We start from the raw sequence: 229,302 nt of genomic DNA, 5'->3' as shown, positions 1-229,302 counted from the left end.
AGACACGGAACGACGGTCGTGACCCCGACGGCTGCCACCGGGCAGTGACGGTGGCGTGGATCTGGAGGGGGACTCGAGCGGGCGGTCACCACGAGGACCTCGAGACTCGAGGTTCGTATCGAGGCTCGATACGGGACGAACGTTGAAGACGATCTGAGCGGATCTAGTCGACATCGAGTACGGTATGAGTATGTCTCTCTTCGCCGCCCTGTCGCTCCTCTCGTCGACCGCGCCGGTTCCGTCGTTCGCACTGCTCTTCGACGCGTTTCCGTGGTGGATCGCCGCACCGCTGTTACAACTCGGATTGCTCGTTGCGGGGATGGCTCTCGACGAGACGTACGTCAACAGAACCACGGTACTGGCCGGGGCGTTCGCGCTCGCCGTTCACGCGATGGTCGCCGGCGGAACGGGCTTCATGGTAGGAATCTACCTCGACGTCGGTCTCGTGATCGGCGCGTACGGACTCTACGCCTACGTCGTCGACGCCTACGTCGATAACTGGTTCCGAGTGGTGGCGTACTTCGTCTACTCGCCGCTGGCGGTCTTCCTCGTGATCCTCCTCCCGGACATCGCCATGCCCGTCGCGCTCGTAGTCGCCGGATACGCCAACCTGCAGTTGATGGCGTACTTCGCGCCGAACGAACCCTACTACTTCGGGCCGGAGACGCCCGAGGCGTTCGAGGCGGCCGTTGCAGCGGCCGGGACGGAAGCGACCGACGGTCCCGAGACGGATGGGTCACAGCCGACGGAGGCAGCCGCGAGTGCGCCGGAGCAGACGGCGTACGCGAACGATGCCGACGCGGCGGCACCGAGCGGGACGCACCCCGCCGCCGAACCGGTCGGTGGCGGCGACTCGAGCGAACGGGGTATCCTCCCCGAGTTCATGCGGCGACTCTGACCCGAGTCGGCCGAGCGGTCAGGGAGTCTCGAGACGATGCTGGCGACGTGTGCCCGGACGACGGACCGTCGATGTGGGTCTCGTGAGACAGCGCCGAGAGGCGTCGTGGACATCCAATGCAGATTATCAACGGGTTTATTATTTATCCAGCCGAAATCGACTGTATGGCAGACGAAGCCGAACTCAGAGCGCAGTTCACCGAGGCGTTCGAAGGCGCCGACTACCCCATCTCGAGTCCGATGGATCTCGTGCCAGCGCTGCCCAACGGGCCGGGAACGAGGTTCGAATCGGAGGAGTTCGAGATGACGGCGATGGAGTTGAACACCAAACTCTCCGGTGACTTCCCCTACGAGAACGTCGACGAGTTCGTCGACGACGTCATCGAGGCACTCGAGGAGAAAGGCCACCTCTGACGGCGTGCTCGTGTGGGTGGCCAGGACGCTCTCCTCGAACCGGGGAGTCCGGACGCCCAGGCGGTCGAACATGTGTAGACAGTGCAAACGGTGTAAAAGCAGCGACGAACCGCCAATATACCGAAATGTTTTGGCAATAGTATTGTACAGGTCGGTGTGAAAGTAGCAGTCGCTGGTGGTTCGAGGAGTTTCCTCGAGCGTGTTCGTAGCTCCGTGGCGAGGGGGTGGTAGGTGGTGTCTCGAATGGAGACCCCTCGCTTTCAGAGCCTGCCTCCAACGACGAAGGCAGGTCCGGCTAGGGACTACAGGATGATAATCTTATTCGATAGCATAATATACGGGCAGTCTCAGCCGCCGTCACGTCGATCGTGACGCGGTGGAAAGACGAACCCGCTGCAGTCGATGGATCTTCACCGGAAACGTGGTGTGTCGGGGCGTGGAAGAGCGGATCGGACGGTTCGACGAGGGAGCGGGAGTGCCCCCGCAACGCGGTCGGTGCGTCCCATCGGACGCGCTCTCCGGTGTGTAAGAGGCTGGTACGGAAACCGACCCACTTAGAATCCGAAGACGGGGACGAATCGGAAGGTGAGATAGGCACCGATCGTCGCGAGAACGGGAACGAAGTTCTGGATGGCGATCACGCGTGCGGTCGTCGACGGGTCGAACAGGTCGGACGAACGGGGGATGTCACTCGTCCGTTCTTCACCGATGGCAGGCGCGGGTTCTCCCTCCTGCTCGGCGGTCAGCGCACCCACGGAGACGCTCGTCTTCTTCTCACCGCGGACGGCGTCGGAGACCGTGGCGGTCCGGGTCGCACGACCCCAGCCGAGACCGACGATGCTCATCGTCGCCACGATCACGAGCTGGACCGGAATGCCGATCGCCGAGAGGAGGGTGACGATCGTCGCCGAGACGGTCATCACGACGACCGCCGCGGTCAGCGGGAGGTTGGTGATGTCGTTGCCCATCGTCTCGAGCGTTCGCCGGGCGATGGTGAACGCCCCGATGGTGACGGCGAGACCGGCGATGATGACGCCCCACTGCATCTCACCGATCGTCACGACGAGCGTCGCGACCGAGAGTTCGCGTTCGAAGTCGAGCGCCCCGCTACCGACCAGCGGGGCGACGGCGTTGGCGACGTTCGACGCACCCGAACTGAACGCCATGTAACAGCCGATGGCGACGACGATCAGCGACCCCGTGATCTCGCGGCGGTCGGTCCCCTCTGCAGCGCGAACCCGGGGAATCGCGGACGTGCGGTCGACGACCCAGAGGTGGGTCTCGCGTCGGGAGATAGCGACCCACTCGTTGATCGTCGGGTAGAAGTACCGGCCGATGACGCCGCTGACCCAGAAGGCGACGACGGGGGCGACGATCCACCAGATGACGATCCGGCCCATCGTCGCCCAGTCGAGCGTCCCCGTCGCGATGCCGAGACCAGCGATCGATCCCACCGCGGTCATCGACGTCGAGGCGGGGACGCCGAAGAGGTTCCCCGCGAACAGTGCGAGACCGATGAAAAACAGCACCGCGATGCCGGTCTCGAGGGTGAGAATCGTCTCCGGCACGAGGTCGTTTCCGAGGGTGTCGACGACGGCGGGTCCGACGATCCACCCGCCGAGAAAGAAGAATACGGACATCAACGCCGCCGCCCCCAGTTTCGAGAGGACGTGAGCACCGACCGCCGGGCCGAACGAGACACCGGTCGTCGCCCCACCGATGTTGTACCCTACGAAGGCGGCAACCAGGATACCGAGGACCAGTAAAATTTCGAGCACTACCGGAACAACGAAGGTGCGAGATTTAAACGATACGTCTTTCTGCGGAAGATACGACGAGCGAGACCCCCTGACGCGGCTTCAGACGTGCACCATGTGCGGAGGCGTACTCGTCGCAGGTCCGACTCGAGTCGAGACGTCTCCACCGACGCGACAGCGCCGCTGGCGTGACGAATCGGAATCGGAGAGAGTCACATATACCGTGAACATGTGAACGTCGGGAGATTCCCCGACTGGCTCTCGAGTTCCTCGCGTGAAACGGCGAGCGTTCGTTGGGGCGGTCGGGTCGCTCGCCTCGCTCGGCGTCATCGGCTACACGACGCGGCCACCGGTCGGTTCGATCGACGTCCGCGTCTGGTTCTCGGAAGCCGCGTCGGCGTACGACCGACTCGAGGCGAGAATCCGCGAGTACCTCGGGTTCGCACTCGAGTTCGGACACTGGCGAGCGAGGATCACCTTCGGCGGGTCGGTCCCCGTCTCGACCGAAGACGGTGCTCGAGTGACGATCCACGGCGAGTGGCCCGCGATGGTCGGTGCGGGTGCGCTGGGACGGGGACCGGTCGATCCCGTCGCGGACGTGAACCTGCTGGTCACCGACGGGCAGATGCGAACCGCGCCGACGGGGTACGGACTCCCCCACGTCGCGTCGGTCGGCGGGGCGCGGTTCGTCGACCGACTCGAGCCGCTCGTCGGAGATCCTGGCATCGTCGAGAACCGCACACCGGCACGCGTCGTACAGATTCTCATCCACGAAGTCGGGCACGCACTCGGTCTCGACCACGAGCACGGGGTGGCGTTCCGGAAGGGGTCCGCCGTCGTGGCGACGCCGATGCTCAGCGCTTACGCCTGGGACCCGTCGTACGATCTCGATCGCTCCGCGTGCGGAACGGCCTATCCCGACACCGACGGTCTCGAGCGGAAGCTCACGTTCTCGTACTCCGCGTGTGCACAGCGCCAGCTCGAGAGGTACCAGGGAGGGGTTACGAGGTGGAGGAGTAACTCGAGAGTAGGTGTGGAGGAGTAACTCGAGAGGAGTGGATAGGCGACCGACTCGACGACAGGTACGTATATAGTATATCTGTCCGAACAACGGTCGGATGTGTACGTGTGATCCATCACTGACGGAAGCGAGTACCACCTCGAAGACGCGAGCGAACGCTCGATACCCAGCAGAGGGACAGCGATGAGTCTGGCGAACGTGAGAAGGGAGTTCACACGTGAGCGCTTGAAAATCGGGCTGTTCGGACTCTTCGGGGTCGCGTTTCTCGCTTTGGCCCTTCCCGCATTTGCCGAGCCGATGACGTTCTGGACGGGCATCTTCCTCGGCGAGTACTACTACGCCAGCCACGAACTCCACCACTTCGTCCTCGGAAGCTTCCTGGGGCTGCTCGTCCTCGGCGTCGTCGTGCAGGCAGTCCGACCCAGCGAGCGCGTTGGCGCACTCCACAGCGCGATCATCATGTGGGTCGCGTTCGTAACCGTCTTCACGCTCGCCGGGACGTTCTCGCCGGTGTTCGTCCTCCTGCTCGGTCTGCTGGTTGGGATGGCCATCGTCCACCCGGCAGCCAGCGACCAGCTTCCCTCCCTCGAGAGCGTCGACAAGCGCCTCGCCGTCGTGGCAGGGGTGACGGCGGTCGGCGCGATCACGTTCGCTGGCGTGGAACTCAACGCACAGTTGACGCTCAACGACGGCCACGTTCAGTTCGACCACTACCTGTTCATGGCAGCGATGGGGCTGAGCGTCGCTGGTCTCGCACTGTACGGGAGCGCTCGCGGAATCGGGTGGCGCTACCCGGTGTACGCGGCGGCGTCCTTACTGATCGTCTTCGGTCTCGCCTCGATCGCCTACCCCGGCGGCGAACAGGGCTCGAGTCTCGGCGTCGCCGGAGGGGCACTCGTCGCCCTCTGGGCGCTCTCGTTCGTCGCGCTCGCAGAAGGAGGCGAGACGCTCCTCGAGCGAGTGCGCACCAGGGGGTAGTCGACACTCGAGGAGGAGACTGGGGGACGACCGGAGGTCTCTGGCGGAACGACGGTGAGCAGTATCACCAGTGGACACAGCGGCGAGCAGCGCCACGGCTCTCGGGTATGTGAGAGAGTGGTGATACGAACGCCGTGTTCGTAAGCGGCCCTACCAGTAGCGATAGTGACGGTCTGAAGCCCGTCGTCCCGTGGACGACCGTCGGTGGGACGACGCCGTAGCTCTCGTGTCCCCCTCCCTACCCCGCCACTGTTCGAGTGGGAGTGTGGGAAGTCGACAACCGGGCCGACACGCCGCGCAGACGCATCGGATCGGGCGCGAGCGGTGGGTGACGATTACTCGTCGTCGTCGTCTTCGGGCTGTTCTTCACCGCGGACGAAACTCGCCTGTGCTTCGGGCGACTGGCCGAGCGCGCTGGCGTTCGGCCCTTCGATGAGCGCCTCGAAGTCGTCGACTTCGTCGTACTGATCCTGGTAGATCATCGCGGCTTTGCCGAGGGACGTGATCTCGTACAGGCCCGACCGCTCGGCGGGACCGATCTTGTCGACCAGACCGTAGTCCTCGAGCACCGGCAGGCGGGTGTTGATGTTCTTTCGGCTCTTGCCCGTGTGGGCGGCGAGGTTCGTTGCGACGTTTCGACCCGTGTCCTCGAGCGCTTCGAGGATGAGGAAGTCAGTTGGTTGTCTGAGTTTCACTGCTTTTCACACTCGTACTATACCTATATTTCCGATGGTAACTAATACTTTCGGCTCTGAAGCGGTAATTCGTCACTCGCATGTCGATCGGAAATTTTAAGTGGTGATAGTGCGACGATCCATCTGGGTGTAGACGAGAGCGCTACGAGAGATACCGTTTCCAACGCACTACACACATCCCCCATCAAAGTCGTTGCCAGGCGACGTCTCACATTCCCCCCGCTCCGTCTCACCCTTCATCCCCCTACACCGTTCTTTCGGTGGTCTCGTCGGGGGACTCGAGCGCGTAGACTCACTCGAGTCCCGCCGGTGAGGCAATGGCCACCGTGTCGACCGATTCGTCAGTAGCCGCGGTACTGCGAGCGCGAGCGATCCACGACAGCAGCGACGAGACCTCCGACGGTGAGGTGACTCGACACGAGGCGACCGAGGGCCGATCGGTGCCGACGTGAACACCGATTCCGTCTGGTTCGACGGTCCGGAAGGCGGATTCGTCCGTTACGTCGTCGCCGACGTAGAGGACGAACGGGTCACCTGGACTGCTCTCCTCGAGCAACGCGACCGCATCGCCTTTTCCCCAGGGGACAGCCGGTGAAATCTCGAGAACGCGCTTTCCGCGGGACGTCTCGAGTGCGTCACCGCCGATGCGCTCGACCAGTTCGTGTACGATGCGGTGGACGCGGGTTCGCGTCCGGGTGCGCTGTGAACGGACGTGCACCGTCCCCGTCAGTTGCTTGTTCTCGACGCGACACTGCGGGAAGCGCTCGAGGGCGTCCTCGAGCGCCTCACAAGTCTCTTCGACGGTGCTCGCACGCTTTTTCGCGATCGGATGAACCGAGTGCGACCCCTCACGGTACAGTTCGAGACCGTGGTTACCGGCACAGGTGACCGGGACCGGGACGCGCGAACGGACGTCAGAGAGCGCACGGCCGGAAACGACCGCGGTCGTGACCGCCGGTGTCGAAGCGAGCGCCTCGAGTGCGCGGCGGTTCGACTGCGTGATACGGGCACGGTCGGGGTCGTCGACGATCGGTGCGAGGGTTCCGTCGAAGTCGAGACAGACGAGTGTCTCACTCGCCTGGTCGATCGTCTCTCGAAGGCTGGGCAGCGGCCTCTCGAACGAGTGCGTCGGTTCCAGTAGTGACATGGCGGTGATCAGCAGGAAGGAGAGTTGCTCGAGTCTGCGTCTGTGGCCGGCTCGTTGGCGTCGTCGCTCAGATGGTTTCGGCCGTCGGTCACGGCGGTCTCCGAGTCGGGGTGTTCGTGGTCGTGGAGGCGGGAGATCACTTCGAACTGGCGGGTCATCCACCACTCGAGGTCGCGCGCGAACGTGTGTTCGCGCAGGCGAGTCATACGGCGGTGTCGCTCGAGGGGTGACGCCGAGAGTGCCTCGTCTATCGCGTCGGCGAGCGCATCGACGTTGGTCGGATCGACCGTGTACGCCGCATCGTCGAACGACGAGGCAACGCCTGCCCGGTCGCTCAAGACGAGCGTTCCCTCACCGTCGACGCTCGAGGCGACGTACTCCTGGGCGACGAGGTTCATCCCGTCGAGGAGCGAACTCACGACCAGCAGGTCTGCGTAGCGATAGAGCGCACAGAGATCCTCACGCGAGATGACGTCCTCGGTGTAGACGATGGGCTGCCAGGTTTCGGTTCCGAACCGGTCGTTGATGCGGCCGACCGCTTCGCGGACGCGCTCACCGTGAACCGCGTACGCCGGGATGTCCGTTCGACTGGGCGTCGCCTTCTGAACGAACGTGAACGCCTCGCGTCTGGATGGGTACCGTTCGAACAACCGCTCGATGGCGTCGAGACGCGCAGGGATACCTTTGGAGTAGTCGAGACGGTCGACGCCGAGACCGACGGTGACGTCGTCTGGAATCCCGTAGCGCGAGCGGATCGATTCCCAGCGCGAGCCGTCGAGCGCCCTGCTCTGGCGGTCGTACGTCTCTGCGTCGACACCCATCGGGGTCGCGCCGACCCGTGTCTCGGTGCCGTCGTAGCGAACCGTCCCGGAAGCGTACTCGACCGACGCGTCGGGAAGGTGCGAGTCGACGGTGGCCAGAAATGCGTCGCAGTACTCCTCGATGTGGAACCCGAGGAAGTCGTTGCCGAGCAGTCCCTCGAGCAGGGTCGTCTCGAGTGGACTCGATCCGAAGACGGACGGACGCGGCCAGGGGATGTGCCAGAACTGTGCGATCGTCACCGACTCGGGGACGGACTCGCGGATCAGCCGGGGTGCGAGACCGAGGTGGTAGTCCTGGAGCCAGACTACCGCGTCCTCGCTCGCGTGGTCGACGACCGCGTCGGCGAACTCCCGGTTGACCCGGCGATACCAGGTCCAGTCGTCGGGACGGTGGTCGACGTACTCGAGCAGTTCGTGACACGTTGGCCAGAGGACGCGGTTGCTGTAGCCGTAGTAGTAGCCGTCGACGGCCGCGTCTGAGAGCCAGACCCGGCGCAAGGTGTACGATTCGTCTCCGGGCGGGACGCGCACGCACCCGTCCTCGTCGGCGACGGCGCGGTCAGCCTCGCCGTCGCCCCAGGCGATCCAGGTGCCACCGGAACGAGAGAGTACGGGGTCGAGACCCGCCGTGAGACCACCAGTCGGACACTCGACCGTGATTTCAGACCGGGCTGGCTGTGTATCGCGGTTGCGGCCGACGTCGACGAATCCACCGTCGGTGGCGGTGCCATCTGAATCAGAGACCGCTTCGTCTGATGGACGACGGCCGGCAGGCGGTGCGGAGACGTACTCGTGTCGGTACGGTTGTCGGTTGGACGCGACGATGAGCTCCCCGGGAACTGAGAGCTCCGTCCTCGATGTACGTCCGCGTAAGTCAGTCGTCGGCGACGCTCGCTCCTCGTTGGGACGCATTCGTACCATCCCGACACCGTCCCGACGGGTTGGTTACCGGCCTGCATCCGCATGGCACTCTTATACCATCCACTATCAGGGGTCGCTCAGACGGACGACAGTACGCTCCGGCTACAGCGCGAGTACAGTGACCGACGAGGGACGGAGACGGGCGGCCAGTCGCCTCGAGCAGGCCACCTCGAGACCCGTGGGAGGATCGAGCATCGACTGGACGGCCCCCGACGGCGACAGCCGGTCGACGGTGAGCGGTAGTCCTTTCCTATTTCCCGTCGATGAGCGCGCTATGAGTGCGCCTTTCGCCGACCGAGTCCGCGCGTGTAAACGGCACCTCGAGCGACGCGACGCCGACGCAGTCGTCCTGTTTCCGAGCCCTAACACGACGTATCTGACGGGGTTCGACGAGACGCCCTCCGAGCGAGTGCTGTTCGGGCTGGTTTCGCGCACAGCTGACCCCACCATCGTTGCGCCGGAGTTGTACGCCGGAGCGCTCGAGGAGTCCTGGGTCGACGACGTACGGCTCTGGGGAGACGCGACAGATCCGTGGGAGCTCGTCGATACGGCACTCACCGACCACGGGGTGAGACGACAGGAGCCACCGGCGGAGCGCTCACGGCCAGCGCCGGGAGGCGAAGCGGGCGACCGAGCACGCCGACGCGAGGCGACGCTCCTCGTCGACGACACCATGTGGGCTGCGTTCACCGAACCGCTCCGTGCGCTCCGTCCGAATGCGACGGTCGAACTCGCGAGCAGCGTCGTCGGAGCGCTCAGAGCCAGAAAAGACGCCTCCGAGTGCGAGGCGCTGCGCCGAGCGGGAGCGATCGCAGACCGGATCGCCGTCGAGGTCCGCGAGCGCGGATCGACGGTCGTCGGGACGAGCGAACGAGACCTGGCTCGAGAGATCGACCGACTCCTCGAGGAGGCGGGAGGAACGGCACCGGCGTTCGAAACGATCGTCGCGAGCGGCCCAAACGGTGCCCGTCCACACCACCGGCCGGGAGACCGGCGGATCGAAGCGGGAGAGCCAGTCGTCCTCGACTTCGGTGCGTTCGTCCCGGCGACGTACGACGTCGGCGTCGGATACTACCCAGGAGACCAGACCCGAACGATCGTGTTCGACGGTGAGCCATCGGCGAAGGCCAGACGGGTTCACGAGGTGGTACGCCGGGCGCAGCAGGCTGCCGTGGACATCGTCGAGCCGGGCGTCACAGCGGGCGAGGTCGACCACGCCGCCCGGACGGTGATCGACGAGGCGGGCTACGGCGATGCGTTCGTCCACCGGACCGGCCACGGCGTCGGACTCGAAGTGCACGAACCGCCCTACATCGTCGCCGGAAACGACCGTGAACTCGAGGCGGGGATGGTCTTCAGCGTCGAACCGGGAATCTACCTCGAGGGCGAGTTCGGCGTCCGGCTCGAGGACCTCGTACTCGTCACTGACGATGGATGTGAGCGAATAAACGAGTCACCACGTGGGTTGCTGGCCAACGGGTCGTGACATCGGGTGGTGACCACCAGTTCGCGACATCGACAGTTCTGAGCACTCACGACGGATTCGAAGAGAGAGGTTCCTCCCACCCCCACACCGGGTTTCCGGTGAATTTCTGGAAGTGGAAATAAATACGCAAACGGTCGAGGTGGAGTGTGAAAAGCCGAGAGGGGGGGTGTGAGAACAGAGGACACGGCGATTGGACGTGAAGGAGCGTCGACGGTCGGAGGAGACAGCTGTGTGGCCGCGAGAGAACTACGCGGCGAGTTTCGGTTCCGTACGAGTTACGGTTCGACTGTCTCGACGAGCACTTTGCGGACGACGTCGGGGTCCTCGAGTAACTGGTGTTCGGTGTAGCTACCTTCGGCGCTGCCGCCGCTCTGGCGCGACTGTTCGATGATGTCGAGGAAGGCATGTTCTTTGAGGAGGTCGCGAACGCGCCGGAGGGAGAGCGTGTCAGACCCCTCCTGACGACAGATCTCCTCGTAGACGTCGTAGATCTTCGTCGTTCGAAAGCCGTCCTCGTCGGCCGTGTTGAGCGAGAGGACCGCGAGCGCCTGGAGGACGTACCGGGAGTGAGGTGTCGAGCCGCGGATGAGTTCACGAAACCGGTCGGTTTCGGCGCGTTCGCGCGCCTGGACGACGAACTCCTCGCGAACGGTCTGGCTGCCGGTCGACTGGGCGATCTCGCCAGCGTAACGGAGAATGTCGATCGCCTTCCGAGCGTCCCCGTGCTCTCGAGCGGCGAGGGCGGCCGCGCGTGGAATCACGGAGGGCATGAGGACGGAATCTTTGAAGGCGTCGCTACGGGCGTCCATGATGTCACGAAGCTGGTTCGCATCGTACGGCGGAAAGACGAACTCGCGTTCACAGAGGCTCGATTTGACCCGCTCGTCCATCCGGTCTTTGTACTTGATCTTGTTGCTGATCCCAATGACGCCGATCTTACACTGTGTGAGCTTTCCCGCTTCACCCGCGCGCGAGAGTTGCATCAGGATGTCGTCGTCGTCGAGTTTGTCGACCTCGTCGAGGATGATCAAGACGACGTCGTACAGCGAGTCGAGCACCTTCCAGAGTCGTTTGTAGTACGTCGACGTACTGAGACCCTTATCAGGGATTTTGATGTTCGTCCGCTCGGGATCGTTCAGCGAGTCCGCAATCGTCTGCACCGCCTGGGTTTCAGTGTTGTCCTGTGCACAATCGACGTAGGCGAACTCCGCCGTGACGCCTTCCTCTTTTGCGACGCGGACGAGTCGCGCCGAGATGTGTTTCGCACAGAGGGACTTACCCGTGCCCGTCTTCCCGTAGATCAGCAGGTTACTCGGACTCTGCCCGAAGATCGCCGGGTTGACTGCGTTCGCGAGATTCGAAATCTCGTCGTCACGGCCGACGATCCGGCCTTCCTCGGGCAAGTGGTTGATCTCGAGGAGTTCTTTGTTCTCGAAGATTGGGTCCTCTCGAGTGAAGAGGTCGTCCCCGGTGCTCGGCATACGGTATAGACACCACGTTTCCGGTGAATAGGTCTTACTGTTTCGGAGGGGAGTTCGTGTCAAAAAATATAGCTAGCACACACACACGAGGTTTCCGGTGAAATGGGGTGAGGGGGTGGGTGGGGTGCAGTTGAAACGGGGGTTTTCGTTCACCGGAAACGTGGTGTGGGTGAGTGTAGCACCGGCCGATACGGTCCAGACACGGACGTGAGGCTCCGATATACAGGGGATGAGTGTGAGAAGTCAGGAAAAAGATGGATCAGAACGGAAAGGAGGGGAGAGGGGGGGGGACAAGAGCGGGAGGGAGCAGAAGGGAGAGGGGGACAAGAGCGGGAGGGAGCAGAAGGGAGAGGGGGACAAGAGCGGGAGGGAGCAGAAGGGAGAGGGGGACAAGAGCGGGGAGGAGCGGGGAGGAGCGGGGAGGAGTAGGAACAAGAGGAAAAGAGTGGGATGGAGTGGAACAAGAGCTGAAAAAGTGAGGGATCAAAGAGAAGACTAGGATACTCGAGGACAGCGACTTCACTCGAGATCGATAGTTTCCGATGAAAACGTCGGTAGCCGACGTAGACGTCTTTCTCTGTATGCCGACCGTATCAATGGACTATTCGCAGTTAGACTATTTATATTTTACGAAAACCCTGACTCTAACTCCCATCTCCCCATCACTTTATCGCGTCAAGACCGTCATTTTATTGCCAGGAGATCAGCAAAATCCGTCGCAGTCCACTCCACTCTCGTGCCATTTCACCGGAAACACGGTGTGTGTCTCAGCTTCCCTCCCTCTGTATGATGCGGTTCACCGCATCCGCGACGGATACTCGACTCTGAACGACCGATCTGAGACGTTATCGCTCGCCGGCAGCCGGCTTTTCGCCAGAAAGATAGCCACTCTTTCACCGGAAACACGGTGTCCTTCTCACTTTCAGTATGATTTTCTGGAGCTCTGTGATGATTCTCTGGAGTTCTCTGATCAGTGATTGTCCCCTCCAACCTGTGACCTCTTTCCCATTTCACCGGAAATCTGGTGTGTGTGTCTTCGCCCGTCTCTCCGCACTCTCTTTCACTGGAAACCCGGTGTCCCCGGACCGGTGGGTCCGGTTACCTCCTCACGTCACCTGTTTCCCAGACTCTACTACCATCACTCTCGACCCTCCCGTTCACACACCGATTTCGATCTCGTCGAACTCGAAAAACGCTGTTTCGTACCCGTCGTGCCGAGCGATTTGGGGCGGTGCCTCTATCGAGATCGTCAGCCGGTCTCCGGACTCGAGCCGTTCGAGCGTGACTCCGTAGTGGTGTCCAAATTCGTGGTCGAGCGTCTCGACCGCCGTCGTTTCTGTACCATCTCCACCACGTTCGAGTCTCACAGTCAGGGACGTCAACGGGAGGATGACGTCGTTGTACGGCGTTCGTGTGAACACTGCGAGATACGTCTCGTCACCGCTCGAGACGAACCGCTCGAGATCCGTCTCGAGCACGGTAACGTACGCGTCAGCGCTACGGGCCGAGCCGAGTATCGTTCCCTGGAGATCGTCGACCGCCGCCCCTCGAGAGGCTGGTGGGTGTCCGAGTGAACCTCCTCGATGGCTTCCCTGGCCCTGATGGTCCCCCTGGTCATTGTGCCCATCGTGGCTGCCGTGGTCACTGTGACCGTGGTCGTAGCCATCGTCACCGTTGTCGTGGCCATCGTGACTGTCGTGACTGTCGTGACCGTCGTGGCTGCCGTGATGATCACCGTGGTCCATCAGTTCTAGCGCATCACGCGTTCCTCGTCGGTCGTGGTCGATCAGTTCGAACTCGAGTTCGTGAATGTCTGACCGCTGGTATTCGAAGTCGATCTCGAGCGTGCTCGCGCTCTCGAACCGTCCCTCGAGTTCGCCGGTCGGGCGTGCATCGAGTGGTCCAACACGAATCCGTGCGGTGTACGCTCCTTCGCCGGGGAGCGAGACGTTTTCCCCGTAGTGAAATCCCATTCGCTGTGAGAGCATCGCCCAGAGCGTCGCCGAGGTCACCAGCTCCCCGTCTCGCAGTAGTTCGAGGCTCATGTCCACCGGAAGGACGGTGTCCGTCACCGGGTCCCAGACGGTACACATCAGGTGGAGTGTATCTTCTGGCTCGACGACGACACGGTTCGTTTCGGTTCCAGCGACGGTCCAGAACCGGTGGGGAAACGTATAGGAGAGCGAGACGGCGTACTCGCCGTCGGTGGCAGTACCGTACGTACCCATCTCCTCAGTCGACGCGGGAAGGTAGACTGCACTCGGTCGGTCCTCGACCAGCGGCGGGTCCCTCCAGGCAGACTCCTCCTCGAACCCAAGGCGCTCGAGACAGCCTGTGAGCGAAACTCCTCCCACGATGCAGGTTCCGCTGAGGAATCGTCGACGGTTCATTGGATGGGGCTAGGGAGGTGGACGAAAAACCACTTCCGGTTACACCGTCCTTCCGGTGAAATACGACGATAGAAGGTCTCTCCCGCCCACAAACGTGTTCCCCACACCAACTTTCCGGTGAAAATCTACCAACGGCCACACGCTCGTCACCGGCTAGTCCCCACGATCGGCCGCACATCCGTACTGGATAGTCCCCACGATCGGTGCGGTCACTTCCAACTCTCTCACTGCCAAGCGATTCACACCGAGTTTCCGGTGAAAATCGCTCGAGTGAACCGACACCATCGGTACCGACGCCTTCGCTCTGGTTCGACACACCGGTGATCTCAACCGCTTCGTATCAGCGGTTAACTGCGTATTACTACCGGTAGTAACATACTTCTGAGTGATACGGTGACGGTGTTTATACACCGGTACCCGGAACCTCTCGGACAACCGTGTCTACTCACCGTCCCGATAGCCACTTCACAGTGAGTAGCATCCACTGCTCTCTCACAGCGACCGTGTCGATTGCGCTGTCTCTCGTCAGCCTGTTGGCATCGTCACCGCGGTGGATCGATGAGTGACGGATCCGCGCTCGCTACCGACACGCGGACTCGAGTGCTCGTCGTCGGTGACTCTGCCAGGCTGGCCGAGACGACGTCGGCGATCACGTCCGCCGTCGTCACGCCGGGCGCGGTCGCTGCCGTCTTGGCGACCGACGCGCTCGAGTCACTTCGTCACTCGAGTGCCGACTGTATCGTCTGTGACGTCCGTCCACAGACGGGACCGATCCGCGTGCTGGACGCGATCAGGGAGGTCGACGGCCACGTGCCGATCGTTGCACTGGTCGACCGGGCGGACGTCGAGACAGCGCTCTCGAGCGGTGCTTCGGACGTGTTCTTCGCGGACGATCCGCCGGCGCTCGCGTGTGCTCGGGTCGCGAACGCACTCGAGCGTGCCCACTCCCGTCACACGCCTGCAGAGCCGTTCTACCGGACGGTGCTCGAACACGCCGGTTCACTCGTCTTCGTGTTCGACGCGGACGGTGGATTTCGGTACGTGAGCCCGGCCATCGAGTCGATCACCGGCCACACACCCGACGAGGTCGAACGGGTGGGGCCATCTCGACTCGTCCACCCGGCGGACACAGCAGCCCTGTTCGAAACTATCGGCGACCTCCGAGACGCTTCGCTCGGCGAGACGCGCTGGGTGACGTGTCGCATCGCTCGGACGGACGGTACCTGGCAGACGGCCGTGATACGGATGGCCAATCGGCTCACAGACCCGGCTGTCACAGGGATCGTCGCCACCGTGTTCGGTCTCTCACCGCGGGACTCTGCTGGAGGCGGGCGCTCACTCGAGCGGACTGTCTACCCGTTTTCACCGTCCGAGTCCGCCGGCCTGGCGTCGACGCTCCGGAGTCGAGACCGGACGCTCTCACAGGTCCAGTCGGCGCTCGATGCTCGTTCGAACCTGAGTGCTATCGCACAGCGTGTCGTGTGTGAGGCACTCGAGGCTGACACGCGGTCGGCGCTCGAGCAGCGGGTGTGTGCAGCGCTGCTCGATCTCGAGTGGGTCGACTTCGTCTGGATCGGTCGGGAGTACGAACGTCGAATCGTTCCGCACGCGTGCGCGCCCGAAGAAAAAACTAATAACAATCATTCAACCAACCACCACCATTCGGGTCCCACCCACGCCGATTCGATCGGACGGTCGATCGATTCGAACGGCAGTCCACACGACAGCGGTCCTCGCTCGTATCTCGACCGTGTCGACCTCACGGTCGGCGACGGTGGTGTCCCTCCCGATACGGACGACCGCAGTGCCCCTCCCGATACGGACGACCACAGTGCCCCTCCCGATACGGACGACCGCGGTGAACTCGCCAGCCACGACGACCGCGGAGAACCAGCTTGTCGTGCAGTCGCCACCGACGAGGTAACCGTCGTCGACAGAATCGCCCTCGAGACCGGCCAGCCGTGGGCTACATCGGCACTGGATGCCGGCTTTCACTCGGCGCTGTCGGTCCCGCTATCGAACCGGACCTCACGTCACGGTGTGCTGTCCGTGTACGCCACTCAGCCGGCAGCGTTCGATACGTTCGCTCGTTCGACGTTCTCACACGTCGGTACCGTACTCGCGTTCGCCATCGACGCGCTGGAGACGAAACGGGCGCTCCTGACGACCGACGTCGTCAACCTCGAGTTCGAGCTTCGCGGCGGTGAGGACCTCCTCTCGAGGCTCGCCCGCGGTCTCGACTGTCGCGTCTCGCTCGAGTCGTACGTTCCCCGCACGGACGGCTACCTGGCGTTGTTCGTACGTACGTCGAACGGTTCCGAAGAGACCGTCCTCGAGTACGCACGCCGGCTCGACGGCGTCTCATCGGTTCGGCCGGTCGCCGAGCGGGACGACGGTTCGCTGTTCGAACTCGTCGCTACCTCGTCGCTCGTTTCGCTGCTGGCCGATGCTCAGGCCGTCTTGCGGTCGGCGACTGCGGATGGATCGCGTACGCGCGTTCTCGTCGACCTCCCGCAGGGGAGTGACGTGCGCTTACTCGTCGACACGCTCGAGGCGTCGTTCGACGAGGTATCGCTCCTGGCCCGTCGTGAGGGGGACCGGACCAGGGTCTCACACCGTGACTTCCGTTCGGCGCTCGCCGAGCGTCTCACCGAGAAACAACGGCTCGTCCTCGAGACGGCGTACGTCAACGGCTACTTCGAGTGGCCAAGAGAGCGGACGGGCGAGGAGATCGCTGACTCGCTCGGCATCGCTCAACCGACGTTCAACCGCCACTTCCGGACCGCAGAGCGGAAGCTGTTCACACTGCTCTTCGAGGAGTAACTGGCCGGTTCGTGTGCCGTAGCGTCTCGTGGCTGGCCGGTGCGTCTCGTGGCGTACTGGAGCGTAGTCGTCTCGACCTCGAGCCCGGGAGTAGTAGTCACCTCCGGTCGGACCGGGGACACTCCTCCGGTCGGACCGGGGACACTCCACTCGGACCTGGTACACGTTCCTGTAGTCGAATCCAGAACGACTCGTCACGTGTTGTGTCAATATATCTATCAAGTTAACCAAAAAATTTATAATTAACTTGCAGAATACTCTGTGACATGGACGAAACGAACAGCCTGCTCGAGGAGCTCGGTCGGAGCGCAGAGGAGATCGAAGCGGCGGCGGAGAACCCTGCGGTCCAGTACCAACTGAAGGTATTGCAGGCGACGAAGGAGGCTCGCGAAGCGGGCATCCCGTACGTCGCACTCGAGTACCAGCTGATGGAGATTCTTCACGGACTCTACGGACTCGCCATCGAAGCCGGTGAACTCGGTGAGGACGACCTGCTCGGAGAGCTCGACGAGCAGACGCTCCACTTACTCGACGTCATCGGCTCGTCACGGCGCGGTCTCCACCAGGGGCTGGACGAGGAGACGGTTCGCGAGAACCTCGAGACCGCACTCGAGTCGTTCGACGACGACGAGGTCCTCGAACCGTTCTACTGACCGGCGCACCACTCGCTAGCTAAATTGATACGATATTCCTGCTGTCCGTGCTACTGACGAGTCCCTACCGCTCGCGTCCGCGTCTCGTGCCGTCCGTGCCCCCGAGACTGCCATCACTACGTGCCACTCCGGTCTCGAGACTGCCATCACTACGTGCCACTCCGGTCTCGAGATCACTCTGACGAACTCCGTCCCTCAGGTGGCAGCGACCACCTGTTCGACGCCGTTTCCGGCCGGGAAACACATCGTTTCTCTCCACTCTCGATGCCGATTTCCCTCCACACCGGTAGTCGGTTCGCCACCTCGCTCGAGAGGGGAGGTGAATACGTATAGCGTTAGTCGCTACCGGGTGTACGATCGTAGCGTACACGATCATACCTCCGGCGGAGAAACGAGCGATTAATGCAGTCGCGTGAGATAATCGATCATTATTCGACGGAGTGGCCAGTGGCGGTGATGACAACGTGAGTACCGAACTGGCTGGGTCGGACACCACACACGTCCCGTCTCGAGCGGACGGCGGGATCGTTGCCGAAGTCCTCCTCGACCACCCGGACCTCTACCTCGGACGAACGCTCCGTACCGCACCGGAGGTGACGGTCGAACCGGAGTATCGAACCACGCTCGAGTCGGGACGTCCACTCCTCTTCTGTAGCGTCTACGGGGACACCTTCGACGCGTTCGAACGCGCGCTCACGACGGACCCGACGGTCACCAGCCCCGTCCTGGTCGACCGTTATCCGAACCGTCGCGTCTATCAGGTCGAACTCTCCGACCGGGCGCTCACGTTCACCGAGCGTGTCGCCGAAGTCGGTGGCCGCGTCCTCACCGTCTCGAGTAGTTCCGACGGATGGACCGTCGGCCTTCGGTTTCCCGACCGCGATGCACTCGTCGCGTTCAATACCTTCTGTCGACAGCACGAGATCACGTTCCGGGTCAATCACCTGCGGACGGCAGACGGCGTCGACGACGGTCTGGTCGGGCTCACAGACAAACAACAGGAGTTGCTGACGGTCGCCTTCGAGGAGGGCTACTTCGACGTCCCTCGCGGCATCTCACAGCACGAACTGGCCACGCGTCTCGGTGTCTCGAAGTCCGCCGTCTCACAGCGTTTGCGCCGCGCCATCGCGGAACTCTGTGAGACGTCTCTCGCCTAGAGGGTCACTCGAGTGAAGGTCTCGGCGGGCTGTCTCCTCGGCTCGAGGCGACGAGCCAGCCTCTGCCGTTCTCGAGCGGCCTGCGTTCTCACCGAGAGTCCGTTTCCGGTGCCGTTCCACGTCGCCTCACCGAGGGTCCGTTTCCGGTGTCACTCGCGCCATCTCTGTCGGCCGGTTCCACCGGAACTCCGGTGTGTTCTTCCGTCGGTGTAAGACCTCCGTTCCCGTGGTTCGGTGGGCGTACCGTCGGCTAGGGAGTGCATTTATTCGAATGTATCCCGTTGTTGTCTTCGAATGGTCACTCTTGGTCGCTCTGCCGGCTGCGTAGTGGACATCCGTCACGCTTCTCTCGAGCGTTCGGCGTTCGCTCTCCGTCTCCACTGTCGTTTTCGACGGGTAGGGAGGCTGTCGTAGCCACATACTACGGGGTCTGTTAGTCCGTCTATAGTAATGGGCCGAGCGCGTCTGGATGAATTCATGTCCGTGTTCCGATCACCGTCATCGGCAGTGACAGTCTGGACGGGCGCATCGACCCCGCACGAGCGCTGTCACGGAGCGCTATCCTTCTCTTACCGACGTCCTCGAGCGGTGAATCCACTCGAGAGGATGGGGTGTGATCGAACGACGCGGCGCTGTCAACGCTTCCAGGTGAGTTCCTGATGTGTGGAATAATCGGCCGCGTGGGGTCCGACGATGCGATCGATACCCTGCTCACGGGACTCGAGAACCTCGAGTACCGAGGCTACGACTCCGCCGGTGTCGCCGTTCAGAACGGCTCGGGAATCAAGGTACAGAAACGCTCCGGGAAGGTCTCGGAGTTGAAAGAGACGATCGACTCGCGTTTGGCCGACGGGCAGGTCGGTATCGGACACACGCGCTGGAGTACGCACGGGCCGCCAACCGACGAGAACGCCCATCCGCACACCGATTCGACGACGGACGTCGCCGTCGTCCACAACGGTATCATCGAGAACTACGCGGAGTTGCGCTCCTGTCTCACCGCGCGCGGCCACGAGTTCACGAGCGACACCGACACCGAGGTGATCCCACACCTCATCCAGCACTATCTCGACAGCGGCTGGGACAACGAGACGGCCTTCAGGATGGCCATTTCTGAACTCGAGGGCAGTTACGCCGTCGCCGCGATGCTCTCGGGAGAGCACGTTCTCTACGCGGCGCGAAAGGGGTCGCCGCTCGTCGTCGGCGTCGACGAGGGGACCGACGGCTACTTCATCGCCAGCGACGTCCCCGCGTTCCTCGAGTTCACCGACACCGTCACCTACCTCGAAGACGGCGACGTGGTCGTGGTCAGACCGAACGGCGTCGAGATCACCGATCTCGAAGGCCGGGACGTCTCTCGCGACCTCGAGACGGTCGACTGGGACCCCGAGCAGGCTGGCAAGGGATCGTTCGACCACTACATGCTCAAGGAGATTTTCGAACAGCCGACGTCGCTCACCCAGACCATCGAGGGGCGAATCGGCCGGTCGGCGAGCGAGATCACACTCGAAGACTTCCCTCCGGGGTCGTTCACGGACGTCGACCGCGTCCTGTTCGTCGCCTGTGGGACTTCGTACCACGCGGGTGTCTACGGCGCGCTCGCGTTGAACCAGGCGGGCGTGCACGCACAGGCGTTGCTGGCGAACGAGTACAGCGTCGCTGCGCCGCCGGTCGACGGTCGGACGCTCGTCGTGGCGGTCACCCAGAGCGGTGAGACGGCGGACACCCTCGGCGCGCTGCGTCGGGCGAACGAAGCGGGGGCGCGGACGGTCACGGTGACGAACGTCGTCGGCTCGACGGCCGTCCGTGAAGCCGACGAGTCACTACTCATCCGTGCGGGTCCCGAGATCGGTGTCGCCGCGACCAAGACCTTCTCGTCGCAGGCGGTCGTCCTCACGTTGCTGGGACAGCGGATCGCAGCGGACGTCACCGGTGACCCGAGCGCGGATCTCGACTCGTTCCTGCCGTCGCTCTCGAACCTGCCCGACCACGTCGAGTACGTCCTCGAGGAGAGCGATGCGGAGCGTATCGCTCGCCGGTACCGCGAGAGTCCGTCGTACTTCTTCATCGGACGCGGTCTCGGCTACCCGGTCGCGCTCGAGGGTGCGTTGAAGTTCAAGGAGATCACCTACGAACACGCGGAAGGGTTCGCCTCCGGTGAGCTGAAACACGGCCCGCTCGCGCTCGTCACACCCGAGACGCCGGTCTTCGCGGTGTTCACCGGCGAGGAAGACGAACAGACGCTGAAGAACGCAGCCGAGGCGGGCACCCGCGGCGCACCGATCGTCGCCGTCTGTCCGGACGGGCACCCGGCGCTCGAGACCGCCGACGCCCACCTCGAGATCCCCGACCTCGATCCGACGCTGGCGGGTCTCGTCGCGAACGTCCAGCTCCAGCTGGTGTCGTACTACGCTGCCGACGCGCTCGGCCGTCCGATCGACAAGCCGCGAAATCTGGCGAAGAGCGTCACGGTCGAGTAGTGCGGCCTAACACTGGCCGTCTCGAGCGCTGCCGCGTACCAGTGTTGCCACGGGTTCGAGGCTGCTGTGACACCACTGTTGTCACTGGTTCGAGCGCTATCGTGACTCTTGCCAGCATTACCACCGTTTCGGACGCTGTCGTCCCCTCTGTCAGCCACCAGGCCGTCTCCTTCACCGCTCCCGTGACAGTCGCCGTGTGTGTTCAACGGCTCCTATCCCGCGTTATCAACCCGCTTTCCAGCGATCGTCTCAGTGGACGATCACCTGGATTTATGTAGTGCGTCGTGACACGGAGGATATGGGATCGGGGGTTCCACTCAGTATTCAGGTCGTCAAGCGAGTTGCAGAACACGAGGGTGTCGATCCGACGGCGCTCACGCCACCGCTACACGCCGCCATCGACACCGACGCGCTCGACATGCTCTTTCGTCGAGAGCACGTCTCGAGTGAGAGTGAGACGACGGTCGAGTTCACCTACAGAGACCACCTCGTTCGGGTCACTGGTGACGGAGCGATCAGCGTCGACGGCTCGAGCGGCGTCGGGACGACCGCGACACGGGTCGGCGATTCACTCGACAACTGAGGCTGAGCGTCGACGCTGACGCCGCCAACAGTGCCCACGGCTAGTCAGCCGAGCAGTCGTGGCCGGTCAGTCGACCGATCTCTATCAGTCAGTCGAGCGGTCGCGGTCGACGGTTTCGCCGGGGTACGTCTTCGTTTCCGTCCCCAGCGTGACGCCCGGTGTGAGACTCGAGTTGATCCCGGTTTTGGCGCCGTCGCCGACGACGACGCCAAACTTTCGTCGTCCGGTCGACACGCGCTCGCCTTTCACCGTCAACTTCACGGGTTCGCCGTCGTGACGGAGGTTGGCGACTGTCGTTCCCGCACCGAAGTTGACGTGCCGACCGAGGACGCTATCGCCGACGTACGAGAGGTGACCGACGCTCGCCCCGGCCGAGAGGACGCTGTTTTTCACTTCGACGGCGTGGCCGACCTTCGCGCCTTCGCCGACGAGCGTCGCCCCCCGAACGTAGGCGTTCGGCCCGACCGTCGCACCCGAACGCACTAACACCGGTCCCTCGAGTACGACACCCGCTTTCACCGTCGCGCCCGCTTCGACGACCACGGCTCCCTCCAGGTGGGCGTCTTCGCTCACGTCGCCGTCGACGCGTCGCTCGAGTTCGGCGAGTTTCCACTCGTTGGCCTCGAGCAGTTCCCAGGGTCTGCCGACGTCCATCCAGCGGTTCATACTGACCGGCGTGACGGCGTAGGCGTCGATCACGCGCGCGAGGACGTCGGTAATCTCGTGTTCGCCACGCTCGCTCTCGGGGACCTCGAGCCACTCCCGTGCGGCTTCGGGAAAGGCGTAGGCCCCGCCGTTTGCGAGGGTACTCTGTGGGTTCGTCGGCTTCTCGACGATTTCGGTGACGGTGCCGTCTTCGGTGCTGAGAACGCCGTAGTTGCGCGGATCGTCGACCTCGAAGGCGCAGACGGCGGGACACTCCGCGAACAGCCGTGAGATCGCACTCGAATCGTAGAGGTTGTCCCCGTTCAGGACGGCGAACGGCCCGTCGATGTGCTCACGTGCCGCTTCGACCGCGTGTGCCGTACCGGCTTGTTCGTGTTGGACCTCGTACTCGACCGGCACGCCGCGATAGCGCTCTCCGAAGTACTCGCGGACGGTCTCTGCTTCGTACCCGACCACGAGTACGAGTTTCTCGGTTCCGGCGTCCACCGCTGCGTCGACGGTGTGACAGAGCAGCGGTCGGTCTGCCACTGGTAGCATCGGTTTCGGGAGCGTATCGGCGAGCGGTCGCATTCGAGTCCCTTGCCCCGCTGCGAGAATCACGGCGATCATCGATACCCGTACGGTGTCCGATGGGACGCATAATTATACGTCTATTACCACGCCGTCTGCCGGGCCGTCGAAGGTGTCTGAGCGGTCGCCTGCACCCACCGATTCGGCCCCCGCCGCGAATGCACACCGTTCGTTCCCTCCTGGACGCCCTCTCAGTGGGTGTCCAGCCCGCCGATCGACTCACTCGAGGGACCTTCGGCGTGACGTTCGTTTCGTCCGCCCCCCCGTCGGATCTCCGAACTCTCTCAGGAGCGTGAAATCCACCGTGGAAACACAATATTACTCTCCATAAATCTGGTATTGTTCGGGTTGTAGGCCGTGACTGTGCGATATTCGAGAGTATCACGTTCGGCTGGGCTATCGGATTTTCGCTCGAGGTAACGGTCGCTCTGACGGTGTTATGCGACGTATAGTAAATACCCTCGTGTCTCTATTCGTTGGTGATGTCGACGGAACCATCCGATACGAAGTGGACGCCGATGACTACCTCGCGACAGACGACGTCGCCTCGGTGTGTAACCTGTGGAAACCAAGTGACTCGACAGTTCGCACGCGTGTTCGGCGACAACCGGGACGTCGTTCACGCCTGTCCCGACTGTTCGACGTATCGGGAGATGAAGACGTCCGATTACATTCCAAAAGAAGTTCGGTGAGCACGAGACGCGAGTGCGGTCTCGAACTGACGTCGGGGGTTCCGGGGCGGTCCGAACCGGTCGGGTCTGCAGCTACACAGTCTGTCTACTTCTCAGCGGCCACATCCCGAGCGTAGCGTGTTTCAGTCGCTCACGGCGTCGTCGACGATCGCCGTCGCCTCGGCAGTGAGTTCTTCCGCTCTACTGGTCGCTCGTGCCTCTGCGCTGACACGAACGACCGGTTCCGTGCCGCTCGCTCGCAGGAGGAACCACCCGTCTCCGGTGTCGACGCGAACCCCGTCGAGCGTGTCGACGCGTTCGTACTCGGCGAGCACCTGGGCTTCGATCCGCTCGACGACGGTCTCGGGGTCGTCGACGCGAACCGACCGCCGTCGGATCGGGTACGTCTCGACTCCCGCTGCCTGTGTCGAGAGCGGCCCGTGTGTTTCGATCGACTCGATGAGTTTGCAGGCGGCGAGCGGGCCGTCCGGACAGAGTGTCTCGTCCGGCCAGATCCAGGCACCGCTCGGTTCCCCGCCGAAGACGACGTCTGGCTCGGTCGCTCGCTCGGCCACGTAGACGTCACCTACCTTCGTCCGCGTGAGCGACGCACCGATCGCCGTCAATGCGTCTTCGACGGCCAGGCTGGTGTCGACCGGTGCGGCCACCCGTTCGCCCTCGAGTGCCGATCCGCGAGCGAACAGCGCGAGCAACACGTCTTTCGGGACGAACGACCCGGTCTCGTCGACGGCGACCATCCGGTCTGCATCGCCGTCGTGGGCGATGCCGACGACGGCGTTCGTTCGTTCGACGACGGCCATGAGCGCACCGAGCGTCTCTTCGTTCGGCTCACTCGGCCGTCCCGGAAAGCTCCCGTCAGGCTGGCCGTTCAGCGTCAGGACGTCACACCCGAGCGAGGAGAGGACGCTCGCCGTGATCGCCCCGGTCCCGTTTCCGACGTCGACCACGACGCTCGGCTCGGTCTCGAGCGACACCGAGCGGCGGAGCGCCTCGAGATGGCGGTCGGCAGCGTGTTCGTCGCGCTCGAGCGAGCCGAGGTCGTTCCAGGTGCGGAGGTCGTAGTCGTCGGCGTCGATGCGCGCTTCGATCGCCCGGCGTTCGTCCAGCCCGAACGCTTTCCCGGAGGGGAGCCAGAGCTTGATGCCGTTGTCGGCTGCGGGATTGTGTGAGGCGGTGATCACCACGCCGGCGTCGGCCTCGAGCGGAGCGACGTTCCGTGCGAGCGTCGGCGTCGAGACGACGCCCACGTCGACTACGTCCGCTCCACACTCTCTGAGCCCAGCGGTGAGTGCGTCGCGAAGGATTCGGCCGCTCTCTCTGACGTCACGGCCGACGACGACCCGTTCGTACCCGCTCGAGGCCAGTGCTCGTCCGACGGCGAGTGCGAGTGCTCCCGTCACCTCCTCGCCGATGGTTCCGCGTATGCCGCTCGTCCCGAACATGCCTCCCGCTGCACCGACGGTCCCTTTTATTATGATCACGTTACGATCGGCGCCCCGCCGGTCCGTACCCACTTCCGGATCGCCGCCATCCACTACCCCGAACCGTGAGCAGAATTACAAATCTTTCGGAAATTACCTAAACAAATTGGTTTAGTGTGATCCTATATTTCTAAACGATCGCTAGTGTACTTATATACGGAGGTTGTAGCCGTCTGAGAGGAGATTCGAGTGCACGATCTAACAGGTTTCCAGCGCGATTTAATGTTCGTCATTGCAGGAATGGACTCGCCGAACGGCCAGGAGATCAAACAGGAGCTCGAGACGTCACAGAGCCGTGAGATCCTCCATGGGCGGCTGTACGCGAACCTCGATACGCTCGTCGACGAGGGACTCGTCTCGAAGGGCGAACTCGACGGGCGGACCAACCGCTACAGCATCACCGAGCGGGGCAAGGAAGCGATCGCTGCCCGGTACGACTGGCAGAGCGAGTACGTCTCGCCCGACGTCCCGCTCGCGAAACTGTAGTCCGGATCCGACCAACGCCCCACATCACATGAGTGCAACCGACACCAACACCGACCTGAATCCAGACGTATCCGATCTGTCCCCGAGCGCCAAGCTGGTCTACAAAGTCCTCGAGTACGAGGGCAACCTCACTCAGGAGGAGATTGCCTCCGAGTCACGGCTGTGCCCACGTACCGTCCGCTACGCTCTCGGAAAGCTCGAAGACCAGGGCCTGGTTACGAGCCGCGTCCACCTCCGGGACGCTCGCCAGTCCGTCTACAAGTTAGTTAGCTGACTACAACGTTCGCTTCCGAGTCACCGTCGGCTCGAGCGACCCGATCACACGTGTTTTTGATAGCGATCGATCAGCAGGTCGAGTCCGAACGTTCCGTCCGTGATCGTGTAGTTCGTCTCGAGTCTCGGGTTGAACTTCGCCTTGTACCGGTTGATGCTCGGGACGCCCGCTCCGACGAGGTCGTAGCGCTCGAGACCGTCTCTGAGACCGTCTCGCATGACGTGCCAGTCGAGAACGTCGTTGATCGAGAGGTCGATGTTCGCGTCCGGTTTGACCCCACCCTGCCAGCGGTAGCGCGTCGTGTCCGATTCGGCGACCAGAATACCGCCGACGAACTCGCCGTCGATCCGGCAGGTGTACGGACGAATCGCGCCCGCCGGCACGGCGTCGTAGATGGCCCGGGCGTACGTCGGCGTGAGCTGAAACGGTCGGCCCTGGCTCTCGTAGCGCGCCGCTACCTGTTCGACGATCGCCTCGACGTCGTCGCCGTCTCCTTCGACGATCTCGTAGCGTTGCTCGTCGGCGTTCCGGACGTTGCTCCGTGCGTCGCTACTGAACCGATCCAGGAGTTCGTCTTCCTCACGCTCGAGGTCGACGACGTATGTGTACCCCGGTGTCGCTTCGAAGTCGTTCCAGACGAATGGACGGACGTCCTCGAACTCGCCGGTGACGTACTTCTGGTAGTGTGGCGAGAGTTCCGCCTCGATCCACTCGAGACTGCCCTCGATGAAGCGGTTGGTTCGCCGGTCGACCTTCCGCTGTTTGAGTCCGCCGACCGTCACCAGCGCCGGACCGAGGTAACACGACCACGAGTACGGCGCGGGTGAGAACGCGCCCGTGATCGGTCCCTTCCGGTACTCGAAGACCGGAAACAGCCCGACCGGCTCCTGTCCCTTGAACCCGACGAGGAGGTGGACAGTCGTCCCGGTCTCTCTCGCCTGTACCGCGAGCGCTTCGGCGCGGTAGAACGGGTTCGTCGCGCTCGCTCGTTCGACGTATCGGTTCCACTCGGCCGCGTCGTCGCGAACGTCCAGTGTCGTGACGTCGATGCTCATGCTTAGAGGTAACCGAGATCCGAGAGCCGGTCTTCGACGCTCGCGTCGTCGGTCGCAACGGGAGCGACACCCTCGTAGGCCGGATACGACTGCTCGCTCGTCGCGTCCGTAACCGGGAGGACAGCACCATCCATCTCGGCGTCGATCGGGACGTCGAACAGCGCACAGACCGTCGGCGCGACGTCGAAGATGGTCGCACCCGAAAGCGACGCGTCCCCGTCGATGTCCGCACCCGTCGCTGCGATCACGCCCGTTCGCTCGTGGTTCCAGGGCTCGACCGGTTCACCGAAAACCGCTCCCAGGAGGTCCTGTGAGAGCGCGTTGTCGAACCCCGCCGGAACCGTCAGGATGTCTGGCCCTCGCTCGAGGTACGGCCCATCGAAGTAGGTCTCGCGGGGTTCGACCGCCTCGAACACCGGCTCCCCGTCGGGTGTCTGCACCTCGCGCAGCGCCGCGATCAGGTCGTCTCGAACCGCCTCGTACTCGTCGGCTGGCACCGTCCCGTTCGGCTCCCGGCCCTCGAGGTTGATCCGGACGCCGAGTTCGCTCTTCGAGCGGACGTAGGCCCTCGACTCCGGAAACGCCACCTGCTCGCTGGCCGCCCGGATCAGATCGCTCGGGACTCGCTCTCCGATCGGCTCTTTCAACCCAACGTGGTCCAGCGTGTCCGCCACCCGCTGGGTGGTGATTCCCACTTTCGCCGCAACCTCCATCGCCCGCTCGAGCGCGCTCTGGGTGTGCTCACTCGCCTCTTCGCCCTCGAGTAAGTCGTTCTGCCACGCCCGCGACCAGGTCGGCATTCCCTCGCCGCCGCTCTGGACGCGCACGTCTCCTCGCTCTTTGAGGAACTCGTTCGCGCGGAACTCGACGCCTTCGACCCGTCCGATTCCGTGGTCGCTCACGACGAGGACGTTTCGCGGCTCGAAGCGTTCGAGCGTCCGCTCGAGTTGCTGATCGACCGCCCGGTACACCGCGCGGATCGCCCTGGCGTCTCCGGGCCGTTCGTGAAAGACCGAGTCGGTCTGCTGGAACTGGACGAACCCGAACGCCGGTTCGAAGCGCTCGAGGAGGTATCGGAACGCCGCTCCACGGTACTCGATGGTCCGCTCGTAGCCAGCGATCGACTCGTCGGGATCGGGACCGCTCTGCGGATAGACCTGGTAGCCGCCGCAGGCGTCTTCGATCTCGTCGAGGATTCCGTCGGGGTGACAGGACGGGTTCTCGGGGGCCGTCATCCCCGGAATCAGCGCCCCGTCGAACGGCCGCGCCGGGTGGGTGACCGGTACGTTGACGACCACGCTCGAGTGGCCGTGCTCGCTCAACAGTTCCCAGATCGGACGCGCTTCGACGTGGGTCGCGTTCACCACGTCCCAGTCGTAGCCCTCGAAGGTGAGAAAGTCGAACACGCCGTGTTTTCCGGGATTCTTCCCCGTGTAGATCGACGGCCACGCGCTCGCCGTCCAGGGTGGGATCTGTGACTCGAGCGGCCCGCTCGCACCGCTTCTGACGAGCGACTCGAGGGTCGGTATCTCACCGCGTTCGAACAGGGGCTCGAGGACTGGCAAACACGCTGCATCGAGTCCGACGACGAGGAGGTGCGGGGAAGACGCGCCGCCTGTGCGCTTCATGGTGTGTCTCTGTCGCGAGATGGGCTTTGTTATGCGAGGGCTGGGTCTCCTGTAAGCGCCGACTTCACCGCTCGAAGCTCCGCTTTCGACGGCGCGAGTCCTGCGCTAAGCTCCCCCTTCTCGCGTGTGTACCCAGTACGCGCCCCAACACTAAGCCCTCGTACGTCACACCCTCTCCCATGCTCGAATCGCCGTCGACCACCCCTCGTTCACGACCGGACCGATGATCAGTGGTTCACCCTCGCTGTTTACCTGGTCGCTCTCCGAGCCACGCCCCGTCGGTCTCACCTCGTTCCTCCGCCAGCGGGCCGATGCCCTCTGGTTCTACGGCTCCAGCAAGGCCGCGCTCCGCGACGTCCTGCCCGCACTCGCCGCGCCCGGTGAGACCATCCTCGTTCCGTCGTACCTTCCCGACGCCGTCGTCGAACCGGTCGAGGAACTGGGTCTCGAGACGCGCTACTACGCGATCGAACCCGACCTCTCGCCGGACCTCGCCGACCTCGAGCGCCGGCTCGACGACCGAACCGCCGCCGTGGTCTCGGTGAACTACTTCGGCTTCCCGCAGCCAGGTCTCGAGGCGACACTCGACCTCGCCGAGGAGTACGACTGTTACCACGTCGACGACAACGCCCACGGTGCGTTGAGCGTCGACGACGGTACCCTCCTCGGTACGCGCGGACACGTCGGCGTCGCGAGCCTCTGGAAACTCCTCCCGATTCCGAACGGGGCGGTGCTCTACGTCTCCGACGAGGCGGTCCGCCGGCGCTTCACACCCTCGCCGCTGGCGACCCCTCGAGCGGGCTTCGACACCGAGGACTACCGCTTCGTGATGAAGTCACTCGCCGTCGACGTTCTCAGTACACACACCGCGGTCAAACAGTCCATCGGTGCGCTCGTCTCCCGTCGCGGAGGTGGTGTCGCAGACCCGAGAACCCGCTACGAGGCGTCGAAGGAACCCCTGTCGAAACTCTCCGAGCGAATTCTCGAGGACGCCGACCCGGCCGTCATCCGCAGCGCACGCCGGGAGAACTACCGCGCCTGGCGTCGCGCACTCCGTGACCGCTCGGACGTCGACCTCCTCTTTCCCGACCTCGCCGACGGCATCTGCCCGCAGGTCTGTCCCGTCCGCGCGACTCGACCCGCCCGCTTCCGCCGGGAACTCGAGCGCTGTGACGTCGGCGGCGTCCACACCTGGCCGCGACTCGCCCCCGCCGTGCTCACCGACTCGACGTACGAAACGGCGCGCACGCTCTCCGAGTCAGTCCTCACGTTGCCAGTTCACCAGCACATCGACGCCGCACAGATCGACGCAGTTGGCCGGTGTCTGCGTTAGCGGTCTCCTCTCCTCTCCTCTCCTCTCCTCTCCGTCACTTCGTCGCCGAACCCACTCCACCGACGCCCGGCGCACTCGAGAGCACCGCGATGATGTCGTCGTGGACCGCGTACGCGCCGCCGTCGGTGCGGTGGAGTACCGTCTCCGTCCGCAGCTCGGAGACGAGACTCTGGACGGCCACCGTCGAGCGCTCGAGACGGTCGGCGAGCGCCTCCGTTCGGAGCGGTCCCTCCCTGAGCAAGATGGCGACCGCTCGGCGCGCGGTCTCCTCACGGCACCGGGAGTTGTCACACGCGCGCTCGAGGCGGTCGTGGACGGCCGGCATGGTGAGCAACTCGTCGAGTTCGTCGGCGTCGCTCGCGACGAGCAGGTCGGTCGCGACCTCGCGCGCGTCGTCGTCCTCCCAGTCGACCGGTGTGTAGCCGTAGAGCCGTTCGTCCTCGCCGACCAGAATCGGCGTCTCCCCGTCGTCTTCGTCGGCCGCCGCTGGTTCGTCGTCTCCCTCGTCCGCTTCCATCTCGACCGAGCGCTCGAGGCGGTGCTCGAGTCCGTGAACCCGTCGACGAAGCGTCTCGTTTTCGTCCTCGAGTTCCTCGATTCGCCGGTCTTTCTCCGTGAGTCGTACCTGGAGATCGGTGCGTTTCGATTCGATCTCGACCAGTTCCTCGTGCAGCCGTCGGAGTTCGTCGCTCGAGGCTGGTAGCTCCGCCTGTACCGTCTCCGGGCGACTCAGCGCATCGGCCATCTGGCGGGCGGCCTCCGAGACGTCGCGCGCGGAGGCGAGTTCGCCCTCGAGCGATTCGATTCGCTCCTCGCGCTGTTCGACGCGTCGCTCGAGTTTCTCGATGCGGTCTTCCTCGCGCTGTTTCCGCTCGGTGATGTGCTGGAGGTCGCCGACCAGCGCCTCGGAGACCGATTTCAGCTCCGGCCGTTCGAAGTCGTCGAGTCCCGGCGTGGCACCGGCGTCGAAGGTTCGCTTTCGCCTGAACTGGATCTTTCTGACGCCGACGTCCGTCCAGTCGGTCTGGATGAACGCCTGGCCGTCGCCGAGTTCGGAGACGAGTTCGGCGTACTCGGTGTCGATGATCCGCCCGACGACGTTCGTATCGTTCTCCCAGGTGAGGCGGTGCCAGACGAGCCAGTTCGCCTGTGTGATGAAGTCCTTCTTCACGTCGGCGGGGCGCTGGCTGATGCCGAGGATACCGAGACCGTGTTTCCGCCCGCGTTTGCCGATCTTGATCAACATCTTGCCGGTCTCGCCGACGCCACCGCCCTCGGGGATGTACTCGTGGACCTCCTCGACGACGAGCAAGAACGGCTTCTTGAGTTTCTTCTCCTTGACGAACAGCTGTCGGGCGGTCTCGCGTAAGAGTTCGTCTGCGACCTCCTCGTCCAGATAGCCGGAGACGTCGAGGATGACGGGGACGTTCTCCTCGAGTGCGAGCGAGGCCATCTGCTCTGCGTGCTCGGGACCGATCTGGATGTCACACTCTTCGTCCGCGCCCGCGTGGAGCATCTCGTACTCCTCTTTCAGCCCGTAGTACTCTCCGTCGGTGTCGACGACGAGCAGCGGATAGCCCGCCTCGAGGAGTTCTTCGGCGATCACCGAAGCGGTGTTCGACTTCCCGCTGCCGGACTTCCCAGTGACGAAGCCACGTCCGGTCAGCAACTGGACGACCGGCAGCGTCACGTCGATGCCGTGGGAAGTCTCGCCGACGACGATTTCACGGTGTTCACTCACGTGCGTCTCACCTCGGCTGCTCGAGAGGTAACCATTACATTACACTACTAGTCCCACCCCTTCAATATTCGTGACAGCAAACGGCTACGAACCGCCGTTCTCTGGGACGGGTGTCTCGAGCGGATGTGGTAGCTGGCCCGCACGTGCATTGCACCTGGACCGCGTGTACATTCCACCACGTGCAGACGGTATACACTGTGTACACTGTGCACACTGTCTCAACCGCCTAAACTGTCGAAACGCCATTGCCGAACCGCCGCTTCGTTCTCCACACACGGACCAACCGTGCACACGTCCCACGCGGTCCACACTTTGTACACTTCGCGCACTTCTTGTAAATCGCACACATCCTACACGGTGTACACTCTGCTCACTGCGTGCACTTCCCGAACACCCTCAATCCCACACACTGTCTGGACGGTTCTCCCCGCTCTGGCTGTGTACACTTCCCACACAGTGTAAACCGTCTACACTGTGGGGGGGGGGGGGTGCTCGAGCTGTGTGCGCTACTACCGAATGTGGCTGTTCTCGCTCGAGCACTGCTCGACGTTGCTGTCCACACGGCGCGCGAAGCTCACACAGTTCACACCGTCCCAACCGTCCACACTGTCTCAACGGTCCGCCCTGTCTACACTCCTTGTGCCGTCTGCACCGCTCGCACCGCCTCAGATGCGCTGACCGTCTGGACGCCCTCCACATTCTCTCACCTCGCATCTCTCACCGCCTACACAGTCTACACCGTTCACACAGTCCAGACCCTCTCAACCGCCCGCACTGTGTTGGACGTCTGAACAGTTCCGCCACTGTTAAGTCGTGTGCGTGAATGAGTTCGCCTGGAATTCGCCGTCGAATCCACTCGAGCACACAAAACCGTCCACACTGTGTACAATGTCTCGTAGATACCGTCGACCCTGGTGCCAGCTGGTTGCCGACTCCGCTACTGCACTGTTCACACTGTGTGCGCTGTGTACACTGTGTACGCTGTCTGGACTGTACACCGCTCGTACGCGGTCCGCACGTCGCGCACGGCGCATACCGTCGATGCGTGCTTCCCTTCTCACGCTGTTCGAACAGCCACCACGGCGCGCACTTCTCAGACCGTATGAACGCCTTGCACATTCCCCACGGTGTACACCTCGTCGACCGTTCGCGCTGCCTGCACAGTTCTCACCGTTTTTCCTCTCCACCTCTGACAGCCAGGTGGCCCGTGAACCTACCAGTGGGCGGCCTGCACAGTCCCGACGTTCACCACCGTCCACACTTTTCACACTGTCTGAACAGTGTAGACGTTCCACACCGTGTGTGACGGGATCGTCCACTCGAGTCGACCCGCGGCGAACGACCGCTCACAACCCATGACAACAGCACGTGCCGTCAGCGTTGCCTTACAGAAAGGCGGCGTTGGCAAGACGACCCTCGCGATCAACCTCGCCGAACGCCTCGCCAACCGCGGCCACGACGTCTTGCTCGTCGACCTGGACCAGCAGGGGAACGCGACCGAAGGCGTCGGTCTCGCCGACGCCTACCGGAGTGATACGCACCTCGGTCACATTCTGGACGACAACAGTGATGTGACGGCGGGAGACGTAATCCGGTCGGCCGACTCCTTCGACGTCCTCCCGGCCAACCAGGACTTAGATAGCGTCGAGAACAGTATTCGGAGCGCCACCTTCGGTGAGCTCTGGATCCGAAACGAGATCGTCGACCCGCTGCTCGAGGACGCCTACGACTTCGTCGTCGTCGACTCGCCGCCGAACCTCGGGCCGCTCGCCGACGCCTCGCTCATTTCGACCCAGCACGTCATCGTGCCGTTGCGGATGAGCGAGCCGAGCGTCAGCGGCTTCGAGCGGATGTACACCCAGCAGATCCTGCCGATCCGCAAGGAGATCGACCTCGAGATTCTCGCCATCGTCCCCAACTCGCTGGCTGGTGACAACGAGGAGAAGCGGATCATCGGCGACCTCGAAACGTCCGAGTTCGGCCAGTTTCTCCCGTCGTTCGCCCGCTCTGCGCACTTCGACGACCCCGACTCGCCGGGACCGGGTCTGCGCGAGCGCATCGCCTTCCGCCGTGCCTGGCGCGAGGGTGTCCCGCTCGCGGTCCACGACCCCGAGAGCGACATGCTCGAGCGACTCGACGAACTCGCAGCCATCGTCGAACGAGGAGGTGTCGACGATGCCCGATGACAACCGGTTTGCGGGCCTGAGCGAGGCCGTCGACGACGAACCAGCGGACGAAGAGCCAGCGTCGGCAGCCGTCGAGTACGACGAGACGGACGCACCCGAGTCTTCGACCGAAGCTGATACTGACGGTGCGAGTTCGGAACCGGAGACCGAACCCGAACCGTCTGACCCCTCGGCGTTCGCTTTCGACGAGACGACGAAGAAGACGGTCTACGTCCGCCAGGAGACCCTCGACGCACTCGAGGACGCGCGCGTGCTCGTCGACGCACAGCTGCGGACCAACCACGACGTGCGAGACCTCACTGGTCGGGAGTTCTACGACGCTGTATTCCGGCTGGCCGCCGCGGATACCGACGGACTCGTCGAGGAGATCCGAACCGAGCGCGACGACTGATCCGTGGGAGACGATCCACTCCTCGCCGGAATCTGTGGTATGCTATCGCACACCTGAGAAACGGTTATGTAAGTGCGACCAGATGTTCTGCGTACTGCGATCACCGCCGCGTGATCTGCGTTCACCGATGACCACGACGATTCCCACCACGGCGCTCGCACTCGCGAAGAGCGCCGTGGCGGTACCCGGGTTCGGAGGCTGGTATCCGAACGCCTGGGCACTCCGCGGCGTGGTCCTCTCGTCTCCGGTGTCGATTTCACTCGGCATCCACTCCGTCCGCGCCGCATAGGGCCGCTCTCTGGGCCGGACGGACCGTACTTCTCCCGAGGAGACGCCGACGTCCAGTGACCGGTCTCGAGTGTGGACTATCCCCGTGGTGAGCCGGTCACCACCCGCGGGACGCCGGTCGACGTTCCAGTCGCACCCGCACCTCGAGTTCGACTCTCGACGGGGACCTGATGGCACGACAGACACAGACTCGAGCCGTCGTTGCAACGCTCTCCGTACGCGTCCCGCTGGGCGCGTCGGGAACCCTCACAGACGGCGTCACGGCCGTCGTCGACCGAGTACCGGCCGTCGACGCGGTCGCCGACCCACAGGTCCAGGGCCTGAAGCCCGGTCTCAACGACACTGTCGTCGAGGCTCGCCTGGCGGTCACCATCCGGACGCCGGTCGGTGACCGCGGCGAAGACGTCGCCCTCGCCAGACGGGTGCTCGAGGACGGTGTCGGCATCCTCTCGGTCGACTCGCTCGAGCGGGTGGCCGAGGAGGCCGATGGCCCGGTTCACGCCCAGACGGTCGGTGTCGGGTAGTCGCGGCCGTGTGACGCCGCCTGTGGCCCTCGCTGGCGTCAGCGGTCGACGGTTCGCTCGGTTACGGTGATCCCCTGCCGCCCGAGGTGCTGGAGCTGTCGCCGGGCGAACTCCTCTTCGCGGGTGCCACGCGTCGCGAGGACGTAGACGAGTGCCCCGCCCGTCGGCCGCATCGTGCGCCCCGCCCGCTGGGTTCCCTGGCGTCGCGAGCCGCCGAGTCCCGAGGCGACGATCGCGACCTCTGCCGTCGGGAGGTCCAGCCCTTCGTCACCGATCCGCGAGATGACGAGCACGTCACGCTCGTCACGGCGGAACTCCTCGAGCAGCGCCTGTCTGCGGTGGTGTGGCGTCTCCCCGCTGAGAAACGGCACGTCGAGGGCGTCGGCGATCTCCTGGCCCTGCTCGAGGTACTCGACGAAGACCAGCGCCTTCGCCGTCGGGTGCGAGGCGAGCAGGTAGCGGATCTCCTCGAGCTTTCGGCGGTTGCTCGCGGCGACCTGATAGCGTTCTCTGCCCTCGGTGGCGGCGTACTCGTCCGCCGCCTCGTCGTCCCAGGGGACGTACCGGATCTCGAGTTCCGGTTCGGCGACGAACCCCGCCTCGAACAGCGCCGCCCAGTCGGTGCCGATCGGCGGCCCGACGAGCGTGAAGATCTCTTCCTGGCGGTCGTCTTCCCTGATGGCGCTGGCGGTCAGCCCCAGGCGGTGGCGCGACTGTAAGTGGGTGCTGCGCCGGTAGACGTCGCTCGGGACGTGGTGGACCTCGTCGAAGATCACGAGTCCCCACTCGCGGTCGTCGAACAGCGACCGGTGGCGGTCCATTCCGGCGATCTGGTAGGTCGCGACGGTCACCGGCCGGACCTGCTTGACGCCGCCGTGGTACTGGCCGACCTGTGCCGGCTCGAGGCTGGTGTGCTCGAGCAGCGCCTCCTGCCACTGGCGGGCGAGGTCACGGCTCGGGACGAGGATCAGCGTCTCGCCGCCGACCGCTTCGATCGCCGCCATCGCGGCGACCGTCTTCCCGCTGCCGGGTGGGCCGACGAAGACGCCCTGGCCGGTCGCTTCGAACCGCTCGACCCACGTCCGCTGGTACTCGCGTAAGTTCACCTCGAGTTCGACTGCGAGTTCGTCACCACCCTCGAGGTCACGCTCGTCGCGGACGGGGTAGCCCGCCTCGTAGAGGAGCCGTTTGATCGCCGCCTCCGCACCCTCTCTGACCCAGTCTTCGGTCTCGGAGATCGGTGCGTGGACGTGCTCCTCGTCGAGTTTCTGGCGGGCGACGTTCCCCATCACCTCCGGCGTCCGTCCCTCGAGCACGGTGTACTCGTCGGGGTGGGTGTAGAGACGGAACTGCTGGGCGCGGTCCCACTGGCTCTCGATCCACGCCTCGAGCGCCGCAGAGCGCTCGCCGAGCGCCTGGCGTACCGTCCGCTCGAGTCCTTCGAACGTCGAGTGGGGCGCTTGCCAGACGTCCTCGGGTCTGACGACGTAGCGGTAGCCCCCGTCGCCGGTGGCGTCGGCCTGGTGGGCGAACTGGGTGAGCTGTGCCCGCGTAAACTGGCTCGGCTGGTCGACGACGATCTCTCTGCGTTTGGGGAAGACGACCACGCGCTCGCGCTCGGTGAGGTCCTCGAGTTCGCTCGGGAACCAGACGACCGGGTCGGCCGACACCGACAGGCGCTCGAGCGCACCCGTCTCGGCGAGGCGCTCGAGGTGGCCGGTCGCCGTTTCCTGGCTACACTCGAGGACACGGGCGACCGTCGCCGCGGTGAGGACGGGCCGCCCCTCCTGCTGACAGCAGTCGTGAAACGTTGCGAGAGAGAACGTCTCCCCGCCGTTGCTCCCGGCTTCGCCCTCCACGTCGCTCGAGTCGGCCGCGCCGTCAGCGCTCCCGGATCCGTCTGAACGGTCTCCACCGTCTACACTTTCCACACTGTCTGAACCGTCCGAACGGTCTGCACCTTCCGAACTGTCTCCGCTGTGCTCACCGCTCGTGCCGTCTTCGCCTTCCTCCTCGACGGTCGCTGCGTCGTCCGTCTGTGGCGTCTCCTCACCCGCCTGTGTGGGGACGTCGCGTTCCTCGGTCACTGTCTCTCGAGTATCGCGTCAGGCGTATACCAATTTCGCTCCCACGGCTCCCGGTGGGGCGTTCCAGACCGGGATATTTGGTCGCCGCGAACCGTACTACCGGCTATGTCCTCGAGACCTGCCCGTACGCCGTGGCTCTCCGACCGAACCGGTCTCCTCGTGGTGACGCTGCTGGCGGTGGTGCTCGCTGCGCTGGTCGTCCTCCCGTACCTCCAGTACGTCCTCTTCGCCGTCGTCCTCGCGTACGTCTTCGCTCCCGCCCAGCGCCGCCTCGAGCGCTACGTCGGCTCGACGGCCGCCGCGCTGGCGCTCATCGCGGTGGCGATACTCACCGTCATCCTGCCGATTCTGTACGTCCTGGCGGTGGCCATCGAGGAGGCACTCGAGATCCTGGCCGCAGTCCAGGAGGGGACGCTCGACGCGGAGACGCTCGAGGCTCGTCTCCAAGCGGTCGGCTACACCGGCGACCTCGGCCAGCTGTACGCGACCTACCAGGAGCCGATCGCGACGGGGGTCCAGGGTCTCGCGACGGCGACGCTCGGGGTCGTCGGCGGGTTACCGAACCTCCTCATCGGACTCACCGTGACGGTGTTCGTGCTCTTCTCGCTGTTGCGCGACGGCGAACGGTTCGTCGCGTGGCTGCGAGCGGTGACGCCGCTGCGCGCGGACGTCGAGCGCGAGCTGTTCACCGAACTCGACCGGCTCATGTGGGCCTCGGTGGTCGGCAACGTCCTCGTCGCCGCGATTCAGGCCGTCTTACTCGGTATCGGTCTCGCCGTCGCTGGCGTCCCGGCCGTCGTCTTTCTCACCGTCGCGACGTTCGTCTTCGCACTCTTGCCGCTGATCGGCGCGTTCGCGGTCTGGTTCCCGGTCGCGCTCTATCTCGTCGCGCTCGGCCGTCCCGTGACCGCCGCCGCCCTCGTCGCCTACGGTCTCCTCGTCAGTGCCTCGGACAACTACCTCAGACCCGCCCTGATCGGTCACCGGAGCGAGTTCAACGCCGCCATCGTCGTCGTCGGCATCTTCGGCGGTCTCGTCGTCTTCGGTGCCGTCGGGCTGTTCATCGGTCCGGTCGTCCTCGGCGGCGCGAAGATCGCCGTCGATCTGTTCGCTCGAGAGCGCGCCCGCTCGTCGGCTCCGTAACGAACCGCACCTTCTCGAGTCCTGCCGGCACTCCCAATCCGTACACGGTATGTCGCGATATGTTCGTGGCTGCCCGAGGTGATTCCCTTCGTTGGGAAGACGGGCCCAGCGACCGCTCACCCAGTGCTTTGGCTCCGTCGAGTACCGGTTATAACGAGAAATAGTATCACTGTACCACCATACATGTATACTTTTCAAATGGGTCCTGAAGCGTGCCGTACTGTGGCTGAGGACACGGTGTATCCGGTCTCGAACCCACTCGAGAAGTCGAAACGCCCGATACGACTACCGCCTGTGGTGAAAACGACCTCACGATCGGTTGAACCGTTCGAATACGCCCTCGAACCTCGATCCACTCTGGTCGCGGCAGAACTACCGCCTCAATACTACTTCGGAGAATGTCCATGATCGAGGCCATGAATGCACTCTCGCACTCGCCCGTCCAGGCATTTCCTCGAGCAGTACTGTTATACCAACGCCGTGTTTCTGTGTACACGATGGGAGACACACGACTGGTGCTCGCGCTCTGTGGGAGCTTACGCGACGCGAGTACCACCAGACTCGCCCTCGAGCACGCCCTCGACGCGGCGGACGAGGCGGGTGCAGCGACCGAACTGATCGACCTCCGGGAGTGGGATTTGCCGTTGTTCGACCCCGACGACCGCGACCGCGGCGACGCCGCGAGGCTCAAAGCGCGCGTCGCCGAGGCCGATGCGGTGCTCTTTGGTACGCCGGTGTATCACGGCATGATCTCGTCGGCGCTGAAGAACGCCTTCGACTACCTCGGCAAAGACGAGTTCGAGGGGACGACCGTCGGCCTGCTGGCGACGGCGGGCGGTGGCTCGTACGCCGCGACGCTCGAGCACCTGCGGACGGGCGTCCGGACGGTCCACGGCTGGACGCTCCCCCACGAAGTCGGCATTCGACGGGCCTCCGCGGCGTTCGACGAGGAGGGGGCGTTCGTCGACCCCGACATCGACGCCCGGGTTCGCAAACTCGGCCGGATGGCGGCGACCTACTCGTTCGTCGAATCCGACCGCCTCACACCGGTCTCCTCGAGCGAGTAACGACCCTCGGCCGACATCTCTCGTTGCTCGTCTGAAGTCTTATGTGTGCGCTGGCCGTACCACCACCGATGTCAGTCACCTACGAGAGCCTGACGCTCGAGCGTCTGGGCCACGCCAGCGTCCGTATCACCACCGACGACGGACTCGTCGTCTACGTCGACCCGTGGAGCGGCGCGCTCGACTCCGCACCCCGGGACGGCGACGTCGTCTTCGTCACCCACGACGACGCCGACCACTACGATCCCGAAGCGATCGAGGCGGTCGCCGCACCCGATGCCACCGTTGCGGCCTACCGCGCTATCGACACCAGCGCACTCGAGTTCGCCGTCGTCGGTCTCGAACTCGAGGGTGAGACGGCCGTCGAGGGGATCGGTGTCCGAACCGTTCCGGGCTACAACGACCCCGAGGGCCCACACGTCGACGACGAAGGTGCGCCGTTTCACGCCGATGGCGAGGTGATCGGTCTCGTCCTCACCCTCGACGGCGTGACGGTCTGCTATCCGTCGGACACAGATGTCCTTCCACACCACGAGTCGCTCGAGGTGGACGTGCTGTTGCCACCGATCGGCGGCCACTACACGATGGACCGCCACGAGGCGGCCGCGTTCGCCCGTCGCGTCGATCCCGACCTGGTGTTGCCGGTCCACTACGACACCTTCGACGCCATCGAGACCGACGTCGACGCGTTTCTCGAGGAACTCGCTGCCGACGGAATCGACGCCCGGGCGTTCTGATCGGGCAGCGCCCGTCACGTGGTCACTGCTCACGGTGCAGTCGGCGGCCGAACCTGCGTTCAGCCGTGAAAGCAGTCGACGTACTCGATGACGGTCCGCGAGAACTCTTCGGGGTGCTCTAAGAAGATCATGTGTCCACAGTGGTTGATGATCTTCATCCGGACCGCCGGGTTGTGCTGGGCGATCGTATCGAACGTCGCCAGTGCCATCACCGGTGGGACGGTCGGATCGTTTCGCCCGAATACGTAGAGCACCGGCATGGTGAGTTCGCCCGCCTTGATCCGCTGGTGGGTCTCGTTCATGTGCTCGTCGAGCGTCTCCTGCCAGCGCTCGAGCCGTCCCTCCTCGTACATCAGCGTCGTCGTCTCGAGACCCTTCTCCGTACGCTCCATCGAGGCGTCGATGCCGACGCGCTCGTCGGTGATGTACGAACGCTGGTGGGAGTACTGGCGGTAGAAGTACTCCATGTACGCGGGGTCGGTCTTCTCGAGACCGTGAGCGTCCATCTCGAAGATGATGTCGCGGCGGTGGGCGCCGTCACCCGCTGGTGGACCGAGCGTGGCGCTGTTGCAGATGATCAGGGTATCGAAGCGCTCGGGCTCTTCGACGGCGATCCGCGTTGCGAGACCGCCGCCGCGCGACCAGCCCGCGAGGTGACACGACTCGAGTCCCATCGCGTCGAGAAATCCGAGCGCGTGGTCGACGTCCGTCTGGTAGACGAACGCCTCCGGGTCGGCCGGGTTCTCCGTCATGCCACAGCCGACGCGGTCGAACGCGAGCACGCGGAACCGTTCGCGCAGGAACTCGAAGGTCTTCGACCAGGTGTTCGCACTACTCGAGCCACTCCAGTTGTTGCCGTGGATCAGCACGAGCGGGTCACCGTCACCGACGTCGTAGTAGCGCGTTCGGATGCCGTCGACGTCGACGTACGACGGTTCGTAGCCGTCGATTCCAGCGTCGTCGTCGATGTCTTCGTACGTCTCGTCTTGTTCACTCATAGGTAGTCGTGGAGTCTTCGCTACGCAGGCGTCTCCGCTCGCGTGACTGGCGTCTCCGGGCCACGACTCGAGTCTCGAGCGGTGGCCTATAACCGTTCCGTATGCACCACTCCTATCTGTTAATACATCGCTCGTCCGCTGTGAGCCGCCACCATCGCTCGCTCACTGGTCCGGTCGTTCTCACCGTCTCACTCCTCCTCGAGTCCCCGTCTCCGAAGCGCGTGCGAATTGTCACCACGTATTTCCTCCTGCGCTTCTGGCGTATGTTCGAAAATTCCCCCGATACGGTGACGAACCCGTTTCCGGAACGGTTCGCCGCTTCCACGGTAGGACGCCTGTACGTATGAAAATCGAGCGATTCAGCGACGAGTGTGTGGGTGGGTGACACCATACATTGCCGCTATCGGCCGTCGATAGATTACAGGCCTACGATTGTAATACGTGTATTCGCTCTTCGGTGGCATACAATGTTCCTATTATATAGAATGTGTGCCAGGAACGGTACTATCTGTTCGCCGCCGCGGCGGAGCGCGTGCGCTCGGCTGTCGCTCTCGTAGCCGTGACCGAGACCCGCTCCGAAGCGGTGGCCGTCCCGTAACGAAGGGTCGACACTCACCGTTGTACGCTGTGGCAAGAGAAGGGGACAGACGACCGGCCGTGCCCACGGCGAACCGGGAACGAACGTCGGCGTTCCGGTCTGTCGTCCGCCCGTCTGTCGTTGTGCTCGCTCAGTCTTCGAGCGTCGGTGCCATCGACTCGAGCGTCTCGAGGACCTCGGCGAGCGGCGTGACGTCGGCGTACTTCATGTCCATGTCGAACAGCGACATCTCGTGGGAGCTGATCGAGCGGTCGGCGACGCACTCGATGGGGGCGACGATGGTAAAGTTACTCGACTTGCCGTCGACCACCGTCGCCCTGACACAGCCGCTGGTGGTCATTCCGGTGACGATGACGGTGTCGACGCCGTAGTAGTGGAGCACGTTCGAGAGGTGCGTGTCGAAGAACGAACTCGGCGCTGGCTTCTGGATGACGACCTCGTCGTCGGCCGGCGCGATTGGCTCTGCGATGGCGTTCCCCTCGGCGGAGTAGATTCGTCGGCGCTCTTCGACCATCTCGGGGTCGCTCGAGGACCCCAGTCGATACTCGTCCGGCAGGACGCCGTCGTCGATGGGCGTGGTGTAGAAGACCGGTATTCCCACCTCGCGCGCCGTCGTCAACAGCGTCTCGTTCGCGTCGACCGCCGCCTGGCCGGTGTCTGTGCGTCCGGTGATGTACTCTTCGTCGACGAACGCTTCGGTCATGTCCACGATCAACAGGGCGGGATTCTCGCCCCAGCCGCGTGTCTTGTCCGTCCCGCTCTTCGCGAAGTACTCGAGGTCGGTATCACTGACGTAGTCGGGTACGTAGTGACCCTCCCGTATGGTTTCACCCATGGAAGGACCATCGCTCTCGGTCGGATAAGGGTTCTGTACATACCGTATGGGGGTAGCAGGGTGACCTAATACTGTTCGGTGGGTTCACGGCTTTTCGCCCGTGTTCGCCACCATCGAGCGTCCCGGTGTCACCACCGTCCCGACGAGCACATCTCGTTTCCGTACACCCACGTACGTGATCACACACGGTGAGACGATATCTACAGGGTGAATGTCCAGTAGTGGCCTAAACCTGATTTAGGAACTAGTAGTGTACATCATGCAAGGGCATCGAACATACGGAATTGATAAGTATGAGGGGGCGTTTCCACAATTCGAAGTATGAAGGCAACGCATACCGTCAGTGAGGCATCCGGACGACGACAATTCATGCGGTACGTCGGAGGCGGTGCCGTCGCGGGGACGGTGCTTCTGGCGGGCTGTGCCGGCAGTGAAGATGGGGGAGACGATACGGGTGGCAGTTCCGACACCGGGTCAACCGGTGGGTCTGGTGGCTCGTCGTCGCTCTCGGAGATCGAGATCATCCTCAGTTCGACGGGGGCGGACACCGTCGACCCACACCAGTCGGCGGGGATCCCAGCCTCGTCAGTGACGACCAACAGCTACGAGGGGCTGCTCACGCGCGATCCGACCGGTGAGGTCGTACCGGCGCTCGCGACCGACTGGTACCGCGTCGAACCCGGCCAGTACCGGTTCGAACTCAGGGAGGGGGTCCAGTGGCACGAGGGTGGCGAACTCACGGCCGAGGACGTCCAGTACAGCATCCGACGGATCATCGACGACGACGTGGACATCACGTCCGACAGACAGGGCCACGTCATCGGCATCGAAGACGTCGAAATCGTCGACGACTACACCGTCGACCTCGTCTCCGATGGGCTGAACACCGCTATCGTCACCTCTGCCGCGTCGTACCTCGGCATCATGGTCCTCAACAAGGAGTGGGTCGAGTCGAACGACCTCGAGACGGTCAGCACCGAGATGAACGGCACCGGGCCCTACCGCCTGGTCGAATTCGTCGAGGAGGAGTACGCGGTGTTCGAGCCGTTCGAGGAGTACTGGGGTGAGCCACCTGCGTTCGAGCAGGTCACCTACACCGGCATCACCGAGAGTTCGACCAGGGTCAACCAGTTGCTCGCGGGCGAGGTGCAGTTGATCGAGACGCTCCCGCCAGCCGACGTGAGTCGCGTCGCGGACCACGCCGACCTCTCCGTCACCTCCCGGCCGAGTTCGCGCGTGATCCACGGCGTCATGGACGTGACCGTCGAACCCTGGGACAGCAAGGAGTTCCGTCAGGCGATGAACTACGCGGTCAACAACGAGGAGTACATCGAGAACGTCATGCAGGGCTTCGGGACCGTCTCCTCACAGCCGGCGCTCCCGGAGATGTTCGGCTACAACCCGGACCTCGATCCCTACCCGTACGACCCCGAGCGCGCGGCGGACCTCGTCGACGAGAGCGGCCACGCGGGTGTCGAGATCGAACTCAGCTTCGGCGTCGGGCGAATGCTGCTCGACACCGAGTTCGTGACCGCCGTCGCGGGCTACATCGACGACCTCCCGAACGTCACCTGTACGGTGAACGAACTCGACCTCTCGACGTTCGGGACGCTCTGGAGTACGAACCACGACCCGGACCAGATGGACTTCTTCGCCGTCGGCTACGGCCACCCCTCCTACGACGCCTCCCAGACGTTCCAGGCGATCGTCCTCTCCGAACGCGTCGGCCGGTTCGGCAAGGTCGAGAGCGACGCCAGAGACGACATTCAGAATCTCGTCGACCAGGCGGCCCGCACCGAAGACCGCGACGACCGCGAGGCGCTCTTACAGGACGCCGCCGTGATCGCGCAGGAGGAGGCCGTCTGGCTGTTCCTCCACCAGCAAGAGAGCGTCTACGGGATCGACGACGCCTTCGACTGGACGCCGCGCAACGACGAACTGATGACGACGGCCGGGTCCCGTCCGGCCGAGTAGACGTACGACAACATCCACAACCAATTCGCCACACAATATGAAAGACGAACTCGTATTTTTAGGCAGACGGCTGGCTCAGGGCGTCGTCGTCGTCTGGGGCGTCGTCACCACGGTGTTCCTGTTTCGCGTGATCTCACCGACGAACCCCGCACAGCTGATGGCACCCGACGACGCGACCCCGGAACTCATCCAGCAGATCGAACAGGACCTCGGTCTCACCGAACCGGTGTTGAACCAGTACGTCTACTACCTGAGCGGCGTCCTCCAGGGAGACCTCGGCTTTTCCTACATGACGAACACGCCGGTGTTGCGCCGAATCATGTTCGCCCTGCCCGGCACGCTCGAGCTCGCCGCCGCTGCACTGGTCTTCGCCGTTCTCGCCTCGATTCCACTCGGCATCCTCAGTGCGATGTACCGCGGCTCGCGGATCGACTCGACGTCGAACCTCGTCTCGCTGGGCGGCGTCAGCACGCCGAACTTCTGGCTCGCCATCATGATGGTGTTGCTCGTCTCCGTCCAGCTCGGCGTCCTCCCGACCAGTGGACGACCGATCGGACTGGTCGACGCGCTCACACTGCTGGTCTTCCAGGCCGACCCGAACGGACTCACCTCGTGGGTCGCACACATGATCCTTCCGACCATCGCGCTCGGTACGTACTTCATGGCGTTGCTGTTCCGGCTGACGCGAAACGGCGTCCTCGAGGAACTCGGCAAGGAGTACGTCCTCGCTGCACGCGGGAAGGGGCTTCCCGAGTCGTTGCTCATGTACCGGTACGTACTTCGGAACAGCCTCACGCCGGTCGTGACGGTGACCGGCTTACAGCTCGGTGGATTGATCGGCGGCTCCGTCGTCGTCGAGTCGGTGTTCGCCTGGCCCGGTCTCGGCACGCTGTTCATCAGGTCGCTCAACGTCTCCGACTGGCCGATGATGCAGGGCATCCTGATCCTCGTCGGTGCCGGCTACGTCCTGACCAACATCACCGTCGACTTCGTCAACGCGAAACTGAACCCACAGGTCGAACTCGCATGATATCTGATAGAACTCGGACGTCCCTCGAGCGAGAGATCAGGTCGAACACGGTCGCGACGATCGGTGTCGCGTTACTCCTGAGTATGTTGCTCATGGCCGTCTTCGCCCCGGTGCTCGCTCCCCACGACCCGACCGACCAGGATAGCTCTCGAAACCACCAGCCACCGCTCTTTTTCGGCGGTGAGGAGTCGGAGACGACCCGGATGATCGACGGCGAGATTCGGACGGTCACCGAATCGAACGCCGGCACGCTCGCCCACCCGCTCGGCACCGACAGCAACGGGCGTGACGTCCTCTCGCGCACCATCTACGGGGCACGCACCTCGATCATCGTCGCGTTCAGCGCGATGGCCGTCTCCCTCGTCGTTGGAACGACCGTCGGCATGGTCTCCGGCTACTACGCCGGACGAACCGACTCCGTGCTGATGCGCTTCGTCGACATCGTCCTCGCGTTCCCCGCCCTCTTGATAACCCTCGCGATGATCGGCATCCTCGGGAACATCACCGTCACCGTCCCCGACCCGCTGGTCGCCAGTGGCCTGGTCTCCGACCGGCCGACACACGCCGTCATCCCGGTTACGATCACCCTCGCCATCTCGAGTGTCGTCTGGGTGTGGATCGCCCGCGTCGCCCGTGGTGAGGCCATCGCTGCCAAGAACGAAGAGTACGTGATGGCGGCGCGAACGATGGGGATGAGCAATCTGGGTATCATCAGGAAACACGTCCTCCCGAACTCGATCACGCCGATTCTGGTGCTGGCGACGATCCAGGTGGCCTCGATCATCATCATCGAGAGTTCGCTCTCGTTTCTCGGCTTCTCCGGGACGACCCTCTCCTGGGGCTACGACATCGCCGCGGGCAGGGACTACCTCGCCACCTCCTGGTGGCTGTCGACGGTCCCTGGCCTGTTCATCGTCGTCACCGTCGTCGGCATCAACCTCCTCGGTGACCTCCTCAGGGACGCCCTCGACCCGGGTATCCAGCGGGGTGGGCTATGACTGAGAGCATCATCTCTGTCCGTGACCTCACGACCCGGTTTTTCACCGACGCCGGACAGGTCAACGCCGTCTCCGGAGTCAGCTTCGACCTCTACGGGGGCGAGGTCCTCGCGGTCGTCGGTGAGAGCGGCAGCGGCAAGAGCGTCACCGGCCGCTCCCTGATGGACCTGATCGAACCACCGGGTGCGATCGTCGACGGCGAACTGTGGTTCCACTCGCCGGAACTCGCCGCCGACCTCACCGACCACCCGGACGCCGTCGACGGCGACTTCGTCGACGTCCGCGCCGTCTCACCAGCGGTTCGCCGGTCGCTCTGTGGCACCGAGTTCGGCATGATCTTCCAGGACCCGGGTGCCGCGTTCAACCCCTCGCTGACCGTCGGCGAACAGATCGCCGAGGCGGTCGAGTGTAACGCACGCCTCGCCCGCGGTGAAACCTACGGTCTCTCGAACTTGCTCCGTGACGTCCTCTCACCCGCCTCCTCGTTCGTCTCCCCCGAGAGCTTCGAGCGAGCGGTCGACTTACTCGAGCGCGTCGACATTCCCGACCCGGCCGCCCGCGCCGACGAGTATCCACACCAGTTCAGCGGCGGGATGCTCCAGCGGGCGATGATCGCCCAGGCGCTCGCCGCCGATCCCACGGTCCTGATCGCCGACGAACCGACGACCGGACTCGACGTGACGATCCAGGCCGGCATCATCGAACTGCTGGACGAACTCCGGATCGACACCGGAGCCAGCATCCTCCTCATCACCCACAACCTCGGCGTCGTCGCCGACATTGCCGACCGGACGGCCGTCATGTACGCCGGCGAGTTCGTCGAAGTCGGCCCGACCGACCGCGTCTTCGACCACCCGGCCAACCCCTACACCGAGGGGCTGCTCGGCTCACTGCCGACCTTCGACGACCCGAACGCGCCGATCACACCCATCCCCGGCAACGTTCCGAACCTGCTCGCCCACGAGATGCCGCCCGGCTGTTCGTTCGCCCCGCGCTGTCCGGCGGCGACCGACGAGTGTACGGCAACCGACCCCGAACTCGAGCCGGTCGCGACCGACTCGAGCCACCGGGTCGCCTGTATCCACGCTGACATCGCCGCAGATGCCGGCTCCTCGTCGCTCGCGGACTCGACCCTCCGCCCGATCGACACGCCGGCTCCCGAACGAGGTGACGTCGCCTATGAGTAACGAACCCGCACCGGTACCCCAGGACAGTCCCGGACGCACCGCTCCCGACCGTGGCCCTTCCGCCCCCCTCCTCCGGGTCGACGGCTTGCAGAAACACTACGTCGACGACCAGGGGCTGGCCGACTGGCTGCTCTCGAACGACCCCGGCAGGGTGCGCGCGGTCGACGACGTCTCGTTCGACCTCTACCGCGGGGAGACCCTCGGGATCGTCGGCGAATCCGGCTGTGGGAAGTCGACGCTCGCGCGGACGATCCTCGGGCTTCACGAACCCACCGCGGGCCGCGTCGAGTTCACCGGCACGGACGTTCACGAGCAGGTCGCCACCGACCGCAAGCGCTTCGCGAGGCGTGCCCAGATCGTCTTCCAGGACCCGTCGTCCTGTCTCGATCCGCGGATGACCCTCCGCGAAATCGTCCGCGAACCGCTCGACATCCACCAGGTCGGTGCGAAATCCCACCGGAACGAGACCGTCGCCGACCTCGTCGAGCGCGTCGGTCTCTCCACCGACCACCTCGAGCGCTACGCGAGCGAGTTCTCCGGCGGCCAACGCCAGCGCATCGGTATCGCCCGTGCGCTCGCGCTCGATCCGGAACTGATCGTCCTCGACGAGCCGACGAGCGCGCTCGACGTCAGCGTCCAGGCGCAGATTCTCACCCTCCTCGCCGACTTGCAGGCCGAGTTCGACCTCACCTACCTGTTCATCTCACACGACCTCTCGGTCGTCCGCTACCTGTGTGACCGGGTCGTCGTCATGTACCTCGGCCGGGTCGCCGAACTCGGTCCGGTAGACCGGGTCTTCGAGGATCCGTCCCACCCCTACACCCGGATTCTCCTCGAGAGCACCCCCGGCCGGGGCGCTCGAGCGGGTGACCGGAAGGCAGCGACCACCGACATCCCCTCGCCGCGAAACCCACCCAGCGGCTGTCGGTTCCACACCCGGTGTCCGGTGGTGGTCCCGCCAGAGACCTACGGAGCGGCGTTCGAACGGGACGCCTGGCCGGGCATCCTCGAGTACAGCCGCCAGGTGCGCGCCGGCCGCTTCGACGCGGACGCCCTCGCGACACTCGCCGACCGACACGGAGTCGACCCCGAGGACGAGGTGGCGCTCGAGCGAGCGATCAGAGACCGGTGTTCGATACCGCAGCCGCTCACGGACGAGATCGCAGAGGACCTCCTCGGGGCGAGTCTCGCTGCGCTGGTGTCGGGAGACACCGAGACGGCGCTCGCTATGCTGGAGGCGGACTTCGCCTCGCCGTGTGCAGCGACTGCGCCGCCGTTCGTCGAGGTTGGCTCCGAGCACCGGGCGGCCTGCCTTCGGGCCTGTGAACAGGACGGCGAGCGATGAGTCGCGGGGAACTCACCCGTGCGCTCGGCGACCGCCGGCGAACGTTCGCGGAGTGGAAGCGCTTCGTCCGACTCGGCTGGCCCATCTCGGTGCAGTCGTTCGTCCGGACGGGGATGCGTACGACCGACGTCCTCGTCGCCGGTCTGTTCGGCCCGGCTGCCATCGCCGCGCTCGGTCTCTCGAACCTCTACACGCGACTGGCGCTGTTCACCGGCATCGGTATCGGGACCGGCTCACTCGCACTCACCAGCCAGGACACCGGCAGCGGCGCGGACGCGAACCGTGACCAGGCGGTGACACAGGCGCTCCTCCTCGGCTTCCTGATCGGTATCCCGTTCGCCCTCTTTGCGTTCCTCTTTAGCGAACAGGCACTCGCTCTCTTCGCCCCGCCAGCGGAAGTCATCGAGACCGGCGCGCCGTACCTGCTGCTCGTCCTCGGCACGGCCCCCTTCCGCCACATCGTCCTCATCGGTGAGAAGTCGATGCAGGGGACGGGTGATACGATGACCCCGATGTACATCCGCGGGGGCGCGAACGTCGTCAACATCATCGGGACGGTCACCCTCGGTCTCGGACTCGGTCCCGCTCCGCAACTCGAGGTCGTCGGCATCGGTCTCGCGACGGCTGGCTCGAACGTTCTCGCCGCCGTCGCGGTCATCCTCGTCTTCACCACCGGCTGGTCCGACGTGAACCTCGTCAGACCGACCGACCTCACCATCGCGAAACAGATCGTCGCCATCTCGATTCCGCGCACCGTCGAAGGCTTCTCGACGACGGCAGCGAGCTTTCCACTCGAGGCGATCCTGGTCGCCTTCAGCGTCGAGGTGTACGCCGCCTACACGGTCGGCCAGACCGTCCGCTCGCAGCTGACTGGCCCATTCGCACGGAGCTACGGCGTGCTGGGTAGTATCCTCACCGGTCAGGCGATCGGTGAGAAGCGCATCCGGGACGCCCACTTCAGCACGGCCGCGCTGACGCTGTTCTGCTGTCTCACCATCGGCATCCTCTCGCTCACGATGCTCGTCGGCAACGAGTTCTTCGCGAGCATCTTCTCCGACGACGCGACGACGGCCGAGGCGGCACGGACGTTCATCGTCGTCTTCGCGATCGCCGCCCCGCTCGAGGCGCTGTTCCGCTCGTACTCCGGCATCCTCCAGGGGGCCGGTGAGACGACCAAGCCGTTCATCGCGGAGATCACCGGCGTCTTCGGACTGCTCCTCGGGATCACCTACGTCGGCGGCATCGTCCTCGGCGGGGGCGTCGTCTTCGTCTACCTCGCGATCGTCGCCTACAACGTCTGGCGGTTCGGTCTCATCTACTTCTGGTACAACCAGGAGTTCTGGATCGAGAACGCCCTCCACCACCTCGAGGTCCGCGGCAGCCTCGAATCGGACTAGACTCGCCCCGAGGGCGACCTCTCCTCTCCTCTCCTNCCTCTCCTCTCCTCTCCTCTCCTCTCCTCTCCTCTCCTCTCCTCTCCTCTCCTCTCCTCTCCTCTCCTCTCCTCTCCTCTCCTCTCCTCTCCTCTCCTCTCCTCTCCGTCACTGAACGGTGGTCTCCACTCAACACCTCGAGTCGACACTGCTCTCCGCGCCACCGACGGGCGTCACGCCCGCCCGTCTCCAGGGGTCGCTGTCGCTGGCTCCTCAGTCCGCGTCGAAAAAAGCCGATCGCATGAATCGCTGGGGCTGGGTGTCGTCGGCCGTACGCCTCTCAGTCGTCGGCGACCACCGGCGTCTCGGCGTACTCGCCGAGTTTCTCGATGACGTCTGCGACGGGCGTCACGTCCGCGTACTTCATGCTCATGTCGAACAGCGAGAGTTCGTGGGAGATGATCGACCGGTCCCCGACGCACTCCGGCGGGACGATGACGCGGAAGTTACTCGAGTGGCCGTCGACGACGGTGCCTCTGACACAGCCGCTGGTGGTCATCCCGGTGACGATCAGCGTGTCGATGCCGTAGTAGTGGAGTAGGTTCGCGTAGTGGGTGTCGAAGAACGAACTCGCCCGTGGCTTCGGGACGACGACCTCGTCCGCCTCCGGCTCGAGTTCCGGTGCGATCACGTCGAGTTTCTCGCGCCACTCGACGCGCTCGGGGTCGGGGTCGTCGCTCGCCCCGCTCGAGGTCTTCGTCGTCCCCTGGTAGTCGTCGGGATACGTGCCGGGTGCGCTCGGTGTCACGTAGAACACCGGGACGTCCGCCGCGCGTGCCGCCTCGAGCAACTCGGCGTTCGCCGCGACGCACGGCTCGCCCACGTCCGCGCGCTCCTCGGTGAACGCGAGCGTCATGTCGACGACGAGCACGGCGGGCGTGTCCCCCCAGCCGATCTTTCGGGACGTCCCGTCCGTCGTGAAGTACTCGAGGTCCGAGTCCGGGACGGCGTCTGGTACGTAATTCTCCGCTCTCAGGTCTGCTAGGGTCTGACCCATACTCGAGCGACCCACTCCTGGTGTAAAAACCTCCTGCTTAGTCGGATCCCTGTTCCTCACATACCTAGTATTGGTCCCTACTTTCGAACGGTCGATGGCTTTCTGTCCGTATCGATTGCCTGTATCACAGTCTGACCGCCTCCGAGGGCCGGACGGCGGTGTCCACCCGCACCCGAGAACCCGAAGGCCGCTCTCGCGTGCGTCCGTTCACTCGGTTCACTCGTCTCCTGCCCGCTCTCCGGGCGCCCTCGCATAGAATGGACGCCTGTCCGTCCCTGGGGTTTATGCAGCCGATTCGTACACTTCCGTGCGAAATTCGGTGGATTAGATGCCACTTCGATGGCCGCTTTCTCAACGTTCAAACGGTCGGTGTGCGAAGGCTCTCCAATGGGTTCGCTCGAGGAGCGTCTCCGTCACTCGCGCGTCTTCGCCGTCTGGGTTCGGGTCTTCGACCTCTCCTGGCCGATGATGGCCGAGCAGGTGCTCCGGACGCTGATGCGGACGACGGACATCGTCGTCGCCGGCTTCTTCTCGCCCGCCGCAGTCGCCGCCGTCGGACTGGCGGACATCTACGGCCGACTGCCGCTGTGGCTCGGTATGGGCGTCGGCGACGGCGCGATCGCGCTCTCGAGTCAGGACACCGGCAGCGGTCAGACGGCTACCCGTGACGAGGCGGTCACCCAGGCGCTCCTGCTCGGACTCCTCGCGGCCGTCCCGTTCGTCGTCTTCGGTCTCGTCGGTAGCTACTGGGCGCTCGCGGTGCTCGGAGCCGACAGCGAAATCGTGCGTCTCGGTGGCCTGTACCTCACGATCATCATGATTTCTGCACCGGCGTTTCACGTGACGATGATCGCCGCGCGAGCGATTCAGGGCACTGGCGATACGCGCACGCCGATGTACGTCAACGCGGGCGCGAACGGGCTGAACATCGTTCTCACCGTCTGTCTCGCCTTCGGTCTCGGCCCGTTTCCCGCGCTCTCGGTCGTCGGCATCGCTATCGCCACCGCTCTCGGCGACGTCCTCGCCGCGGGCGCGTTTCTCGTGGTCCTGTTCGGCCCACGAAGCGACATCTCGCTGGTGCGTCCGCACAACACCGTCGTCACCCGCCAGTTGATCGTCATCGGTGCGCCACGCGTCCTCGAGGGGATCACCGAACTGGTCGCCGAGTTTCCGTTCAACGCGATCTTGCTCGCCTTCGGCACGGAAGTCAACGCCGCCTACCACATCGGACGACGGGTCTACCAGCAGATTTCCGCTCCGCTCGCCAGGGGCTACGGCGTCGCCGCGAACATCATCTGCGGCCAGTCACTCGGCAGGCGCGAGCCAGAGACGGCCTACTTCGACGGTCTCGCCGCGGCCGCGCTCGCCGTCGTGACCCTCGGTGGCATCGGTGTCATCCTCTTTTTCGCCGCCGAGTGGCTCGCGCTCGCCTTCACACGCGACCCCGAGACGCTCGAGTACGCCGTCGCGTTCGCTCGAGCCTACGCCGTCTCGACCGTCTTCATCGCCTGTTACGTCGTGCTCGCTGGCTCGTTGCGCGGCGGCAGCGAGAGCCGCCCGCCGTTCGTCGCGAAGGTGACGGGAATGGTCGTCTTCTTGCTGGGTATCACCTACGTCTTCGGCGTCCGACTCGAGTACGGTGTCGTCGCCGCCTACGTCGCCATCGTCGCCGACTTCGCCTGGCGGGCGGCGCTGATCGGTGCCATCTACGTCCGCCGCAACTGGCTCGAGCGCGGCGCGTCGATGATGCGCGCCCGTGCGGGCGCTCCCGCCGAAGACTGACCCGACGGCTCGTCAGCTCGCCACTCACTCACAGCGACGTCTCCCGACGCTCGAGCGGTTCCCGCTCACACCACATACGCCGATCACTCATCGTACTGATTGGTATCTCCGAAAATTTATTATTTCCTTCTATCTGTTCCCGAAGCACATTTTTAGACAGTTGGTACAGTACTGGTTCTGTAGCCGTTTGGGGACACACAGGTGTTCTCAGACAGGTGTGTGGGTGGTGCCGGTCTATGCTGTCTGACACTTCACAATCCGCCTTCTAGCTCCTTCCTACTGGGCCTGTGGCTGGTTTGGTGTGCGTGTCCATCCCAGACATTATTGAAACAAAAATACCATCCGATAAAGGGGGATACGATAGAACAGTCAGATACCATATGTACTATCGATCCGTGTTCGATCCGTGTTCGATCCGTGGCCGTCTCTACAGCGCCCCGCTCGCTCGAGGCTCACGGCTCGTCTTCGGTGCGGGCCCCAGCACCTGTCACGGAAGGCGTTATGCGTCTGCTCGTGGTCGACTCCCCGACCCATGTCCACCATCGAGAGCACGAACCCGGCGACCGGCGAGACGAACGACACCTACGACGCACACTCGAGCGACGACTGGGACGACCGACTCGAGCGCGCGCTCGAGACCTATCCGGCGTGGTCTTCGCGTGAGATTCGCGAGCGCCAGCAGGTGCTCGCAGACGCCGCCTCGCGCCTGCGTTCGGATCAGGAAGTGTACGCCGACTTGATCACTCGCGAGATGGGAAAACCGATCGCACAGAGTCGCGCGGAGGTCGAGAAGTGCGCCTGGGTGTGTGACCACTACGCCGAGCACGCTGCGGCCTACCTCCAGGACGAGGTGATCGGTACCGAACCCGGCGTCGAGGCGTTCGTCTCCTACGAACCCGTCGGGCCGATACTCGCCGTCATGCCCTGGAACTTTCCGTTCTGGCAGGTGTTTCGATTCGCCGCACCGACGCTTGCGCTCGGCAACGTCGGCCTATTGAAACACGCCTCGAACGTCCCCGGCTGTGCGCTCGCCATCGAAGACCTCTTCCGCGAGGTCGGCGCCCCAGAGGGGGTGTTCTCGACGCTGCTGGTGTCCTCGAGCGACATTTCAGACATCATCGCGGACGACCGGCTGCGTGGGGTGACGCTCACTGGCAGCGACGGCGCTGGCCGGGCCGTCGGCGAGCAGGCAGGGAGCGAACTCAAGCCGGCGGTGCTCGAACTCGGCGGGAGCGACCCGTTCGTCGTGCTCGAAGACGCCGACCTCGAGCGGACGGTCGAGCGCGCCGTCGACGCGCGGCTGATCAACTCCGGGCAGTCCTGTATCGCGGCGAAGCGCTTTATCGTCTGTGAGGACGTTCGTGACGAGTTCGTCGACCGGTTCGTCGAGGAGATGACCTCACGGACGGTCGGCGACCCGAGCGAGGAGGGGACGGAGATCGGTCCGCAGGCGCGGGCGGACTTACTCGAGGAACTCCACGAACAGGTCGAGGAGACGGTCGAGGCGGGGGCGACCCTCGAGTGTGGGGGCGAGCCACTCGAGCGGGAGGGGGCGTTCTACCCGCCGACGGTGTTGACGGACGTGCCCCACGACGCGCCCGCTGCGGTCGACGAGGTGTTCGGTCCCGCCGCAGCGGTGTTCACGGTCGGGGACGAGGACGAGGCGGTCGCGCTCGCGAACGACGTCCGCTTCGGCCTGGGGGCGAGCGTCTGGACGGCCGATTCGGACCGGGGCTGCCGGGTGGCGCGGCGACTCGAGGCGGGGTGTGCGTTCGTCAACGAACTCGTGAAATCTGATCCGCGCGTGCCTTTCGGCGGCGTGAAAGATTCGGGCTACGGCCGCGAACTCGGTCGGCCGGGGATCCGGGCGTTCGCCAACGAGAAGACGATCTGGGTCGACCGAACGGAGTCGGGTACGTCGGGTGAGAGTCCGGCCGAGTGACGGGACTGGCCGCGTCGCTGGTACTCGAGCGCGTTCACAGACTCGGGAGAAGTGATATACGGCCCGGTGGTGTACACCCTCGTATGTACCGGGCGATCCTTCCGGAAGGCCAGATCGTGTGTGAGCGCTACGATCACGGAGAGAAGGGTGTCGAACTCTACGACGAGGGAGATCACTTCATCGCGTTCGTTCCGTACAGCAACCTCCACGCGTTGCTCGACGAGGACGTTTACGCCGGAGACGAACGGTCGATCATGTAGCCGGCGTCTGATCGATCGCGTCCAACTGTTCTCGGTACCGGTTTCTGACCGTGACGACCGTCGTCTGTGCGGTGTCGGCGACCGCCCGCTGAGGAACGGTCTCGTCACACAGCAAGCCAGCGGCGTAGATCGCCGCGGCGGCGTAGCCAGTCGGTGACTTCCCGGAGTGGAGTCCGAGTTCGGTCGTCTCGTCGATGATCTCGACGGCTTTCGACTCGACCGTCTTGCTGACGTCGAGTTCCGAACAGAAGCGCGGGACGAACTGTCGGGGGTTCGTCGGCTCTAAGTTGATGTCGAGTTCGTCGGCGATGTAGCGGTAGGTTCGGCCGATCTCGCGCTGGTCGACCCGGGAGACGCCGGTGACCTCCTCGAGGCTGCGCGGGATTCCCTCCTTACGGCAGGCCGTGTAGAGGGCGCTCGTGGCGACCCCTTCGATCGACCGGCCGCGGATGAGGTCCCGGTCGAGCGCCTGGCGGTAGATGACGCTCGCGGTTTCTTTCACCGGTTGTGGCACCCCGAGTGCGCTGACCATCCGATCGATCTCGGAGAGGGCGTACTTCAGGTTGCGTTCGCCGGCGTTTTTCGTTCGGATGCGTTCCTGCCAGACCCGTAGCCGGTGGAGCTGGCCGTGTTTGTCGGCGGACATCGAGTGGCCGTTGGCGTCACGGTTTCGCCAGTCGATCGTGGTCGTGAGTCCCCGGTCGTGCATCGACTGTGTCAGCGGTGCGCCGACCCGTGAGAGCTCTTCGTGTTCCTGTGCGTTGAACGCTCGCCACTCGGGACCGTAGTCGATCGGCTCCTCGCTCAGTACGAGTCCACACTCTCGACAGACCCGTTCTCCGCGGTCCGGATCGTTGACGATCGTGTCGGTTTCGCAATCGGGACACCGACCGGTATCCACCTCCTGTGATTCGTCGGTAACGTGGTTGCTAATGGACCGCGTCATTAGTGAGGTGTCGGAACCTGCCTGCGATTGTAAGGCCGTCACATGGTTTCGCGAGAAACGCTCACTTTCAGCTGCCTATCGATACCTGCGCCCAGCGTGGGTACGCGGAGACCCATCGTTACTCGCGTTCTCGAGTACGCGGGGACGGTACCCTCCCGGCCACCGTCGGCGGTGGCTCACTCGTCCGAGTACGTTCAGCCGTCTGTCACCGGTAACACCGAATCATCGTCGCGTAATCCGCTCTTTCACGGTCGAACCGTCGGGTAGCTTTAGGTCTCGCCAGCCAAAGGGTGAGCCGTCCGTGACGGTAGATCGACGCCCCACCCGTCTGCACCGGCCGACCAGTCAGCGGTCGCGCTCGTGCGCGTGTATGCAGACGATACGCCCGTACAATCGAGAGATACTGCCCCGCTCTCGAGCGTCCCGTCTGCACACTGGTGGGTACGCGTCGGTGAGCGGCCGAAGCCCGCCCGTACTGAGTTTGCAAGCGATGCAAAACGTGACCGCGCTTAAGAGTATCTGCGTTGGCCTACAAACTGGTGTGACAAACGTGATTGCGACTTACAGTTCGGAGCTGCCGTGGACCCACTCTGTGTCCCGATGGGGGAATACCGCGTTCGATGGTTCGCCACTCGCCACGTATCGAGCCGGACGCAGGCCGGGTGAGGGGAGCTGATGTCGTCCGTCGACACGTCCATTCCCGACGAGATCAGATCGGTCACAGAGGAGTCCGACGCCGACCGACTCTCGAAAGACGTCATTTTCGAACTCCTGAAGAACCGCCGCCGTCGAGAAGTCCTCTCGTACCTCCTCGAGACCGACGACACGGTGACTCTCGGTGAACTCGCCGAACAGATCGCTGCCTGGGAGAACGACACCGAGATCAACGCACTCAGTTCTGATCAACGAAAGCGCGTCTACGTCGCGCTCTATCAGACACATCTTCCGAAGATGGACGACGCGGGTATCATCGACTACGATCAGGACCGCGGCCTGATCACGCTCGCCGACAACGCCGACCTCCTCATGATGTACCTCGACTCCGACACTCACCAGCAGGACCGCTGGGACCGGTGGTACGCCGCCCTGAGCGTCGTCGGTGCCGGTCTCGTCGCCGGGACCTACCTCAACGTGCCGCCGACGTCGTTCGTCCCCACGGTGGCCGTGACGGCGCTCGTCGTCGGCGCGTTCCTCGCCGTCTCGCTCGTCCACGTCTTCGTCAACCACCGCTTACAGCAGGTCGTCGACGGCAAACTCTCCAGAATCGAGTGATCTGACGAAGGTTTTTATCTCTCGACCACTTACCGAAAATCGGCTCCCGACGACCGTCAACTCACTACCGGAACAGTTCGCGTGCCAGCATTCTGTTTCGGCGCGGGAGCCGTCTTCTGACCGACACCGAACGCTCGAGCGTTCAGTCTCGAACACGGCCGGAACCGGTGGCCGGGCCACAGCACGACCGCTCAGTACGTGTACAGCTGCAGCTCCTCGATCCGCTCGAAGTCGGTATCCCTGCTCACCAGTGGCTCCCGGTGTTCGATCGCCATCGCTGCGATCAGACAGTCGGTCATCGCGATCGGTTCTCCTCGCTCGAGGAGCGACGCCTGTATCTCTCCACTGCGGCGCACACACGCGCGGTCGAATGGGAGCCAGCGAAGCGACTCGAGCAGTGCGGCCGTCCGCTGAAATTCGGTTGCGCTCCCCCTCGCGTCGCTCCTCTCGGAGCTTCTGGTCGACGTGTTCGGGGAGCGAAATCGTCTTCGTGCCCGTGGCTCGCTGTGTATGCATTGTGCTGTCGGCGAGTGCCCGATGTCGCCGGGTCGGTCCGTCAGAACAGTTGCTCGGGGTCGACCACGACGCCGTTGACGCGAACGCTCGCCTCGCCCTCGAGTGTGAGCGACTCGAGGCGGCCCTCGAAGCGGTAGGCGTCGAGCCAGTTCGCGACGACGCCGCTCGCCCGACCCCCGTCGACGCTCGTCTGCGGGTCGACCGTCGCCCCGCTCTCGGTGGTCGGTTCGATCGCACCGCCGTCGACGGTGAACTCGTAGTCCGTCGTTCCGGTCGCCTCGCGGCCGTCGACGACGAGGGTGCTCCACGCGCCCTGTTCATCTCCATCGCCGTCGTCCCCCGGTTCTGCATCGCTCCTCGCGCCGGAAGCCGCCTCGACGGCGCTCGTCGGACAGCCCTCGGGGACGACGTCGCGGGGGTTCGTGCCGTTGCCACCGCGGAGGTCGATGGTCCCGCCCTGGACGCGCCGGGTGCCGCCGTTGAACCCGGTGTCGTACTGGGTGTTCGAGACGACGAGGCGCGAGCCTCGAGAGTGTAGCGCGTAGTGGCGGCCGTTCATCGCGAGGTCGCAGCCGTCGACCTCGACGGTGCCGGGCGACCAGGCCCAGACGCCGCGGCCGTCTTTGTGTCTCGAGTCGTTGACCGCGACGCTGTCGGTGACGCGCCCTTCGGCGAGTCGGAAGTGGCTGACCCAGGAGTTCGCCGAGTAGCAGCCGTCGATGTGGACGGTGCCGCCGCCGTTGCCGCCGGGTGCCGAGCAGTAAAACGAGTTGTCGCCCATCTCCTGGACGTTGACGTTCCGCATGTCGATGTGGCCGCGGTGCTGGGGCGCGACCCAGATGCCGAGACCCGCCCGGTGGGCGCTCGCCGCTCCATCACCGAGGTAGATGTTCTCCATCACGGAGCTGTTCCCCCGCCGGTCGGAGACGCCGAAAATCGCGTTCGTGTTGCCGAGTCGTCCCTCGATGCCGACGTTGCGGATGGTCCAGTTCGTCCCGTGGGCGACGACGACCGGCCAGCAGTTCCCGGCCGTACAGTCGATGAGGACGTTCTCGAACGTCTCGCCGTTTCCGACCTCGAAGGTCCGGCGCTCGCCGCGGCTGAGACGGATCGTCTCGTACGCTTCACTCGAGCGCTCGCTCGCCGCCGCAGTGCTCGTCGAGGTAGCCAGTGCCCCAGTAGCCAGGGTCCCTGCGCGCGCGAGGTACGCCCGCCGACCGAGTAATCCAGTGTTACGCTCTCGTTTCGTTCCCGTCACGTCCGAATCGGCCGACTCGAGCGTCGACCCCGGAGGTTCGCGTGCCATGCGTCCGGCTAACTTCTGTACGACTCTATAAACTTTTCCTACATTTCTGTACAGATATCCTGATTCTCCCTCCAACCGATGAAAAACACCTCTTCTGTAGTGTTCGTTCGGCCCGAACGAAATCACCGCTTATCGCCAGTAACTCCGAATTACGACTGTATTCAGGCGTCGAAGACGGCGTCGGGCGAGTCGGGACAGCCCTCGGGGACGAAGTCACGTGGCTCGTGGCCGACGTTCTCCTCCTCGAGCTGGACGTTCCCCTGGAAGCGCGAGGAGTCCGCGGGGGCGTAGTGGCTGTCGACGACGGCTGCGTGCGTCGTCTGGCCGGACTGGCCGAAGTCGTAGCCGTGGGCGTAGTTGCCGGAGATGAAGTGGCTGTCACGGACCTCGACCTCGAGTCCGTCGCGGCCGGGCCAGACCCAGAGCGGGCGGCCGTCGTTGCGGCCGGTGTTGACGGCGACGCAGTTCTCGACGGTGCCGCCCGCGAGGCGGAAGCCGGAGACCCAGTTGTCCTTCGCGTAGCAGTTCGTAAAGTGGACGGTGCCGCGCTGGCCGTTGGCGTTCGTCCCCGGTGCGGAGGCGTAGAAGGCGTTGTCGTTCGCGCCTTCGACGTAGACGCCGTCGAACTCGAGTCGCCCGGAGTGTTCGGGGGCGACCCAGATACCGAGCTGTGGGTGGCGGGCGGCACCGACGCTGTCGTCGACGCCGTCACCGATGTAGACGTTCTCGACGCGGGAGGTGTTCCCGCCGCGGTCGGAACAGGTGAGCGCGCGGCTCTGGTGGGAGAACTCGCCGCGCCAGGCGACGTTGCGTACCGTCCAGTTGGTGCCGTGGGCGACGAGCGAGACCGACGCGTTGTTCGCCGTCTGGTCGAACAGCACGTTCTCGAAGGTCTCGCCGTCTTCGACGTGGATCACTTCGTGTGTGCCTGCGGGGACCTCGATCAGTTCGTAGCCGGCATCCCTCGCTGTGGCGACGCCGCTCGCACCGATCACACCGGCGACCGCCCCTGCGGTCAGCCCGAGATACGCTCGTCGGTTCAGTAATCGCGGCTTGGTCGCTCGCGTCTGCGTCTCGGCTGGCGATTCGTCGGTGTCAGCATCCGCAGTAACCGGGGGTTCGCGTGCCATGCGTTTGGCCAACGACGAGGGGGTAATGTAAGCTTTTACCCCGAACGAACAGAATTTTTTCGTGATTGTCCAGATTTCGAACCGGTTTCGAAACGCAGTCCCGGATGCGCTCGCCTAGCGGTTACGAGCGTTGTACTCGAGGTGGACCGCTGCGTCGCCGGTCAGCCGGAAGTTCGTGATGTCGCCGTTGAACCAGTAGGCGTCCAGTCGGTCGTCGACGGTGCCTTCGACGGCGGTGCCTTCGATCACGTCGTCGGGGTCGATCGTTGCACCCATGTGCTCGGCTTTCAGCACCTCGCCGTCGACGGTGAACGAGTAGGTGCTCTCACCCTCGGCGTCGGTGCCGTCGATGACGATGGCGTGAGGGAGCAACAGCTGGTCGCCGTACTCGTAGGGGTCGATCCGTTCGCCGTCGACGTAGACGTCCGCCTCGCTGTCGACGAACGTCACGTCGGTGAGCGCACCAGAGAAGGCGAAGCGCTGGCGGCCGTCACTCACCGTACTCTCGATCACGCCGTCGCCCATCACGATGCCCTCGTCTTCCGGGGTCCCGTCACCGGCGTACTCGACGGCGCCGTCGATGGTGACCTGGAAACTCGAGGGGTGGCCGCGGCCGACGACCTCGAGCAGGTGTGGGAGGTGCTCGCCGTAGTCTGCCGGATCGATCCGCTCGCCGTTGAGCGAGACCGTCGCGGGACCGTGGACGGAGAGTCCCTCGAGGTCGCCGCTGAAGCGGAACGCCTCGGTCCAGTCGCCGACGACGCCGTGGACTCGACTCCCCTCGATTGCTGCGTCCTCGAGTCGGTCGCCGTCTTCGTTCGACGTCTCGACCTCGCCGCCGACGACGAACTCGTAGCGGGTGACGCCCGCGTCGCTGCCCTCGATGACGAGCAGGTTCTCGAGGTCGTCCTCGTCGTCGAAGTAGGTCTCGGGATCGATCCGTTCGTCATCTAGATACACACGTGCGGGACCGTCGACCTCGAGGGCGACCAGGTCGCCGTCGAAGGCGTAGGCGTCCTTCCAGTTGGCGAGAGTGTGAGTGACGCTCGTCGCCCCCTCCTCGAGGTCGAGTCCGGGGTCGATCGAGGCGCCATCGTACTCCGAGGGCTCGAGTTCACCGTCGACCTCGACGCTGTAGCGGGTGGGTTCCCAGTTTCTGCCCTGGTGGTCCCCGCGCAACAGGAGGGTGTGCTCGCGGTACTCGGCGGGATCTCGGTCCTCGTCTTCGTCGTCGAAGTAGGTCTCGGGGTCGATCCGCTCGCCGTCGAGGTAGACTCTCGCGGGCCCGTCGATCTCGAGACCGACCAGGTCGCCGTCGAAGGCGAAGGCGTCGCGCCAGTTGGCGAGGGTGTGTTCGACGCGCGTCTGGCCGTCTTCGAACGCGAGTTCGGGGTCGATGGATGCGCCGTCGAACTCCGAGGGCTCGAGTTCGCCGTCGACTTCGACGACGTACTCGGTTCGCTCCCAGTCTGCGCCCTGGTGGTCGGCGCGCAACAGGAGGGTGTGCTCGCGGTACTCCGAGGGGTCGCCGGTCTCCTCGTCTCCGTCCTCACCGCCATCGCCACCGTCCTCGCCATCGGTGCCGTCGTCTCCGTCCTCACCATCACTGCCATCGCCGCCGTCCTCACCATCACTGCCATCGCCGCCGTCCTCACCATCGTTCCCGTCGTTGCCATCCTCACCGTCACCGCCGTCTCCGCCATCGCCGTCGTCCTCGTCGCCGAACTCCGCCGGATCGATCTCTTCGCCGTCGAGGTAGACCCGCGCGGGACCGTCGACCTCGAGGGCGACCAGGTCGCCGTCGAAGGCGTAGGCGTCGCGCCAGTTGGCCAGCGTGTGGCTGACGCTCGTCTGACCCTCCTCGAGGTCGAGTTCGGGGTCGATGGATGCGCCGTCGTAGGTCGATGCCTCGAGTTCGCCGTCGATTTCGAAGCTGTACTCGCTTCGCTCCCAGTCGTCGCCCTGGTGGTCGGCACGGAAGACGAGCGTGTGCTCGCGGTACTCCGATGGGTCCTCCCGGGGTTCACCGGGGTCGGTCATCCCGTCGAAGACGGCTTCGGGCGAGTCGGGACAGCCCTCGGGGACGAAGTCACGCGGACTGTGCCCGACGTTGTCCTCCTCGAGATTCACGGTGCCCAGAAAGCGCGTCGAACTCGCGGGGGCGTAGTGGCTGTCGATTACGCGCGCGTTCGTCGTCGCGCCGTTGCGGCCGAAGTCGTAGCCGTGGGCGTAGTTTCCACAGACGAAGTGACAGTCACGCACCTCCACGTCGAGTCCGCCGCGGGTCGGCCAGACCCACAGCGGGCGGCCGTTGTTCCCGGAGTTCGTGTTGACGGCGACGCAGTTCTCGACGGTGCCGCCCGCGAGGCGGAAGCCGGAGACGCGGTTGTCCTTCGCGTAACAGTTCTTGTAGTGGATCGTCCCCCGCCGGCCGTTGCTGTTGGTTCCCGGCGCAGAGCCGTAGAAGGCGTTGTCGTTCGCGCCCTCGACGTACATCCGTTCGATCTCGAGGCGGCCGTTGTGCTCGGGTGAGACCCAGAGACCGAACTTCGGGTGGCGGCGGTTGCCGACGCTGTCGTCGACGCCGTCGCCCATGTAGACGTTCTCGACGCGGGAGGTGCCGTTGCCGGTGTCCGAGACCGCGATGGCCCGGTCGTGGTGGGAGAACTCGCCGCGCCAGGCGACGTTTCTGATCGTCCAGTTGGTGCCGTGGGCGACGACCGTCACGGCCGACCCCGGTGCCGTCTGGTCGAACAGCACGTTCTCGAAGGTTTCGTTGCTCCCGACGCGGATCACCCGGCGTTGGCCGGCCGGGACGGTGATCACCTCGTACTCGTCGGCCGACGCTGCACCCACCGCCCCAGCACCGGCGGCGGCGACGGTGGCGACGCCAGCGAGTTTCAGGTACTCCCGTCGGTGGAGTAATCCAGTATTACCGTCGTCTGTTCTCTTCTGTTCGGTCGGCGCAGCCGCTGCGCTCTCGTCTGCTACCGCAGGTTCGCGTGCCATGCAATCGTGTAATTCAATTATTCCTGTATAAACTTTCCGCCCGAATTATGGGTTAATTTTACAGAGTCTCACAGATTCGGGGATATTATGTTAAAAAATGAGTGGAAAACAGTCATTACTTCTTATACGAACTCTCACGACTCGCGAGCGGTAAGAGAATCTTACCGCCAGGAGAGCCGGCTCGAGTCTGCCTGGTCGGTATCGGTCGCCGAACGCTCGGCGTCAGCTGTCGCTCTCGTGGGCGCCGAACGATACCTGTTACAGAAAACCACACCGTCGCATCTCGCCCCGTTCGTCGGCGAGGGCGTGTCTGTGGAGGACCAGAAATACCGCGTTCTACCGACCGTCAGCGGGGGACTCGCTACCGAACGCGGCGCTACTGGTCGCGCGCGTTGTACTCGACGTGGACCTTCGCGTCGCCGAGGAGTTTGAAGTCGGTGATGTCGCCGCTGAACCAGAAGGCGTCGAGCCAGTTGGCGACGCCACCGCGGACGGCGGTTCCCTCGATCACGTCACCGGGGTCGATAGAGGCACCCATGTGCTCGGATTTCAGTACCTCGCCGTCGACGGTGAACGAGTAGGTGCTCGGGCCGTCGGCCTCGGTGCCGTCGATGACGATGGCGTGCGGCAGGAGTAACTGGTCGCCGTACTCGTAGGGGTCGATCCGCTCGCCGTTGACGTAGATGTCGGCCTCGCTGTCGACGAACGTCACGTCGGTGAGCGTCCCCGAGAAGGCGAAGCGGAGGCTGTCGTCGTCGACCGTGCTCTCGATCACGCCGTCGGTGATCGTCGTCACTTCCTCGTTCGGGTCGCCCGCCTCGAGTTCGACCGAGCCGTCGATCGAAATCTGGAAGCTCGAGGGGTGGCTGCGGCCGACGACTTCGAGGGTGTGGGGGAGGTCGTCACCGAACTCGCTCGGCTCGACGACCTCGTCGTTGACGTAGACCGTCGCGGGACCGTCGACGGTGAGTTCCTCGAGATCGCCGCCGAAGCGGAAGGCGTCCTTCCAGTTGGCGACGACGCCGTGGACGCGGTCGTCTTCGATCACGTCCTCGTCGTCGATGGAGGCTCCCTGGTAGGTCGACTTCTCGACGTCGCCACTGACGACGAACTCGTAGCGGGTGACGCCGCTCTCGTCGCCGTCGATGAGGATGACGTTCTCGAGTGCGTGGGTCTCCTCGTCGCCGCCTTCGTCTTCGTGTTCGTTCTCGTCTTCACCTTCGTCCCCGTCGCCGAACTCGGCGGGGTCGACCCGTTCGCCGTCGAGGTAGACGTAGGCGGGACCGTCGACCTCGAGCGAGCGCAACTCGCCGTCAAAGGCGTAGGCGTCTTTCCAGTTGGCGAGGGTGTTCTCGACGCGGCCGTCGCTGAGGCTCAGCTGCGGGTCGATGGTGGCTCCGTCGTAGGTCGAGGCCTCGAGTTCGCCGTCGACCTCGAAGCTGTAGTGGGTGGGTTCCCAGTTTCTGCCCTGGTGGTCGCCGCGGACGAGCAGGGTGTGCTCGCGGTACTCCGAGGGGTCTCCTCGGGGCTCGCCGGGCGTCTCGCTTCCGGCGTTCTCGACGACGGCGTCGACGGAGTCGGGACAGCCCTCGGGGACGAAGTCGCGCGGGTTGTGGCCGACGTTGCGTTCGTCTAGCTGGACGTTCCCCTGGAAGCGCGTCGAATTTCGCGGCGCGTAGTGGCTGTCGATGACGGTCGCACGCGTCGTTCCGCCGCTCCGGCCGAAGTCGTAGCCGTGGGCGTAACTGCCGCTGATGAAGTGACAGTTCCTGATCGTCACGTCGAGACCGCCGCGCGTCGGCCAGACCCAGATACAGCGGCCGTTGCGTCCGCGCGAGGAGTTGACGGCGACACAGTTCTCGACGACACCGCCTGCGAGACGGAAGTGTGAGACCCAGTTGTCCTTCGCGTAGCAGTTCTTGAAGTGGACGGTTCCCCGGCGGCCGTTGCTGTTCGTCCCCGGTGCGGAGGCGTAGAAGCCGTTGTCGTGTGCGCCCTCGACGTAGACGCCGTCGAACTCGATGTGTCCGGAGTGTTCGGGGGCGACCCAGATGCCCATCTGTGGGTGGCGACGCTGGCCGACGCCGCCCTGGACGCCGTCACCGATGTAGACGTTCTCGACGTACGAGGTGTTTCCGCCGCGGTCGGAGCAGGTGAACGCCCGACTCCGGTGGGAGAACTCACCGCGCCAGGCGACGTTTCTGACCGTCCAGTTGGTGCCGTGGGCGACGAGCGAGGCCGACGCGCCACGTGCCGTCTGGTCGAAGATGACGTTCTCGAAGGTCTCGTTGTTCTCGACGTGGATGACTCGGCGCTGGCCCGCAGGGACCCTGATCACCCGGAAGTCGTCGTCGGCCGCCGCCGTGCCGGCCACACCGAGACTCGCCGCGCTCACACTCGCGACGCTCGCGAGCCTGAGATACTCCCGCCGGTGGAGTAATCCATCATTACCGTCCGTGTCGCCTCCCGTACCGCCAACTGTACTCGGTTCCGCTTCCTCCGTCTCCGCAAGTTCGCGTGCCATGCATTCGGGTAACATGTAGATAACATCTTAAACCTTTCTGCCCTCAGATCGATAAAATTTAGCGACATTCACAATTATCTTCTAAAACATTCAGTAAACTATGACTGTTTATTCTCGATTCCTTATAGCGAGGTCGGCGCCGGATAGCGATTCAATCGTCGCTTACTTCTCTCACGCCAGATGTCTGGTTCGTTTTACGGACTCTCCGGCCGATTTGTGTGCCGAATTTGATCGAATACCCGCCAGTGGGCGTGAGTGTTCGCACCAGACTCGTCCACGGACAGTTCGGGTTCGGAACCGGTCGCTGGCGTGATCGATCTCAGATGTGCGCCCGCACCGCTCGCACGTCGATCTGTCCGCTCGCGATGGAGGCCCCGCCCCAGACGGCGATCCCGACGGCGATCACGCCGAACAGGCTGAGCGGACCGGTGACGTACGGGGTCAGCGCCAGAATCGTGAGCGCCATCGCGCCGGTGATCGCTCCGGTGACGAGCACCGACCGGAGGAGTCGAAGCCGCCGTAACTCGAGTTCCTGGTCGATGAGGTAGAGGTTGTACCCGACCATGAGTCCGAAACAGACCGCCGTCGAGAGCGCCGCGCCGACGACGCCGATGGTGGGGATGAGCACGAGGTTCAGCAGGAAGTTGAGCGTGCCAGTGACGCCCTTGCCGATGGCGCGCTCGGTCGCCCGCCCGAGGTAGTCGAGGCTGTCGTTGGTGATCTTGTCGATCGCCTGGAAGAGGACGAACGCGGCGAACACCTGGAGGACGGGCACCGCTCCCAGGTAGCTCTCACCGAAGACGAACTCGATGCCCGGCCCGGCGAGGAGAACGACGCCCGCGACGGCCGGCAGGTAGAGCAGCGTGATGTACTCGAACGACTGTTCGTACACGCGCGAGGCGCGCTCGATCTGCGAGCCGGATTTGTGTTCGCCGAACGTCGGTGCGACCGTAAACCCGAGCGAGTCGGCCGGAGCGATGACGAACGTCGAGACCTGTTTGGCGAGTTCGTAGAAGCCGACCGCGAGCGGACTCAGGAAGAAGCCGACCATCAGCGTATCGACGCGCTTGTAGAGGACGTTCGCCCCCTGCGAGGCGGTCAGGGGGACGCTGTACTCGAGGATGCGCCGGGTGAGTCCCTCCTCGACGGTCTCCGGCGTCGGACACTCACGGACGAGTCGTGCCAGGAGTACGAGACCGAGGAGCGCGCCGAGGGTGTAGCCCGCGACGAAGCCACCGATGACGCCGACCGGCCCGTAGCCCGCGAGCATCAGCAGGACGACACTTCCGAACTGGGCGGCGTGGGAGGTGGCTTTCACCGCTGCACTCAGCGACACCCGCCCGAACCCCTGGAAGACGATGGTCAGGTACGACTGGGTGACGTGCGCGAGGACGTAGCCGACGCCGACGACGAGCAGGGGCTCGAGCGCCGGTTCGCCGTAGAACGCGGCGATGGGTCCGGAGAGTGCGAACAGTGCGAGGCAGACGATGCCCGCGATCAGGGCGTTGTAGGTCCCGGAGACCCTGAGTACGTGTCGGAGCTGTGTCTCGTCGCGTTCGCGGTACTCGGCGATGAACTTCGCCGTCGACTTCGGAATGCCGAGTGAGGCGAACAGGCCGGCGACGGCGAAGACGGCGACGGCGAGAAAGACCAGTCCGTACTCGTCGGGCGAGAGGAACACCCTGGTGAGGACGAGGATGATCCCCGCCTGGGCCGCCAGGTGAACCATCTCCGCGCCGAACGTCGCCTTGACGCCGCGTGCTATCCGTTCTGATAGTGACATAAATCTGGATCGTCGACGCTCGTCGGTTCGTCTCGAGCGTCTCGTCTAGCTCTCGAGTTCGGTCTCGGCCGCGCGTTCGACTTCCTCGAGGTCCGTCTCGGCGTCGGCTTCGGTCTCGAAGGCGCGTTCGTCGTCGGTCCCGAGGTCGGTGCTCTCGGTCGCGGCGTCGCGGACCGCCTCCATGAGTCGGATCGTCCAGGTCGATTGCTCGAGTGGGACGGGAATCTCGGTGCCGTACTCGATGGCTTTCGCGAACCGGTCGAAGATGACGTAGTGGGAGTTCAGCGCGACCTCGTTCTCCCAACTGTCGTCGAACTGGGTGGCCGCGACGAGTTTGGCGTTCTCGAGCGAACTCGTGAACTGGTCGAGCGAGACGTCGAGTGCCTTCTTCGAGCGCGCGAGCGTCGAGGCGGTGTAGTCTTCGTCGGTGACCGAGACCGACTGGTTGATCTCGTCGACGACGATCGACCGTTCGGTGCCGTTGATGACGTGTAGCCGCTGGGGCTTCGTCCCCGACAGCATCTTGACGGTACACAGCGCGCCGTTCTCGGCGACGTACTGAATCTGGGCCTGGTCGTAGCTGAAGCCGCCGTCGTAGGTTCGAGAGAGCGAGGTGTGGGCGCTGACTGCCTCGATGTCTTCGGGGAAGCCGCCGACGCCGAGGACGGAGTAGATCGGGTGGGGAAGCCCCTCTTCGAACTCGCCGCCGGGGAGGTCGAACACCCACGAGCCACGGTTCTCCATGTCCGGCGGCGTCAGCCCGGCGTAGATCACGTCGACGCCGATTAGCTGGCCGATCTCGCCGCGATCGATCATCCGCCGGGCCTTCCTGACGGCGGGATCGAAGAGGTGGTTGTGGATCACCGTCGCCGGGACGTCGTGTTCCGTCGCGAGTTCGTCGATCTCGGCGATCTCTTCGGCCGTCACCGTCGCCGGTTTCTCGATGACGATGGCGACGCCCGCTTCGATGGCCTGGCGGGCCAGGTCGAAGTGGGTCTGGACCGGCGTACAGAGGTGGATGCAGTCGACCGAGCCGTCGAGGAGCGACGAGAAGTCGGTCTCTGCGCGCGTGCCGAACTCGCGAGCCATGCTCATGGCCGCCTCTTCGTCTAAGTCACACACCGCGACGAGTTCCATGCGTGGATTCTTCGATACCCCTGCGAGATGCGTGCGAGAGACCGTTCCCGCGCCGATAACTGCCGTTCGTACGACCATAGTCGGGAGTCGCCGCTTGCCCCATTAGTTTTGGTCCTGCTACTTCTCTCGCGTTGAGTTACGATCTCGTTAGTGTATCGGTAGCTGTCACGTACCTCGGTGCCATCGCCCGACACGCTCGCGTCGACGGCGACTCCTCGTCGTTTCTCGTTCGAACACCGCCGTCACCGACGACGGCCGATAAAAAGTCCACGTTCACGGATGCGATCTGCACCCGGTCAGAGCTGGAGGTCGTCTTCGAGGTCGCTCGGCAAGATGAGGTCGATCTCGCCGGCCGACTCGAGTTCGTGGAGGTGTTCGAGGGTGGTCTCGAAGTCCTCGTAGCGCTGGCCCTCGAGTCGGTGGTAGAACAGGCAGGTGATGCCGCGCATCTCCGCCGTCCGGTCGAGCATCGTCCGGGCACGCTCGGCGGAGGGGTCGCCGATGCGCGTACACATGAGCGGGTTCGCGTTGTAGCCCTGGACGGGCTGGCCGCCGGCGAAGCCGAGGTCGTGGTACTTCTCGACGAGGTCGACCGTCACGGCGTCGTAGTCGCCGAAGGGGTAGGCGAAGTAGCGCGCACCCTCGTCGTAGCCGTGGTCCTCGAGCCACTGCTTGCCGTTTCGAATCTCGATTTCCTGGTGTGCTGGCTCCAGCTCCGAGAGGTACGGGTGAGTGTGTGAGTGGTTCCCAATCGTCCAGCCTGCCTCGTGGAGGGCGTCGACCTGTTCGGCGTCGAGCCGGTCGCGGTTGCCGACGCGGCCGGGGTTGATAAACGAGGCTGCCTCGTAGCCGTACTCCTCGAGCAGCGGCAGTCCGCGGGTGTAGTCGGTGTCGTGGCCGTCGTCGAACTGGAGCATCACCTTCCCGGTGTCGGGCCGTGGCACCATGTGGAGGTCGTCGACCCAGAAATCCCGCTCGCCACTCTCGTCCCAAAAGATGAGTTCTATCTCTCTGACGTCACTCATGTCGGGATTTCCGTCGACTTGGCTGACGCCGTAGTTGTAGCGCATGAACGGCAGACCGCCGGTGACGCCCCGTCGGAAGTCGATTCGGTCTCCCGCCGAGTCGTAGACCCGGATCACCGGATTGACCATCCGTTCGGCGGTGAGGGCGAGACCCGGGACGACCTCCGTGAGGTCTTTCGGGGTGTCGAACGTACGCGAGACGTTGACCTGCGGATCACTGGAGCCTCTCGCGGCACCGATCTCGAGGAACGCCGACTGGTCACCGACGTACGAACGCTGTTCGTCGGCACTGATCGAGCCGTAGGTTACGTTCCACGCCGAGAGGTCGTCGAACGAATCGAACGTTCCCGGCCGTACTACCTCCGCTTCCGGTTCGTTCGTGTTTTCCTCCTCGGGTTCCTCGTTTGGCTCCTCGTCACTGGAACTCATACATCCCGCGAGGGCGGCAGCAGCCGTCGCGAGGAGATATGTACGTCGTCTCATTGTGCGATTGATGAGAATCTCGAGTGGGTGATTGTTATGTAGCGGATACAGTTCGCACTCGTAATGGTAGTGGGAGCGTTCCAACGGTAATATCCACACGCACTCGTCGTCCTTCAGAGTGCCGGTCGAGGCGGTGACCGCTGCCGAACCGACGACGGTTCGAGGGCGCCCGTCCCAGTCACGGCATACCGTCGTCACTCGCTGCCATCGAAATTTCGTGCAGTTGTTACGTGATTGGTACCGTGTTCGGACCTATTGGTAACGTGGTGATAGTAAATACCGAGAGACTCAATCGTTCCCGTATGAACGTGCGTGACTTTACGTTCGATGCGTACGAGCGCTTCCTGCAGGCGGCGACCGAGAACGATTTCGAGGTTCTCACCGTCGCGTCGTACCTCCAGCGCGACGAGCCACCGGAGCGGTTCGTGCTGTTGCGCCACGACGTGGACCGAAAACTCGACATCGCCTACTCGATGGCCCAGCTCGAGGCACGCTACGACGTCTCTTCGACGTACTACTTCCGGACCTCGACGTTCGACCCCGACCTCGTCGGGGCGTTCGAAGGGTTCGGCCACGAGGTCGGCTACCACTACGAGGAACTCGCCCGCGCGAACGGCGACGTCGACCTCGCCTACGAGCGCTTCGAACGGACGCTCGAGGCGTTCCGACGCCACGCAACGATCGAGACGGCGTGCTCCCACGGCAGTCCGCTCTCACCGCACCGCAACCTCGACATGTGGGACGAGGAGCGTCCGCCCGAGTCGTTCGACCTCCTCGGCGAGGCCTACCTCTCGGTCGAGAAGGACGACGAGGATCCGACGCTGCCCTCCTACTGCTCCGATACCGGCCGTCGCTGGGGACTCGTCGAACCGGGCTTCGGACTCGTCGAGACGACCGCCGACCTCGTCTCGCTGCTCGAGTCGGGCGCGTGTGACAAACTCTACGTGCTGGCTCACCCCGGGCGCTGGTCACGCACCGGTCCGGAGTTCGTAGAGCGTGTCGCCTGGGACGTCGCCGCGGAGGCGGGGAAACGCGCCGTCGGTCCCGTCCACCAGGCCACACAACAGTCCGGATCCATCGGGGCGGACGTTACGCAGACGCTCGCGCGCTCGGTCGCTGTCTCCCGGCAACTCGCCGGTGCCACGATCAGATGGCGCTAGCGAACCGAAGCGTGCGCTAGCGCCATCTCGGTACCGCCTTCTCGAAAAATCGTCTCCGCACGGATGGGGGAGGGGTCGTCGTCAGCGGGGTGTGTGCGCACGTGCGTGCGAGCTAAAATTCAGTGGTCGCCGCTCGCTGCTGCCTCGGCGCTCGTCGGCACGCCGTCCGGAATCTCTGCGGAGGGTGCGGTCCCGCAGTCACCGTCTAGCTGGGCGGTCGCGCCGTGGGACTCGCCGATGCCGCCGTTGAAACCGGTGTCGTACTCCGTCGCCGAGACGACCGCCGTCGACCCGCCGCTGGCCGCTCCCGCGTCGATCGAGAAGTTCGCGCCGTTCAGCTCGAGCTGGCAGTTCTCGATCTCACAGGGACCGGGTGCCCAGACCCAGATACCGCGGCCGTCGTAGCCATCGCCGTCGACGAGGACGCTCGAGTTGGTGACCTTCGACCCTTCAGAGCCGATGCGGAAGTTCGCCACGTAGTTGTTGGCGGCGAAACACTCGTCGATGTGGATCGTGCCGCCCGCGCCACCGCCGGGGGCGGAGGCGTAGACGCCGTTGTCGGGGAACCCCTGGACGTTCACGTGCCGCATGTCGATGTGGCCGGAGTGCTCTGGACTGACCCAGATGCCGGTCTCGGCGGTCGCGTTACCGGCGTTCGTGCTGCCGTCGCCGAGGTAGACGTTCTCGAAGGTACTCGTCCCGCCCTCGCGGTCGGAGATGCCGAAGACGGTCGCCGGCCGGCCGACGTCGAGTTCGCCGTGGACGGCGACGTTTCTGATCGTCCAGTCGGTTGCGTGGGCTGCGATCGTCACCCGTGCGTTGGGTGCGGTACAGTCGATCAGGACGTTCTCGAAGGTCTCGCCGTCTTCGACGTGGATGGTGCGATCCTCGCCGCTCGAGACCGTGATCACGTCGTAGCCGTCGTCGGCCGCTGCCGTGCCGACGAGTGCGCCGCTGGTCGCGACGGTCGCGGCTGCAGCCAGTGATCTCACGTACGAGCGGCGGGTTAGCCGAGCGCTCGTGTCAGCGTTCGAGTGACAGTCCTGCTCGGTAATCCGGGGGTTCTGCGCCATGCAATTCCGTAAAATGACGTTGCATTCATAAACCTTTCCGTCTAAAAAACGCAAGGATGTGAAGAAATAATTGGTATCTGTACGAAGATCGCGTGGGTACATCCGCGTACGGTCGTGAGTACAACACTGTGAAACGGCGCGTACTGTCGGGCGTTCCTGGCAGTAAACATCGTATTTCCGGGATAAATATCGTCGTACCTCGTCGCCCTCGGGCGATCGTGGCCGGTTCCGTCACCGGTAGCGCTCGGTCCCGTACCTGTTCACGCACCGAACGGTTCACGAACGGTGTGGAGTAATACGAAATTACTGCCAGTGAAAGATCGAGTGGAGCGGGTGTCGCCCCCGTTCAACTCGTGTCCTGCTCGGCGTAGCCGACCGTCCAGTTCGCCGGGTCGGCGATGGCGCGTCCGGCGACGGTCCACTCGTGGCCGCCGTCGTCGACGATCGGATACGCGACCTGTGTCGTCCGCGAGGAGACGCGCGCGAGCGGGAACGCGCCGTCCGAGTGAAAGCCAAAGCGCTCGAGCAGCGTCTCTGGCACCACGTCGCCGCTGACCGACACCAGGTCGGCGTCGGTGTGATCCGCGAGTACGCGCGCGAGAATCGCGTGCAGTCCCGCCGCTCGTCCGTCGCTCTCACCGAGCGGGACGACGTCGGTCAGCGTCGTGATGCGAGAGCCGTCGCGCACCCGGCTGCCGGTGATCACGCCCGCGACCGCCTCGCCGTCGCGCGTCGCGACGTAGGCGTCGTACGTCCAGGTCGGGTTCTCGAAGCGCCACTCGTAGAAGCGTTCGTCCCGGTTCGCGTGGAGCGTCCGCGGTATCGACCGCTCGTAGAGGTCGACGAACGTCTCGACGGGCACCGACTCGAGGCGTTCGACGGTGACGTCACTCGGCGCGCCTGCGAGGGCGTCTTTGACGGCGTGGTAGCCGTCGGCGAGTGGCTGTGCGAGCCGTGCGAGCCTCGTCCGGCGGGCGCTGGTCGCGTCGACGATGGCCGCCGGCCGCTGGACGCGGTAGTGAGTCGGCACCTCCTCGACGACCTGCCAGCCGTGTTTCAGACTGCCCGAGAGCGTCGCCTGATTCGGGAAGTTGAAGAACAGCGACGGCTCGCGCTCGCGGTAGTGGGCTTTCATCCGCTCGGTGGTCCGCGAGTACAGCCCTCGCCGGCGGTGGTCGGGGTGGACCATCACGTCCGCGGGCTGGTAGCCGATCACGGTCTCCGACCCCGCGCGCAACTCGAGGGCGAAACAGGGTTTCGCCCCGACGACCTCGCCATCGGCCGTCGCCAGGACGATGGGGACGTGGTCGGTGTAGGGATTCTCCTCGTACTTCCAGGCGAACCACGCCTCGTCCTGCTCACCGAGGACGAGGTCGTACAGCTCGAGGAAGCTCGCTCTGTCTCGGGGTTCGTACAGCCGAATCTCGTAGGGGTCGTCGTGTTCGTCCGCCCCGGCAGTCGACGCCCGCCCGGGTGCACTGTCGCCGTTCGCCCGCCCGGATGTGCCATCGCTGCTCGTCGCCCGCCCGGACGCACGGTCGCCGTTCGTCCTCTCGAGCGCTCGCTCGCCGTCGGTCGGTTGCCCGTCGTCTCCGTCCGTCTTCGCTCGTGTGTGCTCTGTTACCATCTCTCTCACTGCTCGCGCGTACCGCCGTCTGACAGTTCGATCCGGTTCGATTCTCCGCGTTCCACTGGCTCGAGTGGCTCCTCGACGCCCGGTACCGCGCCGAGCAGTTCCGCGCGGTGTTCGTCGAGCAGCGGCGCGCGCCCGCGCGGTTCCGGCGGCGTCTCGGCCATCTTGATGGGCGTCCCGGCGATGGTGACGGTCTCCCCCGCCTCGGCGAGTGGCACGTCGACGAGCATCTCGCGGCTTCGTGCGTGCTCGCACGCGTAAATGTCGCTCGCGTCCTGGACGGGTCCACAGGGGACACCCGGTGTGAGCGCCTCGAGCGCCTCTTCGACGGTTCGTTCGCCGACCCACGTCGCGATGGTCTCCCGGAGTGGGTCGCGCCCCTCGAGGCGGTCGGCCGCGTGCGGGTAGTCGACCGCCCAGTCGGGGCGGTCCATCGCGCGACAGAGCGCCTGCCAGTGGTTGTCCCCGAGTGCAGCGATCACGACGTGCCCGTCTTCGGCCTCGAAGGCGTCGTACGGGAACAGCGTCGGGTGGGAGTTCCCCTGTCGTTTCGGCACGTCGCCGGTGTAAGAGTGCTGGTAGATGGCTCGTTCGCCGAGGCTGATCATCGCGTCGTACATCGCGGTGTCGACGTACTGGCCGACGCCCGTCCGCTCGCGGTGGTGTAACGCCGCCAGGACGTTGACCGCGTGGAGGACGCCCGTGAAGATGTCGCCGATGCCGAAGCCGACTTTCGTCGGCGGGCCGTCTTCCTCGCCTGTGAGGTGCATCACGCCGCCCATCGCCTGGGCGACGAGGTCGAACGCGGGTTCGCGCTGTTTCGGACTCGCCCCCGTTCGCGGGTCGCCGAAGCCGCGCATCGAGGCGTAGACCAGTTGCGGGTTGCGCTCGGCGAGGCGTTCGTACTCGAGACCGAACTTCTCCATGGTTCCGACGCGGTAGTTCTCGACCAGCACGTCCGCGGTGTCGACGAGTTCGAGGAACGCCTCGCGGTCGTCCTCGTCGTTGAAGTCGAGTTCGACGCTCCGTTTGCCGCGGTTGACGCTCTGGAAGTAGCCGCCGAAGCTGTCGTCGTCCTCGTGGAAGGGTGGGGTCTCCCTGACGAAGTCCCCGCCCGGCGGTTCGACCTTCACCACGTCGGCGCCGAGGTCGGCGAGCAACATCGTACAGTACGGTCCGCCGAGGACCCTCGTGAGATCCAGCACACGTACGTCGTCGAGGGCAGGCATGGTTCGTATCTGGTTCGGATGGAATTCTCGGGCTTTGTTATGTGTCGATTTCCAGAAGTAGGCGGCGGTGACCTCGAGCCAGGCGATTTTCACCCCGCCTCACGGAGGTGTACGGCTATCGCCATCACCACCACCGCTCACACTCGTCTCTCGTTCCGTGCTGTCGCCGAACCCGGCACACTCGAGTCACCCACTCGCTCAGATCGTTCCTCCCCACACGCGAGTCGGCCTGTCGGCTCACGTTTTCTCGCAAGCGCGTAGAATCAGTCCGCTCAGCGAGCGAAGCGTTCGCCCGTCCGGAACCTCCCTCACGCACTCACACGTCGACGTCTGCGTCGACCGTGTAGAGGCGGAACTCCCCGTTCGAGACGAGTTTGTTCGCCCCCTCGTAGCCCTCGAGTCGGTCCAGGTCGTGTTCGTCGTAGTGTAAGCCGCGGTAGACCTCGAGTTCGCGCACGAGGTCGTACTCCGTGACCACGAGGTAGTACTCGTCGCCGGCGTAGGCCCCGCTGTAGTTGCCCTCCCCGAAGGATTCGGCCTCGACGACGTCGCCGTAGGACCAACTCGAGGAGACGGTCGTGTCGGCTTCGGTGCCGTAGATGCCGTCGCTGTGTCGGTAGACGCCGTAGCCGTAGCCGGCGTACAGCCGTTCGTCGTTTCCGTGCTCGAACGCTGTTTCGTAGCCGTTGACCTGCTGTTCGGTGACGTGTTGGCCGGCGGTGTAGATGAACGGCGTCGAGAAGACGGTCAGCAGCGCGAGCGCGAGACACGCCCCGAGGACGAGTGCGGCGACGGCGCTCGCGCCCGGCGTCGTGATCGCCCCCGAGAGCCAGCCGAAGGCGTGCGCGAGGGCGACGCCCGCGAGAATCGTCACGACGACGAAGATGAACCCGACCTGACGGAACGCCATCGTCGGCGTGCCAATGAAGTAGACGAGGAACATTCCGTTGAGGGGGATCAGTGCGAAGCCGAAGTAGGTGACGAGCGTCTTCGACTCGCGTTCGATGCGCGTCCACCCGAGCCAGGTCAGCAGGACGAACAGGCCGACGGCGAGCGCGACCAGCGCGCTGACGAGGAACATCTTCACGAACAGTTCGCCGAGGCTGCCACCGATTTCGGTGAGCGAGCCACCGCGCTGGCCCACCTCGGAGGACGCCCCGATGTCGCTCGCGAACACTCCGTAGATGAGCCCGGAGAACGCGTCGCGAAAGCGGGCGTTGCTCCCCGCCCAGAGGACGAACAGGCCCCCGAGGGCGAGCGTGTGGACGTAGGCGCTCGAGTGTGCCACGACGGGATGGTCGGTGAACCGCCGTCGGCCGACGAACTGGACGAGGCTCGCTGCGGCGAGGATGACGACGACGTTGATCATCTGCTGTGGGTGGACTAACAACAGCCCCGCACCCGTGAGCAAGACGAGTCCGCTGAGCGGCGAGAGTCCGAACAGTCGCTCGAGGTCGTCACGCCGCCGGAGGTAGGCGACGAACGCGAAGAGGACGACGGGGACGAGAAACAGCGCGTTCGAGTTGGTGTGGACGCCCATGTGCGTCGCGACGTTGTTGATCGGTAACACCATCCAGGAGACGATGGCCGCGAACCCCGCCGCCAGTGCGCTGCCGCTCAGGTCGCGGACGACCAGCGGCACGAACAGCAAGAACGGGACGAACAGGAAGACCACCGTGACGAGGACGGCGCGCTGGACGGGCACGCCGCTCGCGAGGTGGAACGCCGAGGCGATGCTGTGGACGCCCGGGTAGAACAGTTCGTGGGGGTACATCGTCCCCTGGAGGAAGTCCCTGGTCCAGCCGAGGTGGGTGAGCGCGTCACCTTTCCCCTGGAAGTAGTAGTTCCTGACCGAGGGCAGACCGACGATTGCGACCATCGTGGTCCCGCCGAGGGCGATGCCGAGTCCCTGGTGGACGCCTCGAGCCGAGAGCGTGGTCCCGACGGCGACCGCCAGCGCGAACGCGAAGCCGAGCCAGGCGAGCGACGGTGTGGCCGCGTAGATGGACGCCTCGTACCCGCTCGCGGGCGCGTTTCTCGCGACGAGGACGCCGAAGGCGACCGCGAAGAACCCGGCCGCGAGGAGGACGTTCAACACCGCCCGTCTCATACGGTCCCTCCGGCGAACCGCAGGCAACCACCCGTGTCATCGGCGTGTATAGACTGCATTGACTGTCGTGAGGTCACCAACGTGAGGGTTTGTTATCCATCTCCTACCGCTCTCGCGTCGACGCCCGTTCCCGAACTCACCCCGCTCTCAGACGTCACGGTCGCCACCGCAGACGCCACTTCCCCTTAGGTTGCATTCCAACCACACGCTGCTCGTTGACCACTGTACCGCGTTCGGCAACTCGGGGGCCGCCTCACCCGCCGGCACCCGCCTCGAGCAACCCACAATTCGCACACGGTGTACACCGTGTACACGTTCTGCCGCTTGCCCCGCTCTCGCTCTCCGGTGGTAGTAGTAACCGGTCCGTGTCGGGTCCGGGCGGCCGGTTTCGCGGCCGTTACCGACTCCGTTCACGAGGGCCGGTCGGCTAACGGTTCTCACACTTTTTGTAGCCCTTCGTGGTGGTCACCCCACCGAGAGTGTCACCTCGCTCGAGTCACGCCCGACTCGAGCGTGCTCACTCGCCTCAACGCATGTCACCACGACCCACCTCTCCGACGATTCTCGTCGACGACGTCGACGCGACCGGCACCGACCTCGAGTGTTCGATCACGGTCACCCCCGACCTCGAACGGTTCGTCTCCGGCGAGCCGTTTCGCGCGAGTTACGACGTCCCGATCGAAGACGTCCCCGAGGGCGTCCTCGTCGTCCCGTTGCTCGCACAGCTCGCTCCGGTCGCGTGGGCGACCGGCGCCGACATCTACGTTCCGACCGTCGACGCACGCTTCGCACGAGCGCTCGAGGACGTGAAAGCGTCGCTGCTCTCGATGTACGACTTTCTCGAGGGTGGCTCGCTCCACGCGCGCGATCTCGTCGAGGTACCCGCACACGACGGCGGCGAGTCCGGCCTGCTCTTCACTGGGGGCGTCGACTCGACGTGTTCGTACGTCAGACACCGCGACGAGGAGCCGACGCTGATCAGCGTTCGCGGCTGGACCGTCTCGACCGACGCCGCAGACGACGAGAAGTGGGACGCGCTCCGTTCGCGCGTCACCGGCTTCGCCGACGAGCGCGACCTCGAGACGGCGTTCGTCGAGTCGAACATGCTCTCGTTTCTCGAGCACTTCGTGCTCCTCGCGCACTTCAAACGCTTCGTCGACGGCGCCTGGTACAGCTCCGTGGGCCACGGTCTCGGACTGCTCGGTCTCTGCGCGCCGATGGCCTACGCCTGCGGGATGGGGTCGCTCTACGTAGGTGCGACCCACTGGGAGGGTATCGACCTCGAGTGGGGTTCTCGGCCGGACATCGACGACTACGTCGCCTGGGCGGGCACGCGCTGTCACCACGACGCCTACGACCTCACCCGTCAGGAGCGCCTCGACACCATCGCCGACTACGTCCGGACGGACGCGCCCGACCTCCAACTCCAGACCTGTAACGTCCAGATGGACGGCAACTGCGGCCGGTGCGAGAAGTGTTACCGGACGGCCGTCGGTCTCCGTCTCGCCGGTCTCGAGCCGACGGCTCACGGCTACGCCGAGGTCGACTACGACGACCTCCGGCGGTCGTTCGAACGCGGCGCGTGGGTCCTCGGCGAGGACGAACGCTACATGTGGGCGGACATCCGCGAGCGCGTCCGCGAGACGACGCCGGCGTCGCCGGCCGAGCGCGAGTTCTTCGCGTGGCTCGAGTCGGCCGACCTCGCCGACCTGGTCGACGACTCCGCGCCGCCGGTTCACCACCGCGCGCTCCGGGCGGGTGCCAGGAACGCTCCCGACGCACTCTACACGACGCTCTATCCGGCCTACGACTCCGTACGCCGGGTGGCACGTCGGATGGGGATCTGAACGCTCGAGCGCATCGGCGCGTCTCCGGCCGTCGGAACACCGTTCACCAATCTGTACTGTCAGGCGTTCGAACACACTGAAAGCTTCATGTGCACTGGTAGCGTAACACATACTGTGGCCGGCGGCGACGAGGAGCCATCGAACGACTCGCGTTCTCCCGAACGTGAGGTGTGGCGACACCGACCTCCCGGTAAGACGGGACAGACGTCACCGCCGCAGGAACGACACGGATCGAACCCGTCCTCGAATTCGGGGGCGAAATCCGGTTCAGTACCCACCCGGTGCGTGTGCACCGCGTGGCGAATTCGGATTCGAAGAGCGGATCCGAGACCGGCCGATCCGTCCCGTTCCCGTTCGACTCCAGTTCGCCGCCGCCGACCGCTCTCCGCTCGCGCGTGCGTCGACGGCCCGGCCAGCGCCCCGCACTCGCCGTTTTTCCTCACGCATTCGTTCGTCGAGTGTACCCGCTGTGGGCACCGCTGACGTTCACTCTGCAGATGTCTCCGACCCGTTCTCGAGCGACTCGCGCCGGCTGACCATCTCGAGGCTGATCCACGAGATGACCGCCTCGCCGTCCTGGTTGTAGCCGGTCAGTCGCTCATCGACGTAGCCGATCTCGTTCCGGCCGTCGGCGGCGGAGGTCTCGAGCACTTCGACTTCGACGGTCAGGGTGTCGCCGGGCCTGACCGGCCTGATCCACCGCAGTTCGTCGATGCCGCGGGCGGCCACGAGCGCCCGGTCAGACATGTTGTCGATCATCAGCCGCATACAGACCGACGCCGTGTGCCAGCCACTGGCGATGAGTCCGCCCATCATCGTCTCCGCTGCGGCCCCCTCGTCGGTGTGGATCGGCTGTGGGTCGTACTCGCGTGCGAACTCGACGATGTCGTCTCTCGTGATCGTCCGCTCGCCGAACGACCGGCGGTCGCCGACCGAAATGTCCTCGAAGTACTCGGTGTCGCTCATATCTCGAGCGCACACACGCGCGTCACATAGTCGTTCGTCTCCGCTGCTCGAGTCTCCTCCCCGTTCGACCCGCTGTAGTGCTCACACTCGAACGCCGGCGGGCCGACTCACCACTCGAACGCCGACGGGCCGACTCACCACTCGAATGCACCCTCGAGACCGACGCTGTCGATGCGAATAATCTGCGCCTCGACGTCCTCGAGCAGCGCCCCCCAGCCGCCGACGGTGTAGACGCCGTCGTCGGTCTCGAGGAAGAGCGTGAGCTGTCCCGCGAGGTCGGTGTACGCCGGGTCGTCCTCCGGCCCGAGCAACCGGTCGTTCGTGATCCCGACGAGCTGGCCGGTGATTTCGACCTCTTCGCCGGTGTCCGTCCGCTGGCCGACGGTCGTCAACGTCATCGTGGCCCCGTTGTTCCACAGCGGGACCGTGTCGTGGACGAACTCCTCGATGCTGATGTAGGTCGGACTGGCGTCGGGGTCGACGTGGACCGACTCGAGTCGCGCCCACAGACACGTCAGGAAGTACCAGTGGAGGATGAACGAGAGAATCTCGTCGCCGATGGTGATCCCGTAGGGTTCGTCGCTGTGGACGTTCGGCGAGAAGAAGGCGTGGCGGCGATCGACGATGGCCAGAAACGGTCCCGGAAGCGGGTTCCGCCGGACTTCGACGACGCCGTCGGGCACCGGCAGGTCGCTCTCCTCGACGTCGTAGACCGACACCTGGACGACGACGTCGTTCTCGGTCGCCGCGGTCTCGATCGTCGGCTGTAGCTCCTCGAGTTGCTCGAGCGTCAGCGCGAGTTCGATCGAGACCGCCGCCTGGGCGATGGCGTCGCCGGCGCTTCGCAGCACCGTCTCCTGTTGTTTGACCACGCTCACGCGCGACTCGAGCGGGTCGGGCTGTTCCCAGCGGTCTTCGATCTCGTCGGCGGCGTCGGCGAACATCTCGCTCTTGCTGCGCAGCCGTTCGAGCACGTCGATCGGCTCTCGGGGGCGGGCGTAGAGCCGATCGCGCTCCATGGTCTCTGCGAAGCCGAGCTCCTCGAGCTGTCTGACGATGTCGTAGATTCGCGAGGAGGAGACCGACGAGCGCTGGGTGATCTCGACGACGGGGGAGGGACCTAACTCGAGGAGCGTGAGATACGTATCGGCCTGCTGTCCGGTCAGGCCTGCCTCCTCGAGCGCCCGTCTGAGCGACTCCGTGTCCATGCCGGTACCGGATTCCCATCACCCAAAAGCATTGTGGAAGGACCGGCCGTCCGACACCTCCCCGGCGGTGGTCAACTCTCGCGCGCGATCACTCCATATAACCGAGTCCTTTCAGGCGGTCCTCGACGCCGGTGAAGTCGTCGTCGACGGCCACCTCGTCGCCGGCGGCCCGCCCGACGTCCGTCCGTTCGACCCGGGTCGTCGCCGGCCGTGACCCGTCTTCGAAGGCGTCGAAGAGGACGCGTCCGTCGGCGTTCTCGGGAACTGGCTGGCCGATGCCGTGGAGCAACGTCGGTGCCACGTCGACGACGCGCGCACCCCGGAGTTCGCCCCCGGCGGCGATTCCCGGCCCGCGACAGAGCATGACCCCTTCGCTGCGGTGGCTCGCGGCGGTCGACCCGGTGTCGCCGAACGGCTCCTCGGCGATCGAGTTGCGCGTCTCGTAGACGCCGTGGCCGTTGACGATCAGGTCGGGCGAGTGCTCGTCGGTCGGGAACAGATCGTCACCGTCGAAGACGTCGAGCACCGGCCCATCCCGGTTCGGGTCGGTGACCGACTCGAACAGCTCGACGAGTTCGGCTTTGACCGTCTCGACCTCACTCGGCGGGACGATCCCCTTCTCGAAGCGCTCGGTGTCGTTGATGTAGACGTTGCCCGCGTCGTGGACGAACGCCGTCGTCCGCTCGTAGTCGACGTCGTAGAGGGCGTGATCACCCGGAAGCTGTGAGGCGACCGAGTCGACGACCGACCGCGGCAGCGCCGAGACCAGCGCTTCCTCGCTGACGCCCACCCGGTTCAGCGCGCTCATCACCCCGTCACGCGAGATGCCCAGACTCGCCAGCGCCCCGCGGGTGCCCTCTTCGTCTCGCTTCTCGAGGTAGCCCGCCTGCTCGAGGTAGTAGTTGACGTAGACGAGCGTCTCGATCGGCCCGAAGCCGTGGTCGGAGACGACGTAGAGGTGGGCATCGCGTTCGTCGGTGTACTCGATCACCTCGCCGACGATCTCGTCGAGCGAGCGGTAGTGTTCGAGCAGTTTCTCGTCGTCCCAGACGAGGTGCTGGAACCGGTCGGGGGCGGTGTAGACGAAGAAGAACAGCCGCCAGTCGGGTTCGCGCTCCATCAGCAGGCGCATCAGTTCACGCCGACTCGAGAGGATCGACTCGACCGCGGCGGGGAACTCCTCGAGACGGTCTGCGTACTCCGGGTAGTCGAGACTGATCTGGTAGTTGGGAATCGCCGCATCGATCTCGTCTTTGAGGTCGGGCGGGTAGGTGAAGTCGGCGCTCGTCGAGGGCGTCATCATCCCGGAGACCAGGGTCCCCTCGAGTTCCTCCGGCGGATACGTCAGCGGCACGTTGGCGACCACCGAGGGGGAGAGTCCGTCCCACAGCGCTGGCTGGGTCCGGTCGCGGCTGGTGTACATCCGGTGGCTGTACTCGGCCGAGAGCCTCTGGAACCCGTAGATGCCGTGTTTGTCGGGCCAGACGCCGGTCGCGATCGAGGGCCACGCCAGCGGCGTCGTCGCCGGGCGCGTACTCTCGAGTGTGCCGGCGGCGCCTTCCTCGCGAAGCCGAGCGAAGTTGGGCAGCTCGCCGTCGTCGGTCCACCGTTCGATGAGGTACCACGGAACGCCGTCGAGACCGAGGACGAACGCCCGCTCCGTGTGCGTAGATCCGCTCATGATTGTAATCGAGGCGCAGGCTGCGCCCGCTACCCGCCACCGTCGGCTGACCTGCGCTTTGTTATGGGGAAACTGTCGGGGTGAAACCGTCACGAACTACTGAGTGTCCCCGTCTCGAGACGCTCGGCGAACTCCCTCTCTGACCCCCTCGAGCGCCCCGCTCGTGCCACCCCGACCGTCCGGGACGGGCGAAGGCGGTCCATAACAATGCCCGGATCCGACGACACTCACCGCGTGATCTACAGTACGAACGCACGAACGCGGCCGTGGACGGCGTCGGGAGTCCGTCGGTGGTTCCCGTGGGCAGCGTAGTCATCTCGATCGACGCCGAACTCGGCTGGGGGTTCCACGACCTCGACGAACCGCCGAGAGACCGCGTCGAGAGCGGCCGCCGGGGCTGGGAGTCGCTGCTCTCGATCCTCGAGCGCCACGACGTGCCCGCGACCTGGGCCGTCGTCGGCCACCTCATGCTCGAGGACTGTGACGGCGAACACGCCGACCACCCCGCCCCGCCGGGCTGGTTCGAGCGCGAACGGACGACCTGGCGCGAGCGCCCCGATCTGCGCTTCGGTCCCGACCTCGTACGCGCCGTCGTCGACTCACCCGCCGACCACGAGTTCGCGAGTCACACCTTCTCGCACGTCCTCTTCGGTGATCTCGAGACGACACGTGAACTCGCCGTCGCCGAACTCGAGCGCGCGCAGGACCTCGCTGCCGACTGGGGGCTGGCGCTCGAGTCGCTCGTCTACCCGCGAAACGACGTCGGCCACCGCGAGGCGCTCGCAGACTGCGGGTTCCACGCCTACCGGGGGCGCTCGCCGACGCCCGACGGTGTCGTCGGCCTGCTCGACTCGCGGCTCAGAAACCGCTCGCTGCTCGTCGAGCCGAGCGTCGACGAGTACGGCCTGGTGAACGTGCCAGCGTCGCTGTTCCTGTTCGGCTTCGAGGGCCCGCTGCGAACCGTCGCCGAGTCGGTCTGGACCGACCCGATGCTCGCACAGGCGCGCCGTGGCGTCGATCAGGCCGCCGCCGGCGACGGCGTCTTCCACGTCTGGCTCCACCCGAACAACCTCGTGAGCGAGCGCGACGACGCACGCCTCGAGGCGCTCGTCGGCTACATCGCGCGGCTGCGCGAACGAACCGATCTCACGGTCGAGACGATGGGGTCGGTCGCCGCTCGCGTGCTCGAGTCGCCTGCCGACGATTCGTTCCCGACGCCACGCTGACGCCCGACGCGCGTTCGTACACCTCGAGTAGCCGATCGGTGGTGCGCTCGAGGCTCACCTCGCGGACCGTCTCGCGCCCGTTCGAGCGCTCGCCACGCTCGAGGACCGTCGCCAGCGCGGACACCAGTCCCTGGTCGCTCGTCGCGACGGCGGAGGGGTGGACGCCCGAGAGTCGCTCGCGGACGTCTCCCACGCCGACGGCGACCACCGGCAGATTGCAGGCCAGCGCCTCTTTCACCGCGTTCGGCGACCCCTCGCTCCTCGACGTCAGCAACAGCGCGTCGGCGGCGTTCACGAACGTCGGCACCCGCTCGTGGGCCACGCCGGAGACCGTCTGGAGCCGAACCGGACGCTCGAGCAGTCCGTCGACCGCCTCGGCCACCCGCTGCGCCCGCGGGTAGTTCTTCGTCTCTCGGTGAGTCGCGTACGGAAACAGCACGTGGTAGGCGTCTTCCTCCCAGCCGACGGCGTCGCGGGCGTCGGCCTGCTCGCGCGGGGCGAATAGCTCGAGGTCGACGCCGTCGGGGATCACCTCGCAGGGGTGGCCGAGGACGCGTTTCATCTCGGCGGACATCACGACGACCTCGTCACAGAAGGGTGCACAGGCGCGACTCACCGGCGCGACCGGCCCGTGAACGTCAGAGCCCCACAGCGAGAGCACGACCGGCGTGCGGAGCCCGGCGAGCGCCATCGGCGCGGTCAGCCCGTAGTGGGCGTGGATCAGGTCGTAGCCGCGCGCCGCCTCGCGCACGACCTCGGGACCGAACCTGAGGTAGTCGAGTGGACTCCGGGTGTTCTCCCCATCGATGTCGCCGGCGACCTCGAGCGTCGTGAACGATACGCCTCGTCGCTCGAGAGCGGCCATCTGCTGGGTCATAAACGGCGCGTCGGCGTTCGTCGTGAGCGTGAGGACGTCCATTCGTGGTGGACCCACATCCCCTCGCTCGAGGCTTTGTTAACCGTCCCCTGTCGGTGCCACCATGGCACTCACTACCCGTCGAGCGCCCTGGACACACGTCCGACGCTCGTCAGACTCGCCCGGGATTCAGAAATCCGTTATTTATATACAATTGTCTAGTAGGCACGAAACGCTTATAGATTTACTCGATCAACAGCGACACGATCGATGGGATTGTCTGACGTCGTTCGCGGTCTGCTCTCGGGCGAGGATCCCGCTTCGGACGCCGAGAGTGACGCCGCCGCCGGGACCGTCGTCTACGAGTGTCGAAACTGCGGGACGACGGTCGGTCCCGACGCCACCGAGTGTCCCAACTGCGATTCGACGGCGATCGTCGAGTATCCGATCGAGTGACGCTCGTCGAGACGCACGCACCCGGTCGCCGAACGAGTAACCCTTTTACCGGCGCTCGAGTACCACATCCAGATGAACGTCCGTCTCGACGAGGTGAACAGGCGCATTATTCACGCGCTGATGCGTGACGCCCGAAACACCTCCGCGCCGATGATCGCAGAGGACGTCGGCGTCTCCCCGGCGACGATCCGCAACCGTATCCAGCAGCTCGAGGACGCCGGCGTCCTCAGCGGCTACCACGCGAACGTCGACTTCGAGCGCGCCGATGGCCGGCTCACGAACCTCTTCATGTGTAACGCCCCGGTCACAGAGCGCGAACGCCTCGCCAGACAGGTCCGGGTGATTCCGGGCGTCGTCAACGTCCGTGAGTTGATGACCGGCCGCCGGAACCTCCACGTCCTCGCCGTCGGCGAGGACACGACCGACTTACGCCACGTCGCCCGCGAAATCGCCAAACTCGGCATCGACATCGAGGACGAAGACCTCGTCCAGTCGGAACACTTCCAGACCTACCGCCCGTTCGGCCCCGACGACGACTCGCCGACGGCGCTCTCCGATTTCATCAGTCTCTCCGGCGGCGCGGAAGTGCTCGAGGTGACGATCCCGGAGACGGCCCCCCTCGCCGGACGCACGCTCGAGGAGGCGGGCCGCGAGGGCGTCCTCGACGACGAACTGCTGGTGGTGGCGATCGAACGGGAAGACGCCGTCCTCACGCCCAGGGGCAACACCACCATCTTACCGGACGATCTGCTGACGATTCTCTCGCGCAAGGGTGTCGACGACGAGTCGCTCGAGGCGTTCGAGTCGGTCTAGCCCAGAACACCGACATACTTATACGGCTTTTCGAATCAGTAATCCGTATGCTCTCAGTTTCGCTTTCGACAGCGACACCTCGAACAACCGGAACGGTCTCGCCGCGGCGTGGGGTGTGAGCGTGGCCGACAGCGAGCAGGAACTCGCTCGAGACCTCGGGTTTCTCGAGGCGTACACGCTCGGTCTGGGGACGATGATTGGTGCGGGCATCTTCGTCTTACCTGGAATCGTCGCCGAGACGGCGGGTCCGGCGAGTACAGTGTCGTTCGCCATCGGCGGTGTCGTCGCACTACTGGCGGCACTTTCGCTCTCGGAGCTAGCGACGGGAATGCCGAAGGCAGGTGGGAGTTACTACTACGTCAACCACGCCCTGGGTGGCCTGTTCGGGAGCGTCGTTGGCTGGGGCATGTGGGCCGGGTTGATGTTCGCGACAGCGTTCTACATGCTCGGGTTCGGCCAGTACCTGACGGGCCGGAGTTCGGACGCGTTCGTGGTCGTCGTCGCGGCGCTGGTGATGGCGGCGATTCTCGTCGGTGTCAACTACCGTGGCGTCAAGGAGACCGGCGCGCTTCAGAACGTGATCGTGGTCGCGCTCGTCGGCCTGATCCTCGTCTTCATCGTCTTCGGCCTCGCGGCGCTCGACGTTGCCCTGCTGACGCCGTTTACCGCCGACGGTGGATGGCCGGCCGTCGCCGCCACCGCGGGTACGGTGTTCGTCGCGTTCATCGGCTTCGAAGTGATCGCCACGAGCGCAGAAGAGATCGAAGACCCCGGTCGAAACCTCCCGCTGTCGATGATCGCCGCCGTCGTTACGCCGACGCTGCTCTACGTCCTGGTGATGCTCGTCAGCACGGGTGTCCTTCCGGTCGAAGACCTCTCACCGGAAGTCACCTCGGTTCCCGTCGCCGACGTCGCCTTCCAGTACCTCGGTGTCGTCGGTGCCACGATCATGATCGTCGGTGCCATCCTCGCGACAGTCTCCTCTGCGAACGCCTCGATCCTCTCGGCTGCCCGCGTCAACTTCGCGATGGGGAGAGACCGTCTCCTCACCAACTGGCTGAACGACATTCACGAGGAGCATCAGACGCCGTACCGGGCGATCCTCCTCACCGGCGTTGTCATTCTGTTGTTGATCGTGAGCGGTCTCCCCATCGACACGCTCGCGGACGTCGCGAGCTTTCTCTACTTGCTCACCTACGCGCTGGTCCACGTGGCCGTGATCGTCATGCGGCGCGCCGATCCCGACGGCTACGAGCCGACGTTTCGAATTCCATCGCTCCTCTATCCAGCCGTGCCGATTCTGGGGGCGCTCTGCTGTCTCGCCGTCCTCACCATCATGGGAACGACCTCCTGGATCTCGCTCGGGCCGCTGACGCTGACTGAAGTCCAGGTGATCGGTCTCGTCATCGTCGCCATCGGTGTCGCCTGGTACGTCGCCTACGCCAGAGAGCGTGCCACCTCGACCAGCCTCGTCGGCGAAGCCGTCGCCCCCGAACCAGACCGCGAGGAAGGCGTCTACCGCGTCGTCGTCCCCGTCTCGAACCCTAACACTGAACGGCCGCTGATCGAGTACGCCGCCGCGAGCGCCGCCGCCAGGGACGAACCGGGGGAACTCGTCGCCGTCAACGTCATCGAAGTCCCGCCACAGACCTCGCCCGCACAGATCGAACTCGAGGAGGCTCGCATCGAGCGCCAGCGCGAGTTGCTCGAGGCGGCCCGCGAGAGCGCCGCCGACCTCGAAGTTTCCCTTCGCACGCGTGCCATCGTCGGCCGTGACGCCGGCCGTATTCTCCTCTCGGTGATCGACGACGAGGACGCAGACCACGTCGTCCTCGGCTGGGCGGGCCGTCGACGTCGGCGCGACGCGTTCTTCGGCTCGACGATCGACCCGGTACTCGAGCGTGCTGGCTGTGAAGTGACGTTGGTGAAAGATCCGACGGCATCACCAGGGTCGATCGTCGCACTCGCCGGACGCGGGCCGAACGCTCCGGTTGCGGCCGCTCGTGCGGGCGAACTCGCCCGGACGTTCCCCGACGCGTCGCTCACACTCCTCAACGTCCAACCGAAACCGGCCGACGAGGAGGTGGCGGCGGCTGTCGACCCCGACGCTGTCGGCCACGAGACGATCGAGGCGATCGCCGCCGAGACGGGACTCGGGGAGGACGAGTACGACGCTCGTGTCGTCGTCGCCGCCGACGTCCGCGAGGCACTGCTCGAGACGGTCGCCGAGTACGATACCCCCTGTGTCGGTGCGACCGGCGAGAGCGCCGTTGCGCAGGCGCTGTTCGGGTCGATTCCACAACAGGTCGTCGAGAACGCAGACGAGACAGTACTCATGGTTCGCGGCGAGACCCGGGTACCGAGAACGTTTAGACAGGCGCTCGTCGAGCGTCTCGGCGGACGGCCGTGACCAGTCGTGCGCCGGAGACGGCTCAGAACTCGCTCGAGCCGACTTCCCGCCGGTGGGCGGTGATGTCGGCGTCGTCGAACGTCGGATCGACGGTCGCCGCTCCGGCGGCGACACCGACGTACTCGGCGCGCTCGGGCGTTCGCTCGAGTACCTGCGCCGCCGGATCACCGGTCATCAGTGAGGGGACGGGGCGGCCGAGCAGCCCCATCGTCAGCGGGGCGACGCTGGCGAGCGAGAGCCGCCGCTCGCCCTCGCTGCCGGTGTCGAAATCCGGCCCGGAGCCGAGAAACAGCCCGCGTGGCGTTCGCCGGTACCCACCGGCCGCTCGGATCGGCCGCGTTCCGAGGGCGGCCGAGAGGCGGTACCCGGCCGTCGGCCGAACGAACACGTCCGGCGCGTTCTCGAGGAACGGGCCACCGTAGCGACGCTCGCGCAGACGGACCGATTCGAACGCGGGGTCGCCGGTGGGTGTCTCGAGTGCGGCGAGCGTTTCGACCAGGTCGTCACAGACCGCCCGGTAGCGTGAGGGCGGCACCTGCCCGTTCGGGTCGCGGCCGGCGAGGTTGACCCGAATCCCCTCGTAATCCGTCTCCGGACAGTACGCGAGTGAGTTCGGCCAGTCGATCCGACGGGTCGCTCGCGACGGCTCCGTCCGGCCCAGGACGCGCCGCCCGAGCGTGCGGAGGCGCTCGAGTCCGTCGGCCAGCGGCGTCGACGGCGTGTGCGCGCTCCCACCCCGCGTCTCGAGGTAGTTCGCCCCGGCGAGCAGGTCGTTGAGACCGATCTCGCGGGTGGTTCGTTCGACGCCGTGGGTCGAACAGCAGACGACGTTCGTCTCCTCGTCGACGGTCTCGAGGATGGACTCGAGCGTGCGGTCTGTGGCTTCGACGGCCGCGCGCACCTGCTCGTCGTCGCCCGTCGACAGTAACGGAGCGAGCGCCGAGAGGTGACAGACCGCCAGTTCCCACTCGTAGACGTCGAGCGCCGAGGCGAACGCCCGGCGTCTGCGCTCGAGCAGTTCCCGGTGTGCCTCGAGTGTCTCTCCCTGCGGATGGATCGTGTACTCGTCGCCGGATACGAAACCCACCGCCTCACGGACGCCGTCCGGGTAGCCCCGCTCGTCCGCTGGCGCTGGCGGACCCGGCACGACGACGCCGTCGATGGGGTCCGCCGGGTGCGTGAGCGGGACGTTCATCACGACCGATCGGGCGCCCTCACTCGAGAGGTACTCCCACAGTGCGGGCCGGCGGACGTGCACCCCGGAGACGGGTGTCGGCTCGTCCGGATACCCCGCACCGAGGTCGTTCGGCCCGAAGATACCGTGGTGGCTCGGGTCAGTGCCCGTGTAGAGCGTCGGCCACGCGCTCGTCGGACAGCTCGGCCCGTCGGTCTCGAGTGTCGCCTCGACGCCACGTGCTCCCAGGGCGGTGAGCGTCGGCGCGGCGTCCGCGAACCGCTCGAGGTGGCGTCGCTCGAGACCACAGCAGCCGAGAATTACCGTCCGCATCGGCCTCCCTCCGCGTTCCAACGCTGTCGCCGACCGCCGCGAGTGTTCGCGTGAGCAGCCGTCTCGTCGGTCGGCCCGTCCATCCATCCAACCATCACGTCGGACCACACCCGAGTCGACCTTTGTTATCGATCGAATTCGCGGCGGTCGGCCACGGCAACGGCTGCCTATCGCGAGTTTCGGCGGTGACTACCCGGCGGATGGTCCCCGATACCGGCCCGTCGCCACGGTCAGTCCTCGCCCGTCGCGCCCGCACGCTCGCGCTGGAGGTCGCTCACGTAGGTCGGCGTCTCCGCTGGTGGTCCCTCCCCCTCGAGCACCCGCGGCCAGCCGTCGATGCTGCCGGCGAGCGCACGGTAGGTGTGGCCGTGGGCTTCGACCGACTCGCGCGAGAGGACGTCCCGGCCGTCGAGGACGACCATCGGCTCGAGGCCGGCCCAGTCGATCTCGTAGAACTCCGGCTGTGCGGTGACGAGGACGGCCGCGTCGAGATCCGTCTCCGGGAGTTCGGAGCGCGCGAGGGGGTCGGCGCCGAACGCCGCCGGATCGACCAGCGGATCGACGCCGTAGACCGACTCGGCGCGTTCCCCGAGCGCGTCGACGACGCCGATGGCGGGCGAGGCGCGCGTCTCCGCGACCGAGGGCCGGTAGGTGAGTCCGAGGACGGCGACGCTCGCCTCCTCGAGCGCGGTTCCGGTTCGCTCGAGTTCGCGCTCGAGTGCGGTGACGGTCGCCTCGGGCATCGTCTCGTTCGTCCGCCGGGCGGTCCTGACGAGGTCCATCGGGTCGTCGGTCTGGGCGAGCAGGAAGTACGGGTAGTAGGGGATGCAGTGGCCGCCGACGCCGGGACCGGGTTCGTGGATGTCGCTCATCGGGATGTGGTTCGCGGTCTCGATCGCTTCGCGGACCGAGATCCCGAGGTCGTCGGCGATCCGGGCGAGTTCGTTCGCGAGCGCGATGTTCACGTCGCGGTAGATCCCTTCGAACACCTTCACCGCCTCCGCGGTCGTCGCGTCCCGGACGATGTGGACGTCGTTGCTCGAGACCTCGCGGTAGACCTGTGCGGCCGCTCGCGCGCTCGCGTCGTCGACGCCGCCGACGACCTTCGGGTACGCACCGCGGATGTCGCGCAACGCCGTCCCCGACGCTGTCCGCTCCGGGCAGAACGCGACGCCGAACGAGCCGGACTCGAGTCCGCTCGCCGCCGCGAGGTGCGGTTCGACCACGTCGGCGCAGGTCCCCGGCGGGAGCGTCGACTCGACGATCACGAGGTCGCCTGGCGAGAGTCCCGACCCGATCGTCTCGACGACGGTTTCGACGAGCGAGAGGTCGGGTTCCGGCGTCTCACCCTCGCCCACGAGCGTCGGGACGATGATCACGTGGACGCTCGCCTCACGCGCTGCGCGCTCGCCGTCGGTGGTCGCCCGGAGTCGGCCGCGCTCGACCTCGCGCGCGAGTAGTTCCTCGAGACCTGGTTCACCGGTCACGTGCGACCGCCCGTCGTTGACGGCGTCGACGACGCGCTGCTCGACGTCGACGCCGGTGACCGCGCCACAGCTCTCGGCGAAGACGCACGCCAGCGGCAGCCCCATCTTTCCGAGGCCGTAGACGGCGACCGGCACCGAGCCGGAAGCGAACGCCTCGCGGCCGTCGGCCGTCGTCGGTGCGTCCCGGCCGTAGAGGTGAGTGGCGTCTCCGGCGCTCACCGGACGCTCACCTCGACGCTCTCCTCGCTCGCCGTCGCGAGACGGTCGATCGCTCGCACGGTCTCGAGCGCGGCGAGACCGTCCGCTGCGGTCACTTCGGGTTCGCCACCGTTCTCGGCCGCCTCGACGAACGACTCGAGTTCACACCGGAGCGGCTCCCGGTTCGCCACCCGGGGGCGCTCGATGACGCTCTCGTGACGGTAGTGGTTCTGGCCGTCGTCGGTGACGTACTCGGGGTAGGACTCGCGGTGGATGAGCACCGTCTGGTCCAGGTAGTCGACTTCGACGAGGCAGTCGCGCGCAGTGATGGTGAGCCGTCTGACCTTCTTCTGGGTGATCCGACTCGCCGTCAGCGTCGCGAGGACGCCGTCGTCGAACTCCATCGAGGCGGTCGCGTACTGGCCGTCGGCGGTGCCGGTCGCCGTGACTGACGTCGGTTTGGACCCACACAGCGCGTGGAGAACGTCCACGTCGTGGATCATCAGATCCAGTACGACGCCGTCGGTGGCCGTCCGGTCGACCGGCGGTCCCAGCCGTTCGGCCTCGATCGCGATCACGTCGAGGTCGGCGATGACGTCGGCGGCCGCCTGCACCGCCGGATTGAACCGCTCGACGTGACCGACCTGGAGGACGACACCCGCATCGGCCGCCCGTTCGGCGAGTTCACGGCCTCGTGAGGGGGTATCGGCGATCGGTTTCTCCACGAGGACGTGGACCCCCGCGTCGATACACGCCCGCACGGTGTCGTAGTGGGCCTGCGTCGGGACGGCGACGGTGACGACGTCACAGCGCTCGAGTAACGTGTCGAACGCGAGCGCGTCGGTGCCGTACTCGGCTGCGACTCGTGTCGCCTGTCGCTCGTCGAGGTCCGTCACGCCGACGAGGTCGGTCTCTCTGAGTTCGCTGTAGACGCGCGCGTGGTTGGCTCCCATCGCCCCGACGCCGACGACGCCGGCGCGGACGGGAGACGGTTCGGTCGGTGGCTGATCAATGGAGGTCATTGGTAGGTTCGTAGAAGGCTGCGATGGCGTCGACGACCGACAGCAGGTCCTCGCGCTCGAGGTTCGGGTGAACCGGCAAGGAGAGGACGCTCTCCGCGGCGAACTCCGCCTGCGGTAAGTCTGTCGCCGCGGTGGCGACGCCCTCGTAGGCCGGCTGGCGATGGATCGGCGTCGGGTAGTAGATTCCCGCGCCGATGCCGCGGTCGTTCAGGTACGTGTGTAGCTCGTCTCGGTCCTCGACGCGAATCGTGTACTGGTGGTAGACGTGCCGGGTCCCTCTCGGCACGTGCGGCGTGCGGAGTTTCCACTCACCGTCTCGCGTCCTGAGTTCCTCGAGGTGCTCGTCGTAGACCCGGGCGTTCTCCATCCGGGCGCGATTGCGCGCGGGCAGGCTCTCGAGCTGGACGCGCCCGATGGCCGCGGCGAGGCTCGTCAGCCGGTAGTTGTGCCCCAGCCGTCGGTGTTCGTAGTCGCCGGCTCCGTCCTCGCACCGGCCGTGGTTGATGTAGGCGGCCGCGCGCGCGGCGACGTCGTCGTCGTCGGTCGTGATGATCCCGCCCTCCCCGGTGGTCATGTTCTTCGTCGGGTAGAACGAGAAGCAGGCGGCGTCACCGAAACTACCGACGCGCTGGCCGTCGATCTCGCTGCCGTGGGCCTGGCAGGCATCCTCGAGGACGAACAGGTCGTGTTCCTCGGCGAGGTCGAGTAGCTCCGGCATCGGCGCGGGCAGGCCGTAGAGGTGGACCGGCATGAGACCGACGACGTCGTCGCGCCGGCGGAGCACGTTCTCGACCGAACGCGGGTCGAGGGCGTACGTCGCCGGGTCGATGTCGGCGAACACCGGCGTCGCTCCGGCGAGTCGGATCGCGTTCGCACTCGCGACGAACGAGAACGGCGAGGTGAGGACCGCGTCGCCCGCCTCGACACCGAGCGCCTCGAGCGCCGCGTGTAGTGCCGTCGTCCCGTTCGAGGTCGCGACGCCGTGACGGACGCCACAGAAGTTCGCGAACGCCCGCTCGAAGGCTCTGACTTCGGGACCGTCCGCGAGTTGTCCCTCCTCGAGTACCGCGTGCACTCTGTCGATGGCGCTCGCGCTCACCTCGGGGTCGGCGATTGGTATCTCCGTCATGCTCGTTCGAGTTGGTTCGGTCCCTCGAGCGGTTCCGGGAGCGCGCGCGGCTTCGCCGGGGTGCCGAGAGCCAGGGTGTTCGCCGGAACGTCCTCGGTGACCACCGACCCGGCGGCGACGAAGGCGTTCTCGCCGACGGTGACGCCGGGCAAGACGGTCGCGTTCGCGCCGATGGAGGCTCCGTCTTCGATAGTCGGTCCCTCGAGTCCGTTGTCGGTGCGGATCGGGTACTCGTCGTTGGTCAGGACGGCACCGGGACCGACGAAGACGTTCGAGCCGATGGTCGTGTCGGTCGGGACGTAGACGCCGGTCTGGAGGCTGACGTGGTCGCCGATGGTCGTCGTGCCGTCGATGACGGTCTTCGTGCCGACGAGCACGTCGTCGCCGATGACGGTATCCTCGCGGATCATCGCGTCGTGGCCGGTGGTGAAGCTGTCGCCGATGGTGACGTCGGCGTAGACGATCGTTCCCGCGCGGATGGTCGCGTCGTCGCCGATGCGCGTCGGCGCGCTCGCGTCGTTCGCGCCGTGGCCGACGGTCGCCGCCTCGTCGATGGTACAGCCTTCGCCGTAGACCGCGTCAGCCATCGTCGACCACCCGGTCGCTCGGCTTCTCGATTCGCGTTCGCCGGTGTGTGTAGAGGTTCGTCATAGTCGCTGTGAACGTCGATACCCGGTCAGGGCACTCGTCTCGATACTGCCGGTAACGCGGCTTTGTTATCCCTGGCCTGTGAGCCGAGTAGCCGCGAGCTACACGCCCGTCCCGGTTGCGACTCCGCGCCCATCGCCTCGCCTACTGAGACGGTTGATTTCGCCGCTCGAGCCGATTTCGAGCGCGGGAAGCGTCGAATTACGCGTCGGTCACGGCTTCCAACTGGTACAACCTCCTTTCGCGGGGGTAACTGCCAGATAGTAAAGTCACACGCTCTCGACTTCCGCTCCGTGAGGCACCGAACAACTCCCACCACCGAGGGATCGCCCGTCGTCGGCGCTCGAGGCTACCTATGAGCGAAGACGGTCTCACTCAGGCCGAGCTGTTCGACGTGTTCAGCAACGCCCGCCGCCGACGAACCGTTCGCTTCCTCAAACGTCAGCACGGCTCCTGTGACCTCGCGCCGCTGGTCGAGCAGGTCGCCGCGTGGGAGAACGACGTCCCCCGCGAGGCGGTCACCCGCGCGCAGCGCCGCCGCGTCTACATCTCGCTCTACCAGACGCACCTGCCGATGCTCGAGGAACACGGCATCGTCGCCTGGGACGCCGACGGCCACTACATCGAACTCCTCCCCAGCGAGGGGACGTTCGATCCGTACCTCACCAGTCACACCGACGGCCAGCGCTCCTGGCACGCCTGGTACGCCTCGGTCGCCCTCGCTGGCGTCGCCGCCTTCCTGCTCACCTGGCAGTCGGTCGGCCCGTTGGCGTCGCTCGAGACGCCCCTCGTCGCGCTCGTCCTCAGCGGTGCGGTCTTCGTTCTCGCGAGCGTTCACCACGTCTCTCGACGCTCGAGCGACGGGCTTCCCGGACCGCTCGCACGCCGGTGAGCGTTCGGCTGGTGTCCTCCTCGCCCTCGAGCAGCCGCCTCGTGGACTCCGGTTGTCTTCGCTCGAGTCGCCGTCGTACCTTCCACGCGCTCCCGTCGCCTCTCTCCTGCCTTCGACGAACGATGATCGGTACGTGGCCACCGGAACGCCATCACCACTGCTCATTTCCAGAACATATATGTATCTATCCGTGAAACTTCTCGCTGGAAGCGACGCCTCCAGTGGGGGCACGCTCGTAGAAAGTGCCCCGGGTGAATCCACCACCCGAGGCGTGGCTTCCAACCCGGAAGGGTTCGATAGCCATGACTCCGTACCAACCACGCAACCTTAAAAGCCTCGCATACGCACTGTACAGCCCGCGAAACGCCCGTTCTTCCAGTGGCGACGTTGCCCGTCGTCCGGCCGACGTACCCACTCGAGCCACGCCTCCCGCGCCGGTCTCGAGACGAGCGCCGACAGCCGTTCGAGCACCGCCACGAGTAACACCCGCTCGAGCACCGCCACGAGCGACACCCGCTCGATCACCGCACCGGCTGCCACCCGCTCGAGTCGCCCCCGTGGTGAGGCGTCGATGAGCGAAGATGTCGGTCGCTGGAGCGGCGAGGAGTGGAATCCACCCCGCTGTCCCCACTGTGAGAGCGTGGTGGTCGGCGTGACCGCGACGGGACCGTTCACCATCAAAGCCTCCTGTGGGTGTTATCTCAGCCAGAACGAGGCGCGAGCGCTTCGAGACGGGTCCTGAGAACACGCGTCGCCGAGCGCTGCTCGAGGACGCTCACTTACTCGTCGTCGCTTCCGAACAGTTCCTCGAGGATGCTCGAGGGTCCGTCGTCGTCAGCGGCCGTGTCGTCGGTGTCGCCAGCGGCCGCGTCGGTGTCGTCAGCAGCCGCCTCGTCGTCGTCAGCAGCTGTGTCGTCGGTCTCCGCCTCGTCACCGTCGTCACCGGCACCGGTGTCCGCCTCGTCACCGGTCTCGAGCGTGGCGTTCGCCTCGTCGTCGGTCTCGCCGTCACTCTCGATGATCGAGACGTCGGTCGGCTCGAGTTCGCCGGGCTCGTCGTCGTCTTCACCGACGGTCACCCAGAAGTAGACGTCCTCGAGTGCGTCAGCCTCGGTCGGTACGGTGGGTGGCTCGCCATCGTCGTCGTCGAACAGCAGGAAGCTGATTCTCACGGTTCCCTCGGTCGTTTCGGGGGTGATGTTGCGGGTCGCGTCGATGGACTGGCCGTCGCCCATCCGGGCGTTGATCTCCCGGAGTTCGGTTCGCTCGACGACCTCACCGTCTTCGAGGTGTTGTTCCTGGACGACGACCGTGTACTCCTTCTCTGTGCCCTCGTGGTTTTCGATCGTGAGAACGATCGGAATCGACTCGCCCGGTTCGACCGTCGACGGGAAGCCGTCTGCGACCAGCGAGCCGTTTTCGTCTTCGGTGTAGAGACCGAGTTCGGTGTACTCCCCCGCAGAGAGCGGGGCGATCAGTCCCGCGAGCAGCGCGAGACCCGCGACCGCGACCGCGAGGACGAGCAGGATGGACGCCGCCGTCGCCACCACGCTCTCTTCGTCACCGCGGACTCGAGCGAAGCCGTCCGCGAACGAGACCGTGTAGCGTTCGGGTTTCGCTAGCTGAAGCCGCCTGACGACGGCGAGCTGGGAGACGACGACGATCAGGACGGTGACGGCACCGGCGACGGAGCCAGTCGTCAGGTGCCACTGCGTCAGCGCGAGCGCGATCACCAGCATCGGCAACACGGCGAGCGAGAGCGCGACTGCGAGACCGACCCGTTCGACCGTGTCGATGCCGCCGGGACGTCGTTCTTCGACCGTCTGTGCCTGTTCGCGCGCTACCCTGGCGGCCGCCGGGAACAGCGCCGACGTGAGCGCGTAGCCGGGGAGAAACAGCAACAGCGGCAGTGCCACGCCGGTCCGTACGTAGCTTCCAGCCGGGAACGTCGTCACCAGGTAGTAGGCGACGACGGCGGCGATCGAACTCACAGCGAGATCGGTCGGGTACTGGCGAACAGCCCCGAACCGGGTCTGTGAGACCATCGGAAAGCTCATTCGGGAACCACCGAACCGCTCGAGCGTCCGTCGGGGTGCGCCCGGCTACGATGTGGACTGTGTGACATTCTCGAATCGGTGCATCCGACGGCGCTCGAGGCCTTTGTTATGGGCGTGTTACTCGAGCGCCACTCACAGTGGATGCGGCGGGAGCCAGCGACACCGTGGCCCGCTCGAGGCGGTCACCCGCTCGGCGAGGGGGGATTCTCACCGTGTGCTCGCGGCTGTGTGCGTGTGTGACACTGACAGCTACTCGGTGCGGCGTGTCACGCTGGCACGCACCGTGAGCCGTCTCGCAGGTGGTGGGAGCGTCTCCCGTCAGAACTCGACGTACTTCTCCTCCCATTCGCGTCGTTCGTCGATGCGTTGACGGCCGTCTTCGGTGATCGCGTAGTAGTTGGTTCGTCTATCGAGTTGCCCTTTCTCGACGAGTTCTTTGTTGACGAGGGTGTCGAGGTTCGGGTAGAGTCGACCGTGGTTGATCTCGGAGCTGTAGTACTGCTCCACCTCTTCTTTGACGTTTTGGCCCGAGGGCTGGTCTGCGCCTGCGATCACGTACAGGAGGTCACGTTGGAAGCCGGTCAGATCGTGCATTGCTCAATCACGTGGACCGTTCCGTTGAGTGGATATTTGTTATCCGCATCATACAGCTGTTTCACGAATCCTTTCACATTCGTTCCAACGGATAAAAAATCCAATTCCCGTGACTGACTCGTGTTCGTGACTGTTTTACGCCACTCGCGACGTGCTGGTGGCGGCGTCGGTCGGACGCGGCTTCCATCGCCGAGTCAGCAGCGTCCGGCCGCACTACCGGGTCGTCACTACGTGCTGTGGATACACTCGAGAGAACGGGTCGACGACTACGTCGGTTCGTCGGTCTCGGTCAGGGCGACGTCGATACCGTTGGCGTCGATGTCGACGCGGAGGCGCTCGACGGTGGCCTCGTACGCCGTCGTGTGCGATCCATCCTCCTCGAAGCGGATGCACTCGGCGAGGAGTTGACTCTCGAGGAGGGTGTTGATGCGGCGGTACACCGTCGCCGAGGAGCAGTCGGTTCGCGCGGTCAACTCCTTGGCGGTCCGGGGACCGCTGCTCGTCGCGACGAGGATGGTTCGCGCACACTCGTCTCCGAGGATGTCGAGTTGGGTTGCTGGGCAGCCGGTCGATTTCGTTCGCGTGTTTTTCATGTGGCGTGACATTGTTTCACAGGCTCGTTCTTCGCCGTCTGTTCGGACGTCGATAACAGGGACTCTCGGGTACCGAGAGGCTCACGTCGGCGCGCACGAACGCCGAGACACGGCGGGTACTCAACTGTCATCGCGTTCCGACTGCTAATTCCGTAGGCTATCGTGCTATTTTATAACGACGCACCTTATTTTTCGAAGTACCCTCATACTAGGACGAAACATCATATTTCTGTACAGAAACGCCCTGTTTCGCCCGCACACGTCCTGCCTAACACGTTGCTTTTCTACCAAATGGGGACTAATACGACTGAATTCACGCCGTGTTCTGCGTGGCGGAAACGCTAGCTCTACCGGCTGAGGACCAACGGAACGTCGAGTATCCCCTCCAGAAACGTCGTATTTACTACGCACCCGCCCACCCCCGAAAGTGAACGGTCTGTCGTCTTTATTCAGGTCTGACGACCCTGATAGGAGTGATGCACCGAACCCGACGCCCAGAGCGGCCACCCGTGCGTGGCGTTCACGCCGTTCGTCTCCCTCGCGTCGGTCGGTGGCATCTGCGGTTCGTCCCGTACAACGACCCTGCCATTCGACGGCGTGCGGGCCGTGATCGAGCGGATACCCACCCCCCCCTTCCCAGCTATGAAATCCCCACAAACCAACTGGAACCCGATGGAATCGTCCTCAGCAGGTGCTCGCTGTCGAAACTGCGGCACACACGTCACACAGCAGTTCGCCCGCGTCTTCGGCGACAACGGAGACGTCGTCCACGGCTGTCCAGCCTGTACGACGTATCGGGAGATGCAGTCGGGCAACCACCTTCCCAGTGACTGACGGGGCGATACATCACGCATTGTTCTACGCCGGTCTCTCACTCCCCCGTAATCGGCGATACTCGGTCTGCTTATAAATCACCATGGCTGATCATGCACCACGTTGATACGGATGGTGACTGAAATTTAACTCACCTATGATATCCGGTAGCGGCGCCCGACACACCGAGCCACCCGTCTCTTTTCAGTGACCGATGTCTATGCAGACGAGCCGATCGGAGTCACTCGAGGAGAGTGAAATTTTCCACATTCTCGGCAACGACCGACGTCGGGCGATCGTTCAGCTACTGGCGGCCGACCGCGGTCGCATCGACGTCTCCGACGTCGCCTCACAGATCGCCGCTGACGAATCCGACACGACGCCCGTCCCGAACAACCTCTATAAGAGCGTCTACGTTTCACTCCAACAGACACACCTTCCCCAGCTAGAGGAAGACGCCGTCATCACCTACGATACCGAGGGAAAGACGATCGAGCCCGGCCCACACTTCGAGGACGTTCTCGGCTACATCGACGGAGAACGAACGGACGGCGAGCACGTCCTCTGGATACACCTCGGAATCTGTCTCGCAGGTCTCGTCGTGATCACGCTGACCGGACTCGACGTTCCCGTCCTCTCGAGTGCGAACCAGACGCTCGTCGGCATTCTCGCCCTGTTGCTCGTGGGCGCGTCCAGCCTCTATCACATCCTCGCCTGAGCCGGACGCCACCGAGACCACGAACTCGCGACGGCGCTCACACATCGCCGGCGCTCACCTGGCGCGGTCTCGCAGAAAAAATCGCAGGCGGGTTCGGCGCTACCCGACGAGTCCGATCGCAGGCTGGTCGTTCACCTCGTCGTCACCGTCCTGGTACTCGTCCTCGTGCGCACCGTCAGCGTGGTCGAAGAGCGTGATCACGCTCACCGACTCGATCGTGATCTCGAGGTTCTCGAGTTCCAGTCGGTCGCCAGCCTCTGCGTGCTCGTCGTCGGTCTCCTCGAGTTCGTCAGTCTCGTTCTCGTCGATGTCGTTCTCGTCGGTCTCCTCGAGTTCGTCGTCCTCCGCGTCGTGGTCGACGTGTAGTGCGTAGACCGTCGCCTGCTCGATGGTCACGTGGAGTTCGTGTGCGTCCTCGTCGTCGATGTCGTTCTCCTCCACGCCGACGTCGTTCTCTTCGTACTCATCGTCCTCGTCCGCGTCGGCATCGATGTCGTCCTCGTCCGCGTCGGCATCGATGTCGTTCTCGTCCGCGTTGGCATCGATGTCGTTCTCGTCTGCCTCGGCGTCCGCGTCGTCACCGTCGACCTCGAGACCGGATGCCATCACGAAGACCGTCGCGTGCTCGAACGTTACGTCTTCGTGGGCGTCGTTCTCGTCGGCATCGTTTTCAGCCTCTGCGTCGTCGTTCTCGAGTTCGTCGTTCTCGTCAACACCCTCGTCGGTGAGTTCGCCGTTCTCGAGTTCGTCGTTCTCGTCAGCGAGTTCGTCGTCGGTTTCGTGGTCGTCGGCAACGACGAAGATCGTCGCTCGTTCGATCGTGACGTGTAACGCGTCGTCGTTCTGGTCATCGTCCGCGTCCACCTCGTCGTTCTGGTCATCGTCTGCGTCCACCTGATCGTTCTGGTCATCGTCCGCGTCCACCTCGTCGTTCTCCTCGGCTAATTCGTCTTCAGTCAGGTGATCACCGTCGACGAGTAGCGCGAAGACGGTCGCGTAGTCGATCGTGACCGTTCGCTCTTCGGCGTGCTCGTCGTCAGCGGGTTCGTCGTCGGTTTCGTTTTCGTCAGCGAGTTCGTCGTCAGTTTCGTTTTCGTCTGCCTCGTGGTCGACTGCCTCGTCGGTCGGTTCCTCGAGGTCGACTCCGAGCGTGTAGATCGTTGCCTGCTCGATCGTAACGGTGATCTCTCGGTCGTCGACCGCGTCTTCGTCGGGTTCTTCCTCGACGATTTCGTCTTCCTCGACCACGTCGTCTTCAGGCTCTTCTTCGATGACTTCGTCGTCTTCCTCGACGACGTCCTCCTCAGGTTCTTCTTCGATGACTTCGTCGTCTTCTTCGACGACGTCCTCTTCAGGTTCTTCTTCGATGACCTCGTCGTCTTCCTCGACGACGTCCTCCTCAGGCTCCTCTTCGACGTCGTCGGCGAGGGTGACGACTGCTGCGTCACTCACCGCCTCGTCGTCCTCGGTCAGGTAGGGACCGTCCTGGAGACCCTCGAGTTCGACGAAGTCGAACGTCTCGTTGTCGTTCGTATCGCGGTGGGCCATCGCGATCAGCGTCTCGTCTTCCTCGAGCGGTTCGTCGAGGGCGACTTCGACGTCCTCGTGCGTACCTGGCTCGAGGTACTCGGAGACGCCGATGACGCTGTCGAACTGCTCGCCGATGAGCAGGCTACTGTCGTGGATGGCGACGAAGCCACCGCTGGCGAGGCGCACTTCGTCGACGACCACGTGGTCGCCGTCGGTCTCCTGGTCTTCGAACGTCACGTGGGCGCTCGGCCCTTCGTCGGTGTCCTCAGCCTCCGGATCCGGTACCGGCTCCTCCGGATCGTCTTCAGCCTCCGGCTCTAGGTCGTCTCCGTCGTCTTCCTCGTAGTCATCCGCTTTCTCGTCGTCTTCCGTGTAGTCGTCCGCTTTCTCCTTCTCGTCGTCGTTCGTGTCGTCGTGGTCGCTCACGCTCGCAGCAGGGGCTGCTGTCGCTGCCGCTGCGACGCCCGAACTGAGCATCATCAGCGCGGCTACCACGACGAGTAGGGTCGATCGGTTGCTCATGTCTCTGGATTGCCGTGCAGGCGTCTACGACTCGACTGATCGGTCCATAAAGCGAGAGAACCTTTCCGTCTGGAAACCGCGTAATACGCCGCCGTGGTCTCGTCGTTCGCCGTCCGTTTGCACGCGAAAAATCACGTTAGCCGACGTTACTTTCCACGTGGCCCTTCAGGGGACTGCGACGCCGGTGGCTCGTGGCCGCGCAGACAGATCAGATTCTCCCGCCCGAGCCGAAGCTTCGTGATCTCACCCTCGGTCTCCAGATCGGCGAGTAACCGACTCACCTTCGCTTTCGACCAGTCGACCGAGTCGACGATGTCCGCCTGCTTCATCCGGCCACCGTTCTCCGTGATCAGCGACGTGATGCGCTCGCGGTCGGTCACGAACGGTTCGTCCTGACTCGAGCGTCCCGTCACCTGGGTCGTCGACCGGTCCTCGATGCGGTTTCGGAGTACGAGTACCCCGCCCAGCACCGCGAGGACGACCAGTCCGACGAGCGCGGCGAGGTGTGGTTGGAACTGCTGGCTGAGTATCGCGTCGACGCCGTTGGGTGCGGACGCCATCGGCGACCCGCCCTCGACGGCGTCACCCGTCGTGGACGCCTCTCCCCCTCCCCCCGCTCCCGGTGCCGTCGCCGGTGTCCGATCTGTGGCCGTCCCCTCGAGCACAGCCGCGCTCTCGCTCGCGCTCGCCGTGAGACCCCACCCTCCTACGAGGAGGCTGGCGACCGTCACCGTGAGCACGAGCGTTCGCGTGTACGTCCCATACATAGTATTGACCACTCCGGCCGACGACCCGCTCGTCTTCAGATACGGACGTGAGACCACCACAAAATGTTTTTTATAAGTGATGTATTGTTAGTGCAGTATCTGTATCTCTCCGTTCTGTGAGTGTTATGCGCCTCGTCAGTACGGACTACGGGTGGCAGTATTCGTATCTGAATTCGGTCACGTTTGGTGACCGGTCGCGCTCACGTCACTCTCCGGACCGCGCGTGTGTGCCGACTGGACGCCTACGTTCCCGGGACGCCAACGGCCTCGAAGGTCATCACGCCGAAGAACGCGAGGACGTAGAGGACGACGAGCACCGTCAGCCACGCGACGAACGTGATTCCGATCGCCTCGATCCAGCCGCCAGGGTAGCGCGCGTTGATCACCGCGAGGTACGCGATGAACACGAGTAGCGGTCCCAGTAACGGGATCCACCCGAAGAAGAACCCCACTACCGCCCAGATGATCGCCCCGATCAGCGCCGTGACGATCGCGTACGTGTAGTCGTCCGCGTCGACGATCACGCGAGCCCCGGCGTAGATGCCGAGGGCACCGATCAACAGGCTGACGGCGAACACTATGATAGTGTCTAGGACCATAACCAGGAGGTAGCGACTCTCAGTGATAGTTATCTCCGTCCTACACAGTCTCCCGTTCTCGACGCCCTCCGTTCGCGTCGTCAAACCCATCAGTGCAGATCGAACAGCTGTCGAGACGGTCTCGACAACGGTACCGTTCGTGCGAAACCGTCGACAACAGTTATGCGCGCCAGCCGCTCACCCGTCCGCACTCGGCCGGTCGGCCCGCTCGAGGACTCCGTCGGCGCTCGCCTCCCCCGCTCGCCCCGCGAGGTCGGCGAGTCCTTCCTCGAGTTCGACCTGCGAGTCGAACCCGAGCGCTCGCCTGCTCTTCGAGAGGTCCGCGACGCTGTGGCGGACGTCGCCGGGGCGTGGCTCCCGGTGGACGACCGCCGACGACGACCCGGTCGCGTCCCGCACCGTCTCTGCGAGCGACTCGATCGTGAGCCGCCGTCCGGTTCCGACGTTGTACGCCTCCCCCACCCTGTCGGTCGTCGCCGCCAGCAGGTTCGCCCGAACCACGTCCGCGACGTGGACGAAATCGCGCGTCTGCTCGCCGTCGCCCTCGATCGTGATCGGTTCACCGGCTCGAGCCTGCTCGAGGAACGTCGAGATCACGCCGCTGTACGGTCCCTGCTGGCGCGGCCCGTAGACGTTGAAGTAGCGCAACGCGACCGTCTCGAGACCGTACAGATCGTGATACAGCCGCGCGTACTGGTCCAGTGCGAGTTTCTGCACGCCGTAGGGTGAGGTCGGCGCCGCCGGTGTCGTCTCCCGGACCGGCACCTCCGCCGGATGGCCGTAGATCGCTGCGCTCGAGGCGACGACGACCCGTGCGTCCTCCCGACGGGCGCACTCGAGCAACGCGAGACTCGCCGCCAGATTCGTCCGGTTCGTCTCGAGCGGGGCCTCGACGCTGCGCTCGACGCTCACGACCGCCGCCTCGTGGAAGATCAGGTCCACGCCGTGGGTTGCTCGCTCGAGCGTCGCCCGGTCGCCGACGTCACCCTCGATCACCGTCGCCGACTCGGGAACGTGTGCGAGCGTGCCGCTCGAGCGGTCGTCGAGAATGCGTACCTCGTTCTCGGGTGCGAGTGCGTCGACGAGGTGACTGCCGACGAACCCGAGACCGCCGGTGACGAGAATCCGCCGCCCGCGAACCGCTGGTTCGGTCATGCCTCGCTCGTACCCCGTTCGCGTGGTTTAGTATAGCTCGCGTACCGTTCTCCTCACGCACGTTCTCGGGCCGATAACCACTGCTTACTCGCCGCCTCGAGCGGTGCTGCCCGTGCAACACAAGCTATTTGGACGTTCCTCGGGAACTCCCGACTGATGACCGTCGATCTCGTGGTTCGAAACTGTCGCGTGGTTACGCACACCTCGAGCAGTCCCGACACCGGCATCGCCGTCGACGACGGACGCATCGTCGCCGTCGGCCGCCCGGCGAACCTCCCGGAGTCCGAGCGGACCCTCGACGCCGACGGCAACGTGGTCGTCCCCGGCATCGTCGACTGCCACATCCACAACCGCGAACCCGGTCTCGAGTACAAAGAAGACTGGGAGTCGGCGACGCGCGCGGCGGCCGCAGGCGGCGTCACCACCGTCGTCGGCATGCCGAACACCGACCCCGTGATCGACCGGCCACAGCACCTCGCGCTGAAGTTCCGTCGCGGTGAGCGTCGCGCACACGTCGACTTCCAGAGCTTCGCCGTCGTCACCTCCGAGAACCTCGAGCGTATCTCCGCGCTCGACGAGGCGGGTGCGCTCGGCTTCAAGATCTTCCTCGGATCGACCGTCGGCGACGTGCCCGCCCCGACCGACGGCGAGATTCTCGAGGCGATGGCCGAGATCAGAGAGACCGGCAAACGCCTCGGCTTCCACGAGGAGAACGGCGAGATCATCGACCACTACGAGGCGAAGTTCAGAGCCGAGGGACGAACCGACCCGATCGACCACTCCCACTCGCGGCCGGTGATCGCCGAACGCGAAGCGATCGAGCGGATGATCACCTTCGCCGAGGAGACCGGCACGAAGATCCACATGTACCACGTCTCCTCCGGCTCCGGCGCGGAAGCGGTCGGCCGTGGCAAGGCCCGCGGCGTCGACGTCACCGCCGAGACCTGCCCACACTACCTCTGGTTCACCGAGGAGGTCATGCGCGAGAAGGGCAACGTCGCGCGCATCCAGCCGCCGATCCGCGACGAACGCGAACAGGCCCGCCTCTGGGACGCCCTCGAGGCTGGCTCGATCGACACCATCGCGACCGACCACGCCCCCCACACCGACGACGAGAAACTCGTCGACGCCCCCTTCGGAAACACCTGGGACGCCATGTCCGGCTTCGTCGGTCTCGAGACCGAAGTCCCCGCCATGCTCACCTTCGTCGCGAAGGGCAAACTCACGCTCGAGGAGTGGGTCTACCACCACTCGACCCGCCCCGCCCAGGTGTGGGGGATGTACCCCCAGAAAGGCTCGCTCCAGGTCGGCACCGACGCCGACTTCACGGTCGTCGACCCCGACTACGAGTGGACACTCGAGGACCGTCACACCCTCCACTCGAAGTCGACGGCGACCCCGTTCGAAGGCGAGACCTTCACCGGGAAGGCGACCGCGACCGTCGTCCGCGGCGAGGTCGTCTACGAGAACGGCGAGGTCGTCGGCGAACCCGGCTTCGGCACCCGCGTCGACGTCGACTGAGTTCACTTCACGCTCGAGTGAGAAAATTCATGGTTCGAACGCCCCAATCGGGACCAATGACCATCCGCTCGAGTCTCCCGGACGGACCACGAACTCACCTCGACATGCTCGCGCTCGAACGCCACGAGCGGGTCACCTACGTCGAATCGCTCCTCGAGTACCAGGGCCACGTCATCTCGTTTCTCGTCACCGTCGGCGAGGAGACGGTCGGTCTCCACTGCGACCGTGAGACCTCGACCTGGCGCGAGGTCGCCCGCGGTCCCGACCGCGACGAGGTCCGCGCCGACCACGAGGCGTGGCTCGAAGCCGAGATCGATACGGCGGCCCTCGAAAAACCGGCCGACGAGTGACTCTCGCCAGTTTTTCACTCGAGGTCCGCGCCGACGGCCTCCTCGACCGACGAGAAGCCGTCGCGCTCGAGTAACGCGACCAGGCCACGGTTGATCTCGCTGGCGGTCGACGGGCCACGGTAGACGAAGCCGGTGTAGAGCTGGACGAGCGACGCGCCTGCGCGGATCTTCGCGTACGCACTCTCGGCGGAGTCGACGCCGCCGACGCCGACGATCGGCAAGTCGGTGTTCGCCGCCAGCAGGCGGACCACCTCCGTCGAGCGCCCCTCGAGTGGCTTCCCGCTCAGGCCGCCCCACTCGCGGGGGTCCTCCGTGAGCCCGTCCCGGGCGGTCGTCGTGTTCGTCGCGACGATGCCGTCGAGGTCGAACTGTTCGACGATCTCGAGTAACTCGAGGATCGACGACTCGGGGGCGTCGGGACCGATCTTCACGAGGACCGGCTTCTCCTCGGGGTTCTCGTCCTCGAGCGTCTCGAAGATCGCTCGCAGGTGTTCGGGCGACTGCTGGTCGAACGTCTCTGGGGTGTTCGGACAGGAGACGTTGACCACGAAGTAGTCGGGGTAGGGGTAGAGGCGGTCGAACACCCGTCGGTAGTCCTCGATGGCCTCCTCGGCGTTCGAGGTGTTCATCTTCCCGACGTTGACGCCGACCGGCCGCGGTGGGAGACCGCCGGTCTCGAGGCGGTCTTTCACGCGTTCGGCTCCGTGGCCGTTGAACCCCATCCGGTTGACCATCGCACCGTCGGCGGGCAGGCGGAACAGTCGCGGCCGTTCGTTGCCTGGCTGGGGGTAGGGGGTGACCGTCCCGACTTCGACGAACCCGAACCCGAGCGCCGCGAGCGCGTGGGTCACCTCGGCGTTCTTGTCGAAGCCGGCGGCGACACCCACCGGGTTGGGGAAGGTCGTCCCCAGGAGTTCGACCTCGAGTGCGGGGTGTTCGTAGCCGTAGGCGTACCGGAGTGCCCGTCGGGTCGACTCGGTGGCTCCCCCAGTTCGCAAGGCGAGTTTCCCCAGTTCGTGGGCGGTCTCGGCCGGGAGTCGAAAGAGTGCCGGCCGGAGGAGTTCGTACAGCGCCATTTCCCTCTCCTCTGCGGCGAGACCGATTAAACCCCTCGGGACGCGCTCGGGCGTCGACACCCTGCACGTGCCCTCTTTTTCCGGCTGTCGGCCGCTCCGATGGCCGACCGTCGCCCACCGGCCCGACCGCGACGGGTCTTCGAGTTCCGGCCGGACACCCCCGAATCGTCGCTGACTGCCATTTATTGACATATAGTCGAAAACTGCTGCGATAATCGCCCATGTTGTGTGTTATCGCCACCGGGCGTAAAATATCGGCCGCAAAACTCGCGGGGTCTGGCTGACGGATAACGAAATAGTTTTCCTGTGGCTACCGCTTGAGTCGACTAACGAAACTCGAGCCATGAGCAACGAGAAACTGTCGGACGGAGGGAAACGCCGTGGCGGATAAGCGCGTCATCGTCCCGTTGTCGGAATCGATCACCGTCCGACAGACCGTCGGGTACGCCGCTCGAGCGGCCGCGGGGACCGACGAGGACGCCGAATTGCACCTCGTCGTCGCCGTTCCCTACGAGACCACCAGCCCGGAAGGGAGCGGAGACATCGAGCGCGCTCAGGCACTGCTCGACCGCGCGGCCGCCTGGGTCAGAGAGGACGCCGACCCCGAGACGCTCACCGTCGAGACGGCCGTCATCGGCGCCGACGAGTACCTCTTCGGCCCGCGCGACTACGTCCGCGCGTTCGAAACCTACGCCGCCGACCACGACATCGGCCGCGTCGTCCTCGACCCGGAGTACCAGCCCGGCGCGACCGCCCCGATGCTCCAGCCACTCGAGCGCGAACTCGCCACGACTGACCTCGAGTTCGAGGAAGCGCCGGTCGAACGGCCGGCGCGCCACGAGCGCCTGGTCGGACCCGGCAGTCGCAGCCGCCTCGTCACGATGTTTCTCATCTCTTACGGCTTCTACCTCGTCCTCGGGGATCCGTTCTACCCGTTCGATCTGATCACCGGCGCGGCGGTCGCCGGCATCGTCGCGATCACGCTCTCACACGTCACGTTCACCACGGCACCGACGCTCGTCGGCTCGCCGCTGCGGACGATCCGCTTCGCGCTCTACATTCCGTACCTGTTAGTCGAGATTATCCGGGCGAACGTCGCCATCGCACTCGTGATCCTCCGGCCGTCGATGCCGATCGATCCGTCGGTCTGTCGCGTCAACGCCCGCGTCAGGAGCGGTCTCCCGCTGCTCGCCCTCGCCAACAGCATCACGCTCACCCCCGGCACGCTCACCGTCCGGGCGAACGACCAGCAACTGATCGTCCACGCGCTCGTCCCCGACGCCCGCGAAGACCTCTTCGACGGCTCACTCGAGCGCGCCGTCCGCTTCGTCTTCTACGGCCGCGATGGGGCGGCGATTCCGACCCCGCGCGAACGCGGCGACACCGAGATCATCGGTGGTGACGAGCTATGACCGCCGAGTTGCTCGACGACATCTTCCTGGCGACGGCGGCGATCTTCGTCCTGCTCGCCATCGCCATGCTGTACCGCGCCGTCGCGGGACCGACCACCCAGGACCGCGTCCTCGCGGTGAACGTCCTCGGGACGAACACCGTCGTGATCCTGGCGCTGTTGGCCGCCGGACTCGGCCAGCCCTGGTTCCTCGACATCGCGCTGATCTACGCGCTGCTCAACTTCCTGATGGCTGTCGCCATCTCGAAGTTCACCGTCGAACGAGGTGGGGTGCTGTGATCGAGACCCTCCGCTTCTGGGCGATCGTCGTCCTCCTCGTCGGCGGCATCCTCTTCACCTTCGTCTCCGCCGTCGGCGTGATCCGCCTCCCCGACGTCTACTCGCGGGCACACACGGCCTCCCAGACCGACACGCTCGGTGCCGGACTCGCGCTCGCCGCCGTTGCGCTCGCCCTCGGCTGGCAGGGCGCGACGATCCACACCGTCCTGTTGCTCTTTTTCGTGTTCATCACGAACCCGACGGCCGCCCACGCCATCGCTCGAGCGGCCGCCGAGACCGGCGTGAAGCCGTGGACGGCCGACACCGACGAGGAGGTGGGAGAGAAATGAGCCTCGTCGCCTACACGCTCGCGGTCTTCATCCTCGCGACCGCCGTCGCGACGGCGCTCTTCCGAGACGTGCTCTCTGCGATCGTCGTCTTCGGCTCCTACAGCCTGGGCATGGCGATCCTCTACACCCTCTTGCTCGCTCCCGACGTGGCGATGACTGAGGCTGCCATCGGCGCCGGGGTGACGACGATCTTGCTGTTGCTCACTATCGCGCGGACGACGCGCCCGACCTCCGAGAAGATCTTCGAGCGGGTGAACCTGCCTGCGGTCGTCGTCGTGAGCGCGTTCGTTCTCGTGCTCGTCTCGACGGTCCTCGGCGACATGTACGCCGTCGGCGATCCGGCCGCCCCCGTCTGGGCGAACACCGAGGTCACCCAGTACTACATCCAGCACACCTACGAGGACACCGGCGTCCAGAACGCCGTCACCGCCGTCCTCGCCGCCTACCGTGGCTTCGACACCTTCGGTGAGGCGGTCGTCGTCTTCGCCGCCGGTGTCGCCGTTCTCATCGTCCTCAAACGGGAGGTGTTCGCCTGATGGCCAGCGATACGAGCGAGAGCTTCGACGACACTTACACCGAGAGCCAGGTGATCCTCACCGCCGTGAAGATCATCGCGCCGTTTACGCTCACCTACGGTCTCTTCCTCACCTTCCACGGGGCCGACACCCCCGGCGGTAGCTTCCAGGGTGGGGCCATCATCGGCGTCACCGTCCTGATGCTCGCCTTCGCCTTCGGTATCGAACCCACTCGTCAGTGGCTCTCGAACACCGCCCTCGTCGCGCTCGTCGCCGGCGGCGTGCTCATCTTCCTGAGCGTCGGTCTCGCGACCATCCTCCTCGGCGGGGCGTTCCTCGAGTACGAACTCTTCGAGTCCGTCCTCGGCATCCCCGGCGGCACCAAGTGGGGCATGGAAGCCATCGAGATCGGCGGCATCGCCCTGATCGTCGCGGGCGTCGTCATCACGCTCTTCTTCGCGACCGCCTCCGGGTTCACTCCCGAACGGCGCGACTCGAGCGAGGTCGAGACCCGCCCCGACGGCGGTCTCGAGGGAGGTGAGAAGCGATGATCGGTCTCGAGATCCTCGCCAGCCACTACGCCTACGCGCTGATGTTCGTCCTCCTGGGCGTCGGTCTCTACATGATGATCGCCAACGAGAACCTCGTCAAGAAGGTGATCGGCGTCAACCTCTTCCAGACGGCCATCTTCCTCTTTTTCGTCTCGGTCGCCTACGTCGAGGTCGACGGCGAACCCGGCGACTCGCCGGTCGTCCCGGCCGAGGTGGCCCCCGGCGAGCTGTTCGTCGCGAGCCCGCTCCCGCACGTGATCGTCCTGACGGCCATCGTCGTCGGGGTGGCGCTGACGGCCGTCGCCCTCGCGCTGATCGTCCGCATCTATTCGGAGTACGGAACACTCCGTGAGGACACCCTCAGGGAGGTGCGTGCCGATGAGTGAAGAGATCGGGAGCGTCCTCCCAATCTTGCTCGTGGCCGCGCCCATCCTCGCGGCGACGCTGCCGTTGATCTTCGGGCTCAGACTCGAGCGAACCGGCTGGTCGGTCGCGCTCGTGACCTGTGCGGGGACGTTCCTCGCGTCGCTCTCGCTGGCGACGACGGTCTTCGGCGACGCCACACACGTGCTCGTGATCCACGAACTGGGTGGCTTCGCCCGCCCGGTCGGCATCGAACTCGTCGCCGACGAGTTCTCGACGCTGATCGTCCTGCTCGTCACCGGTGTCTCGCTGGCCGTCCTCGCCTACACGCGCGTCGGCGGCCCGCGCGGGAACACCTTCTACAGCGGCTACCTGCTGTTAGTTGGTGGCTTACTCGGTCTCTCGCTGACCGGCGACGTCTTCAACATGTTCGTCTTCCTCGAGATCGTCGGTCTCGGGACCTACGCGCTCGTCGCCAGCGGCGACGGCCCGGAGTCGGCGGTCGCGGCGCTGAAGTACCTGATCGTCGGCACCGTCGGTGCGTCGCTCTACCTCCTCGGCGTTGGCTTCCTGTTCATGGCGACGGGGACGCTCAACATGCTCGACCTCCAGACGCAGGTCGAGGCGGCTGGCTACGACAACACGCTCGTCGTCGCCGGCTTCGCGTTCATCTTCGTCGGCTTCGCGATCAAGGTCGCCCAGTGGCCGCTCCACGGCTGGCAGCCGGACGCCTACCAGCACGCCCCCGACGGGGTCACGCCGCTGGTCGCCGCACTCGTCTCGACGGTCTCGGCGTACGCGCTCGGTCGCGTCCTGTTCACCGTCTTCACCGTCGACTTCGTCACGGCGACGCCCTACGCGAGTGAGATCATCGTCGCCGTCGGCGCGACCAGCGTCGTCGCCGGGAGCGTCCTCGCGGTCATCCAGTACGACGTCAAGCGGATGCTCGCCTACTCGTCGGTCTCGCAGTTCGGGCTCATCGTCGCCGCCTACGGCATCGCGACCGAGACCGCGTTCGTCGGCGCGGTGATTCACCTGCTCGGCCACGGCCTGCTGAAAGCCGGACTCTTCCTCGCCGTCGGCGTCGTCGCCCTCGGCTACGGCGCGCGAACCGTCGGCGAGTACGCCGGACTCGCCCACGAACGCCCCTACGTCGCCGGCGGGATGGCCGTCCTCCTGATCGCCCTCGTCGGCATCCCGCCGTCGGTCGGCTTCATCGGCAAGTGGTACATCGCCCTCGGGGCCGTCCAGGCCGAGGCGTGGGTCGTCTCCGCGGTCATCTTCCTCTCGACGATGCTCACCCTCGCCTACGTCGCCCGACTGCTCGAGCGGATGTACTTCACCCCCGCCCACCCACTCTCTGACCCCCACGATACCGCTCACGACCACGCGCCCGCTGCGGCGACCGACGGCGGTACTGACGCCGCCAACGGCGGGACCACCGGCCGCGTCACGGTCGCCATGCTCGCGGTCGTCGTCTGTATCGCCGTGCTGGCCGTCCTCCTCGGCTTCGCCGGAGGGCTGTTCTTCGAGTTACTCGAGCCGTTCACTGCGGAGGTGTTCAACTGATGGTAGATCCAGTCTCTGACCCGCGCCCGCTGGCGGCCGTCCTCGTCTCGGCCATCGCGGTCGTCCTGATCGTCGCCTCGTACCGCCACCCGAACGTCCGTGAAGGCTGGTCGGTGCTGGCCGCGCTCACCAAGTTCGGGATCGTCCTGAGTATGCTTCCGGGCGTCCTCGAGGGCACCGTCTACGAGTGGAGCCTCGCCGAGTCGACCGGACTCGAGTTCGTCGCCGGCATCGACTTCACGCTGCGAGCGGACCCGCTGGGGATGCTCTTCGCCTTACTCGCGAGTTTTCTCTGGATCTTCACCTCCTTCTATGCGGCCGGCTACATGCGCGGGCTGGACGAACACGCCCAGACGCGCTTTTTCGCGGCGTTCGCGGCGAGCCTCTCGACGGCGGTCGGTATCGCCTTCGCCGGGAACTTACTCACGATCTTCGTCTTCTACGAACTCCTCTCGCTCGTGACCTACCCGCTGGTCGCCCACAACGAGGACGACGAGGCCAGAATCGCCGGCCGGAAGTACCTCACCTACACCTTCTTCGGCGGCGGGGTGTTCCTGCTGGCGGGGACGGTGCTCGTCTACTGGCTCACCGGACTCGTCGGTGAACCAACGCTCGAGTTCGAAGCCGGCGGGATGGGCGCACTCGCGGAAGCCGCGGCCGTCGATCCGGGAATCGCTCAGGCCGCGTTCTTCCTGCTGATCGCTGGGTTCGGCGTAAAGGCGGCCGTCATGCCGCTTCACTCCTGGCTGGCCGACGCGATGGTCGCGCCGACGCCCGTCTCCGGGCTGCTCCACGCGGTGGCAGTCGTCAAATCCGGGGCGTTCGGCGTCGCCCGCGTCATCCTCGACGTCTACGGCGTCGAGACGATTCAGGCACTTCCCTTACAGGTCCCACTCGTCGGCGAGGTCGGCCTCAACGTACCGATCGCGATTCTCGCGGCGTTCACCTTACTCGCGGCGAGTATCATCGCCCTGCGCAAGGACCACCTCAAGCGACGGCTGGCCTACTCGACGACCGCACAGCTCTCGTACATCGTCCTCGGACTCTCGCTGCTCAATCCGCTGACGATCTTCGGGGCGCTGTTTCACATCCCCGCCCACGCCTTCGGCAAGCTCACCCTCTTCTTCTGTGCGGGGGCGGTCCACGTCGAGACCCACACCGACTACGTCAGCGAGATGGCGGGCATCGGCAAACGGATGCCGCTCGTGATGAGCGCCTTCGCCATCGGTGCGGCCGGAATGGCTGGCATGCCGCTGGTCGCCGGCTTCGTCAGCAAGTTCTACATGCTGACCGGCGCGATGCAGGCCAGCTACTGGCCGTTCGCCCTCGCGCTGATCGTCTCCGGCGTGCTCAACGTCGCCTACCTCTGGCCGGTCGTCTACACCGCCTTCTTCGAGAGCGAGGACCGCCACGACGCGAAACCCCTGCTCGAGTTCCCACCCGGTGGCAAACGCGAGTCCTACGGCGTCCTCGAGGGCGTCGCGACCGACGGCGGCGCACCACAGCCAGCGGGCGGCGGAGACGACGAGACGGAAGCCGACGAGTCCGCGACTGACGACGAGCCAACTGACGAGGACTACGAGTACGCAGTCGATCAGTACCCGAGCGACCACACCCGCGGAACCGATGTCCACGACGATGACGATCACACCCACGACGACGGCGACGACCACCACGGCCACGAAGACCACCACCACGGCGGTGCGCCGCCGGGTGGCTGGGAGCGGCGCTCGCCCTTCTTCGGCGAGAGCACCTGGCTCATGTTGCTCCCGATCAGCGTCATCGCGACCGGCGCGGTCGTCCTCGGTATCGTCCCCGACTACGCCGTCTTCTTCGAGGTGGCCGACACCGTCGTCGAGTCGGTCACCGGTGAGGGGGTGATCCAGCGATGATGGGAACCGAACTCGAGGCGCTCACGATGCTCTACCCGCCGCTGCTCGTCTTCGCAGCGGCGCTGCTGGTCGTCGTCCTCCCGCGTATCGTCGGCTACACGCTGGGGGCGCTGAGTCTCTTCGGCGTCCTCGCCATCGCGCTGTTCGTCCCCGACGGCTCTCACCTCGCGGGCACCTTCCTCGGCTTCGAGGTCGCGCCGTTCTACGTCGACGACTTCAGCCGCCTCGTCGGTATCGGCCTGGGCTTTTTGGGCGCGTTCGCCGTCATCTACGCCTACTCGAGCGAGGCTCCACGGGTGACGGCCGCCTTCGCGCTCGCGTACGTCTCGAGTGCGATCGGCGCGGTCTTCGCGGGCGACTGGCTCACGCTGGTGTTCATGTGGGAGATCATGGCGTTGACGAGCACGCTGGTCGTCTGGCACTACGGCGGTGACGCCGTCCGCGCGGGCTACCGCTACGCCATCGCCCACGGCATCGGTGGCAGTCTGGTGCTGTTCGCCGTCGCCGCCCAGTACGCCGCGACGGACACCTTCTCGATGGTCGGTCCCGACGGCGAGATGCTCGGTATCGCGGCCGGTGTTCCGGCGCTGCTCGCGGTCCTCGGGATCGGCGTCAACGTCGCGTTCGTCGGCTTCCACACCTGGCTGCCGGACACCTACCCACGGCCGCACTTCGCCGCGTCGGTGTTTCTCGCGGCGTTCACGACGAAGACGAGCGCGCTGATCCTCTTCCGGGCGTTCCCCGAGGGCAACCTCTACCTCGCCTACATGGGCGGGCTGATGGCCGTCTACGGCGTCTGTTTCGCGCTGCTCCAGCACGACATGCGGGCGCTGCTCTCCTATCACATCCAGGCCCAGCTGGGCTACATGGTCGCCGGGATCGGTATCGGAACGACCATCGGCATCGCGGGGGCAATGGGCCACCTGTTCAACAACGTCCTCTACAAGAGCCTGCTGTTCATGGCCGTCGGCGTCATCATCTACCGGACCGGCGAGAACGACCTCTACAAACTCGGCGGACTCTGGCGCGAGATGCCGATCACCGCAGTTGCGTTCCTCATCGGGGCGCTCTCGATTACTGCCGTCCCTGGCTTCAGCGGCTTCATCAGCAAGGGGATGGTGCTCGACGCGGCCTCCGGCTACTTCGGCGGTCCCGAGTACCAGGCGCTCTACTGGCTGTTGTTCATCGGCGCCGTCGGGACCTTCCTCTCCTTTATCAAACTGGGCTACTACGCCTTCCTCCACGGTCCCGCCCAGTACACGGTTAGGGACGCCAAGACCGGCCAGACGGTGGCGATGTTCTCCGTCGGCGGTGCCTGTCTCCTGCTGGGCCTGCCTGCTCTGGGCTGGCCCGTCTTTACGGACCTGCTCCCACTCGTCGACGGCACCGGCTTCATCGGTACCGAAGGTCCAGAGACGCTCAACCCCTACAGTCCGAGCCACCTGTGGGACGCCGCCGTCTTGCTCACGGTGTCGGTGATCGGCTTCAAACTCATCCGGAAGCCGCTCTCGAAGATCGACCTGCCGGACCCGGCGTTCGTCCTCAACCCGGCGACGTTCTACCTCGGCCGCGGCTCGATGCTCGCCGTCACCGGCACCTACGCCGCCGTCGACCGCGCCGCCGTCGGTGCCGTCCGTCGGTGTTACTGGGCCGGCTCACACCCGACGCTCGCCGTCGACGAGGTCGCCCGCCGACTCCCCGACAGCCTCGTCGAGGTCGACGAACGCCACCCGACCAACGGCGGCCGCCCCTCGACGATCCACCTCAGAGCCAGCATCGGTCTCATCATCCTGCTCGTGACGCTCGTGCTCACGGTCGTCCTCTGGCTGCTCCTCTAGCTCTCGCTCACCGACCTCGTCTCGCTGCTCGAGACGTCCCGCTCTCTCGAGTAACCACGACGTACCACGCCGCGGACACGCAGCACGCGCCGCCGCTCGAGCGTGTGCGCCGAGTGCTCGCACGTTCTCCCGTCGTCGCTTCACCGTCGCCGCGCTCGCCCACGCGTGTCGACCCCGCTCCCCGTGTCGGGATAGGCAGTGGTTACGCCCCGACAAGCGCGGAATTACAATGAACGGGGACCCGCTCTGAGGGGAGTAGATGAGGGTGTACGTGAGACCGCAGCCGTTCCGGCCGTGTTCCGAACGAGGGAGTACTCGAGTCACACTCGAGGTCGTGACGTGAGACCATGTACGAAGAACACTCCGTCGCCGTCGTCGTTCCGGCGTACAACGAAGAGGGATTCGTCGGCGAGGTCATCGAGACGATGCCGTCGTTCGTCGACCGGGTCTACGTCGTCGACGACTGTTCGACCGACGGGACCTGGGCGGAAATCTGTGCCCACGCCGAGACGGCAGCGCACTCGTCTCGCGAGGGTCCGCCGACGGATGCCGACGACAGCGACGATCGAGGGCCCGTCGAACTGGATGCCGACGGTCCCGTCACCGACGGTGGGGCGGCGACGACCGTCGTCCCGATCCGTCACGAACGAAACCGGGGCGTGGGGGGATCGATCAAGACCGGCTACCAGCGTGCCGTCGACGACGGGATCGACGTGACGGCGGTGATGGCCGGCGACGGCCAGATGGACCCGGACCAGCTGCATCGCTTGCTCGAGCCGATCGTCTCCGGCCGGGTCGACTACGCGAAGGGCAACCGCCTGAGCGGCCGCGAGCACATGCGTGAGATGTCGACGTGGCGGCTCTTCGGCAACGTCACGCTGACGTTCCTCACGAAGGTCGCGAGCGGCTACTGGGGGATGATGGATCCGCAGAACGGCTACACCGCGATCTCGAGGGACGCACTCGAGCGCGTCGACCTCGAGAACCTCTACGAGCAGTACGGCTTCTCGAACGACCTGCTGGTGGCGCTCAACACCCGTGGCTTTCGCATCGCCGACGTCTCGATGCCCGCGGTCTACGGCGACGAACAGAGCCACATCGAGTACCGCTCGTTCGTTCCGAACCTCTCGAAACTGCTGCTCGTGCGCTTTCTCAGACGGCTCACGCTCCGGTACGTGGTGACGGACTTCCACCCGCTGGCGTTCGTCTACGCCCTCGGTGCGCTCGGATTCGCCGTCACGGCCGGCTCGCTCGCGTGGCTGGTACGCCCCGGTGCGGGCGACGACGCGGCTGATGGCTTCGCTACGAGCGCACTCCTCGCACTCGTCTCCGGTCTCTGTCTCTTGCTGGCGATGACGTTCGACCGCTACGAGAACGACGACATGGTGGTGAGCGTCCGATGAAGCTGATCGTGACCATCCAGCACCCTGCCCACGTCCACTTCTACCGTCACGCCATCGACGAACTCGAGACCGACGGCCACGAGGTGCACGTTTTCGCCCGCGAGAACGACCTCGCGGTGCCGTTGCTCGAGCGCTACGACGTTCCACACGAGGTGCTCGCGGGCCCGCAGGACTCGCTGTTCGGTCTCGCTCGCGTCCAGGCGACCTACGAACTCAAACTCTTGCGGCGGGCGCTCTCGATCCGGCCGGACGTGATGACTGCCATCGGCGGTGTCGCGGTCTCACACGTGGCCAGCCTCGTGGGTGCCCAGAGCGTGATCTTCGTCGACAACGAGGGGGCGACCTCGCACAAGATCACGATTCCGTTCGCCGACGTCGTCTGTACGCCCAAGCGCTTCGGCGACGACTACGGCGCGAAGCAGCTGCGCTACGACGGCTTTCACGAACTCGCCTACCTCCACCCCGACCGTTTCGATCCCTCACCCGAGCGGCTCCGACGCTACGGCGTCGAACCCGACGACCCCTACTTCGTGCTCCGCTTCCGGAAGTGGGACGCCCTCCACGACGTCGGCGAGAACGGTCTCAGCAGACAGGGCAAGGAGACGCTGGTCTCGCTGCTCGCGGACCACGGCGAGGTGTTCATCACGAGTACGGACCCCCTCCCGCCGAGTCTCGAGCCGTATCGCCTTCCCGTCCCACCGCACCTGATCCACGACTTACTCTACTACGCCGACCTCTACGCGGGCGACTCCGCGACGATGGCGACCGAGGCTGCCCTCCTCGCGACGCCGGCGGTCCGCATCCAGTCGTTCGCCGCCTGGGAGGATGACCTGAGCAACTTCGTCGAACTCGAGGAGGAGTACGACCTGCTCCGGTCGACTCACGACGAGGTCGAAGCGTTCGGCTACGTCGAGGCGCTCGTCAGCGACGAGAAGGCGAGCGAGCGCTGGCGTCGCCGTCGCGACCGGCTGCTCGCGGACAAACTCGACGTGACGACCCTGTTGACGGAGTTGCTCACCGCCCAGGCGGGTGAGTCCCGTCGTACCAGACCGCGAGCGACGCAGGTCTCGCGGTAGTGACGGCCGGGACGCTCACAGGAACGGCCGCCAGTAGTACGGACTCACGAACGCCTCGATCACCGCGGCGATCGCCAGCAGCAGGCCGATACCGATCAGCACCCAGACCGCCCGCTCGAGTTCGTCGGCTAGCTCGACGCGGCTCAGCCGTCCACGCACGCTCCGCCACCAGACCAGCCCGAGGTGGATGCCCAGTGCGCCAGCGACGATGATCGCCGGAACCTCGATGATGCCGTGGGGGACGACGAACGCCAGCAACACGTCGGGGTCCGCCTCGAGCTGGGAGAGCATGCCGATGTTGACGCCGTTGAACCAGATGGCGACGACGGCCGGGATGGCGAGGGCGAGTCCGGAGAAGGCGGTCGTCAGCGCGACCAGCCAGTTGTTGCCGAAGAGCTCGAGGGCGAACGCCGGGGGGATGAGTCCCTGGACGCGGCTCCTGATCGAGACCTCGACGATGTCGGCGAGCGGTTCGGCGGCGACCCACCCCATCCAGAAGCCGACGAGACCGATGGCGACGGTGAACCCGTGCAGTAACGGCGTCGAACGGACGAACGTGGCCAACTCGCCGACGCCGCGGCCGACCCCGGAACGAAGCTGTGTCCGCAGGCGTCTCCCGGCCGGTCCGGGTGGTGCGATCGCGTCACGGTAGCCGCCGTAGAGGGTCGTCTTCAGCAGGTCGAGGACGGGTGTCAGGACGAGTGCCGTGACGAGCGGCACGATGGTGACGACGTCGACGATGAACAGCACCGAGAGGACGCTCGTGAAGCCGACGGCGACACCGATCGAGACGACGTAGTAGAAGACCGCCTCGACGGGCCGGCGGCGGAGAAACCCGATGCCGTTTCTGAGCGCGGTGATCGGTCCCACCTCGTCGACGACGATGGCTGCCGGGGCGAACGTAAACAGCGCGCGAATCACCAGGACGGCGAGCAGCCACACCAGTACGCCGACGACGACGATGAGCACCTCGAGCGCCGACTCGCCACCCGCGCCGAGCCAGAGAACGCCACCGATCAGGGCGACGCCGACCGTCACCAGCGCCCACACCAGGAACTCGAGGACGAACAGGCCGAGAAACGAGAGCCAGTAGTTCCTGACACCCGCGACTCCTGGAACCAGTCCGCGCTCTCCTCGCAGACACGCGATGCAGGCCGCTAACTGGCCCGCACTGGCGAGCGCGCTGAGGAGGACGAACAGGACGAGGAAGACGAAGGAGGCGAGTACGAAGAGACCGCCGAGGACGGCCGCGTCGGTCGAGGTGAGTGTGTCGGCGAGTATGGCTCCGATGGCGTCCATCCACTCTACCATCGCCTCCTCCGACTCGAACTCCGGCATCTCGAGTCCCGCTTCGCGGATGCCGTCGTAGAACGCCTCGAGTCGGCCAGTGCTCTGGAGCCAGAGGTAGCCGACGAACGCGGCGAGGAAGACGACGACGCGAGCGACCGCGGGCACCGATGCGCCCAGCACGTAGAACGGCAACAGGTCCACCGCCCGTCGTCGAAACGTCGTTCCGACGGCCCGTACCGCACGCGAGAGTTTCATACGCGTTCGTTACACATCAGCAGGATAAACAATCTGTGGTGCATGTGTTAGCACACGACCCTCGTCGACGCCCACTCGCTTCAGCGCCGCTCACGCCGGTCGTCGCTTCCCGGCGGGACGAACACGAGGTCCTCCTCGACGACCGCGATCGACTGTTCGAGAAACGTCGATCGCAGCGCCGTCTGTGCCGTCGTCGGGTCTGTGCGGTACGGCTCCCCGTCGTGTCCACGCCGGGCACCGTGTGGGGTCAGGTAGTCGCCGTCGACGTCGACTGCGGCGTCCGTACACAGCCGTCTGAGAATCGTACGCGCCCCCTCGGTCGTGATCGCTGGCGGATCGATGGCGTGCTCGCGCGAGACCTCGGCGGCCGTCCCCTCGCTCGTGATCCGCTCGATTTCCTCGTCGCTGTAGCCTCGCTCGCCGAGTACCGACCTGACCTCTCGAGCGATCGACGGGGCGTGACGGGTCGGAAACAGCGGCCACTCGTTCGACGGTGGGTCGAGCACGACGCGGTAACGGCGCAGCGGTGTCCGGGCGGCCGCCGGGAGCGCGACGTCCTCGAGTCGCTGTGACTTTCCGAGGACGCGGATCGTTCCGGTGTAGAAGTCGACGTCGCCCCACGTCGCGCCGCCCCGTCGGTCGTCCTCGGGGACGCGAAAGAGTTCGGCCCCGCGCACCCCGCTGTGGGTGAGGACGGCGACCATCGCGTACTCACGGAGCCGTACCAACCGCTCGTCCCGGTCGGCATCGCTCGCCTCGAGCGCCCGATCTGCGACGTAGGACTCGAGTGTGCGCCGGTGTTCACTGGTCCAGAACTGTCCGCGCGAACCGCTCGTGCCGTCGTCGGTCGGCAGTGCGCCGGTCGCGGTCTCGCTCGCGGCGGGGTTCTCCTCGAGGATGCCGCCGTCGACACACCAGGTGAGGAAGGCGCGGACGACCGCGAAGTAGGTGCCTGCGGTCGACGCCGTGTACCTGCCGCCCTCGGTTCGTGCGCGCAGCGTCTCGGCGTAGGCGCGCATGTGCTCGACCTCGATGTCGAACGTCGAGGTGACCTCGTGTTCGCGGGCGAGCCACTCGGCCCACCGCCGGAGGATCGACTCGGCGTTCGAGGCGTAGGTTCCAGCGCCCGGTCCGTTCGGGTCGCCGACGGCCTTGCGCTCGAGGTAGGCGTCGATGGTGTCGCCGACGGCGGTCACGTCTCGCTCACCTCCGGGGTGGCGCTCTCTGGGTCGCTCGCCCGCCAGCGTCTCACGCTGGACCGACCGCGCCGCTCGCGTCGGTGGCGACGACTCGAGTGTCCACCGAGGTGCCACCTCGCCCGCTCGAGGTCACCGAGTGTGCAGGTCCAGTCGCCCAGTTGCATCTGGTGGGACAGATGCGCTCCACCCCTGTAAAACTGCCTCCCTCACGCGTGGAATAATCTCCGTGTGGAAGCGGGCCGTGGATGGCTCGCTCGCGTCACCGAAGTCCGCGCCTCTCGCCGGATTGCCGAGCGTCCGAGGACCACGACGCTCACGGTTGGATACGTATCAGTCGCCGTGGTGGTGGATAGTATTACAACGGTGATTCTGGAAGGTCGACCGGCAGGAGTGCGTCACGGTGTCCGATGGACGCGGCCGTTCTCGAGTCGTCTCGTGTGGCGTCGACGCCCGGGTGACCGTTGCGGTCCGTCCGGACGGCGTGGTGGCCGACAGTCAGCAGCAGCGATCTCCGACACTTCGACTATGACAGATACGAACGATCCACCCGACGACGGTGACGACGACCGACACGGAATCAGCGACCGACACGGCGACGAGATAGACGAAGACAGCAAAGGGCGCCAGCTCGATCGGGTACGCGAGAATCCCGAGGGGGAGTACCTCACTACCGACCACGGGGTTCGCGTCGAGCATACCGACGACTCGCTGAAGGCGGGCGGGCGTGGGCCGACGCTGATGGAGGACTTCCACTTCCGCGAGAAGATGACGCAGTTCGACCACGAGTCGATCCCCGAACGCGTCGTCCACGCCCGCGGCACCGGTGCACACGGCTACTTCCAGCCCTACGGGGACCCCGACCTCGGCGAGTACGACGACATCTCGGAGCTGACGAAGGCGTCGTTCCTCCAGGACTCAGACCGGAAGACACCCGTCTTCGTCCGGTTCTCGACGGTCGTCGGCTCGAGAGGCTCCGCCGACACCGTCCGGGACGTTCGCGGCTTCGCGACGAAGTTCTACACCGAAGACGGCAACTACGATCTGGTCGGGAACAACATGCCGGTGTTCTTCATCCAGGACGCGATCAAGTTTCCGGACCTGGTCCACGCGATCAAGCCCGAACCGGACGACGGTACGCCGCAGGCGTCGGCCGCTCACGACACCTTCTGGGACTTCGCCTCGCTCATGCCGGAGATCTCGCACATGCTCATGTGGGTGCTCTCCGACCGGGCGCTGCCGCGGTCGTACCGCATGATGGAGGGCTTCGGCGTCCACACCTTCCGCTTCGTCAACGACGAGGGCGACTCTCGGTTCGTGAAGTTTCACTGGAAGCCACGTTACGGCACCCACCAGCTCGTCTGGGACGAGACCCAGAAGATCGCCGGGAAGAACCCGGACTTCAACCGCGAGGGACTCTACGAGGCGATCGAGAACGGACAGTATCCGGAGTGGGAACTCGGCGTCCAGATCGTCGAGGAAGACGAGACCGGCCGTTTCGACTTCGACCTCCTCGACCCGACGAAGATCATCCCCGAAGAGGAGGTTCCCGTCCGGCCGCTCGGGAAGATGGTGCTCGACGAGACGCCGGACAACTTCTTCGCCGAGACCGAACAGGTCGCCTTCCACCCCGGAAACGTCGTCCCCGGGATCGACTTCACGAACGACCCGCTGTTGCAGGGGCGGCTGTTCTCCTATCAGGACACCCAGCTCAACCGCTTCAACAGCGCCAACTGGGACGAGATTCCGATCAACCGTCCGCTCGCGAAGAAACACACCAACCAGCGCGCCGGCTTCATGCGCCAGACGATCAACGAGGGCAGGGCGTCGTACTCGCCGAACTCACTCGGTGAGGACTACCCCGAGGAGACCCCCGAAGACGAGGGCGGCTACGTCCACCACGCCGAGAAGGTCGAGGGCGAGAAGATCCGCGAGCGAAGCGAGAGCTTCCACGATCACTTCACCCAGGCGAAGCTCTTCTGGAACAGCATGACCGAGACCGAGAAACAACACATCGTCGACGCGACCCACTTCGAACTCGGGAAGGTCGACACGATGGCCGTCCGCGAGCGGATGGTCTACGAGATATTCAACAACGTCGACCACGAACTCGCGAGACGCGCCGCCGAGGGCATCGGCGTCGACCCACCCGAAAAACCCGGCGAGCACCACACCGACCACGACGCCGACTCACCCGCGCTCAGCATGGAGAACACCGTCACCGACACCATCGAATCCCGCACAATCGCCATCCTCGTCGACGACGGCTTCGACAGAGCCCACCTCGAGACACTCACCGAGCGACTCGAGGACGAGGGCGCGACGGTGAAAGTCGTCTCGCGACTGCTCGGCGAGCGGACCGGTGCCGACGGCGAGACCGTCGAGACCGACGAGAGCCACGTCACGACCGGTTCGATCGTGTTCGATGCGGTCGTCGTCCCCGGCGGGAGCGACAGCGTCGACGCCCTCACCGAGCAGGGCGACGCCAAATCGTTCGTCGCCGAGGCGTTCAAACACTACAAGCCGGTCGGTGCCATCGGTGAGGGGCGCTCGCTGCTCGAGCGCGTCGACCTCCCCGACGAGTACGACACCGACGGCGACGGCGTCACCACCGTCGACGGTCTCGTCACCGCGGGCGGCGACGACCTCGAGACGTTCGCGAACGAGTTCGTCGACGCCATCGCGGCCCACCGCCACTGGGAACGGACGCAGAAGGAGGTCCCGGCCTGATCTGCCCGACTCACCTCCTCTGCTGGCGCTCTCCGCTGTTCTCGCTGTACTCCTGCTCTCGCTGTACTCCTGCTCTCGCTGTGTCCACCGCGCTGGCCACCGCTCAGCGCCGTCAGTCGGCCACCCCTGCGAGTGCGTGCCAAACCGGCCTGTCCGTGTGTGCAGTAGTCGACCCTATGCAACGCCCAGTGATCGGCCGCCAGTCGGCCGAACGGACTCCGTCCGAGCCCGAGCGGACGGCGACCGCCGGACGCTCGTCTCGCCTCTCGTTCGGCCGTCTCGCTCTCGTCCTCGCCGTCGCCGCGGTCGTCTACGCGCTCTCACGGCGTGCCGACGTGCAGTCGATCGACGAGGCCCGTACTCGAGCCAGCGAGTACGCCGACGGCGCTCGAGCGGCCGCCCTCACCGACCGCCTCGAAGACACGCCGCTCGAGCGGGTCGCCGACCGCCTCGGCCTGCGTGAACGGCTCTCTAGTGAGACGCCCGCGGACGAGGGTAGCGATATCGACGTGCTCGGTCCCGAGCGCTCTCCGGACGAACTCGAGAGCCTCGGCGAGTCGAACATCCAGGAGACGCCCGCCCGGCCGGGCGAACTGACCGTCGAGGACGACGTCGTCGACGACCTGCTCGACGACGACGGAGACGAGTCGTCAACGTAGCCGATTCGTTCGTCTCTTCGTCACTCTGGCCACCTGCGTGGCTCGCGGGCTCGGTCCGAGCCCGCGGTTCAAGCGACCGTGACGACCTCGTCTTCGTAGCTCGAGACCGCCTCGAGTACCGCCTCGCGTTCGTCCTCGCCGACGTCGAACGCGGCGAGCGTCTCCCCGAGGTGGCTCGCGATCGTCTCGAAGTGGTGGTGGTCGATCTCGAGGTGGGCGTGGGCGGTCTCCATGTCCTGGCCGGTGTACTCGCCCGGGCCGCCGGCGACCGCGCTGAGAAATGCCGTCTGGTGCGCTCGCTGTTTCTGCATGTCCGTCTCTTCGAAGAAGTGAGCGACCGTCTCGTCTGCGAGCAACCGATCGTAGAACTCGTCGACGACGGCCGCGATCGCGTCTTCGCCACCGAGTCGTTCGTAGAGTGTTTTTTCACTCATTCTCACCAGAATTTTTCGATGGTGGCATATAACGCTTCGTGCGAACCCGTTCGGTGGCGACGCTCGGCCGTGCCCGCTTTCTCGCCCTCTCGCCAGTACCGTGGCCACCTACGTCGACTCGGCGTACGCACCCGTCCCCATCGTCGCGTTCTCCGACTGGCGGGTGTCCTGGCGAGTCACCTGGACGACGACCGGTGCGGTCGACTCGAGCACGCCCGAGTAGGCTCTGCCTAACGGCGGGGCGTACGGCTCGATGAGGTCGTTCACCCGGACGTGGCGCACCCGCTGTGGGGCGGTCGTGAGCGTGTAGGGACCGGCGACGCGGCCGTTCTCGTAGTGGAGCGTCAGTTCGACGGTCGCCATCTCGTCACCGGCGTTGACGATCGCCAGTTTCTCGTGGCTCACCATCTCGGGTTCCGGCCCGGTGCTCTCGACGGGGACGAAGCCGCCGGCGAACGACCAGCGTCGTTTCCCGATCGGTTCGTCGCTCATTCGCCCTCGACCTCCGACTCCCGCTCGCCGATGCGACGGGGTTGCTCTTCGGCCGTGACACCCGCTCCCTCGAGCAGCGTGCGCAGGTAGTCGCTCGTGAACACCCCGTCGGGGTCGTGTTCGCGCCTGATCTCCTGGAAGCGGTCCCACTCGGGATACAGCTTCGCGAGTTCCGGTGCGCGCAGACTGTGGCGCTTTCCCCAGTGGGGGCGGCCGTCGTAGCTCCTGAAGACTCCTTCGAGGTCCTCGAAGTACTCGCGAAACTCGAGCTGGGCGTTCTGGAGGATTCCGATGGTCACCGTCTCCCGGCCGTACTCCGCCGAGAGGTAGGTGTCCTCGGGGGCGATGGTCCGCCAGAGCACGCGCCAGCCCACGTCGGCACGCCAGTTCTCGCGGATCCGCTCGCGCACCTCGCGAAAACACTCGAGACCCTCCTCGGCGGGCACGGCGTACTCCATCTCCTCGAACAGCCGGGTCATGTCGTCGTGTTCGGCGATGGTCTGGTGCCACCAGCCGGTCCCTTTCTTGACGAGCGAGGCGAACGCGAGGTCACGCTCGTCGGTCCCGCCGTTGGGTGCGTTGAGCAGCCGCAGTTTCACCTCGTCGGAGCGGGGATACCAGTAGAAGTCGAAGTGACGGTTCTCCGCCGCGAGCGTCGGGACGTGCTCGAGCGCCTCCTCGGCGGTCGTACAGTACTCCCGTCGTTCGATCTTGTAGGCCCGCTCGAGGTCGAGCCTGAGTTCGGTGAACACGCCGAGCGTGCCGAGTGAGAGTCGCGCCGCCCGGAGAAACTCGGGGTCGTCCTCGGCACTGAACGCCTTCACGTCGCCCGTCCCGGTGACGATCCGACCACCGACGAGCGTGCTCGAGAGGCTCTGTAGCTCCGTTCCCGTCCCGTGGGTGCCCGTTCCGAACGCGCCCGCGACGGTCTGGAGCGAGACGTCACCGAGGTTGGTCATCGCCAGGCCGACCTCCTGGAGGGCGGCCGTCGCCTCGCCGAGGGTCGTCCCGCCGCGGATGACAGCTTCGCCAGCCTCGCGGTCGTGTTCGACCAGCCCGGTCAGTCGCTCGAGGCTGACGAGCACCCCGTCGGTCTCGACGACCGGCGTCCAGGAGTGGCCCGCGCCGACGACGCGAAGCGTCTTCCCCTCGGCTCGGCAGTGCTCGACGAGCGACTGGACCTGCCCTTCTGTCTCGGGGGTCGCGATCACCCCCGGTTCGAACTGCAGGTTTCCCGACCAGTTCGTCCACTCTTCGAGGTCTTCAGTTGGGACGTCGTCCATCGTCCTCTCAGTCTCCGGGGTGGGCCATCGTGCTGAGAAGGGCGTTCTCGGCCTGTCGCGAGTCGAGTCGCGTGTGCTGGCAGACGATCGGCCCGTCGGCTTCGATCACGGCCGCGAACGGCGTCGCCCGCGGAACCGACTCGGGTTCCTCGAGGTCGTTGAACCGGACGTGTTTCGTCCGCTCGCCCCCGACGGCAATCTCGTAGGGACCGGCCGGGTCGCGGTCGGCGTAGTAGATGGTCAGTTCGACGTCTACGTCCTCGTCTGCCGTATTGAGGATCGAGACGGTGCCGTGGCTGTCCATCTCCGGTTCGGGACCGTGGCTTCCCTCCGGAATGTAGCCGTCTGCGATCGCCCAGCGTTTAGCGCCGATCATAGTCTCGCCTAGTCGACACCGGTGAGCGGGATAAACCACCGCCCGTCTCTCGAAAGTCGCCCGTCTCGACGGCGGGCCTGCGTGCGGGCGAGCGTGGACACAGCCACCGTACCCGAGTATGCAAGTCGAGCACTTTGGTCGTCGCGCCCGGTAGCCGTAGTGATGGGCCGAACGATCGAACTCGACGACGACCTCGCGGCACGCATGGAGACACACTTAGAGGAGGGAGAGACGCTCGAGGAGTTCATCGAGGAACTGCTCGCCATCTACGAACAGGAGGGGCGGTTCTTACAGGAGGGCATCTGACCACGGTCCGCCGGGTCTCGTCCCCCGCCGCCATCTCGAGAGCAATTCCCCTCTGCCCCCTCGAGAGAGATCGCTCTCCGATCGGTCCCTCGGTGCGTCTCCGTCCCGTCGAGAGCGACCCCGTTCTCACTCGCCGCCGGCCGGACTCTCAGTTCCGCTCCGCCCCGGGTTTGTGTGTCTGCGTCCCGTAGACAGGTGGCATGAACGCGGTGTATCTCGTCGTCGGTACTGGTGTGCTCGTCCTCGTCGTCGTGGACATCCTCTGGACGACGCTCTGGGTCGACGGCGGCTCCGGACCGCTCTCGAGTCGGCTCGCGACGGGAACCTGGCGGGCGCTCCGTGCGCTCACTCGAGACGACTCGCGTGCGCTCAGTATCGCTGGTCCGCTCATCCTCGCGCTGACGCTCGCGCTGTGGATCGCTCTCATCTGGACCGGGTGGGCGTTCGTCTTCGCGGGCGGTGAACCCGCGTTGCGCTCGACGCACACCGGCGACCCCGCCGACTGGACGGGCCGCTTCTACTACGCCGCCTACACCATGTTCACGAACGGAAACGGCGACTACACGCCGACGGCGGGGCGCTGGGAACTCGCGAGTTCGCTCACCACGGCGACGGGCATGGCGTTCGTCACACTCGGTGTCTCGTACGTGCTCACTGTCCTCGGGGCGGTCACTCAGAAGCGCTCGTTCGCGAGCGACGTCACCGGTCTCGGCGAGACCAGCGAGGCGTTCGTCGCCGCCGGGTGGCACGACGGCTTCGAGGGTCTCGACCTGCCGCTCGAGACGCTCGCGACCGACCTCAGCACGCTCGCCGAGCAGCACAAGTCCTACCCGATCCTCCACTACTACCACAGCGAACGCGGGAGTCGCGCCTCCGCGATGGCCGTCCCCATCCTCGACGACGCGCTCACGCTCGTCCGCCACGGCGTCCCCGACGAACACGGCCCGAGTCCGACGCTCGTCGAGCGCGCCCGCTCGAGTACGGAGAGCTACCTCGAGACGCTCGACGCGGCGTTCGTCGAGCCGAGCGACGAGGTGCCGCCGCCGCCCGACCTCGAGCGGCTGCGGGCGGCGGGCGTTCCGACGGTGGGGGACGAGGCGTTCGCCGACGCCCTCGACGGAATGACCGACCGTCGGCGAACCCTCCTCGGTGTCGTCGAGGCCGACGCCTGGCACTGGCCGCCTGCCGAGGACTGATCAGCTGTCACGGCCGAACATCGTCGACTCGAGGTCGGCGAACTCCTCCGGCTCGAGGTTCTCGCCGGGACCGTTTCCGCGTGCTTTCTCGAGGTAGACGGCGCTGTTGATCAGGCCGATGTGGCTGAACGCCTGCGGAAAGTTGCCGAGTAACTCCCCCGATTCGGGGTCGAGTTTCTCCGAGAAGAGTCCGAGCGGACTCGCCCGCTCGAGGACGGCATCGAAGACCGTCTGCGCCTCGTCGGTCCGTTCCGAGAGGACGAGCGCGTCGACGAGCCAGAACGAGCAGAGGACGAACCCGGCGTGTTCGTCCTCGCGGACCTCGCTGTCGACGAACCGGCGGACGAGACCGTCGTCGGTCGTCAGCCGGTCGCAGACGGCGTCGATCGTTCCCTGGACGCGCTCGTCGTCCGGCGGCAGGAAGCCGTAGATCGGCACTAACAGGGCGGTCGCGTCGAGCGCCTCCTCGGCGTCGAAGTACTGGACGAAGCTGTTCGCCGACTCGCTGAATCCGTGTTCACAGATCGCGCGTCGTATCTCCGCACGCGTGGTCTCCCACTCCTCGAACGGCGCGTCGAAGTCGTACTCGTCGGCCAGCGAGAGACCGCGGTCGAGGGCGACCCAGGCGAGGAGTTTCGAGTGGACGAAGTGTCTCGGGTCGTCACGGAACTCCCAGATTCCGGCGTCCGGTTCCTCCCAGACCTCTCGGACGTACTCGACGATCTCCCGCAGGTCGGCCCAGACGTCGTCGGTGAGGACGTCTTCGTGTCGGACCGTCTCGTAGATGCCCTGGACGATCGTCCCGTAGGCGTCTAGCTGGTGCTGGTCGGCCGCGCCGTTGCCGACCCGGACCGGCGTCGTCTGGCGATAGCCCTCGAAGTGGGACAGCTCGATCTCTTCGATCTCCGTCTCGCCGTGGAGACCGTACAGCGGCCTGATCTCCGCCGGATCGTCGTGGGCAATCTCGAGGAACCACTCGAAGTAGTCGCTCGCTTCCTGTGTCTGGCCGATGTTGTACAGCGCCTGGACGGTGAACTTCGCGTCGCGAATCCAGTTGTAGCGGTAGTCCCAGTTGCGGTCGCCACCGATTTCTTCGGGGATCGAGGTCGTCGCGGCCGCCGGAATCGCCCCCGTCTCGGCGTGAGTCAGGAGTTTGAGCACGAGCGCAGAGCGCGTCACCGCGTCGCCCCACTCGCCGTCGAACAGCGTCGGCGCGTCACCCTCACAGCCGCCGATCCACTCGCGCCAGTAGCTGACCGTCTCCTCGAGTGCGTCCTCGAACGCCTCCCGCGACGGTCGGCGCTCGGTCCCGTAGTGGAGACCGAGCCAGGCCGACTCGCCCGCCTCGAGGTCGACCGTCCCCGTCGCGGTCTCGTCGTCCACTCGGAGGTCGACGGTGCCGTGGAGCGAGACCCGCTCGCGTTCGTGTTCGCGCGAGCCGTTTCCGATCGCGAGCACGCCGCCGTCGGTCTCGCGGAGACTCGTCTCGGCGCGTGCGTAGTCGAACCGCGGCGCGAACGACACCGTCGCCTCGACACTCCCCTCCTCGCACTCGAGCCGCCGGTAGAGCGCCTGCTGTGCGTACACGTCCTCGCCACCGACCGGCATGAAGTCGGTCAGCACGGCACGCCCATCGGCGGTCTCGAAGACCGTCTCGAGGACGTTCGTTCGCTCGACGTAGCGCTGCTGTGACTCGTACTCGTTCGTCGGCCGGATCGCGAAGTGGCCGCCACGCTCCGCGTCGAGGATACTCGCGAAGAGGCTCGGTGACTCGAGGTGGGGGAACGGACACCAGTCGACCGAGCCATCTCGACAGATCAGTGCGACGCGGTCGTCGTTCCCGACCGCACCGTACGCCGAGAGTGGTGCGTACTCCATAGCCATCCCCTCCACCTCGAAGGCCTTTGTCCTGTGGGGGCGGTGTCGACCGTCGTGGTATAGTAACAACTGCAACGATTTACACACTGATCGCCGACCCGTCTGGCGATCAGGTGTGCACTGACTTGCAGTGGCTACTATAGCTGTCTCGAGTGTTTACCCACCCACTCGCCTACTGCACCGCTCGAGTGTTGTCTGCCAGTGTGACAATTTATAGAAATTAGTAAATATACTTCCATATATTGAAACCTATGTGGTATATCGTGTATGTGTCTATGGCAGCTCTATCGCCCTAAATATGGGTAAAAGAATCCAGATGTCTACTCACCAAGTGGTTACTATTAAATAGTGAATGTTGAATGTTATATGTGGATAAGCGGTACGTCTGGCCTGGCTGTACCTGGTACGGGCCACTACGCACCGCCGATGCTAATTCTCAAATCTTATCCTATTTGACCATCTCATCGTACAATCAGTAACCGATGTCGCCTCTCGCTTTCGTTACAATCGTATGTCCGTAATGTGGCTACAATTTTAAATCTGATCGCTGTCCTGTTCGCCCGGGCGTCTCGATCACGTGCGGGTACGAACCCGTCGATCTAGTACTCCGATAAGCGTCGACCGATGAGTGAAACCGGACACCCACATTCGGTTTCACTCATCTTTTCAGGCTTGCCGAATCACTAGGCGAGTAGTCCGCCGTCGACGCGCACCACCTCGCCGGTGATGTACGAGGCGCGCTCGCTCGCTAGGAACGCGACCACTTCGGCGATTTCGTCCGGGCTGGCGATGCGACCCTGCGGGATGCCCTCCTGTGCGACCATGTCCGCTTCGCTCTCGACGCCGCTGAGGTCGGCTTCGACCTCGTCGTAGAGGTCCGTCCGCGTGTAGCCGGGTGCGACGGCGTTGACCCGGATCGACCGGCCGGCTAACTCCCGCGCCGTCGACTGAACGAAGCCGACGATTCCCGCCTTGCTCGCCGCGTAGTTCGACTGTCCGGCCCACCCCTTCTGGGCCGTCACGCTACTGCAACAGACGATACTGCCGCCGTCGCCGAACAACATCGACCGGGCGACGCGTCGCGTACAGTTGTACGTCCCCGTCAGGTTGGTCCGGATCACACGCTCCCACTGGTCGGGTTCGAGCCGGATCAGCGGCTCGTTGGCCATGATCGCCGCGTTGTTCACGAGCGAGGTGATCGAGCCGAACTCGGCTTCGATCTCTTCGATCGCCCCGTCGACGGCGTCGTAGTCGCCGACGTCGAACTGGCGAACCGCCACCTCACCGGGACTGGTCTCGAGGTCGGCGCTCGTTTCGCGCGCGCTCGCCTCGTCAGTGTGGTAGTTCGCGATCACGGTCGCCCCGCGTGCGGCGAATGCCGCGGTGATCGCCCGTCCGATACCTCTGGTCCCGCCGGTTACCAGCGCGACCTCGTCGCTCAACTCCATCGAATCGTCTCTATCGGTCATAGCTCAAGGGTGTCTAGCTGCTCCGGTCGCTCGAGGGCGACCACGTCGAACTCGAACGGCGAGCGCTCGAGTAACCCCGCGAGCGTTCCTGCCGGTGGGAGTTCGACGACGCGTTCGATCCCACGGTCCGCGAGGGCCTCCGTGACGGCCGTCCACCGTACCGGAGCGGTGAGTTGGTCGGCGAACGCCTGGCGGGCGACGCTCGCGTGCTCGTATACCTCGCCAGTCACGTCCGAGACGACCGGACGCTCCGGGTCGGCGAAGCGCGTCGCCTCGAGACGGCGCTCGAACGGGTCGACCGCCGAGTCCATCACCGGCGAGTGAAATGCACTGGCGACCTCGAGTTCGACACAGCGTGCCCGCCCCGCGCCCGATTCGATCGCCTCCGCCGCGTCGTAGACGGCCGGCTCAGCGCCGCTGATGACCATCTGTCGCGGCGCGTTGTAACTCGCGACCGCCACGGACGGGTAGTCGGCGAGCACCGTTTCGACGTGGTCGACGTCGGCGAACAGTACCGCCAGCATCGTTCCCGGCCCGTCGGTCGCCTCGGCGGTAGCCATCGCGCGGCCGCGTTCGCCGACGAGAGCTATCGCGTCGTCCGGCGTGAACACCCCGGCGGCGGTCGCCGCCGTGATGTGTCCCAGGCTGTGTCCGGCGACGACATCGGGGACGAGTCCGTACCGCTCACGGACCGCCTCGTAGACCACGATACCCGCGGCGAGAACCGACTGCTGGGTGTGGACGGTCTCCCGGAGCACTTCTGGGTCGTCACACTCGAGTAGCTCACGGATCGCGGCCGACTCCTCGAGACGCTCGAGCGCCGCCTCCGCCTCCGGCCAGCTCTCGAGAAACGCCTCGATGGGCCGTCGCGTCTGACTCCCCTGGCCGGGAAAGACGAACGCCGTCTCAGTCATCCGCTCGCCCTCCGGTCGCGAGGACGACGACCTGCGCGAAGGCGGTGTCGGCGTCCCGGTCGTGGCTGAGACTCACGTCCATCGTCCACGCTCCGGGAGCGGTCCCGAGGCTCCGCTCGAGCGCGGCCGTCGAGACGTCGCTGAGCTCGATCGACGGTCGCTCGTCGGTTCGACGGACGCTGACGCCGGTGAACGGCACTGCCGACGCGTCGTCGAGGGTCTTCACGAACGCCTCCTTCGCTGCCCACCGGACGGCGTAGTGCTGGTTCGGGTGACGGGTGCCGTCGCAGTAGGCGCGTTCGTCGTCGGTGAACACGCGCTCGAGCAGCGAGCGTCTGACCGCGTCGTCCATCGCCGCAAACCGCGAGATCGACTGCACGTCGACGCCGACGCGGACGTCCGCGACGGCGTGGTCCGTCGCCGCGACGCCGCCGTGTGATTCGGGACGGCTCTCTGATGTACTCTCAGGCATCGGTCGGTGATTCGAAGACGAGGACGCCGTTGGTTCCGCCGAACCCGGCGGAGTTACTCACGACGACGTCGACGGGCGTTTCGGTCGTCTCGGTGACGACCGGCACGTCGATGTCCGACGCTGAGCGCTGACAGTTGATCGTCGGCGGTATCGTCCCGTCGCGTACCGTCTGGACCGCCGCGACCGCTTCGATCGCGCCGGCACCGCCGAGGGCGTGCCCGAGCATCGATTTGAGCGCGCTCACCGGCGGCACGTCCGCGAAGACGTTCGCCAGCGCCCGCGCCTCGTGTCGGTCCCCGTGTGGCGTACCGGTGGCGTGGGCGTTGACGTGGTCGACCGCCTCGGGTGCACACCCTGCATCCTCGAGCGCGCTCGAGATGGCGCGGCTCAGTCCCGTGCCGTCCTCGCGGGGTTTGGTCGGGTGGCTCGCGTCGGCGCTCGAGCCACAGCCGGTGAGTTCGGCGATCACCTCGGCTCCACGCGCCGCGGCGTGGTCCCGCGACTCGAGGACGAGGAGACCTGCTCCCTCGCTGAGGACGAAGCCGTCGCGGCGCTCGTCGAACGGTTTGACGGCTTCTTCGCGTGGCTCGGTGTGCGTGCTGAGCGCTCTGAGGGCGGCGAACCCCGCCATGCTCGTCGGCGTCACGCCACCGCCGGTGCCGCCGGCGAGCATCACGTCCGCCCGGCCGAGCCGAACGTCGTCGACGGCTCCCGCAATCGCGTGGGTGCCCGCCGCACACGCGGTCGCCGGCGCCCGGTTCGGCCCGCCGGCGTCGAACTCGATGCTCACGTACCCCGAAGCGAGGTTCGGGATCGACTGGAGGATGTATCGCGGTGAGAGTCGCTCACCGGCGTAGAGGTCGGCCATCGCCTCGCCCTGTTCGGGAAACCCGCCGACGCCACAGCCGACGTTCGTCCCCACTCGCTCGGCCGTCCACGCCTCGCCTCCGGGCTCGAGTCCGGCGTCGGCGAGCGCTTCGGCCGCGGCGACGACGGCGTACTGGGTGTACCGCCCCATCCGCCGCGGGTTCACGTTCGGGTGCTCGTCCAGGTCCGCGTCGATCTCACACGCCAGGTCGATACACTGCTGGTACGAGTCGGGGTCGAATCGCGTCACCGGTCCCGTGGCGCTCACTCCCTCACACAGGTTCGCCCACGTCTCGTCTGCGGTCGCTCCGAGCGGCGTAATCGACCCGATTCCCGTCACGACGACGTCGTTCGGCGCCATCGGTCAGCGGTGTTCGCGCACGTACGCCTTCAGGTCGCCGACGGTCTCGAGGTCGCCGAGGTCCTCGTTCGGCACGTGTACCCCGAGTTCGATGTCGACCATCTCGGCGATCTCGACGATCGTGATCGAGTCGACGTCTAAGCCCGATGCACCGAAGGCAGTGTCGTCGTCGAACGCGTCTGCATCGACCCCGAGCGCAGTCTCGATAATTTCCGTCACTGGTCCATCCACGGCTGTCTCAGACGACATTGGCAATCAATTGGATCATCGATACTTGAATATTCCGATACAACCACCCCGGAACACAATCGCCGACCGCGCCAGCACGTTGCGGTCGAACGCTCGCCACCGGCTACGACACCGCGTGCTCTCAGGCCACGGCACCGCAAATTCGTTCACTATCACCGATAGGTATTTTACGATGCTGTTCGATACAGATACTGTATGTCGGAATCGACACAGCTCCGTGAGCACTTCGAAGCACAGTACGCCCGTGACGAACCCACGCTCGAGACCGAGGGTCCGAAAGACTCCTGCTGGTCGTCGAGCTGTAACTGAACCGAATCGGTAGCGCCCCACTTTTGCCGACTGAGACGGCCAGCACCGCTGGCTGTGACCCGTCCGGAGAAACGAGACAGTGCTCGTGACCGATAGACTTTTCAACATACTTTTCGATTTCTCGACCGCCATGTCGGCAACTAAGTCGCTCAAAGAGCACTTCGAAGCACAGTACGCCCGTGACGAACCCACGCTCGAGACCGAGGGTCCGAAAGACTCCTGCTGGTCGTCGAGCTGTGGCGCGTAACCACGGACGCCACCTACCGCCATTTTTTTGCGCTGCTGTGTGACCGTCCGGTCTACCTATCACCACCGCAAGGTTTTTTACGCTCTCGTCTGAACTCTCGGGTGATATGGAGACTAACCAGACCGTGAAAGACCGACTGGAATCGATGTACGAGCGCGAGGACCCGACCGCCGAGGCCCGATGGTGGACGGTGCTCGTCCCGGACTCCTGCTGGTCCTCGAGTTGCAACTGAGTGCCGTGTGGATCGGTTCGGACGGGCCGTGGTGTGCCCCTCGGTCCGGCCGATCACGTTCAGCTGGATCGACACCTATTTTTATCAGTACGGCCGTCGGTGAAGCTGATGTCTCTCAGACGTGAGTCCGCCGTGTCTCCCGAGCGGACACTGCCACCGGCCGATACCGCACCGACCGACACCGCCAGCCCGCCGAGACGACCGTTGCTCTAGACGTATGGACTCCCAGGAGAAACACGCCATCGCTGCTCGCGCCCGGACGCTCGAGGACCGTCTCACTGCGGCTGCCGAGTCGACACCGACGGCGGCCGACACCGACACCGACGGCGACGCCGAGGAGTGGCTCGCGCGCTGGCGCGAGACCGTCGCCGAGGGGGACGAGCGGGCGTTTCGAACGCGACTCGAGCTGGCCGGTCTCTCGAGTCCTCCTTCCGAGGTCGGTATCGACACCGGCGACTGGCCACCCGACGAACCGCTGCCCGACTGGCTCGACGGTCTCGAGGACCTGATCGCGGCCCTCGAGTCGTGGAGTGACGACGACCGCGCGTCGACTCCCTCGTGGGCCGACGAGCATCCGTTCGGCGACCTCCTCTATCCGCTGGCGGCACACGCCCGCTCACGGCTCGACTCGCCGGGACCGGTCGGTGACCTCTCGGCGCAGGCGCTCGCGGACCTCGAGCGCTGGCTGGTGACCCGGCTCTCGTCTATCTGTGCCCACCCGCTGTTCATCGAGTTCAAGTCCTACGTCGCCGGCTACGACGAGGCGCTGGCGTTCGGCGAGGACACTGACGTCCCACCCGGACGCCGCGAGTACTACGACGCGTTCGTCGCCGAGTCACACCGGGAGGGACTCCGTGCGTTCTTCACGGAGTACGCGGTGCTGTCGAAACTGCTCGTCACCCTCGTCGACCAGTGGGTCGCGGTCGTCGAGGAGTTCGCCGCACGGCTCCGTGCCGACAGGGACCGTCTCGGCGCTCGGTTCGCGGGCGTCACACTCGGAGCGGTCACCGGACTCGAGCCCCTCGGCGACGTCCACCAGCGCGGCCGACTCGTCTTCGCCGTCTCGTTCGCCTCCGGCACGACACTCGCGTACAAGCCGCGTTCGGTGGCCGTCGAGGCGGCCTTCTCGTCACTGCTCGAGTGGATCAACGACACCGGGGACCTCCCCGAGTTGCGGGCGCTCGCGCACGTCACCCGTGACGGCTACGGCTGGGCCGAGTGGGTCGAGGAACAGCCCTGTGACTCGAGCGAGGCGGTCGAACGCTACTACCACCGGGCGGGTCTCCTCCTCGCACTGGCCTACGCGCTCAACTTCACCGACGGCCACCTCGAGAACGTCGTCGCGGCGGGCGAACAGCCGGTGGTCGTCGACCTCGAGACGCTCTTTCACCCGCCGGATATCGAGACCGAACACGCGGACCTCGACGACGGACTCTCGGTCGCCACCGACTCCGTCCTCTCGACACACCTGCTCCCGCTGTTCGTTCCCGCTGCGGACGTCCGAGACCAGAACGGCTTCGCGAGCGCGCTCGCCACCGTCGAGAACGTCGACCGGCCGGTGTACGAAGCGATCAACACCGACCGCATGGAGCTCTCGTTCGCCCGGGAGACACGGATCGAGGGGCGAAACCTCCCGACGCTCGACGGGGCGCCCACCGACCCCGCCCGCCACGCCGACGCGATTCTCGAGGGATTCGAGGCGATGTATCGCTTTCTCCTCGAGCAGCGCGAGACGCTCTGTTCGCCCGGGAGTCCACTCGAGCGCTTCGAGGGCGCGGAGATCCGGTTTCTCTACCGTTCGACTGCCGTCTACGGCAAACTCTGTTCGTTGCTCGAGACGCCGAAGTACCTCCGCGACGGCCTGGCGTTCTCCCAGCGCCTCGAGACGCTCGCCCGGCCGTTCGCACAGGGTGAGACCGACACCCGGCTGTGGCCGCTGTACGAGACCGAGTGCGCGTCGCTGTGGCGGCTCGACGTGCCCCGGTTCACCGTCGCCGCTGACGACACCGCGCTGGTCCACGCCGACGGCCCGACCGGGATCGAGTTCGACGAGCCGCCACTCGCGACCACCTACCGGACGCTCGAGGGTCTCTGCGAGGACGACCTCGACGAGCAGCTGGCCTACGTCGAACTGGCCTACACACCCCGACGCTTCTCACACCCGACGCCGCCGCGGACTGGTCCCGACACGGCCACCGACCTCCTCACAGACGAGCGCGCCCTCGAGACCGCCCACGATATCGCCCGTCGCCTCCACGAGCACGCACGCGTCGCACCCGACGGCTCGCTCTACTGGGGGATGCGCGAACACCGCGTCTCGGGTGCGTACTTGCCGAAGATGCCGGACAACCTCTACACCGGCCGGGTCGGCATCGCGACGTTTCTGGCGGCGCTCGCCGCCGTCTCCGGCCGGGACGACTACCGCGAGGCGGCCGGCCGCGTCCTCCGGCCGACGCTCGATGAACTCGCGGACGACCGCCCCTTCGAGATGATGAAACTCGGCGGGACCCTCGGCGTCGGGTCGGTGATCTACGGTCTCGCGACGGTCGGCGACCTCCTCGAAGAACCCCGGTACGTCGACGCGGCACTCGCAGCCGCCCGGACGGTGACGCCCGCACGACTCGAGGACGACAACCACCTCGGCCCACACCGCGGGAGTTCCGGACTGATCCACGGCCTGCTGGCGCTCTACGAGGGGACGGGCGAGGAGACCGTCCTCGAGCGGGCGACACTCGCCGGTGCCTACCTGCAGGCACACCGAACCGACGCGAGCGGCATCGACATGTGGAAACTCGACGTCGACGAGATCGATCCCACCAGTCTCTCCTCCTGGGACGTCGACCCGCGGGAGACGAGCCGCCTCGGCGTCGCTCACGGCGGTGACGCCATCGCCACCGCGCTCGCCCGTCTCGCCGAGCACACCGGCGACGAGCGCCACCGCGAGACCGCCCTCGAGACGATCGAGTACGGCCGCGTCGGTCTCTCGAGGGACCCCTGTCCCGACCTGCGCATCCAGACGCGAGCGCAGACGACCAACGGCTGGTGTGACGGGCGAGCGGGCCAGGGTCTCGCCAGACTCGACCTGTACCGCTACACGGGTGACGAGCGCCTCCGGGACGAGGCGCGCTCGGTCTGTGACGCGCTCGCAGACGCACCGCTCGCTCCGCACGACCACGTCTACGCCGGGAACTGTACGCGCATCGAACTCCTGCTCGAGACCGGACGCCACTGCGACCGGCCAGCGTCCGAACGCGCGGCGCGCCGTCTGGCGGGTGCGACCGTCGAGCGTAGCCACGAGTCCGGCCGGTTCACCGTTCCTTGGGGGACCGACCGGTGGTACAACCCCTCGTTCTTCGACGGCGAGTCCGGAATCGGCTACACGCTCCTTCGCCTCTGTGAGCCGTCGCTCCCGCCGGTCCTGTTCTGGGATCAGACCTCGTCGCGGAGGAACACCCGCTGACGCGGAAACGCACGCGAGAGGAACGTGCGCGTCCGCTCGTCCTCGACGGTGAGCGTCGAAATCTCCTCGAGCGTCTCGGCGTCGTGGTAGCCGACGAGCAGCTGTGTGAACGCGCGCACGTCCAGTCTCGCCGCCGGCTCGTCGCTCGAGACGGTACAGGTCGCGTCGCCGTCGGCCACCGAGAGGCGGTAGGTCTCGTCGTTCCAGGGGGCGGTCTCGTCGCTGACCGCGAGCGTGACCGTTCCCTCGAGATCTGGCGGGTAACGAACCCGCTCGAGGGCGTTGGCGACGTTCGTCACCCGGAAGATGGGACCGGGCCGACGCTCACACGAGAGACCGTTTCGGTCGACGAGTGAGAAGACGGCGGCGTCTTCGGGCGTGACGAAGGCGACTTCGTCGACCTGTGAGTCGTGGTTGCCGAGGTAGTAGAGCAGGTGTGAGAGCGCCTCGTAGTCGCGGTAGCTCGTGTCGAGTTCGCGGAGGACGGTTTGCCCGTTCTCCGTGGTGATGTCGTAGACGACGTAGCCGCGAAGCTCTCCGTCGTGCTCCCAGCCGGCGATGTGGTGGCGTTTCTCGTAGGGCTGGAACGTCACCTCGTTCCAGTAGGCCTGGCTCCGCTCGAACGAGAGACCGTACTCGCCGCTGAACGCCCGGTGGACCGCGTCGATCTCACGCCAGTCGGCGGGCGTCAGCCGACGGAACCGTCCGCGCGGCCGGTCGACCGTGGAGACGAGCGTGCTCGGCTCACACGTCCACCGAGCGTGCGTGCTCACCATCTCGCCGCCGAACTGCGTGTAGAAGCCGTGTTTGAACGTTCGGCCGAGACAGATGTCGTAGCCGCGCTCGACACACGACGCGAACACCTTCGGAAACCCGGCCGAGAGCGACCCGCCCCGGCGGTACTCGGGCGGCGTCGCGATGAACGAGAGGATGGTCGCGTCGTGGGTTCGGTCGCGGATCCGGACCTGGGTGTCGACCTCGAGGATCACCGACTGTAGCGTGCCGTCGGCGTAGACGCCGAAGGGGGTGACGACGTCTTTCTCGACGAGCGCCCGGTAGGTGTCGTCGTCGGCGTCCGCACCGCTCTCGGCGTCGAACGAGTAGCGGACGAACGCCGAGACGGTTTCGTACTCACGGGTCGGGACTTCCTCGTAGGTGACGGCTTCGGACATCGGTTGGTGTAGGTCCCGTTCGATCCGCTAAATAGGTAGTGGAGATCGCGGGACGGTGTGGCTCGCTCGAGTCGTGCGTGGCCGGATCCTCAGAGACGGAGGGTAGAGGCGTCCATCTGTGCGACCGGCGGGAGCGCTCTGAGCGGGGGGTAGAGGAGGAAGTAGACGCCGTAGAAGGCCGCGGAGGCGGCGACGAGGTACATGACGCCGTTGACGCCGATGAACTCGCTGAGCACGCCGCCGAGGAGTGCCCCGACCGGGATCATGGCGGTGCTGACGCTGCCCATGAGCGAGGAGACGCGTCCGAGCAGCGATTCGGGGACGCTCGACTGGATCATCGACTCGGTCATCGGGCCGTCCATCCCGATGGCGATGAAGCCGATGAAGACGAGTGCGAGCGTCGCCGGTAGCCAGAGGACGTAGACCGCGGCGGCGATACAGGCACCGGCGAACACCTTGCTGTAGATCTGGAACCAGCCGTAGGGGTACTGATCGACGAGGTTCGAGAGCATGGCACCGGCGAAGACGCCCGCGCCGGCGACGGACATGAGCAGTCCGTAGGCGACCGAGCCACCGATCTGGTCGGCGAAGGCGGGGAAGACGGCGATGCCGGCACCGAAGACGAAGTTCGCCAACAACGCGCCGTAGACGATGGCGACGAGCACCGAGCCACGGACGTAGTTGATCCCCTCCATGAGCTTCTCCATGTAGCTCTGCTCGGGTTCCTCGTCCGCTTCGCCCATCTTCCCCTCGATGTCGGAGGTGAGGACGACGCCGGCGAAGAGGAAGGCGGCGATGAAGAAGGTTACCGCGTCGATGAGGAAGATGATGACCGCTCCGAGGATCGCGATGAGGACGCCACTGACGGCGTTGAACAGCATGTCCATTCCGTTTCGGGCCATCGCGAACAGGGAGTTCGCCTGCACCAGTTGTTCGTCCTCGACGAGCTGTGGCAGCGCCGCCGACTGCGCCGGGTAGACGAACTGGTTCAACAGCGAGAGAATCGGCATCACGGCGAGGACGGCCCACACCGACAGGTGACCCGTGAACGCGACGATGGGTATCGCGAGAATAACGACACCCTGGATCAACTGGGTGCCGACCAGGATGCGCCGTAACGACCAGTCGTCGACCAGCGGACCCAGGAGAAACTGCAGCGCCGCGGGACCTCTGACCAGAAAGCCCGCGATTCCCGTGTACAGCGCCGACCCGGTCAGCTCGAAGACCAGCCACATCGCGGCGATGAAGTACAGACTGTCGCCGATGTTCGTTATCACCCGTCCGGCGAGGAGGCTCATGAACTCCCTGTTCGATCGTAGATCACTCACAGTGTCCGAGCTTTTTCAACGATATCATATAAGTTTATTCGTACTGATGGGTTTATAATTCACCGCGGGGGCTGCGTACGGTTACCGGACGGACGCCGAGAGCACGTCCTCGAGCCCCGGCCGGACGTCTCGAGCGAGCGCCTCGAGCTGTGTTCGCCGTTCCTCGAAGGTGAGACCGATCGTGTTCGGATCGAGGATGAAGCAGGCGTCTTCGAACCCGCAGGTCTCGACGAACGACTCGAGTTGGGCGAGGATCGCCTCGCTGTCGCCGACGACCGGCACGTCGCTCTCTTCGACGAACGCGTCGACGTCGATCTCGAGTCTGCCGTCGACGACCTCGTGTGCGCCCTCCTTGCGCGAGCGGACGTACTCGATGCCGAGTTTCCAGCGGTCGACGGTCGCCTCGTCGGCGACCGCCGTGTTGAAGACGGGGACGATCACGCCGATACCGCGGTTCGAGCGCTCGTCCCAGCCGCGTCTGAACGGCCCGCCGGCGACCGCCTCGCGCCGGTCGGGCCAGTCGGCCGCCTCGGCCGCCTCGTAGTAGGTGTCGACCAGTTCGCCCGTCCTCTCGATGTCGAAGACGTGCGTACAGACGTTCATCCCACGGCGTGCGGCCCACGCGGCCGAGTGCGCCGAGAGCGCGGGCTTCCAGAGCTGTGGATGGGGCTGTTGTTCCGGCCGCGGCAGGATCGGGAGCGCCTCCAGGGTGGGCGTCTCGCGGACGATGTTCAGGTAGTCTTCCGGGCTGTACTCACAGACGTCGTCGGCGAAGTAGAAGTACTCCTGTCGCTTCTCGTGTCCCGTGTAGGCCGGCGGCACCTGGTGAAACTGTCCGCGGTGGGTGACGAGGTCACTGGTCCAGGCCTCGAGCAGGAGTTCGTACTTCTCCTCGAACGAGAGCTGGTTTTTCGTCTCGTCGACGGGTGTGCCGCCCCAGTACTGGCCCAGGGTCTCGGCGGCGGGGTCCGTTCCGCCCCAGCCGATGCCGACGTCGACCCGGCCGTCGCTCAGCACGTCGAGCATCGAGAGCTGTTCGGCGAGGCGGACGGGTTCGTGCCAGGGGAGGATGTTCGCCATCTGGAGCAGTCTGATCTCGTCGGTCTGGCTGGCGATCGCAGTCTGTGTGAGAATCGGGTTCGGTGACACCGTCGAGAGTAAGTTCGCGTGGTGTTCGGAGTGGACGACGTACTCGTAGCCGAGTGACTCGGCGGCGACCGCCAGTTCGACCCCTTCTCGAAGTCCCGCTCTGTGTCGGTCGATGATCTCGGCGACCGAGAGCTCCGGTACGACGTAGCCGTTCGGAAGTCGCTTGAGCGGGAAGTGCGGCATCCCCTCGAACGACACACCTAGAGTCGTCATTTCGTTCGTATTTCGCCGTCGTATATTTAGTGATGTCGCCCCGTTGACTCCCCTCGAGTATCAGAATGTTTTTGCATCCTCCCGGACCAGGACTGATCGATGGTTCCGCCACCGCAGGCTGCGCCCGTCCCCCTCGAGCGGGACCGGTCGAACCGTACCGCCGCGACGGATTCGTCCGCCCGTCCGGCCGTCCGCGTGACGAACCTCTCGAAGCGCTTCGGCGACGGCCCGGACGCGGTCGTCGCCGTCGACGACGTCTCCTTCGAGATCCCGTCCGGATCGATCGTCGGCCTGCTCGGCCCGAACGGGGCCGGGAAGACGACCCTGATAAAGTGTCTGCTCGGGCTGGTCGTCCCCGACAGCGGGCGCGTCGAGATCGACGGCGTCTCCGTCCACGACGCACCACGCCGCGCCTACGGCCGGGTCGAGGCGATGATGGAGGGCGCACGAAACCTCTACTGGCGGCTCACAGTTCGGGAGAACCTCCGGTACTTCGCGAGCATCGCCGGTGAGGACCCCGACACGGTGGCCGACCGCCACGAGGACCTCATCGACCGGTTCGGTCTCACCGAGTACGCCGACACTCAGGTCAGGAACGTCTCTCGCGGCGTCAAACAACGCGCGGCGATCGCCAGCACGCTCGCCCACGACGTCGCCGTCACCTTCCTCGACGAACCGACCCTCGGTCTCGACGTCGAGAGTTCGCTCACCCTCCGGAACGAACTCCGTACGCTCGCGAGCGAGGCGGACGTGACGGTCGTCCTCTCGAGTCACGACATGGACGTCATCGAGGACGTCTGCGACCGCGTCATCGTCATCGACGACGGCGCCGTCGTCGCGGACGACACCGTCGAGAACCTCGTCGGCGCACTCGAGGTGACCGGCTACCGGATCACGGTCGGCCGGCTCGACGAGCGGACGCTCGAGCGACTCGACGCGACGGTTCCGATCGACGAGATCACCCACGTCGGCGACCGGACGCGCCTCGAACTCTCGACCGACAGCCGCGAGTTCTACCGGCTCGTGGCCGTTCTCGAGTCCGAGGACGTACGCCTCTCGGCCGTCGAGACGCTCACACCCGCCTTCGAGGACGTGTTCGTCCGCCTGACCGGCGGTGACCCGTGATGGCGTCGATGCCGCTCGGTGGCTACGGCCACCTCTTCGTCGCCGTCTTGCGCCGCGAACTGCTCGTCTTCGTCCGCTATCCGGTCGACGCCATGGGTGCCGTCGTCGTCCACAGCATCATCTTCGCCATCCTCTTCGTCGGCGGCACGGCCGTCGCCGGCGGCGCGTTCGCCGACTCGCTCGACGCCGTCGTCGTCGGCTACTTCCTCTGGATGCTCGCGACCACCGCCTACATGACCATCGCCGAGGACATCCAGGCCGAGGCGCGCTGGGGCACCCTCGAGCGCCACTTCGTCTCACCCTTCGGCTTCGCGAACGTCCTCTTCGCGAAGTCGGTCGCCAAACTCGTCCTCGCGTTCGTCTACGCCGCCCTCTTGCTCGTCGTGATGCTCGCCGTCACCGGCACGCGCCTCCACGTCGACGTGCTCACCATCGTCCCGCTGGCGGTCGCGACGCTCCTCTCGGTGCTCGGCGTCGGCTTCGCGATGGCCGGCGTGACCGTCCTCTACAAGAGCGTCAGCAACTGGACGGGACTGCTCCAGTTCGGCTTCGTCGGTCTCGTCGCCGCCCCGGCACTCGAGTGGGAGTGGACGGTGCTGTTGCCGCTGGTCCAGGGGAGCCACCTCCTCCAGCGGGCGATGCGCGACGGCATCCGCCTCTGGGAACTCCCGCCGTCGTCGCTCGCCATCCTGGTGGTGACCGCCGTCGGCTACCTCGCGCTCGGCTACCTGGTGTTTCAACGGTCACAGAAGCGCGCCCGGAGACTGGGCGTGCTGGGCGATTACTGATCAGTTCAGGTCCGCACGCTCGAACGCCCAGTAGGCGACGGCCGCCGGAATCGCGATCCACGCGAGCAGCGTGAGCAGGGCGACGCCGTCGCCGAGGTAGACGGGTAACTCGCCACCGGCGCGGTTGGTCAACGCGAGCGCGTCGGCCGTCACCTCCTCGGGCGGGATGTCCTCGACGATGTTCGGCCACCCGAACATCGACCAGAGGTACTGGTCGATGACGGAGGCGACGGTCTGTCGGTACGCCGTCAGCGGGCTGAGACGCTGGAGGAAGAGGTACCAGCCCGCTGGCTCGAGCCCGGCGAGTTCGCCCTCGAGTAGGTAGTGGACGCCTGCGGTGAGGGGGTGCCACAGCAGGGCGAAGACGACGTAACTGCCGAGTGCGCCGCCCAGCGCCTGCATTCTGGTCGCCGACACCGCGGAGATGCTCACGGCGAGTGCGGTGAACGTGACCGCCATGACGAGCGTCACGCCGAGGAACTGGGCGAAGGTGGCCATCGGTAGCGACCCGAACCGGACGTAGGTGAAGACGCCGACCAGCGCGCACGTGATCACGGCGACGATACTCATGAGCGTGAGCCGGCTCACGAGCTTGCCGACGAAGACGTCGCGGCGGCTGTGTGAGAGTCCGAACAGCATCCGCAGGCTCCCCGACTGGCGCTCGCCGACGATGGCCATGTAGCCGATCATCAGCGCGATCAGCGGGATCAACAGCTCGCCGGCGAGCGTCATGAACATGTTGATCACCGCTTCGATCTCACCGCCGCCGAGGGTGTCGGGGTTCGCCCCCATCGTCGCGATCCCCATCAGCACGGCGTAGAGGGCGACGATGCTCCAGACCATCCGCGAGCGGACGACGTCCTCGAAATCCTTCTGCGCGATCAGCAGCCAGCTCATACTTCCACCGTCGTCGGTTCGGTGTAGGCCGTAAAGAGGTCCTCGAGCGACGGTTCGTCGGTCGTGAAGTCACGCACGCCCGCACCGGCACTGCTGAGACGGGTGATGACGGTCTCTTTGGCCGTCGGGTCCGTGTAGGTGACCCGGAGGCGGCCTGCTTCGGTAGTGACCGCCGTCACGCCGTCGATCGTCGTCAGATCGATCTCCGGCACGTCGGTCACCTCGACGACTAACTGTGAGCCGAGACCGGCGGTCTCTCGCAACCCACCGATCGAATCGACCGTGAGCAACGCGCCGTCTTTGAGGATGGCGACCCGGTCACAGACGGCCTCGACCTGCTCTAAGAGGTGACTCGAGAAGAAGACGGTCGTCCCGCCGGCCGCTTCCTCGCGGACGATGTCCTGCATCGTTCGGATGCCGTGGGGGTCGAGACCGGTCGAGGGCTCGTCTAAGATCAGTACCTCCGGGTCGCCAACCAGCGCCATCGCCATCCCCAGCCGCTGGTACATCCCCTTCGAGTAGTTACTGACCGGCCGCTCGGCATCCTCGGGGTCGAGACCGACCCGTTCGAGCAGTTCGTCGGGGTCGTCGTCCGCTCCCTTCGAGCGGCGGGCGAACTCGAGGTGGCTGTAGCCTGACGAGCGCCCCCAGAGGTCGAACCCGTCGGGCAAGACGCCAACGCGCTCGCGAACCGCTCCGGTCTCGCACTGGGTGTCGTAGCCCATGATCGATGCGCTTCCCGAGGTCGGCCGGATGAAGTCGAGGAGGATGTCGATCGTGGTCGTCTTTCCGGCCCCGTTCGGGCCTAAAAATCCGAACACCTCCCCGGCGTCGACCGTGATCGAGAGGCTGTCGAGCGCGACGACGTCCCCGTACGACTTCGTCAACGCATTGGTTTCGATAGCACGCTCCATGTAGCTTACATAGATAGGGACGTGTTAAACGCTACGCTCTCACCCGCCGATCCGTCCTCCCGCGTTCCGGCGGTTCTTCGCCGAACGGAAGGCTATTTTACGCTCGCCTGTGAGGCGGTCGTATGCGCTGTGTCGTCGCCACCGAGTACGGTGATCCATCGGTGCTCAGTCTGACCGAGCGCCCGCCCGCCGACCTCGCTCCCGACGCGGTTCGCGTCGACGTCGCCGGCGCTGGCGTGAACTTCGCCGACATCGAGAAACGCCGCGGTCGGTATCACGGCGGTCCGGAGCCACCGTTCGTCCCCGGCATGGAGGTCTCGGGAACCGTCCTCGAGGTCGGCGAGGCGGTCGACTCCCACTCGCCCGGCGACGAGGTCGCGTGTATCCTCCCGGACGACGGCGGCTACGCCGAGACCGTCGTCGCCCGCGCGCCCTTCGTGTTCGACGCGCCCCCGGGTGTCGGCCTCGTCGAGGCTGGCGGCACGCTCATCCAGTGTCTCACCGCCCACAACGTCCTCCACGAGTGGGGCGGCGTCGCGCCGGATCACACGGTCGTGGTCACCGCTGCCGCCGGCGGCGTCGGCTCGATCGCCGTCCAACTCGCGAGCGCTGCCGGTGCGACCGTCGTCGCCGCCGCGTCCACCCAGGAGAAACTCGAGTTCGCGAGCGCTCACGGCGCAGCCCACCTCGTCAACTACGAGGAGACCACCCTCTCGAGCGCTCTCGAGACGATCACCGACGGCGCGGGTGCTGACCTCCTCCTCGACGGCGTCGGCGGCCGCGTCTTCTCTGACGGTCTCAGGGCGCTCGCCCCCGGCGGCGTCGCGGTCTCCTTCGGCGTCTCCTCCGGCGACGTGCCGACGGTCGCTACCCCACGGCTGCTCTACGCGAACACCTCGGTCGTCGGCTACCACCTCATCCGCGCGCTCGAGTCGATTCCCGAACGCGTCCTCGCCGCGAGAGAGCCGCTCTACGACCTCCTCGAGTCGGGCGACCTCACGGTCACCGTCGCCGAGACACACGACCTGGCGGATGCCCCAGCGGTCCACGCGGGCATCGAGGCTCGAGAGACCCGCGGCCGGACCGTGCTCGTTCCCTGACGGCTGCGACACTGCCCACTCCTCGCCACCAGCCGCTCGTACGGGCTGGTCCCGTTCCACTACTCGAATCCGTGTGCACGTATTCAGCCCAAATATATATGTCAGTCGAACCTGTCATTTCTGCGGTTTCGTGCGGTGGCAACCGGTCGGCCCGGTCAGCATCGTCGGTCTCTTCCAGTGGCTGCGTCTCTGCCCCACGCAAATCTCCTCTGTCACCCTGTTTTCGCTCGCTTCGTTCACCTGCTCGTTCCATTTTCGCCCCGACCCACCTTCGGTCTCGAGCGCAATTGGGACACCTCGTCAACAGATCACGCACCATTGATACTATCTGGAACCTCTTCGAATCGCGTCTCATCAGTAGGTTGATCTCTGGTGTGTGACTGTCACCGCGAGTGGGGACCAGCTACTTGGCCGAATCCGTGGATGGTCGAGACGGCATGTTCGCCCACCCACACCGACCGCCCGGTTCGAGACCGTCTTCACTCGAGCGGACGATCTCACCGCTGTCACACCGGCCGCTTCGCGCTCGCTACCGGGTGGTTGCCCGATGACCGACTTCGGCTACCACGCCTCGCACGAACAGTTCGCGCCGAGTGACCTCCTCGAGTGCGTCCGTCTCGCAGACGCGTGCGGGTTCGAGCACGCGATGGCCTCCGACCACTTCCACCCCTGGAGCGAGCGCCAGGGCGAGTCGGGGTTCGTCTGGTCGTGGCTCGGCTCGGCGATGGAGGCGACCTCGATGACCTTCGGGACGGTCAACGCACCCGGCTACCGCTACCACCCCGCGATCGTCGCGCAGGCGGCGGCGACGCTCCGCGAGCAGTACCCCGAGCGGTTCTGGCTCTCGGTGGGCAGTGGCCAGCTGCTCAACGAGGGTGTGGTCGGCACCGACTGGCCGGTCAAAGCCGAGCGAAACGCCAGACTCGAGGAGTGTGTCGACGTGCTGCGTCGCCTCTGGGACGGCGAGACCGTCACCCACCACGGCCGGGTGACCGTCGAGGAGGCGACGCTGTTCACTCGCCCGGAGACGCCGCCACCGGTGATCGGTGCGGCGCTCTCGACGGAGACGGCGGCCTGGTTGGCCGAGTGGGCCGACGGCATGATCACGGTCGGCACGCCCGACCAGGAGGCAGACGCCGCCCGCGTCGAGGCGTTTCGCGAGCGCGCTCCCGAGAAACCGGTCTACCTGAAGGTCCAGCTCTCCTACCACGAAGACGACGCACGCGCACTCGAGGGGGCCGTCGACCAGTGGCGGAGCAACTGCGTCCCGGGACCGGTCACCCAGGAGCTACGGACGCCCGCCTCGTTCGACGAACTCAGCGAGGAAATCGGCGAGCAACAGGTCGAAGCGAACGTCCGCGTCTCCGCCGATCTCGACGACCACCTCGAGTGGCTTCGCGCCGACGCCGACCTCAGTGTCGACCGCTGTTACCTCCACAACGTCAACACCGAGCAGGAGGCGTTCATCGAGACGTTCGGCGAGGAACTCCTCGAGGAGTTCTCATAGTGACCGTCGCTGAATTCTTGACTATAGAACACTATAGGTCTATATAGGTGGACAAAATAACACTCTTTGGAGGTATATATGCTATGTCTATCCTCAAATTCTGGTAGTTTTCCTGCACATGGGAAATACTTATACCTATCGCTATCCCAGTGCCGTTGATGACGACAGGATCGTCCGACCGGTCGCCCTCTCCGGCTGACCGGCCCCGCGGGAGCCTCTCCGTCGAACGGGTGGGTTCCCTGCTCACGGCTGCGTCGGCTGCCGGTTTCACGCTGTCGGCGTCCGGAACCTTCCTGACCGTCACCGACGAGTTCGTCTCGCTGGTTGGCCGACCGCGCGCTGCGCTCCTCGAGACGTCACTCTCGAGCGTCCTTGCGGGCGAGGGGACGGCCGAGACGGTACTGGCCGCCGTCGACGCTGACGCCCACTCGAGACCGACGTTCACGTTTCGAACCGGTGGCGGTGACGCCGTCGACTGCGAGGTCCACCTCGAGCGAGTCGACCACGCCGGAGACGAGAACGCGGCCCTCGTCGGCATCGTCACCGGTGAGTCCCCTCCGTCGGCGCTCGGGTCTTCACCGGTGGCGTCGACGTACGGGAAGACGTTCGCAGCACTGGCGGCGGCCGTCCCTGACGGGATCATCGTCCTCGACACCGACAGCCGCATCCAGTACGCCAACCCCGCCGTCGAGACCATCCTCGGCTACGCTCCCGACGACCTGGTCGGCGAGCGCATCGTCCGCATTATCCCTGCCCGTCACAGGCGTCACCATCTCGAGGCGGTCGAACGCTACCTCGAGACGGGTGAGCGGCACCGCGAGTGGCAGGCTATCGAACTGCCGGGGAAACACCGGGACGGCCACGAGGTGCCACTCGGCATCTCGCTGGCTGAATTCGTCGCCAACGACCGCCACTACTTCGTCGGGCTATTCCGGGACGTCTCTGCGATGAAGGAAGCCCAGCGTACCCTCGCGGTGAAGGTCTCACAGCAAGAGTCGGTCGCCTATCTCGCCCAGCTCGCCCTCGAGACGAGTGACTTAGACGACTTCTTCGAGAAGGTCGTCGAGATTACCGCTGCGGCGACGGGCGCGGAGTTCTGTCAGCTGCTCGAACTCGACGCAGAGACCGACACCCTCACACTCCGCGCTGGCGTCGGCTGGGGTGACGAGCGCATCGGAACGGATACTATCCCCGCGACGGAGACGACCTCACAGGCGGGCTACACGCTGTGTGCTGGCGAGCCAGTCGTGGTCGAAGACCTCGGCCCGGAGGCCCGATTCACTCACCCCCGGCTCCTGGTCGACCACGGTATCCGGAGCGGCATCACCGTGGTGGTCGGCCCGGCCGACGAGCCCTGGGGCATCCTCGGCGTTCACGACAGCGCACCGCGTCAGTTTCCGGCACACGACGTCGCGGTCTTACAGAGCGTCTCGGTCGTCGTCGCGACAGCGATCGAACGACGGCGCTTCGAAACCCGTCTCAGCGAGACCATCGACCGGGTCGAAGCCTCGAACGAGCGCCTCGAGCAGTTCGCCTACGTCGACAGCCACGACCTGCAGGAACCGTTGCGGACCATCTCGGGCTACCTCGGTCTCCTCGAGCACGGGTACGGCGACGTCCTCGGTGAAGACGGCCGGGAGTTCGTCGACCTCGCCGTCGACGGTGCCTACCGCATGCAGGAGATGGTCTCGAGTCTCCTCGCGTACTCCCGCGTCGAGACGCAGGGTGACGACTTCGAGCGAGTCGACCTCGACGCCGTCGTCGAGTACGCGCTCGCAGACCTCCGGGCACAGGTCGAGGAGACGGCCGCCGAGGTCACCCTCGAGCCGCTGCCGTCGGTCGACGGCGACGCCAGTCAACTCCGCCAGCTGTTCCAGAACCTCCTCTCGAACGCACTCGAGTACGCTGGCGAGGAGCCGCCGCGGGTTCACGTCTCTGCAGAACGTGCGGCTGATTCCTGGATCGTCTCGGTTCGAGACGAGGGCATCGGTATCGACCCCGACGATCACGAGCGGGTCTTCGACGTGTTCCAGCGCCTTCACCGTAACGACGACCACCCCGGAACGGGCATCGGTCTCGCGATGTGCAAGCGGATCGTCGAGCGACACGGCGGCGAGATCCGGGTCGATTCTACTCCCGGTGATGGGGCGACCTTCTCCGTGACGCTACCCGCCAGCCAGACTCGAGTGTCGTGATCGAGCGTTCACCCCTACCGTTTAGTCTCCGGGTGTCCGAGTGTACACATGGCTTCCGGTGTAGACACCGCCGACGTTCGCGTAGGCGTGCGGACGCGCTCGCTCTCGCGGCCGCGGCTCAGGTACGTCCGCCAGCTCGGCGCGACGGACGTCTTCGTCGACCACGCCGACATCGACGAGGAACCGGACGAGTTCAACGATCGCGAGGCCGAGGTCACACTCGAGGTGGGCCGAGACGCCATCCCGACGGTCGGCCAGCTCGAGACCGCGAAGACTCACATCGAGGCGGCCGGGTTGACGTTCGCGGGCATTCAGTCGCTGCCGTACTCGCTCTACGGCGACGTCATGTTCGGGCGTGACGGCCGCGACGAGGCGCTCGCACAGATCACGACGCTGATCCGAAACCTCGGTGAGGCGGGGGTTCCGGTCCTCGGCTACCAGTGGAACCCGCGCGGACTCGTCCCCATGCGCACCGACCCGGTCGAACTCCGGGGCGGGGCCATCGGCACCGGTTTCGACTACGACGACCTCGAGGCTCCCGACGAACTCGCCCCCGGTCTCGACCGGGAGTACACCGAAGCGGAGTTCTGGGACAACTTCGAGTCCTTCCTCGAGACCGTCCTCCCGGTCGCCGAAGCCGCGGGCGTCGACCTCGCCTTGCACCCGGTCGACCCGCCGGTGCTCGAGTCGATGTGTGGGATTCCACGGCTCTGTCGGAGCGTCGAGACCTTCGAGCGGGCGATGGATCTCGTCCCGAGCGAGAACCACGGCCTGAAGCTGTGTCTGGGCTGTTTCTCCCAGATGGGCGAGGACGTCACCGACGTGCTCCGCCGGTTCGGTGCGCGCGAGCAGATCGTCTTCGTCCACTTTCGAGACGTCGTCGGCACGGTCCCGCGCTTTCACGAGACGTTCGTCGACGAGGGCAACTTCGACACTGTCGAGGTCGTCAGAACGCTCCACGAAATCGGCTACGATGGTGTCGTCATCCCCGACCACGTGCCGCTGATGGAGGGCGACGACGACTGGCGACACCGTGCTCGTGGCTTCACCGTCGGCTATCTCCGGGGCGTCATCGACACCGTCCGGGCCGACCTCGAGTCGGCCTGAGAGGCGTCCCACCAGCGCGTTCGTTCCCCCGGTATCCGTCTTCGCGCGCAACCGGTCAGGACTCCGGGGCTGTACAGTGGGTGATTCGCTCGAGACTGCCGAGACACTGGTGGCGACGGTGCCATACAGGGTATCCGGTAGCACGGGGGTCTGTAGTGTCTGACACTGACGTGTGGTCAAAAATAACAAATATATGGACTATACGGGGAGAGAGGGGGAAGCCGTCTCGAGATGTGGTTTCGACCCCACTGTGTCTCTGCTGGGGGACTTCGTCGGTGACAGAAAGGGCGGAACGGAGAACGAACCGGTGTCCCCTCGACCCATGCTACCGCGGTCACTCGTGGTACTGTCTTCGGCCTTCTGTCCTCTCGCCCGTCTGTGACCCCTTCGATCGTACCACCCTTTCGAGTATTCTCTACGGTGTACGTCTCTCTCCGTACGTCGGGGTTCGAGTGCGTGAAGTTCTCACGTCCGTTCACTCGTCCGGGCACCTTCGCGACTGTCGGTGTCTCACGGTCGCCGTCGGCAGGTACGAGGCGGCCGCCCCGACGTTTGGACCGACAGAAAGCTCGAGTGACGCTGTGCCATCTCACAGCATTCTCACTGAGGCGTGCTCACTCGGCCAGAGATTGGATACCGTTCCGAACGCATGGTACTCTTCCCCACGAATCCTGCTACACATTCACACGTCTGCTCGAGCGGGTGAACGGGTGAAATCCACCTCCCATTACAATACTATGGTTGTAACGGGGGCTGAGAATCGGTCCCGGCGGGTGCCCCTGACGGGCAGACGCATTCTGTCCATCAGAACACAGAGGCCAGTACTCGTCACCGTCGCTCGAGCGTGTACCGGCCGACTCCACTGGCACGTGTGTCCCGCCCCCGTCGACGGCCGGTTCACCGGTGGTCCCCGGGACGGTGGCGTTCAGACACACACAATACTCGACTCCGAGTACCTGTTCGTCGTCGCCCGTGAACCGTTCGGCCAACTGGGCGAAATCTATTTAAAAGATACCCCGAGATACGTACAGACGAGTATGGTACGCGTAGGACTGATAGGCGTAGGTGGAATTGCAAATCATCACAAACCGGCGTTCGAACGGTTCCCGGACCGGGTACAGCTCGGTGGCGTCTGTGACGTCGACGAGGCGGCAGCGGGCGAGTTCGCGGCGGCGTTCGACGTCGACCACTGGAGCGACTACGAGGTGTTTCTCGAGGAGACCGACGTCGACGCCGTCGACATTCCGTTGCCACACCACCTCCACTACCCGGTCGCGAAGGCCGCACTCGAGGCGGGCAAGCACGTGCTCGTCGAGAAGCCCTTCGCCACGTCGCTCGCCGAGTGTCTCGAACTGGTCGAACTCGCCGAGGAGCGCGACTGTCGGCTCATGGTCGGACAGATGCAGCGATTCTATCCGCCGTACCGCGCGCTGAAGGAGGCAGTCGACCGGGGAGACCTCGGTGCGATCAGGCACGCGAGGTGTGACGCCCTCGTCAACCAGGAGGACATGGTCCCGCCGGGCCACTGGCTCTACGACGGGTCGATGTCCGGTGGGGGCGGCATCATCGGGTACAGCGTCCACAAACTCGATCTGTTGCGCTACTTGCTCGGCGACGTCGAGCGAGTGGTGTCCTGGGAACGGGAGGTGAACGACGCCTTCGACGACGCGGAAGACTACTCGCTCGGCTTGCTCGAGTTCGAGTCCGGGACGGTCGCGGACTTCTTCGTCACGCTCTCCGCTGGCGCGATGCCGTACACGGAGATGTTCTGGTTGCTCGGTGACGAGGGAGCGATGCACACCCTTCCGGAGGGGACCCAGCGCGAGGGCTACGTCGGGCTTCCCGACCCGCGGATCAACGCCGCCAACGACCCGGAGCGCCGGAAGACGTTCGAGACGCTGACCGCGCCGGCGACCGACCTCCCGTCCGAGAACGCGTTCGTCAACGAGATCCTACACTTCGCCGACTGCATCGAATCCGGTGCGGAACCGATCTCGAGCGGCCGGGACAATCTCGGAACGATGGCGACTATCGAGGCCATCTACCGGAGCGCTGCGAACGACGGGGAGGCGACGACGATCGACGACGTCTACGCCGACGCCCGGGAGGCCCTGCGCTGATGGGACTCGACGTGACCGAGGCAGACGGCTCGATCGGCGTCTACCTGGACGACACCCTCCTGACGCGCTACCTCGCGGAACCCGACGGGAGCAAGCCCGGCTTCGACGTCGTGGCGCTCCCACCTGGGACCGAGACGAAGCCGGGCGAGAACCTGATCGTCTCCTCCCCCCACGACCACCCCTGGCACTTCGGGCTGTTCTTCTGTCAGAAACTCGTCGACGGGATCAACTGCTGGGAGTCGGAGATCAACGCGGCCACCGGCCGGGCCTACGGCTACGCCGACCCGGACGGCTACACGCTCGAGACGTCGACGGAGGGCGTCTCGATCGACCAGACGGCGACGTGGAAGACGAACGAGGGCGACCCGCTCGTCGCAGACCGGCGGACGATCGGCGTCTACGAACCCGACGCGGAGGGCTACCTCGTCACCTGGAAACAGACGGTGAGCGCGCTCGAGGAGACCCGGCGGCTGTCGAGCGAGACGCTCCACGGCCACTACAGTGGCCTGAGCCTGCGCTTCGCGCGGAGTCTGACGGATGGACGGGTCCGACTCCCGGACGGTGTCGATCCGGGAACCACCACCCCGCCGCGGGCCGTCGACGGTCCGGCCGGGGCGTGGTGTGATTACACCGGCCCACTCGACGGAAAGACCGACGCTGGCGAGCCCTGGCGCGCCGGAATCACGATGTTCGACCACCCCGACAACGACCCGCACCCGGTCAACTGGTTCATCATGACCGAACCGTTCGGCTTCCTCGCGGCGAATCCCACCTGGCGGTCGGTGCTGACGCTCGAGGCGGGCGAGTCACACTCCTGGCGGTGGGGTCTCTGGGTCCACGACGGCGAACCGGACGAAGACCGGATCGCAGACGAGTACGACCGGTTCCAGGCCCTGCTGGCGGAGTGAGCACGCTGGGCCGTCGGCCAGTGTGACGGTGTTCGCGCTCGACGGGTCGCACACGAGACGACGGACGCTACTGCGGTGCTGGGGGATACCCGCTGCTCGTCGCCCTCCGTGACGGCACCCCCGTTTTTCGAACACAGTGTCACGGTGTACCACGCAAAAGTATTTCACGCAGTGGTGAGTACGCCGACGTGGAGGTTACACGACTGATGAAGATAGGTGCTTTGCGCTCATCGATCCGTTTGAACCGCTCGATCACCAGCTCGAACGCGTCGCCGAGATGGGGTTCGACTACGCCGACGTGACGGACAACCACCCCGGCGGGCTACTGGGCCGGGAGTTCGGCTTCTCGGCGACGGTCAGCCTCGACGACAACCCTGCAGCCGTCAGCGAGCAGTTCGAGCGTCACGGGCTGACCGTGACGAGCGTCTGTGCCCACGCGAACCTGCTCGACCCGGCGGCACCCAGCCGGTACGGCACCGACGAGATCATGAAGGCGATCCGCCTCGCCGACGGTATGGGTGTCGACCACGTGATCACGACCGAAGGCGACCCGACGACGGAGTGGGGTGAAGCGCTCTCCCGGGAGGAACAGCTCTTCACCACCGCAGAGAAGCTCTACGAGCCGGTCCGCCTGGCCGACGCGCTCGACGTCGAGTTGCTCATCGAAACCCACGGCGCGGTGACCGACCCGATCGACGGGATGGAGGCGTTGCTCGAGCGACTCGAGTACCCCGACACGGTGGGGATCAGCCTCGACACCGGCAACGCCTGGCTCGGCGGCGCCGATCCGGCGGAGTTCGCCCGGACCTTCGACGACCGAATCAAGCACGTCCACTGGAAGGACATTCCGGAGGACTGGGCGGACCAGCGTGGTGAGATCTACGGCTGTGGAATGAGTCCGATCCCGCTCGGTGAGGGGGTCGTCGACATCGACGGCGTCTACGACGCACTCGAGGGGCGCGTCGAGTACACGACGCTCGAGATCGCCGGTGACGACAATCTGGCGGCGAGTCGGGAGTACCTACGGGCACTCGGTGCGGAGTGAGCCGGCCACGCTCGTCCTGGCGGGCGTGGATTTTGTAGAGCAGAACAAGCCCTATATTCCTGGCCTCGGTATAGCTGGCTATGGCACGCCAGGAAAACTACCCGATTCGGGCGGTCGAGCGGTCGTATTCGATCGTCGAGTTCTTGCAACGTCGGGAACGCGCCGGTCTCTCGGAGATCGCCGAGGCGCTGGAGATGAACAAGAGTACGGCGTTCAACCACCTCAAGACGCTCGAAGAGCGAGAGGTCGTCTCCGCGGACGAGGGTACGTACCGTCTCGGCCTTCGGTTCTTCCAGATCGGGACGAGCGTTCGCGAGGCGAAAGACATCTTCCGGAAGTCGAAAGCCGAAATCGAGTCGCTCGCCGAGGAGACGGGTGAGCAGGTCAACCTCACCGTCGAGGAGAACGGACGAGGGTGGATCCTCTACCAGCGCAACGGCCAGCAGGCGATCAAAACTGACCTCAACGTCGGGTCGTCGTTTCCGATGCACTGTACGGCCGCCGGGAAGGTGATGCTCGCGGAGATGGACCGTCAACGGGCGCGGCACCTGCTCGAGCAACGGGGGATGGCCGCCCGGACGAAGTTCACGATCACCGACCCCGACGAGTTGCTCGCGTCGTTCGAGGGGCGTGAACGCGGTCAGTGCGTACTCGAGATACAGGAGCGCGTCAGAGGCGTCGCCTCCGTGGCTGCACCGATCATCCGGACCGACGAGACGGGTGCGCTCACCGTCCAGGGGGCGGTCAGCCTCTGTGGGCCTTACAGCAGGCTCAACGACGACGAGGCGTACCGGCACTCGATCGAGAAACAGGTCAGCGATACGGCGCACATCCTCGGGATCAACCTCTCCTATCAGTGATCGGTCGTCGGGAACGGCGGTCTCGACCCCGACTCGTCGCGGGCCGGGTCGCCACCAGAAGTGGGGTACTCAGACGTTGATCGACTGGTTCGAGGGGGCTGTCGGCGTGTACTCGCGGTGTTTGATCGCCACGCCGCTCTCGCGGTCGAAGAGGTGGATCCGCTCCTCCGGGAACGTCACGTGTAGTCGATCGCCCGACTGGATCGAGAGCTCGCCCGACATGCTCGCGGTACAGGTCGTCGACCCCAGGTCGAAGTAGACGAGTGAGGAATCCCCGAGCGGCTCCACCACGGACACCTCCGCGGTGATCGCCGCGGGGTCGTCTCCGGCTACCAGCGTGATGTCTTCGGGTCGGATTCCGAGCGTCACGTCCTCGCCCGCGTGATCGTCGGGGGTGTCCGGCGTCGCCGACAGCGGGAGTTCGAACGAGTCGTGAACGAGCGTCGACCCCGTGACGGTGACCTCGAGGCGGAACTCGACGACGACTTCCTCGACGACTTCTACTGGAACGTCATCGATCGGTATCGCGTCCGCGACGAACTCGGCATGATCTCTTACGCCTACGCGACGATCGGGGTCACCTACAACGAGGCGTTGCTGGCCGAGGCGGGATACGACACCTTCCCGGAGACCTGGTCGGAGTTCAGAGACGACCTGGAGGGTATCCAGGCCGAGACGGACGTCGATTACCCGCTGGTCGAGGAAGGATCCGGAACCACGGCCGCGTGGATCTGGTACCCGTGGGTCGCTGCCAACGGCGGCGACATCATGAACGAGGATCGGACGGAGTGTATCGCCGCTTCCGAGGAGAACGTCGAGGCACTGGAGTTCTTCCAGGAACTCCGCGAGGCGGAACTCGTCGGGACGCTCGAGGAGGTCGGCGCCGAGACCAAGTGGTCGATCCTCAACCAGGAACAGGCCGCGATGGTCACCGGCGGCGGCTGGGTACCCGGCACGACCAAAGACCAGTACCCCGACTTCTACGAGCAGGTCGGCGTCGCCCGGCCCCCACGGCCCGACGACGGGGAGTACGGGAATTTGGTCTTCGGTGCGGGCTACGCGGTGTCGGCGAACTCCGACCACGTCGACCTCTCGGTCGACCTCGTCCAGTACATGCTCGGTGACGGACTCCTCCCGTACCTCGAGGCCGGCGTCGCCCAGCCGATCCGGCAGTACCACACCGACCAGCTCGACCTCTACGACGAGGACGAGCGCTTCCAGCCGTTCCTGGACGCAAACGACGACCGCCTCATCGACTGGCAGTGGGGACCACACTCCCAGGAGATCTTCAACGAACTGTATCCACAGATCGAGGGCGTCATCCACGGCGAAGTCGACGCTCGAGAGGCGCTCGAGACGGCACAACAGCGGGTGAACGACAACGTCCTCGATGGCTGATCACGAGTAAATGAGCAGAGGTTTCCACGAGTACAAAGACCGCATCGGTGGCGCACTCCCAGCGACGCCGTTTTCGGCCGAGAAGCATCCAGACAACCTGGCTGGCTTCCTGTTCATCCTGCCGAATCTGGTCGTCTTCTCGGCGTTCCTGTTCGGCCCGGTCATCTACGCGTTTTACCTGTCGTTCACCGAGTGGAGCATCATCGCCGGTGAGGCGACGTGGATCGGCCTGGAGAACTACCGCGACCTGCTCTATCCGCTCCCCTGGGCGAACGACTGGGCGGTGCTCGACCGGCCAACCGAGAACCTGTGGTGGTACGCCGTCATCAACACGCTCACGTTCGTGATCGGGACGGTACCGCTTGGTATCTTCGGCGGTCTCACAGTCGCGCTGGTGCTCGATAAGCGGATCCGCTTTCGAAAATTCTACCGCACCACGTTCTTCATGCCGGTGATGCTCTCGGGTGCCGTCAGCGCCGTCATCTGGCGGTGGATCCTCTCGGTCGATGGGATCGTAAACTCCCTGCTCGCGCCGGTCGGACTCGACCACGCCTGGGCGGGCGATCCGGCCACTGCGCTCTTCGCCGTGATCATGATCGCCGTCTGGGGCGGCATCGGGTTCAACATGATCATCTTCCTCGCCGGGTTACAGAACATTCCGGAGGAGCTGTACGAGGCCGCCCGGATCGACGGCACGAGCCAGTGGCAACAGTTCCGACACGTGACGTGGCCGAACTTACAGAACACGTACTTCTTCGTCATCGTGCTCGCGATCATCAACTCCTTCCAGGTGTTCGGCATCGCCCAGGCCTTCGCCGAGGGCGGGCCGTACTACTCGACGACCGTGATCGTCGTCCGAATCTACCAGGAGGCGTTCCAGAACGGGAACCTCGGCTACGCGAGTGCGATGGCCTTCATCCTGTTCGTGTTCGTCTTCGCCTTCAGCTACTACCAGTATCGCATTCGCGGCCAGGGTGAGGTGACCTACTGATGCCGAAATCCAACTACGACTATCCGGGATACGAACGGTCGGGCGCGTGGTACTGGCTGAAGACGATCACGCTCTACGTCGCCATCACCATCGGTGCACTCTGGACGATCGGTCCGTTCTGGTGGACGCTCACGACGGCGCTGTCGGCCGACCCCGGTGCCGGTATCGTCGCGATCGTTCCCGAGACCGTCACGTTCGCCAGCTTTTCGGCCCTCTTCGATCAGGTTCCCGTTGGCCGATGGTTCTTCAACGCCTTCGTCTTCGCCGGGGCGGTCACCATCTTCAACGTCACGTTCGACAGTCTGGCTGGCTACGCCTTCGCGAGACTCGACTTCGTCGGACGTGATCGGCTCTTCCTGTTGCTCATCGCGACGATGATGATCCCGGGGATGGTGACCATGATTCCGGTGTACATCATCCTCTCGGAACTCGGCTGGATCAACACCTACCGGGGCCTGATCGTGCCGTTCATCGCCAGTCCGTTCGGCATCTTCTTGCTCCGCCAGCACTTCCTCGGCCTTCCGGAGGCCCTCGGCGAGGCCGCCCGGCTAGATGGCTGCAACAAGTTCCGCGTCTTCTACCACATCTACCTGCCACTCGCGAAACCGGCGGTGGCGACGCTCGTCATCTTCACGTTCATGTTCACCTGGAACAACTTCGAGTGGCCGCTGATCATCGCGACCTCTCAGGACATGTTCACGCTCCCCGTGGCGCTCTACACGGTCCGTGGGCAGTACGTCGACAACTGGGGTCTCGTCATGGCTGCGGCGACACTCATCGTGATTCCGCCCGTCATCGCGTTCCTCTCGGCACAGAAGTACTTCATCCGTGGGATGACCCTCAGCGGATTCAAAGGGTAGTCCCACCTCTCGACTCGAGCGTACGCCTCTCTCACGCCGAAAACGCTTTGATCGTTCCGGCCATCGCACAGCATAGCATGGGGAGGACTCGACCACCGGGCTTGAAACGACCACTCACCGCGACCGTCAAGGTCGGCTACCGCGAAATCGTCTCGATCATCCTGCTGAGTGGTGCCTTCTGGCTCGCGGTGCTCCCGATTTTCACCAGCGGGGCCGCCGTCCTCTCGCTCGCGGCGTCGATGCGTTCGATCTACGACGGCACGGCCCCGTCGGGGGAACGCGCCCGACTCCGAGCGTTCGCCGGCGGCGTTCGCTCGAGCGTCGTCCGTGGCCTGCCGATCACTGCCATCCTCGTCGTCACGGTCGGAAACACCGTCGCGTACACGCTGCTCGGAATCGCCGGGCAGGTCCCCGAGTTCCTCCTCGCGGGTCTCGCCGGTCTCTACCTGTGTCTCCTCGTCACGGTGTTCGTGAGTCGCGTCGCCCACCTCGAGGCCGACGCGGGCGACGGACTGCTGGCGGCCACGCGGGCGACCCTGCGGTCGTGGCGCGCCCATCCACACGTGGCGGTCGTACACCTCACCATCGTTGCCCTCTGTGGCGTGGTCTCGTTCGCCTTCCCGGTCTTCCTACTCTTTCTCCTCCCCGGCGGTGCGATGTTGCTCGAGATCACCAGCCACACCGAGTTGCGCGGAGAGAACCCCACACAGGTGCTGAGTCGGTACCGGATGCCAGCATGACGGGCGTCAGAACACACCTCGTCTCGCTCGTCCCTCCGGCACTGCTCGCCGTCATCCTCGGCTTCCACCCGGCGTACCTCCTGGCGATGGTCGCCGGCGTCCTCCTGCCCACCGTCGACGCGCTCGACGAGCGACTCCACCGTTCCTGGCTCTTTCACACGTTTCTGGTGCCGGCGATTCTCTACGAACTGCTGGTCCAGTCGGGTGTCGACTCGGCGTTGCCGGCCGCGGTCGTCGCACTTCACTTTCTCACGATCGGCATGCTCTTTCACTTCGTCTTCGACTTCGTCTATCCCAAGGAGATGTCCCACGAGGGCACGGAGTGGCCGGTCCAACCGACCATCTGGTCGGCTCCGTGGGGGCTGTTCTGGCTGGGGCTGGCCTGGCTCTTCCAGTGGTTCGTCTACCTCGCACCGGCGTTTCTCCCCTGGCTCGTCACCTCGCTGTGACCGACAGACGTATCGGCGACTCCCCGGGGGTCGTCTCGATACTCGCGCAACGAGCGACTAGCCGACGACTCTCCGCCCGCCGCTCCTCTCTCGTAGCTGAACAGTTCGCCCGGTCGCTATCCGATCTGTGTCCGACGCTCGCTCGAGCAGGTGGTGACTCGTTTCTCTTGCGTAATTATCGGCAAAGCAACTGCATAGACAACAGTACAATCTACACACCAATATCGGTGACCACGTAACTGCGGCAGGGAGGCCCTCGAGAGACCGATAAAGGGCTGTAGACTTCCCACCAATCTTCATCTCCCCACATATGACTAAAACTACAGATATCTGCTGTACTGATAACACTCGAAACGTGACGGGATCTCATCGCAACGCACTGCCTGCATGCTGTGTGCGGACTCCGGGTACGCGCTCGTATCGACTCCCTGTCACCGCTGGCCGTCTGCACATCCGACGCTGCTCTCGAGGGTGTCGTCTCACCCGCTCACTGCTCGAGTGAGACCCGGTCGACCGTCTCCTCGAGCAGTTCCTGGACGGCCACCGGCTGGCCCGTCCGCGAGCTCTCGATCGCTGCGGTGATCAGCGCCATCGACTGGAGGTTGTCCGTGACGTTGGTCGCCATCGGCTCGCCGCCCTCGAGCCACGCGACGAACGCCTCGACGAGCCAGGTGTTCGCCCACTTCTCCTGGTCTGCGAGCGGGAGGTCCTCGCTCGTCCCCTGCACGCTCTCGCCGAACGTTGCCTCCATCTCGGGGTCGTAGGCGTAGCACTCGAGTTCGCGCTCGTCCAGGACGAGCGTCGCGTCCCGACACTCCGCCCGGACGTACTCCTGGCCCCAGCCGTTGAGTCCCGCAGCGTTCGTCTTCGCGCCCTCGTAGGTCGCGCGGGTTCCGTTCTCGAAGGTGAGCTGGACGAGCGCCTGAGCGTCGCCGGCGTACTCACCCCACTCGGGGAGCCACGTCTGGGCGTAGAGCGTCTCACAGCGTGCATCTGCCAGGTCCGCTAAGATGTCGAGGTGGTGGACTGCCCCCTCGACCATGAGGGTGTCCTCGATGTCGTGGCGAAACGCTCCCCAGCTTCCGTAGCTCCGGCAGTTGCAGGTGAACCGACAGACGAGGTAGTCGAGCGGGCCGTACACACCCGAGCGAAGCGCCCGTCTGAGCGTCGTCTTGTCCCGATCGAACCGGTGGCTCATCGTCACACCCATCTTCGCCCCCGCGTGTTCGACCTTCGTCGCGATCCGCACTGACGCCTCGAGCGTGTCCGCGATTGGTTTCTCCGAGAGGATGTCGAGACCGTACTCGAGTGCCGCGTCGACGATCTCCTCGTGGTACGCCGGGGGGACGACCACCGTACAGCAGTCGGCGTCGTGTTCGGCGAACGCCTCGCGGACGTCGGTGTAACACTCGTCTTCGCTGAGTCCGAGGCCCTCGATCGCGTGGACGTGTGCGCGTTCGTCGACGTCGACTGCAGCGACGACCTCGATCAGACCGTCCTCGACGTTCGGCGGGAGAAAGCGCCGACACCACTGCTCACCCTGGCCGCCGGTGCCGACCTGTATGAGTCGCTGAGACATACCAGCTACCACGCCGACGGACGCGCAAATAGGTTTCGAACCGAAACCCGCGAACCCCACTTCCCGCCAGCCTTAGCACGCTCCACCCCGTCCACTCGAGTATGCTTCCCGAACTGCCACGGATCGGTCTCGGCACCGCCTCCCGCGGCGACCGCCACCGGTGGGCCGATCGGGTCGAACGCGCCCTCGAACGTGGCTACCGTCACCTCGACACCGCCCAGGTCTACGGCAACGAGGCGTACGTCGGCGAGGGTCTCGAGCGCTCGTCGGTCCCCCGTGAGGAGGTGTTTCTCGCGACCAAGACCGTCCACGTCGACGTGCCGGGTCCGACGCGGACCGACCTCGTCGACTCAGTCGAGGCGTCGCTCGAGCGCCTGCGCACCGACTACGTCGACCTGCTCTACGTCCACTGGCCGACGGGCGTCTACGACCCCGAACTCACCCTCGGTGTCTTCGACGACCTGCGCGACGACGGCCTGATCAGACACGTCGGCGTCTCGAACTTCGAACTCGACGACCTCGAGACCGCCCGTGAGTTCCTCGACGCCCCCATCGTCGCCAACCAGGTGGAGTGTCACCCGCTGCTCCCACAGGAGCACCTCCGCGCCGCTGCGCTCGAGGACGACCACTGGCTCGTCGCCTACTGCCCGCTCGCTCGCGGCGAGGTGTTCGACGTGCCCGAAGTTCGCGCCGTCGCACGGAAACACGACGCCTCACCCGCGCAGGTCTCGCTCGCCTGGCTGTGCTCGAAACCGAACGTCGCCGCCATTCCCAGAGCCTCGAGCGACGCGCACATGCGCGAGAACCTCGCCGCCACGGACGTCGCCCTCGACGACGAGGACCTCGAGTTACTCGACGCTATCGAACGGCGCTACCGCGTGATCGACCGCGACTACGCCTCCTGGAAGGACTGACTCTGGGGTGAGCGCTCGAGACCGTGCGCCTCGGTCGCGCTCGACCACTCACCGTCTCGCGCCGTCGCTCGCCGCCGCCTCAACGCTTATTGTGGTCCGGCCACCGCCCTATACCATGACGACCGTTGGCATCCTCGGCGTCGGCGTGATCGGCACCCGCTTTCTCGAGGACCTCCTCGAGACCGGCTACGACCCCTGGGTATACGACATCGCCGACGAGCAGGTCGCCGCTGCCACCGACCGCGGCGCTCGCGCGGCGAGCGATCCGGCGGACCTCACCACCCGCGTCGACGTCCTGCTCCTCGCACTTCCCGGCTCACCCGAGGTCGAAGCGACGATGACCGGCGAGCGGGGGATTCTGTCGGCGCTCGAGACCGGTCAGGTCGTCGTCGACGCCTCGACGACGCTCCCCGAGACGGCCGTCGCCTGTGCGGAGTACTGTGCAGACCGGGGTGCCCACTTCGTCGACGCGCCGCTGACCGGGGCCGCACCGAAACCCGGCACCCAGATGATGGTCGGCGCTCGCGAGGGGGCCTACGAGACCGCCCGCGCGGTCATCGAGACCGTCTCCAACGACCACGTCCTCGTCGGCGACCCCGGCGACGCGACCGTCCTCAAACTCGCCTTACAGCTTCGCTACGCCGGCCAGCGCGCCCTCGACGCCGAACTCGTCACCTTCCTCGAAGCCGCCGACGTCGACGCCCGTCTCCTCCGCGACTTCTTCGAGATGGACGTTCAGGAAGAGTACTACGAGCGCGACTTCAGTCAGCGACTCGAGGGTCTCGGCACGCTCGCCATCTGGCACAAAGACGTCGGCTACGCGATCGCCGTCGCCCGCGAGACCGGGGCGACGCTTCCGCTCTCGAGTGTCGTCTACGACGCCTACGAAGAGACCGTCCGGACCGTCGACGAGGGGGAGGGAAGCGCCGAGGCGATCATCACCTACTGGGAGTGATCTCGTCGGTCACTCGCTGATCTCGAGCGCTCGCTGGCCCGCGGCGAGCGCCTCACGGACGCTTCTCGCGGCGTCGGCTTTGGTGATCACGCCGTCACCGTCGTGGTCGAGACCCGCGTTCTGTTCGTACTGGATCGTCCCCTCCTCGAACAGGACGTAGTCGTCGCTCTCGCCGACCGCCGCCGGCCAGAGCACCGCCATGTAGAAGTCGTCCACCGTGTCGAGGTTCCCTGCGTAGGGCTGGAAGTACGCACGGACGTACTCGAGTTGCTCGAGTGCGGTCATCTCGGCGAGTTCGTCGGTACTCGTCCCCAGTCCCTCGGCGGTCCGTGGCATGAACTGGATGAGACCGGTCGCCCCCGACCCGGCCATGTTCTCCTGGGCCGGATCGAACGAGTAGCCGGTCTCGAACGCCATGATCGCCATCAGGTGGTTCGGGTCGGCACCGAGTTCGGCAGCGATCTCTCGCACCCGCTCGGTGAACGCCTCGTCGACCTTCTCGTGGTACACGAGCGGGTCGTCGTCGTCCGGTTCGTTCTCGGACTGGAGGAACGCGTCGGTGTCGCCCCCGGATTGGAGGTACTGCTCGACGTCGATGGGGATTCGGGCGACCGGAATCTCCTCGTCCGCGGAGAACGTGTCGATCCGCCCGCCGGTCTGCTGGCGGACGTGGGTCAACTCGTGGGCGAGCAGGTAGGTGCCTTCGCGGCTGTCGGGGTCGTACTCACCGCGGTTGAACACCACGTGGTTGCCCACCGTGAACGCCCGCGCCTCGAGCGCGCTCGCGGCCGCTGCGGCCCTCGGGCCCGTGTGGATGCGCACGTCGTCGAACGGGTACCCGAGCCGTGACTCCATCGTTTCGCGGACCTCGCCCTCGAGACCCTGGCCTGGCTGGGACAGCACCTCGCGGACCACGTCGGGCGCCGTGCTCTCGCCTGCCGGGGTGCGCTGGCGCTGGGCGACCAGCGAGCGTCTGGCGCTCTCGACGTCGACGCCACCCTCGCTTCGGTAGCGAGCGACGCTGATTTCCTCGCCGAGTGGGGTGTTGTATCCCGGCGGCAGTTCGCCGCGTTCGGCCAGTTCGTAGACGGTACGCTCGCCGAGTCGCCCGACCAGCACCGCGACCTGTTGCTCTCGAGAGTCGTTCGCCACCGTCGCCCCGCTCGAGCGGGTTCTGTGTGATACTCGCCGATCCCGGTCGGCCAATTCCCCGTCCCGGTGGCGGTTCACGTCGCGCCGGTGCTCGCGAGCGAAGCGACTCATCGCCCGGGTTCCTCCGATGCTGTCCTCGAGAACATGGCTTTTCGTCAGGACGTTCGACTGCACACGTAATTACTGTTCCTCTCGGGCACTCGAGTGTGAGTACCGCCGCGCAAACGCCTCGCTGACGAAACCAGTTGACCCGTTCGGCTTCGTCGGGACCGCCGGAACAGTCACGAAGATCGTGTGTCGTCCTCACGTACGGCTGAGAGAGTGAACGAAAACGTTGCACCCCCGCTCGATTCAGACTCGACCCAGATCTCGCCGCCGTGGCGTTCGACGATGCGCCGACAGAGCGCGAGACCGATGCCGGTTCCGGCGTATTCGTCGTGGGTGTGGAGTCGTTGAAATACGTCGAAGACACGGTCGGCGTCGGCAGGGTCGATGCCGATTCCCTCGTCGCTGACGGAAATCACCCACTCCTCTCCCGCGCGCTCGGCACTGACTGTTATGCGCGGGGGATCATCACCGCTGTACTCGATCGCATTGTCGAGTACGTTCTGGAACACCTGACGGAGCTGGCTCCTGTCTCCCTCCACGGTTGGCAGTGGTTCACGAATAATTTCTGTGTCTCGTCCCTCGATCGAGAGACGAAGATCATCGAGGACATCCTCCAGCACTGCGTCGAGATCGACCCGTTCGAACGGGTCGCCTCGGCTTTCTACGCGGGAGTACTTGAGCAGTCCATCGATCATCTCGCGCATGCGCTCGGCGCCGTCGATCGCGTACGTCAGGAATTCTTCGGCGTCTTCGTCGAGTTCGTGGATGTACCGACCTTCGATGAGCTGTAAATAACTGGAGACCATCCTGAGCGGTTCCTGCAGGTCGTGGCTGGCGGCGTAGGCGAACTGTTCGAGGCGCTCGTTCGACGCCTGTAGATCGTCGATGTACTCGCGCCGGTCGAAGTGGAGCTTCAACAGTGTTACGACCGTGTCGATTAGCTCCTGTTCTTCGTCGAGAAAAGCTTTCGCACCCTCTTCCAGACCGTCTGCGGGGTCCTGAAAGGCGGCCTCGATCGTTATCGGGGTCCCTCTGACAGTAGTCGTCCGAGCGGTAATTCGACGGTGGCGAACGTCGTATTCCTCGGTGGCCTGTTCGGTTTCGCCAATCGAGATGCGAGCCGCAGTTTGCTCGGGATACTGAAAGAATTGCGGGAGCACGGAGACGAATTCCTGAGCGAGTTGCTCGACCGGTTCATCGTCGGTTTCGAACATATTTATCGCGAGTTGAACGGCGGCAAGCTCCTTCTCGCGTTCTTCGAGGTCACGTTTGCGCCGTTCTGCGAGCGCTTTCAAACCGGTTACGTCAGCCGCGGTCTCGACGACCTGTTCGGTTTCACCCTGGTCGTCGGTGATGGGCCGGGCGTTTATCGAGAGCCACCGCCGTTGTCCGCCCTGTCGTTCGATGTATATTTTCTGATCGACTACGGGCGCTCCTGTTTCGAACACGCGAGAGACGGGTCGCTCCTCGAGCGGGAGCATATCGCCGTTCGCGCCGTACGTCTCCCGTTGTGCGATGGTGGACGAGCCGTCCGTCGGTAGATCGAGCAGTTGCGCCATCCGTTCGTTTGCCCGGGCGGTCGACCCGTCTCGGTTCACGACGGCGATACCGATGGGACTCGTCTCCAGAATTTGCTCGGTGAGGGCGTGTTCGTGTCTCGATCGCTGCTCGCGTTCTCTGCGTTCGGTTAAGTCACGAGAGACCTTCGCGTAGCCCTGTAGCTCGTCCCCATCGTAGATGGCCGTCACTGTCACATCTGCCCAGAACTGCGACCCGTCTGCGCGGACGCGCCAGCCCTCTTCCTCGTGAGAACCTTCCTCTCGCGCAGTTGTGAGATTCCGGTCCGGAACCCCATCAGCGCGATCCTCGTCGGTGTAGAAGATCGAAACGTGCTCTCCGAGGATGTCGGCTGCATCGTAGCCTTTGATCCGTTCGGCCCCGTCGTTCCAGCTCACGACGTGTCCCTCCGAATCGAGCATAAAGATCGCATACTCTTCGACGGCACCGACTAGCGTCTGGAACCGCCGCTCGCTCTCTTCTCTCGCACGCTCTGCTTCTTTCCGGTCGGTGATATCGTAATACAGTTCGACGCGCCCACCGGCGTACCGCCCGGACTCGATCGGTGTGCTCCGGTGCTCGAGCCAGCGTCCCTCACGGCCGGGACCGGGTGTGATCTGACACTCGAACTGTTCGACGTAGGAATTGTCGTCGTAGGTCGCGAAGACCGTCTCTGTGAACGAGTCGGGATCGGACAACCGGTTACGGATCGTCTCCTGAATGAGTGTCCGCTTGTCCCGACCGACGACGTCGCTCCGATCGATGCCGAAGTACTCTTCGGTGGTTTCGTCGATCCACACGACCTCGAACGCATCATCGAGAACGAACACGCCGACATCTGCTTCATCGATGACAGAGGAGATCGACTCGTAGGTCTCCCAGATCGATGGGAGGTGGTCGCTCGAGCGGTCGTACTCACGACTCAGTCGAGCAACGCCAGCAGTCCCCGCGAACTCCCCATCGTTCACGAGGACGGTGAACCGGAGCTCGCAGGGGATGCGGTCACCATCGGCCGTCTCGATCGCCAGGTCGAACGTGGTGTGAGGGTCGTCACCAGTCTCGAGTCGTGCACGGATCTCTCGTTCGAAGGGTTTTACGTCAGCGGCTTCGACGACGACCGAAACGTGCTCGCCGAGAAGGTCGTCTCGGGAGTAGCCCGTCATTTCGACAATGACGTCGTTGACGGCGACGAACCGGCCCCTTGCGTCGAGCTGGTAGATCCCATCACCGACGTTATTCACGAGCATCTGCTACCGTTGGGGCGCCGGCATATCGTTCTCGCCGCCCTCGAACGGTACGTTAGAAACTCCCCTCCATTCGCTCATTGTGCTGCATGCGTGCTGAACGAAGTTAACCTCCGTGGAGGTTCTTATAATTTATTTGGCGAGTTTATTTCGATGATCGGTCGAATGCGGCTCTAGCACTCGAGATGGTCTCGAGTTCGTCGGAGACCTTCGATCTCTCACTGTCACGTCGTTGTGAAACCTCGTTTCAGGTTTCAGGCTACTGTTACAGATTCCGTCTACTCAGCGTGTACGCAAATGCCGGATCTATCATCTTACTACTACTCCCCTCGCCGGGTAAAACGGCAGCACCACCAGTATATTTAAGCGTACATGTAGTACTGTGTATTACGATGGCGACCAAAACGATTTCACTCGACGAGGAAGCCTACGAACGGCTGAAAGCCCGGAAAAAGGAAGGGGAGAGTTTCAGTGAAACCGTCAAGCGCCTCGCAGGAGAGCGGTCGTGGAACGAAATTGTGGGAATTCTCTCTGAAGACGAGGCGAGAGATCTCGAAGCTGCTATCGAAGAGGGCCGAACCTACTCCGGAGAACGAAGCGACCGATTCGCAACGGAGTTAGACGAAGCCGTTGGCACCGAAACGCGGAAATGATTCAGGACACGTCGTTCATCATTGACCTATTACGTGGCGACGAAAACGCAGAACGGCTTCTCGACATTATCGAGAAAGAGTCACGACCACAGAAAGTGTCTGCCGTTACGGTCCTCGAACTCTACGAGGGTGTTGCACGGTCACAGATGCCAGAATCGAAACGAAAACGCATCCTCGAGATACTAGATACAAAACACGTTGTGAGTGCGGACAGGGCCGTGATGCGAAGGGCGGGTAAACTGTCCGGTGAACTCATTAACGACGGCAAACGAATCGAGCGAGAGGACTGTATTATTGCCGCAACCGGCCTGTTAAACGACGAACCGATCGTTACGAGAAACACCAAACATTTCGAGCGCATCGATGGTCTCGAAATTCGGACGTATTAGTACCACCTAGTGTGGGTTGCTACCGGTTCTCGCGCTGGTGAACCTTGTTCAGCTCGATCAGCAGCCGAAAGATCGCTTTCACGAGGTTCGAATCCACGTCGAACTTCGCGGCGTTCGTCCCCGCCCGGTCCATCACTCGCTCTTCCTGTTGCTCGTCGGTCGTCGGCAACCCCTCCTCTTCTTTCACCTGGGCGATCGTATCCGCCACGTAGGTCCGCCGTGCGATGAGTTCCACGAGGTCGCGGTCGATCTCTTCGATCTCTTCGCGTAGCGCGTTCAGGTCCGATTCAGCCGCCGAAGTTCCGTCGTCGAAATTCTCTCGAGTCATACCAAATCACTGTGTCTGTGTGCCGTCGTTTCGCGTCTCCAGCAGCCGTGTCGACCCTGGCCGCCCCTCCCACCGCTCGCGAACGTCCGCGAGCGTCGCCCGGTCACCGATGGCGACGTAACTCGAGCCGGTGCCCGAGAGGGAGACGCCCTCGACCGTCGGGAGCACGTCGAGCATCGGATCGGTCGGGAAGCCGAGGGCGCTGCAGAAGGCGAAGCCGTTGACCGTCATCGCCTCGCCGTAGCGCCCCTCGAGGGCGAGTTCGCAGACGAGGTCGGCCATCGAGGTGAGCCGTTCGCACGCGCTCACGTCGGCGTCGGCGCTGAACGCCTGTTCGGGCGGGGTGTAGACCAGCGCGTGCCACTCCGCGCGCTCGTGTGCGAGCAGCGCATCGTTCGCGTTGTCGGTGACGGTCACCCCGCCGAGCATACTCGCGCTGGCGTCGTCGAACGCGCCGGTGACGGTCACCCCCACGTCGCGGGCGGCCTCGACGCCGAGCCGGCAGGCGTCGATCCGGTCGACTGCGTCGATGATCTCGAGAGCGTCGAGCGTCGCGAGGACCGTCGCGTTCGCGGCCGCACTCGAACTCTTCAGTCCCGAGGCCATCGGGACCTCGCTCTCGGTGCGGACGCGTGCGCCGACCCCGCTGCGCTCGAGACCGGCGTCGGCGGCGTAGCGGTCGACCGTCAGTTCGGCGGCCCGTTCGATGAGCGAGGCGTCGGCGTCGGGCTGGCCGGCAATCTCGCCGGTGACAGTCGCATCGTCGGTGAGTTCGACCGTCGCCGTCGTCTCGAGGTCGATCGCGAACGCAGCGCCGTTGCCGGTTGCGAGTGCGTTGAGCACCGTTCCCGCGGCGGGGGCGATTGCACGGCCGTCCATGCAGGGACTCTCTCAGACGGCGTATTTACGGCTGGCGGTTCGGTCCCGCTGCGACGGTGGGTTCACCGACGGCGCGCTGAGAACGGGTGCTTTTTGCGGTCGCGGACGCAGGTACCACGTATGAGCACTCGAAGCACCGTCGCGCCCAGTACGCTGGCGGTCGAACTGGTCGACGGCGGCGTCGTCGTCCGCTACCTCGACGGCCGGGAGACGTTCTACAACGGGATTCCGAAGCCGGTCGAGGCGTCGGTCCGAACGCCGCCCGGCAAGGAGGTCCACGTCCTCGTCACCGACCCCGACGGCGTCGAGGGCGTCATGACCTACGTCAACGACCGGAACACCCACGACGACATCCTCGAGTCGACCGGCGTCGGACGGGTCATCCTCGAACCGGACGACGAGGAGGAACTCTTCCCCGGGGTCCACGTCGCCACGGCCGGCTACTCCGTACGCGTCGAGGCCGACCTCGAGGTCGTCGACGGCCGCGTCTTCGTCTTCGCCGAAGACGAGGTGAGCGAACACGCCTACGAACTCGTCGCCACCGAGTGAGCGCCGCGTCACTCGCGCAGTTTGCTCGCGCAGTTTCCACAGTAGTCGTATCCCGGTTCGTTTCGCTCGCCACAGTTCGGACAGACCAGTGCGTCCGTTTGGTCTTCGTACTCGACGGTCGACTCCTCGCGAGTCTCGAGTGAGGGGTCGTAGCCGTACTCTCTCAGCACTCGGTCACGGTGGCTCTCCGACCCTTCGCCGTTAGTGGGGTAGCCGTTGATCGCGAGCGTACTCCCGAAGCGGTGGCCGATGTAGCGTCCGAAGACGATTAGCAGGACGCTCAGGCCGAAAAACGGCAGGTGCGCACTCGAGAGGTTCTCGAGCGATCGGTTCGGCTCCGCGATGTAGACGTTCACGACCACGACGAGAAAGACGACCATGCCACCGAGGTAGAACAGTAGTCCGAGCAGCTGCCACGCGAACGTTTTCCACATCGAGGCGTTCATTTTTCTACCAGTCGAACGCGTCGTATATCAATCCCGCTCCTCGAGCGGCCCGCCGTCAGCCGGCGTACGCCTCGGTCCCCGGAGTCGCTCCCACCGTTTCCGGTCCGGGGGCGAACCGGGGGCGATCACTGCGTGGAGGTTGGCTCCGTCGCGTCACAGCGGTGTTCGTGTGTCTCTGCGTCCGTCCGTTCGTCGAACAGCAACCCGCAGTCTTCGCACTCGTACCAGGTGGCGTCCTCGCGCTGGGTCGTGACCACCATAGGTACCGCTGCGCTCGCCGGGGCAAAAGACGTTTCTGCGACTCGTTCGCGCGCTCGAGGGGGAATCCTCAAGACGGTCCGGCCGGAACGAACTGACATGACTAACTCGGACGTAGACGGCGTCACCCTCACCGTCCGCGGGGCGGAAAAGCGTGACGCAGGTCGGGGCGTCGCTCGCATTCCCGAGCCAGCGCGCCGCCAGCTTGGGGTACTGAGCGGCGACACCGTCGTCATCAGCGGCGCACAGACGACGGTCGCGAAGATGTGGCCCGCCGACCCGACGGTACCCGAACACGTCGTCCAGGTCGACGCCGACACGCGGGCGAACGCCGGCGTCAACGTCGGTGACACCGTCACCGTCCGCCCGAAAGCTGGGTCGACGATCGACGAGGCCGCGAGCGTCTCGCTCTCGGCGCCGTCCTCACTCTCGTCGTCCGAGGTCCGCCTCGCCGAACGGATCGCCAACCAGAAGCTCAGGAACCGACCGATCCGAACCGGCGAACAGATCCGGATCGAGGGGGTCGCGAGCGAGCCGTTCCAGGTCGTCGACACCGACCCCGACGGCGACGTCCGCATCTCGAGTGCGACCGCCGTTCGCGTCACGGACGCTCGAGCGGGGAAGTCGACCCCTGCAGCCGCCGACCCCGTCCCGGAGACAGGTGACGGTGACGACGTCGAACTCGACGCCCCCTCCGGCGTGACCTACGAGGACATCGGCGGTCTCGACGAGGAACTGGAACTCGTCCGCGAGATGATCGAACTGCCGCTCTCGGAACCCGAGCTGTTCCAGCGCCTCGGCGTCTCCCCGCCCTCGGGCGTCTTGCTCTACGGCCCGCCGGGAACCGGCAAGACTCTCATCGCCCGTGCGGTCGCCAACGAGGTCGACGCCCACTTCGTCTCGATCTCCGGCCCCGAGATCATGTCGAAGTACAAAGGCGAGTCGGAGGAGAAGCTCCGCGAGGTGTTCGAGCGCGCCCGTGAGGAGGCCCCGACGATCGTCTTCTTCGACGAGATCGACTCCATCGCGGGCAAGCGCGACGAAGACGGCGGCGACGCCGAGAGCCGTGTCGTCGGCCAGCTCCTGACGCTGATGGACGGACTCGACGGCCGCGGCGAGGTCATCGTCATCGGCGCGACCAACCGCGTCGACTCACTCGACCCCGCCCTCCGCCGCGGTGGGCGCTTCGACCGCGAGATCCAGATCGGCGTCCCCGACGAGACCGGCCGGAAGGAAATTCTCGAGGTCCACACCCGTGGGATGCCCCTCGCAGACGACGTGAGCGTCGGGAAGATCGCCTCGCGAACCCACGGCTTCGTCGGCGCCGACCTCGACGGCGTCGCGAGCGAGGCCGCGATGGCGGCCATCCGCCGTCGGCCGACCGACGCCGACGAGCGGGCCGCCTGGAACCGCGACCCGAAGGTGACGAAAGCCGACTTCGACACCGCCCTCGCGAGCGTCGAACCCTCCGCGATGCGCGAGTACGTCGCCGAGTCGCCGAACACCACCTTCGCCGACGTCGGCGGTCTCGAGAACGCCAAAGACACCCTCCGTGAGTCCGTCGAGTGGCCGCTCGTCTACGACCGCCTCTTCGAGGCGACCAACACCGATCCGCCCTCGGGCGTCTTGCTCTACGGCCCGCCGGGGACCGGCAAGACCCTCCTCGCCCGCGCGCTCGCCGGCGAGACCGACGTCAACTTCGTCCGCGTCGACGGTCCCGAGATCATCGACCGCTACGTCGGCGAGAGCGAACGCGCCATCCGCAAGGTGTTCGAACGCGCCCGCCAGGCCGCCCCCTCCATCGTCTTCTTCGACGAGATCGACGCCATCGCTGGCGCGAGGGGTGACGGCACCCACGAGGTGACCGAACGCGTCGTCTCCCAGCTCCTGACCGAACTCGACGGCATGCGCGAGAACCCCAACCTGGTCGTCCTCGCCGCGACCAACCGCCGGGAGATGATCGACCCCGCCCTCCTCCGGCCGGGCCGCCTCGACACCCACGTCCTCGTCCCCGAACCCGACCTCGAGGCCAGGCGCAAGATTCTCGAGGTCCACACCCGCGGCAAGCCGCTCGCCGACGACGTCGACCTCGACACCCTGGCCGAGAGCCTCGAGGGATTCACCGGTGCCGATCTGGAGGCGCTCGTCCGCGACGCCTCGATGAAAGCTATTCGCGAGGTCGCCGACGAGTACGGTCCCGACGCGGCCAACGACCACGCCGACGAGGTCGAGATCGAAGCGCGCCACCTCGAGGCGGCCGTCTCCTGGACCGACACCGGCGAGTGAGTCCGCCACGCGGCCGTCGGAACCCCGGCCCTCGAGTCCGTCGTCCCTTCGGTGGTGACAGTCACGCACACCGGTGACACCGGCTTTTGGCGCTCGCGGTCGAACCCCCGTGTATGGTCCGCCTCCGCCTGACGCCGACGCGCGCGCTGGGTACACTCGCCGGTCTCACTGCCGCCTGGATCGGCTGGGGACTCTACACCAGAACGACCACGCCGACGATCGACTACACGACGCTTCGCACCGCCGACGGCGTCGAGATCAGACGCTACCCGGCGCTGGTCGTCGCCGAGACGACCGCCGACGAACCCGAGGCGGCGTTCGAACGCCTCTACGCGTACCTCACCGGCGCGAACGAACGCAACCGCGACCTCCCGATGACCGCCCCCGTCAGAGTCCACCGCGAGCGCCTCGAACTGCCGATGACGGGTCCCGTTCGCACCACCGACGCCGAAGACGAGGTGACGATGGCGTTCTACCTGCCAGCCAGACTCTCACCCGAACACACCCCGGAGCCGACCGACGACCGCATCGACCTCGTCGTCGAAGCACCCCGGACGGTCGCCGCCTACGGCTTCTCCTGGTACGGTACCCCCGACCGCACCGACCGCGCCGAAGCCCACCTGCGCTCGGCGCTCGAGACCGTCGGCGTCGATCCCACCGGGGACCCCTATCTGCTGCGCTACAGCGACCCGTTCACCCCGCCGTTCCTCCAGCGAAACGAGGTCGTCGTCGACCTCGAGTGAGTGTCCGACCCTCGACGACTCGAGCGGGCTGACCCCGGCGGCCTACGCCTCGAGCGGCTCCGACTCGAGGATCACCGTCTCCCCGGCGGTCGTCTTCTCCCCCTTCGCGACGGCGAGCTGCTCGCGTTCGACCGACGGCGGGAAGGTCACGTCGACACGGCTGCCGAAGGCGATGTGCCCGATCCGTTCGCCGCGCTCGAGTTCGTCACCGGGCTCGACGTAGGGGTGGATGCGCCGGGCGAACGCGCCCGCGATGAACGTCACCTCCCACTCTTCGTCGTCGCTTTCTGGTTCTTCACCTGAGGCTGTGGCCCGACACTCGAGGCGGACCCGGACGCGCTCGTTGCGGTCGGAATCCTTCGAGAACGCCGGTTTGTGCGCACCAGGGGTGTGTTCGACCTCGCGGACGACGCCCGCCCGCGGCGCGCGGATCACGTGGACGTGCCAGACGTTCATGAAGACGCCGAGGCGGACGCGCTCGCCCTCCTCGCGGACCACGGAGACGGAGCCATCGGCGGCCGAGACGACACCCGTCGGCGGTGGCGTCCGCTCCGGGTCGCGAAAGAACGCTAAGACCGAGAGCCCCGCGAGGAGTGTGAGCACGCTCACCGCCGTCGAGAAGATGAACGCGAACGGTGCGGCCAGCAGCGCGGGCAGGGCGTAGCGCCACGCCCCAGGGGCGACTTTCATACCCGTTGTGAGGGTATCGGGTGGTTTGACGGTTGCGGACGTGAACGCCTGACGGTCGATGTGGTTTCAATCCCGTTCTGGGTTTTCGGTGCGTTGCAACCCGGAGTTGTCTTCGATCATGCCCAAGAATAATAGGTGCGTTGTCGGTCATAGACTCACATTTGTGGTACGGTGGTGTTTAGTTAGGCGAAAACTGACCAGACAACCGCAACCGGGTGGGATTAAAAGGGGCGCCGCCATCGAGGAGCGAGATCGTTCGAAACGGTGCGCCGTTTCGTGATGAGGAGAGACCTACGGTCTCTCCAACCACGACGCAAGAACCGCAGGACGAAGTCCGAGGATCGTAGCGAGTCGCAGCCCTCGATGGCAGCGGGGCTTTATGGTTTTTCTCCACTGGCGAATCAGGCCCATTACCAAACTAAACACGACCTGTGGTACTACCGGTACCTTTTTTACCACATAGGTGCAGAGAATGACATAGGAAAAACCAGCTATCTATGTCCACTGAACTCGTCATTGATCGGAATAAGCTTGAATCCTTCCTTCCTGTATTGGGTGTAGAAGTCACCGAAGAAGGGTATATTCGAGATATTGAATCGAAGGAAATTTGCACCTCTAGTGAAGGTGAAAGGCTGACTATTGACGAGATTGGATACCTTGGCCACGGATCTGTAGAGCCAGTCGAAGACGACTTTTCAGCAATTGTGTCTCATCTCAGCAGTCGGAAAATTAGAGAAGAAAGGTAGCAGTTATCTATGGATAATGTGAGGCTTGGTGCTCGAGCAATTGCTGATTCTCTCATTGAACATATTCGCGGAAATTCAGAGACCAAATATACACCTATCGCTACCAGAGAGACGGAATTCAAGGAACTCATAGTACATGGGGAATACGAGGACATTCGCGTAAGAGACCTGCCCGCTGAGCAATATGGTGCGATAAAAGAGGTAGATGGAATACACTGCCTTGTGTTTGATACAGATAATATCCCAAATGAGGTCCTAATTGAGCACAAGGAACTGTTTTTGGAGATACACAAACAGAAGGATGGATTCGCAGTAGGTGACCGTGGAGGGGTCGCTAAAGTGATGAAAAATCCAGATAGTGACATCAATTCGATTTTCGATCAATATGTGGATAGATTACCTCGGCGATTTCTACCGGTATTTGAAGATGCACTTGCTCTTCGGGCTACCGAACGTATTCAGAACCTTAGTCGAGGAACCGTGTATGACTGGCGAGGAGAAATCGCTGACGACCATAGAAGGCGGGGAAACGACCCTATGGAAGCACAACATCTAATCTCACTAACATCTACTGGATATTTTGACAATGGTGGCGTTTTTGATGAGATGTATGCAGAACTTGTCAAAAAAGGAAGTAGGACCAGTAAGGATTACTCAGATATTATTGACACTTACATCCGAAAAAACCCATTCGCGGTTTTTGTCCGTTCGAATGGAATGACTGCCGAAGAAGTCTGTACTCTCACAATTGACAAGGCCAAGAGGATTGAACGATACCCTTGGTCTCCTGGTTTCATTGACATTTGTGGTAAAGGCGAGGGAACCTATGAAATCATTGACCAAGCCCATGTCATTTTAGATAATGATTACGATGCAGAGATGAGTGAATACCGGGACCCAGATATTGAACAGTACATTCTCAGGGTATCACCGGACACTCTATAGAATGTCAACAGTCAACGACACCATACGACTTCTAAAAGGTGAATTTGTAGTCTTTGCGTTCCTGCCTACAATCAACTATTGCTACATCTACTGGAACCACCCAAACCCAGGATCTACTGATGTAGCTCTCGTCTTTGGGGCAATTTTCACCAGCGCAGTAGGGTTTAACATCTTGACGCAGGTGAATTTTGAAGCCTACACAAGTTCAGGTGAAGTTGCCGAAGATGAGGAATTGCCCAATCACAGTGGAGATGCTGTGCTTGGTTTACAAACCCTCGTTGTCCTCATATTGGCTACTCTCTTGTGGTTTGTATTTCTCATTTCTAGTGTAGTTGAACTTTGGTTCGTTTTCACAGGAGAATCATATTTTCCAGGACTACTAATTGTAATTTCAGTTTTGGTCATTTGTTTAATTGCATCTGATCTCCTCCTAACAAAGCTACTGCCCAACTATGACTGATTATTGACTACTGTATGGGGTTTTTTAGCGATCAACCTGACTCGGTCCCCAATAGGCTACTAATCAATTCAGTCATCGCTTTGACGTCCGCGCCACTGTTCCCCAGCACGTAATCTACACGCCTCCCGTCGAATCCCAAAAATCTTTTCCGCAGCCAATACTCGGTCGGAATTGACGCTCAGACGCTCGGTCAATACGTTCTTGTCGACCGTTGAGGAACCGATGTCGTAGATCACAGATTACTTTGTTCCATTTGGCCGTGGTGAATTGCCATACTGCGGTTGATCTCACTGCCGATAGCATGTATCATATTGGAGAAAACCACATCTTGATGCCTCCATGGAACTCTCAATATCTGGATCGCAAACGTACGGCGTCACCGAGCGTACGCTTGATCACCGGGAAGACGATCTCAGACAGGACTTTCTGGTCGTAGAGAGCCTCATTGATTCGCGCATTATGTGCGTGATCAATGGGCGGAACTCACGGTGTTTGGGGTAGCGTCAGCAGGATGGTTGCAACGCACCGAAAACCAGATACAACCGGACAGCAGCCGCTCCCTCTACTGTTCTCACACACTTTCGTCCGGCAACTGCGCTTCGATCACCGCCCGCTCGTCCTCGAGTCCCGGCGGCAACACCAGCCTCGAGCCCAGGTCCGATACCGGTTCGTCGACGGTCATGCCGGGGTCGTCGGTCGCGAGTTCGAAGAGGAGACCGCCGGGTTCGCGGACGTAGAGCGAGCGGAAGTAGTGGCGGTCGGTGACGTAGGAGGGGTCGGCGCCGGCGTCGAGCAGGCGCTCGAGCCACGCCTCGAGCCGGGTTTCACCGCTGCGGAAGGCGACGTGGTGGACGGTGCCGATGCCGTCGCGGCCGTAGGGGGCGTCGGTGTCGAGGAGGTCGACGACGGCCGGCGTCGGGCCGTCGCGGCGGTAACGCACCCGGTCGCCCTCCTGGTCGAGGGGTTCGAAGCCGAGGACCTCGAGCGTCGCGGCGGTGTGGAAGACGCTCGCCGAGTGGAGGGTGGTGCTCTGGAGACCGGAGATGGCGTGGTCGGCGGGGACGGGACCGTCGGGTGAGTCGGCGGGGACGGGTGGGGTGTCGGTTGCGACGAGTTCGAGGGTGATGCCGCTGGGGTCGGTGAGCGAGAGCACCGGGTCGCCGAAGCGCTCGCTCCGCTCGCCGAGGGCGACGTCGTGGGACTCGAGGCGGCGCTGCCAGTAGGCGAGCGAGTCGGGTGGAACTGCGAACGCGATGGCCGCAGGCTGGGGCTTGCCGACGCGGCCGGGGTCGAGGTCGGGGTAGACGAAGAGGGTGAGCAGGGTGCCGGGGGTGGCGGTGCGGTCGCCGTAGTAGCGGTGGGCGGCGAAGCGGTCCTGGTGGTTGACGGTGCGTTTGACGAGTCTGAGTCCGAGTACCTGGGTGTAGAACGCGTCGCTCGAGCGGGCGTCGTCGGCGATGGCGGTCACGTGGTGGATGCCGGTGACGTGTGGGCGCTCGCCGTCGGTGTGAGTGTGTCCGTCCCTGCCGTCGCTCACGGCGAGTCGCCCTCGTCGGTGAGACCGGCGACCAGGTCGGTGACGAACGCGATCTCGTCGTCGTTGATGGTGTGAGCCATCCCCTCGTAGATGCGTGTGGTCACGTCCGCGCCCAGGTCGTCGAGGACGGCGGCGCTCTCGTGGACGCGCTCGACCGGGATGTGCGGGTCGACGTCGCTACAGCCGAAGAAGGCCGGGGTGCCCTCGAGGTCGCCGTCGGCCGACTCGAGGTAGTCTGCGGCGTCGACCGTCTCGCCGATGAGACCGCCGCTCAGGGCGACGAGACCGCCGTAGCGCGTCGGGTTGCGGGCGACGAACTCGCTGGCGAGGCAGGCCCCCTGTGAGAAGCCGAGGATGGCGATTCGATCACGCTCGACTCCCGAATCGATCGCCGTCTCGACGGCGTTCGCGACGGCGGCCAGCCCGGAGGTACGGCCCGGTTCGTTCGACTCGACGGGGGCGAGAAACGAGTTCGGGTACCAGGTGTGGCCGGCCGCCTGCGGGGCGAAGTAGGCGACGCCGTGCTGGTGGAACTCGTCGGCGAGGCGGAGGATGCTCTCGGCGCTGGCCCCGCGGCCGTGGACGAGGACGACTGCCGCCTCGGCGACCTCGAGCGGCGCGCCGGCACTTACGAGTGGCTGATCCTGGTGTGGGCCGTCGAACGCCGTCATCGCTCCACCTCCGCGGGGGTCGCGACCTCGAGATCGGGCAGGCGCTCGGCGAGTCGGTCGCGCTCGTCCTCGAGTCCCGGCGGTACTTTCAGCGCCGTCCCCAGGTCGTCGACGGACTCGTCGCGGTCGAAGCCGGGACCGTCGGTCGCGATCTCGAGGAGGATGCCGCCGGGTTCGCGCGCGTAGATCGACCGGAAGTACTGGCGGTCGCGCTGTGGGGTCACTCCCAGGCCGATGTCGGTGAGACGCTCGCGCCAGGCCTGCTGGCGCTCGTCGTCGGCCGTCCGGAAGGCGACGTGGTGGACGGTTCCCGCACCCTGTGTGCCCCGCTCGCCGCGGGGGCGCTCGAGCAGGTCGACGACGCTCGCGCGGTCGCCCGCCGCGACGAAGCGCGTCCGCTCGCCCTCGCTCTCGCGTGCTTCGTAGCCGAGCGTCTCGAGGACCGTCGCGGTCGCGACGGGCTCGAGCGAGTCGAGGGTGACGCCGTGAAAGCCACGGAGTGCGTGTGCTGTGTCCACGGCCCCGTCTGGCCAGGGTTCGACGTCGCTCTCGCCGGTCACCAGTTCGAGCGGTTGGCCGTCGTGGTCGCGAAACGGGACGACCGTCTCCCCGAAGCGCTCGTGGGGGTCGTCGTGGTCGACCTCGAGCGTCTCGAAGCGCTCGAGCCAGTACTCGAGCGAGTCCTCGGGGACGGTGAAGGCGGTCGCGCTCGCCTGGCCACGGCCGACCGTCCCCGGTCTCGCCCGTTCGAACGGGAAGAACGTGAGGATCGTTCCGGGCGAACCGACCTCGTCGCCGAAGTAGAGGTGGTAGGTCGTCGGATCGTCGAAGTTGACCGTCCGCTTGACCAGTCGCAGTCCGAGTACCTCGGTGTAGAAGTCGGCGGTGGCCTGGGGTGCACTCGAGATGGCGGTCACGTGGTGCAGCCCTGGGGTGTGCTCTCCGGTTCGTCCGCCGTCCGTCTCCCCCGTCGTATGTGGTTGCACTGTGTTACTACTAACGGCGCGGACGTATTAGGCCTTCGTCGACTCGAGTGTTACCGGCTGGCACGAGTGTCACCACCGTCTCGGCCCGCTCGCTTTTGGTCTCGCTCGACGAACGGCCCGGTATGACCGACGGCTCACGCGGGCGCGCCCGCCCGTTCAGATTCGCGTACGATCCGGCCGTGGTTCGTTTCGGCTCCGGAGGCGTCGCCGCCCTCGAGGCGGAACTCGAGGCGGCGGGTCTCGAGCGCGCGCTGGTGGTCTGTGGCTCGACGGTGGGAACCACTCCCGAGGTGATCGACCCCGTCACGGCGGGTCTCGGTGACCGGCTCGCCGGCGTCTTCGCCGAGACCACGCCCGAGAAGCGCCTCGAGACCGCGGTTCGGGGTCTCGAGCGCGTTCGTGAGGAGCGCGCCGACGCCCTCGTTGCCGTCGGCGGGGGCAGCAGCCTCGACGTCGCGAAACTCGTCTCCGTGCTCGGCGCGAGCGAACGCTCGCCTGCGGTCGTCGGGACCGAACTCGCCCAGATGGGGACGATCACCGTTCCGGCGGGTCCGCTCGTCCCGCTCGTCGCGGTGCCGACGACGCTCGCCGGGGCGGACCTCTCGATCGCTGCCGGCGTGACCGCCTCACCCACCTCGGGGCTCGTCGAGACGCCCACGAGCGGGAGCCTCTCGGATCCGAAGCTCATGCCCGCGGCGGTGGTCTACGACCCAGACCTCCTCGCCACCACCCCGCGGTCGGTCCTCGCCGCCTCGGCGATGAACGGCTTCGACAAGGGACTCGAGACGCTCTACGCACGCACGGCGACACCGGTTACCGACGCGACGGCGGCGCGCGGTCTCTCGCTGCTCGCCGACGCGCTCCCGGCCATCGGCGAGGACTCGAGCGCCCCCTCGGTGTTCGAGACCGCACTCGAGGGTATCCTGCTCGTCCAGTACGGCATCTCGCGGGCGGACGCGAGCACGCTCTCGGTGATCCACGCCTTCGGCCACGGACTCGCGCGGACCTACGAGGTCCAGCAGGGGGCCGCCCACGCCGTCGCCGCCCCCCAGGTACTCCGAGTACTCTTCGAGCAGGTCGACGGCCGGCGAAACCTGCTGGCGCAGGCGCTCGGTGTCTGGGACGCCGACCTGAGCGACGCCGACACCGCTCGAGCGGTCGTCGACGCCGTCGCCGCGGTCAGGGACGGACTCGGCTTGCCGACGCGCCTGCGCGAGGTCGACGGGCCGACGCCCGAGGCGTTTCCCGCCGTCGCCGAAACGATCCGGGACGACCCGCTGCTGGCGAACGCCCCGCCGGGATTCGAGCCGTCGCTCGAGGCGATCGAGTCGGCACTCGAGGCTGCCTGGTGACGTGCCACCGGCGCTGTCTGCTCGCCGAGTGTCTCACAGCGAGTCGAGATACGCCGCCCCGGTCTCGATCGATGCCGCCGGTTCGTCGGGTTCGTCGTGTTCGTAGACCAGCCACTCGACGTCCGCCTCGTGCGCGGCGTACGCACACGCTTCCATATCGACGTCACCCTCGCCGATTTCGCGGAAGCCGCGTGGCTCGTCGGTCACCATGTCCTTCGTGTGGAGCACCTCGATGCGCTCGCCGTAGCGCTCGATGAGTGCGGCCGGATCGGAGCCGCCGACGAGCGCCCAGCCGACGTCGAGTTCGAGACGGAGTTCCGGGACGCGCGCCAGAAGACGCTCGAGTGCCGCCTCCTCGCCCAGTGAGACGAACTCGTGGTCGTGGTTGTGGTAGTGCAGCGGCCAGCCGAGCGCCGCCGTCGCTTCTGCGAGCTCGGCCAGTCGGTCCGCCGTCGCGTCGACGGCCGCCGGCGTGGCGAACGCCTCCGCCTCGAGGTAGGGAACGACCACCCCGCCACAGTCGAGCGTCTCACCGAACCGGCCGTACGCCGACTCGAGTTCCTCCTCGAGTACGTCGATACCGATGTGAGCGGGGGTAGTCTCGAGACCGGTCTCCTCGAGTGTCGCCCGGACCTCGGCAGGGTCCGTTCCGCGGAGTCCGCCGGAGAACTGGACGCCGTCGTAGCCCGCCGCTGCGACCCGTTCGAGGATCTCGAGGAGCGGCTCGTCGAGGTCGCGGACGCTGTAGAGGTTGATCGCCGTCTTTGCCATACGGACCGCTCGAGGGGCTGGCGTATTGGGTTTCTGGTCCGGGATGCCCTCCCGGTGGCTCCGTTCTCGAGCGCCGCTGCCCTGTCAGTACTCGAGAACGACCTCGTCGGCGTCGTTCGTCGTGACGTCGAACGTCGGGAGCGCTCTGTCGAGGACGGGGTTGTGTCCCGACTCGAGGTCGAACTCGAGGTTGTGCCACGGACACTGGATTGTACAGCGTTCCTCGTCGACTGCGCCGAGTACGGCGCCGAGCTGGTGGCTTCCGGCGGGGTCGAGTGGGAGGTTCTTGTGTGGGCAGTTGTTCAGGATGGCTCTGAACGTTCCGCCGAGGTTGAAGACGGCGATTTCGGTTCCGTCGACGCTCACCGGCACTCCTTCGCCTTCGGGGAACTCTTCGGATGAACCGAGTACGACAGTCGGCATGGTTACAGTCCGAACACCTCCGCTGCGTTCTCGTGACAGATCTTCCGGCGCATCCGCTCGCTGACCTTCGGATTCTCGAAGAGCCAGGTGGGGAGGTCGGTCGTCGAGTGTGGCCAGTCCGACGAGAAGACGAACGTGTTCTCCGCGTCGCACATCTCGAGCATCGCTTCGGCGTGTCGTCCCTCGTTCGGGAGGGCGATGGGCTGGGTCGTATAGTAGAAGTTGCGAAACAGGTACTCGCTGGGCAGACGCTCGAGGTAGGTCTGGTCTCTCTCGAACAGTCGCTCGGTGAACTGGACGTCGTCGGGACCGGTCTGATACATCTCGTCGGCTCGGTTCGCGACGAACGGGATCCAGTTGACGCCCGCTTCCTGTAGGAGGACGGTCAGCGTCGGATAAGCGTCGAAGACGCCGCTGAAGATCATGTTCAGAACGTTTACGATCGCCATCGACGGCCACTCGAAGGTGACTGCCTCGTTGTACGTCTGGAGCCGGTCGAACAGCGAGTAACCGCCGCCGTGCAGTGCCAGCGGGAGGTCCCGCGCGGTCAGTTCGTCGAACAACGCGTCGAACGGGGACTCGCCGAAACGGACGGTGCCGGTGTAGTAGCCCTGTGCGCCGACGACGCCGTCGTGACTGGCACACCGCCGGACTTCGCGGACGCTCTCTTCGACGTCCCACTGCGGGAGCAACACCGTCCCGTAAATTCCCGCAGAGGGATCGGCGAGTTCCTCGATCAGGAACGTATTGTACGCCCTGACGAGTTCGGTCTTCACTACGTCCCACTGCGAGGCAGAGAGTGTCGACCCCAGGTTGGGGTTGACGACCACCGTATCTACCGACATCGACGCCTTCGCTTCGACGATCTCCTCGCGGTTCCTCGCCCGGCCGAGTGCGTGAAACCCATCTTCGACTTTCCGCGCGTAGTTCGGACTCCACGGACTCGACTGGCGTGGCACGCCGAACGTCCGGACCTTCCGTTCGACACGGGCGTCCTCGACGTACTCGAGGAGCGTCTCGATCTCGACCGTGTTGTGGAAATCAGCGTCGCAGATGACGGCGTCCTCGACACTCGTCTCACTCGATACACTCATACATATCGAATTATCTCGATCTGTATTAGGTGTACCGATACTCGAGACGCCGTCCCGCCTACTCAGTCGTCCGCCGAGATGCGTGGGTCGACAACTCCGTAGACGAGGTCGACGACGAAGTTCGAGAGGATGACGAACGCCGCGATGATGAAGAAGACGAACTGTATCACGGGGTAGTCTCGAGAGAGGACGGCCTGGACGAGCATCTGACCGATCCCCGGCCAGTTGAACACCGTCTCGATCAGGACCATGCCACCGAGCGCCCACGTCATCGACAGCGGGTACAGCGTGATCAGCGGTAGACTCGCGTGTTTCAGCTGGTGGCGCAGCCGTGCTCTGGGTGTCAGCCCCGCCACCCGGTAGAACTCGTTGAACTCCTGTCTGGTGACGTCGATGAAACTCGTCCGAATAATGAGCGAGGGGAAGTAGAGGTATCTGAACACGATGGCGACGAACGGGAGCGTGTAGTGCATCGCGAAGTCACCGGTGAGATACGGCCGCCACCAGACGGCGTCACGGTACGTCCGCGTCACCTCCGGGCTGACCATTCCCGACGTGGGGAACAGCCCGGCCCACATCGAGAACATCGCGATCAACAGGATTCCGACGAAGAACGACGGGAGCGAACCGACGAAGATGAGCGCACCCAGTCCGTGTTCGCCGGCCCTCGAGTCCCGTCGGGAGCCGATGAGACCACCGATCACCCCGCCGACGACGTACGAGAGCGTGATCGCCGGCGCCACGAGGATGAAGGTGTTGAACATCCGTCTCCGCACGAGGTCCCACACCGGCTCACGGTACTGGACCGACAGCCCCGCATCGAACCCCAGGAAGTTCACGAGATACCTCCCGTACTGGACGTAGAGCGGGTCGTTCAACCCCCAGTTCTCCTTGAACACCGCGATCGATTCGGGATCCGCCCCTCTGTACATCATGATGTCGAGGTAACTGCCCGGCATCAGTCTGAAGAAGAAGAAGAGAAACGTGAGCATGAACCACAGGAGAAACACCGTCTGCAGTGCTCGGGAGCCGACATAGCGCACGCTCACCATCAGCGTCCACCCCCGTGGTGCTCACCGGGAACCGGCGTCCGTACGGCCGTTTCGTCGGTCGGCTCTTCGGTGTAGAGGTGACAGGAGACGCGGTGTGTCGGCTCGAGTGCGACCGGCTCCGGCCGGCGCTCGCAGGCGGGTGTTCGGTCGGGGCAGCGGTCGCCGAACAGACAGCCCGTTCGGTCCCGCCCACCGCCGTCCGGCGTGCCGACGAGAGCCGTTCGCTCGCGCTCTGCGTACGGATCGGGAATCGGTACCGCATCGATGAGCGCCCGCGAGTACGGGTGTGCTGGCTCGCCGAGGAGACGGTTCGTCGGTGCCGACTCGACGACCTCACCGAGATACATCACGCTCACCTCGTCACACAGGTAGCCGACGGTCGAGATGTCGTGTGAGACGTAGAGTACCGAGAGGTCGAGTTCGTCGATCAACGAGGAGAGCATCGAGAGGATGTTCGCCTGCGTCGAGACGTCGAGCATCGACACCGGCTCGTCCGCCAACAACACGCTGGGCTCGAGGACGAGCGCACGAGCGATCGACACCCGCTGTCGCTCGCCGCCGCTCAGCTGGTGGGGGAGCTTCTCGAGGTACCGCTCGACGGGGCGTAACTCGACGCGTTCGACCGCCGTCTCGATGCGTTCGTGTCGGTCGTCGATCGAGTGGACGGCGAGCGGCTCGGCGATCGCTTCGCGTACCGTCAGTTTCGGATCGAGCGACTCGAACGGGTTCTGAAAGACGATCTGGACGTCGCGACGAAACGCCATCCAGTCGCGACGCGAGAACTCGGCGGTCGGTCTCCCGTCGTAGGTCACCGCACCGCCGTCGACCGACTCGAGCCCAGCCAGCACGTCGAGCAACGACGACTTTCCACAGCCACTCTCGCCGACGATTCCGTGTGCGATACCGGGGCGCAGCGCCAGCGACACGTCGTCGACGGCGGTGACCGTCTTCCGGTCACGGCCCATGAGCCTCCCGAGGAACCCACCGCCGCTCCGGTAGCACTTCTCGACGTTTCGCGCCTCCAGTACGGGTGCCGAAGTCACCGTGACCGCCTCACTGACCGCCCGTGCTCGAACAGTCGATCTGACCGGTGACACGTCGTGAGATGGTACTGCGAGGGTGACTCCAGGGCCTGCTGGGGCGTCGGCGCGACGGTCTCACACTCCGCCGTGGCGATCGGACACCGGGTTGCGAACGTACAGTAGCCGCCACCGTCGGTGATCTTCGGCGGGTGGCCCTCGAGCACCTCGAGTTCGGCGTCCGGGTCGCGGACGTCCGGGAACGCGCCCAACAGCTTCCGGGTGTAGGGGTGGTGCGGTGCGTCGTAGATGGCAGTGACGGGTCCGACTTCGGCCAGCTGACCGGAGTGTAACACCGCGAGGTTCGCACACTCTTCCATGACGACGCTCAGGTCGTGTGTGATGAGCAGCACGCCCACGCCCGTCCGCTGCCGGATCTCGTCCAGGTACCGAAACACCTGGTCTTGCATGATGACGTCGAGTGCGGTCGTCGGTTCGTCGGCGATGATCAGCGACGGCTCTAACAGCAACGCCAGCGCGATCATCGCCCGCTGTTTCATCCCACCCGAGAACTGATGTGGGTACTCCGTGACGCGATCCGGCTGGAGTCCAACCGCGTCGAACGCGCGCCGGAACCGATCGTCTACCGTCGCTGCCGAGTGGTCCGTGTGCGTCTGTGCGATCTCGAGTGCCTGATCACACAGACGCTCGAGCGGGTCGAGGCTGTTCATCGATCCCTGTGGGATCCAGGCGATCTCGTTCCACCGGAACTCGCGTCTGAACCGCTCTTCCGACAGCGAGGTCAGCGCCGTTCCGCAGTAGCGGATCTCTCCGGAATCGATCCGTCCGTTCCGGTCGAGACAGCCGATGATCGCCTTCGCGAGCGTGCTCTTTCCGGAGCCGGACTCGCCGACGAGACCGAATATCTCGTTCGCTTCGACACAGAAGGAGACGTCGGAGACGGCGGTCAACTCCCCCGCGTCGGTTCGGTACGTGACGGTGAGATCGTCGATCTCGAGTAGTGGTGTCGTCATGGTCTCTCAGTAGGTCGTTCCGTTCCCCTCGTTTCCGGCCATCGACCCGTACTTCCTGCCGAGCATGCAGAACGAGACGACCAGCGTGGCGATCAGGATCCCCGGCGGGAGTGCCCACCACCACGCACGCGACATCGTCCCGGAGTTGTAGGCGTTTCTGACCATCACGCCCCACGACGGGACGAACGGGTCGGCGATGCCGAGAAACGAGAGGCTGGCCTCGATGAGGATCGAGTGGCCGACACCGAGTGCGAAGAACATGATCGCCATCGGTGCGATGTTCGGGAGCACGTGTCGGACGACGATCCGTGTGTTTCCCGCACCGGTCGCCCGCGCGGCTTTCACGTACGGCCGGGCTTTCAGCTGAAGCACCTGTGCTCTGAGCACCCGCGCCGAGTTTCGCCAGAGTAACAGCCCGATCACCGCGATCGAGGTGTAAAAGCCGATGTTCAACAGCGCAACCAGGACGATCGCGAACGGGATCAGCGGAACGCCGTAGAAGACGTCCGTCATCCGCATCAGCGCGGCGTCGACGTTGCCGCCGTACCAGCCAGCGGTGACGCCGACGAGCAGGCCGACCGAGATGATCAGCCCACCGCCGAGAACGCCAGTCAGGACGGATGGCCGTGCGCCGTAGAGGAGCCTCGAGAGAACGTCGTAACCCTCCCACGTCGTTCCGAGCGGGTGGGCGAGTGAGGGTGTCGCAAGCCGGTGTATTCGCCCATCGACGTACACCGTCTGGTTGTACTCGTAGGGGGCGATCCACGGGCCGACGAGTGCGAGGACGAACGCCCCACAGATGATCGCCAGGTACGTCGTCGTAGTCCGGTCGCTCAGCACGAGTGCGAGTCCCCGACGGACGTTCCGGCGGTACGTCTCGAGTGGGCCGGTGGCGGCTGAGCGATAGGTCATCGGTTACAGGCAGTCGTACTCGTCGGGATCGGGTACCTCACCTTCCGGCCACCGTGGCGAGAGGTCGGTCCCGTCGGGATAGTGCAGTCGTCCGTCTTCGTCCCATCCCCACCCGGCGTCGATCAGGACCTGACGGGCGGCGTCGACCTCGCCACGGGGGTCGTCGACCAGTTTCGTCAGCTGTTCGTCCGGCGGGCGGAACGGGTGTGCTTCGGCCAGTGGACAGGAGTACAGCGGTGCGTCGACTGGCTCGACGAACGCCGTCTCGATCAACCGTTCACGGTCGATCGCCTTCCCCAGTGCAGCCCGGAACTCGTAGAATTTCGTGGGTGCGACCGGAAACTGCGGGTACAGACTGAAGTACATGAATCCCTGGGCGACGTTCGTCTCGGCCGTGTCTGTCAGTTCCCGCTCGATCTCGCTCATCACACCCGGTGCCTGTTCGCAGATGATCTGTACCTCGTTCTGGCTGAACGCCCGGTACTCCGACTGCTGGTCCTGGTAGACGCGCCAGTAGATGCTGCTCTCTGGCTCGTGGAACGGGTGCCCCTCGTGGGGGGTAAGTTCCAAATGTGAGCCCTGCTGGTAGTCCTCGACGACGAACGGCCCGGAGCCGACGATCGGATCGAAGTCGAACTCCTCGGGATTGTCCCGCACGCCGCCGTCGACCCAGGTCTCTTTGTGGAAGACGCCCCACCGCGGCCACACTCCGGTCACCAGCGGCAGGTGCGGCTGTTCGGTGACGAACTCGACGGTCCGGTCGTCGATGGTCGTGATCGACTCGTAGGGGACGGCGGTCGCTTTCGAGTAGATGCCCGCGTTCTCGGCGAGGTGTGAGAACGTAAACGCGACGTCTTCTGCGGTGATCGGGTCGCCGTTGTGGAACGTCCCGTCACGGAGTTCGACGGTGAAGATGGTTCCGTCTGCTTCGACCTCGTACGATTCGGCGAGGACGTTCACGAGTTCGTAGTCCTCGTCGTACGCCACCAGCGGCGAGTGAACGAGCCGGTTCCAGATCGCGAGCCCCGCGGTACTATCCGAAATCGGGAAGTTCCTCGTCTCGAGTGGAACGGGTCCCGTCGCGGCGGTGATGTACTCGTCCTCGAGTGCGCGTGACTTGATGAAGACGTTCGGGTTCGTGCGCGTCAGTCCCGCCTCGCCGACGCCGCCGATTTCGACGGCGTCGGTTCGGTACGCTCCGTGGACCACGTTCGGTGCGAGCGGAATCGTCATCCGGTCTTCGCTCATGATGCTGTGTGCGTTCGCGACCATCTCACGGCGCTCTTCCTCGGAACGGGCGTTGGCCTGCCCGACGGCGAGTTCGGTGAACTCACAGTTGATGTAGTTCTGTGGGTTCGAGTTGCCGTCCCCGCCCGCCCAGTCTCCGGCGAACCGTCGCGTCGTCTCGTGAGGGTCGAGTCGGTCGGGTGCGTTCGAGTGCCACCAGAAGGTCAGTTCGTGTGTCCGCTCGTCGTGGTAGACGTTGCCAACTTGTGCGGTGAAATCGACCGGCTGGATCGAGATTTCGACACCGAGTGCAGACTCGACACTGTCTCTGATCACCGGCGCCATGTTCTCCTGGGTCGTCGTGTGGCCGCCGTAGTCAGACCAGTACTCCATGACGAGCGTGTCGACTCGCTCTCCCAGGTCACGGTCTGGAGTGAGTGCTGCCCGCTCATCGGCAGCGTCACCGCTCGAGTCGGCAGTACAGCCGGCCAGCGTAACCGCCCCGAGCACACCAGCCGTCTTCAACAACGCTCGCCGTTTGACATTCCCGGCAGATTTTTTCATAGAAAATAGGCATTGGATAGAGCTAATAAACGTTTCGAATCTATCGGTATAGTACAATATGTCTTGTCCCGAACACCCTTACAAATCCTATACAATGCAATTTTAGGCCTATATCTCAAATAATCGATCCGTATGGATCGAGAATAACAGATTTGATCTCCCCGACGACAACCACTGCTCGTGTATGGTCATATCCCGAAAACGGTACGCATATCACCCGTCGATCGCCGTCGCGAGGTCGAGCACCTCCAGCACCGCCGTGTCCGCGATTCGGTAGTAGCGCCACTTCCCCTTCTTCCGGGCTTTCACCAGCCCGGACGCGCGCAGCTTTCTGAGGTGGGTCGCGACTGTCGACTGCGGAGCGTCGAGGACGACCTGCAGTTCACAGACACAACACTCTGACTCCCTGAGCGCCGAGACGATCCGTAGCCGGTCTTCGTTCGCGAGCGCCTTGAACACGTCCAGCTGTGCGCCCGTCGTCTCGTCACTGGGCCGGAGGTCGCGCAACGATTCGATGTGCGTCTCCGGGTCACCACCACAGAGTCGGCCGATCGTCTCGTACGCCTCCTCGTCGAGCGGTGTCGATTCACTCATATCGTACGCTCCGGTTCCGTCGCAAATAGCGTTTCGACTGTGAGATCACCGTCACGACTCACACGACTCGTCCGTTACCGCACACGAATCTGTGTCCTCGAAGTACGACTGCAATCCGGCAGGTACGCGATACGCCGGCGCGTTCTCGCCGGCCGCGCGGCCGACGGCCACGAGCAAGCTCTCGACGAGCAACTCGGCCGAGGGCGTCTGTCCGACCGCTCCGTCTTCGACCCACAGCCGACAGCCGCTGTGGTCACCTCCCGTTTCGCCCGTTAGCGATTCGTAGGCGGCGTGTTCGACGTACTGCGGCTGTGCGTCTCGCCCGTCGATCCTGATCGTCGGGAGGACCTCGAGGCGTGCGTGACGCGCGTCGTCCACTCCCGAAATCGGTACCTTCCGCAGCTCGAGTTCGGCACCGATCCGGTCGAACAGCGGTGCCACACTCGAGATCGCCTCCTCGAGAGCGCGTTCCGTCTCGTGACACCGCCCACACGATTCTTCCAAGAAGAAGAAATCGACGACGATGGTCTGTTTCGCGTAGCTTCGTGCCGCTCTCGTTTCGACGGTGACTGCGGGATGCATGCGTGATCAGTTATCCACATCGTATTAATGCAATATATCCTTTCCGTTCCAGCCGGGAAGCCGTGGGCCGGCTAGATCGCGTTGAACAGCAGCCCGACGGTGATTCCGATGCTGACGACCGTCACGACGTAGATCGCGAGGAGCGTTCGGTCGAACAGTTTGTTGAGCATGATGAGGTTCGGGATGCTCACGCCGGCACCGCCGATCACGAACGCGAGTACCGTCCCGACCGGTACGCCCTGGTCGGCGAGCGAGGACGCGATTGGAAGCATCGCCTCGAGGCTGACGTAGAGCGGGGCACCGGCGATCGCTGCGATGATGACTGCGAACGGGTTCCCGGGTCCGATGAGCCGCTGGATCGTCTCCTGGGGAACGACACCGTAGAGGAACGCCCCGATACCGATGCCGAGAACCAGGTACGGCAACATTCCGACGAAGAACGACCAGGCGTCCCCACCTGCGGCTTTGACGCGCACTTTGTGAGAGGGCGGAGTCACAGCGCCGCCACACTGGGTACCTCCGCAGGTCCCACCGTCGGAGACTGCAGTCTGCTGGCCGGTCCGATTCAGCTCCACATCTTTGACGTGCCGTTGGAGGTCGAACCGTCCGATGAGGACTCCGGCAACGACGGCAGCCAGGAACGTCGTCACGATGTACAACACCGTGATCGGAACGCCGAACAGGCCGAGTAAGAGGATGACTGCGATGTAATTGACCAGCGGCGAGGCGAGCAGGAACGAGAACGATAGCCCGATCGGAGCACCCGCCTGTAAGAGCCCCGCGAGGATCGGCACCGTCGAACACGAACAGAACGGTGTGATCGCACCCATCCCCGCTGCGTAGACGTTCCCGCTTCCCTCGTCACGCTCGCGAAGTGCTTTCTCGACACGTTCCGGTGGCAGGTACTCCCGTGCCAACCCGACGAGAAACGACGCCAGCAGGAACAACGGAATCAACACGACCGCCAGTTCGACGAAGTACGCTGCAGCGTCGCCGAGTGACGCCTCGAGCTCCGGGCTAATCACGTCTCGCCACCCCGCGGATGTGTACGGTGTGTACCCATCGACCAACTCTGGATCTATAAATCACAATTCGTACCTCGGAACATACTCGTCACTCACTCACACTCTGGAGAGTCGTCGGTACCTGCGTCCGTGATTTCGTAGGCACATTCACAGTCCTGTGTCTCCGAGCCGCCCGTGAACAGCCGACTGAGCCAGCCGGTGATGCCTGATCTCTTCGACATACATGTATTGAGTTATCTCGATTTGTATTAATGCTTTGGGTTGCAGCCTGCTGGTCCCGGTGTTCATCGCCGGCTACCTCGAGAACAACACCCGTCGTACGACCGACGGACGCAGGAGCGACGTCGGCTGTTCTTTCAACAACAGCACTCGTATGTACGCGTCGGTCAGGGTCCCGTCGTCGTGGGCCTTGCGTAGCAGCCGGCCAACGTACCGGTTGAACAGGTTCGTCCCGAGTGAATTCGTCCCGTCCGCTCGGTCGTACGCGAGGTCGTTCGCAGTCGCCGTCTCCCACATCGGATCGAGAATCGAGCGCACGGTCTCGAAGTACCGTCCCGACACGTTGTCGCCCTCCGCGAGCACGTGATGGAGCGCCAGTGCCTCGAGTGCGGCGATCGACATCCCTTGCCCGTAGAGCGGATTGATACTCGCGAGCGCATCGCCGACGACGACCAGCCCATCCGGACGGCGCTCGAGGTCTTCGTACCGCCGTCTGATGCTCGACGGAAACGGATAGTGCGTTAGATCCCGGTCTTCCCAGGCGTCGGCTCCGAGCCGTCCGAGTTCTCCGGTCGGGAGGCTCTCGGCGAACGCCCGCACGCTCTCGGCGTCGGTCGGCGCGTCGTCCCCGTACATTCCCTGTACTGCGAGGTGCCACTGGCCGTCCTCGATCGGGATTGCGACGCCACCGCGCGTACGCGGCGGCGCAGGTGGGACGAACACCAGACGCCGGCAGTCTCGTGGTCTGTCGATGACTGTCGTGGTGTAGGTGACTTCTACCGACAGTTCGTCCACCGGTGGGCGTTCGTATCCGTTCTCCTCGAGCCAGGCTGGCGTCTTCGAGGTCCGGCCAGTCGCATCCACGACGACGTCCGCCTCGAGTGCTTCCGTTTGCCCGTCCGGGCCTGCGATACGGACGCCACAGACCGCACCGTCGTCGAGGTCGACCTCCACCAGTCGCCGCTCTGGCCGGCACGCTACGTTGTCGAGCGTCGCGACTCGTCGACGGACCACTCCTTCGAAGAGCGCTCTGCTCGCACAGTACATCGGGTGTTGGTTCGGTCCCTGCGCCAACAGACCGCCCGCGGCGAAGTACTCCATGTCGCTCGCGCCGTCGATCATCAGCCCGCCACTCGAGAGCACGTCCTCACAGAATCCGGGAAACAACTCTTCGAGGACTTCCCGACCGGCTTCTAACAGGGCGTGTGGCTGTGCCATCTGTGGGACGCCCCGTCGAAGTACCGGCTCGTCCGGTAGTGGGTCCTTCTCGACGAGCACGACACGCTCGGCGTAGTCGGCGAGCACCCGTGCAGCACACAGCCCCGCGATGCCTCCGCCGACGACGACGCACTGGTCGTTGTTCACCGCTGTTCTCTCCGGCCGATACCGTCCCATCGTTCTCACCGACATGTCGATTGTGGTGATGGTTCCCGCCTCGGTCGGTTAACTCTGCCTATTCAAATCGGTATCTGTAGATATGTGGTCGCCGTATCTGCGATGTGGCTGCCGAAAATACGACGGATGGAACGCATCAGTCACTGGAAACAGATGTCGTTTTGGCCGAGGGAGCCACCCCACGGTACTGTAGACAGGTATCGGGAATGTATCGAGCAATCTCGGTTGGTTTCGTCCCCCTCGGACTCGCTCTACGGTCCCGAATCGAAGACCCGGCATCGGCTCCCACACGGTGACACCGAACTCCTCGAGGATTCTGCCGCCACTGGATTTGTTATAGCGCTATGTGATTTACACATTTCCAAACGGGAAGTACAGCGGTCTACTCCCCCACACTCCGTACATTCGCCAGTCTCGTAACCCACTTCGTTAAACAGCAGTTTAACCACGTGACTTTATGGGGGTCGACACTGTACCCCGACTACGAATGTCTCCGTCACCGAACCGCCGGGTAAACCGCGAGGCGGGCGTCACAGACGCCCTCGAGCGGTATCTCGCCTCGCTCGACGCGGGTGGCTCGCGCTCGACGATGCGCTCGCCGCTCTCGCGCTTCGCCGACTGGTGTTCGACCGCAGGTGTCGACCGTGTCGCAGACCTCGACGCCCGCGACCTCCGCGAGTACGGTCTCCACCTCCGCGAGCGCCACGCCGACGGCGAGATCAGCGCCTCCACGGCGAACACCTACTTCAAGTACGTCCGGGCGTTCCTCTCCTTCTGCGTCCGCGACGAACTGCTCGAGTCGAACCCGGCGAACACGAACCGGGCGACGGAGTTGCTCCCCGAGCAACGGGGGAGACGAGACACCCAGTTCTGGACGCGGGCACAGCGCACCCGCCTCGTCTCCTACGCGAGCGAGCGCGTCGAGATGGCGCTCGAGGGGACGGTCGACGTCTCCCGACCCGTCGCGTTCCGTGACCGAGCCATCGTCGTCGTCCTCGCCGACACGGGCGTCCGCGGGGCCGAACTGTTTCGGGACACGCGCGACGACGACCGCCCCGGTCTCACCTGGGGTGACGTCGACCTCGAGCGCGGCACGCTCGAGGTGTTCGGCAAGTCCCGCGAGTACGAAACCGTCGGCTTACCCACCGATGCGAATGCGGCGCTCGAGCAACTCGCGCGCGTCCTCGAGCCACCGACCGACGAGTGGCCGGTGTTTCCCACCGCCCACGCACCCTCGATCTACCGGGCGGTTCGGAGGGCGCTCGGCGACGAGTTCGCGCCCGACGAACTCGAGGCGCTGCTCGCGGAGCGCGACATCGACGACCTGCTGCGCGAGTACGGCGTTTCGCCGCCGTCGCTCACCAAAGCGGGTGGCCGGCGGGTCCTGAAACGGCTCACGGCCGAGGCGGGAATCGACGTCGACGGTGGCTACCTGAAACCCCACGGTGCGCGTCGTGCACTCGGTGCGGAGCTGTACGCGAGCGGCCACTCCGAACTCGCCCAGTCGGCGCTGCGCCACAAGTCGATCGAGACGACCCACGAGACCTACACCGACATCCAGGCGACCGACGTCGCGAGGAGTATCGACGAGATCCGGAAGTGACTCGACGCTCAGGCGAGTGGCCGAACGAGTTATGAACCGCCCCTCGCGATCACAGTCGATGACTGAGCCAGTGCGGTACGGCATCGTCGGCGTCGCCGGCATCGGTGAGACACACGCGGACGCACTCGAGCGGGTGCCCGGTGTGGACCTGGTCGCGTGTGCGGACCTGAACCGTGCGGCGGCGGAGTCGTTCGCCGCCGAGCGTGGCTGTCGAGCCTACACCGATCCGACGGCGATGATCCGGGATGCGGCCGTCGACGCGGTGAGCGTCTGTACGCCGAGTGGCACGCACGCCGAGGTGTCGATCGAGTGTGTGGAGACCGGTGCCCACGTGCTCTGTGAGAAACCGCTCGACGTCTACGGCGTGCGTATCGACGCGATGATCGACGCCGCCGACGCCGCGGGCGTCACCCTCGCGGGCGTCTTCCAGCGGCGGGCCTACCCCTGTCACCAGCGGGCGCGTCGGGCCGTCGCGGACGGTGACCTCGGCCGGATGGTGCTCGGAACGGCGACGGTGAAGTGGCATCGCCCCCAGTCGTACTACGACTCGGCGGCCTGGCGCGGAACAAGGGAGATGGACGGTGGCTGCCTGCTGAACCAGGCGATCCACGTGATCGACCTGCTGCAGTGGATCGGCGGCGGTGTCTCGGGACTGTACGCACGCACGGACACCCTCGCCAGGGAGATGGAGTGTGAAGACAGCGCCGCGGTCCTCCTCGAGTTCGAGAACGGTGCCCCCGGAACGATCGAGGCGACGACCGCGACGCAGGGCGGGACCTCCCGCCTCGAGATCAACGGAACGGCGGGGTCGTACAACGACACCGAGTTCTCGATGGGCGAGGGTATCCCGGCGATCGACGCCGGAGGGCCGCTCGAGTGGGGTGTAGCTCACACCGAGGTCGTCCGGGACTTCGTCGAATCGGTCCGCGACGGGCGAGCGCCGATGGTTCCGGCCCGGGAGGCGCGGACGGCGGTCGACCTCGTTCTCGCGATCTACGAATCCGCCGCGCGCGAGGCGTGGATCGATTTCGACGCGTTTCGCGCCGGTGACTACGAGTAGCCGGCGCCTTCGGGCCACCCCGCGACCGGCGAGACTGCGTCACTCGGAGGTCGCCTCGACTGCCTCGAGACAGTCGACCAGCGCCTTCGCCCCGACCTCGTACCCCTCGGGACCGCTGTAGCCACTCATCGCGCCGGCGATCGCCAGGTGTGGCTCGAGCGAGACCGGTCCCTCGAACCCACGCGCCTGGAGGGCGGCGAGCGTCTCCGGAATCCGACCGTCGCCCTCGCCGGCGGGGACGATGCTGGCGCGCTCACCGGCGGTCGCGTCCTTGATGTGTAGCTGATCGACGAACTCGACGAGCTGCAAGAGGGCGTCGGGGTACGGCGTCGACCCGATCTCGAGGAAGTTCGCCGGGTCGAAGACCGCCCGAAAGTTCGGCGAATCGATCGCCGTCAGCAGGTCCCGACACCGTTCGGGCGTGTCGCCGTAGATGTCTTTCTCGTTCTCGTGGAGCAAGGTGATCCCGACCGCTTCTGCCCGTTCGACCTTCCGTCGGGTCCGGCGCAGGACCTCCTCGCGGTAGTCCGCGGGCCGCTCGTTCTCGGGGATGTAGTAGGAGAACAGCCGGATGTACGCCGTCTCGAAGGTCTGTGCCATCTCGAGTGCGGTCTCGAAGCGCTCGAAGTGTGGCTCGAACTCGTCGGTCACGTCGATCTTCCCGATCGGCGACCCGATCGACGTGACGCCGATGTCGCGCTCTGCGAGCGCGTCCGTGACCCGCTCGACTTGCTCGTCCGAGAGGTCGAGGACGTTCGTGTTCTCGACGCTGCGAAGGTCGAGGTGTTCGATCCCGAGTCGCTCGAGGAGGTCGAGTTGCGTCTCGAGGTCGGCGTCGATCTCATCGGCGAACCCGCTGACGACGAAGGTGTGACCGGCCATCAACAGCGAAGAGTGGTAGACGGCGTATTCAACCTTCGGGTCCCGGATTCGTGGCGAGGCGACGAGTCCGCTCTCGAGTCCGCGCCGTCCGACACTGGTCTCGAGCGAGGGTGAGGTTTCAGACGCCGCTGAACGCGGCGAACCCGCCGTCGACCGGAATCACCGTTCCGGTGACGAACGCAGAGCCGGGTGCGAGCAGCCAGCAGACGGTCGTCGCGAGGTCCGCTGGCTCGCCGAACCGGCCCTGGGGCGTGTGGTCGATGATCTGCTGGCCGCGCTCGGTGTACTCACCGGTCTCCTCGTCGAGCAACAGGTAGCGGTTCTGTTCCGTGAGGAAGAACCCGGGAGCGATGGCGTTGACCCGAATCGCCGGCGAGTACTCCTGGGCGACGTGGACGGCCAGCCACTCGGTGAAGTTCGAGACGGCCGCTTTCGCCCCCGAGTAGCCCGGAATCTTCGTCAACGGGGTCACCGCAGCCATCGAGGAGACGTTCACGATCACGCCCTCACCCTGCTCGACCATGTACTCGCCGAAGGCCTGCGAGGCGAGTACCGTCCCGAGGAAGTTGACGTTCACCACCTGCTCGAGCCCTGCCTTCGGCAGGTCGAAAAACGAGGTCTCCGCACCGGTCGTCGCGTCGGGGTGGTTCCCACCCGCCGCGTTGATCAGGGCGTCGATGCGGCCGTACTCCTCGACGACCATCTCGGCGGCGGCCTCGAGTTCCGCCCGTTCGAGCACCGACGCCGGTATCGTGAGGTTCTCGATGTCGCGTGCGGTGAGCGTCTCGCTCGCCTCCTCGAGTGCGGTCTCGTCTCGAGCGAGGAGGACGACGGTTGCGCCACGCTCACCGATCGCTCGCGCCATCTCGGAGCCGAGCACCCCCGACCCGCCCGTAATCACACACACCGTCCCATCGAGGTCGAACGCTGGAGCGTCACTCATCGGTATTCTGTCTACACTACTCGTGCTCGAGACGATGTAGGTTCTGAATCCCGACGGTCTCGAGACCGGTGTTCCGAACCATCGAACGTATCCCTTCGGACTGGAGACGGTGGGCTGGGTGGTGACTCCACTCCGGTGGCCCGTTCTCCGAACTGCCCCGGTAGGCTGGCGCGTTCACTACAGTTCGTCTCGCAGATACACGCCGAGGTAGCCACCGAGTGCGCTCAGCCCAACCGTCCAGATCGCTCCGAACACGAGCATGAACAGGAGGAACAGGAACGCGAACCCAGCCATGTTCCCCATTGAGAGGAAGCCGATAACGAGAATTCCGAAGAAGAGCATCGGAACAAGTGCAATTGCACCCGATATCGCCCCGATACGGACACCATCCGTCCGCTCTAAGTACCCTGCAACTGCCCCGCCAGCGACCGGCGAAATCATCGTGAACGAGAGCAAGACAGTGACGACTGCCCCAATCAACGCGTTAATCAGCGAACTCGACTGTGAATCACTCATCGGCGTTATTTGCCCGATGATCTGTTATAGAACTATCTTTTTTTGGCTCGTTTGCCTGCGATGGATGGCTCGCAGCTCAGAATTGACCCGAGAGCGTGTCTGTGCTGTGAGGAATGCCTAAGCCCCTCGAGCGACTACCACGGTCGGATGGACGACGCAACGTCGACGGAGGCGGGCACCCACACCGCACCTCGGACAGACGTCTCGCAGAACCAGGGCCCGTTTCGCATTCACTTCACCTTCCCCGGCCGGGCCGTCCCGGATCACGACGACCACGGCTACGGGCCGCTCGCGACCGTCGTCGAGTCGTTCATGGATCCCGGGACGGTGATTCCGATGCACCAGCACCGGAACGAGGAGATCATCTCCTGGGTCCCTGCGGGCGTGATGCGCCACGACGACCACGAGGGGAACGAACTGGTTACCGACAGCGACCACCTCATGGTGATGAACGCCGGCAGCGGGTTCTGGCATGCCGAGGAGACGTTCGCGGACGACCCACCGCTGCGAATGCTCCAGCTCTTCGTCCGGCCGCACAGTCTGGGTCTCGAACCCGGCATCCAACACGAACCGATTCCCGACCCGGCCGAAAACGAGTGGCGACACCTGTTCGGTCCCGAAGACGGTGACGCCCCACTGTACGTTCGCAACGCCGTCCACTGCTACGACTGCCGACTCGAGGAGGGGACGACCGTCGCGCTCCCCCGTCAGGCGAGGTGGGATACCTACCTCTACGTGTTCGAGGGCGCGCTCGAGGTCGGTGCCGAAACGGTCGGCTACACCGAGAGCGCACTCGTCACCGGCGGAACCGATCCAGCCGTGACGGCGCTCGAGGCGTCCGTGGTCCTCGCGTTCTGTCTCGACCCGTCGGCACCGATTACGCGGCGGGGGACGATCGGTCGGTGAAGGCCGTACGCGCCGGGCCGACGAGTGTGGGCGGCTCGAGGTGTCCCGGCTCGAGTGTGACACCAAACGCTGCGTTCGCTCACGTCAGGTGTCGTGACGCCGCGTCTGCTGTCGAACGTGCTGTAGGAACTGGAGCGTGATCGCGGCAGCCTCCAGTCGCTCCTCTACGGTAGTGTCGCCGTACGCTGCGACCGAACACACTTCGGTGACCTGTCGGTAGGCGTCGGTGAAGTCGGCGTACTCCGCGCCCAGTGACTCGAGCGAGAGCAACAGACGGGTGTTCGACGCGTGGTCTCTCGGCTCTCCCAGGTAGGTCGCCACCTCGAGTGCGACGTCTCTGAGGAGGCGGTCGAACGCCTCCTGTGGGTCCGCTTCGACGCGGTCGGCCAGGTGGGGGAGGTACGTCTCGAGCGTCGAGACCGACAGCGAAACCGATTCGGCCGCTGGCTGCGCCGACCTGGTCTGCGGCGACCGGGTCTGTGCTGGAGGCGTACCGTCCGCGCTCTCCTCGAGCGTCACGACCGCTTCGTCGGCCGTCACGAGCTGTCGTTTTTCGAAGACGATCGTGGTACCCTCTGCTCCCACGGAGATCTGTGAAATCTCTCCGAGGATCCCAAAGAGGAGTAACACGACGCCGACTGCGATGGTCAACAGCGCGATCTGTAGCCACGTCAACGTGATCTCCTCGAAGACGACGTCTACTGCTACGAAGACGAACAGGGCGGCTACGAGGACGAGAACGACGAATTGTTGAAATTTTGTCGGCATGTGTAGACACGACTACACCATCACCCATAATACCCGAGCGCCTCACGGACGAACCGATCGACCCGGCCGCGTGGGACCGTCCGCCCCGCGTGGTCGGCCGGGTCGATCTCCGGAAGGCTGATCTCGGCAGGCTCGAACAGCAGCCCCACCTTCGCCTCTCCCTCACCGGCGCGTTTTCGTTCGACCAGCGTCCGCGTTCGCTCGAGGAACGACGGCTCGACCCAGGGTTCGTCGCGAACGTCCTCGAGAAACTGCGGAAAGTCGAGCGGCGGAAACCGGTGAGTCTCGCGGACGAAAGCCGCGTAGAGCACCGCCCGGGCGACGTAGAGGTGGCGCTTGACGGTCCGGTCGGCCGCTCCCTCCTCGTAGTCACCTGCAGGGACGCGGACCGGCCCGTCGCCCTCGTTCTCGCCGTCCCCAGCAGGCATCGCCAGCCAGCTGTCACCATCGCGCTCGAGGAGCAGGTACGCGAGGTCGCCGCCTTCGAGCAGCCGTCCCTGTAGATATTTGCGGTACTGGCGGGTGGCGAGCGAGCGGTAGTGGTGGTAGAGCGCCATCGGGGCGAAGACGTTCCCCACGTCGGCCTCGAGTGCTGCGAGCGGGCCGAACTCGCGGTAGCGACGCGGGCTGTGGAGGAACTCGAACGCGCTCGGATTCGAGTCGGCCAGCAACTCGGCGAACCGCCGGACGTTCCAGCCACGACACTCGTAGGTGCCGGCTGTGTGCTCGAGCGTTGCCACGTAGCCGTCGAGGGTGGCGTACTCGACCGGCCGCTGGGCGAAGAGCACGCAGACGTCGGTGTCACTCGCCGGGTCGGCCAGGTTCCAGGCGCGACTGCCGACGTCGCGGGCGGCGAGAACGCACACCTCGTGTTCGTCGGCGACCGACTCGAGCACCTCCTCGACGGCTGGCTCCATACCTCGCGTTCGTGTCCCGGTGGTAACTCGGTACCGATCAGAGAACCGGGCACACCGCTCGAGACGTTCACACAGTTTACAACGTTTACACCGTGTACACAGTGTACTTCGCGAACGGGCCGCCTCGGAAGCGAATCCGCAACACCGACGGCTGCTCGCGGTGGACGTCTGCACATGGTCATCTACGACCTCACCCAGCCACTCGAGAGCGGGATGCCGGTCTATCCGGGCACCGAACCAGCCAGTGTCGAGCCGACGGCGTCGGTCGCGGCGGACGGCTACCGGACGACCCGTCTCGACCTCGACTCCCACACCGGCACACACGTCGACGCGCCGGCACACATGTCCCCGGGACCGTCGCTCTCGGCGCTCCCGCTCGAGACGTTCCACCTCACGGCGACGGTCGCCGACTGCCGGCCGCTCGAGGCGCGCGAGGTGATCAGTGCCGGGCGACTCGAGCGTGCCGTCGAGGAGGCGGTGAGCGGTGTGGACGAACGCACGCTCGACCTCGTCGTCGTCCGTACCGGCTGGGAGACTCACTGGGGCGAGGCGACCTACTACGATCACCCGTACCTCAGCGCCGACGCCGCCGACTGGCTCGTCGAACGCGACCTCCACCTTGGTCTCGACGCGCTCAATCCGGATCCGACGCCGACGGCGAACGCGGGCGCGGACGAGCCAGCGGGCTTTCCGGTCCACGACCGGCTGTTCGCCACAGAGCGGGTGATCCTCGAGAACCTCTGCGGACTCGAGGCAGTCACAGACGACGAGCGATTCACGCTGTCTGCGTTCCCGCTCGCGATTCCGTCGGGCGATGGCTCGCCGGTGCGGGCGGTCGCCATCCTCGAGTGACTACGAGACGATCGGCTCGCGTCCACGGAGGCTCCAGATACCGAGGACGACCAGCATGAGCGCGAGGACGGCGAGGACGGCCCAGGCTTCGATCTCCCGGGTGCCGAGTACCGGATGCTCGACGAACGCCGTCATCTGGAGCAGGAACAGCACGAGCAACAGCAGGCCGAACGCCGAGGCGATGGCGACGCCGGCGAGTTCGCGGACCATCCAGCGGAACTCCTCACGGTCGCGCTCGCTCGCCGACGTCGGCCCTTCCCCGCTCGTCGGCTCGTCCGAGACGGTGTACGCCTCGGTCTCGAGTGGCGTCTCGAGGTAGCCGACGACGTAGGAGAACGAGAGCGCGGCCACCATCACCACGGCGAACGTGAGCACGCCCGCGCCGGCAGTCGGCGGTGCGAGCAGTACCGTAATCACGAGCGCCACGACGGTGGAGCCACCGAGCAGGGTCAGGAACCGTCTCGTTCTCGAGTTCATACCGGATGCTACGCCGCGGGCATGCTTATTTCTACCACGCTCCGTCGTCACACGACGATGAGAGTCACGGACGGTGAAACAAAAAGCGGGGAGTGGTGCAGCCTCACGCTCTCGGTTGCAGGCGGCGAACCGTCCGCGATGACGAACGTCGTCCTGATCCACAGCCACGATACGGGACGCTACGTCGGGCCCTACGGCTACGACCTGCCGACGCCACGCCTCCAGCGTGTCGCCGAGGAGGGCGTCCTCTTCCGGCAGGCCCACAGCGCCGCGCCGACGTGTTCGCCGAGTCGCGGGGCGCTCCTGACCGGCCAGCCACCGCACGTCAACGGGCTGGTCGGTCTCGCCCACCGGGGGTTCTCCGTCGACGACTACGACCGCCACCTCGCGAGCTACCTCTCGAGACACGGCGTCGAGACCGTCCTCTGCGGAACCGAACACGAGTCGCCGGCCGACGGTTCGGCACGCGACCTCGGCTACGCGGTGTTTCCCGACGACCCGCACCCGACGAACGCCGCGTTCGACGCCCCCCACGAGTACGCCGCTGACGACTACGCGAGCGCTCGAGCGGCGGCCGCCTACATCCACGGCTGGAGCGAGCGGGACCCGCCGTACTTCCTCTCGGTCGGCTTCCACAACACCCACCGTCCGTTTCCGACCGGTGACGGTCTCGCGGTCGACCCGGCGTACGTCAGGCCACCCGATCCCCTCCCGGACACGCCGGAGACGCGCGAGGACATGGCTGGCTACGCGACCGCCGTCGGCTTCGTCGACGACTGTGTCGGCCACGTCTACGACGCCCTCGAGTCGGCCGGCGTGCTCGAGGAGACCCTGCTCGTCTTCACGACCGACCACGGCCCGCCGTTTCCGGGGATGAAGTGCTCGCTGCGCGACGGCGGGACCGGCGTCTCGCTGCTGATTCGCCCGCCGGACGGGCCGCGGGGCGTCGCCGTGGACGCACTCGTCTCTCACCTCGACCTCTACCCGACGGTCTGTGAGACACTCGGCGTCGAGGTACCCGACTGGGCGGCGGGCCACTCGTTGCACGGACTCGTCGTCGGCGAAGTCGAGACCGTCCGCGAGGAGGTCGTCACCGAGGTGACCTACCACGCCGCCTACGAACCCGCCCGGTGTCTCAGAACCGAGCGCTACGTCTACGTCCGCCGCTTCGACGACTACGAAACGTGGGTGTTGCCGAACGTCGACGACGGCCCGTCGAAACAGCACCTCCTCGAGTACGGTCTCGGTGAGCGCGAACAGCCACGGGAGGCGCTCTACGACCGCGTCTACGACCCGCTCGAGTGTGTCAACCTCGTCGACGACCCCGAGTACGCGGCGGTCCGCGACGAGTTCCGCGAGCGCCTCCACACCAGGATGGCCGAGACCGGCGACCCGCTGCTCGAGGGACCGGTTTCGAAACCCGACGGGGCGGTCGCGGACCGACGCGACGGTCTCCACCCCGACGGACCGTTCGAGGAGTCGGACGCGCGCTGATTCGGACGGTCTGCGCCGGGTTGGACGAGCTTCGCCGAGCCGTCTCACCCGCCGCGCCGTCCAGCAGTCGCCGTCAACGTCACACCTTTCCTCGCTCGCGCCGTACCTCCCGTATGGAACGAGCGACCTTCGGCGGCGGCTGTTTCTGGTGTATCGAAGCCGCGTTCGACGTGCTCGATGGCGTCGACCGCGTCACCTCCGGCTACGCCGGCGGCCACGTCGACGAGCCGACCTACCGGGCGGTGTGCTCGGGCGAGACGGGCCACGCAGAGGTCGTCGAAGTCGCCTACGACCCCGAGACGGTCGGCTACGACGAGCTACTCGAGGTCTTCTTCACCATCCACGACCCGACGACGCGGAACCGACAGGGACCGGACGTCGGCTCACAGTACCGCTCTGCGATCTTCACTCACGACGAGGACCAGCAGGCGACCGCCGAAGCGTTCGTCGAGGCACTCGAGGAGGAAGGCGTCTACGACGATCCGATCGTCACCGAAATCGAACCGCTCGAGACGTTCTACGAGGCCGAGGAGTACCACCAGGACTACTTCGCGAAGAATCCCGAACAGGCCTACTGTGCGATGTACGCCGCACCGAAGGTCGAGAAGGTCCGCGAGCGCTTCGCCGTTCGCTCGACGAGCGACTGAACACACCGTCGCGCCACCGACGCCACCGCTCACTCCTCGAGCGGGAGGTCCTCGACGAACGCCTTCACGATCGCCTCCTCTGCGCGGTGGAGCGTCTCGCTACACGTCGACTTCGCGACGCCCAGATGCGTCGCCAGCTCCGTCAGCGAACAGCGCCGGGGTGTGTCGTAGTAGCCCTCCTCGAGCGCTTCGAGGACGACCTCGAGCTGTCGTTCCGAGAGGACGTGGCCCTCGTGGCGATGCTCGCTGACCTGTTCGACCCGGTATCCGAGACCGAACCCCGTCAGCTGTGTCGCCAGTTTCGAGAGCCGTTCCCGTGAGCCGGTGACCTCGATCGTCGCCTCGCCGTCGCTGATCTCGATAGGCAGTTCGATCGGAATACCGGCCTCTCTCGAGGAGACCAACAGCGGTAGCGCCGTCATCTCGAGTGCGACCGTCGCCTCGCCGTCGTCTCGGTGAGCGATCGTGAGGTCGGGAAGCTGTGGGTGGTCGGCTAACGCCTCGAGAATCGTCTCGAGGCCCGGTCCCACCAGCCTGACCAGCGCGAACCCGGTGTCGGTACCCGGGACCGCCGCGACGACCCGGATCGCCACGTCGGGGTGGGCCGTCGATACCTGGCTCACCCACAGCTCTTCGGGCATGGTGACGGTGAGCGTCGCCTGAACCATAGCTCGTGTTCGGACGGCTGGCACTAACGACTATGCCCGAACGGGTTCGGTCGAGGGTGGCGGTGGGTGAGTCGGCACAGGACGAACCGACCGACTCGAGTCAGACCACCGGACGCGGCAACGTCGCCGACGGCAACGCGGAGGGCGAGATTCAGATCGACGGTGGTACGGATAACGCACTCGAGGTCAACGGCGTCGTCTACACCGAAGACACCGCCTGACTCGAGTGGCGTGTCTGGAGTGACACCGCCGCCTGTCGGTGTTCACCTCCCGGCGCGCGTGTTCCGGGCGTAGCGTTAGGGCCGTCGACGGTGTGCTGGCTGGCGTGAGCGATCCACCCGACGTCGAACTCGTCGAGACCGCAGACGAGTACATTCACGTCAGATTCCGCGACCCCGACCGCTACGACGACATTCGAACACCGGACTGGGCGAAAACCCCGGCCGAATCGGTTTCTGCGGGAAGTGAGGTGCGCACCGGCAGACTCGAGGGGAGCGACGACTGGGAGGTCACGAGCGTCCTGATCGAGAAACACGTCGGCGAAGAGAAAGCGACGGCGCAGGCTCGAGAGATCGTCGCGAAGATCGAATCCTGAGTGAGGCTACCACTCGGTCAGCGCCCGCGTGCCGTGGAACCGGACGAGGACGATCAGGAACGACGCGACGCCGGTGAGCGCGAACGCACCGCCGACGAAGAACACCGAGGACATACTCACTTCGACCATGAGCCAGCCGCCGAGCAGCGGCGCGATCACGCTCCCGGGCCGCCAGATGAGTTCGCGGATACCGAAACTCGAGGCGACGCCGCCCTCTGCGGTTCCCTCGTCGGCGAACAGCGCCATGCTCGCGGGTTCGCGGAAGCTGTCGGCGATGCCGAGGAGCCCGGAGAGAGCAACGAGTGGGAGGAAAGCTGCCGTCAGCTCACCGAAGAGGGGGTAGCTCGCCGGGAGCGAGAGCGCCTCGCCGATGGCGGGCGAGAACGGGACGACCAGTGCGATCAGCCCGTACGCGCCGCCACCGGCGAAGACGAACAATGCGCGGCCGTGGCCATCGGAGAGACGACCCGTAAACGGCTGACAGCACATGTTGGTGAACTTCTCGGCGGTGACGGTGAGCGCGACCGCCAGTCCGCCGTAGGCGAGACCGCCCTGGGCAGCGGTGACGCCCGCGAAGATTGGCACCCAGTTGCGCACGAGCGTCACCGAGAAGGCGTACTGGAAGCGAAAGACCGAGAGCGTCAGAATCCGGCGGTTGAGCGCGAGACCCGTGAACGGAAACCCCTCGATACGCGTCTCGTCGCGCTCGAGGAATGCGAACGAACCGAGCCACGCGAGGACGATGATACAGACGATGATCGCGAAGATGGGACCGAAACCGAACGCCTCGTAGAGCGCGCCCGCACCCAGACTGCCGAAAATCGAGGCGGCGAAGCTCGCGGCGTTCGCCTTCCCAATGTAGTTCGCGCGCGTTCCCATCTCGGCGATCTGGCCGACCAGCGAGAGCGTCATCAGCCCCGCACCAGTGACGGCGACCCCCTGGAGCGCCCTGATCAGGATGAACGAGGCGCTCGAGTCGACCAGCGGAAAGAGCGCGTACACCGCTGCCCCGAGGCCGACGACCACGAGGAGGACGGTCCGTTTGTCGAAACGATCGCCCGCCCACGCGAGCGGGATTACCGCGAGCGTCTGGGCGAGCGTGAACCCGGAGGTGTACATCCCGATGATCAGCCCGGCGCTGATGGTGACCCCGAGTACGGTCGTCCCCGTCGGCTCGAGTTCGTTGATGTAGTACGGAAGCAACGTCACCAGGGTGATGAAGCCGAAGCCTTCGGCGAACCGCGTCAGATACAGCGCCCAGAACTGCGGCCGGTCGTCGTTCACGCCCGTGGCTGTCGCCGGGAGCGGGAAGAACGTTTCGAATCGATACACCACCGACACCGTTCACGTCTCATTCAGTACGAAGACGAGCGAGAGCCACCACCAGAACGTTCACACCCGTCGCAGACGCACCTCGAGTATGCACGTCGAGGTGCTCACCTACGGTCACGTCCGGGAGGCCGCCGGAGAGAAGCGACTGGTCGAGTCCGTCTCCGAGGGGGCGACCGTCGCCACAGTCCTCGGATCACTCACGCCGACGCTCGGAATCGAACTCGTCGAAGCGTTCGAACGTGATGCACTCGTCGTCCACCTCGATGGGCGGGACGTGAAACTGGCAGACGGTCTCGAGACCGAACTCGAGTCGGGTGCCCGACTGAGCCTGACCGGAACGCCGATGCCGGAGTGAGTCTGCGAGGGGCCGACGAGGGTGAGAGACGCCGCTCGAGTGCGTTACCAGTCGAGGCTGCCGCCGCTCTGGTACTCCGTGACCTGTGTTTCGAAGAAGTTCTTCTCCTTGTTCAGGTCGACCTGTTCTGACAGCCACGGAAACGGGTTGTCCGTCCCGTACTGTTTCGGGAGGCCGAGCTGTCCGAGCCGACGGTCGGCGATGTGTTCGACGTACTCGGCGAACCCCTCGGCACTCATGCCGAGGATGTCGTCGGGGCAGGCCTCGTAGGCGTAGATCTTCTCGAGTTCGACGGCGTCGGTGATCAGGTCGACCACCTCGGTGCCGAACTCGTCGGTCCACACACCGGGGTTCTCCGTCCGAATCGCGTCGATGAGGTCGACCCCGAACCCGAGGTGGAGTGACTCGTCGCGCATGATGTACTCGAACTGCTGGCCGACGCCGACCATCTTGTTCTGGCGTTTCAGTCCGAGCATCATCGCGAATCCGGCGTAGAAGAAGATGCCCTCCATGATGACGTAGAAGCCGACGAGGTCACGGAGGAAGTTCCGCAGGTCCTCGTCTGTCTCGATGGAGAAGCCGTCTTCGTCGATGACTCGAGTCAGGTCGACGACGAACTCGTCTTTCTCCTCGATGGAGGGGACGCGGTCGTACATCCCGTAGAGGTACTCCGGCTCGAATCCGAGCGAGTCACAGCAGTAGATGAACGTATCCGTGTGAATCGCTTCCTCGTAGGCCTGCCGGAGCAAGTACTGACGACACTCGGGTGCGGTAACGTGATCGTACACTGCCAGGACGATGTTGTTGGCCGTCAGCGACTCGGCCGTCGAGAAGAACCCGAGGTTCCACTCGATGAGCTGTCGCTCAGCGTCGGAGAGGGCATCACCGTTCCACTGGGTGACGTCTTCTTGCATCGGAATCTCCTCGGGCACCCAGTTGTTGTTGACTCCGGCTTCGTAGTACTCTCGAGCCCAGTCGTACTCGATTGGCAGTATCTTGTTCGGATCGTGTTCGGCGTCGGTGTTGATGATCGGCATCGTAGTGATTGGAAGGGGGTGATAGTTCACTGACAGGATTCGCACGTCGGGTCCTCGACCGTACAGAGGTCGTCGCTGGAGCGACCACCATCGGCCGTCGTATCCGCCGGCGGCGACCCATCCCGGTGCTGTGTTTTCCCGTACGTGGCCATGTCCAGCGTGGACTTCTCGATCTGGGATGCGCCGAGCGTGCGGAGGTAGTACGTCGTCTTCAGACCCAGCTCCCACGCGGTCTCGTAGACGTCCGTCAGGAGCGAGCCGTCGGTCGACGGGAAGAAGACGTTGTGTGAGACCGACTGGTCGATCCAGGTCTGTCGGTGTGCGGTCAGTCGGATCTGGTGGCGTGGATCGATCTCGAACGCGCCGCGGTAACGCCGTTTCAGGTCGTCCGGAACGGTGTCGATCTCCTGAACCGAGCCGTCGTGGTACTTGATACGGTCGACCATCTCCTCGTCCCAGAGTCCACGTTCTCGCAGGTCCTCGACGAGCTGGTCGTTGATAATCGTGAAGTCACCCGACATGTTCGACTTGACGTAGAGGTTCGAGTACAGCGGCTCGATCGATGGCGTCGTGCCGTTGACCGTCGAGACGGTCGCCGTCGGCGCGATGGCCATCGTGTTCGAGTTTCGCATCCCGTGTTCTTCGACGTGTTCGCGCACGGCGTACCAGTCGAGCGTCTCCTCGCGGTCCGTCGGAATCTCTCGGCCACGTTCGTCCTCGAGCAGGTCGACGGTATCCTGTGGGAGGAGACCGCGGTCCCACTTCGATCCCTCGTAGGAGGGGTACGGTCCCCGTTCGGCCGCGAGTCTCGAGGAGGTGAGAATCGCGTGGTAGGAGACGAACTCCTGCCAACGGTTGGCCGTCTCGACCGCCGCCTCGGAGTCCATCGGAACCTCGAGTTGCATCAGTGCGTCGTGAAAGCCCATCGTCCCGAGTCCGACGGGCCGGTGCTGTGCGTTCGAGCGTTCGGCCTCGTCGGTCGGGTAAAAACAGAGGTCGACGACGTTGTCGAGCATCCGCATCGCCGTCTCGATGGTCTCCGCGAGGTACTCCCGGTCGAGTCCGTCGTTGGAGACGTGGGTCGCGAAGTTGACGCTCCCCAGGTTACAGACGGCGTGTTCGTCCGCGCTCGTGTTGAGCGTAATCTCCGTACAGAGGTTCGAGGAGTGGACCCTCCCGACGTGGTCCTGTGGGGAACGAACGTTACAGGGGTCTTTGAACGTCAGCCACGGGTGGCCGGTCTCGAACAGGCGCGTGAGCATCGTCCGCCAGAGGTCCTCGGCGTCGACGCGTTCGTACTGTCTGAGTTCGCCCTCGTCGGCGCGTCGCTCGTACTCGCGGTAGCGTGCTTCGAACGCCTCACCGAAGCAACCGTGGAGCTCCGGAGCCTCGTCGGGGCTGAACAGCGTCCACTCCCCGCCGTTTTCGACGCGCTTCATGAAGAGGTCCGGAATCCACGCAGCCGTGTTCATATCCGGCGTGCGACGGCGCTCGTCGCCGGTGTTCCGCTTGAGGTCGACGAAGGCGGGAAAATCGAGGTGCCAGCAGGCCAGGTACGCACACGCCGCCCCGCGGCGTTTTCCGGAGCGGTTGATCGCGGCCGTCACGTCGTTGCTGATCCGGAGGAACGGCACGACGCCGGTCGACTCGACGCCCGTGCTCTCGATGAGCGCCCCCGCCGAGCGGAGGTTCGTCCAGTCGTTGCCCAGCCCACCGCTCCACTTCGACAGCTGTGCGTGGTGTTTGTACGCCTCGAAGATGTCCTCGAGGTCGTCCTGGACCGTCGTCAGGTAACACGAGGAGAGCTGTGGGTGAGCCGTCCCGCTGTGAAACAGCGTCGGCGTCGAGGGCGTAAACTCCAGATTCGAGAGGACGTCGTAGAACTCCTTCGCCCACGACTGTGGCTCGTCCTCCTCGAGTGCGAGACCCATCGCCACGCGCATCCAGAACGCCTGTGGGAGTTCGAGGTGCTCGCCGCTCTGTTCGGTCTTGAGGAAGTAGCGCTGGTAGAGCGTCTCCATCGCCATGTACTCGAACAGCTGGTCGCGGTCAGGCTCGAGGTAGTCGGCGAGGTCGGCGAGGTCGAACCGGTCGGTCAGCCGCTCGTCGAGGAGACCGAGTTCGACGCCTCGCTCGAGGTTCGTGACGAACGTCTCCCGGTAGGCACGGTCGAGTTCGAACCCGGTCAGGTCCTCACCGAGGAGTTCGCGGTAGTATCGCTGCCGGAAGACGGCGGCGGCGACGTGCGTGAGCGCCGGGTCACGCTCGACGCGCGCCGTCAGTGCCTGGATGACGGCCTGATACACCTCGTCGGTGGCTGCGCCCTCGTAGAGGGTACGTTCGATCTCGGTGGTGAGATCCGTGACGTCTTCGTCGGTGAGGTGTGATTCGTAGCCGGTCCGTGCGCGGTCGATGATCGATCTGACCTGTGGTGTCTGTGTCTGTTGCTGGCTCATGGTTCAGGGGGCGTAGAGACGCCACTGTTCGTAGTTGTGACTCGTCGCTTCGCTCGAGGCGACCCCGTAGCCGGGACCGCTCGTCTCCGACCTCATTCGCTGTAGTCTGAACGAACCACCATGAATGTTTCCAACTTAAGTTTCTATAGGGAAAGTCTACTTGCATATCGGCGTCACACCGGTGGTCCGTCGCGGCGGTCCGTCGGAGGTTCAGACGGCGCTGGTGAAATCCTCGAAGCGGTACCGAACTGGTCGATACCGTAAGTGGATGCACGCTGTTAGTCGATACGAGCGCGGCCGCGTACTCGAGTACCAACAAATGCTGGGGGGCCCGACGGGCTCGACTGGCATGGCCACCTGCTGATCACACGAGTCACACCATTCCCCGTACGATGCACGAAGACTGACGACCCACTACACTCATCCGTTCCAGCAATCGGATGCATCCTGACCCTATCGGGTCAGGTATTCTCCTCGATTCCGTACAACCCGGCCAGAATGGTTCCCCACGAAACGAGAGCGAGGATACCGTGGGGTAACAAGCTCGGTGAATAGTCCATCAGCATGAGTGAATATGGGTATATCAACACTGCTCCTGCCAAGCCAAGCCCAACCGTAGCGTACGTGGTCTGGCGTCTGTTCGTTCTTTTCTCTCGTGTGAGTCCCGTCCAGAGAAGGAAAACGGCATACCAGCCCAACGTAAGTGCTTTTACGATCAGTTCGAAGATTGGACTGAAGTCGAATCCGTGTGCGGACGACGTCCGGACGAGATATTCGTCTCCGTCGACCTCCACGAGACCGTACGCCTCGTGAGTCTCGTGGTACACTGACGGGAACTCTGGCAAATTGGCGTACTCGTCACAATAGAGGAGAGACGAGTCACAGACTGAGACTGGACGCAGTTGCTGCCATGCGTTGGGTGGATATTCGACACCTCTCGGTTGTTTGTTCCGTATCTCTTCGAATGCTCGTTGAGTCTCCGGCGAAAGAGCGGCTATGGGAGTTGGTGACACCTCTCGCAATTCTTCGCTCCCTTCGACGTAGCGTTCGAACGGCTCTGCTGACTCGTGAGCGATTGCATACGACGGCCCATCCGTACTGTACGGTGATGTGAGGGCACCCGTATACAGGATACAGGTACCCAGTAGAACTGCCACTCCAACAGAGTACCACAAGACGGGATCGCTCCACTTCTCAGACATCTATCTGACGCCTTTCTAACGTTTGTGTATATACTTTCTGTCGGTCTCACTGGCCGTGTTTAGGTAGGCGAAAACCAGCCGACCAGCCGACGCTGGGTGGGACTGAAAGGGGCGACGCTCTCGAGGTGCGAGGTCGTTCGAAAGACGTGGTGCGTCGTTCGTCATCGAGCGAAACCGTCGGTTTCGCGGACCTCGCGAATCCCCGATTCGCTCAGTCACGAGAGAGCAACGCTCTCTCGAACGACAGCGAGTTCTTCGCGAGTGAAACGAGCGAAGGCCAGCGAGACGCCTGCGTCTCGCCAAGCGCAGTCCTCGAGAGCGTCGGAGGCTTTCTTGGCGTTCGCGGCCAACGGATCGGCAGGTCGTGCTACACTGAACACCACCAGAATATCATCCCGAAGAGTGATATACTCACGTCCCGTCCGTTGGTTCGATGCCAGACTCTGCCCCGGCGTTCGAGGATGTAAACGAGCGCGCCAAAGAGGACTGGAAGCGTGAGACCAGCCCGTTCGACCGTGTGCGGTCAGTGATGCGCACGGCGTACGAGCCCATGAGCGCGGCGACCGTTGCCGAAAAGGCCCTCACGTCGGAGCAGACAGCACGCAAGCATCTTCGCTCGCTCGTCGAACACGGCTACGTGGCAGAGACCGCGTCGCCAGACTCGACGGGAACGCTGTATCAGCGAGCCAAAGACTCGCTCGCTCTCGAACAGGCTCGGCGTATCCTCGACGAGACGGACACCGAGACGCTCTCGACACGCGTTCTGGAGATGCGCGAGGAGCTTCGAGAGTACGGCGACCGGTTCGGCGCTAACTCGCCCGATGACGCCGTCCGATCCCGCGCGAATATCGACGCAGAGACGCTCCTCGAGTGGCGAACGACGCGGCGAAACCTCGCATTCGCTGAGGTAGCGCTCGCGCTCAGCGCGGTCGAAAACCCCACCGGTGGCGCAGAAGCAGTCTGATGCAATTCGACGACGGAGACGGCGACTCTCACGCACTTCGAGGCACGATCGACGTGACGAAACTCGATGCGTTCCGAGATGCGTTCAGCGCCATCGAACCGATGGTCTCGGGCGAGATCGACGACCGACTCAACCCGCGAGAACTCCGACTCACGATCCCGTACGGCATCGGGGAGGCAGAGACAACCATATTCACGGTTCGATGGACGACGGCGGGCGACTACAACATCCACTACTCGGATACGTCCGGGCGCAACCTCCGGTGGGATATCCACCCTCACGACTTTTCAGCACCGCCTGACGACCGACACTTCCACCCGCCACCAGACGCGTCGAGCGCGGATACCCACGTAGAGCCATCGTGTCTCAGGGAACCCTCAGTTGACATCGTTGCCCGGGCAATTCACCTCGTATGGCGACGGGCACTCGACGAGGGGTCGGTGACGAACATCAACGCCGGAACGAACCAGCCCTGACCGCGTTCAGTACAGTGTATCAGTACTCAGTGAACTCCGGATGGACCAATACTTCGCCGATAACCCGAAATCCGACGATCACGCGTTCGAGCCTGGGACGCCCTATTTCGAACGTGTGAACAGGGTCCCAACGGAGAACGTATCGACTGGATCGAGACAGTGGCTGTCTCGAGTCGTCACCCTACGGCGAGGAGGTGAACAGCGCGACGCCGATTCCGATCGCCAGTGCGACGAGCGCCGCGACGGCGACCAGTCCCATACGAGAGGGTTCCGTCTCGAGGTCGACGTGCTCGCCGTCCGTTAGTTCCTCGTAGCCAGCGAAGAGGAGGACGCCGGTGCCGGCGAGAATCGCGACGCCGAGGATCGGTCTCGAGGTGACGAGCGGCAGCGAGACGAAAAACCACCCCAGTGCCAGGAGTATCGTGCCGACGCCCATCGTCTGGTGCCAGCTAACCGACCGCCCTCGCACTCGTGTCCGTTCGCGAACGCCGGTGAGTACGTACGCGCTCGCGGCGAGCAACGAGATGACGACGCCGACGCTCGTCGTCGTCGGAACCGCGTCGAGCCCGACGTAGACGACGCCGCCGACGTAGACGGCGAACAGTCCGATTCCGACGACGAGGGCACTCAGTCGCTGGAATCGGGTCATTAGTGACGAATGTACACATTTTTATTTAATAATTTCGCCCGCGGCCATCGGCGACGGTTCGGCGCTTCTCGAGCGGTAGTGCTCCCCGAGAGCCGTCTCGCGTACGGCGAACGCCGCGTGCGGGTTCAGACGACGAATTCGAACCGGGCACCGCCGTCCCGGTCGGCCAGGCGGACGGTCCAGCCGTGGGCGTCGGCGATCCGGTCGACGATGGCGAGTCCCAGCCCCGTCCCGTCGGGGCTGGTCGTGTAGCCCTGCTCGAAGATGGCCGTCCGGTCCTCGCGCGCCACGCCCCGCCCGTCGTCGGCGACGAAGAAGCCGTCCTCACCGGCGAGCGCCCCCACGGTCACGGTCACGTCGGGACCACCGTGTTCGATGGCGTTTCGGAACAGGTTCTCGAAGAGTTCGTGGAACCGGGTGCGGTCGGCGGTGATCGTCCCGAGGTCGTCGTCGATCACCAGCTGTGCGTCCGCCGTATCCACCCACTCCCAGGACTCGAGGGCGACCACCCCCGGGAACACCGACTCGACCGCACCGATCGTCTCGCCCTGCTGGGTGAGCGCGAGCAGTTCGTCGATGAGCGTCCCCATGCGCTCGAGGGCGAACGTGATCTCGCCGAGTTCTTCGTGAGTCGTTCGCGCTGCGAGCTGGTCGGTGTAGGCCTGTGCGACGTTCAGCGGGTTCCTGAGGTCGTGACTGAGGACGCTCGCGAACTGCGCGAGACGCTCGTTCTGCGTCTCGAGCTCTCGCTTTCGTTCCTCTCGCTCCGTTACGTCACGGAAGATGCCCGAGAACAGCCGCCGGCCGTCGAGGTCGTGTTCGCAGAGGGTGACCGAGACGACGACTTCGTGGCCGTCGCGGTGGAGCGCGGGAAGCTCGACGCCATCCCAGTCGATGTTTCGGTCGCCCCCGCCGAGGTAGCGCTCGAGACCGACCTCGTGATCCGCTCGAAGCCGTGACGGGATCAACTCGAGTTTCGACGTCCCGATCAGCTCTTCCGGATGCCACCCCAGGATGCGTTCGATGCCGGCGTTGGCGAAGACGATCGTACTCTCATCAGTTATCGTGAGAATTCCGTCGGAACTGTTCGCGATCAGTGTCTGAAAGAAATCACCACGGTTGGCAATCGTGGGATCCAGTGCGTAACCAGGTGGATCACCACGTTCGTCCACGTACTGCGGTACTGTGCGTGATGATGTCTTGAGTGTTCTGGTTCGATCTTCCCCTTCACTCCGTTTCTCCAGCCCACGGTGATTGTTCGTGCACATCCGCATATCGAACCGGTAGTGGAAATTCGTCAGTCGCTCCCGGCAGACACCGCCAGCCGCTCGCGCGAACGTTTTTTACGCGTCGAGACCAACGTCGGGTGATGGATCTCGAAGACCATGCCGAGGAACTCGCCTCCGACCTCGGTGTTGACAACGAGGAGGTTGTGCAAGGCTTGCGGAATCTCGTCGAGTACAGCGTGCCGATCGACGAGGCCAAACAGAGCCTCCGCCGGAAGTACGGCGACGAGAGCGTCGCCTCCGGCGCACCGACGACCAAACAGATCGGGGAGATCACACCCGACTCGAGCAACGTCACCGTCACCGCACGGGTGCTCACCGCCGGCGAACGCTCGATCCGCTACCAGGGCGCAGATCACGTCATCGTCGAGGGAAAACTCGCCGACGAGACCGGCGTCATCGACTACACCGCCTGGGAGGACTTCGGTCTCGAACCCGGTGACACGATCACCGCGGGCAACGCTGGCGTCCGCGAGTGGGACGGCGACCCCGAACTCAACCTCGGCGAGAACACCTCGGTCTCGTTTCTCGAGGAGCCGCTCGAGGTGCCCCACGATATCGGCGGCAAGTCGACGCTCAGGGAGCTACAGACGGGCGACCGGGCGGTCACGATCTCGGTGCGCGTCCTCGAGTGTGAACGGCGCACCATCGACGGCCGCGACGGCGAGACGGAGATTCTGAGCGGCGTCTTCGGCGACGCGAGCGGCCGCCTCCCGTTTACCAACTGGGACCCACTGCCCGAGATCGAAGAAGGCGTGTCGGTCCGCATCGAGAACGCCTACGTGCGTGAGTTCCGTGGCGTTCCCGAGGTGAACGTCTCCGAACACTCACGCGTCGACGCGCTCGCAGAGTCGGTCGACGTCGGCGACGACGCCCCCGAGATGGCCATCGGCGACGCGGTCGCCTCCGGCGGCGTCTACGACGTCTGTCTGGTCGGCAACCTGCTGGCCGTCCGCGACGGCTCCGGACTCATCCAGCGCTGTCCCGAGTGTAACCGCGTCATCCAGAAGGGGCAGTGTCGGACCCACGGCGGCGTCGACGGCGTCGACGACCTGCGCGTGAAGGCCATCCTCGACGACGGCACCGCGAGCGTCACCGTCGTCCTCGACGACGAACTGACGAGTGAGGTCTACGGCGGGACGCTCGAGGACGCCCTCGAGCAGGCCCGCGACGCGATGGACCAGGAGGTCGTCGCCGACACCATCCGCGAGCGTATCGTCGGCCGCGAGTACCGCGTGCGCGGACACCTCTCGGTCGACGAGTACGGCGCGAACCTCGACGCGAGCGAGTTCGACGAGAGCGGGGACGACCCCGCCGAGCGTGCGCGAACCTTCCTCACGGAGGTGGGCGCGTGAGCGCCGACGACGGGCCCGTCGCCGGCCGCGAAGTCGCCTACCGGCTGTTCGCCGCCGAGTACGACGACGCCTCGCTCAGTCACGCCGAGAGCGACGAAGAGCGGGCACCGAACTACGTCGTCACGCCGACGGGCGCGCGGACGAACCGGCTGTTCGTCACCGGGACGCTCACCGAGGTGACGCCGGTCAACGACGAGATGGTCAGAGCGCGTGTCGTCGACCCGACGGGGGCGTTCGTCGTCTACGCCGGCCAGTACCAGCCGGAGGCGCTGGCGTTCCTCGAGCGCACCGACCCGCCGGCGTTCGTCGCCGTCACTGGCAAGGCCCGAACCTTCCAGCCGGACGATTCGGACCTCGTCTACACCTCGATCCGTCCGGAGAGTTTCTCGACGATCGACGCCGCGACGCGCGAGCGCTGGGTCGTCACGGCCGCCGAACAGACCCTCGAGCGCATCGCCACCTACGCGGCGGCCGCCGAGGTCGACGCACGCGGCGAGGCGTTGACCGAGACACTCCTCGAGAACGGCGTCGAGGCTGGTCTCGCCGCGGGTATCCCGCTCGCACAGGACCACTACGGAACGACACCCGACTACCTCGAGGCGTTGCGGACGCTCTCGCTCGAGGCCGCCCGCGTCGTCGCTGGCGACCTCGACCAGGTCGGGGCGTTCTCACTGGTCCCTGACGAGAGTAGCGGTGAGGGCGCGAGTTTCGCCAGCCTCGCCGCGGACCGCTCGTTCGAAGCCTCCCACACCACGACCGAAACACGAGCGGCCCAGACAGCCGAGACGGAACCGGCCGAGGCGCCAGCCGCGACACCCGGCGCCTCGGGTGAACCGGCGGCGACGGACGCCGCGGACACCGCCTCCGACCGCTCGAGCGAGACCGATGACGAGTCGCTCGAATCGGACGCGCCGTCCGAATCAGTGGCTCCGTCCGAGACCACGGCGGAGGAAACGGCTGCCGCCGAGAAGCCGGCGTCGGCGGGTGCGGACAGTGAGCCACCGGTCGAGGCATCGTCGGCGGATGCTGGTGACGACGCAGCGACCGAGACGGAGCCAGCGAGCGCGGACGCAGACGACGAGTCGGAGGCGGAGACCGACCTCGAGGACGTCGGCGGCATGTACGAGATGGACGACGAGGAACGGGCCGAACTCGAGGCGGAGTTCGGTGCGGAGTTCACGACCGGGACCGACGTCGGGGACCCCGGCGAGGCGGGCATCGAGACGCCCGAACCGGACCCGGCCGACGCGGCGGCCGAGACCCCGGCGACCGACGAGACCAGCGAGAGCGACGACGCCAGCACCGACACGGACGACGTCGGCGGGTCACTCGGCGACTTCGAGCCACAGAGCGAGGACCTCACGGCGCAAACGGACGACGAGGTGGAGACCGACTCGAGTGACGCCGACGCGGACGGTGACGAACCCGACGCGACGCCGGAGGCAGCTGACGGGGACCTCGAGGACGAGGAGTCCGACGAGACGCCCGCAGACGTCGACGTCGACGTCGAGAGCCTCGTCGTCGAGACGATGCGCGACCTCGACGACGGCGACGGCGCGGACAGAGCGACGCTGATCGAGACGATCACCGCGGACGCCGGCGTCGACGAAGCGGCCGTCGAAGAGGCCATCGAGGACGCACTGATGGGCGGACAGTGTTACGAACCGGACGACGAGACGCTGAAACCGATCTGAACGTGTCACCACCGCCCGCAGACGCGCCGGTGCGCGAGTCGGCCTACACGCCACCGCTCGAACCAGTGCCGGACGAACCGGCGGCACTCGCTCGCGTCGAAGGCGAGCGCGTCTTGCTGATCGCCGACTACCACGCGGGCATCGAGGTCGGGATTCGCACCGAGCGCGGGGTCACCGTCCCGAGTCGGGCCGAGGCGCGCCGCGAGCGCCTCGTCTCGCTCGTCGAGCGAACCGCTCCCGACCGGCTCGTGATCCTCGGCGACCTGATGCACGCCATCGGCGACCCCGGCGGGGCCGAACGCGGCGAACTCGAGGTACTGTTCGAGACGCTGCCGGCCGGTCTCGAGACGACGCTCGTCAAGGGCAACCACGACGGGAACATCGAGTCCTGGCTCGAGGGCGTCGAGGTGGTCGCCGGCAGCGGTGTCCGGCTGGGGCGGCTCGGCGTCTGCCACGGCCACACCTGGCCCGATCCCGACGCGCTCACGGGCGTCGACGTCGTCTGTTTCGGCCACGAACACCCCTGCGTACGACTCGAGGACGACGTCGGCGGCGCGCGTATCGAACGCGTCTGGCTGCGCGGACGGCTCGCTGCCGACGGGTTCACAGACCGGGAGGCGTACACCGGTCTCGAGTGGCTCACCGACCCGTCCGCCGCACCGGCGGCCGTCTGCGTGCCCGCGTTCAACGACCTCGCTGGCGGGACCTGGGTCAACCTGTCGGGCCAGTCGTTTCTCTCGCCGTTCCTGCCGGCGGGGATCACGGGGGCGGAGGCGTATCTCCTCGACGGGACGCGCCTCGGACCCTACCGATCGATCTGAGCGGGACAAGCGAGGGTCTTATGCGCGTCTCACCCCTACGCTCTCGAGATGACAGACGGCGACGCGGCGGCCTTCTCACACCTCGGGCCGTCGGTTCGCGAAGCCCTCTCGGCGCGCGGCTTCTCGACGCCGACCCCGCCACAACGGCTCGCCATCGCGCCGCTGACCGCCGGAGAGGACACCCTCGTGATTGCACCCACCGGGAGCGGCAAGACCGAAACCGCGATGCTCCCCGTCTTCGACGCCCTCGTCGACGACCCACCCGACGGCTTCGGCGCACTCTACGTCACCCCGCTGCGCGCGCTCAACCGCGACATGCGCGAGCGCCTCGAGTGGTGGGGTGAGACGCTCGGTCCCACCGTCGACGTCCGCCACGGCGACACCAGCCGCTACCAGCGCAGCAAGCAGTCGCAGAACCCGCCGGACGTGTTGATCACGACGCCCGAGACCATCCAGGCGATGCTCACCGGCGAGCGCCTCCGTGAGGGACTGGCCGACCTCTCACACGTCGTGATCGACGAGGTCCACGAACTCGCAGCGTCGAAACGCGGCGCACAGCTCGCGGTCGGTCTCGAGCGCCTGCGTGGTCTCGCCGGGGCGTTCCAGCGCATCGGTCTCTCGGCGACCGTCGGCGACCCCGAGGAGGTCGGCGCGTTCCTCACCGGCGGCAGTCCGTGCGTGATCCGCGAAATCGACGTCGGGAGTAACGTCGCGGTGACGGTCCGTGAACCCGAGCGGACCGACGAGGACGAACGGCTGGCACGGACGCTCGCGACCGACCCCGCCACCGCGAGCCACGTCAGACTGATCCGTGACCTCGTCGAGCGCCACGAGTCGACGCTGATCTTCGTCAACACCAGACAGACCGCCGAGGCGCTCGCCTCGAGAGTCACCGAACTCGAGTTGCCCATCGGCGTCCACCACGGCTCGCTCTCGAAGGAGGCGCGCATCGAGGTCGAAGACGCGTTCAAGGCTGGCGACCTCGACGCGCTGCTGTGTACCTCCTCGATGGAACTGGGCATCGACGTCGGCCGGATCGACCACGTGATCCAGTACCAGAGTCCGCGACAGGTCTCGCGGCTGCTCCAGCGCATCGGCCGTGCGGGCCACCGGTCGGGCGACGTCTCACGCGGCACCATCGTCACCACCCGCCCCGACGACACGCTCGAGGCGATGGCCATCGCCCGGCGCGCTCGAGCGGGCGAGGTCGAACCCGCCGCGATCCACGAGGGGAGTCTGGACGTGGTCGCGAACCAGGTCGCGGGACTGGTGCTGTGTCACGGCTCGGTCCGGGTCGTCGACGCGCTCGCGCTCGTCCGGCGGGCCTACCCCTACCGCGACCTCACGGAGGCGTCGTTCCGGAGCGTCCTCGGCGAACTCCACCGCAACCGGATCGTCTGGTTCGACGAGGGCGACGACCGCCTCGAGCCCTCCGGCGGCACCCGGGGGTACGTCTACGCGAACCTCTCGATGATCCCCGACGAGGCGACCTACGAGGTCCACGACATCGCCTCGGGGGGCCGGATCGGCACGCTCGACGAGCGCTTCGTCGTCAACTTCGCCGCCCCCGGTGCGACCTTCGTCCAGCGCGGGCGGATGTGGCGCATCGCCGAGGTCGACGACGAGGAGGGCCGAGTGGAGGTGAGTCCCATCGAGGACCCGACCGGCGAGATTCCCTCCTGGATCGGCCAGGAGATTCCCGTCCCCCAGGCGGTCGCCGGGGAGGTCGGCGAGATTCGCGCCGTCGCGGGCACACAGCTCGAGTCGGGGACCGACGCCGGGTCCGTGGCTCGCGACCTCGCAGGTCGCTACGACGCCACCGGCGACACCCTCGAGCGCGCGCTCGCCCCGCTCGAGCGCCACGCCGAGAGCGAGACGCCGATTCCGACCGCCGACCGGATCGTCCTCGAGCGCGAGGGCCGGGCCGTGGTCCTCACCGCCCACTTCGGCCACACGGCGAACGAGACGCTCGGCCGGCTGCTCTCGGCGCTGCTCGGCCAGGCCAGTGGCTCCTCGATCGGTCTCGACGTCGACCCCTACCGGATCGAACTCGAGGTGCCGACGGGAGTCGCGACGAGCGAGATCCTGGCCGTGCTCGAGGAGACCGACCCCGCCCACGTCGAACCCATCGTCGAACTCGGGCTCAAACGCTCGGATGCGCTCGCCTTCCGCCTCGCACAGGTCTCGGCGAAGTTCGGCGCGCTCGAGCGCTGGCGTGGCGCTGGCAGGCTCTCGAACGAGCGGCTCCTCGCCGCACTCGAGGAGACGCCGATGCACGCCGAGGCCGTCCGCGAGGTGTTCCACGAGGATCTCGATCCGGCGGCGGCGAGCGCGGTGCTCGAGGGCGTCCAGTCGGGGGCGATCGACCTCGTCACCACGCGCGGGCGGACGCCGGTCGGCACCGGTGGGCACTCGTCGGGGAAGGAACTGCTCGCACCCGAGAACGCCGACGCGAGCGTCATTCAGGCGGTCAGAGAGCGGATTCAGCGCGACCGGGTGACGCTGGTGTGTACCCACTGCACCGAGTGGCTCTCGCGGACGAGAGTCGAGCGCGTCGCCGAGCAGCCGACCTGTCCCGCGTGTGGGTCGACGCGCGTCGCCGCCCTGAGTCCGTGGGCCGACGAGGTGGTCGACGCCGTCCGCGCCGCCGAGCGAGACGAGGAGGGCGAGCAACTGGTCCGCCGGGCGATCCGCAACGCGAATCTCGTCCAGAGCCACGGCAAGCGCGCCGTCATCGCGATGAGCGCCCGCGGCGTCGGCCCGCACAACGCCGCCCGCATCATCGCGAAGTTGCGCGAGGACGAAGACGACTTCTACCGGGACATTTTGGCACAGGAACGCGAGTACGCCCGGACGAAGTCGTTCTGGGACTGACGTGCGTTATGCACGCGATCATATGATCGTGTGCATACTGAGACGCGTCGAGTCGGCCCCCTCGAATCGCCGGAGTCTCCGGGGTATAAGCCGCTCGAGTCACACCCACACACATGGAGTACACACGACTCGGCTCCACCGGGGTACAGGCATCACCGCTCTGTCTGGGGACGTGGCGCTTCGGCCAGGAGAGCGGCGGCGTCGTCGAGACCGGCCGCGAGGAGGCTCACACCCTCCTCGACGCGTTCGCAGACGCGGGCGGGAACTTCATCGACACCGCCAACGGCTACGGCGGCGGTGACTCCGAGCGCTGGATCGGCGAGTGGCTCGCAGAGCGCGACCGCGAAGACTTCGTGATCGCCTCGAAAGTCTACTGGTCACAGGAGTCGCGCTTCCAGGAGAACCTCTCGCGGAAGAACGTCCGTGCGGAGATCGAGGGATCGCTCGAGCGCCTCGACACTGACTACCTCGACGTCTACTACATCCACCGCTTCGACGACGAGACGCCGGTGCTCGAGACGATGCGGACGCTGACGAACCTGGTCGAGGAAGGAAGGGTTCACTACCTCGGGGCGTCGACGATGGCCGCCTGGAAGCTCACCAAAGCCCTCTGGAAGGCAGAGGTCGACGGTCTCGAGCGCTTCGAGATCACCCAGCCGATGTTTCACGCGGCCTACCGCGAGGACGTGTCTGACTACCTCGACGTCTGCGCCGACCAGGGTCTCGCCGTCTGCCCGTACTCGCCGCTGGCCGGGGGCTTTCTCACCGGCAAGTACGAGCGCGTCGGCGAGGGCGTCGACGACGTCGAAGCGCCCGACGGCTCTCGCGGCGCGCTCGACGAGATGTTCTCGGAGTGGTACGTCTCCGAACGCGGCTGGGCCGTCCTCGACGCGGTGCGCGCCGTCGCCGAGGAGATCGACGCCACGCCCGCACAGGTCGCCCTCCGGTGGCTCGTGCAGCAGGAGGCGTTCACCTGCGTTCCCATCGTCGGTGCGCGAACCGTCGCACAGCTCGAGGACAACCTCGGCGCGCTCGAGATCGAGTTGAGCGACGCCCAGTACGCCCGGATCGACGACGCCCGGACGTCGGCCTGAGCGCGCTCGGTCAGACGCGCTCGGCGAACGCGTCCTGGAACGTCGCCGTCCCCTCGCGCCAGGCGGCGATCAGCGCGTCGTCGTTCTCGCTGTCCCAGGGGTCGATAGAGCCGTGTGCGTCGATCCACTCGAGACCGCGTCGGACGCCGTCTTCGAACGAGATCGTGTACTCGAAGCCGAGGTCGCGTCGCGCCTTCGCGTTGTCGAAGACGGTGCTGTACTGGAAGTGAGCGACCAGCATGTCGGTGCGCTCGGGCACCGCTGCGACGAGGTCAGCGGTCGGGATGTGAACCAGGTCGGGATCGGGTGCCTCGAGCGCGCGAGCGACGGTCCGGTGGTACTGGTTCCACGTGATGACCTCCTCGCTCGTGACGTGGTACGCTTCACCGTAGGCGGTCTCGTTGCCGACGGCGTTGACGAACGCGCGGGCGACGTCGTCGCGGTGACACGGTCCCCACAGCGAGGTGCCGTCGCCGTGGACGACGATCGGTTCGCCGCGCTCGAGTCGGTCGAGGTAGTAACTGCCCCGGCCGAAGGTGTGTAAGATCGGGTGTTTCTCGTCGTATGTGCTCCACGGGCGGATAATCGTCACGTCGAAGGCGTCGCCGTGGGCGGCTAAGAAGACGTCTTCGGCGGCGGCTTTGTTCTCGCCGTACTCGCTCACCGGCGGTGACCGGGGGGCGTCTTCGGTGATGGGATTCGTCGCCGGCGGCCGGTGGTAGACGTCGACCGTCGAGCAGAAGATGTACTGGTCGACCGTGCCCGCGAACGCCTCGACGGCGCGTTCGGCCTGTTCGGGCGTGAAACAGATCATGTCGATCACGCAGTCGACCTCGAGTTCGTCGACCTGGGCGGCGAAACGTCCGTGGTCGTTTCGGTCGCCCGAGACGAACGTGACGCCGTCGGGCACCTGCGCCGGCGTTTCACCCCTGGTGAAACACGTGACGTCGTGGCCCGTGTCGACGAGTTGGCGGGTGATTCCGGTGCTGATCAGTCCCGTCCCGCCGACGATGAGAACGTGCATGCGGAGGGATGCATTCCGACCGGGATAAGTGATGTGACCGATGGGTGCGCCGTTCGAGCCACCGGCGGTGCGCGACGCCGCTGACAGTCGTAGTGTTGTAACGGAATCCACAGTGGGTGGACGGCAGCCCGCCTCGAGCGAGCACCGGCGGCCGCCGTGTACGATCGGCGGGATCGATCGTGACGCAACACTTGTAACGGTGGCATCTATCTATGTAGGTATGACCGCAGAGGAGACTCGTCGACGGACGAAAGTCGAGCGAGTGATCGACGAGTACGGGTTAGACGGGTTTGGGGACCACCTCGAGGCCGCCTGGGTGGGCGACGGGACCGAACGGACGAGTCTGCGGGACTTAGCGACCGAGTTCAACATCGAGGTGTTACAGGCCGCACTGGGGGAGGCGGGCGAGTCGACGATCAGTTCGGACGTCGAGAGCACCTACCAGACGCTGACCGACGACGACGTACCGCGAGCCGACGAGATCAGAAAACGCCGCGAACTCGAGCGTGCCGGCGTCGACGTCGACGAGGTCTGTACAGACTTCGTCACTCACCAGGCGATTCACACCTACCTGACGACCGTCCGTAACGCGGAGCTTACGCAGGACGTCGAAGACCGGATCGAGCGCAAGAAAGAGACGATCCAACGGCTGGCGAGTCGCACCCAGGTCGTCACCGACTCGACGCTCGAGGAACTCGTCCGTGCGGACTTACTCACCGACCGTCAGTACGAGGTGTTCGTCACCGTCCGCGTCGTCTGTGACGCCTGCGGCGCGGACTACACCGTCGACGAACTCATCACGCAGGGTGGCTGTGACTGCCACACGGGTTGAACCCTCTCCGTTCTGGTCATCAACGTTTATAGTCTGAGCGCGACATCGAACGCATATGTCAATCACAGAGTCTCTAGAGACACCGGTAGAGGTCGCCGCCGAGAACATCGGCGGCATCGACCGGACGACGGTCTCACTCGAGCCGGGGGTCAACGTGCTGACGGGGCGCAACGCCACCAACCGCACCTCGTTTCTCCAGGCGATCATGGCCGCCCTCGGCAGCGAGCGCCCCTCGTTGAAAGGCGACGCCGACCAGGGCAGTGCCACCCTCGCCTTCGGCGAAAATACGTACACGCGCTCGATCAGCCGGCGAAACGGCCACCTCGTCTTCGACGGCGATCCCTACCTCGAGGACGCCGAACTGGCGGATCTCTTCGCCTTCTTGCTCGAGTCGAACGAGGCGCGCCGGGCGGTCGGCCGGGGGGACGATCTGCGCGAGCTGATCATGCGGCCGATCGACACCGACGAGATTCAGGCCCAGATCACGCTCCTCGAAACCGAAAAGCGCGACATCGACGAGCAACTCGCCGATCTCGAGCGCCTCGCCGAGCGCCTGCCCGAACTCGAAGCCGAGCGCGTCGGTCTCGACGACGAGATCGCCGACCTCGAGCGCGAACTCGAGACCGTCGAGACCGAACTCGAGGAACTCGACGCCGACGTCGAGGAGAGCCAGGCCCAGAAATCAGACCTCGAGCGGACCTTCGCCGACCTCCGCCGGGCCCGCCAGCGCCTCGAGTCGGCCCGCTTCGACCTCGAGACCGAACGCGAGGCCCGGAGCGAACTCGAGCGCGAGCGCGAGGAACTCGAAGAGCGACTCGAGGCGATCGACGGCGACGAAGACGAGTCGCCCGCCAGACTGGAGGGCAGAGTGCAGGAACTCAGAGAGCGCAAACGCGCACTCGACACGACGCTCAACGACCTCCAGAGCGTCATCCGCTTCAACGAGGAGCGCCTCGAGGAGGGCGGCATCGACCTCGGCGAGGCGCGCGCCGAAGGCGGCGACCTGACCGAC

The 229,302-nt window shown here is 65.1% G+C and carries 205 protein-coding genes and 2 pseudogenes; 104 read left to right on the top strand and 103 right to left on the bottom strand.

The features are described 5' to 3' along the window. The first annotated feature begins 184 nt into the window (after window positions 1–184). The gene (locus N0B15_RS13990; RefSeq protein WP_317618611.1) at window positions 185–898 is read left to right on the top strand and encodes a hypothetical protein; all 714 of its coding nucleotides are present in this window, start codon (window positions 185–187) and stop codon (window positions 896–898) included. A gap of 164 nt (window positions 899–1,062) precedes the next feature. After that, window positions 1,063–1,311 carry an MTH865 family protein gene (locus tag N0B15_RS13985; RefSeq protein WP_263020323.1) on the top strand — a complete coding sequence of 83 codons (249 nt, stop codon included), beginning with the start codon at window positions 1,063–1,065 and terminating at the stop codon, window positions 1,309–1,311. 554 nt (window positions 1,312–1,865) lie between these two features. On the opposite strand, the gene N0B15_RS13980 is transcribed toward N0B15_RS13985, so the two are convergent. After that, window positions 1,866–3,089, bottom strand: a complete 1,224-nt coding sequence (locus N0B15_RS13980; RefSeq protein ID WP_263020322.1) for an inorganic phosphate transporter — start codon at window positions 3,087–3,089, stop codon at window positions 1,866–1,868. 253 nt (window positions 3,090–3,342) lie between these two features. On the opposite strand from N0B15_RS13980, the gene N0B15_RS13975 reads away from it, so the two are divergent. Together N0B15_RS13975 and N0B15_RS13970 are read left to right on the top strand one after the other, a co-directional pair. Then, window positions 3,343–4,113 (top strand): peptidase M10A and M12B matrixin and adamalysin, encoded by a 771-nt coding sequence (locus N0B15_RS13975; protein WP_263020321.1) that lies wholly within the window; start codon window positions 3,343–3,345, stop codon window positions 4,111–4,113. Between the two features lie 273 nt (window positions 4,114–4,386). Beyond that, window positions 4,387–5,067 (top strand): hypothetical protein, encoded by a 681-nt coding sequence (locus N0B15_RS13970; RefSeq protein ID WP_263020320.1) that lies wholly within the window; start codon window positions 4,387–4,389, stop codon window positions 5,065–5,067. Window positions 5,068–5,402: 335 nt separating this feature from the next. Here the strand turns inward: N0B15_RS13970 and N0B15_RS13965 are convergent, their stop codons facing one another. The 3 genes from N0B15_RS13965 to N0B15_RS13955 all read right to left on the bottom strand — a co-directional run bounded on the left by N0B15_RS13965 (window position 5,403) and on the right by N0B15_RS13955 (window position 8,642). Continuing rightward, a complete protein-coding gene (locus N0B15_RS13965) occupies window positions 5,403–5,762 on the bottom strand; it encodes a winged helix-turn-helix transcriptional regulator (protein ID WP_263020319.1) in 360 nt (119 codons plus the stop codon). Between the two features lie 292 nt (window positions 5,763–6,054). Then, window positions 6,055–6,909: a trehalose-phosphatase gene (gene otsB / locus N0B15_RS13960; RefSeq protein ID WP_263020318.1), complete on the bottom strand. Its 855-nt coding sequence runs from the start codon at window positions 6,907–6,909 to the stop codon at window positions 6,055–6,057. 8 nt (window positions 6,910–6,917) lie between these two features. Next, on the bottom strand, window positions 6,918–8,642 hold the full coding sequence (locus tag N0B15_RS13955) for an alpha,alpha-trehalose-phosphate synthase (UDP-forming) (RefSeq protein ID WP_263020317.1): 1,725 nt from the start codon (window positions 8,640–8,642) through the stop codon (window positions 6,918–6,920). 283 nt (window positions 8,643–8,925) lie between these two features. Between N0B15_RS13955 and N0B15_RS13950 the strand changes: the two genes are divergently transcribed. Continuing rightward, the gene (locus tag N0B15_RS13950) at window positions 8,926–10,137 is read left to right on the top strand and encodes a M24 family metallopeptidase (RefSeq protein ID WP_263020316.1); all 1,212 of its coding nucleotides are present in this window, start codon (window positions 8,926–8,928) and stop codon (window positions 10,135–10,137) included. Between the two features lie 275 nt (window positions 10,138–10,412). Here N0B15_RS13950 and N0B15_RS13945 read toward each other — a convergent pair whose 3' ends face one another. Then, window positions 10,413–11,618 carry a Cdc6/Cdc18 family protein gene (locus N0B15_RS13945; RefSeq protein WP_263020315.1) on the bottom strand — a complete coding sequence of 402 codons (1,206 nt, stop codon included), beginning with the start codon at window positions 11,616–11,618 and terminating at the stop codon, window positions 10,413–10,415. Between the two features lie 235 nt (window positions 11,619–11,853). On the opposite strand from N0B15_RS13945, the gene N0B15_RS13940 reads away from it, so the two are divergent. Next, the gene (locus tag N0B15_RS13940; RefSeq protein ID WP_263020314.1) at window positions 11,854–12,117 is read left to right on the top strand and encodes a hypothetical protein; all 264 of its coding nucleotides are present in this window, start codon (window positions 11,854–11,856) and stop codon (window positions 12,115–12,117) included. 658 nt (window positions 12,118–12,775) lie between these two features. Here the strand turns inward: N0B15_RS13940 and N0B15_RS13935 are convergent. Beyond that, the gene (locus N0B15_RS13935) at window positions 12,776–14,008 is read right to left on the bottom strand and encodes a DUF7350 domain-containing protein (RefSeq protein ID WP_263020313.1); all 1,233 of its coding nucleotides are present in this window, start codon (window positions 14,006–14,008) and stop codon (window positions 12,776–12,778) included. A gap of 558 nt (window positions 14,009–14,566) precedes the next feature. Between N0B15_RS13935 and N0B15_RS13930 the strand changes: the two genes are divergently transcribed. The 5 genes from N0B15_RS13930 to N0B15_RS13910 all read left to right on the top strand — a co-directional run bounded on the left by N0B15_RS13930 (window position 14,567) and on the right by N0B15_RS13910 (window position 21,704). Further along, window positions 14,567–16,831, top strand: a complete 2,265-nt coding sequence (locus N0B15_RS13930) for a bacterio-opsin activator domain-containing protein (RefSeq protein WP_263020312.1) — start codon at window positions 14,567–14,569, stop codon at window positions 16,829–16,831. Between the two features lie 266 nt (window positions 16,832–17,097). Next, on the top strand, window positions 17,098–17,484 hold the full coding sequence (locus N0B15_RS13925) for a hypothetical protein (protein WP_263020311.1): 387 nt from the start codon (window positions 17,098–17,100) through the stop codon (window positions 17,482–17,484). A 464-nt stretch (window positions 17,485–17,948) separates the two neighbouring features. Further along, window positions 17,949–18,641 (top strand): helix-turn-helix domain-containing protein, encoded by a 693-nt coding sequence (locus N0B15_RS13920; RefSeq protein WP_263020310.1) that lies wholly within the window; start codon window positions 17,949–17,951, stop codon window positions 18,639–18,641. Between the two features lie 659 nt (window positions 18,642–19,300). Next, entirely contained in the window at window positions 19,301–21,121 is a 1,821-nt protein-coding gene (gene glmS / locus N0B15_RS13915) for a glutamine--fructose-6-phosphate transaminase (isomerizing) (protein ID WP_263020309.1), read from the top strand. Window positions 21,122–21,419: 298 nt separating this feature from the next. After that, entirely contained in the window at window positions 21,420–21,704 is a 285-nt protein-coding gene (locus N0B15_RS13910; protein ID WP_263020308.1) for a HalOD1 output domain-containing protein, read from the top strand. A gap of 84 nt (window positions 21,705–21,788) precedes the next feature. Here N0B15_RS13910 and glmU read toward each other — a convergent pair whose 3' ends face one another. Then, window positions 21,789–22,979 carry a bifunctional sugar-1-phosphate nucleotidylyltransferase/acetyltransferase gene (glmU, locus tag N0B15_RS13905; RefSeq protein ID WP_263020307.1) on the bottom strand — a complete coding sequence of 397 codons (1,191 nt, stop codon included), beginning with the start codon at window positions 22,977–22,979 and terminating at the stop codon, window positions 21,789–21,791. Window positions 22,980–23,422: 443 nt separating this feature from the next. Here glmU and N0B15_RS13900 point away from each other — a divergent pair, with 443 nt between their 5' ends. Beyond that, window positions 23,423–23,632, top strand: coding sequence for a DUF7563 family protein (locus N0B15_RS13900; protein WP_263020306.1), 210 nt, complete (start codon window positions 23,423–23,425; stop codon window positions 23,630–23,632). 122 nt (window positions 23,633–23,754) lie between these two features. On the opposite strand, the gene glmM is transcribed toward N0B15_RS13900, so the two are convergent. Continuing rightward, window positions 23,755–25,074 carry a phosphoglucosamine mutase gene (gene glmM, locus N0B15_RS13895; RefSeq protein ID WP_263020305.1) on the bottom strand — a complete coding sequence of 440 codons (1,320 nt, stop codon included), beginning with the start codon at window positions 25,072–25,074 and terminating at the stop codon, window positions 23,755–23,757. Between the two features lie 228 nt (window positions 25,075–25,302). Here glmM and N0B15_RS13890 point away from each other — a divergent pair, with 228 nt between their 5' ends. Continuing rightward, complete coding sequence (locus tag N0B15_RS13890) at window positions 25,303–25,599, top strand: PadR family transcriptional regulator (protein WP_263020304.1); 297 nt, start codon at window positions 25,303–25,305, stop codon at window positions 25,597–25,599. Window positions 25,600–25,627: 28 nt separating this feature from the next. Next, window positions 25,628–25,873 carry a MarR family transcriptional regulator gene (locus tag N0B15_RS13885; RefSeq protein ID WP_263020303.1) on the top strand — a complete coding sequence of 82 codons (246 nt, stop codon included), beginning with the start codon at window positions 25,628–25,630 and terminating at the stop codon, window positions 25,871–25,873. 44 nt (window positions 25,874–25,917) lie between these two features. Here the strand turns inward: N0B15_RS13885 and N0B15_RS13880 are convergent, their stop codons facing one another. Further along, entirely contained in the window at window positions 25,918–26,928 is a 1,011-nt protein-coding gene (locus N0B15_RS13880; RefSeq protein WP_263020302.1) for a lipid II:glycine glycyltransferase FemX, read from the bottom strand. 2 nt (window positions 26,929–26,930) lie between these two features. Next, window positions 26,931–28,556, bottom strand: coding sequence for an alkaline phosphatase family protein (locus N0B15_RS13875; protein WP_263020301.1), 1,626 nt, complete (start codon window positions 28,554–28,556; stop codon window positions 26,931–26,933). Between the two features lie 223 nt (window positions 28,557–28,779). On the opposite strand from N0B15_RS13875, the gene N0B15_RS13870 reads away from it, so the two are divergent. After that, window positions 28,780–29,889, top strand: coding sequence for a DegT/DnrJ/EryC1/StrS family aminotransferase (locus N0B15_RS13870; RefSeq protein WP_263020300.1), 1,110 nt, complete (start codon window positions 28,780–28,782; stop codon window positions 29,887–29,889). A gap of 34 nt (window positions 29,890–29,923) precedes the next feature. On the opposite strand, the gene N0B15_RS13865 is transcribed toward N0B15_RS13870, so the two are convergent. After that, window positions 29,924–31,630, bottom strand: coding sequence for an ATP-binding protein (locus N0B15_RS13865; protein ID WP_263020299.1), 1,707 nt, complete (start codon window positions 31,628–31,630; stop codon window positions 29,924–29,926). 1,355 nt (window positions 31,631–32,985) lie between these two features. Between N0B15_RS13865 and N0B15_RS13860 the strand changes: the two genes are divergently transcribed. From N0B15_RS13860 to N0B15_RS13845, 4 genes are all read left to right on the top strand, one after another. Then, a complete protein-coding gene (locus N0B15_RS13860; protein ID WP_263020298.1) occupies window positions 32,986–33,816 on the top strand; it encodes a ParA family protein in 831 nt (276 codons plus the stop codon). Further along, window positions 33,806–34,207, top strand: a complete 402-nt coding sequence (locus tag N0B15_RS13855) for a DUF7970 domain-containing protein (RefSeq protein ID WP_263020297.1) — start codon at window positions 33,806–33,808, stop codon at window positions 34,205–34,207. The genes N0B15_RS13860 and N0B15_RS13855 overlap by 11 nt, the downstream gene beginning before the upstream one ends. A 127-nt stretch (window positions 34,208–34,334) precedes the next feature. Next, entirely contained in the window at window positions 34,335–34,496 is a 162-nt protein-coding gene (locus N0B15_RS13850; protein WP_263020296.1) for a hypothetical protein, read from the top strand. 169 nt (window positions 34,497–34,665) lie between these two features. Continuing rightward, on the top strand, window positions 34,666–35,019 hold the full coding sequence (locus tag N0B15_RS13845; RefSeq protein WP_263020295.1) for a hypothetical protein: 354 nt from the start codon (window positions 34,666–34,668) through the stop codon (window positions 35,017–35,019). Between the two features lie 38 nt (window positions 35,020–35,057). Here the strand turns inward: N0B15_RS13845 and N0B15_RS13840 are convergent, their stop codons facing one another. Beyond that, window positions 35,058–36,950, bottom strand: a complete 1,893-nt coding sequence (locus N0B15_RS13840) for a DEAD/DEAH box helicase family protein (RefSeq protein ID WP_263020370.1) — start codon at window positions 36,948–36,950, stop codon at window positions 35,058–35,060. 261 nt (window positions 36,951–37,211) lie between these two features. Here N0B15_RS13840 and N0B15_RS13835 point away from each other — a divergent pair. The 3 genes and pseudogenes from N0B15_RS13835 to N0B15_RS13825 form a co-directional block, all read left to right on the top strand. Beyond that, window positions 37,212–38,240 (top strand): annotated as a pseudogene (locus N0B15_RS13835) (AI-2E family transporter); the annotation flags it as partial. Window positions 38,241–38,746: 506 nt separating this feature from the next. Then, window positions 38,747–39,316 (top strand): NADPH-dependent FMN reductase, encoded by a 570-nt coding sequence (locus tag N0B15_RS13830; protein ID WP_263020294.1) that lies wholly within the window; start codon window positions 38,747–38,749, stop codon window positions 39,314–39,316. Window positions 39,317–39,384: 68 nt separating this feature from the next. Then, on the top strand, window positions 39,385–40,050 hold the full coding sequence (locus tag N0B15_RS13825; RefSeq protein ID WP_263020293.1) for an MBL fold metallo-hydrolase: 666 nt from the start codon (window positions 39,385–39,387) through the stop codon (window positions 40,048–40,050). Window positions 40,051–40,109: 59 nt separating this feature from the next. Here N0B15_RS13825 and N0B15_RS13820 read toward each other — a convergent pair whose 3' ends face one another. Beyond that, window positions 40,110–41,048, bottom strand: coding sequence for an alpha/beta fold hydrolase (locus N0B15_RS13820; protein ID WP_263020292.1), 939 nt, complete (start codon window positions 41,046–41,048; stop codon window positions 40,110–40,112). Between the two features lie 728 nt (window positions 41,049–41,776). Further along, complete coding sequence (locus N0B15_RS13815) at window positions 41,777–42,481, bottom strand: isochorismatase family protein (RefSeq protein WP_263020291.1); 705 nt, start codon at window positions 42,479–42,481, stop codon at window positions 41,777–41,779. A gap of 369 nt (window positions 42,482–42,850) precedes the next feature. On the opposite strand from N0B15_RS13815, the gene N0B15_RS13810 reads away from it, so the two are divergent. Genes N0B15_RS13810 through N0B15_RS13785 form a run of 6 tightly spaced genes read left to right on the top strand, consistent with a single transcriptional unit; the run spans window position 42,851 to window position 50,412 of the window. Next, entirely contained in the window at window positions 42,851–44,455 is a 1,605-nt protein-coding gene (locus N0B15_RS13810) for an ABC transporter substrate-binding protein (protein ID WP_263020290.1), read from the top strand. 37 nt (window positions 44,456–44,492) lie between these two features. Beyond that, window positions 44,493–45,485 carry an ABC transporter permease gene (locus tag N0B15_RS13805; protein WP_263020289.1) on the top strand — a complete coding sequence of 331 codons (993 nt, stop codon included), beginning with the start codon at window positions 44,493–44,495 and terminating at the stop codon, window positions 45,483–45,485. Continuing rightward, window positions 45,482–46,483, top strand: coding sequence for an ABC transporter permease (locus N0B15_RS13800; protein WP_263020288.1), 1,002 nt, complete (start codon window positions 45,482–45,484; stop codon window positions 46,481–46,483). The genes N0B15_RS13805 and N0B15_RS13800 overlap by 4 nt, the downstream gene beginning before the upstream one ends. Continuing rightward, complete coding sequence (locus N0B15_RS13795) at window positions 46,480–47,670, top strand: ABC transporter ATP-binding protein (RefSeq protein WP_263020287.1); 1,191 nt, start codon at window positions 46,480–46,482, stop codon at window positions 47,668–47,670. The genes N0B15_RS13800 and N0B15_RS13795 overlap by 4 nt, the downstream gene beginning before the upstream one ends. Beyond that, on the top strand, window positions 47,663–49,015 hold the full coding sequence (locus N0B15_RS13790; protein WP_263020286.1) for an ABC transporter ATP-binding protein: 1,353 nt from the start codon (window positions 47,663–47,665) through the stop codon (window positions 49,013–49,015). Before N0B15_RS13795 ends, N0B15_RS13790 begins: the two co-directional genes overlap by 8 nt. After that, window positions 49,012–50,412 (top strand): MATE family efflux transporter, encoded by a 1,401-nt coding sequence (locus tag N0B15_RS13785; protein WP_263020285.1) that lies wholly within the window; start codon window positions 49,012–49,014, stop codon window positions 50,410–50,412. Before N0B15_RS13790 ends, N0B15_RS13785 begins: the two co-directional genes overlap by 4 nt. A gap of 316 nt (window positions 50,413–50,728) precedes the next feature. Here the strand turns inward: N0B15_RS13785 and N0B15_RS13780 are convergent, their stop codons facing one another. Further along, window positions 50,729–51,445 (bottom strand): isochorismatase family protein, encoded by a 717-nt coding sequence (locus tag N0B15_RS13780; protein WP_263020284.1) that lies wholly within the window; start codon window positions 51,443–51,445, stop codon window positions 50,729–50,731. A 468-nt stretch (window positions 51,446–51,913) separates the two neighbouring features. Between N0B15_RS13780 and N0B15_RS13775 the strand changes: the two genes are divergently transcribed. From N0B15_RS13775 to N0B15_RS13765, 3 genes are all read left to right on the top strand, one after another. Then, the gene (locus N0B15_RS13775) at window positions 51,914–53,227 is read left to right on the top strand and encodes an MATE family efflux transporter (RefSeq protein ID WP_263020369.1); all 1,314 of its coding nucleotides are present in this window, start codon (window positions 51,914–51,916) and stop codon (window positions 53,225–53,227) included. Window positions 53,228–53,759: 532 nt separating this feature from the next. Then, window positions 53,760–55,169 carry an NAD-dependent succinate-semialdehyde dehydrogenase gene (locus N0B15_RS13770; RefSeq protein WP_263020283.1) on the top strand — a complete coding sequence of 470 codons (1,410 nt, stop codon included), beginning with the start codon at window positions 53,760–53,762 and terminating at the stop codon, window positions 55,167–55,169. A gap of 83 nt (window positions 55,170–55,252) precedes the next feature. Then, on the top strand, window positions 55,253–55,429 hold the full coding sequence (locus N0B15_RS13765) for a hypothetical protein (RefSeq protein WP_263020282.1): 177 nt from the start codon (window positions 55,253–55,255) through the stop codon (window positions 55,427–55,429). Here N0B15_RS13765 and N0B15_RS13760 read toward each other — a convergent pair. Further along, complete coding sequence (locus N0B15_RS13760) at window positions 55,422–56,375, bottom strand: transcription initiation factor IIB (RefSeq protein WP_263020281.1); 954 nt, start codon at window positions 56,373–56,375, stop codon at window positions 55,422–55,424. The two genes, N0B15_RS13765 and N0B15_RS13760, sit on opposite strands and share 8 nt — an antisense overlap. Window positions 56,376–57,050: 675 nt before the next feature. Between N0B15_RS13760 and N0B15_RS13755 the strand changes: the two genes are divergently transcribed. Then, entirely contained in the window at window positions 57,051–57,647 is a 597-nt protein-coding gene (locus N0B15_RS13755) for a DUF7344 domain-containing protein (RefSeq protein WP_263020280.1), read from the top strand. Window positions 57,648–57,838: 191 nt separating this feature from the next. Here the strand turns inward: N0B15_RS13755 and N0B15_RS13750 are convergent, their stop codons facing one another. The 8 genes from N0B15_RS13750 to N0B15_RS13715 all read right to left on the bottom strand — a co-directional run bounded on the left by N0B15_RS13750 (window position 57,839) and on the right by N0B15_RS13715 (window position 70,560). Continuing rightward, on the bottom strand, window positions 57,839–58,159 hold the full coding sequence (locus N0B15_RS13750; protein WP_263020368.1) for a type II toxin-antitoxin system VapC family toxin: 321 nt from the start codon (window positions 58,157–58,159) through the stop codon (window positions 57,839–57,841). 44 nt (window positions 58,160–58,203) lie between these two features. After that, the gene (locus N0B15_RS13745) at window positions 58,204–59,469 is read right to left on the bottom strand and encodes a hypothetical protein (RefSeq protein ID WP_263020279.1); all 1,266 of its coding nucleotides are present in this window, start codon (window positions 59,467–59,469) and stop codon (window positions 58,204–58,206) included. Window positions 59,470–59,630: 161 nt separating this feature from the next. Further along, window positions 59,631–60,599 (bottom strand): hypothetical protein, encoded by a 969-nt coding sequence (locus tag N0B15_RS13740; protein WP_263020278.1) that lies wholly within the window; start codon window positions 60,597–60,599, stop codon window positions 59,631–59,633. Window positions 60,600–60,713: 114 nt separating this feature from the next. Beyond that, the gene (locus N0B15_RS13735) at window positions 60,714–63,608 is read right to left on the bottom strand and encodes a hypothetical protein (RefSeq protein ID WP_263020277.1); all 2,895 of its coding nucleotides are present in this window, start codon (window positions 63,606–63,608) and stop codon (window positions 60,714–60,716) included. Between the two features lie 376 nt (window positions 63,609–63,984). Continuing rightward, a complete protein-coding gene (locus N0B15_RS13730) occupies window positions 63,985–66,132 on the bottom strand; it encodes a right-handed parallel beta-helix repeat-containing protein (protein ID WP_263020276.1) in 2,148 nt (715 codons plus the stop codon). Between the two features lie 319 nt (window positions 66,133–66,451). Then, window positions 66,452–67,915, bottom strand: a complete 1,464-nt coding sequence (locus N0B15_RS13725; RefSeq protein WP_263020275.1) for a flippase — start codon at window positions 67,913–67,915, stop codon at window positions 66,452–66,454. A gap of 45 nt (window positions 67,916–67,960) precedes the next feature. After that, window positions 67,961–69,130: a Gfo/Idh/MocA family protein gene (locus N0B15_RS13720; protein ID WP_263020274.1), complete on the bottom strand. Its 1,170-nt coding sequence runs from the start codon at window positions 69,128–69,130 to the stop codon at window positions 67,961–67,963. 218 nt (window positions 69,131–69,348) lie between these two features. After that, window positions 69,349–70,560 (bottom strand): polysaccharide deacetylase family protein, encoded by a 1,212-nt coding sequence (locus N0B15_RS13715; protein WP_263020273.1) that lies wholly within the window; start codon window positions 70,558–70,560, stop codon window positions 69,349–69,351. A 302-nt stretch (window positions 70,561–70,862) separates the two neighbouring features. On the opposite strand from N0B15_RS13715, the gene N0B15_RS13710 reads away from it, so the two are divergent. Further along, window positions 70,863–71,720: a polysaccharide deacetylase family protein gene (locus N0B15_RS13710; protein WP_263020272.1), complete on the top strand. Its 858-nt coding sequence runs from the start codon at window positions 70,863–70,865 to the stop codon at window positions 71,718–71,720. Between the two features lie 119 nt (window positions 71,721–71,839). Here N0B15_RS13710 and N0B15_RS13705 read toward each other — a convergent pair whose 3' ends face one another. The 4 genes from N0B15_RS13705 to N0B15_RS13690 all read right to left on the bottom strand — a co-directional run bounded on the left by N0B15_RS13705 (window position 71,840) and on the right by N0B15_RS13690 (window position 77,765). Beyond that, complete coding sequence (locus N0B15_RS13705; RefSeq protein ID WP_263020271.1) at window positions 71,840–72,793, bottom strand: hypothetical protein; 954 nt, start codon at window positions 72,791–72,793, stop codon at window positions 71,840–71,842. Between the two features lie 346 nt (window positions 72,794–73,139). Then, window positions 73,140–74,420, bottom strand: a complete 1,281-nt coding sequence (locus N0B15_RS13700; protein WP_263020270.1) for a GNAT family N-acetyltransferase — start codon at window positions 74,418–74,420, stop codon at window positions 73,140–73,142. Window positions 74,421–74,425: 5 nt separating this feature from the next. After that, window positions 74,426–75,655 (bottom strand): succinyl-CoA:mesaconate CoA-transferase, encoded by a 1,230-nt coding sequence (gene mct / locus N0B15_RS13695; RefSeq protein ID WP_263020269.1) that lies wholly within the window; start codon window positions 75,653–75,655, stop codon window positions 74,426–74,428. 316 nt (window positions 75,656–75,971) lie between these two features. Next, complete coding sequence (locus N0B15_RS13690) at window positions 75,972–77,765, bottom strand: DUF6541 family protein (protein ID WP_263020268.1); 1,794 nt, start codon at window positions 77,763–77,765, stop codon at window positions 75,972–75,974. Between the two features lie 533 nt (window positions 77,766–78,298). Between N0B15_RS13690 and N0B15_RS13685 the strand changes: the two genes are divergently transcribed. Further along, on the top strand, window positions 78,299–79,612 hold the full coding sequence (locus tag N0B15_RS13685) for a hypothetical protein (RefSeq protein WP_263020267.1): 1,314 nt from the start codon (window positions 78,299–78,301) through the stop codon (window positions 79,610–79,612). A 486-nt stretch (window positions 79,613–80,098) separates the two neighbouring features. Here the strand turns inward: N0B15_RS13685 and N0B15_RS13680 are convergent, their stop codons facing one another. The 3 genes from N0B15_RS13680 to N0B15_RS13670 all read right to left on the bottom strand — a co-directional run bounded on the left by N0B15_RS13680 (window position 80,099) and on the right by N0B15_RS13670 (window position 83,467). Continuing rightward, window positions 80,099–80,578, bottom strand: coding sequence for a MaoC family dehydratase (locus tag N0B15_RS13680; RefSeq protein ID WP_263020266.1), 480 nt, complete (start codon window positions 80,576–80,578; stop codon window positions 80,099–80,101). Between the two features lie 134 nt (window positions 80,579–80,712). Continuing rightward, complete coding sequence (locus tag N0B15_RS13675; protein ID WP_263020265.1) at window positions 80,713–81,786, bottom strand: TrmB family transcriptional regulator; 1,074 nt, start codon at window positions 81,784–81,786, stop codon at window positions 80,713–80,715. An 88-nt stretch (window positions 81,787–81,874) separates the two neighbouring features. Further along, on the bottom strand, window positions 81,875–83,467 hold the full coding sequence (locus N0B15_RS13670; protein ID WP_263020264.1) for an alkaline phosphatase family protein: 1,593 nt from the start codon (window positions 83,465–83,467) through the stop codon (window positions 81,875–81,877). 290 nt (window positions 83,468–83,757) lie between these two features. Here N0B15_RS13670 and N0B15_RS13665 point away from each other — a divergent pair, with 290 nt between their 5' ends. Continuing rightward, the gene (locus N0B15_RS13665) at window positions 83,758–84,693 is read left to right on the top strand and encodes a polysaccharide deacetylase family protein (protein WP_425494241.1); all 936 of its coding nucleotides are present in this window, start codon (window positions 83,758–83,760) and stop codon (window positions 84,691–84,693) included. Here N0B15_RS13665 and N0B15_RS13660 read toward each other — a convergent pair. Next, window positions 84,614–85,612 carry a glycosyltransferase gene (locus tag N0B15_RS13660; RefSeq protein WP_263020367.1) on the bottom strand — a complete coding sequence of 333 codons (999 nt, stop codon included), beginning with the start codon at window positions 85,610–85,612 and terminating at the stop codon, window positions 84,614–84,616. The two genes, N0B15_RS13665 and N0B15_RS13660, sit on opposite strands and share 80 nt — an antisense overlap. Before the next feature lie 207 nt (window positions 85,613–85,819). On the opposite strand from N0B15_RS13660, the gene N0B15_RS13655 reads away from it, so the two are divergent. From N0B15_RS13655 to N0B15_RS13645, 3 genes are all read left to right on the top strand, one after another. Continuing rightward, window positions 85,820–86,005, top strand: a complete 186-nt coding sequence (locus tag N0B15_RS13655) for a hypothetical protein (protein ID WP_263020262.1) — start codon at window positions 85,820–85,822, stop codon at window positions 86,003–86,005. A gap of 72 nt (window positions 86,006–86,077) precedes the next feature. Then, window positions 86,078–86,818: an Lrp/AsnC family transcriptional regulator gene (locus N0B15_RS13650; protein WP_263020261.1), complete on the top strand. Its 741-nt coding sequence runs from the start codon at window positions 86,078–86,080 to the stop codon at window positions 86,816–86,818. A gap of 121 nt (window positions 86,819–86,939) precedes the next feature. Then, window positions 86,940–89,228 (top strand): amino acid permease, encoded by a 2,289-nt coding sequence (locus N0B15_RS13645; protein ID WP_263020366.1) that lies wholly within the window; start codon window positions 86,940–86,942, stop codon window positions 89,226–89,228. A gap of 22 nt (window positions 89,229–89,250) precedes the next feature. On the opposite strand, the gene N0B15_RS13640 is transcribed toward N0B15_RS13645, so the two are convergent. From N0B15_RS13640 to N0B15_RS13620, 5 genes are all read right to left on the bottom strand, one after another. Next, window positions 89,251–90,735: an alkaline phosphatase family protein gene (locus N0B15_RS13640; RefSeq protein ID WP_263020260.1), complete on the bottom strand. Its 1,485-nt coding sequence runs from the start codon at window positions 90,733–90,735 to the stop codon at window positions 89,251–89,253. 230 nt (window positions 90,736–90,965) lie between these two features. Then, a complete protein-coding gene (locus N0B15_RS13635; protein WP_263020259.1) occupies window positions 90,966–92,441 on the bottom strand; it encodes a nucleotide sugar dehydrogenase in 1,476 nt (491 codons plus the stop codon). Continuing rightward, on the bottom strand, window positions 92,438–93,442 hold the full coding sequence (locus N0B15_RS13630; RefSeq protein ID WP_263020258.1) for a Gfo/Idh/MocA family protein: 1,005 nt from the start codon (window positions 93,440–93,442) through the stop codon (window positions 92,438–92,440). The genes N0B15_RS13635 and N0B15_RS13630 overlap by 4 nt, the downstream gene beginning before the upstream one ends. Continuing rightward, a complete protein-coding gene (locus tag N0B15_RS13625) occupies window positions 93,429–94,571 on the bottom strand; it encodes a DegT/DnrJ/EryC1/StrS family aminotransferase (RefSeq protein WP_263020257.1) in 1,143 nt (380 codons plus the stop codon). The genes N0B15_RS13630 and N0B15_RS13625 overlap by 14 nt, the downstream gene beginning before the upstream one ends. Continuing rightward, a complete protein-coding gene (locus N0B15_RS13620) occupies window positions 94,568–95,158 on the bottom strand; it encodes an acyltransferase (RefSeq protein WP_263020256.1) in 591 nt (196 codons plus the stop codon). The genes N0B15_RS13625 and N0B15_RS13620 overlap by 4 nt, the downstream gene beginning before the upstream one ends. Before the next feature lie 416 nt (window positions 95,159–95,574). Here N0B15_RS13620 and N0B15_RS13615 point away from each other — a divergent pair, with 416 nt between their 5' ends. Beyond that, on the top strand, window positions 95,575–96,111 hold the full coding sequence (locus tag N0B15_RS13615) for a DUF7344 domain-containing protein (RefSeq protein ID WP_263020255.1): 537 nt from the start codon (window positions 95,575–95,577) through the stop codon (window positions 96,109–96,111). A gap of 327 nt (window positions 96,112–96,438) precedes the next feature. Here N0B15_RS13615 and N0B15_RS13610 read toward each other — a convergent pair whose 3' ends face one another. The 4 genes from N0B15_RS13610 to N0B15_RS13595 form a co-directional block, all read right to left on the bottom strand. Next, window positions 96,439–96,789, bottom strand: a complete 351-nt coding sequence (locus tag N0B15_RS13610; RefSeq protein ID WP_263020254.1) for a hypothetical protein — start codon at window positions 96,787–96,789, stop codon at window positions 96,439–96,441. A 101-nt stretch (window positions 96,790–96,890) separates the two neighbouring features. Further along, window positions 96,891–98,168, bottom strand: coding sequence for a DUF1616 domain-containing protein (locus N0B15_RS13605; RefSeq protein ID WP_317618610.1), 1,278 nt, complete (start codon window positions 98,166–98,168; stop codon window positions 96,891–96,893). 318 nt (window positions 98,169–98,486) lie between these two features. Continuing rightward, window positions 98,487–98,762, bottom strand: a complete 276-nt coding sequence (locus tag N0B15_RS13600; protein ID WP_263020253.1) for a PadR family transcriptional regulator — start codon at window positions 98,760–98,762, stop codon at window positions 98,487–98,489. Between the two features lie 266 nt (window positions 98,763–99,028). After that, window positions 99,029–99,367, bottom strand: coding sequence for a helix-turn-helix domain-containing protein (locus tag N0B15_RS13595; RefSeq protein ID WP_425494240.1), 339 nt, complete (start codon window positions 99,365–99,367; stop codon window positions 99,029–99,031). 660 nt (window positions 99,368–100,027) lie between these two features. On the opposite strand from N0B15_RS13595, the gene N0B15_RS13590 reads away from it, so the two are divergent. Together N0B15_RS13590 and N0B15_RS13585 are read left to right on the top strand one after the other, a co-directional pair. Then, window positions 100,028–100,189, top strand: coding sequence for a DUF7563 family protein (locus N0B15_RS13590; RefSeq protein WP_263020251.1), 162 nt, complete (start codon window positions 100,028–100,030; stop codon window positions 100,187–100,189). Window positions 100,190–100,382: 193 nt separating this feature from the next. After that, on the top strand, window positions 100,383–100,886 hold the full coding sequence (locus N0B15_RS13585) for a DUF7344 domain-containing protein (protein WP_263020250.1): 504 nt from the start codon (window positions 100,383–100,385) through the stop codon (window positions 100,884–100,886). A 99-nt stretch (window positions 100,887–100,985) separates the two neighbouring features. On the opposite strand, the gene N0B15_RS13580 is transcribed toward N0B15_RS13585, so the two are convergent. The 4 genes from N0B15_RS13580 to N0B15_RS13565 all read right to left on the bottom strand — a co-directional run bounded on the left by N0B15_RS13580 (window position 100,986) and on the right by N0B15_RS13565 (window position 105,459). After that, entirely contained in the window at window positions 100,986–102,938 is a 1,953-nt protein-coding gene (locus tag N0B15_RS13580) for a DUF7282 domain-containing protein (RefSeq protein ID WP_263020249.1), read from the bottom strand. A 146-nt stretch (window positions 102,939–103,084) separates the two neighbouring features. Next, complete coding sequence (locus tag N0B15_RS13575; RefSeq protein ID WP_263020365.1) at window positions 103,085–103,498, bottom strand: helix-turn-helix transcriptional regulator; 414 nt, start codon at window positions 103,496–103,498, stop codon at window positions 103,085–103,087. A gap of 449 nt (window positions 103,499–103,947) precedes the next feature. Next, the gene (locus N0B15_RS13570) at window positions 103,948–104,304 is read right to left on the bottom strand and encodes a hypothetical protein (RefSeq protein WP_263020248.1); all 357 of its coding nucleotides are present in this window, start codon (window positions 104,302–104,304) and stop codon (window positions 103,948–103,950) included. 177 nt (window positions 104,305–104,481) lie between these two features. After that, window positions 104,482–105,459, bottom strand: coding sequence for an NAD-dependent epimerase/dehydratase family protein (locus tag N0B15_RS13565; protein ID WP_263020247.1), 978 nt, complete (start codon window positions 105,457–105,459; stop codon window positions 104,482–104,484). A gap of 156 nt (window positions 105,460–105,615) precedes the next feature. Here N0B15_RS13565 and allB point away from each other — a divergent pair, with 156 nt between their 5' ends. Then, entirely contained in the window at window positions 105,616–106,980 is a 1,365-nt protein-coding gene (gene allB, locus N0B15_RS13560; RefSeq protein ID WP_263020246.1) for an allantoinase AllB, read from the top strand. A 56-nt stretch (window positions 106,981–107,036) separates the two neighbouring features. Then, a complete protein-coding gene (locus N0B15_RS13555) occupies window positions 107,037–107,330 on the top strand; it encodes a DUF7964 domain-containing protein (RefSeq protein ID WP_263020245.1) in 294 nt (97 codons plus the stop codon). A 14-nt stretch (window positions 107,331–107,344) separates the two neighbouring features. Here N0B15_RS13555 and N0B15_RS13550 read toward each other — a convergent pair whose 3' ends face one another. Continuing rightward, window positions 107,345–108,406 (bottom strand): quinone-dependent dihydroorotate dehydrogenase, encoded by a 1,062-nt coding sequence (locus N0B15_RS13550; protein ID WP_263020244.1) that lies wholly within the window; start codon window positions 108,404–108,406, stop codon window positions 107,345–107,347. A gap of 380 nt (window positions 108,407–108,786) precedes the next feature. Here N0B15_RS13550 and N0B15_RS13545 point away from each other — a divergent pair, with 380 nt between their 5' ends. The 11 genes from N0B15_RS13545 to N0B15_RS13495 all read left to right on the top strand — a co-directional run bounded on the left by N0B15_RS13545 (window position 108,787) and on the right by N0B15_RS13495 (window position 119,632). Continuing rightward, on the top strand, window positions 108,787–109,818 hold the full coding sequence (locus tag N0B15_RS13545) for a monovalent cation/H+ antiporter subunit E (protein WP_263020243.1): 1,032 nt from the start codon (window positions 108,787–108,789) through the stop codon (window positions 109,816–109,818). Continuing rightward, window positions 109,815–110,096 carry a cation:proton antiporter gene (locus N0B15_RS13540; RefSeq protein WP_263020242.1) on the top strand — a complete coding sequence of 94 codons (282 nt, stop codon included), beginning with the start codon at window positions 109,815–109,817 and terminating at the stop codon, window positions 110,094–110,096. The genes N0B15_RS13545 and N0B15_RS13540 overlap by 4 nt, the downstream gene beginning before the upstream one ends. Next, window positions 110,093–110,425, top strand: a complete 333-nt coding sequence (gene mnhG / locus N0B15_RS13535) for a monovalent cation/H(+) antiporter subunit G (protein ID WP_263020241.1) — start codon at window positions 110,093–110,095, stop codon at window positions 110,423–110,425. Before N0B15_RS13540 ends, mnhG begins: the two co-directional genes overlap by 4 nt. Continuing rightward, the gene (locus N0B15_RS13530) at window positions 110,422–110,961 is read left to right on the top strand and encodes a DUF4040 domain-containing protein (protein WP_263020240.1); all 540 of its coding nucleotides are present in this window, start codon (window positions 110,422–110,424) and stop codon (window positions 110,959–110,961) included. The genes mnhG and N0B15_RS13530 overlap by 4 nt, the downstream gene beginning before the upstream one ends. Continuing rightward, entirely contained in the window at window positions 110,961–111,491 is a 531-nt protein-coding gene (locus N0B15_RS13525; RefSeq protein ID WP_263020239.1) for an MnhB domain-containing protein, read from the top strand. Before N0B15_RS13530 ends, N0B15_RS13525 begins: the two co-directional genes overlap by 1 nt. After that, complete coding sequence (locus N0B15_RS13520) at window positions 111,488–111,877, top strand: cation:proton antiporter subunit C (protein WP_263020238.1); 390 nt, start codon at window positions 111,488–111,490, stop codon at window positions 111,875–111,877. The genes N0B15_RS13525 and N0B15_RS13520 overlap by 4 nt, the downstream gene beginning before the upstream one ends. Continuing rightward, window positions 111,870–113,423: a proton-conducting transporter transmembrane domain-containing protein gene (locus N0B15_RS13515; RefSeq protein WP_263020237.1), complete on the top strand. Its 1,554-nt coding sequence runs from the start codon at window positions 111,870–111,872 to the stop codon at window positions 113,421–113,423. Before N0B15_RS13520 ends, N0B15_RS13515 begins: the two co-directional genes overlap by 8 nt. Further along, on the top strand, window positions 113,423–115,315 hold the full coding sequence (locus N0B15_RS13510) for a proton-conducting transporter transmembrane domain-containing protein (RefSeq protein ID WP_263020236.1): 1,893 nt from the start codon (window positions 113,423–113,425) through the stop codon (window positions 115,313–115,315). Before N0B15_RS13515 ends, N0B15_RS13510 begins: the two co-directional genes overlap by 1 nt. Further along, on the top strand, window positions 115,312–117,153 hold the full coding sequence (locus N0B15_RS13505) for a Na(+)/H(+) antiporter subunit D (protein WP_263020235.1): 1,842 nt from the start codon (window positions 115,312–115,314) through the stop codon (window positions 117,151–117,153). The genes N0B15_RS13510 and N0B15_RS13505 overlap by 4 nt, the downstream gene beginning before the upstream one ends. A gap of 347 nt (window positions 117,154–117,500) precedes the next feature. Next, on the top strand, window positions 117,501–118,556 hold the full coding sequence (locus N0B15_RS13500; RefSeq protein WP_263020234.1) for a glycosyltransferase family 2 protein: 1,056 nt from the start codon (window positions 117,501–117,503) through the stop codon (window positions 118,554–118,556). Beyond that, window positions 118,553–119,632, top strand: a complete 1,080-nt coding sequence (locus N0B15_RS13495; protein ID WP_263020233.1) for a DUF354 domain-containing protein — start codon at window positions 118,553–118,555, stop codon at window positions 119,630–119,632. Before N0B15_RS13500 ends, N0B15_RS13495 begins: the two co-directional genes overlap by 4 nt. Before the next feature lie 15 nt (window positions 119,633–119,647). On the opposite strand, the gene N0B15_RS13490 is transcribed toward N0B15_RS13495, so the two are convergent. Beyond that, a complete protein-coding gene (locus N0B15_RS13490; RefSeq protein WP_263020232.1) occupies window positions 119,648–121,177 on the bottom strand; it encodes a stage II sporulation protein M in 1,530 nt (509 codons plus the stop codon). Between the two features lie 80 nt (window positions 121,178–121,257). Continuing rightward, entirely contained in the window at window positions 121,258–122,421 is a 1,164-nt protein-coding gene (locus N0B15_RS13485) for a tyrosine-type recombinase/integrase (RefSeq protein ID WP_425494242.1), read from the bottom strand. A gap of 480 nt (window positions 122,422–122,901) precedes the next feature. On the opposite strand from N0B15_RS13485, the gene N0B15_RS13480 reads away from it, so the two are divergent. Both N0B15_RS13480 and N0B15_RS13475 read left to right on the top strand, forming a co-directional pair. Further along, window positions 122,902–125,103: a catalase gene (locus N0B15_RS13480; RefSeq protein ID WP_263020231.1), complete on the top strand. Its 2,202-nt coding sequence runs from the start codon at window positions 122,902–122,904 to the stop codon at window positions 125,101–125,103. A 176-nt stretch (window positions 125,104–125,279) separates the two neighbouring features. Beyond that, the gene (locus N0B15_RS13475; protein ID WP_263020230.1) at window positions 125,280–125,762 is read left to right on the top strand and encodes a hypothetical protein; all 483 of its coding nucleotides are present in this window, start codon (window positions 125,280–125,282) and stop codon (window positions 125,760–125,762) included. 68 nt (window positions 125,763–125,830) lie between these two features. Here the strand turns inward: N0B15_RS13475 and N0B15_RS13470 are convergent, their stop codons facing one another. The 4 genes from N0B15_RS13470 to N0B15_RS13455 form a co-directional block, all read right to left on the bottom strand. Next, a complete protein-coding gene (locus N0B15_RS13470; protein WP_263020229.1) occupies window positions 125,831–126,196 on the bottom strand; it encodes a group I truncated hemoglobin in 366 nt (121 codons plus the stop codon). A 108-nt stretch (window positions 126,197–126,304) separates the two neighbouring features. Next, a complete protein-coding gene (locus N0B15_RS13465) occupies window positions 126,305–126,688 on the bottom strand; it encodes a sensory rhodopsin transducer (protein WP_263020228.1) in 384 nt (127 codons plus the stop codon). Next, on the bottom strand, window positions 126,685–127,971 hold the full coding sequence (locus tag N0B15_RS13460; protein ID WP_263020227.1) for a D-arabinono-1,4-lactone oxidase: 1,287 nt from the start codon (window positions 127,969–127,971) through the stop codon (window positions 126,685–126,687). The genes N0B15_RS13465 and N0B15_RS13460 overlap by 4 nt, the downstream gene beginning before the upstream one ends. Before the next feature lie 7 nt (window positions 127,972–127,978). Beyond that, window positions 127,979–128,347 carry a sensory rhodopsin transducer gene (locus N0B15_RS13455; protein WP_263020226.1) on the bottom strand — a complete coding sequence of 123 codons (369 nt, stop codon included), beginning with the start codon at window positions 128,345–128,347 and terminating at the stop codon, window positions 127,979–127,981. A gap of 162 nt (window positions 128,348–128,509) precedes the next feature. Here N0B15_RS13455 and N0B15_RS13450 point away from each other — a divergent pair, with 162 nt between their 5' ends. Together N0B15_RS13450 and N0B15_RS13445 are read left to right on the top strand one after the other, a co-directional pair. Further along, the gene (locus N0B15_RS13450; RefSeq protein ID WP_263020225.1) at window positions 128,510–128,653 is read left to right on the top strand and encodes a DUF7557 family protein; all 144 of its coding nucleotides are present in this window, start codon (window positions 128,510–128,512) and stop codon (window positions 128,651–128,653) included. A 200-nt stretch (window positions 128,654–128,853) separates the two neighbouring features. Next, complete coding sequence (locus tag N0B15_RS13445) at window positions 128,854–129,849, top strand: ion channel (RefSeq protein WP_263020224.1); 996 nt, start codon at window positions 128,854–128,856, stop codon at window positions 129,847–129,849. Here the strand turns inward: N0B15_RS13445 and N0B15_RS13440 are convergent, their stop codons facing one another. The 6 genes from N0B15_RS13440 to N0B15_RS13415 all read right to left on the bottom strand — a co-directional run bounded on the left by N0B15_RS13440 (window position 129,850) and on the right by N0B15_RS13415 (window position 136,059). Then, a complete protein-coding gene (locus N0B15_RS13440) occupies window positions 129,850–131,727 on the bottom strand; it encodes a glycoside hydrolase family 15 protein (protein ID WP_263020223.1) in 1,878 nt (625 codons plus the stop codon). It lies immediately after the preceding gene. Between the two features lie 683 nt (window positions 131,728–132,410). Continuing rightward, window positions 132,411–133,196 (bottom strand): SDR family oxidoreductase, encoded by a 786-nt coding sequence (locus N0B15_RS13435; protein WP_263020222.1) that lies wholly within the window; start codon window positions 133,194–133,196, stop codon window positions 132,411–132,413. Next, the gene (locus N0B15_RS13430) at window positions 133,193–134,110 is read right to left on the bottom strand and encodes an ACP S-malonyltransferase (RefSeq protein WP_263020221.1); all 918 of its coding nucleotides are present in this window, start codon (window positions 134,108–134,110) and stop codon (window positions 133,193–133,195) included. The genes N0B15_RS13435 and N0B15_RS13430 overlap by 4 nt, the downstream gene beginning before the upstream one ends. Further along, the gene (locus N0B15_RS13425; RefSeq protein ID WP_263020220.1) at window positions 134,103–134,582 is read right to left on the bottom strand and encodes a holo-ACP synthase; all 480 of its coding nucleotides are present in this window, start codon (window positions 134,580–134,582) and stop codon (window positions 134,103–134,105) included. The genes N0B15_RS13430 and N0B15_RS13425 overlap by 8 nt, the downstream gene beginning before the upstream one ends. Continuing rightward, window positions 134,575–135,810, bottom strand: coding sequence for a beta-ketoacyl-[acyl-carrier-protein] synthase family protein (locus tag N0B15_RS13420; RefSeq protein ID WP_263020219.1), 1,236 nt, complete (start codon window positions 135,808–135,810; stop codon window positions 134,575–134,577). Before N0B15_RS13420 ends, N0B15_RS13425 begins: the two co-directional genes overlap by 8 nt. A gap of 3 nt (window positions 135,811–135,813) precedes the next feature. After that, window positions 135,814–136,059 (bottom strand): acyl carrier protein, encoded by a 246-nt coding sequence (locus N0B15_RS13415; protein WP_263020218.1) that lies wholly within the window; start codon window positions 136,057–136,059, stop codon window positions 135,814–135,816. 662 nt (window positions 136,060–136,721) lie between these two features. Here N0B15_RS13415 and N0B15_RS13410 point away from each other — a divergent pair. Both N0B15_RS13410 and lanM read left to right on the top strand, forming a co-directional pair. Continuing rightward, window positions 136,722–136,847 (top strand): hypothetical protein, encoded by a 126-nt coding sequence (locus N0B15_RS13410; RefSeq protein WP_263020217.1) that lies wholly within the window; start codon window positions 136,722–136,724, stop codon window positions 136,845–136,847. Window positions 136,848–137,064: 217 nt separating this feature from the next. After that, window positions 137,065–140,307: a type 2 lanthipeptide synthetase LanM gene (gene lanM, locus N0B15_RS13405; RefSeq protein WP_263020216.1), complete on the top strand. Its 3,243-nt coding sequence runs from the start codon at window positions 137,065–137,067 to the stop codon at window positions 140,305–140,307. Here lanM and N0B15_RS13400 read toward each other — a convergent pair. The 3 genes from N0B15_RS13400 to N0B15_RS13390 form a co-directional block, all read right to left on the bottom strand. Further along, window positions 140,277–141,479, bottom strand: coding sequence for a GNAT family N-acetyltransferase (locus tag N0B15_RS13400; protein WP_263020215.1), 1,203 nt, complete (start codon window positions 141,477–141,479; stop codon window positions 140,277–140,279). The two genes, lanM and N0B15_RS13400, sit on opposite strands and share 31 nt — an antisense overlap. A gap of 89 nt (window positions 141,480–141,568) precedes the next feature. Beyond that, window positions 141,569–142,807, bottom strand: a complete 1,239-nt coding sequence (locus N0B15_RS13395; protein ID WP_263020214.1) for an MFS transporter — start codon at window positions 142,805–142,807, stop codon at window positions 141,569–141,571. Window positions 142,808–142,888: 81 nt separating this feature from the next. After that, complete coding sequence (locus N0B15_RS13390) at window positions 142,889–144,169, bottom strand: LLM class flavin-dependent oxidoreductase (RefSeq protein WP_263020213.1); 1,281 nt, start codon at window positions 144,167–144,169, stop codon at window positions 142,889–142,891. Window positions 144,170–144,268: 99 nt separating this feature from the next. Here N0B15_RS13390 and N0B15_RS13385 point away from each other — a divergent pair, with 99 nt between their 5' ends. Continuing rightward, the gene (locus N0B15_RS13385; RefSeq protein ID WP_263020212.1) at window positions 144,269–145,294 is read left to right on the top strand and encodes an ABC transporter ATP-binding protein; all 1,026 of its coding nucleotides are present in this window, start codon (window positions 144,269–144,271) and stop codon (window positions 145,292–145,294) included. Continuing rightward, complete coding sequence (locus N0B15_RS13380) at window positions 145,294–146,082, top strand: ABC transporter permease (protein WP_263020211.1); 789 nt, start codon at window positions 145,294–145,296, stop codon at window positions 146,080–146,082. The genes N0B15_RS13385 and N0B15_RS13380 overlap by 1 nt, the downstream gene beginning before the upstream one ends. On the opposite strand, the gene N0B15_RS13375 is transcribed toward N0B15_RS13380, so the two are convergent. Together N0B15_RS13375 and N0B15_RS13370 are read right to left on the bottom strand one after the other, a co-directional pair. After that, window positions 146,083–146,979 (bottom strand): ABC transporter permease, encoded by an 897-nt coding sequence (locus tag N0B15_RS13375; RefSeq protein ID WP_263020210.1) that lies wholly within the window; start codon window positions 146,977–146,979, stop codon window positions 146,083–146,085. It lies immediately after the preceding gene. Continuing rightward, on the bottom strand, window positions 146,976–147,893 hold the full coding sequence (locus N0B15_RS13370) for an ABC transporter ATP-binding protein (RefSeq protein ID WP_263020209.1): 918 nt from the start codon (window positions 147,891–147,893) through the stop codon (window positions 146,976–146,978). Before N0B15_RS13370 ends, N0B15_RS13375 begins: the two co-directional genes overlap by 4 nt. Before the next feature lie 122 nt (window positions 147,894–148,015). On the opposite strand from N0B15_RS13370, the gene N0B15_RS13365 reads away from it, so the two are divergent. From N0B15_RS13365 to N0B15_RS13330, 8 genes are all read left to right on the top strand, one after another. Beyond that, window positions 148,016–148,993, top strand: coding sequence for a zinc-binding dehydrogenase (locus tag N0B15_RS13365; RefSeq protein ID WP_263020208.1), 978 nt, complete (start codon window positions 148,016–148,018; stop codon window positions 148,991–148,993). 547 nt (window positions 148,994–149,540) lie between these two features. Continuing rightward, entirely contained in the window at window positions 149,541–150,500 is a 960-nt protein-coding gene (locus N0B15_RS13360; RefSeq protein WP_263020207.1) for a TIGR03885 family FMN-dependent LLM class oxidoreductase, read from the top strand. A gap of 158 nt (window positions 150,501–150,658) precedes the next feature. After that, window positions 150,659–152,695 (top strand): PAS domain-containing sensor histidine kinase, encoded by a 2,037-nt coding sequence (locus N0B15_RS13355; RefSeq protein ID WP_263020206.1) that lies wholly within the window; start codon window positions 150,659–150,661, stop codon window positions 152,693–152,695. A gap of 48 nt (window positions 152,696–152,743) precedes the next feature. After that, window positions 152,744–153,802 carry a mannonate dehydratase gene (locus tag N0B15_RS13350; RefSeq protein ID WP_263020205.1) on the top strand — a complete coding sequence of 353 codons (1,059 nt, stop codon included), beginning with the start codon at window positions 152,744–152,746 and terminating at the stop codon, window positions 153,800–153,802. A gap of 1,037 nt (window positions 153,803–154,839) precedes the next feature. Continuing rightward, complete coding sequence (locus N0B15_RS13345) at window positions 154,840–155,922, top strand: Gfo/Idh/MocA family protein (protein ID WP_263020204.1); 1,083 nt, start codon at window positions 154,840–154,842, stop codon at window positions 155,920–155,922. Then, window positions 155,922–156,830 (top strand): DUF6807 family protein, encoded by a 909-nt coding sequence (locus tag N0B15_RS13340; RefSeq protein WP_263020203.1) that lies wholly within the window; start codon window positions 155,922–155,924, stop codon window positions 156,828–156,830. Before N0B15_RS13345 ends, N0B15_RS13340 begins: the two co-directional genes overlap by 1 nt. 229 nt (window positions 156,831–157,059) lie before the next feature. Next, window positions 157,060–157,875, top strand: coding sequence for a sugar phosphate isomerase/epimerase family protein (locus tag N0B15_RS13335; RefSeq protein ID WP_263020363.1), 816 nt, complete (start codon window positions 157,060–157,062; stop codon window positions 157,873–157,875). Between the two features lie 80 nt (window positions 157,876–157,955). Next, entirely contained in the window at window positions 157,956–158,735 is a 780-nt protein-coding gene (locus N0B15_RS13330) for an IclR family transcriptional regulator (protein WP_263020202.1), read from the top strand. Window positions 158,736–158,804: 69 nt separating this feature from the next. Here the strand turns inward: N0B15_RS13330 and N0B15_RS13325 are convergent, their stop codons facing one another. After that, on the bottom strand, window positions 158,805–159,104 hold the full coding sequence (locus N0B15_RS13325) for a TOBE domain-containing protein (RefSeq protein WP_263020201.1): 300 nt from the start codon (window positions 159,102–159,104) through the stop codon (window positions 158,805–158,807). Window positions 159,105–159,167: 63 nt separating this feature from the next. On the opposite strand from N0B15_RS13325, the gene N0B15_RS13320 reads away from it, so the two are divergent. The 5 genes from N0B15_RS13320 (at window position 159,168) to N0B15_RS13300 (ending at window position 163,173) form a co-directional block, all read left to right on the top strand. After that, window positions 159,168–160,133, top strand: coding sequence for an extracellular solute-binding protein (locus N0B15_RS13320; RefSeq protein WP_263020200.1), 966 nt, complete (start codon window positions 159,168–159,170; stop codon window positions 160,131–160,133). Between the two features lie 10 nt (window positions 160,134–160,143). After that, entirely contained in the window at window positions 160,144–161,124 is a 981-nt protein-coding gene (locus tag N0B15_RS13315; RefSeq protein ID WP_263020199.1) for a carbohydrate ABC transporter permease, read from the top strand. Next, window positions 161,124–161,984 carry a carbohydrate ABC transporter permease gene (locus N0B15_RS13310; protein WP_263020198.1) on the top strand — a complete coding sequence of 287 codons (861 nt, stop codon included), beginning with the start codon at window positions 161,124–161,126 and terminating at the stop codon, window positions 161,982–161,984. The genes N0B15_RS13315 and N0B15_RS13310 overlap by 1 nt, the downstream gene beginning before the upstream one ends. Window positions 161,985–162,085: 101 nt before the next feature. After that, window positions 162,086–162,724 (top strand): hypothetical protein, encoded by a 639-nt coding sequence (locus N0B15_RS13305; protein ID WP_263020197.1) that lies wholly within the window; start codon window positions 162,086–162,088, stop codon window positions 162,722–162,724. Beyond that, window positions 162,721–163,173: a hypothetical protein gene (locus N0B15_RS13300; protein WP_263020196.1), complete on the top strand. Its 453-nt coding sequence runs from the start codon at window positions 162,721–162,723 to the stop codon at window positions 163,171–163,173. The genes N0B15_RS13305 and N0B15_RS13300 overlap by 4 nt, the downstream gene beginning before the upstream one ends. A gap of 487 nt (window positions 163,174–163,660) precedes the next feature. Here N0B15_RS13300 and N0B15_RS13295 read toward each other — a convergent pair whose 3' ends face one another. Continuing rightward, window positions 163,661–164,752, bottom strand: a complete 1,092-nt coding sequence (locus tag N0B15_RS13295) for a Gfo/Idh/MocA family protein (protein WP_263020195.1) — start codon at window positions 164,750–164,752, stop codon at window positions 163,661–163,663. 101 nt (window positions 164,753–164,853) lie between these two features. Here N0B15_RS13295 and N0B15_RS13290 point away from each other — a divergent pair, with 101 nt between their 5' ends. Then, a complete protein-coding gene (locus N0B15_RS13290) occupies window positions 164,854–165,666 on the top strand; it encodes an aldo/keto reductase (RefSeq protein ID WP_263020194.1) in 813 nt (270 codons plus the stop codon). A 115-nt stretch (window positions 165,667–165,781) separates the two neighbouring features. After that, window positions 165,782–166,621 carry an NAD(P)-dependent oxidoreductase gene (locus N0B15_RS13285; RefSeq protein ID WP_263020193.1) on the top strand — a complete coding sequence of 280 codons (840 nt, stop codon included), beginning with the start codon at window positions 165,782–165,784 and terminating at the stop codon, window positions 166,619–166,621. A 9-nt stretch (window positions 166,622–166,630) separates the two neighbouring features. On the opposite strand, the gene N0B15_RS13280 is transcribed toward N0B15_RS13285, so the two are convergent. Both N0B15_RS13280 and N0B15_RS13275 read right to left on the bottom strand, forming a co-directional pair. Next, the gene (locus N0B15_RS13280) at window positions 166,631–167,884 is read right to left on the bottom strand and encodes an eCIS core domain-containing protein (RefSeq protein ID WP_263020192.1); all 1,254 of its coding nucleotides are present in this window, start codon (window positions 167,882–167,884) and stop codon (window positions 166,631–166,633) included. A 170-nt stretch (window positions 167,885–168,054) separates the two neighbouring features. Next, entirely contained in the window at window positions 168,055–170,685 is a 2,631-nt protein-coding gene (locus N0B15_RS13275) for a PAS domain S-box protein (RefSeq protein WP_317618608.1), read from the bottom strand. 389 nt (window positions 170,686–171,074) lie between these two features. Here N0B15_RS13275 and N0B15_RS13270 point away from each other — a divergent pair, with 389 nt between their 5' ends. Both N0B15_RS13270 and N0B15_RS13265 read left to right on the top strand, forming a co-directional pair. Beyond that, window positions 171,075–171,335 (top strand): antitoxin VapB family protein, encoded by a 261-nt coding sequence (locus tag N0B15_RS13270; RefSeq protein WP_263020191.1) that lies wholly within the window; start codon window positions 171,075–171,077, stop codon window positions 171,333–171,335. After that, window positions 171,332–171,724, top strand: coding sequence for a type II toxin-antitoxin system VapC family toxin (locus N0B15_RS13265; RefSeq protein ID WP_263020190.1), 393 nt, complete (start codon window positions 171,332–171,334; stop codon window positions 171,722–171,724). The genes N0B15_RS13270 and N0B15_RS13265 overlap by 4 nt, the downstream gene beginning before the upstream one ends. A gap of 19 nt (window positions 171,725–171,743) precedes the next feature. Here N0B15_RS13265 and N0B15_RS13260 read toward each other — a convergent pair whose 3' ends face one another. Together N0B15_RS13260 and N0B15_RS13255 are read right to left on the bottom strand one after the other, a co-directional pair. Continuing rightward, window positions 171,744–172,052, bottom strand: coding sequence for a chorismate mutase (locus N0B15_RS13260; protein WP_263020189.1), 309 nt, complete (start codon window positions 172,050–172,052; stop codon window positions 171,744–171,746). Window positions 172,053–172,058: 6 nt separating this feature from the next. Further along, window positions 172,059–172,931, bottom strand: coding sequence for a shikimate kinase (locus tag N0B15_RS13255; protein WP_263020188.1), 873 nt, complete (start codon window positions 172,929–172,931; stop codon window positions 172,059–172,061). A gap of 120 nt (window positions 172,932–173,051) precedes the next feature. On the opposite strand from N0B15_RS13255, the gene N0B15_RS13250 reads away from it, so the two are divergent. Continuing rightward, window positions 173,052–173,480 (top strand): DUF5796 family protein, encoded by a 429-nt coding sequence (locus N0B15_RS13250; RefSeq protein ID WP_263020187.1) that lies wholly within the window; start codon window positions 173,052–173,054, stop codon window positions 173,478–173,480. An 8-nt stretch (window positions 173,481–173,488) separates the two neighbouring features. On the opposite strand, the gene N0B15_RS13245 is transcribed toward N0B15_RS13250, so the two are convergent. Continuing rightward, window positions 173,489–173,914, bottom strand: a complete 426-nt coding sequence (locus tag N0B15_RS13245) for a zinc ribbon domain-containing protein (protein WP_263020186.1) — start codon at window positions 173,912–173,914, stop codon at window positions 173,489–173,491. 137 nt (window positions 173,915–174,051) lie between these two features. Continuing rightward, window positions 174,052–174,186 carry a DUF7128 family protein gene (locus N0B15_RS13240; protein ID WP_263020185.1) on the bottom strand — a complete coding sequence of 45 codons (135 nt, stop codon included), beginning with the start codon at window positions 174,184–174,186 and terminating at the stop codon, window positions 174,052–174,054. Between the two features lie 97 nt (window positions 174,187–174,283). Here N0B15_RS13240 and N0B15_RS13235 point away from each other — a divergent pair, with 97 nt between their 5' ends. After that, window positions 174,284–176,470 (top strand): CDC48 family AAA ATPase, encoded by a 2,187-nt coding sequence (locus N0B15_RS13235; protein WP_263020184.1) that lies wholly within the window; start codon window positions 174,284–174,286, stop codon window positions 176,468–176,470. Between the two features lie 113 nt (window positions 176,471–176,583). Further along, complete coding sequence (locus tag N0B15_RS13230) at window positions 176,584–177,213, top strand: SOUL family heme-binding protein (protein ID WP_263020183.1); 630 nt, start codon at window positions 176,584–176,586, stop codon at window positions 177,211–177,213. Window positions 177,214–177,255: 42 nt separating this feature from the next. Here the strand turns inward: N0B15_RS13230 and N0B15_RS13225 are convergent, their stop codons facing one another. Beyond that, window positions 177,256–177,903, bottom strand: a complete 648-nt coding sequence (locus tag N0B15_RS13225; protein WP_263020182.1) for a protein sorting system archaetidylserine decarboxylase — start codon at window positions 177,901–177,903, stop codon at window positions 177,256–177,258. Between the two features lie 497 nt (window positions 177,904–178,400). On the opposite strand from N0B15_RS13225, the gene N0B15_RS13220 reads away from it, so the two are divergent. The 3 genes from N0B15_RS13220 to N0B15_RS13210 are packed head-to-tail and all read left to right on the top strand — an operon-like array spanning window position 178,401 to window position 180,054. Beyond that, a complete protein-coding gene (locus N0B15_RS13220) occupies window positions 178,401–178,649 on the top strand; it encodes a hypothetical protein (RefSeq protein ID WP_263020181.1) in 249 nt (82 codons plus the stop codon). Between the two features lie 9 nt (window positions 178,650–178,658). Beyond that, complete coding sequence (locus N0B15_RS13215) at window positions 178,659–179,594, top strand: hypothetical protein (RefSeq protein ID WP_263020180.1); 936 nt, start codon at window positions 178,659–178,661, stop codon at window positions 179,592–179,594. A 1-nt stretch (window position 179,595) separates the two neighbouring features. Beyond that, window positions 179,596–180,054 carry a hypothetical protein gene (locus N0B15_RS13210; RefSeq protein WP_263020179.1) on the top strand — a complete coding sequence of 153 codons (459 nt, stop codon included), beginning with the start codon at window positions 179,596–179,598 and terminating at the stop codon, window positions 180,052–180,054. Window positions 180,055–180,402: 348 nt separating this feature from the next. On the opposite strand, the pseudogene N0B15_RS13205 reads toward N0B15_RS13210, so the two are convergent. The 4 genes and pseudogenes from N0B15_RS13205 to N0B15_RS13190 all read right to left on the bottom strand — a co-directional run. Further along, a pseudogene (locus tag N0B15_RS13205) lies at window positions 180,403–180,548 on the bottom strand (IS5/IS1182 family transposase); the annotation flags it as partial. A 77-nt stretch (window positions 180,549–180,625) separates the two neighbouring features. Further along, window positions 180,626–181,591, bottom strand: coding sequence for a VOC family protein (locus N0B15_RS13200; protein WP_263020178.1), 966 nt, complete (start codon window positions 181,589–181,591; stop codon window positions 180,626–180,628). Beyond that, the gene (locus tag N0B15_RS13195) at window positions 181,588–182,262 is read right to left on the bottom strand and encodes an alpha/beta hydrolase (RefSeq protein ID WP_263020177.1); all 675 of its coding nucleotides are present in this window, start codon (window positions 182,260–182,262) and stop codon (window positions 181,588–181,590) included. Before N0B15_RS13195 ends, N0B15_RS13200 begins: the two co-directional genes overlap by 4 nt. Beyond that, complete coding sequence (locus N0B15_RS13190) at window positions 182,259–183,248, bottom strand: ring-cleaving dioxygenase (RefSeq protein WP_263020176.1); 990 nt, start codon at window positions 183,246–183,248, stop codon at window positions 182,259–182,261. Before N0B15_RS13190 ends, N0B15_RS13195 begins: the two co-directional genes overlap by 4 nt. 122 nt (window positions 183,249–183,370) lie before the next feature. On the opposite strand from N0B15_RS13190, the gene N0B15_RS13185 reads away from it, so the two are divergent. Further along, window positions 183,371–184,600: an iron-containing alcohol dehydrogenase family protein gene (locus N0B15_RS13185; protein ID WP_263020175.1), complete on the top strand. Its 1,230-nt coding sequence runs from the start codon at window positions 183,371–183,373 to the stop codon at window positions 184,598–184,600. A 33-nt stretch (window positions 184,601–184,633) separates the two neighbouring features. Here N0B15_RS13185 and N0B15_RS13180 read toward each other — a convergent pair whose 3' ends face one another. The 13 genes from N0B15_RS13180 to N0B15_RS13120 all read right to left on the bottom strand — a co-directional run bounded on the left by N0B15_RS13180 (window position 184,634) and on the right by N0B15_RS13120 (window position 196,481). After that, complete coding sequence (locus N0B15_RS13180; RefSeq protein ID WP_263020174.1) at window positions 184,634–185,371, bottom strand: sugar phosphate isomerase/epimerase family protein; 738 nt, start codon at window positions 185,369–185,371, stop codon at window positions 184,634–184,636. 84 nt (window positions 185,372–185,455) lie between these two features. Next, on the bottom strand, window positions 185,456–185,794 hold the full coding sequence (locus tag N0B15_RS13175; RefSeq protein WP_263020173.1) for a Rieske (2Fe-2S) protein: 339 nt from the start codon (window positions 185,792–185,794) through the stop codon (window positions 185,456–185,458). Between the two features lie 2 nt (window positions 185,795–185,796). After that, entirely contained in the window at window positions 185,797–186,888 is a 1,092-nt protein-coding gene (locus N0B15_RS13170; protein WP_263020172.1) for an amidohydrolase family protein, read from the bottom strand. Between the two features lie 62 nt (window positions 186,889–186,950). Then, entirely contained in the window at window positions 186,951–187,940 is a 990-nt protein-coding gene (locus N0B15_RS13165) for an ABC transporter permease (RefSeq protein ID WP_263020171.1), read from the bottom strand. After that, window positions 187,940–188,983 (bottom strand): oligopeptide/dipeptide ABC transporter ATP-binding protein, encoded by a 1,044-nt coding sequence (locus N0B15_RS13160; RefSeq protein WP_263020170.1) that lies wholly within the window; start codon window positions 188,981–188,983, stop codon window positions 187,940–187,942. The genes N0B15_RS13165 and N0B15_RS13160 overlap by 1 nt, the downstream gene beginning before the upstream one ends. Then, window positions 188,980–189,993, bottom strand: coding sequence for an ABC transporter ATP-binding protein (locus N0B15_RS13155; RefSeq protein ID WP_263020169.1), 1,014 nt, complete (start codon window positions 189,991–189,993; stop codon window positions 188,980–188,982). Before N0B15_RS13155 ends, N0B15_RS13160 begins: the two co-directional genes overlap by 4 nt. 6 nt (window positions 189,994–189,999) lie before the next feature. Next, window positions 190,000–190,905: an ABC transporter permease gene (locus N0B15_RS13150; RefSeq protein WP_263020168.1), complete on the bottom strand. Its 906-nt coding sequence runs from the start codon at window positions 190,903–190,905 to the stop codon at window positions 190,000–190,002. A 3-nt stretch (window positions 190,906–190,908) separates the two neighbouring features. Then, complete coding sequence (locus tag N0B15_RS13145) at window positions 190,909–192,696, bottom strand: ABC transporter substrate-binding protein (protein ID WP_263020167.1); 1,788 nt, start codon at window positions 192,694–192,696, stop codon at window positions 190,909–190,911. Window positions 192,697–192,909: 213 nt separating this feature from the next. Continuing rightward, on the bottom strand, window positions 192,910–193,290 hold the full coding sequence (locus N0B15_RS13140; protein ID WP_263020166.1) for an ArsR/SmtB family transcription factor: 381 nt from the start codon (window positions 193,288–193,290) through the stop codon (window positions 192,910–192,912). Between the two features lie 51 nt (window positions 193,291–193,341). Then, the gene (locus N0B15_RS13135; RefSeq protein ID WP_263020165.1) at window positions 193,342–193,872 is read right to left on the bottom strand and encodes a DUF2703 domain-containing protein; all 531 of its coding nucleotides are present in this window, start codon (window positions 193,870–193,872) and stop codon (window positions 193,342–193,344) included. Window positions 193,873–193,943: 71 nt separating this feature from the next. Then, window positions 193,944–194,897: a permease gene (locus tag N0B15_RS13130; RefSeq protein ID WP_263020164.1), complete on the bottom strand. Its 954-nt coding sequence runs from the start codon at window positions 194,895–194,897 to the stop codon at window positions 193,944–193,946. Window positions 194,898–194,989: 92 nt separating this feature from the next. Continuing rightward, window positions 194,990–195,118: a hypothetical protein gene (locus N0B15_RS13125; protein WP_263020163.1), complete on the bottom strand. Its 129-nt coding sequence runs from the start codon at window positions 195,116–195,118 to the stop codon at window positions 194,990–194,992. A 73-nt stretch (window positions 195,119–195,191) separates the two neighbouring features. Beyond that, window positions 195,192–196,481, bottom strand: a complete 1,290-nt coding sequence (locus N0B15_RS13120; protein ID WP_263020162.1) for an FAD-dependent oxidoreductase — start codon at window positions 196,479–196,481, stop codon at window positions 195,192–195,194. A gap of 517 nt (window positions 196,482–196,998) precedes the next feature. On the opposite strand from N0B15_RS13120, the gene N0B15_RS13115 reads away from it, so the two are divergent. Together N0B15_RS13115 and N0B15_RS13110 are read left to right on the top strand one after the other, a co-directional pair. Beyond that, the gene (locus N0B15_RS13115) at window positions 196,999–198,114 is read left to right on the top strand and encodes a tyrosine-type recombinase/integrase (protein ID WP_263020161.1); all 1,116 of its coding nucleotides are present in this window, start codon (window positions 196,999–197,001) and stop codon (window positions 198,112–198,114) included. Between the two features lie 58 nt (window positions 198,115–198,172). After that, window positions 198,173–199,174, top strand: a complete 1,002-nt coding sequence (locus N0B15_RS13110) for a Gfo/Idh/MocA family protein (protein ID WP_263020160.1) — start codon at window positions 198,173–198,175, stop codon at window positions 199,172–199,174. A 39-nt stretch (window positions 199,175–199,213) separates the two neighbouring features. Here N0B15_RS13110 and N0B15_RS13105 read toward each other — a convergent pair whose 3' ends face one another. The 3 genes from N0B15_RS13105 to N0B15_RS13095 form a co-directional block, all read right to left on the bottom strand. Further along, window positions 199,214–200,056: a sugar phosphate isomerase/epimerase family protein gene (locus N0B15_RS13105; RefSeq protein WP_263020159.1), complete on the bottom strand. Its 843-nt coding sequence runs from the start codon at window positions 200,054–200,056 to the stop codon at window positions 199,214–199,216. Window positions 200,057–200,174: 118 nt separating this feature from the next. Beyond that, window positions 200,175–200,999 (bottom strand): SDR family oxidoreductase, encoded by an 825-nt coding sequence (locus tag N0B15_RS13100; RefSeq protein WP_263020158.1) that lies wholly within the window; start codon window positions 200,997–200,999, stop codon window positions 200,175–200,177. Between the two features lie 177 nt (window positions 201,000–201,176). Then, entirely contained in the window at window positions 201,177–201,515 is a 339-nt protein-coding gene (locus tag N0B15_RS13095) for a DUF5518 domain-containing protein (protein WP_263020157.1), read from the bottom strand. A 147-nt stretch (window positions 201,516–201,662) separates the two neighbouring features. On the opposite strand from N0B15_RS13095, the gene N0B15_RS13090 reads away from it, so the two are divergent. After that, window positions 201,663–202,421, top strand: coding sequence for a pirin family protein (locus N0B15_RS13090; protein WP_263020156.1), 759 nt, complete (start codon window positions 201,663–201,665; stop codon window positions 202,419–202,421). An 84-nt stretch (window positions 202,422–202,505) separates the two neighbouring features. On the opposite strand, the gene N0B15_RS13085 is transcribed toward N0B15_RS13090, so the two are convergent. Together N0B15_RS13085 and N0B15_RS13080 are read right to left on the bottom strand one after the other, a co-directional pair. Beyond that, window positions 202,506–203,189, bottom strand: a complete 684-nt coding sequence (locus N0B15_RS13085; RefSeq protein WP_263020155.1) for a hypothetical protein — start codon at window positions 203,187–203,189, stop codon at window positions 202,506–202,508. Between the two features lie 20 nt (window positions 203,190–203,209). Then, window positions 203,210–204,106: a nucleotidyltransferase domain-containing protein gene (locus tag N0B15_RS13080; RefSeq protein WP_263020154.1), complete on the bottom strand. Its 897-nt coding sequence runs from the start codon at window positions 204,104–204,106 to the stop codon at window positions 203,210–203,212. Between the two features lie 174 nt (window positions 204,107–204,280). Here N0B15_RS13080 and N0B15_RS13075 point away from each other — a divergent pair, with 174 nt between their 5' ends. Further along, entirely contained in the window at window positions 204,281–204,958 is a 678-nt protein-coding gene (locus tag N0B15_RS13075) for a cyclase family protein (RefSeq protein WP_317618607.1), read from the top strand. Here N0B15_RS13075 and N0B15_RS13070 read toward each other — a convergent pair whose 3' ends face one another. Then, window positions 204,959–205,435, bottom strand: coding sequence for a hypothetical protein (locus N0B15_RS13070; protein WP_263020153.1), 477 nt, complete (start codon window positions 205,433–205,435; stop codon window positions 204,959–204,961). Between the two features lie 57 nt (window positions 205,436–205,492). Between N0B15_RS13070 and N0B15_RS13065 the strand changes: the two genes are divergently transcribed. Both N0B15_RS13065 and msrA read left to right on the top strand, forming a co-directional pair. Then, entirely contained in the window at window positions 205,493–206,929 is a 1,437-nt protein-coding gene (locus tag N0B15_RS13065; protein ID WP_263020152.1) for a sulfatase family protein, read from the top strand. A 113-nt stretch (window positions 206,930–207,042) separates the two neighbouring features. Continuing rightward, complete coding sequence (gene msrA, locus N0B15_RS13060; protein ID WP_263020151.1) at window positions 207,043–207,576, top strand: peptide-methionine (S)-S-oxide reductase MsrA; 534 nt, start codon at window positions 207,043–207,045, stop codon at window positions 207,574–207,576. A gap of 29 nt (window positions 207,577–207,605) precedes the next feature. Here the strand turns inward: msrA and N0B15_RS13055 are convergent, their stop codons facing one another. Continuing rightward, the gene (locus N0B15_RS13055) at window positions 207,606–208,244 is read right to left on the bottom strand and encodes a helix-turn-helix domain-containing protein (protein ID WP_263020150.1); all 639 of its coding nucleotides are present in this window, start codon (window positions 208,242–208,244) and stop codon (window positions 207,606–207,608) included. A gap of 62 nt (window positions 208,245–208,306) precedes the next feature. On the opposite strand from N0B15_RS13055, the gene N0B15_RS13050 reads away from it, so the two are divergent. Both N0B15_RS13050 and N0B15_RS13045 read left to right on the top strand, forming a co-directional pair. Then, window positions 208,307–208,465, top strand: a complete 159-nt coding sequence (locus tag N0B15_RS13050; protein WP_263020149.1) for a hypothetical protein — start codon at window positions 208,307–208,309, stop codon at window positions 208,463–208,465. Window positions 208,466–208,569: 104 nt separating this feature from the next. Continuing rightward, window positions 208,570–208,839, top strand: a complete 270-nt coding sequence (locus N0B15_RS13045; protein WP_263020148.1) for a hypothetical protein — start codon at window positions 208,570–208,572, stop codon at window positions 208,837–208,839. 6 nt (window positions 208,840–208,845) lie between these two features. Here N0B15_RS13045 and N0B15_RS13040 read toward each other — a convergent pair whose 3' ends face one another. Beyond that, window positions 208,846–210,123 carry an MFS transporter gene (locus tag N0B15_RS13040; protein WP_263020147.1) on the bottom strand — a complete coding sequence of 426 codons (1,278 nt, stop codon included), beginning with the start codon at window positions 210,121–210,123 and terminating at the stop codon, window positions 208,846–208,848. Between the two features lie 136 nt (window positions 210,124–210,259). Between N0B15_RS13040 and N0B15_RS13035 the strand changes: the two genes are divergently transcribed. Next, the gene (locus N0B15_RS13035; RefSeq protein WP_263020146.1) at window positions 210,260–210,526 is read left to right on the top strand and encodes a MoaD/ThiS family protein; all 267 of its coding nucleotides are present in this window, start codon (window positions 210,260–210,262) and stop codon (window positions 210,524–210,526) included. 44 nt (window positions 210,527–210,570) lie between these two features. Here the strand turns inward: N0B15_RS13035 and N0B15_RS13030 are convergent, their stop codons facing one another. The 3 genes from N0B15_RS13030 to N0B15_RS13020 form a co-directional block, all read right to left on the bottom strand. After that, the gene (locus N0B15_RS13030) at window positions 210,571–211,563 is read right to left on the bottom strand and encodes a ribonucleotide-diphosphate reductase subunit beta (protein WP_263020145.1); all 993 of its coding nucleotides are present in this window, start codon (window positions 211,561–211,563) and stop codon (window positions 210,571–210,573) included. A gap of 26 nt (window positions 211,564–211,589) precedes the next feature. Continuing rightward, the gene (locus N0B15_RS13025) at window positions 211,590–214,019 is read right to left on the bottom strand and encodes a ribonucleoside-diphosphate reductase subunit alpha (protein ID WP_263020144.1); all 2,430 of its coding nucleotides are present in this window, start codon (window positions 214,017–214,019) and stop codon (window positions 211,590–211,592) included. Window positions 214,020–214,480: 461 nt separating this feature from the next. Beyond that, window positions 214,481–215,221, bottom strand: a complete 741-nt coding sequence (locus N0B15_RS13020; protein ID WP_263020143.1) for a hypothetical protein — start codon at window positions 215,219–215,221, stop codon at window positions 214,481–214,483. 433 nt (window positions 215,222–215,654) lie between these two features. Between N0B15_RS13020 and N0B15_RS13015 the strand changes: the two genes are divergently transcribed. After that, the gene (locus N0B15_RS13015) at window positions 215,655–216,185 is read left to right on the top strand and encodes a DUF7342 family protein (RefSeq protein WP_263020142.1); all 531 of its coding nucleotides are present in this window, start codon (window positions 215,655–215,657) and stop codon (window positions 216,183–216,185) included. Next, window positions 216,185–216,661, top strand: a complete 477-nt coding sequence (locus N0B15_RS13010; protein ID WP_263020141.1) for a toxin-antitoxin system TumE family protein — start codon at window positions 216,185–216,187, stop codon at window positions 216,659–216,661. The genes N0B15_RS13015 and N0B15_RS13010 overlap by 1 nt, the downstream gene beginning before the upstream one ends. A 181-nt stretch (window positions 216,662–216,842) precedes the next feature. On the opposite strand, the gene N0B15_RS13005 is transcribed toward N0B15_RS13010, so the two are convergent. Together N0B15_RS13005 and N0B15_RS13000 are read right to left on the bottom strand one after the other, a co-directional pair. After that, window positions 216,843–217,310: a DUF7994 family protein gene (locus tag N0B15_RS13005; protein WP_263020140.1), complete on the bottom strand. Its 468-nt coding sequence runs from the start codon at window positions 217,308–217,310 to the stop codon at window positions 216,843–216,845. 125 nt (window positions 217,311–217,435) lie between these two features. Next, window positions 217,436–218,482 carry a sensor histidine kinase gene (locus N0B15_RS13000; protein ID WP_263020139.1) on the bottom strand — a complete coding sequence of 349 codons (1,047 nt, stop codon included), beginning with the start codon at window positions 218,480–218,482 and terminating at the stop codon, window positions 217,436–217,438. Window positions 218,483–218,679: 197 nt separating this feature from the next. On the opposite strand from N0B15_RS13000, the gene N0B15_RS12995 reads away from it, so the two are divergent. The 5 genes from N0B15_RS12995 to N0B15_RS12975 all read left to right on the top strand — a co-directional run bounded on the left by N0B15_RS12995 (window position 218,680) and on the right by N0B15_RS12975 (window position 226,434). Next, window positions 218,680–219,951: a Single-stranded DNA binding protein gene (locus tag N0B15_RS12995; RefSeq protein WP_263020138.1), complete on the top strand. Its 1,272-nt coding sequence runs from the start codon at window positions 218,680–218,682 to the stop codon at window positions 219,949–219,951. Next, window positions 219,948–221,645 carry a hypothetical protein gene (locus N0B15_RS12990; protein WP_263020137.1) on the top strand — a complete coding sequence of 566 codons (1,698 nt, stop codon included), beginning with the start codon at window positions 219,948–219,950 and terminating at the stop codon, window positions 221,643–221,645. The genes N0B15_RS12995 and N0B15_RS12990 overlap by 4 nt, the downstream gene beginning before the upstream one ends. 2 nt (window positions 221,646–221,647) lie before the next feature. Beyond that, window positions 221,648–222,466 carry a metallophosphoesterase gene (locus tag N0B15_RS12985; protein ID WP_263020136.1) on the top strand — a complete coding sequence of 273 codons (819 nt, stop codon included), beginning with the start codon at window positions 221,648–221,650 and terminating at the stop codon, window positions 222,464–222,466. Window positions 222,467–222,514: 48 nt separating this feature from the next. After that, on the top strand, window positions 222,515–225,340 hold the full coding sequence (locus N0B15_RS12980) for a DEAD/DEAH box helicase (protein ID WP_263020135.1): 2,826 nt from the start codon (window positions 222,515–222,517) through the stop codon (window positions 225,338–225,340). A gap of 113 nt (window positions 225,341–225,453) precedes the next feature. After that, entirely contained in the window at window positions 225,454–226,434 is a 981-nt protein-coding gene (locus N0B15_RS12975; protein WP_263020134.1) for an aldo/keto reductase, read from the top strand. Window positions 226,435–226,444: 10 nt separating this feature from the next. On the opposite strand, the gene N0B15_RS12970 is transcribed toward N0B15_RS12975, so the two are convergent. Further along, complete coding sequence (locus tag N0B15_RS12970) at window positions 226,445–227,458, bottom strand: NAD-dependent epimerase/dehydratase family protein (protein ID WP_263020133.1); 1,014 nt, start codon at window positions 227,456–227,458, stop codon at window positions 226,445–226,447. Window positions 227,459–227,678: 220 nt separating this feature from the next. Between N0B15_RS12970 and rdfA the strand changes: the two genes are divergently transcribed. Together rdfA and N0B15_RS12960 are read left to right on the top strand one after the other, a co-directional pair. Continuing rightward, window positions 227,679–228,290, top strand: a complete 612-nt coding sequence (gene rdfA, locus N0B15_RS12965; protein ID WP_263020132.1) for a rod-determining factor RdfA — start codon at window positions 227,679–227,681, stop codon at window positions 228,288–228,290. A 55-nt stretch (window positions 228,291–228,345) separates the two neighbouring features. Next, window positions 228,346–229,302 (top strand): archaea-specific SMC-related protein (locus N0B15_RS12960; protein ID WP_263020131.1); only part of this gene is annotated, 957 nt, incomplete at its 3' end.

The sequence above is a fragment of the Natronobiforma cellulositropha genome, assembly GCF_025629245.1.
Taxonomy (GTDB): Archaea; Halobacteriota; Halobacteria; order Halobacteriales; family Natrialbaceae; genus Natronobiforma; species Natronobiforma cellulositropha.
The sequence above is the reverse complement of the archived record's forward strand: the minus strand, read 5'-3'. Positions and strand labels throughout refer to the sequence as shown.

Coding starts and splice junctions, on each gene's coding strand:
- N0B15_RS13990 (WP_317618611.1), top strand. CDS start 185: ATGAGTATGTCTCTCTTCGCCGCCCTGTCGCTCCTCTCGTCGACCGCG.
- N0B15_RS13985 (WP_263020323.1), top strand. CDS start 1,063: ATGGCAGACGAAGCCGAACTCAGAGCGCAGTTCACCGAGGCGTTCGAA.
- N0B15_RS13970 (WP_263020320.1), top strand. CDS start 4,387: ATGACGTTCTGGACGGGCATCTTCCTCGGCGAGTACTACTACGCCAGC.
- otsB (WP_263020318.1), bottom strand. CDS start 6,909: ATGTCACTACTGGAACCGACGCACTCGTTCGAGAGGCCGCTGCCCAGC.
- N0B15_RS13955 (WP_263020317.1), bottom strand. CDS start 8,642: ATGCGTCCCAACGAGGAGCGAGCGTCGCCGACGACTGACTTACGCGGA.
- N0B15_RS13950 (WP_263020316.1), top strand. CDS start 8,926: ATGAGTGCGCCTTTCGCCGACCGAGTCCGCGCGTGTAAACGGCACCTC.
- N0B15_RS13945 (WP_263020315.1), bottom strand. CDS start 11,618: ATGCCGAGCACCGGGGACGACCTCTTCACTCGAGAGGACCCAATCTTC.
- N0B15_RS13935 (WP_263020313.1), bottom strand. CDS start 14,008: ATGAACCGTCGACGATTCCTCAGCGGAACCTGCATCGTGGGAGGAGTT.
- N0B15_RS13930 (WP_263020312.1), top strand. CDS start 14,567: ATGAGTGACGGATCCGCGCTCGCTACCGACACGCGGACTCGAGTGCTC.
- N0B15_RS13925 (WP_263020311.1), top strand. CDS start 17,098: ATGGACGAAACGAACAGCCTGCTCGAGGAGCTCGGTCGGAGCGCAGAG.
- glmS (WP_263020309.1), top strand. CDS start 19,301: ATGTGTGGAATAATCGGCCGCGTGGGGTCCGACGATGCGATCGATACC.
- N0B15_RS13910 (WP_263020308.1), top strand. CDS start 21,420: ATGGGATCGGGGGTTCCACTCAGTATTCAGGTCGTCAAGCGAGTTGCA.
- glmU (WP_263020307.1), bottom strand. CDS start 22,979: ATGATCGCCGTGATTCTCGCAGCGGGGCAAGGGACTCGAATGCGACCG.
- N0B15_RS13900 (WP_263020306.1), top strand. CDS start 23,423: ATGTCGACGGAACCATCCGATACGAAGTGGACGCCGATGACTACCTCG.
- glmM (WP_263020305.1), bottom strand. CDS start 25,074: ATGTTCGGGACGAGCGGCATACGCGGAACCATCGGCGAGGAGGTGACG.
- N0B15_RS13885 (WP_263020303.1), top strand. CDS start 25,628: ATGAGTGCAACCGACACCAACACCGACCTGAATCCAGACGTATCCGAT.
- N0B15_RS13880 (WP_263020302.1), bottom strand. CDS start 26,928: ATGAGCATCGACGTCACGACACTGGACGTTCGCGACGACGCGGCCGAG.
- N0B15_RS13875 (WP_263020301.1), bottom strand. CDS start 28,556: ATGAAGCGCACAGGCGGCGCGTCTTCCCCGCACCTCCTCGTCGTCGGA.
- N0B15_RS13870 (WP_263020300.1), top strand. CDS start 28,780: ATGATCAGTGGTTCACCCTCGCTGTTTACCTGGTCGCTCTCCGAGCCA.
- N0B15_RS13860 (WP_263020298.1), top strand. CDS start 32,986: ATGACAACAGCACGTGCCGTCAGCGTTGCCTTACAGAAAGGCGGCGTT.
- N0B15_RS13855 (WP_263020297.1), top strand. CDS start 33,806: ATGCCCGATGACAACCGGTTTGCGGGCCTGAGCGAGGCCGTCGACGAC.
- N0B15_RS13850 (WP_263020296.1), top strand. CDS start 34,335: ATGACCACGACGATTCCCACCACGGCGCTCGCACTCGCGAAGAGCGCC.
- N0B15_RS13845 (WP_263020295.1), top strand. CDS start 34,666: ATGGCACGACAGACACAGACTCGAGCCGTCGTTGCAACGCTCTCCGTA.
- N0B15_RS13830 (WP_263020294.1), top strand. CDS start 38,747: ATGGGAGACACACGACTGGTGCTCGCGCTCTGTGGGAGCTTACGCGAC.
- N0B15_RS13825 (WP_263020293.1), top strand. CDS start 39,385: ATGTCAGTCACCTACGAGAGCCTGACGCTCGAGCGTCTGGGCCACGCC.
- N0B15_RS13820 (WP_263020292.1), bottom strand. CDS start 41,048: ATGAGTGAACAAGACGAGACGTACGAAGACATCGACGACGACGCTGGA.
- N0B15_RS13815 (WP_263020291.1), bottom strand. CDS start 42,481: ATGGGTGAAACCATACGGGAGGGTCACTACGTACCCGACTACGTCAGT.
- N0B15_RS13810 (WP_263020290.1), top strand. CDS start 42,851: ATGCGGTACGTCGGAGGCGGTGCCGTCGCGGGGACGGTGCTTCTGGCG.
- N0B15_RS13805 (WP_263020289.1), top strand. CDS start 44,493: ATGAAAGACGAACTCGTATTTTTAGGCAGACGGCTGGCTCAGGGCGTC.
- N0B15_RS13800 (WP_263020288.1), top strand. CDS start 45,482: ATGATATCTGATAGAACTCGGACGTCCCTCGAGCGAGAGATCAGGTCG.
- N0B15_RS13795 (WP_263020287.1), top strand. CDS start 46,480: ATGACTGAGAGCATCATCTCTGTCCGTGACCTCACGACCCGGTTTTTC.
- N0B15_RS13790 (WP_263020286.1), top strand. CDS start 47,663: ATGAGTAACGAACCCGCACCGGTACCCCAGGACAGTCCCGGACGCACC.
- N0B15_RS13785 (WP_263020285.1), top strand. CDS start 49,012: ATGAGTCGCGGGGAACTCACCCGTGCGCTCGGCGACCGCCGGCGAACG.
- N0B15_RS13780 (WP_263020284.1), bottom strand. CDS start 51,445: ATGGGTCAGACCCTAGCAGACCTGAGAGCGGAGAATTACGTACCAGAC.
- N0B15_RS13775 (WP_263020369.1), top strand. CDS start 51,914: ATGGCCGAGCAGGTGCTCCGGACGCTGATGCGGACGACGGACATCGTC.
- N0B15_RS13770 (WP_263020283.1), top strand. CDS start 53,760: ATGTCCACCATCGAGAGCACGAACCCGGCGACCGGCGAGACGAACGAC.
- N0B15_RS13765 (WP_263020282.1), top strand. CDS start 55,253: ATGTACCGGGCGATCCTTCCGGAAGGCCAGATCGTGTGTGAGCGCTAC.
- N0B15_RS13760 (WP_263020281.1), bottom strand. CDS start 56,375: ATGACGCGGTCCATTAGCAACCACGTTACCGACGAATCACAGGAGGTG.
- N0B15_RS13755 (WP_263020280.1), top strand. CDS start 57,051: ATGTCGTCCGTCGACACGTCCATTCCCGACGAGATCAGATCGGTCACA.
- N0B15_RS13745 (WP_263020279.1), bottom strand. CDS start 59,469: ATGGCACGCGAACCTCCGGGGTCGACGCTCGAGTCGGCCGATTCGGAC.
- N0B15_RS13740 (WP_263020278.1), bottom strand. CDS start 60,599: ATGGCACGCGAACCCCCGGTTACTGCGGATGCTGACACCGACGAATCG.
- N0B15_RS13735 (WP_263020277.1), bottom strand. CDS start 63,608: ATGGCACGCGAACCTGCGGTAGCAGACGAGAGCGCAGCGGCTGCGCCG.
- N0B15_RS13730 (WP_263020276.1), bottom strand. CDS start 66,132: ATGGCACGCGAACTTGCGGAGACGGAGGAAGCGGAACCGAGTACAGTT.
- N0B15_RS13725 (WP_263020275.1), bottom strand. CDS start 67,915: ATGTCACTATCAGAACGGATAGCACGCGGCGTCAAGGCGACGTTCGGC.
- N0B15_RS13720 (WP_263020274.1), bottom strand. CDS start 69,130: ATGGTCGTACGAACGGCAGTTATCGGCGCGGGAACGGTCTCTCGCACG.
- N0B15_RS13715 (WP_263020273.1), bottom strand. CDS start 70,560: ATGAGACGACGTACATATCTCCTCGCGACGGCTGCTGCCGCCCTCGCG.
- N0B15_RS13710 (WP_263020272.1), top strand. CDS start 70,863: ATGAACGTGCGTGACTTTACGTTCGATGCGTACGAGCGCTTCCTGCAG.
- N0B15_RS13705 (WP_263020271.1), bottom strand. CDS start 72,793: ATGGCGCAGAACCCCCGGATTACCGAGCAGGACTGTCACTCGAACGCT.
- N0B15_RS13700 (WP_263020270.1), bottom strand. CDS start 74,420: ATGGTAACAGAGCACACACGAGCGAAGACGGACGGAGACGACGGGCAA.
- mct (WP_263020269.1), bottom strand. CDS start 75,655: ATGCCTGCCCTCGACGACGTACGTGTGCTGGATCTCACGAGGGTCCTC.
- N0B15_RS13690 (WP_263020268.1), bottom strand. CDS start 77,765: ATGAGACGGGCGGTGTTGAACGTCCTCCTCGCGGCCGGGTTCTTCGCG.
- N0B15_RS13685 (WP_263020267.1), top strand. CDS start 78,299: ATGTCACCACGACCCACCTCTCCGACGATTCTCGTCGACGACGTCGAC.
- N0B15_RS13680 (WP_263020266.1), bottom strand. CDS start 80,578: ATGAGCGACACCGAGTACTTCGAGGACATTTCGGTCGGCGACCGCCGG.
- N0B15_RS13675 (WP_263020265.1), bottom strand. CDS start 81,786: ATGGACACGGAGTCGCTCAGACGGGCGCTCGAGGAGGCAGGCCTGACC.
- N0B15_RS13670 (WP_263020264.1), bottom strand. CDS start 83,467: ATGAGCGGATCTACGCACACGGAGCGGGCGTTCGTCCTCGGTCTCGAC.
- N0B15_RS13660 (WP_263020367.1), bottom strand. CDS start 85,612: ATGGACGTCCTCACGCTCACGACGAACGCCGACGCGCCGTTTATGACC.
- N0B15_RS13655 (WP_263020262.1), top strand. CDS start 85,820: ATGGGATTGTCTGACGTCGTTCGCGGTCTGCTCTCGGGCGAGGATCCC.
- N0B15_RS13650 (WP_263020261.1), top strand. CDS start 86,078: ATGAACGTCCGTCTCGACGAGGTGAACAGGCGCATTATTCACGCGCTG.
- N0B15_RS13640 (WP_263020260.1), bottom strand. CDS start 90,735: ATGCGGACGGTAATTCTCGGCTGCTGTGGTCTCGAGCGACGCCACCTC.
- N0B15_RS13630 (WP_263020258.1), bottom strand. CDS start 93,442: ATGACCTCCATTGATCAGCCACCGACCGAACCGTCTCCCGTCCGCGCC.
- N0B15_RS13625 (WP_263020257.1), bottom strand. CDS start 94,571: ATGACGGAGATACCAATCGCCGACCCCGAGGTGAGCGCGAGCGCCATC.
- N0B15_RS13620 (WP_263020256.1), bottom strand. CDS start 95,158: ATGGCTGACGCGGTCTACGGCGAAGGCTGTACCATCGACGAGGCGGCG.
- N0B15_RS13615 (WP_263020255.1), top strand. CDS start 95,575: ATGAGCGAAGACGGTCTCACTCAGGCCGAGCTGTTCGACGTGTTCAGC.
- N0B15_RS13610 (WP_263020254.1), bottom strand. CDS start 96,789: ATGGTGAACGGTCCCGTCGCGGTCACGCCGACCACCACGCTCTCACAG.
- N0B15_RS13605 (WP_317618610.1), bottom strand. CDS start 98,168: ATGAGCTTTCCGATGGTCTCACAGACCCGGTTCGGGGCTGTTCGCCAG.
- N0B15_RS13600 (WP_263020253.1), bottom strand. CDS start 98,762: ATGCACGATCTGACCGGCTTCCAACGTGACCTCCTGTACGTGATCGCA.
- N0B15_RS13595 (WP_425494240.1), bottom strand. CDS start 99,367: ATGTCACGCCACATGAAAAACACGCGAACGAAATCGACCGGCTGCCCA.
- N0B15_RS13590 (WP_263020251.1), top strand. CDS start 100,028: ATGGAATCGTCCTCAGCAGGTGCTCGCTGTCGAAACTGCGGCACACAC.
- N0B15_RS13585 (WP_263020250.1), top strand. CDS start 100,383: ATGTCTATGCAGACGAGCCGATCGGAGTCACTCGAGGAGAGTGAAATT.
- N0B15_RS13580 (WP_263020249.1), bottom strand. CDS start 102,938: ATGAGCAACCGATCGACCCTACTCGTCGTGGTAGCCGCGCTGATGATG.
- N0B15_RS13575 (WP_263020365.1), bottom strand. CDS start 103,498: ATGGCGTCCGCACCCAACGGCGTCGACGCGATACTCAGCCAGCAGTTC.
- N0B15_RS13570 (WP_263020248.1), bottom strand. CDS start 104,304: ATGGTCCTAGACACTATCATAGTGTTCGCCGTCAGCCTGTTGATCGGT.
- N0B15_RS13565 (WP_263020247.1), bottom strand. CDS start 105,459: ATGACCGAACCAGCGGTTCGCGGGCGGCGGATTCTCGTCACCGGCGGT.
- allB (WP_263020246.1), top strand. CDS start 105,616: ATGACCGTCGATCTCGTGGTTCGAAACTGTCGCGTGGTTACGCACACC.
- N0B15_RS13555 (WP_263020245.1), top strand. CDS start 107,037: ATGACCATCCGCTCGAGTCTCCCGGACGGACCACGAACTCACCTCGAC.
- N0B15_RS13550 (WP_263020244.1), bottom strand. CDS start 108,406: ATGGCGCTGTACGAACTCCTCCGGCCGGCACTCTTTCGACTCCCGGCC.
- N0B15_RS13540 (WP_263020242.1), top strand. CDS start 109,815: ATGACCGCCGAGTTGCTCGACGACATCTTCCTGGCGACGGCGGCGATC.
- N0B15_RS13530 (WP_263020240.1), top strand. CDS start 110,422: ATGAGCCTCGTCGCCTACACGCTCGCGGTCTTCATCCTCGCGACCGCC.
- N0B15_RS13525 (WP_263020239.1), top strand. CDS start 110,961: ATGGCCAGCGATACGAGCGAGAGCTTCGACGACACTTACACCGAGAGC.
- N0B15_RS13520 (WP_263020238.1), top strand. CDS start 111,488: ATGATCGGTCTCGAGATCCTCGCCAGCCACTACGCCTACGCGCTGATG.
- N0B15_RS13515 (WP_263020237.1), top strand. CDS start 111,870: ATGAGTGAAGAGATCGGGAGCGTCCTCCCAATCTTGCTCGTGGCCGCG.
- N0B15_RS13510 (WP_263020236.1), top strand. CDS start 113,423: ATGGTAGATCCAGTCTCTGACCCGCGCCCGCTGGCGGCCGTCCTCGTC.
- N0B15_RS13505 (WP_263020235.1), top strand. CDS start 115,312: ATGATGGGAACCGAACTCGAGGCGCTCACGATGCTCTACCCGCCGCTG.
- N0B15_RS13500 (WP_263020234.1), top strand. CDS start 117,501: ATGTACGAAGAACACTCCGTCGCCGTCGTCGTTCCGGCGTACAACGAA.
- N0B15_RS13495 (WP_263020233.1), top strand. CDS start 118,553: ATGAAGCTGATCGTGACCATCCAGCACCCTGCCCACGTCCACTTCTAC.
- N0B15_RS13490 (WP_263020232.1), bottom strand. CDS start 121,177: ATGAAACTCTCGCGTGCGGTACGGGCCGTCGGAACGACGTTTCGACGA.
- N0B15_RS13480 (WP_263020231.1), top strand. CDS start 122,902: ATGACAGATACGAACGATCCACCCGACGACGGTGACGACGACCGACAC.
- N0B15_RS13475 (WP_263020230.1), top strand. CDS start 125,280: ATGCAACGCCCAGTGATCGGCCGCCAGTCGGCCGAACGGACTCCGTCC.
- N0B15_RS13470 (WP_263020229.1), bottom strand. CDS start 126,196: ATGAGTGAAAAAACACTCTACGAACGACTCGGTGGCGAAGACGCGATC.
- N0B15_RS13465 (WP_263020228.1), bottom strand. CDS start 126,688: ATGAGCGACGAACCGATCGGGAAACGACGCTGGTCGTTCGCCGGCGGC.
- N0B15_RS13460 (WP_263020227.1), bottom strand. CDS start 127,971: ATGGACGACGTCCCAACTGAAGACCTCGAAGAGTGGACGAACTGGTCG.
- N0B15_RS13455 (WP_263020226.1), bottom strand. CDS start 128,347: ATGATCGGCGCTAAACGCTGGGCGATCGCAGACGGCTACATTCCGGAG.
- N0B15_RS13450 (WP_263020225.1), top strand. CDS start 128,510: ATGGGCCGAACGATCGAACTCGACGACGACCTCGCGGCACGCATGGAG.
- N0B15_RS13445 (WP_263020224.1), top strand. CDS start 128,854: ATGAACGCGGTGTATCTCGTCGTCGGTACTGGTGTGCTCGTCCTCGTC.
- N0B15_RS13440 (WP_263020223.1), bottom strand. CDS start 131,727: ATGGAGTACGCACCACTCTCGGCGTACGGTGCGGTCGGGAACGACGAC.
- N0B15_RS13435 (WP_263020222.1), bottom strand. CDS start 133,196: ATGACCGATAGAGACGATTCGATGGAGTTGAGCGACGAGGTCGCGCTG.
- N0B15_RS13430 (WP_263020221.1), bottom strand. CDS start 134,110: ATGACTGAGACGGCGTTCGTCTTTCCCGGCCAGGGGAGTCAGACGCGA.
- N0B15_RS13425 (WP_263020220.1), bottom strand. CDS start 134,582: ATGCCTGAGAGTACATCAGAGAGCCGTCCCGAATCACACGGCGGCGTC.
- N0B15_RS13420 (WP_263020219.1), bottom strand. CDS start 135,810: ATGGCGCCGAACGACGTCGTCGTGACGGGAATCGGGTCGATTACGCCG.
- N0B15_RS13415 (WP_263020218.1), bottom strand. CDS start 136,059: ATGTCGTCTGAGACAGCCGTGGATGGACCAGTGACGGAAATTATCGAG.
- N0B15_RS13410 (WP_263020217.1), top strand. CDS start 136,722: ATGGAGACTAACCAGACCGTGAAAGACCGACTGGAATCGATGTACGAG.
- lanM (WP_263020216.1), top strand. CDS start 137,065: ATGGACTCCCAGGAGAAACACGCCATCGCTGCTCGCGCCCGGACGCTC.
- N0B15_RS13400 (WP_263020215.1), bottom strand. CDS start 141,479: ATGTCCGAAGCCGTCACCTACGAGGAAGTCCCGACCCGTGAGTACGAA.
- N0B15_RS13390 (WP_263020213.1), bottom strand. CDS start 144,169: ATGACGACTCTAGGTGTGTCGTTCGAGGGGATGCCGCACTTCCCGCTC.
- N0B15_RS13385 (WP_263020212.1), top strand. CDS start 144,269: ATGGTTCCGCCACCGCAGGCTGCGCCCGTCCCCCTCGAGCGGGACCGG.
- N0B15_RS13380 (WP_263020211.1), top strand. CDS start 145,294: ATGGCGTCGATGCCGCTCGGTGGCTACGGCCACCTCTTCGTCGCCGTC.
- N0B15_RS13375 (WP_263020210.1), bottom strand. CDS start 146,979: ATGAGCTGGCTGCTGATCGCGCAGAAGGATTTCGAGGACGTCGTCCGC.
- N0B15_RS13370 (WP_263020209.1), bottom strand. CDS start 147,893: ATGGAGCGTGCTATCGAAACCAATGCGTTGACGAAGTCGTACGGGGAC.
- N0B15_RS13365 (WP_263020208.1), top strand. CDS start 148,016: ATGCGCTGTGTCGTCGCCACCGAGTACGGTGATCCATCGGTGCTCAGT.
- N0B15_RS13360 (WP_263020207.1), top strand. CDS start 149,541: ATGACCGACTTCGGCTACCACGCCTCGCACGAACAGTTCGCGCCGAGT.
- N0B15_RS13355 (WP_263020206.1), top strand. CDS start 150,659: ATGACGACAGGATCGTCCGACCGGTCGCCCTCTCCGGCTGACCGGCCC.
- N0B15_RS13350 (WP_263020205.1), top strand. CDS start 152,744: ATGGCTTCCGGTGTAGACACCGCCGACGTTCGCGTAGGCGTGCGGACG.
- N0B15_RS13345 (WP_263020204.1), top strand. CDS start 154,840: ATGGTACGCGTAGGACTGATAGGCGTAGGTGGAATTGCAAATCATCAC.
- N0B15_RS13340 (WP_263020203.1), top strand. CDS start 155,922: ATGGGACTCGACGTGACCGAGGCAGACGGCTCGATCGGCGTCTACCTG.
- N0B15_RS13330 (WP_263020202.1), top strand. CDS start 157,956: ATGGCACGCCAGGAAAACTACCCGATTCGGGCGGTCGAGCGGTCGTAT.
- N0B15_RS13315 (WP_263020199.1), top strand. CDS start 160,144: ATGAGCAGAGGTTTCCACGAGTACAAAGACCGCATCGGTGGCGCACTC.
- N0B15_RS13310 (WP_263020198.1), top strand. CDS start 161,124: ATGCCGAAATCCAACTACGACTATCCGGGATACGAACGGTCGGGCGCG.
- N0B15_RS13300 (WP_263020196.1), top strand. CDS start 162,721: ATGACGGGCGTCAGAACACACCTCGTCTCGCTCGTCCCTCCGGCACTG.
- N0B15_RS13295 (WP_263020195.1), bottom strand. CDS start 164,752: ATGTCTCAGCGACTCATACAGGTCGGCACCGGCGGCCAGGGTGAGCAG.
- N0B15_RS13290 (WP_263020194.1), top strand. CDS start 164,854: ATGCTTCCCGAACTGCCACGGATCGGTCTCGGCACCGCCTCCCGCGGC.
- N0B15_RS13285 (WP_263020193.1), top strand. CDS start 165,782: ATGACGACCGTTGGCATCCTCGGCGTCGGCGTGATCGGCACCCGCTTT.
- N0B15_RS13280 (WP_263020192.1), bottom strand. CDS start 167,884: ATGAGTCGCTTCGCTCGCGAGCACCGGCGCGACGTGAACCGCCACCGG.
- N0B15_RS13275 (WP_317618608.1), bottom strand. CDS start 170,685: ATGCTCGTGAATAACGTCGGTGATGGGATCTACCAGCTCGACGCAAGG.
- N0B15_RS13270 (WP_263020191.1), top strand. CDS start 171,075: ATGGCGACCAAAACGATTTCACTCGACGAGGAAGCCTACGAACGGCTG.
- N0B15_RS13265 (WP_263020190.1), top strand. CDS start 171,332: ATGATTCAGGACACGTCGTTCATCATTGACCTATTACGTGGCGACGAA.
- N0B15_RS13260 (WP_263020189.1), bottom strand. CDS start 172,052: ATGACTCGAGAGAATTTCGACGACGGAACTTCGGCGGCTGAATCGGAC.
- N0B15_RS13255 (WP_263020188.1), bottom strand. CDS start 172,931: ATGGACGGCCGTGCAATCGCCCCCGCCGCGGGAACGGTGCTCAACGCA.
- N0B15_RS13250 (WP_263020187.1), top strand. CDS start 173,052: ATGAGCACTCGAAGCACCGTCGCGCCCAGTACGCTGGCGGTCGAACTG.
- N0B15_RS13245 (WP_263020186.1), bottom strand. CDS start 173,914: ATGTGGAAAACGTTCGCGTGGCAGCTGCTCGGACTACTGTTCTACCTC.
- N0B15_RS13240 (WP_263020185.1), bottom strand. CDS start 174,186: ATGGTGGTCACGACCCAGCGCGAGGACGCCACCTGGTACGAGTGCGAA.
- N0B15_RS13235 (WP_263020184.1), top strand. CDS start 174,284: ATGACTAACTCGGACGTAGACGGCGTCACCCTCACCGTCCGCGGGGCG.
- N0B15_RS13230 (WP_263020183.1), top strand. CDS start 176,584: ATGGTCCGCCTCCGCCTGACGCCGACGCGCGCGCTGGGTACACTCGCC.
- N0B15_RS13225 (WP_263020182.1), bottom strand. CDS start 177,903: ATGAAAGTCGCCCCTGGGGCGTGGCGCTACGCCCTGCCCGCGCTGCTG.
- N0B15_RS13220 (WP_263020181.1), top strand. CDS start 178,401: ATGTCCACTGAACTCGTCATTGATCGGAATAAGCTTGAATCCTTCCTT.
- N0B15_RS13215 (WP_263020180.1), top strand. CDS start 178,659: ATGGATAATGTGAGGCTTGGTGCTCGAGCAATTGCTGATTCTCTCATT.
- N0B15_RS13210 (WP_263020179.1), top strand. CDS start 179,596: ATGTCAACAGTCAACGACACCATACGACTTCTAAAAGGTGAATTTGTA.
- N0B15_RS13195 (WP_263020177.1), bottom strand. CDS start 182,262: ATGACGGCGTTCGACGGCCCACACCAGGATCAGCCACTCGTAAGTGCC.
- N0B15_RS13185 (WP_263020175.1), top strand. CDS start 183,371: ATGACCGACGGCTCACGCGGGCGCGCCCGCCCGTTCAGATTCGCGTAC.
- N0B15_RS13180 (WP_263020174.1), bottom strand. CDS start 185,371: ATGGCAAAGACGGCGATCAACCTCTACAGCGTCCGCGACCTCGACGAG.
- N0B15_RS13175 (WP_263020173.1), bottom strand. CDS start 185,794: ATGCCGACTGTCGTACTCGGTTCATCCGAAGAGTTCCCCGAAGGCGAA.
- N0B15_RS13170 (WP_263020172.1), bottom strand. CDS start 186,888: ATGAGTGTATCGAGTGAGACGAGTGTCGAGGACGCCGTCATCTGCGAC.
- N0B15_RS13165 (WP_263020171.1), bottom strand. CDS start 187,940: ATGGTGAGCGTGCGCTATGTCGGCTCCCGAGCACTGCAGACGGTGTTT.
- N0B15_RS13155 (WP_263020169.1), bottom strand. CDS start 189,993: ATGACGACACCACTACTCGAGATCGACGATCTCACCGTCACGTACCGA.
- N0B15_RS13150 (WP_263020168.1), bottom strand. CDS start 190,905: ATGACCTATCGCTCAGCCGCCACCGGCCCACTCGAGACGTACCGCCGG.
- N0B15_RS13145 (WP_263020167.1), bottom strand. CDS start 192,696: ATGAAAAAATCTGCCGGGAATGTCAAACGGCGAGCGTTGTTGAAGACG.
- N0B15_RS13140 (WP_263020166.1), bottom strand. CDS start 193,290: ATGAGTGAATCGACACCGCTCGACGAGGAGGCGTACGAGACGATCGGC.
- N0B15_RS13135 (WP_263020165.1), bottom strand. CDS start 193,872: ATGCATCCCGCAGTCACCGTCGAAACGAGAGCGGCACGAAGCTACGCG.
- N0B15_RS13125 (WP_263020163.1), bottom strand. CDS start 195,118: ATGTCGAAGAGATCAGGCATCACCGGCTGGCTCAGTCGGCTGTTCACG.
- N0B15_RS13115 (WP_263020161.1), top strand. CDS start 196,999: ATGTCTCCGTCACCGAACCGCCGGGTAAACCGCGAGGCGGGCGTCACA.
- N0B15_RS13110 (WP_263020160.1), top strand. CDS start 198,173: ATGACTGAGCCAGTGCGGTACGGCATCGTCGGCGTCGCCGGCATCGGT.
- N0B15_RS13105 (WP_263020159.1), bottom strand. CDS start 200,056: ATGGCCGGTCACACCTTCGTCGTCAGCGGGTTCGCCGATGAGATCGAC.
- N0B15_RS13100 (WP_263020158.1), bottom strand. CDS start 200,999: ATGAGTGACGCTCCAGCGTTCGACCTCGATGGGACGGTGTGTGTGATT.
- N0B15_RS13095 (WP_263020157.1), bottom strand. CDS start 201,515: ATGAGTGATTCACAGTCGAGTTCGCTGATTAACGCGTTGATTGGGGCA.
- N0B15_RS13090 (WP_263020156.1), top strand. CDS start 201,663: ATGGACGACGCAACGTCGACGGAGGCGGGCACCCACACCGCACCTCGG.
- N0B15_RS13085 (WP_263020155.1), bottom strand. CDS start 203,189: ATGCCGACAAAATTTCAACAATTCGTCGTTCTCGTCCTCGTAGCCGCC.
- N0B15_RS13080 (WP_263020154.1), bottom strand. CDS start 204,106: ATGGAGCCAGCCGTCGAGGAGGTGCTCGAGTCGGTCGCCGACGAACAC.
- N0B15_RS13075 (WP_317618607.1), top strand. CDS start 204,281: ATGGTCATCTACGACCTCACCCAGCCACTCGAGAGCGGGATGCCGGTC.
- N0B15_RS13070 (WP_263020153.1), bottom strand. CDS start 205,435: ATGAACTCGAGAACGAGACGGTTCCTGACCCTGCTCGGTGGCTCCACC.
- N0B15_RS13065 (WP_263020152.1), top strand. CDS start 205,493: ATGAGAGTCACGGACGGTGAAACAAAAAGCGGGGAGTGGTGCAGCCTC.
- msrA (WP_263020151.1), top strand. CDS start 207,043: ATGGAACGAGCGACCTTCGGCGGCGGCTGTTTCTGGTGTATCGAAGCC.
- N0B15_RS13055 (WP_263020150.1), bottom strand. CDS start 208,244: ATGGTTCAGGCGACGCTCACCGTCACCATGCCCGAAGAGCTGTGGGTG.
- N0B15_RS13035 (WP_263020146.1), top strand. CDS start 210,260: ATGCACGTCGAGGTGCTCACCTACGGTCACGTCCGGGAGGCCGCCGGA.
- N0B15_RS13030 (WP_263020145.1), bottom strand. CDS start 211,563: ATGCCGATCATCAACACCGACGCCGAACACGATCCGAACAAGATACTG.
- N0B15_RS13025 (WP_263020144.1), bottom strand. CDS start 214,019: ATGAGCCAGCAACAGACACAGACACCACAGGTCAGATCGATCATCGAC.
- N0B15_RS13020 (WP_263020143.1), bottom strand. CDS start 215,221: ATGTCTGAGAAGTGGAGCGATCCCGTCTTGTGGTACTCTGTTGGAGTG.
- N0B15_RS13015 (WP_263020142.1), top strand. CDS start 215,655: ATGCCAGACTCTGCCCCGGCGTTCGAGGATGTAAACGAGCGCGCCAAA.
- N0B15_RS13010 (WP_263020141.1), top strand. CDS start 216,185: ATGCAATTCGACGACGGAGACGGCGACTCTCACGCACTTCGAGGCACG.
- N0B15_RS13005 (WP_263020140.1), bottom strand. CDS start 217,310: ATGACCCGATTCCAGCGACTGAGTGCCCTCGTCGTCGGAATCGGACTG.
- N0B15_RS12995 (WP_263020138.1), top strand. CDS start 218,680: ATGGATCTCGAAGACCATGCCGAGGAACTCGCCTCCGACCTCGGTGTT.
- N0B15_RS12980 (WP_263020135.1), top strand. CDS start 222,515: ATGACAGACGGCGACGCGGCGGCCTTCTCACACCTCGGGCCGTCGGTT.
- N0B15_RS12975 (WP_263020134.1), top strand. CDS start 225,454: ATGGAGTACACACGACTCGGCTCCACCGGGGTACAGGCATCACCGCTC.
- N0B15_RS12970 (WP_263020133.1), bottom strand. CDS start 227,458: ATGCACGTTCTCATCGTCGGCGGGACGGGACTGATCAGCACCGGAATC.
- rdfA (WP_263020132.1), top strand. CDS start 227,679: ATGACCGCAGAGGAGACTCGTCGACGGACGAAAGTCGAGCGAGTGATC.